The 230,686-nt window shown below is 57.3% G+C and carries 203 protein-coding genes, 2 tRNA genes, 1 pseudogene and 2 riboswitches (1 of these 208 only partly in view); of the genes and pseudogenes, 165 read left to right on the top strand and 41 right to left on the bottom strand.

The window, feature by feature from the left end; all coding sequences use genetic code 11:
* Positions 1–13: 13 nt before the first annotated feature.
* From GPICK_RS09515 to GPICK_RS09485, 7 genes are all read left to right on the top strand, one after another.
* Entirely contained in the window at positions 14–784 is a 771-nt protein-coding gene (locus GPICK_RS09515) for a cyclohexa-1,5-dienecarbonyl-CoA hydratase (RefSeq protein ID WP_039742592.1), read from the top strand.
* 274 nt (positions 785–1,058) lie between these two features.
* Positions 1,059–1,382, top strand: coding sequence for a hypothetical protein (locus GPICK_RS09510; RefSeq protein ID WP_052263386.1), 324 nt, complete (start codon positions 1,059–1,061; stop codon positions 1,380–1,382).
* Between the two features lie 97 nt (positions 1,383–1,479).
* A complete protein-coding gene (locus GPICK_RS09505) occupies positions 1,480–2,823 on the top strand; it encodes a hypothetical protein (RefSeq protein WP_039742590.1) in 1,344 nt (447 codons plus the stop codon).
* Positions 2,824–2,974: 151 nt separating this feature from the next.
* Positions 2,975–3,826 carry an amidohydrolase family protein gene (locus GPICK_RS09500; RefSeq protein ID WP_039742588.1) on the top strand — a complete coding sequence of 284 codons (852 nt, stop codon included), beginning with the start codon at positions 2,975–2,977 and terminating at the stop codon, positions 3,824–3,826.
* A gap of 22 nt (positions 3,827–3,848) precedes the next feature.
* Positions 3,849–5,678 (top strand): sensor histidine kinase, encoded by a 1,830-nt coding sequence (locus GPICK_RS09495; protein ID WP_039742586.1) that lies wholly within the window; start codon positions 3,849–3,851, stop codon positions 5,676–5,678.
* The gene (locus GPICK_RS09490; protein WP_039742584.1) at positions 5,675–7,024 is read left to right on the top strand and encodes a sigma-54-dependent transcriptional regulator; all 1,350 of its coding nucleotides are present in this window, start codon (positions 5,675–5,677) and stop codon (positions 7,022–7,024) included. Before GPICK_RS09495 ends, GPICK_RS09490 begins: the two co-directional genes overlap by 4 nt.
* A 323-nt stretch (positions 7,025–7,347) precedes the next feature.
* On the top strand, positions 7,348–8,709 hold the full coding sequence (locus GPICK_RS09485; protein ID WP_039742582.1) for an MFS transporter: 1,362 nt from the start codon (positions 7,348–7,350) through the stop codon (positions 8,707–8,709).
* 104 nt (positions 8,710–8,813) lie between these two features.
* Here the strand turns inward: GPICK_RS09485 and GPICK_RS09480 are convergent, their stop codons facing one another.
* Both GPICK_RS09480 and GPICK_RS09475 read right to left on the bottom strand, forming a co-directional pair.
* Positions 8,814–9,224 (bottom strand): RrF2 family transcriptional regulator, encoded by a 411-nt coding sequence (locus GPICK_RS09480; RefSeq protein ID WP_039742580.1) that lies wholly within the window; start codon positions 9,222–9,224, stop codon positions 8,814–8,816.
* An 81-nt stretch (positions 9,225–9,305) separates the two neighbouring features.
* Entirely contained in the window at positions 9,306–9,752 is a 447-nt protein-coding gene (locus GPICK_RS09475) for a GNAT family N-acetyltransferase (RefSeq protein WP_039742578.1), read from the bottom strand.
* Positions 9,753–10,189: 437 nt separating this feature from the next.
* Between GPICK_RS09475 and GPICK_RS09470 the strand changes: the two genes are divergently transcribed.
* The 42 genes from GPICK_RS09470 (at position 10,190) to GPICK_RS09265 (ending at position 61,587) form a co-directional block, all read left to right on the top strand.
* The gene (locus GPICK_RS09470) at positions 10,190–11,275 is read left to right on the top strand and encodes an IS5 family transposase (protein WP_039739717.1); all 1,086 of its coding nucleotides are present in this window, start codon (positions 10,190–10,192) and stop codon (positions 11,273–11,275) included.
* Between the two features lie 136 nt (positions 11,276–11,411).
* Positions 11,412–12,623, top strand: coding sequence for a molybdopterin molybdotransferase MoeA (locus tag GPICK_RS09465; protein WP_039742576.1), 1,212 nt, complete (start codon positions 11,412–11,414; stop codon positions 12,621–12,623).
* A 175-nt stretch (positions 12,624–12,798) separates the two neighbouring features.
* Positions 12,799–13,941, top strand: coding sequence for a 6-oxocyclohex-1-ene-1-carbonyl-CoA hydratase (gene oah, locus GPICK_RS09460; protein ID WP_039742573.1), 1,143 nt, complete (start codon positions 12,799–12,801; stop codon positions 13,939–13,941).
* 215 nt (positions 13,942–14,156) lie between these two features.
* A complete protein-coding gene (locus GPICK_RS09455) occupies positions 14,157–15,227 on the top strand; it encodes a molybdopterin molybdotransferase MoeA (RefSeq protein ID WP_052263385.1) in 1,071 nt (356 codons plus the stop codon).
* Between the two features lie 40 nt (positions 15,228–15,267).
* Positions 15,268–15,696 carry a DVU_1557 family redox protein gene (locus GPICK_RS09450; protein WP_236685524.1) on the top strand — a complete coding sequence of 143 codons (429 nt, stop codon included), beginning with the start codon at positions 15,268–15,270 and terminating at the stop codon, positions 15,694–15,696.
* Positions 15,683–16,453: a DVU_1556 family methyltransferase gene (trsM, locus tag GPICK_RS09445; protein WP_236685523.1), complete on the top strand. Its 771-nt coding sequence runs from the start codon at positions 15,683–15,685 to the stop codon at positions 16,451–16,453. Before GPICK_RS09450 ends, trsM begins: the two co-directional genes overlap by 14 nt.
* Complete coding sequence (locus GPICK_RS09440; RefSeq protein ID WP_039742569.1) at positions 16,450–16,893, top strand: DVU_1555 family C-GCAxxG-C-C protein; 444 nt, start codon at positions 16,450–16,452, stop codon at positions 16,891–16,893. The genes trsM and GPICK_RS09440 overlap by 4 nt, the downstream gene beginning before the upstream one ends.
* Position 16,894: 1 nt before the next feature.
* On the top strand, positions 16,895–18,298 hold the full coding sequence (trsS, locus tag GPICK_RS09435; RefSeq protein WP_039742568.1) for a radical SAM (seleno)protein TrsS: 1,404 nt from the start codon (positions 16,895–16,897) through the stop codon (positions 18,296–18,298).
* On the top strand, positions 18,295–19,662 hold the full coding sequence (locus tag GPICK_RS09430; protein ID WP_052263383.1) for a DVU_1553 family AMP-dependent CoA ligase: 1,368 nt from the start codon (positions 18,295–18,297) through the stop codon (positions 19,660–19,662). Before trsS ends, GPICK_RS09430 begins: the two co-directional genes overlap by 4 nt.
* Positions 19,663–19,938: 276 nt before the next feature.
* Complete coding sequence (locus tag GPICK_RS09425) at positions 19,939–21,909, top strand: aldehyde ferredoxin oxidoreductase C-terminal domain-containing protein (RefSeq protein ID WP_039742566.1); 1,971 nt, start codon at positions 19,939–19,941, stop codon at positions 21,907–21,909.
* On the top strand, positions 21,896–22,435 hold the full coding sequence (locus tag GPICK_RS09420) for a 4Fe-4S dicluster domain-containing protein (RefSeq protein ID WP_039742565.1): 540 nt from the start codon (positions 21,896–21,898) through the stop codon (positions 22,433–22,435). The genes GPICK_RS09425 and GPICK_RS09420 overlap by 14 nt, the downstream gene beginning before the upstream one ends.
* A 34-nt stretch (positions 22,436–22,469) precedes the next feature.
* A complete protein-coding gene (locus GPICK_RS09415; RefSeq protein WP_179944508.1) occupies positions 22,470–23,621 on the top strand; it encodes a (Fe-S)-binding protein in 1,152 nt (383 codons plus the stop codon).
* A gap of 69 nt (positions 23,622–23,690) precedes the next feature.
* Entirely contained in the window at positions 23,691–26,735 is a 3,045-nt protein-coding gene (locus GPICK_RS09410) for an FAD-dependent oxidoreductase (protein ID WP_039742561.1), read from the top strand.
* 50 nt (positions 26,736–26,785) lie between these two features.
* The gene (locus GPICK_RS09405; RefSeq protein WP_084201403.1) at positions 26,786–27,547 is read left to right on the top strand and encodes a hydrogenase iron-sulfur subunit; all 762 of its coding nucleotides are present in this window, start codon (positions 26,786–26,788) and stop codon (positions 27,545–27,547) included.
* Between the two features lie 187 nt (positions 27,548–27,734).
* Complete coding sequence (locus tag GPICK_RS09400) at positions 27,735–28,187, top strand: complex I 24 kDa subunit family protein (protein WP_039742557.1); 453 nt, start codon at positions 27,735–27,737, stop codon at positions 28,185–28,187.
* A 9-nt stretch (positions 28,188–28,196) separates the two neighbouring features.
* Complete coding sequence (locus GPICK_RS09395; RefSeq protein WP_039742555.1) at positions 28,197–30,104, top strand: NADH-ubiquinone oxidoreductase-F iron-sulfur binding region domain-containing protein; 1,908 nt, start codon at positions 28,197–28,199, stop codon at positions 30,102–30,104.
* An 11-nt stretch (positions 30,105–30,115) separates the two neighbouring features.
* Positions 30,116–30,769, top strand: coding sequence for a 2Fe-2S iron-sulfur cluster-binding protein (locus GPICK_RS09390; protein ID WP_039742553.1), 654 nt, complete (start codon positions 30,116–30,118; stop codon positions 30,767–30,769).
* Between the two features lie 225 nt (positions 30,770–30,994).
* Positions 30,995–31,456: a GNAT family N-acetyltransferase gene (locus tag GPICK_RS09385; protein ID WP_039742551.1), complete on the top strand. Its 462-nt coding sequence runs from the start codon at positions 30,995–30,997 to the stop codon at positions 31,454–31,456.
* Between the two features lie 143 nt (positions 31,457–31,599).
* Positions 31,600–32,778 carry an acyl-CoA dehydrogenase family protein gene (locus GPICK_RS09380; RefSeq protein ID WP_039742550.1) on the top strand — a complete coding sequence of 393 codons (1,179 nt, stop codon included), beginning with the start codon at positions 31,600–31,602 and terminating at the stop codon, positions 32,776–32,778.
* Between the two features lie 13 nt (positions 32,779–32,791).
* Positions 32,792–33,967, top strand: coding sequence for a thiolase family protein (locus tag GPICK_RS09375; RefSeq protein ID WP_039742548.1), 1,176 nt, complete (start codon positions 32,792–32,794; stop codon positions 33,965–33,967).
* Between the two features lie 168 nt (positions 33,968–34,135).
* Positions 34,136–34,981, top strand: coding sequence for a 3-hydroxybutyryl-CoA dehydrogenase (locus tag GPICK_RS09370; RefSeq protein WP_039742546.1), 846 nt, complete (start codon positions 34,136–34,138; stop codon positions 34,979–34,981).
* A 13-nt stretch (positions 34,982–34,994) separates the two neighbouring features.
* Positions 34,995–35,777 carry an enoyl-CoA hydratase/isomerase family protein gene (locus GPICK_RS09365; RefSeq protein WP_039742544.1) on the top strand — a complete coding sequence of 261 codons (783 nt, stop codon included), beginning with the start codon at positions 34,995–34,997 and terminating at the stop codon, positions 35,775–35,777.
* 49 nt (positions 35,778–35,826) lie between these two features.
* On the top strand, positions 35,827–37,815 hold the full coding sequence (locus GPICK_RS09360; RefSeq protein WP_039742542.1) for a heterodisulfide reductase-related iron-sulfur binding cluster: 1,989 nt from the start codon (positions 35,827–35,829) through the stop codon (positions 37,813–37,815).
* Positions 37,816–38,036: 221 nt separating this feature from the next.
* A complete protein-coding gene (sucC, locus tag GPICK_RS09355; protein WP_039742540.1) occupies positions 38,037–39,200 on the top strand; it encodes an ADP-forming succinate--CoA ligase subunit beta in 1,164 nt (387 codons plus the stop codon).
* A 14-nt stretch (positions 39,201–39,214) separates the two neighbouring features.
* Positions 39,215–40,105: a succinate--CoA ligase subunit alpha gene (gene sucD, locus GPICK_RS09350; protein WP_039742538.1), complete on the top strand. Its 891-nt coding sequence runs from the start codon at positions 39,215–39,217 to the stop codon at positions 40,103–40,105.
* An 11-nt stretch (positions 40,106–40,116) separates the two neighbouring features.
* Positions 40,117–40,929 (top strand): electron transfer flavoprotein subunit beta/FixA family protein, encoded by an 813-nt coding sequence (locus GPICK_RS09345; protein WP_039742536.1) that lies wholly within the window; start codon positions 40,117–40,119, stop codon positions 40,927–40,929.
* Positions 40,930–41,010: 81 nt separating this feature from the next.
* Positions 41,011–42,357 carry an FAD-binding protein gene (locus tag GPICK_RS09340; protein WP_039742534.1) on the top strand — a complete coding sequence of 449 codons (1,347 nt, stop codon included), beginning with the start codon at positions 41,011–41,013 and terminating at the stop codon, positions 42,355–42,357.
* A 39-nt stretch (positions 42,358–42,396) separates the two neighbouring features.
* On the top strand, positions 42,397–44,373 hold the full coding sequence (locus GPICK_RS09335; protein WP_039742532.1) for a (Fe-S)-binding protein: 1,977 nt from the start codon (positions 42,397–42,399) through the stop codon (positions 44,371–44,373).
* 79 nt (positions 44,374–44,452) lie between these two features.
* Positions 44,453–45,232 carry an IclR family transcriptional regulator gene (locus GPICK_RS09330; RefSeq protein ID WP_039742531.1) on the top strand — a complete coding sequence of 260 codons (780 nt, stop codon included), beginning with the start codon at positions 44,453–44,455 and terminating at the stop codon, positions 45,230–45,232.
* A gap of 347 nt (positions 45,233–45,579) precedes the next feature.
* Positions 45,580–46,323, top strand: a complete 744-nt coding sequence (gene fabG / locus GPICK_RS09325) for a 3-oxoacyl-[acyl-carrier-protein] reductase (RefSeq protein ID WP_039742529.1) — start codon at positions 45,580–45,582, stop codon at positions 46,321–46,323.
* 42 nt (positions 46,324–46,365) lie between these two features.
* Complete coding sequence (locus GPICK_RS09320; protein WP_039742527.1) at positions 46,366–47,565, top strand: thiolase family protein; 1,200 nt, start codon at positions 46,366–46,368, stop codon at positions 47,563–47,565.
* A 103-nt stretch (positions 47,566–47,668) separates the two neighbouring features.
* Entirely contained in the window at positions 47,669–48,526 is an 858-nt protein-coding gene (locus GPICK_RS09315; protein WP_039742525.1) for an amidohydrolase family protein, read from the top strand.
* Between the two features lie 114 nt (positions 48,527–48,640).
* Positions 48,641–50,443, top strand: coding sequence for a sigma-54 interaction domain-containing protein (locus GPICK_RS09310; RefSeq protein WP_039742523.1), 1,803 nt, complete (start codon positions 48,641–48,643; stop codon positions 50,441–50,443).
* Between the two features lie 527 nt (positions 50,444–50,970).
* Positions 50,971–52,296, top strand: a complete 1,326-nt coding sequence (locus tag GPICK_RS09305; RefSeq protein WP_039742521.1) for an acetyl-CoA hydrolase/transferase family protein — start codon at positions 50,971–50,973, stop codon at positions 52,294–52,296.
* Positions 52,297–52,664: 368 nt separating this feature from the next.
* Positions 52,665–53,945 (top strand): TolC family protein, encoded by a 1,281-nt coding sequence (locus tag GPICK_RS09300; protein ID WP_039742519.1) that lies wholly within the window; start codon positions 52,665–52,667, stop codon positions 53,943–53,945.
* A 73-nt stretch (positions 53,946–54,018) separates the two neighbouring features.
* Positions 54,019–55,425 (top strand): efflux RND transporter periplasmic adaptor subunit, encoded by a 1,407-nt coding sequence (locus GPICK_RS09295; protein WP_039742517.1) that lies wholly within the window; start codon positions 54,019–54,021, stop codon positions 55,423–55,425.
* A gap of 41 nt (positions 55,426–55,466) precedes the next feature.
* Positions 55,467–58,604, top strand: a complete 3,138-nt coding sequence (locus GPICK_RS09290) for an efflux RND transporter permease subunit (RefSeq protein ID WP_039742516.1) — start codon at positions 55,467–55,469, stop codon at positions 58,602–58,604.
* Between the two features lie 59 nt (positions 58,605–58,663).
* Complete coding sequence (locus GPICK_RS09285) at positions 58,664–59,143, top strand: hypothetical protein (RefSeq protein ID WP_039742514.1); 480 nt, start codon at positions 58,664–58,666, stop codon at positions 59,141–59,143.
* A gap of 37 nt (positions 59,144–59,180) precedes the next feature.
* Positions 59,181–59,477 (top strand): hypothetical protein, encoded by a 297-nt coding sequence (locus tag GPICK_RS09280; RefSeq protein WP_039742512.1) that lies wholly within the window; start codon positions 59,181–59,183, stop codon positions 59,475–59,477.
* Between the two features lie 58 nt (positions 59,478–59,535).
* Positions 59,536–60,453 carry a GerMN domain-containing protein gene (locus GPICK_RS09275; RefSeq protein WP_039742511.1) on the top strand — a complete coding sequence of 306 codons (918 nt, stop codon included), beginning with the start codon at positions 59,536–59,538 and terminating at the stop codon, positions 60,451–60,453.
* A 23-nt stretch (positions 60,454–60,476) separates the two neighbouring features.
* Positions 60,477–60,899 (top strand): cytochrome C, encoded by a 423-nt coding sequence (locus tag GPICK_RS09270; RefSeq protein WP_236685522.1) that lies wholly within the window; start codon positions 60,477–60,479, stop codon positions 60,897–60,899.
* A gap of 37 nt (positions 60,900–60,936) precedes the next feature.
* Positions 60,937–61,587 carry a YHS domain-containing protein gene (locus GPICK_RS09265; RefSeq protein WP_039742509.1) on the top strand — a complete coding sequence of 217 codons (651 nt, stop codon included), beginning with the start codon at positions 60,937–60,939 and terminating at the stop codon, positions 61,585–61,587.
* Positions 61,588–61,693: 106 nt separating this feature from the next.
* Here the strand turns inward: GPICK_RS09265 and GPICK_RS09260 are convergent, their stop codons facing one another.
* The 5 genes from GPICK_RS09260 to GPICK_RS17500 all read right to left on the bottom strand — a co-directional run bounded on the left by GPICK_RS09260 (position 61,694) and on the right by GPICK_RS17500 (position 64,375).
* On the bottom strand, positions 61,694–62,008 hold the full coding sequence (locus GPICK_RS09260; RefSeq protein WP_236685521.1) for a hypothetical protein: 315 nt from the start codon (positions 62,006–62,008) through the stop codon (positions 61,694–61,696).
* Positions 62,009–62,202: 194 nt separating this feature from the next.
* Positions 62,203–62,805 carry a M23 family metallopeptidase gene (locus GPICK_RS09255; protein WP_039745589.1) on the bottom strand — a complete coding sequence of 201 codons (603 nt, stop codon included), beginning with the start codon at positions 62,803–62,805 and terminating at the stop codon, positions 62,203–62,205.
* Between the two features lie 49 nt (positions 62,806–62,854).
* Positions 62,855–63,784 carry a cysteine synthase A gene (gene cysK, locus GPICK_RS09250; RefSeq protein WP_039742507.1) on the bottom strand — a complete coding sequence of 310 codons (930 nt, stop codon included), beginning with the start codon at positions 63,782–63,784 and terminating at the stop codon, positions 62,855–62,857.
* Positions 63,785–63,983: 199 nt separating this feature from the next.
* On the bottom strand, positions 63,984–64,175 hold the full coding sequence (locus GPICK_RS09245) for a hypothetical protein (RefSeq protein WP_039742506.1): 192 nt from the start codon (positions 64,173–64,175) through the stop codon (positions 63,984–63,986).
* A gap of 29 nt (positions 64,176–64,204) precedes the next feature.
* Complete coding sequence (locus GPICK_RS17500) at positions 64,205–64,375, bottom strand: hypothetical protein (RefSeq protein WP_158414171.1); 171 nt, start codon at positions 64,373–64,375, stop codon at positions 64,205–64,207.
* Positions 64,376–65,073: 698 nt separating this feature from the next.
* Between GPICK_RS17500 and flgC the strand changes: the two genes are divergently transcribed.
* Positions 65,074–65,520, top strand: coding sequence for a flagellar basal body rod protein FlgC (gene flgC, locus GPICK_RS09240; protein WP_039742505.1), 447 nt, complete (start codon positions 65,074–65,076; stop codon positions 65,518–65,520).
* 378 nt (positions 65,521–65,898) lie between these two features.
* Here flgC and GPICK_RS09235 read toward each other — a convergent pair whose 3' ends face one another.
* The 6 genes from GPICK_RS09235 to GPICK_RS09210 form a co-directional block, all read right to left on the bottom strand.
* Positions 65,899–66,756: an efflux RND transporter periplasmic adaptor subunit gene (locus GPICK_RS09235; RefSeq protein WP_039742504.1), complete on the bottom strand. Its 858-nt coding sequence runs from the start codon at positions 66,754–66,756 to the stop codon at positions 65,899–65,901.
* 49 nt (positions 66,757–66,805) lie between these two features.
* Positions 66,806–67,006, bottom strand: a complete 201-nt coding sequence (locus GPICK_RS09230) for a DUF1656 domain-containing protein (protein ID WP_039742501.1) — start codon at positions 67,004–67,006, stop codon at positions 66,806–66,808.
* The gene (locus tag GPICK_RS09225; protein ID WP_039742498.1) at positions 66,996–69,182 is read right to left on the bottom strand and encodes an FUSC family protein; all 2,187 of its coding nucleotides are present in this window, start codon (positions 69,180–69,182) and stop codon (positions 66,996–66,998) included. The genes GPICK_RS09230 and GPICK_RS09225 overlap by 11 nt, the downstream gene beginning before the upstream one ends.
* 81 nt (positions 69,183–69,263) lie before the next feature.
* Positions 69,264–71,183, bottom strand: coding sequence for an efflux transporter outer membrane subunit (locus GPICK_RS09220; RefSeq protein WP_201773192.1), 1,920 nt, complete (start codon positions 71,181–71,183; stop codon positions 69,264–69,266).
* Positions 71,184–71,297: 114 nt separating this feature from the next.
* Positions 71,298–71,573 carry a hypothetical protein gene (locus tag GPICK_RS09215; RefSeq protein WP_039742495.1) on the bottom strand — a complete coding sequence of 92 codons (276 nt, stop codon included), beginning with the start codon at positions 71,571–71,573 and terminating at the stop codon, positions 71,298–71,300.
* A 197-nt stretch (positions 71,574–71,770) separates the two neighbouring features.
* Positions 71,771–72,208 carry a MarR family winged helix-turn-helix transcriptional regulator gene (locus GPICK_RS09210; RefSeq protein WP_039742493.1) on the bottom strand — a complete coding sequence of 146 codons (438 nt, stop codon included), beginning with the start codon at positions 72,206–72,208 and terminating at the stop codon, positions 71,771–71,773.
* 185 nt (positions 72,209–72,393) lie between these two features.
* On the opposite strand from GPICK_RS09210, the gene lexA reads away from it, so the two are divergent.
* The 9 genes from lexA (at position 72,394) to GPICK_RS09165 (ending at position 81,971) form a co-directional block, all read left to right on the top strand.
* Positions 72,394–72,999 (top strand): transcriptional repressor LexA, encoded by a 606-nt coding sequence (gene lexA, locus GPICK_RS09205; RefSeq protein ID WP_039742491.1) that lies wholly within the window; start codon positions 72,394–72,396, stop codon positions 72,997–72,999.
* 3 nt (positions 73,000–73,002) lie between these two features.
* Positions 73,003–73,245: a hypothetical protein gene (locus GPICK_RS09200; protein WP_039742489.1), complete on the top strand. Its 243-nt coding sequence runs from the start codon at positions 73,003–73,005 to the stop codon at positions 73,243–73,245.
* On the top strand, positions 73,242–74,483 hold the full coding sequence (gene dinB / locus GPICK_RS09195; RefSeq protein WP_039742487.1) for a DNA polymerase IV: 1,242 nt from the start codon (positions 73,242–73,244) through the stop codon (positions 74,481–74,483). The genes GPICK_RS09200 and dinB overlap by 4 nt, the downstream gene beginning before the upstream one ends.
* 80 nt (positions 74,484–74,563) lie before the next feature.
* A complete protein-coding gene (locus GPICK_RS09190) occupies positions 74,564–76,474 on the top strand; it encodes an MASE3 domain-containing protein (protein WP_052263381.1) in 1,911 nt (636 codons plus the stop codon).
* Between the two features lie 51 nt (positions 76,475–76,525).
* Complete coding sequence (mutL, locus tag GPICK_RS09185) at positions 76,526–78,331, top strand: DNA mismatch repair endonuclease MutL (RefSeq protein ID WP_039742485.1); 1,806 nt, start codon at positions 76,526–76,528, stop codon at positions 78,329–78,331.
* Positions 78,332–78,342: 11 nt separating this feature from the next.
* A complete protein-coding gene (miaA, locus tag GPICK_RS09180; RefSeq protein ID WP_039742482.1) occupies positions 78,343–79,272 on the top strand; it encodes a tRNA (adenosine(37)-N6)-dimethylallyltransferase MiaA in 930 nt (309 codons plus the stop codon).
* A 12-nt stretch (positions 79,273–79,284) separates the two neighbouring features.
* Positions 79,285–79,509 (top strand): RNA chaperone Hfq, encoded by a 225-nt coding sequence (gene hfq / locus GPICK_RS09175; protein ID WP_039742479.1) that lies wholly within the window; start codon positions 79,285–79,287, stop codon positions 79,507–79,509.
* A gap of 93 nt (positions 79,510–79,602) precedes the next feature.
* Complete coding sequence (locus GPICK_RS09170) at positions 79,603–80,670, top strand: AI-2E family transporter (RefSeq protein ID WP_236685520.1); 1,068 nt, start codon at positions 79,603–79,605, stop codon at positions 80,668–80,670.
* Entirely contained in the window at positions 80,670–81,971 is a 1,302-nt protein-coding gene (locus tag GPICK_RS09165; RefSeq protein ID WP_039742478.1) for a DUF512 domain-containing protein, read from the top strand. Before GPICK_RS09170 ends, GPICK_RS09165 begins: the two co-directional genes overlap by 1 nt.
* Before the next feature lie 104 nt (positions 81,972–82,075).
* Here GPICK_RS09165 and GPICK_RS09160 read toward each other — a convergent pair whose 3' ends face one another.
* A complete protein-coding gene (locus GPICK_RS09160) occupies positions 82,076–83,098 on the bottom strand; it encodes a cytochrome c3 family protein (RefSeq protein WP_039742475.1) in 1,023 nt (340 codons plus the stop codon).
* A gap of 157 nt (positions 83,099–83,255) precedes the next feature.
* Between GPICK_RS09160 and GPICK_RS09155 the strand changes: the two genes are divergently transcribed.
* On the top strand, positions 83,256–83,825 hold the full coding sequence (locus tag GPICK_RS09155) for a DUF4124 domain-containing protein (RefSeq protein WP_039742473.1): 570 nt from the start codon (positions 83,256–83,258) through the stop codon (positions 83,823–83,825).
* 102 nt (positions 83,826–83,927) lie between these two features.
* Here the strand turns inward: GPICK_RS09155 and GPICK_RS09150 are convergent, their stop codons facing one another.
* Positions 83,928–84,617 carry a CAAX prenyl protease-related protein gene (locus tag GPICK_RS09150; protein WP_039742471.1) on the bottom strand — a complete coding sequence of 230 codons (690 nt, stop codon included), beginning with the start codon at positions 84,615–84,617 and terminating at the stop codon, positions 83,928–83,930.
* A 294-nt stretch (positions 84,618–84,911) separates the two neighbouring features.
* Between GPICK_RS09150 and GPICK_RS09145 the strand changes: the two genes are divergently transcribed.
* The 32 genes from GPICK_RS09145 to GPICK_RS17350 all read left to right on the top strand — a co-directional run bounded on the left by GPICK_RS09145 (position 84,912) and on the right by GPICK_RS17350 (position 121,253).
* Positions 84,912–85,535: a Crp/Fnr family transcriptional regulator gene (locus tag GPICK_RS09145; protein ID WP_236685519.1), complete on the top strand. Its 624-nt coding sequence runs from the start codon at positions 84,912–84,914 to the stop codon at positions 85,533–85,535.
* 63 nt (positions 85,536–85,598) lie between these two features.
* A complete protein-coding gene (locus GPICK_RS09140; RefSeq protein ID WP_039742465.1) occupies positions 85,599–86,633 on the top strand; it encodes a sensor histidine kinase in 1,035 nt (344 codons plus the stop codon).
* Entirely contained in the window at positions 86,623–87,972 is a 1,350-nt protein-coding gene (locus tag GPICK_RS09135) for a sigma-54-dependent transcriptional regulator (RefSeq protein ID WP_039742462.1), read from the top strand. Before GPICK_RS09140 ends, GPICK_RS09135 begins: the two co-directional genes overlap by 11 nt.
* Positions 87,973–88,280: 308 nt before the next feature.
* Positions 88,281–88,649 carry a DNA-binding transcriptional response regulator gene (locus GPICK_RS09130; protein WP_039742459.1) on the top strand — a complete coding sequence of 123 codons (369 nt, stop codon included), beginning with the start codon at positions 88,281–88,283 and terminating at the stop codon, positions 88,647–88,649.
* On the top strand, positions 88,612–91,308 hold the full coding sequence (gene prsT / locus GPICK_RS09125; RefSeq protein WP_236685518.1) for an XrtA/PEP-CTERM system TPR-repeat protein PrsT: 2,697 nt from the start codon (positions 88,612–88,614) through the stop codon (positions 91,306–91,308). The genes GPICK_RS09130 and prsT overlap by 38 nt, the downstream gene beginning before the upstream one ends.
* 35 nt (positions 91,309–91,343) lie before the next feature.
* Entirely contained in the window at positions 91,344–92,711 is a 1,368-nt protein-coding gene (locus GPICK_RS09120) for a TIGR03013 family XrtA/PEP-CTERM system glycosyltransferase (protein WP_039742454.1), read from the top strand.
* 38 nt (positions 92,712–92,749) lie between these two features.
* Positions 92,750–93,604 (top strand): XrtA/PEP-CTERM system exopolysaccharide export protein, encoded by an 855-nt coding sequence (locus GPICK_RS09115; RefSeq protein WP_039742450.1) that lies wholly within the window; start codon positions 92,750–92,752, stop codon positions 93,602–93,604.
* Between the two features lie 20 nt (positions 93,605–93,624).
* A complete protein-coding gene (locus GPICK_RS09110; protein WP_039742448.1) occupies positions 93,625–95,097 on the top strand; it encodes an XrtA system polysaccharide chain length determinant in 1,473 nt (490 codons plus the stop codon).
* A 62-nt stretch (positions 95,098–95,159) separates the two neighbouring features.
* Positions 95,160–96,116, top strand: a complete 957-nt coding sequence (locus tag GPICK_RS09105; protein ID WP_084201399.1) for an XrtA-associated tyrosine autokinase — start codon at positions 95,160–95,162, stop codon at positions 96,114–96,116.
* 80 nt (positions 96,117–96,196) lie between these two features.
* Positions 96,197–97,360: an XrtA/PEP-CTERM system-associated ATPase gene (locus GPICK_RS09100; RefSeq protein ID WP_039742445.1), complete on the top strand. Its 1,164-nt coding sequence runs from the start codon at positions 96,197–96,199 to the stop codon at positions 97,358–97,360.
* A 71-nt stretch (positions 97,361–97,431) separates the two neighbouring features.
* Positions 97,432–98,655 (top strand): TIGR03016 family PEP-CTERM system-associated outer membrane protein, encoded by a 1,224-nt coding sequence (locus tag GPICK_RS09095; RefSeq protein ID WP_158414170.1) that lies wholly within the window; start codon positions 97,432–97,434, stop codon positions 98,653–98,655.
* A gap of 19 nt (positions 98,656–98,674) precedes the next feature.
* Complete coding sequence (locus tag GPICK_RS09090) at positions 98,675–99,592, top strand: XrtA system polysaccharide deacetylase (RefSeq protein WP_052263378.1); 918 nt, start codon at positions 98,675–98,677, stop codon at positions 99,590–99,592.
* Positions 99,589–100,101, top strand: coding sequence for a hypothetical protein (locus tag GPICK_RS16685; protein ID WP_144400077.1), 513 nt, complete (start codon positions 99,589–99,591; stop codon positions 100,099–100,101). The genes GPICK_RS09090 and GPICK_RS16685 overlap by 4 nt, the downstream gene beginning before the upstream one ends.
* Positions 100,080–101,246 carry a GNAT family N-acetyltransferase gene (locus GPICK_RS17035; protein ID WP_144400076.1) on the top strand — a complete coding sequence of 389 codons (1,167 nt, stop codon included), beginning with the start codon at positions 100,080–100,082 and terminating at the stop codon, positions 101,244–101,246. Before GPICK_RS16685 ends, GPICK_RS17035 begins: the two co-directional genes overlap by 22 nt.
* Positions 101,247–101,342: 96 nt before the next feature.
* A complete protein-coding gene (locus tag GPICK_RS09080; protein WP_236685517.1) occupies positions 101,343–102,470 on the top strand; it encodes a GNAT family N-acetyltransferase in 1,128 nt (375 codons plus the stop codon).
* A 13-nt stretch (positions 102,471–102,483) separates the two neighbouring features.
* Positions 102,484–103,491: a polysaccharide deacetylase family protein gene (locus GPICK_RS09075; RefSeq protein ID WP_039742436.1), complete on the top strand. Its 1,008-nt coding sequence runs from the start codon at positions 102,484–102,486 to the stop codon at positions 103,489–103,491.
* Positions 103,488–104,375 carry an exosortase gene (gene xrt, locus GPICK_RS09070; RefSeq protein ID WP_039742433.1) on the top strand — a complete coding sequence of 296 codons (888 nt, stop codon included), beginning with the start codon at positions 103,488–103,490 and terminating at the stop codon, positions 104,373–104,375. The genes GPICK_RS09075 and xrt overlap by 4 nt, the downstream gene beginning before the upstream one ends.
* Complete coding sequence (locus GPICK_RS09065) at positions 104,348–105,022, top strand: exosortase C-terminal domain/associated protein EpsI (RefSeq protein WP_052263376.1); 675 nt, start codon at positions 104,348–104,350, stop codon at positions 105,020–105,022. The genes xrt and GPICK_RS09065 overlap by 28 nt, the downstream gene beginning before the upstream one ends.
* A 1-nt stretch (position 105,023) precedes the next feature.
* The gene (locus GPICK_RS09060; RefSeq protein ID WP_039742430.1) at positions 105,024–106,166 is read left to right on the top strand and encodes a glycosyltransferase family 2 protein; all 1,143 of its coding nucleotides are present in this window, start codon (positions 105,024–105,026) and stop codon (positions 106,164–106,166) included.
* Between the two features lies 1 nt (position 106,167).
* Positions 106,168–107,322, top strand: coding sequence for a glycosyltransferase (locus GPICK_RS09055; RefSeq protein ID WP_052263375.1), 1,155 nt, complete (start codon positions 106,168–106,170; stop codon positions 107,320–107,322).
* 3 nt (positions 107,323–107,325) lie between these two features.
* Entirely contained in the window at positions 107,326–108,420 is a 1,095-nt protein-coding gene (locus GPICK_RS09050; RefSeq protein WP_039742427.1) for a glycosyltransferase, read from the top strand.
* The gene (locus GPICK_RS16680) at positions 108,417–109,415 is read left to right on the top strand and encodes a GNAT family N-acetyltransferase (protein ID WP_158414168.1); all 999 of its coding nucleotides are present in this window, start codon (positions 108,417–108,419) and stop codon (positions 109,413–109,415) included. The genes GPICK_RS09050 and GPICK_RS16680 overlap by 4 nt, the downstream gene beginning before the upstream one ends.
* 15 nt (positions 109,416–109,430) lie before the next feature.
* The gene (locus GPICK_RS09035) at positions 109,431–110,480 is read left to right on the top strand and encodes a polysaccharide deacetylase family protein (protein ID WP_039742418.1); all 1,050 of its coding nucleotides are present in this window, start codon (positions 109,431–109,433) and stop codon (positions 110,478–110,480) included.
* A complete protein-coding gene (locus tag GPICK_RS09030) occupies positions 110,477–111,373 on the top strand; it encodes a glycosyltransferase family 2 protein (RefSeq protein WP_039742415.1) in 897 nt (298 codons plus the stop codon). The genes GPICK_RS09035 and GPICK_RS09030 overlap by 4 nt, the downstream gene beginning before the upstream one ends.
* 24 nt (positions 111,374–111,397) lie before the next feature.
* On the top strand, positions 111,398–112,909 hold the full coding sequence (locus tag GPICK_RS17030) for an oligosaccharide flippase family protein (protein WP_084201395.1): 1,512 nt from the start codon (positions 111,398–111,400) through the stop codon (positions 112,907–112,909).
* 107 nt (positions 112,910–113,016) lie between these two features.
* On the top strand, positions 113,017–114,183 hold the full coding sequence (locus GPICK_RS17025) for an O-antigen ligase family protein (protein ID WP_236685516.1): 1,167 nt from the start codon (positions 113,017–113,019) through the stop codon (positions 114,181–114,183).
* The gene (locus tag GPICK_RS17020; protein ID WP_084201393.1) at positions 114,173–115,213 is read left to right on the top strand and encodes a glycosyltransferase; all 1,041 of its coding nucleotides are present in this window, start codon (positions 114,173–114,175) and stop codon (positions 115,211–115,213) included. Before GPICK_RS17025 ends, GPICK_RS17020 begins: the two co-directional genes overlap by 11 nt.
* Positions 115,214–115,244: 31 nt before the next feature.
* Positions 115,245–116,123 carry a glycosyltransferase gene (locus GPICK_RS09025; protein ID WP_039742411.1) on the top strand — a complete coding sequence of 293 codons (879 nt, stop codon included), beginning with the start codon at positions 115,245–115,247 and terminating at the stop codon, positions 116,121–116,123.
* A 58-nt stretch (positions 116,124–116,181) separates the two neighbouring features.
* Complete coding sequence (gene asnB, locus GPICK_RS09020; RefSeq protein WP_039742409.1) at positions 116,182–118,047, top strand: asparagine synthase (glutamine-hydrolyzing); 1,866 nt, start codon at positions 116,182–116,184, stop codon at positions 118,045–118,047.
* Positions 118,048–118,063: 16 nt separating this feature from the next.
* Entirely contained in the window at positions 118,064–119,215 is a 1,152-nt protein-coding gene (locus GPICK_RS17015) for a glycosyltransferase family 4 protein (protein ID WP_236685514.1), read from the top strand.
* A complete protein-coding gene (locus GPICK_RS17010; RefSeq protein ID WP_158414167.1) occupies positions 119,212–120,138 on the top strand; it encodes a glycosyltransferase family 2 protein in 927 nt (308 codons plus the stop codon). The genes GPICK_RS17015 and GPICK_RS17010 overlap by 4 nt, the downstream gene beginning before the upstream one ends.
* Positions 120,139–120,167: 29 nt before the next feature.
* The gene (locus GPICK_RS17350; RefSeq protein WP_144400075.1) at positions 120,168–121,253 is read left to right on the top strand and encodes a hypothetical protein; all 1,086 of its coding nucleotides are present in this window, start codon (positions 120,168–120,170) and stop codon (positions 121,251–121,253) included.
* Here the strand turns inward: GPICK_RS17350 and GPICK_RS17345 are convergent.
* The 3 genes from GPICK_RS17345 to GPICK_RS09000 form a co-directional block, all read right to left on the bottom strand.
* Entirely contained in the window at positions 121,250–121,942 is a 693-nt protein-coding gene (locus tag GPICK_RS17345) for a hypothetical protein (protein WP_144400074.1), read from the bottom strand. The two genes, GPICK_RS17350 and GPICK_RS17345, sit on opposite strands and share 4 nt — an antisense overlap.
* Before the next feature lie 208 nt (positions 121,943–122,150).
* On the bottom strand, positions 122,151–123,311 hold the full coding sequence (locus GPICK_RS17340) for a hypothetical protein (RefSeq protein WP_144400073.1): 1,161 nt from the start codon (positions 123,309–123,311) through the stop codon (positions 122,151–122,153).
* Positions 123,312–123,358: 47 nt separating this feature from the next.
* Positions 123,359–124,756: an Ig-like domain-containing protein gene (locus GPICK_RS09000; protein WP_052263371.1), complete on the bottom strand. Its 1,398-nt coding sequence runs from the start codon at positions 124,754–124,756 to the stop codon at positions 123,359–123,361.
* A 132-nt stretch (positions 124,757–124,888) separates the two neighbouring features.
* A riboswitch (cyclic di-GMP riboswitch) is annotated at positions 124,889–124,984 on the bottom strand.
* 194 nt (positions 124,985–125,178) lie between these two features.
* Positions 125,179–125,255, bottom strand: a riboswitch (cyclic di-GMP riboswitch).
* 233 nt (positions 125,256–125,488) lie between these two features.
* On the opposite strand from GPICK_RS09000, the gene asnB (GPICK_RS08995) reads away from it, so the two are divergent.
* The 8 genes from asnB (GPICK_RS08995) (at position 125,489) to prsR (ending at position 136,239) form a co-directional block, all read left to right on the top strand.
* Complete coding sequence (asnB, locus tag GPICK_RS08995; protein ID WP_052263370.1) at positions 125,489–127,474, top strand: asparagine synthase (glutamine-hydrolyzing); 1,986 nt, start codon at positions 125,489–125,491, stop codon at positions 127,472–127,474.
* A gap of 99 nt (positions 127,475–127,573) precedes the next feature.
* Positions 127,574–128,545, top strand: coding sequence for an NAD(+) synthase (nadE, locus tag GPICK_RS08990; RefSeq protein ID WP_039745564.1), 972 nt, complete (start codon positions 127,574–127,576; stop codon positions 128,543–128,545).
* Positions 128,546–128,611: 66 nt separating this feature from the next.
* A complete protein-coding gene (locus GPICK_RS08985) occupies positions 128,612–128,902 on the top strand; it encodes an acyl carrier protein (protein WP_039742396.1) in 291 nt (96 codons plus the stop codon).
* 27 nt (positions 128,903–128,929) lie between these two features.
* Positions 128,930–130,498: a class I adenylate-forming enzyme family protein gene (locus GPICK_RS08980; RefSeq protein WP_039742392.1), complete on the top strand. Its 1,569-nt coding sequence runs from the start codon at positions 128,930–128,932 to the stop codon at positions 130,496–130,498.
* An 11-nt stretch (positions 130,499–130,509) separates the two neighbouring features.
* Positions 130,510–131,151 (top strand): GNAT family N-acetyltransferase, encoded by a 642-nt coding sequence (locus GPICK_RS08975; RefSeq protein ID WP_039742390.1) that lies wholly within the window; start codon positions 130,510–130,512, stop codon positions 131,149–131,151.
* 329 nt (positions 131,152–131,480) lie between these two features.
* Positions 131,481–132,767 carry a nucleotide sugar dehydrogenase gene (locus GPICK_RS08970; RefSeq protein WP_039742387.1) on the top strand — a complete coding sequence of 429 codons (1,287 nt, stop codon included), beginning with the start codon at positions 131,481–131,483 and terminating at the stop codon, positions 132,765–132,767.
* Positions 132,768–132,795: 28 nt separating this feature from the next.
* On the top strand, positions 132,796–134,856 hold the full coding sequence (gene prsK / locus GPICK_RS08965) for an XrtA/PEP-CTERM system histidine kinase PrsK (protein ID WP_039742384.1): 2,061 nt from the start codon (positions 132,796–132,798) through the stop codon (positions 134,854–134,856).
* 15 nt (positions 134,857–134,871) lie between these two features.
* Positions 134,872–136,239 (top strand): PEP-CTERM-box response regulator transcription factor, encoded by a 1,368-nt coding sequence (gene prsR / locus GPICK_RS08960; protein ID WP_039742382.1) that lies wholly within the window; start codon positions 134,872–134,874, stop codon positions 136,237–136,239.
* Here prsR and GPICK_RS08955 read toward each other — a convergent pair.
* The 3 genes from GPICK_RS08955 to GPICK_RS08945 all read right to left on the bottom strand — a co-directional run bounded on the left by GPICK_RS08955 (position 136,187) and on the right by GPICK_RS08945 (position 140,543).
* Positions 136,187–138,529: an HD domain-containing phosphohydrolase gene (locus GPICK_RS08955; protein WP_236685512.1), complete on the bottom strand. Its 2,343-nt coding sequence runs from the start codon at positions 138,527–138,529 to the stop codon at positions 136,187–136,189. The genes prsR and GPICK_RS08955 overlap by 53 nt on opposite strands.
* 221 nt (positions 138,530–138,750) lie before the next feature.
* Positions 138,751–139,278 carry a tetratricopeptide repeat protein gene (locus GPICK_RS08950; protein WP_039742380.1) on the bottom strand — a complete coding sequence of 176 codons (528 nt, stop codon included), beginning with the start codon at positions 139,276–139,278 and terminating at the stop codon, positions 138,751–138,753.
* The gene (locus GPICK_RS08945; protein WP_236685511.1) at positions 139,275–140,543 is read right to left on the bottom strand and encodes a GGDEF domain-containing protein; all 1,269 of its coding nucleotides are present in this window, start codon (positions 140,541–140,543) and stop codon (positions 139,275–139,277) included. The genes GPICK_RS08950 and GPICK_RS08945 overlap by 4 nt, the downstream gene beginning before the upstream one ends.
* A 221-nt stretch (positions 140,544–140,764) precedes the next feature.
* On the opposite strand from GPICK_RS08945, the gene nadC reads away from it, so the two are divergent.
* The 9 genes from nadC (at position 140,765) to GPICK_RS08900 (ending at position 150,164) form a co-directional block, all read left to right on the top strand.
* On the top strand, positions 140,765–141,595 hold the full coding sequence (gene nadC / locus GPICK_RS08940; protein ID WP_039742377.1) for a carboxylating nicotinate-nucleotide diphosphorylase: 831 nt from the start codon (positions 140,765–140,767) through the stop codon (positions 141,593–141,595).
* Positions 141,592–142,608 (top strand): biotin--[acetyl-CoA-carboxylase] ligase, encoded by a 1,017-nt coding sequence (locus GPICK_RS08935; protein WP_039742374.1) that lies wholly within the window; start codon positions 141,592–141,594, stop codon positions 142,606–142,608. Before nadC ends, GPICK_RS08935 begins: the two co-directional genes overlap by 4 nt.
* Before the next feature lie 8 nt (positions 142,609–142,616).
* Positions 142,617–143,387, top strand: a complete 771-nt coding sequence (locus tag GPICK_RS08930) for a type III pantothenate kinase (protein WP_039742371.1) — start codon at positions 142,617–142,619, stop codon at positions 143,385–143,387.
* A 54-nt stretch (positions 143,388–143,441) separates the two neighbouring features.
* Positions 143,442–145,538, top strand: a complete 2,097-nt coding sequence (fusA, locus tag GPICK_RS08925) for an elongation factor G (protein ID WP_039742366.1) — start codon at positions 143,442–143,444, stop codon at positions 145,536–145,538.
* 32 nt (positions 145,539–145,570) lie between these two features.
* On the top strand, positions 145,571–146,680 hold the full coding sequence (locus GPICK_RS08920; RefSeq protein ID WP_039742363.1) for an SPOR domain-containing protein: 1,110 nt from the start codon (positions 145,571–145,573) through the stop codon (positions 146,678–146,680).
* Positions 146,680–147,564, top strand: a complete 885-nt coding sequence (locus GPICK_RS08915) for a hypothetical protein (RefSeq protein ID WP_144400072.1) — start codon at positions 146,680–146,682, stop codon at positions 147,562–147,564. Before GPICK_RS08920 ends, GPICK_RS08915 begins: the two co-directional genes overlap by 1 nt.
* Before the next feature lie 15 nt (positions 147,565–147,579).
* A complete protein-coding gene (locus GPICK_RS08910; RefSeq protein WP_039742358.1) occupies positions 147,580–148,449 on the top strand; it encodes a GTP-binding protein in 870 nt (289 codons plus the stop codon).
* A 34-nt stretch (positions 148,450–148,483) separates the two neighbouring features.
* The gene (locus tag GPICK_RS08905; protein ID WP_039742355.1) at positions 148,484–149,161 is read left to right on the top strand and encodes an MgtC/SapB family protein; all 678 of its coding nucleotides are present in this window, start codon (positions 148,484–148,486) and stop codon (positions 149,159–149,161) included.
* Positions 149,162–149,342: 181 nt separating this feature from the next.
* On the top strand, positions 149,343–150,164 hold the full coding sequence (locus tag GPICK_RS08900) for a cytidylate kinase family protein (RefSeq protein ID WP_039742352.1): 822 nt from the start codon (positions 149,343–149,345) through the stop codon (positions 150,162–150,164).
* Between the two features lie 44 nt (positions 150,165–150,208).
* On the opposite strand, the gene GPICK_RS08895 is transcribed toward GPICK_RS08900, so the two are convergent.
* Together GPICK_RS08895 and GPICK_RS08890 are read right to left on the bottom strand one after the other, a co-directional pair.
* Entirely contained in the window at positions 150,209–150,424 is a 216-nt protein-coding gene (locus GPICK_RS08895) for a hypothetical protein (RefSeq protein ID WP_236685510.1), read from the bottom strand.
* Positions 150,425–150,465: 41 nt separating this feature from the next.
* Positions 150,466–151,347 (bottom strand): PHP domain-containing protein, encoded by an 882-nt coding sequence (locus tag GPICK_RS08890; protein WP_039742350.1) that lies wholly within the window; start codon positions 151,345–151,347, stop codon positions 150,466–150,468.
* Positions 151,348–151,534: 187 nt separating this feature from the next.
* On the opposite strand from GPICK_RS08890, the gene GPICK_RS08885 reads away from it, so the two are divergent.
* The 3 genes from GPICK_RS08885 to GPICK_RS08875 all read left to right on the top strand — a co-directional run bounded on the left by GPICK_RS08885 (position 151,535) and on the right by GPICK_RS08875 (position 153,385).
* A complete protein-coding gene (locus GPICK_RS08885) occupies positions 151,535–151,765 on the top strand; it encodes a hypothetical protein (protein WP_039742346.1) in 231 nt (76 codons plus the stop codon).
* 23 nt (positions 151,766–151,788) lie between these two features.
* Complete coding sequence (locus GPICK_RS08880; RefSeq protein WP_407920200.1) at positions 151,789–152,418, top strand: endonuclease III domain-containing protein; 630 nt, start codon at positions 151,789–151,791, stop codon at positions 152,416–152,418.
* 100 nt (positions 152,419–152,518) lie between these two features.
* On the top strand, positions 152,519–153,385 hold the full coding sequence (locus GPICK_RS08875; protein ID WP_039742340.1) for an NAD(P)-dependent oxidoreductase: 867 nt from the start codon (positions 152,519–152,521) through the stop codon (positions 153,383–153,385).
* A gap of 42 nt (positions 153,386–153,427) precedes the next feature.
* Here GPICK_RS08875 and rlmD read toward each other — a convergent pair whose 3' ends face one another.
* Positions 153,428–154,915: a 23S rRNA (uracil(1939)-C(5))-methyltransferase RlmD gene (gene rlmD, locus GPICK_RS08870; RefSeq protein ID WP_039742338.1), complete on the bottom strand. Its 1,488-nt coding sequence runs from the start codon at positions 154,913–154,915 to the stop codon at positions 153,428–153,430.
* A gap of 142 nt (positions 154,916–155,057) precedes the next feature.
* Here rlmD and GPICK_RS08865 point away from each other — a divergent pair, with 142 nt between their 5' ends.
* The 10 genes from GPICK_RS08865 (at position 155,058) to rlmB (ending at position 166,981) form a co-directional block, all read left to right on the top strand.
* A complete protein-coding gene (locus GPICK_RS08865) occupies positions 155,058–156,173 on the top strand; it encodes a HEAT repeat domain-containing protein (protein WP_236685509.1) in 1,116 nt (371 codons plus the stop codon).
* Positions 156,163–157,581: a glycosyltransferase family 2 protein gene (locus tag GPICK_RS08860; RefSeq protein WP_039742335.1), complete on the top strand. Its 1,419-nt coding sequence runs from the start codon at positions 156,163–156,165 to the stop codon at positions 157,579–157,581. Before GPICK_RS08865 ends, GPICK_RS08860 begins: the two co-directional genes overlap by 11 nt.
* Entirely contained in the window at positions 157,553–157,756 is a 204-nt protein-coding gene (locus GPICK_RS08855) for a hypothetical protein (protein WP_039742332.1), read from the top strand. Before GPICK_RS08860 ends, GPICK_RS08855 begins: the two co-directional genes overlap by 29 nt.
* Entirely contained in the window at positions 157,753–160,182 is a 2,430-nt protein-coding gene (locus GPICK_RS08850; RefSeq protein ID WP_236685508.1) for a tetratricopeptide repeat protein, read from the top strand. Before GPICK_RS08855 ends, GPICK_RS08850 begins: the two co-directional genes overlap by 4 nt.
* Before the next feature lie 3 nt (positions 160,183–160,185).
* Positions 160,186–160,959, top strand: coding sequence for a polysaccharide deacetylase family protein (locus GPICK_RS08845; RefSeq protein WP_039742330.1), 774 nt, complete (start codon positions 160,186–160,188; stop codon positions 160,957–160,959).
* A complete protein-coding gene (locus tag GPICK_RS08840; protein ID WP_039742328.1) occupies positions 160,956–162,536 on the top strand; it encodes a tetratricopeptide repeat protein in 1,581 nt (526 codons plus the stop codon). Before GPICK_RS08845 ends, GPICK_RS08840 begins: the two co-directional genes overlap by 4 nt.
* Before the next feature lie 96 nt (positions 162,537–162,632).
* The gene (gene ispG, locus GPICK_RS08835) at positions 162,633–163,697 is read left to right on the top strand and encodes a flavodoxin-dependent (E)-4-hydroxy-3-methylbut-2-enyl-diphosphate synthase (protein WP_039742326.1); all 1,065 of its coding nucleotides are present in this window, start codon (positions 162,633–162,635) and stop codon (positions 163,695–163,697) included.
* A 64-nt stretch (positions 163,698–163,761) separates the two neighbouring features.
* Positions 163,762–165,474: a proline--tRNA ligase gene (locus GPICK_RS08830; RefSeq protein ID WP_039742323.1), complete on the top strand. Its 1,713-nt coding sequence runs from the start codon at positions 163,762–163,764 to the stop codon at positions 165,472–165,474.
* 24 nt (positions 165,475–165,498) lie between these two features.
* Complete coding sequence (gene pyrF / locus GPICK_RS08825; RefSeq protein WP_039742320.1) at positions 165,499–166,218, top strand: orotidine-5'-phosphate decarboxylase; 720 nt, start codon at positions 165,499–165,501, stop codon at positions 166,216–166,218.
* Between the two features lie 16 nt (positions 166,219–166,234).
* Positions 166,235–166,981 carry a 23S rRNA (guanosine(2251)-2'-O)-methyltransferase RlmB gene (gene rlmB / locus GPICK_RS08820; RefSeq protein ID WP_039745551.1) on the top strand — a complete coding sequence of 249 codons (747 nt, stop codon included), beginning with the start codon at positions 166,235–166,237 and terminating at the stop codon, positions 166,979–166,981.
* A 623-nt stretch (positions 166,982–167,604) separates the two neighbouring features.
* Here the strand turns inward: rlmB and GPICK_RS08815 are convergent.
* From GPICK_RS08815 to GPICK_RS08810, 3 genes are all read right to left on the bottom strand, one after another.
* Positions 167,605–169,593 (bottom strand): hypothetical protein, encoded by a 1,989-nt coding sequence (locus GPICK_RS08815; RefSeq protein WP_039742319.1) that lies wholly within the window; start codon positions 169,591–169,593, stop codon positions 167,605–167,607.
* An 89-nt stretch (positions 169,594–169,682) separates the two neighbouring features.
* Entirely contained in the window at positions 169,683–170,006 is a 324-nt protein-coding gene (locus tag GPICK_RS17825; RefSeq protein ID WP_236685507.1) for a hypothetical protein, read from the bottom strand.
* A 144-nt stretch (positions 170,007–170,150) separates the two neighbouring features.
* Positions 170,151–170,369: a hypothetical protein gene (locus tag GPICK_RS08810; protein WP_039742316.1), complete on the bottom strand. Its 219-nt coding sequence runs from the start codon at positions 170,367–170,369 to the stop codon at positions 170,151–170,153.
* A gap of 101 nt (positions 170,370–170,470) precedes the next feature.
* On the opposite strand from GPICK_RS08810, the gene GPICK_RS08800 reads away from it, so the two are divergent.
* A protein-coding gene (locus GPICK_RS08800; RefSeq protein ID WP_144400011.1) for an IS3 family transposase occupies positions 170,471–171,630 on the top strand; the annotation gives its coding sequence in 2 pieces (ribosomal slippage) (positions 170,471–170,732 and positions 170,732–171,630; 1,161 coding nt in all).
* Between the two features lie 110 nt (positions 171,631–171,740).
* Here the strand turns inward: GPICK_RS08800 and GPICK_RS08795 are convergent.
* From GPICK_RS08795 to GPICK_RS08755, 9 genes are all read right to left on the bottom strand, one after another.
* Positions 171,741–172,040, bottom strand: a complete 300-nt coding sequence (locus GPICK_RS08795) for a hypothetical protein (protein ID WP_039742313.1) — start codon at positions 172,038–172,040, stop codon at positions 171,741–171,743.
* The gene (locus tag GPICK_RS08790) at positions 172,037–174,490 is read right to left on the bottom strand and encodes a DUF3987 domain-containing protein (RefSeq protein WP_052263367.1); all 2,454 of its coding nucleotides are present in this window, start codon (positions 174,488–174,490) and stop codon (positions 172,037–172,039) included. Before GPICK_RS08790 ends, GPICK_RS08795 begins: the two co-directional genes overlap by 4 nt.
* A gap of 238 nt (positions 174,491–174,728) precedes the next feature.
* The gene (locus GPICK_RS17005) at positions 174,729–174,941 is read right to left on the bottom strand and encodes a helix-turn-helix transcriptional regulator (protein WP_084201389.1); all 213 of its coding nucleotides are present in this window, start codon (positions 174,939–174,941) and stop codon (positions 174,729–174,731) included.
* An 82-nt stretch (positions 174,942–175,023) separates the two neighbouring features.
* Positions 175,024–175,635: a hypothetical protein gene (locus tag GPICK_RS08780; protein WP_039742312.1), complete on the bottom strand. Its 612-nt coding sequence runs from the start codon at positions 175,633–175,635 to the stop codon at positions 175,024–175,026.
* Complete coding sequence (locus tag GPICK_RS08775) at positions 175,632–175,820, bottom strand: hypothetical protein (protein WP_039742311.1); 189 nt, start codon at positions 175,818–175,820, stop codon at positions 175,632–175,634. Before GPICK_RS08775 ends, GPICK_RS08780 begins: the two co-directional genes overlap by 4 nt.
* Before the next feature lie 40 nt (positions 175,821–175,860).
* Entirely contained in the window at positions 175,861–176,109 is a 249-nt protein-coding gene (locus GPICK_RS08770; protein WP_039742310.1) for a hypothetical protein, read from the bottom strand.
* A gap of 26 nt (positions 176,110–176,135) precedes the next feature.
* Entirely contained in the window at positions 176,136–176,696 is a 561-nt protein-coding gene (locus GPICK_RS08765; protein ID WP_039742309.1) for a recombinase family protein, read from the bottom strand.
* Positions 176,697–177,251: 555 nt separating this feature from the next.
* The gene (locus tag GPICK_RS08760) at positions 177,252–178,493 is read right to left on the bottom strand and encodes a tyrosine-type recombinase/integrase (RefSeq protein WP_039742308.1); all 1,242 of its coding nucleotides are present in this window, start codon (positions 178,491–178,493) and stop codon (positions 177,252–177,254) included.
* A gap of 177 nt (positions 178,494–178,670) precedes the next feature.
* Positions 178,671–178,757 (bottom strand) — tRNA-Leu (locus GPICK_RS08755).
* A 124-nt stretch (positions 178,758–178,881) separates the two neighbouring features.
* Here GPICK_RS08755 and GPICK_RS08750 point away from each other — a divergent pair.
* The 17 genes and pseudogenes from GPICK_RS08750 to GPICK_RS08670 all read left to right on the top strand — a co-directional run bounded on the left by GPICK_RS08750 (position 178,882) and on the right by GPICK_RS08670 (position 194,858).
* Positions 178,882–178,957 (top strand) — tRNA-Ala (locus tag GPICK_RS08750).
* 151 nt (positions 178,958–179,108) lie between these two features.
* On the top strand, positions 179,109–180,893 hold the full coding sequence (gene aspS / locus GPICK_RS08745) for an aspartate--tRNA ligase (RefSeq protein ID WP_039742306.1): 1,785 nt from the start codon (positions 179,109–179,111) through the stop codon (positions 180,891–180,893).
* 20 nt (positions 180,894–180,913) lie between these two features.
* Entirely contained in the window at positions 180,914–181,594 is a 681-nt protein-coding gene (locus GPICK_RS08740; RefSeq protein WP_039742305.1) for a LysM peptidoglycan-binding domain-containing protein, read from the top strand.
* 251 nt (positions 181,595–181,845) lie between these two features.
* Positions 181,846–184,068, top strand: coding sequence for an NADP-dependent isocitrate dehydrogenase (locus GPICK_RS08735; protein ID WP_039742302.1), 2,223 nt, complete (start codon positions 181,846–181,848; stop codon positions 184,066–184,068).
* 54 nt (positions 184,069–184,122) lie between these two features.
* Complete coding sequence (gene mdh, locus GPICK_RS08730) at positions 184,123–185,076, top strand: malate dehydrogenase (RefSeq protein WP_039742301.1); 954 nt, start codon at positions 184,123–184,125, stop codon at positions 185,074–185,076.
* A 186-nt stretch (positions 185,077–185,262) separates the two neighbouring features.
* Positions 185,263–185,457, top strand: coding sequence for a 4Fe-4S binding protein (locus GPICK_RS08725; protein ID WP_039742300.1), 195 nt, complete (start codon positions 185,263–185,265; stop codon positions 185,455–185,457).
* Positions 185,458–185,481: 24 nt separating this feature from the next.
* Complete coding sequence (locus tag GPICK_RS08720) at positions 185,482–186,615, top strand: 2-oxoacid:acceptor oxidoreductase subunit alpha (RefSeq protein ID WP_039742299.1); 1,134 nt, start codon at positions 185,482–185,484, stop codon at positions 186,613–186,615.
* A gap of 2 nt (positions 186,616–186,617) precedes the next feature.
* Positions 186,618–187,436, top strand: a complete 819-nt coding sequence (locus GPICK_RS08715) for a 2-oxoacid:ferredoxin oxidoreductase subunit beta (RefSeq protein ID WP_039742297.1) — start codon at positions 186,618–186,620, stop codon at positions 187,434–187,436.
* 25 nt (positions 187,437–187,461) lie between these two features.
* The gene (locus tag GPICK_RS08710; protein WP_039742295.1) at positions 187,462–188,010 is read left to right on the top strand and encodes a 2-oxoacid:acceptor oxidoreductase family protein; all 549 of its coding nucleotides are present in this window, start codon (positions 187,462–187,464) and stop codon (positions 188,008–188,010) included.
* A gap of 150 nt (positions 188,011–188,160) precedes the next feature.
* Complete coding sequence (locus GPICK_RS08705; RefSeq protein ID WP_039742293.1) at positions 188,161–189,354, top strand: HD-GYP domain-containing protein; 1,194 nt, start codon at positions 188,161–188,163, stop codon at positions 189,352–189,354.
* 59 nt (positions 189,355–189,413) lie between these two features.
* The gene (locus GPICK_RS08700) at positions 189,414–190,370 is read left to right on the top strand and encodes a GTPase-activating protein (RefSeq protein ID WP_039742291.1); all 957 of its coding nucleotides are present in this window, start codon (positions 189,414–189,416) and stop codon (positions 190,368–190,370) included.
* Between the two features lie 33 nt (positions 190,371–190,403).
* Positions 190,404–191,141 carry a hypothetical protein gene (locus tag GPICK_RS08695; RefSeq protein ID WP_039742289.1) on the top strand — a complete coding sequence of 246 codons (738 nt, stop codon included), beginning with the start codon at positions 190,404–190,406 and terminating at the stop codon, positions 191,139–191,141.
* A 94-nt stretch (positions 191,142–191,235) separates the two neighbouring features.
* A pseudogene (locus tag GPICK_RS08690) lies at positions 191,236–191,861 on the top strand (DedA family protein).
* Positions 191,858–192,628: an RNA methyltransferase gene (locus GPICK_RS08685; RefSeq protein WP_236685506.1), complete on the top strand. Its 771-nt coding sequence runs from the start codon at positions 191,858–191,860 to the stop codon at positions 192,626–192,628. The pseudogene GPICK_RS08690 and the gene GPICK_RS08685 overlap by 4 nt, the downstream one beginning before the upstream one ends.
* Before the next feature lie 115 nt (positions 192,629–192,743).
* Positions 192,744–193,328, top strand: coding sequence for a LemA family protein (locus GPICK_RS08680; RefSeq protein WP_039742287.1), 585 nt, complete (start codon positions 192,744–192,746; stop codon positions 193,326–193,328).
* A gap of 6 nt (positions 193,329–193,334) precedes the next feature.
* Positions 193,335–194,198, top strand: a complete 864-nt coding sequence (locus GPICK_RS08675; protein WP_039742284.1) for a TPM domain-containing protein — start codon at positions 193,335–193,337, stop codon at positions 194,196–194,198.
* Between the two features lie 21 nt (positions 194,199–194,219).
* Entirely contained in the window at positions 194,220–194,858 is a 639-nt protein-coding gene (locus tag GPICK_RS08670) for a TPM domain-containing protein (protein ID WP_039742281.1), read from the top strand.
* A 28-nt stretch (positions 194,859–194,886) separates the two neighbouring features.
* Here the strand turns inward: GPICK_RS08670 and GPICK_RS08665 are convergent, their stop codons facing one another.
* From GPICK_RS08665 to GPICK_RS08645, 5 genes are all read right to left on the bottom strand, one after another.
* On the bottom strand, positions 194,887–196,440 hold the full coding sequence (locus GPICK_RS08665; protein ID WP_039742278.1) for a DHA2 family efflux MFS transporter permease subunit: 1,554 nt from the start codon (positions 196,438–196,440) through the stop codon (positions 194,887–194,889).
* A 25-nt stretch (positions 196,441–196,465) separates the two neighbouring features.
* The gene (locus GPICK_RS08660; protein WP_236685505.1) at positions 196,466–197,476 is read right to left on the bottom strand and encodes an HlyD family secretion protein; all 1,011 of its coding nucleotides are present in this window, start codon (positions 197,474–197,476) and stop codon (positions 196,466–196,468) included.
* An 86-nt stretch (positions 197,477–197,562) separates the two neighbouring features.
* Complete coding sequence (locus GPICK_RS08655) at positions 197,563–198,834, bottom strand: TolC family protein (protein ID WP_039742272.1); 1,272 nt, start codon at positions 198,832–198,834, stop codon at positions 197,563–197,565.
* Positions 198,831–199,262 carry a MarR family winged helix-turn-helix transcriptional regulator gene (locus tag GPICK_RS08650; protein WP_039742269.1) on the bottom strand — a complete coding sequence of 144 codons (432 nt, stop codon included), beginning with the start codon at positions 199,260–199,262 and terminating at the stop codon, positions 198,831–198,833. The genes GPICK_RS08655 and GPICK_RS08650 overlap by 4 nt, the downstream gene beginning before the upstream one ends.
* 103 nt (positions 199,263–199,365) lie before the next feature.
* Positions 199,366–201,546 carry a transglycosylase SLT domain-containing protein gene (locus GPICK_RS08645; protein ID WP_052263366.1) on the bottom strand — a complete coding sequence of 727 codons (2,181 nt, stop codon included), beginning with the start codon at positions 201,544–201,546 and terminating at the stop codon, positions 199,366–199,368.
* Positions 201,547–201,806: 260 nt separating this feature from the next.
* Between GPICK_RS08645 and rnr the strand changes: the two genes are divergently transcribed.
* The 25 genes from rnr to GPICK_RS17000 all read left to right on the top strand — a co-directional run.
* Complete coding sequence (gene rnr / locus GPICK_RS08640; RefSeq protein ID WP_039742266.1) at positions 201,807–204,080, top strand: ribonuclease R; 2,274 nt, start codon at positions 201,807–201,809, stop codon at positions 204,078–204,080.
* A gap of 71 nt (positions 204,081–204,151) precedes the next feature.
* On the top strand, positions 204,152–205,009 hold the full coding sequence (tatC, locus tag GPICK_RS08635; protein WP_039742264.1) for a twin-arginine translocase subunit TatC: 858 nt from the start codon (positions 204,152–204,154) through the stop codon (positions 205,007–205,009).
* 10 nt (positions 205,010–205,019) lie between these two features.
* The gene (locus tag GPICK_RS08630; RefSeq protein ID WP_039742261.1) at positions 205,020–205,988 is read left to right on the top strand and encodes a bifunctional riboflavin kinase/FAD synthetase; all 969 of its coding nucleotides are present in this window, start codon (positions 205,020–205,022) and stop codon (positions 205,986–205,988) included.
* Positions 205,985–206,995, top strand: a complete 1,011-nt coding sequence (locus GPICK_RS08625) for a lysylphosphatidylglycerol synthase transmembrane domain-containing protein (protein WP_039742260.1) — start codon at positions 205,985–205,987, stop codon at positions 206,993–206,995. Before GPICK_RS08630 ends, GPICK_RS08625 begins: the two co-directional genes overlap by 4 nt.
* Positions 206,992–207,771 carry a class I SAM-dependent methyltransferase gene (locus tag GPICK_RS08620; RefSeq protein ID WP_039742258.1) on the top strand — a complete coding sequence of 260 codons (780 nt, stop codon included), beginning with the start codon at positions 206,992–206,994 and terminating at the stop codon, positions 207,769–207,771. The genes GPICK_RS08625 and GPICK_RS08620 overlap by 4 nt, the downstream gene beginning before the upstream one ends.
* Before the next feature lies 1 nt (position 207,772).
* Entirely contained in the window at positions 207,773–209,635 is a 1,863-nt protein-coding gene (locus GPICK_RS08615) for a glycosyltransferase family 117 protein (protein ID WP_039742256.1), read from the top strand.
* Positions 209,636–209,637: 2 nt separating this feature from the next.
* Positions 209,638–210,498 carry a shikimate dehydrogenase gene (gene aroE, locus GPICK_RS08610; RefSeq protein WP_039742254.1) on the top strand — a complete coding sequence of 287 codons (861 nt, stop codon included), beginning with the start codon at positions 209,638–209,640 and terminating at the stop codon, positions 210,496–210,498.
* A gap of 63 nt (positions 210,499–210,561) precedes the next feature.
* Positions 210,562–212,268 carry a type IV-A pilus assembly ATPase PilB gene (gene pilB, locus GPICK_RS08605; RefSeq protein WP_039742252.1) on the top strand — a complete coding sequence of 569 codons (1,707 nt, stop codon included), beginning with the start codon at positions 210,562–210,564 and terminating at the stop codon, positions 212,266–212,268.
* 14 nt (positions 212,269–212,282) lie between these two features.
* Positions 212,283–213,380, top strand: a complete 1,098-nt coding sequence (locus GPICK_RS08600) for a type IV pilus twitching motility protein PilT (protein WP_039742249.1) — start codon at positions 212,283–212,285, stop codon at positions 213,378–213,380.
* 30 nt (positions 213,381–213,410) lie between these two features.
* Positions 213,411–214,628, top strand: a complete 1,218-nt coding sequence (locus GPICK_RS08595) for a type II secretion system F family protein (RefSeq protein WP_039742246.1) — start codon at positions 213,411–213,413, stop codon at positions 214,626–214,628.
* Positions 214,629–214,630: 2 nt separating this feature from the next.
* On the top strand, positions 214,631–216,271 hold the full coding sequence (locus tag GPICK_RS08590; protein ID WP_039742244.1) for a two-component system sensor histidine kinase NtrB: 1,641 nt from the start codon (positions 214,631–214,633) through the stop codon (positions 216,269–216,271).
* A 35-nt stretch (positions 216,272–216,306) separates the two neighbouring features.
* Positions 216,307–217,686, top strand: a complete 1,380-nt coding sequence (locus GPICK_RS08585) for a sigma-54-dependent transcriptional regulator (RefSeq protein ID WP_039742241.1) — start codon at positions 216,307–216,309, stop codon at positions 217,684–217,686.
* A 222-nt stretch (positions 217,687–217,908) separates the two neighbouring features.
* Entirely contained in the window at positions 217,909–218,121 is a 213-nt protein-coding gene (locus tag GPICK_RS18025) for a type IV pilin protein (protein ID WP_039742239.1), read from the top strand.
* Between the two features lie 38 nt (positions 218,122–218,159).
* Positions 218,160–218,489, top strand: coding sequence for a hypothetical protein (locus GPICK_RS08575; RefSeq protein ID WP_039742234.1), 330 nt, complete (start codon positions 218,160–218,162; stop codon positions 218,487–218,489).
* A gap of 75 nt (positions 218,490–218,564) precedes the next feature.
* On the top strand, positions 218,565–220,481 hold the full coding sequence (locus GPICK_RS08570; RefSeq protein WP_144400071.1) for a tetratricopeptide repeat protein: 1,917 nt from the start codon (positions 218,565–218,567) through the stop codon (positions 220,479–220,481).
* Positions 220,469–221,260 carry a membrane protein gene (locus GPICK_RS08565; RefSeq protein ID WP_039742229.1) on the top strand — a complete coding sequence of 264 codons (792 nt, stop codon included), beginning with the start codon at positions 220,469–220,471 and terminating at the stop codon, positions 221,258–221,260. The genes GPICK_RS08570 and GPICK_RS08565 overlap by 13 nt, the downstream gene beginning before the upstream one ends.
* Before the next feature lie 24 nt (positions 221,261–221,284).
* The gene (locus GPICK_RS08560; protein WP_039745541.1) at positions 221,285–222,130 is read left to right on the top strand and encodes a hypothetical protein; all 846 of its coding nucleotides are present in this window, start codon (positions 221,285–221,287) and stop codon (positions 222,128–222,130) included.
* Between the two features lie 125 nt (positions 222,131–222,255).
* The gene (locus GPICK_RS08555) at positions 222,256–223,173 is read left to right on the top strand and encodes an ABC transporter ATP-binding protein (RefSeq protein ID WP_039742227.1); all 918 of its coding nucleotides are present in this window, start codon (positions 222,256–222,258) and stop codon (positions 223,171–223,173) included.
* A gap of 21 nt (positions 223,174–223,194) precedes the next feature.
* Complete coding sequence (locus tag GPICK_RS08550; RefSeq protein WP_039742224.1) at positions 223,195–224,061, top strand: decaprenyl-phosphate phosphoribosyltransferase; 867 nt, start codon at positions 223,195–223,197, stop codon at positions 224,059–224,061.
* 7 nt (positions 224,062–224,068) lie between these two features.
* The gene (locus GPICK_RS08545) at positions 224,069–224,971 is read left to right on the top strand and encodes a glycosyltransferase family A protein (protein ID WP_052263365.1); all 903 of its coding nucleotides are present in this window, start codon (positions 224,069–224,071) and stop codon (positions 224,969–224,971) included.
* A 92-nt stretch (positions 224,972–225,063) separates the two neighbouring features.
* Positions 225,064–226,176 carry a glycosyltransferase family 4 protein gene (locus tag GPICK_RS08540; RefSeq protein WP_039742221.1) on the top strand — a complete coding sequence of 371 codons (1,113 nt, stop codon included), beginning with the start codon at positions 225,064–225,066 and terminating at the stop codon, positions 226,174–226,176.
* A 238-nt stretch (positions 226,177–226,414) separates the two neighbouring features.
* On the top strand, positions 226,415–227,110 hold the full coding sequence (locus tag GPICK_RS08535) for a glycosyltransferase family 2 protein (protein ID WP_158414165.1): 696 nt from the start codon (positions 226,415–226,417) through the stop codon (positions 227,108–227,110).
* A gap of 25 nt (positions 227,111–227,135) precedes the next feature.
* Positions 227,136–228,290 carry a glycosyltransferase family 4 protein gene (locus GPICK_RS08530; RefSeq protein ID WP_039742219.1) on the top strand — a complete coding sequence of 385 codons (1,155 nt, stop codon included), beginning with the start codon at positions 227,136–227,138 and terminating at the stop codon, positions 228,288–228,290.
* A gap of 37 nt (positions 228,291–228,327) precedes the next feature.
* The gene (locus GPICK_RS08525; RefSeq protein WP_039742216.1) at positions 228,328–229,680 is read left to right on the top strand and encodes a protoporphyrinogen/coproporphyrinogen oxidase; all 1,353 of its coding nucleotides are present in this window, start codon (positions 228,328–228,330) and stop codon (positions 229,678–229,680) included.
* A gap of 16 nt (positions 229,681–229,696) precedes the next feature.
* Positions 229,697–230,686 carry the 5' portion of a glycosyltransferase family 9 protein gene (locus GPICK_RS17000; protein WP_084201387.1) on the top strand. Its footprint extends 108 nt past the window's final position, so only the first 990 of its 1,098 coding nucleotides appear in the window; the start codon lies at positions 229,697–229,699; its stop codon lies off the right edge, out of view.

The following is a 230,686-nucleotide window of genomic DNA, read 5'->3' as shown; positions in this document are numbered from 1 at the left end:
GGAATTGACAACCATGAGCGAGAGCCCTCTCAAAGTATGGCTTGAAAAGGACGGCACGCTGCTTCGTCTGCGGCTGGCCCGTCCGAAAGCGAATATCGTGGATGCCGCCATGATCGCGGCGCTGCAGGCGGCACTCACGGAGCATCTCCCCAGTGCAAAACTGCGGGCCGTGCTGCTGGATGCGGAAGGCTCCCACTTCAGCTTCGGCGCCAGCGTTGAAGAGCACATGCCCGAATCCTGCGCCGCCATGCTGCAATCCCTGCATGCCTTGGTCATTCAGATGCTGGAATGCCCGGTGCCTCTGCTGGTTGCGGTGCGCGGCCAGTGCCTCGGCGGCGGCCTGGAAGTGGTGGCAGCGGGCAATCTGATTTTCGCCGCGCCGGGTGCGATGCTGGGGCAGCCGGAGATCAAGATCGGCGTCTTCGCCCCGGCGGCCTCCTGCCTGCTGCCGGAGCGGATCGGCAAGACCGCTTCCGAGGATCTCCTCTTCTCGGGGCGCAGCATCACGGCGGAAGAAGGCTTCCGCCTCGGTCTGGTCACCGCGGTGGCTGAAGATCCGGAGCAGGCGGCGGTCGCCTACTTCGACGAGCACCTTGCGGGGCTCAGCGCCAGTTCCCTCCGGTTTGCCGTGCGCGCGGCGCGGATCGGCGTCCTGGAGCGGACCAAGGCGAAGATAGCCGCGGTGGAAAAGCTGTACCTGGAAGAGCTGATGGCAACCCACGACGCCGTGGAAGGGCTCAATGCCTTCCTCGGCAAACGGCCCGCAGCCTGGCAGGATCGCTAACCGTATAAACGGCAGGGGCGGCGCTTGCTCCGCGCAATCGGGGCGCGCCAAGCAGCGCCCCCACACATGGAAGTCGAGACAACGCAAAGGTAGGGACGTACCACGCAGCAACTCCTTTTACTGGTGATTCAAGGGGCAGGACTCCACGTCTGCCCTGATTTTTTCACAGACGATCCCATCCGCCGACAATCGGTGAATGGGATTTATTAGTACCGTTTGTCGTTTGTAAAGCGACGTTATTTTGCGGTGTCTCTGATAGAGAAAGGAGCCTCACATGGGAGCTTTCAGGTATCTCGCCCTGGTGGCCATGCTTACCGTCACTGCCTGCGCCGGTCCCCGGACCGCCGCCGGACCGCAGGAGGAGTATGTGGAGATAGACAACCCGGCATACACCATGTCCCCCACAGCCTCCCCCACCATCTGGGTGCCCCGGCGGTACGTGGAGAGCGGTGTTCCCCGGGGGAGCCAGTTGCTGAAGAAGGGGTACGAGGAGGTGGTCGGAAAGGGGACGCCCGCTCCGGTCTCACCGCGAGAAGGTCTACATCAACGCCGGGAGGGAGAAGTCGCCAGGAAGTCAGATCTGGCGGGTATCGACTAACGAAAGGGGGACCACGGAGAAAGAGAGCCTCGAACGTTTCATGCCGGCAACGGATCAGGAAGATCTATCGCTCACTGTTTATTGTGTGGAGGAGAACATGAAGAAAAAGGTACTCACGGCGGGTTTCTCGGTTTTGCTGCTGGCCGCTCCGGCTCTGGCCGAGGAGGTCCCCCAGGCCACCGCGCCGGTCTATAACTGTGATTTTCAGCCAAACTGTGAAGTGGCCCCCGGCATCTACGGCAAGATGGCCTCGCCGGTCTACAGCAAATTCAACCTAACCATAGGTGGTTACGTCAAGCTCGATTACGCCTACAACTCGGTCAACCTGGGGTCCAACGGCGCACTGGGTACGCTCCAACGGGGCATTCCCAAGAGCAGTTCCCCTGCCGGCCAGGAGGATCAGTCCATCTTCACCGCCCGCCAGTCCCGGCTCTGGCTGAAGGTTGCCGGCCCCACCTTCCTCGGCGCCAAGACCAATGCCATCGTCGAAACCGACTTCTATGGCGGAGGCGGCGCTTCCAACGAGACCGCCACCATGCGGCTCCGCCTCGCCAACGCTTCGCTGGACTGGGCCAATACCCAACTGGTGCTGGGGCAGGCCTACGACATCTTCGGTCCGGCAACGGCCTCAACCGTCGATTTCGGGCAGGCGGCCATGACCGGAGCCCCGAACAATCCGCGGGTCCCGCAGGTTAGGGTCACCCACCGGCTGAACCTGAACGACAGCAACGCCCTGCGGCTGATCTTGGGCGTCCAGAATCCGGTTCAGGATTCCAACCTCCAGGGTGCAAGCGGCGATTCCTGGGGGGCGAAGGTCAACGTGGCAGGCCAGGCAATGCTTGTCAGCAAAGTCCTGGGGGTCGCGCCGGGCTACTACGGCATGTCCATGAATTCGCTGATCGCGGGGGTGTTCGGTCTCTACGGCAACCAGGACGTGGCCGGGAACAGCAAATCGGTGGATAGCTGGGGTTACGGCTTCTATACCTTCGTGCCGCTCCTGGCGTCAAAGGATGGCAAAAACAGGGCCATGACCGCTTCCTTCGAGGGACAGGTCTACATGGCGGCCAACATGTATGCCATCGGCGCCACAGCAGCAAGCGTGGTCGGCCCGGCCGGCGGCAAGACGGCCGCCAAGGGTTATGGCATCTATGGTCAGCTCATTTTCTATCCGAACCAGGATCTGGGAATCACCGCCGGCTATGGTCGGAGGAATGCCTATGACTATGCGAGCTACAGCGGAATCTCCAACTTCGAGAAATCCAACTCGGCCATCTATGCCAACGTCACCTACGATCTGAACGCCGCGGTCCGGTTCGCCGCCGAATACCAGAATATCAATACCCGGTACGGCAACGTCACCAACGGCACCGGCATCCTTGCGGGACTGGCGGATTCCGGCACCGCGAACATCGGACGCTTCGCTGCCTATTATTTCTTCTGATAAATGGTAAAACGGTACTATAATATTTGAATTTTTGCAAAAGTTGTAATTAGTCCCTCCCCCTTGCGGGGGGGGGGGAGACTATTGCAAGAGCCTCATTGGTACGCTGCCTGTTTGGTTGAGAGAGATCGGAAGAAGGGGGGAAAACACAATGGTCCATGAAATGCGAGACAGTGGCTTGCGAATCGATTTTCACGTTCACTGTGGGGAGTACACCAGTCACAAACCCTGGGTGACGGAGTGGATACGGCAGTCCCATCCCGACCCCGCGGAATATGAAGTGTACATCGAGCGTTACCGCGACCCCGGCGCCTTCGAGGAGTTGCTGGCTGCCGAAGGGGTCGATTACGCCTGCATCCTGGCGGAATTGTGCCCGGTCACCACCGGCATCTGCACCAACGAGCAGGTGGAGGCTTTCTGCAAGGGGAGAACGAGGCTGATTCCCTTCTGCAGCATCAATCCCCATCTCTCCACCGACCTGGGGAGCGAACTCCGCCGTCTGGTGGAAACGGCAGGGTTTCGCGGCCTTAAGCTCTATCCCTCCTACCAGCATTTCTACCTCAATGAGCCGAGGATCTACCCCCTCTATCAGGCTGCCCAGGAACTGGGGATTCCGGTGCTCATCCACACCGGCTCGTCGGTCTTCAAGGGGTCTCGGATCAAGTACGGCGATCCGCTCCATCTGGATGACGTGGCCAACGATTTTCCTTCATTGAACCTGGTCATGGCCCATTCGGGGCGGGGATTCTGGTACGACCGGGCCTTTTTCCTGTCTAAACTCCACCCTAATCTCTACATGGAGATTTCCGGACTCCCCCCCTCGAAGCTGATGACCTATTTCCCGGAACTTGCGCGCAACACGGACAAGGTCATCTTCGGCAGCGACTGGCCCGGAATGAGTGCAATCCGGGGGAACATGGACGCCATCGCCCGGCTCCCGCTGCCGGCGGAGGGGGTGAAAAAGATACTGGGGGGGAATGCCGCAAGACTGCTGAATCTCTGACCTGATTTCCATCGGGGCGGCCATGAAACGGCGATACAGCGAAACAAATATTCGCACATTCAAACTCCTGATCGTGCTGCTCCTGGTGGTCGCCTCCGCCCTCGGAGCTTTCCTCTGGATCAGGCACACGACGAACGCCGTTCGCGCCGAGGCGCGGGAGCGCTTCTTCGAGCAGTACAACCGGCAACAGTCCCTCATGGCCGAACTGGCTTCCCACACCCTGGAGGAGATGTTTGCCACGTTCCATCGCAACCTCGATCTGGTGGTGACGCTCTTTGAAGGGAAGGAGGTCACCCGCCAGCGCGCCGAAGAGGTCGGGGACCGTCTGAAAAAGATCTACGGCTCCCTCGCCTCGACTCCTGTCGTAGATCTTGTGGTCTTTGACAGCAGCGGAACCGCCATCGCCATAGAGCCGGCCGATCCCTACACGGTCGGGCGGAGCTATGCCTGGCGCGACTATATCAAGTGGGCCCGGGAAAAGGGGAAGCCGGGGGAGATGTATCTTTCCCCCTTCACCCGCATGGAGGGGGGGAAGCGTCGGGGGTACAAGGCGCTGATCGTTGCGGAAGGGATATACGGCCCCCGTGGGGAATTCCTCGGGGTGGCCAGTTGTGTCCTCGATTTCGAGAAGCTGGCGAGCAAGCACATCCTTCCGATCCGGGTCGGCAGGCACGGCCGCGCCTGGCTTGCCGACATCAGCAGCAGGACCATGCTCGTTGCGCCGAGCGGCAGGCTTGCGGGACGCAGTTTCTCAGAGGCGTTTCTTCCCCGGTGGCTGCGCCTTCATGCGCTTCTCGTCTCCATTGAAGACGGAAAACCGGGGAGCGGCTGGTACGACTACCTGGATGCGGAGATCCCCGACCAGCCGGTGCGGAAGCTGGGGAGCTACTATCCGTTCCGCATCGAGAACCGCCTCTGGGCCCTGGGGATTTCCACCCCCGAGCGGGAGGTGGACGAGCTGCTGTCCACGTTCATGCACCGGCAGGAGGCCTTCGCCACCACCCTCCTGGTAACGGTGCTGGCGGGGGCAACCCTCTTGATGGGGATTCTCATGAACTGGAACCGGATTCTCACCGCCGAGGTCAACCATCACACAAGGGCCCTCAGCGAGGCCCATTCCCGGCTCGAATCCACCTTCGACGAGCTGCTGGTGGCCAAGAAGGTGGCCGCGGTGGGACACCTGGCCCTGGGGCTGGCCCATGAGATCCGCAACCCCCTCTCGGCCATCCAGATGAACATGCAGATGATCCGGAAAAAAATCGCCCCGGCCGGCACGCTCCGGGAGAACTTCTCCATCGTGGAGGAGGAAATCCGGCGTCTCAACCGCCTGCTGAACGATGTGCTGGATTTTGCCCGTACCCGCCCGTTGCGCCTTCAGACAGCGGAAGTGGGTGACATTGTGAACCGCCTGATGCAGCTCATGGCGCAGCGAATCGAAGAGGAACAGGTCCAGGTCGAGGTCCGTATCGCCTCGCCCCTGACCCTCGTCTGCGACCCCGAGCAGATTCATCAGGTGCTGCTGAATCTTCTGCTCAATGCCTGTGAAGCCATGAACGGGACCCCGGCCGGCGAGCGGCTCCTTACCATAACCGGCCAGGGGAGGGACGGGATGGCGCTGCTCACGGTGAGCGACACCGGCGGCGGGATTCCCCCGGACAAGCTGGATCAGCTCTTCGAGCCGTTTTTCACCACCAAGGCGTCCGGGGGCGGATTGGGACTGTCGATCCTCCAGACGATCGTCCTGCGCCACGGCGGATCGGTCTCCGTGGAGAGCGAGCCCGGCCGGGGCGCCACCTTCACTGTGGCCCTTCCCCTCGGGGGACCCGGCGATAAAGGAGAAGGCCGGCCATGAGAACCATACTGATCGCCGATGACGACCGGGCCATCCGTCGGACCCTGGAGCTGCACCTTGTCGAATCGGGCCATGACGTTCTTGCCGCCGCCGGCGGCCCCGAGGCGGTGGATCTGGCCCTTTCCCGTGAGGTGGACCTGATGCTCCTCGATCTGCGGCTGTCCGGCATGGACGGTTTCGAGGTGCTCACCCGGATCAAGGAGCGGAAACCCTCCCTGCCGATCATCATGATTACGGCTTTCGATGACATGCAGACCGCCATCGAGGCGATCCGCCTCGGCGCCATCGACCACCTGGGGAAGCCCCTCGATCTCGACCATCTCGACGAGGTCATCGAGAAGATCTTCGAGATGAGTGACATCTCCCAGACGGGGGTCGCCTTCAATGACTCTCCCGAGCCCTCCTTCGAGCCGAACATCATGGTGGGGCGCAGCCGAGCCATGAAGGAGATCTACAAGACCATCGGCGCCGTGGCCGACTCCCGGGCCACCGTCCTCATCAACGGCGAGAGCGGCACCGGCAAGGAGATGGTGGCCCGGGCCCTCCATTTCAACAGCCGGTTCCGCAACCGCCCCTTCATCGCCGTGGCCTGCTCCGCCCTGGCCCCGACCCTCCTGGAAAGCGAGCTGTTCGGACACGAAAAGGGGGCCTTCACCGGCGCCTACCGGGTCAAGCCCGGCAAGTTCGAGCTGGCCGAGGGGGGGACCCTCTTCCTCGACGAGATCTCCGAGACGAGCCCCGAAATCCAGGTGAAGCTCCTGCGCTTTCTCCAGGAGCGGGAATTCGAGCGGGTCGGCGGCGTCGAGACCATCAAGGCCGACGTGCGGGTCATTGCCGCCTCCAATAAGAGCCTCCCCGCGCTGGTGGCCAGCGGCGAGTTCCGTCAGGACCTCTATTACCGCCTCAAGGTGGTCAGCATCGACCTGCCGCCGCTGCGGGAGCGCAAGGACGACCTCCGCCTCCTCGTGAGGTTCCTGCTCGAAAAGATGCGCCACGAAATGGGCAAGGCCGTGGAAATCGTCCCCCGGGAGACCATGGATCTTCTCTTGGACCATTCCTGGCCCGGCAACGTGCGAGAGCTGGAAAACACCCTGCGCCGGGCGGTCCTCCTCTCGCCCGGCAATGTCCTCCTTCCCGAAGCGCTGCAACTGGAGGGAAGTGCCGGCGGCGCCCGCATGCCCCTGATAATCAAGTCTCTGGAAGAGGTGGAGCGGGAGCATATCGAAAACATCCTCTCCTTCACCGGGTATGAAAAGAAGCGGGCCACGGCGATCCTCGGCGTCTCGCGTCCCACCCTCGACAGGCGCATCCGGGAGTACGGTCTGGATGTCTTGTCCAGACCCTGACCTCCTCTCCCCCTGTTGCCCTCAGACCCCTCTTCTGAAGAACCCCACCCAATCATATTTTTACACGCCTGCTCAGAACGTTACACGGTGAAGCCCGAGCAGGTCTAATTTCAAAACAGTGTATCTACTCAAAAGTGGGGGTGTATAAAAAATAAATACACAAATACGGAAAGTTGCAATTTTATGCGAGTCGAGGACTGATCTTTTTGGGCTTTTGGATGCGGTATTGCAAAACATTATTTAATTCAGGCAATCCGGCACTGTTCGCCAGCGGGGCGAATATCCCGAACTCCCATTAAGACTGAAACAGCAAGGAGGTAAGCATGAGAAAGGTCGATGTCCACAAGTTGATCGACGAGGCCCAGTTCAACCGGTTTCACCTGCAGGTCTTGTTCTGGAGTGCGCTGGTCATAATCTTCGACGGTTATGATCTGGTGATCTACGGCGTGGTACTGCCGGTGCTGATGAAGACGTGGAACCTGACGCCGCTGCAGGCGGGCTCGCTCGGCAGCTATGCCCTGTTCGGCATGATGGTGGGGGCAATGACCTTCGGCCCGGCGGCCGACCGCTTCGGGCGCAAATGGATGATCGCCATCTGTCTGGTGCTCTTCAGCGGCATGACCTTCCTCAATGCCTTCGCCACTAATCCCTTGGAATTCGGTATCTGCCGCTTCCTGGCCGGCCTGGGGATCGGCGGAGTCATGCCGAACGTGGTGGCGCTCATGACCGAGTATTCACCGAAAAAGATGCGGAGCACCCTGGTCGGCATCATGTTCAGCGGCTATTCCGTCGGCGGCATGCTGTCGGCCGGCCTCGGCATGTACCTGATTCCGAAGTTCGGCTGGTCATCGGTCTTCTTCGTGGCCGGCATACCGCTCCTGCTGCTGCCGGCGATTCTCTACTTCCTCCCTGAATCCATCGGTTTCCTGCTCCGTTCCGGACGCGACGAAAAGGCCGCTGCCGCCCTCGCCAAAGTGGAGCCGACCTTCAGGCCCCAGGTGGATGACCAGTACCACATGCCGAACGGCAAGGGCAGGCACGTTCCGCTGGTGTCGCTCTTTACCGAAGGGCGGGCGCTGAGCACGGTGATGTTCTGGGTCTGCTTCTTCATGTGCCTCCTCATGGTCTACGCCCTCGGTTCCTGGCTGCCCAAGCTCATGACCAAGGCCGGTTACGGACTCGGTTCCAGCCTCGCGTTCCTCATGGTTCTGAACCTGGGCGCCATCTTTGGCGCGGTCGGCGGCTCCTGGATGGGAGACCGTCTCCATCTGAAGCGCGTGCTGATAGTGTTCTTCGTCATCGCAGCCGTTTCCATCAGTCTCCTGGGCGTCAAGAATCCCACCCCTGTCCTCTATCTGCTGGTGGCGGTGGCGGGTGCGACCACCATCGGCACGCAAATCCTCCTCTACGCCTTTGTGGCCCAGTTCTACCCCCTGGCAATCCGTTCCACCGGCATCGGCTGGGCGTCCGGCGTAGGGCGCAGCGGGGCCATCGCCGGCCCGATCCTGGGGGGGGCTCTCCAGGCCATGAATCTGCCACTGTCCTCCAACTTCCTCGCCTTCGCGATTCCCGGCGCCGTTGCCGCCCTGGCCATGATCATGGTTTCACGCAGCGCCGAGCATGCGCCCACCGAGGAGGAGAATCTCCCCTTTGCCGCCGAGACGGGGAGTATGGCTGTCGATTGAGTTTGATACGTATTGTCTGATTCGATGATAGTGCAACGCCGGGAGCGATCGTTTGCTCCCGGCGTTTCGTTTTGCGGATGGGTTTTGCCGGAAAGTGGGGCGTGTTACATTCGCTGACGCGCCCCTTTCAGGGCAGTTTCCAGGGTGATCGTGTCCAGAACCGCCTTGGTGAGCTCATTGATCTCGCTGGAGATGCTCTTCAGTTCCTCCAGAATGGGAACATCACTCTTGCTTGCGTTGGGGACATCGAGCTCGGATTCCAGATTTTCGAACATCTGGATGACGTCCAGAAGCGTCGTCCGCTGGACGTTTCCCGAAAACCGGTACCCACCGCCGACGCCGCGCACCGCCTGTACCAGTCCTTCGTGAACCAGGTCGCGCATGATTTTTGCGAGATGGTGGGGAGAAACGTCGTATTTGGATGCGATCTCCCCGGTCGACAACTGCCGCTCCGGGTCGCTGGCCAGTTCGAGTACGGCAAACAAGGCAAACAGGCTGGCTTTATTGAGTCTCATGGGATCCCCTCTCCAGGGTGAAGCTGAATAGACTACTGACCATGTTCTTGGAATCGTTGAGGGTTACAGGTACCCTGCCGGTTAGTCGAGCGATTTTTCCAGCTCGATATACCTGCCTGTCCGTAAGCCCATGCTGCGAAAGAACGACAAGGTCAATTTGTTATCGCGGTCGACCATGGTGCGCACTGTCGTGACACCAGCCTCCTTCAGGCGGGCGGAAATTTCGTCGAACATGCGCCGGCCGATCCCCCCCTCCCGGGCATTCGGCGAAACGGCGATGGCAAACACCCACCCGCAGGGTGGCGAGCCGAACTCCCAGGCACGAACCTCGCCGGCAATGAATCCGACAATCTTCCCCTTCGCTTCAGCCACAAGGAAGACCCGATCGCTTTTGCCGCTGGTCACAAAACGGTCGAAAATTTCCCGCCAGTAATCAGCCTTTTCTGCCTTCGAAGTGACGGTGTCCAATGCGATTATACCGTTGAGATCGCCTGGCTTTGCATTGCGGATTGATAATTGATTGCTCATTCGTGACCTTGCCGGCACTCGCATCGGTTGTCCCGGGTCAACGCTCTTTCTGTAGCCCGGGGTTGTGCGAAATTGCCCCCAAAATATTTTCCGTGCCTTGCTCTTCTTGGTAAAAGTGGTACCATAATACCGTAATAGAAGGGGTGATTCAAGAGGATTTCTCTCCATTATGTTCAGCCTTTGATTTTTACTTGATATCTGGAGATGTAACTGCCTGAAAATATGGCATTGATTGTCATGATACGTTATTTGCAGATGTGCGGTTGAATTGTCTTGACTTATAAAAAGGTAAAGTAGTACTAAAATACTATGCAGTGAATCGAGCCATGAGGTGTTGACAGTGATCAGTATAGCAGGCTGTTGAAATTGAAATAGAGAAAACGGCCTATCTGTGGTACTTTATCGCGCATAACGCTCTACAATTATTGAGGAAAGTTATGCGCGGTTTTGACAGCAATACAGAAGCACTCTTTACCTACGTAACACCTGAATCCTTTGTCCCGAAGGACCACCCGTTGCGGGCCATCCGTAAGATGGCCGACGAAGCGCTGGCAGGGATGGACAAGCTCTTTGATAGCATGTACGCCACAACCGGCCGCTCCTCAATCCCGCCGGAGAAGCTGCTCAAGGCCCAACTGCTGATGATCCTCTACTCCATCCGCAGCAACCGGCAGCTGGTGGAGCAGATCCATTACAACTTCCTGTTCCGCTGGTTTCTCGGCATGGGCCTGGACGAGAAAGTCTGGGACCATTCCAGCTTTACCAAGAACAGCGAACGATTGATTGGCTCCGAGGTCGCCGCCGAGTTTCTTTCCCGCGTTCTGGCCCAGGCAGAACGTAAGCGTCTCTTGTCTCGTGAGCACTTCACCGTTGACGGTACTCTCATCGAAGCCTGGGCCTCCATCAAGAGCTTCAAGCCCAAGGATGGACCTCCTTCAGCAGGTGGTGGCGGCAGGAACGATACCGTGGATTTCAAAGGGCAGAAACTTACCAACGAAACCCATGGTTCCACCACTGACCCTGATGCCAGGCTCTACCGCAAGGGGAAGAACAAGGAAGCCAAGCTCTGCTACCAGGGACATACCCTGATGGAGAATCGCAGTGGCCTCATCATCAGGACCAAGGTGACAACGGCAACCGGTTCCGGGGAACGCGACGCAGCTAAGACCATGGTGCAGCAATTGCCAAGGACGACTCGGCGCATCACTCTTGGCGGGGACAAAGGCTACGACACTGAGCCCTTTGTCCGAGAGCTGCGCCGGCTCAAGATTACGCCGCACGTGGCTCAGAACACCACCAACAGGAGATCAGCCATCGACGGCAGAACAACCAATCATCCGAACTACACCATCAGCCAGAAGATCAGAAAACGAATCGAAGAAGGCTTTGGCTGGATGAAGACCGTGGGCAGATTACGCAAGACGATGTACCGGGGAATCGAGAAGATCGCCATGCAACTTGACCTGCACGCTGCGGCCTACAACCTGGTTCGGATGAAAAACCTGGGGCTCGGTGTCACCTGAGAGGGGAAAACTCCCTCGGATCAGGCTACATCAGCAGTATATGAGGTTGATAAAGAGCAAAAAGAACGTAAAGCAAAGGTTCTGAGCAACGAAACGGATTCAAAAAACGAACTGCAAAGTTCAGCGAACTAAAAGAATGTCGATTTTCAACGGCCTGATAGGCGACGCGCAACGTGTGATTCTGCAACAGGTGAACATCCTTGAAGAAGTGGAGGTTCCTCTGTTGCAGGGTTTGGGGATGGTCATCAGCAATGATATGCATGCCTCGTGGGATATGCCCGTCGCCGATAATTCGGCAATGGACGGGTATGCCTTTTCCCATGAGACATTGCAGGAGAACTGTCTGAAGGTCACGGGATTTCTCCCGGCCGGCAAGGAACGGGCAGTCCCCGTGGCCCCGGGTGAAGCAATCAAGATCATGACCGGCGCGCCCGTTCCGCCTGGATGCGACACCGTCGTGCCCATCGAGGATGTCGAGCATGTGGATGAAGGGATCAGGCTGAAAAGCGGCGTCAAGCCTGGTTCCCACATCAGGAGGAGAGGTGAGGACGTGCGGTGTGGCGAGCGTGTTGTTGCGGCCGGCACTATGCTCAGGCCACAGGAAATCGGGATGCTGGCTTCCCTGGGAAGGACCATGCTCCCGGTCTATCGCGCTCCTCAGGTCGCGATAATCGCCACCGGAGATGAACTTGTCGAGGCAGGCTCGACGCCGATCGCAGCCACGAAGATCAACAGCAACAGTTTCAGCATTGCCGCGCAGGTTGTGGAAACGGGTGCATCTCCCGTAGTGCTGGGCATCGCCAGGGATGACAAGGATTCCACCCGTGCGAAGATTCTCGCCGGTCTCCAGTCCGATGTGATCATGACCACAGGCGGCGTGTCGGTTGGTGAAAAGGATTATGTCAAAGAGGTGATTCAGGAGCTTGGAGGGGAGATACTGTTCTGGAAGGTCAATATGAAGCCCGGCAAGCCATTTGCCTTTGCCATGTTGAACGGCAAGCCGGTATTCGCGCTCCCCGGCAATCCGGTGGCTGCCATGGTGGCATTCGTGATGTTCGTTCGACCCGCGCTGCTGAAAATGATGGGGCATCTGCATATCCGGAAGCCGGTGGTCAAGGCGACCGTGACGGAACCGTACCGAAACAAGGGTGATCGTCCCCATCTGGTGATGTCCCGGCTCAGTGAAATTAATGGCGAGTATCTGGCTGAAATCGCCGCGGATCAGAGCTCAGCCAGCCTTGCAATCATGGTGCGGGCCAATGGGATCATCGAGCTTGCTCCGGGCGAAACCATCTCTCCAGAAACTCCGGTAGACGTCACGCCTTTAAACAGATCGTTTGATATGTGAGGTGTCAATGCCACCGACAGATATCTATGGAAGAATTAATTGCTATGCTTGGGCCACCGGCAAAAAGTGCTTGACAGTAAATCGGTAATGAAGTACTAGAATGCATAAATGGGGTATAAGGCGTTGTTTTGTATGGTCGGCTGTTTACAAAAATATCAAATGGGGAGGAAAAGCAATGGCTACAACAGATGCGATAATCGCCAGCACCGCACCGGGGAACCTGATCGATCACAACCTGATCGACCGTGAGGTGGAGGGCCTCTGTGACGGCATGGTCCGCTACGAGAAACGTCCTGCCAGGCGCCGTGACGGTTCAGTGGTGGAGGGGCTCTATAACGCCTGGATCATTTTCAACAATCCCACGCAGTACAACTCCTACACCACCGACATGGTCAAGGCCACCATCCTCGCGTTCCGACGGGCCTCCGTCGATCGCGAGGTGAATGCCGTGGTATTCACCGGCGTCGGCGACAAGGCGTTCTGTACCGGCGGCAACACCAAGGAGTACGCCGAGTACTACGCCGGCAACCCCCAGGAATACCGGCAGTACATGCGCCTTTTCAACGACATGGTCTCCGCCATCCTCGGCTGCGACCGCCCGGTCATCTGCCGCGTGAACGGCATGCGGATCGGCGGTGGCCAGGAAATCGGCATGGCCTGCGATTTCAGTATCGCCCAGGACCTGGCCAACTTCGGCCAGGCAGGCCCCAAGCACGGCTCGGCCGCCATCGGCGGGGCAACCGACTTCCTGCCGCTCATGATCGGCTGCGAGCAGGCCATGGTCTCCGGCACTCTCTGCGAGCCCTTCTCGGCCCACAAGGCAGCCCGGCTCGGCATCATCGCCGACGTGGTTCCGGCCCTCAAGGCGGGGGGTAAATTCGTTGCCAACCCCACCGTCGTCACCGACCGGATGCTCGACGAATACGGACGGGTCGTCCATGGCGAGTTCAAGAGCGGCGCCGCCTTCAAGGAAGGGCAGGCCCAGATCAAGGAAGGGGAGATCGACCTCACTCTGCTGGATCTGAAGGTGGAAGAGCTCTGCGCCAAGCTCCTTGACACCTTCCCCGAGTGCATGACCAAGAGCCTGGAAGAGCTGCGCAAGCCGAAGCTCCAGGCGTGGAACCTCAACAAGGAGAACTCCCGTGCCTGGCTGGCCCTCAATATGATGAACGAGGCCCGCACCGGCTTCAGGGCCTTCAACGAAGGAACCAGGGAGACCGGCCGCGAGATCGACTTTGTGAAGCTGCGCCAGGGGCTGGCCAAGGGAACGCCCTGGACCGAGGAGCTGATCGAGAGTCTGATGCCGGCGGCAAAATAGCAGCAGCAGGACCGGCGGGGTGGGGTTCGCACGATGGGACCCACCTCGCCGGGCATTTATCAGACGCTATCCCCTCCGCAATAAATACCCTGAAACTCCCGCCCAACCCCCCTTCAAAAATCAAATTCAGTTTGACAAAAAAAGTGTAAAATGGTACTTATATACCAAATTAAGGGTTGCTCTGTGTCGCGCCGCTGGAAACGGAGGATGAGGAGATGATGCGTATTGACACTCGTCAGATCATTCTTGGCAATGTAGCGCCACTAGGGATGGAGCGGGTTGAGCTTCTGGCCGCACTCGGAAGGGTTTTGGCCCAGGATGTGACGGCGCCCTGGGATATGCCAAATTACGACAGCTCGGCCATGGATGGCTTTGCCGTGCGAAGTGCCGATTGTGCCGTGGAGGGGGCGATCCTTCGGGTCGCCGGTTATATTCCTGCGGGGGGGAGCGTATCGGGTCCCGTCTTGCCGGGGTGTGCCGTTCGTATCATGACCGGGGCCATGGTTCCCCGTGGCTGCGATGCTGTGGTACCATTGGAGAAGACGGTGGAGGCCGATGGTCGGGTGACAATCCTGGCGCCGGTCCGTCAGCGGCAGCATATTCGCTTCAGGGGAGAAGATGCGGCAACCGGCGACACTCTTCTGACAACGGGCACGGTTATCCAGGCAAAGGAGATCGGCCTGCTGGCATCCTTCGGCAAGGCGGTGGTGCCTGTCTACCGCAAGGCGAGGGTGGCGGTTCTCTCCACCGGCGACGAGCTCGTCGAATTGGGCGAATCGCCGGCCGCCGGCCAGGTAATCAACAGCAATGCCCTGTACCTGGCTGCGGCCATCAGAGAGCTCGGCGCCGAGCCGATCATCCTCTCCATAGCCCGCGACAACAGGGAGAGCCACCGGGAAAATATCCGTGAGGGGCTGAAGGCCGATGCATTGATCACTTCCGCCGGCGTTTCCTCCGGCGACAGGGATTTTGTCCGGGCGGTGCTGGCCGAGTCGGGGGTCCGCCAGATACTGGGGAAGGATGACTTCAGGGGAGGGGGGCCCAAAGCATTCGGCATGAAGGGCGATACGCCGGTGTTTTCCCTCCCCGGTAAACCCACGTCCACCATGATCGTGTTCGAGGAGATCGTCAGGCCGGCACTGCTGAAGATGATGGGGCATCGTCAGGGCATCCCGCTATACTTCCATGAGACGTTGCGGGGAGCGGTGTGCAAGAAGACGACTGGCCCATCGGTGAGAAGCACGAGGGATTCGCGGCAGGTTCGAGGTGCGTATGGACGTATGTGAGCAGATACGTTTGGATATCTCCGAGGAGGTCGAGCGTCTGATGGGGGACCGCCTGATTCTGGCGGAGGACGTGCAAAAGGTGATTCATCACGCCGAGACCACCGGAAAGAAGCTGGTGGACCCTGCCACCGGCCGCTCCCTTGCCTACTATCGCCCCAAAGCGGTCACCTACTGGGTGGAATACAGTCGCAATGGTGAGGGGTATCAGGTCCATACCGCCTATTCCCACAGAATGGTGATGAAGTCGAGCGGAAGCACCAGGGAGTGGGTAAAGTCCGGCAGTGTCAGCACCTGGCACTGCAGTCAATGCCAGGCGCCCCTGGAGGTCCAGACGGTCAGGCTCCAGTACATGCAGTCCATATTTCCCATCAACCTTCCAGCGTGCTCACAGTGCGGCTTCATCCTCATAGACGAGGAACTGGCGACAGGAAAGGTCGCCGAGGCGGAGCAGGCGCTTGAAGACAAGTAACGTATCCCAACTGACCGGTGACGTGATGACCGACTGCTCCCTTGACTGGTCGAAGTTTCTCTGCAGCGCCGGACCGTGCATCCGGCCGGGAGGCGCTGTTCTCACTGACAGGGCCCTCGAAATCTGCGGTCTCCCCGGCGGCTCGTTGGTAGTCGATATCGGCTGCGGCGCGGGGGGGACCCTTCAACATCTTGAACAGACCGGCGGTTACCGCGTGGTGGGGCTCGACCATTCGGAGACGCTCCTCGGAGAATCCGCCAACAGGGTTGGCCCTGCCCGACTCGTCCGGGGGAGTGCGGAAACTCTCCCCTTCAGGGGAGCATCCTTCGACGCCCTCTTCTGCGAGTGCGTCCTTTCCGTTCTCGATGACAAGCCGGGGGCACTCCGGGAGTTTGCGCGGGTCTTGCAGGGGGGGGGATTCCTGATCCTCAGCGACGTCCTCGCCCAAGGGGAGCGCAGCCTGGAGGCGGTGGAGGGGGGGAGCCCGGCGGTCGGATTTCTCGTGAAGGATGATCTCCTCGGCCAGCTGGCGGACCTTGGCTTTTCCGTTCTTCTGTGGGAAGCGCACGACCGGCTGCTCAAGGAATTCGTCGCCCGCATGATCCTTGCCGGCGAGCGTCTTCCGGAGTCGTGGTGTGTTCGGGGAGGGAGCGGAAAAAAGAGGGGCAGATCCGGCATCACCTATTTTCTCCTGGTTGCCCAAAAGGGGGGTGGCGTTCCCAACGCCGTCGAGACCAGAATGGAAGGTCACGCATGAACGATTTGTTCTTTCGATTGGTAAAGCTGAAGGCCAAAGGGTACTGCTGTGCCCAGATCATCGTGCTCCTGGCCCTGGAGACCCTGGGCAAGGCCAACGACGACCTGGTGAAGTCGGTGGGGGGGCTCTGCTATGGCATCATCGGGAGCGGCGAGGCCTGCGGAGCCCTGTCGGGCGGGGCGTGCCTCATTTCGCTCTACGCGGGCAAGGGGGGCGAGGAAGAGATGCCCCACGAGCGGCACATGACGATGCTGAGCGAGCTTTCGGAGTGGTTCAAGGGGAGAGCCGACGCCCAGTACGGCGGGACGCGATGCCTCGACATCCTGGAAAAATTCCCCAACCAGGGGATCTGCGGCCAGATTGTGGCGGAAACCTACGGGAAGTGCATGGAGATCCTCGCAAGCCACGGGTTCGACCAGGCAGGGGGCCCAAGGGGGTGACATGGAAGAGGTGAACCTGAACATAACCGAAAGCGTCTGCCCTGTCTGTCTCAGGAGGATCGACGCGACACGGGTGCTCGAAGGTGACGAAGTCTTTCAGCTAAAGGGGTGCGGGGAGCACGGTTCCTTCAAGACCCTCATCTGGCGCGGCGAGCCCTCCATGGCCCAGTGGCGGAGGCCAAAGGCACCCGTTCATCCCGAGGTCTGCTATGGGGCCGTTGACAGGGGGTGCCCCTTCGACTGCGGCCTCTGTGCCGACCACAGGCAGCTCCCCTGTTCCGTCCTCCTCGAAGTGACGCAGCGGTGCAACCTGCAGTGCGCCGTCTGTTTTGCCGATGCCGGCTGCAGTCCGACAGAGGACCCCTCGTTGGAGCACATCGCATGGCAGCTGGAACGGGCTCTGGCGGCGGCAGGCTCGTGCAATCTCCAGCTGTCAGGCGGCGAGCCGACCCTGCGGGACGACCTTCCGGAGATCATCGAGATTGCGCGCCGGGTCGGCTTTTCCTTCATCCAGGTCAACACGAACGGCATCCGGCTTGCCGCGGACAAGAACTACACAAGCCGGCTCCGGGCGGCTGGCCTCTCGTCGGTCTTCCTTCAGTTCGACGGGGTCGATGATGGGGTTTACCGCACCTTGAGGGGGGACGCGCTCCTGGACCGGAAGCTCCAGGCAATACGGAACGCCGGCGATGCCGGGCTCGGCGTTGTCCTCGTCCCGACCCTCGTGAGGGGGGTAAACACCGGCTCCATCGGGGCCATCGTGCGGCAGGCGCTGCAACTGGCCCCCGCCGTGCGGGGGATCCATTTCCAGCCGGTCAGCTATTTCGGCCGTTTCCCTGACCACCATGGCGACGAAGGGCGCTTTACCCTCCCCGAGCTGATGAGGTGCATGGAGTTGCAGACGGAGGGGCTTCTCACGGTGGCGGATTTTTCCCCCCCGGGGGGCGAACACGCCCACTGTTCCTTGCATGCCACCTACATAAATTCGGCCGATGGCGGCCTGAGACCGCTCGGGGCAGTGGAGAGCGACAGCTGCTGTTCGACGGATTGCGACGGCGGCGGGATCGGCAGGACCGTGAAAACCATGTCACGCCGCTGGAGCCTGCCGGAGGGGGCGAAACCGGAACAGGCCACCGCCTGCTGCTGCGGGAGCAAGCCGGAGCCGGTGCGGGTTGAAGGCCCCATTGACCTGGATCTGTTTCTCAAGGGGATCGCTGCCAGGAGCTTCACCATATCCGCCATGGCCTTCCAGGATGCGGACAACCTGGATATGGAGCGGCTCAGGGGGTGCTGCATATCGGTCATATCCGCCGACGGCAGGCTGATCCCGTTCTGTGCCTACAATCTGACGGGCAGAGACGGAAAAAGCCTCTACCGCAACCGGAACGGATCGGAGGGAGTATGATCGCTCTCACCCCCCTCGAACCATGGATCAGGGCCACGGTCCGCATCGACCGCCACACGACGGGCGGTGCCTTTGATGAAGCGCTCAAGGCCTACCAGCTCCAGAGGGTGAACGAGGTTATCGGCTACGCCCGTCGCAGCTCACCCTTTTACCGTCGCCATCTGGCCCCCTTACCCGTTACCCCTTTGTCTTCTCTCTCCGACATACCCCGAATTCCCTTTACGACACCGGCGGACGTCGCCAGCGACCCATCCCGTTTTCTGGCGGTGCGTCAGGACGACATAGCCCGAATCGTCACGCTCCGTACCTCGGGGAGCACCGGTGAGTCCAAGAGGCTTTTTTTCACCGAAGAGGACCTGGAACTGACGGTGGATTTCTTCCACCACGGCATGTCGACCCTTGTCCGGCCGGGACAGAAGGTGGCGGTTCTCCTCCCCGGAGAGACCCCGGACAGCGTTGGGGATCTCCTCGCGCGGGGGCTTCAGAGGATGGATGTCCAGGCATCCGTGCTGGGCCCGGTGGCGGACCCCCACCGTGCCGCCGAATCAATCGCTTCCAGCGGTGCCCACTGTATTGTGGGCATTCCCACGCAGGTCCTCGCCGTTGCCCGCTCAACCGTGGGGGCGGCGATGGGGAACGGGCGCATCGAGAGCGTCCTGTTGAGCACCGACTACGTGCCGCAGTCGATCGCCGAGACCCTGGAGGATGTCTGGGGGTGCCGGGTGTTCACCCATTACGGCATGACCGAGATGGGGCTTGGGGGGGGTGTCGAGTGCGAGGCCCGGGATGGCTATCACCTGAGGGAGGCCGATCTCTACTTCGAGGTGGTTGATCCCGAAACCGGCGAGGTGAGCCCCGACGGCACCATCGGCGAGGTGGTCTTTACGACTCTCACGAGACGTGGCATGCCGCTCATACGCTATAGAACCGGCGACATCGCCCGCATCATGCGTCAACCCTGTCCCTGTGGGAGCGTGCTGAGGCGGATGGAGCGCGTCAAAGGGCGGTGGAGCGGTGCGATACGGCTTGACCCGGATTGTATCCTGACTCTTCCCGCCATTGACGAGGAACTCTTCCGGCTTCCGGATCTGCTCGACTACCGGGTGACGGTATCAAAGGGGAGTGGAGGTCGGCGTCAGTTGCACTTCGACGTCCACGGGGCGGAAGGCGGGAGTCTGACGGCGTGCAAGGTTCTCGAAAGGTTGAACGAGGTTCAGGCCCTGCGCAAATGCATGGACAATGGGGAACTGGCGATACCTTCCGTGCGTTTTTCGGCAGACGGCCGCTGGACCACAACCGGTGTCGCAAAAAGAAAGATAATTACCGCTGGTGATTCGGCAGTCACGCAGAATCGAGCGGTTTAACCTTCTGACAAATCAAGAGATATTCTCTTCGCTTCAGAAGAGTGCGATAAAATACGTAAAGAGGTACCAGTATACTAAATTAAGTATTGACAGCGAAACGCCGGTCTGGTAAATAGTAAGTAACTTAAACAAGCAAAGAAGTACCTATATACTAATTTATGCTTGTCAAGATATCGAGGTTTTGATATGGGTGGTGCAATAAAAAAGAGGTAAAACAGTACCGTTATATTGGTATGAGGCTGCGGCTGCGGAGACTAATCAGGAAGAGGGGTAAAAATGAGATACGCAGAGGCTGGATACTATCTGGAAGTTGACTTGGCGACAGGGAATATCGAACGGGTGGCAACCGACCCCAAGCTGATGGAGCTCCATCTCGGGGGGTTGGGTACCAGTGTCAAGGTGCATTGGGACAGGGTTCCACCGGAAACCAAGGCATTCGATCCTGAGAACCTGCTTGTATTCAGTACCGGACTTCTGAACGGTACCCCGGTTTTCAGCGCCAACCGCACCGTCGTCTCCTTCATCTCTCCTCAATCGGGCACGCTTGCTTATCCCATGATGGGGGGCTTTTTCGCGGCCGAGCTGAAGTATTCCGGCTACGACAAGATCATCTTCAAGAACAAGTCGCCCGACTGGGTCTACCTGTATGTCTCCAATAACAAGGTGGAGCTCCGTGACGCGTCGCATCTGCAGGGGAGGGGGGCGGTAGAGACCCAGGAACTCATCCGCAAGGAGCTGAACGACCCGAAAGCCCAGGTGGCCGCCATCGGCCTCGCCGGCGAGAACCGGGTCTTCACGGCTTCCATCGAGCAGTCCCGGTCGAGCGCCAGCCGGCTCGGCGGCGGCGCGATCATGGGAGACAAGAAGATCAAGGCCGTGGCCGTCCGCGGCACGGGGGATGTCTTCCTAGCCCATCCCGAAGCGTTCATGCGGGAGATGCAGGGGGTGACGGACTACATCAAGTACCGGTGGGAGAACCCCATCAAGGACGTCATGACCATCCTCTCCGGCATCGGATCGCCCCAGGAAATGCTCCATACCGATGAGAAGTGGCATACGGAGAACTTCGCCTGGGGCAATGCCCGCACCCGGAGAAGGGATTTCTGGACCGAGGAGATCGATGAGTCGTGGTCAAAGTCCCAGCATGGTGCGGTAAAGCGCCTCATCAGCTGCTATAACTGCCCGACCCACTGCGGGGCACTGATTTCCCACAAAGATACGCCCAGGTACATGGCGAAGTGCTTCGGCAAGCTCACCTACGCCATGGCGGCCTATGTGGATGACCTGGATTTCTCCTGGAAGATCCTGCAGCGCGCCACCGAGTACGGGGTTGATTCGTTCTCGACGCCGCAGATTCTCGCCTTTGCCGTTGAACTCTATGAAGCCGGCATTCTCACCGACAAGGACTTCAAAGGGTGTCCGTCCGATAAGGAAGGGAGATTCTTCTGGCTCCTCGACCGGGTCGCACGGCGCGAGGGGATCGGCGATATCCTGGCTGACGGGGTTTATTTCGCGGCCCGCAAGATCGGCAACGGCGCGGAGGCGTTTGACCACAACACCATCAAGAAGCATGAGCAGCTCCCGATCAAGCTCGGGACCCTGGATCCGCTCTACTTCCTCATGTATTCCACCAACGAGAAGATCAGCATCACCCAGATGGAAGGGCAGTGGCCCCAGTCAGCCTTCCCCACCATGGAGCAGCGGCAAGAGTTCGTCCGTGACTGGCCCCAGATCCCCGACGAGAAGTTCAAGCAGATCGTGCTCGACTGGGAACTGAGGGGGGAGAAGTCGATCCCCTACTTCCCGACGCCGGACATGTGCTCCGAGATCGTGGACTGGATGGAGATGATGCACAACATCGACGATGCAGTGGGTATGTGCTGCGGCATGTCGTCCTTCTGTCTGAAGCCTCCCTACCACATCCACAACTATCCGAAGATCATCTCCGCTGCCACCGGCATGGATCTGGACGAGGCAGGGCTGAAGCAGATTGCCAACAGGAGCCGGAACCTGCACCGGGCATACAACAACAGGTTGGGCATCAGGAGGGTCGACGAGAAGCCGCCCGAGGACCACTGGAAGAAGCGCTTCCCCGAACTCGAGGAAGAGCTCCTCTCCACCTACTACACGTACAAGGGGTGGAACAACGACGGCATTCCCACGCGGGAAAAGCTGGAAGAGCTGGACCTCGGCTATGTCGCTGACGACCTGGAAAAGAGGGGGATCTTGAAAAATGGCCAAAATTAAGAAGAAAGTCAGGACAATCACGGTTAATGCCGACAAGTGCAACGGCTGCCGGACCTGTGAGATCATGTGCTCCGCCTTCCACGCGGTTCCGCCCTACAGCAGCAACAACCCGGCACGGTCACGCATCCAGGTTATCACCAACCGGTTAGAGGACATCTGGATGCCGGTCTTTGCCGGCGAGTACACCGAATCCGAGTGCATGGGGCGGAACAAGTACATCATTGATGGCAAGGAATACAACGAGTGCGACTCCTGCCGTGCCGCCTGCCCCTCCCGGGACCTGTTCAAAGAACCCGATTCCGGTCTTCCCCTCAAATGCGACATGTGTGACGGCGAGGAGCAGCCGGTATGTGTCAAGTGGTGCCTGGTTGATGCGCTGGTCTACGAAGAGCGGGAAGTGGAAGTGGACGAGAAGGACGTAAAGGAGACGATGACCGAGATGGAAGTCGGTCTGGAATCGCTGGTGAGCAAACATGGCTTCCAGAAAGTAATGGACACTGTCGCCCGATTGTCGAAGAAGGGCTAGCACCGTACGGGTCAAGAACAGGATAGGTGATATCGTGGAAACCGTTACTCCATACAAAGAGATCATCGACGTCATAAAAGAGAAGGGGGGCGACTCGCTCAAGTACTGCTACCAGTGCGGTCTGTGCGATTCGGTCTGCCCCTGGAACCGGGTACGGCAGTTCAGCATGCGCAAGATCGTCCGTCAGGGGACGTTCGGCCTGACCGAGATCGAGCAGGAAGACATCTGGCGCTGCAGCACCTGCGGCACCTGCCCCAGCCGCTGCCCCAGGGGGGTGAACCAGATCGAGGCCGGGGTCGCCATGCGCCGGATCGGCGCGGAATACGATGTCTATCCCGGCCACGTGGGGACCATCCGCAACGTGGTGGCGAGCCTCACCTCCGAGGGGAACTCCCTGGGGGGCGATCGGACCCAGCGGGGCGATTGGGCCAATGACCTGCCGGTGAAGCCCTATGCCGAGGGGATGGAGCTTCTCTACTTCACCGGCTGTTACCTGAGCTACGACCCGAGGATGAGAAAGGTGGCCGCTGCTACCGCCGCCATTCTCAACAAGGCCGGGGTTGATTTCGGCATCCTCGGCTCCAAGGAGAGCTGCTGCGGCGAGAGCATCCGCAAGACCGGCAACGAGGAGCTGTTCAAGCGGCTGGCCAAGGAGAACATCAAGCAGTTCATCGACAACGGCGTCAAGAAGGTGCTGGTCTCCTCCCCCCACTGCTACCACACCTTCATGAACGAGTATCCCGAGTTCAAGGTGAACTTCGAGGTGGTCTTCATCTCCCAGTACATCGGCCAGCTCATCAACGAAGGGCGGCTCACGATTACCGGTGAGTTTCCCAAGACGGTCACCTACCACGACCCCTGCTACCTGGGGCGTCACAACGGTATCTACGACGAGCCCCGGGATGTGTTGAAAAAGGTTCCCGGCCTGGAGCTGCTGGAGATGGCGGACAACCGGGAAACCAGCCTCTGCTGCGGCGGCGGCGGCGGCCGGATCTGGATGGAGACCCCGAAGGAAGAGCGGTTCGCCGACCTGAGGCTCAGGCAGGCGGTCGATGTGGGGGCCACGGTGCTGGCCACCTCCTGCCCCTACTGCATCACGAACTTTACGGACAGCAGTCTGGATCTGGCGGATCATGAGAAGGTCGAGGTGAAGGATCTGGCGGAAATCATCCTTGAAGTGATCTAGGTGCCCGGGGGCACCGGGTCGGATAACGGACGAAGAGCGGAACAGCACTCCAGTCGAAGGGCGAACTCTATGAATACCTCAGACAGAAATATTGGTGACGTACTTATTGTCGGCGGAGGGATCAGCGGTATTCAGGCCGCTCTCGATCTCGCCAATTCGGGGTTCCGGGTCTTCCTGGTCGACAAATCGCCGGCCCTTGGCGGCAAGATGTCCCAGCTGGACAAGACCTTCCCCACCAACGACTGTTCCATGTGCATCGAGTCGCCGAAGTTCATCGAATGCGCCAGGAACCCCAACATCGAGATCATCACCTATACGGAAGTGGAGCGGGTGGATGGCGAGGCGGGCGATTTCCGGGTAACGCTGACCAAGAAGCCCCGGTACATCTCGGAGGAGAAGTGCACCGGCTGCAACATCTGCGTTGACTACTGCCCGGTGAAGATTCCTGACCCGTTCAACCAGAACCTGTCCGAGAACAAGGCGGTCCACATCTACTTCTCCCAAGCGGTTCCACTGGTTACCTACGTGGACCCGGAGACCTGCCTCTACCTGAAGGAAGGGAAATGCCAGATCTGCGTCGGCGCCTGCAAGACCAAGGCGATTGATCTCCACCAGAAGCCGGAGACCATGGTTGTCGAGGTTGGTGCCATCATCCTCTCCCCCGGCTACGAGACCTTCAACCCGAAGCTGCGGGGCGACTTCGGCTACGGCAGGATGCAGAACGTGGTCACCAGCCTCGACTTCGAGCGGATTCTCTGCGCCACCGGTCCTTACGAAGGGGAGATCCTCCGCCCCTCCGACAAGAAGCATCCCCACAAGATCGCCTGGATCCAGTGCGTCGGCTCCCGGCAGGTGAACGAGGGGGGGAACAACTACTGTTCGGCTGTCTGCTGCGCCTACAGCCAGAAGCAGGTGATCCTGGCCAAGGACCACAACGCCGAACTCCAGGCCACCATCTTCCATAACGACGTCCGGGCCTACGGCAAGGACTTCGAGCGCTTCCACCAGCGGGCGGAAAAGCTTTCCGACGTGCGCTTTGTCCGGAGTTACGTGACCATCGGGCGGGAGATCGAGAGCACCAAGAACGTTACCATCCGCTACTCCACGCTGGACGACGGCGTGAAGGAAGAGGAATTCGACATGGTGGTCCTGTCGGTGGGTCTCAATCCGCCGAAGGATGTGGAAGCGTTGGCGAGCAAGATCGGCATCGAGCTCACCGACCAGAAATTCTGCAAGAACAACCCGTACAATCCCATCGAGACTTCCCGCAAAGGGGTCTTTGTCAGCGGCGCCTTCCAGGGGCCCCTGGATATCCCCGAGTCGGTCGTGACCGCCAGCGGCGCCGGCGCCCTCTGCGGACAGCTTCTCTCATACCGGCGCGGCCGGCTGGAGCGGGAGCGGGTCTATCCGCCGGAGAAGGACGTGTCCCAGGAAGAGCTCAAGATCGGGGTCGTGGTCTGCTACTGCGGCGCCAACATCGGCCGGGTCGTGGACATACCCGCGGTCATCGAATACGCTGCCACGCTCCCCAACGTCTCCTGGGCCGGGGATAACCTCTTTGCCTGCTCCACGGAAAACGCCAAGCAGATCTCCGACGCCATCGTGGAGAAGGGACTGAACCGAGTGGTGCTGGCGGCCTGTACGCCGCGGACCCACGAGCCGCTCTTCCGCGACACCTGCCGGGAAGCGGGGCTCAACCAGTACTTCTTCGAGTTCGCCAACATCCGTGAGCACTGCTCCTGGGTCCACTCCCGCGAGAAGGAGAGCGCCACCCAGAAGGCGAAGGAGATCGTCCGGATGTCCGTTGCCCGGGCCGCATTCCTGGAGCCGTTGCAGGAATTCCAGCTGCCGGTGGACCACACGGGGCTTGTGGTGGGCGGCGGGGTGGCCGGCATGACCGCGGCCCTCAACATGGCCGAGCAGGGATTCGAGGTTTACCTGGTCGAGAAGGACGACGACCTGGGGGGCATGGCGCGGCGCCTCCACTACACCCTGGAGGGGATGGATGTCCAGTCCTACCTGGCGGACCTGGTCAAGAAGGTCTACCGGCACCCGCGGGTCCACGTCTGGACCGATGCGGCCATCACCGAGGTCTCCGGCTACGTGGGGAACTTCGTCACCACGGTGACCTCCCAGGGGCGCAACCGGGAAGTGAAGCACGGCGTGGCCGTGATCGCCACCGGCGCCCAGGAATACAAGCCGACGGAATATCTCTACGGCCAGAGCGACCGGGTCCTGACCCAGCTGGAACTGGAAGGGGAGATCGTTAGCGGCAGCGACAAGGTGAAAAACGCCCAGAGCGTGGTGATGATCCAGTGCGTGGGATGCCGGCAGGCGGACCGGAACTACTGCAGCCGCGTTTGCTGCAGCCAGGCCATCAAGAACGCCCACAAGCTCAAGGAGATCAATCCGGAGATGGAGATCCAGATCATCTTCCGGGACATGCGGACCTACGGCCTCAAGGAGACCTACTACCGCGAGGCGTCGGAGAAGAACGTGAAGTTCATCCGCTACGAGGCGGAGACCAAGCCGGTGGTGGCAGCTGCCGGGGATGGCTTCACGGTCACGGTGCCCGACCCGGTCCTGGGGCAGATGATGGAGCTGGAAGCCGACCTGGTTGTGCTCGCCGCTGCGGTCATCCCGGCCGAATCGAGCCAGGACGCCGGGAAGTTCTTCAAGGTCTCCAACAACCCGGACGGCTTCTTCCAGGAAGCCCACGTGAAGCTCAGGCCAGTGGATTTTGCGGCGGACGGTGTCTTCCTCTGCGGCACGGCCCACTATCCCAAGCACCTGTCGGAAACCATCAGCCAGGCCTATGGCGCAGCAGGGCGCGCCGTGGGGATTCTCTCACGGGAGACGGTCACCGCCTCCGGCGCGGTCTGCGATGTGACCGAGAGCGACTGCGTATCGTGCGGGGCATGCATCACCGCCTGTAAGTACGGCGCCATCTCCTTTGTCGATACGCCGCAGGGGAAAAAGGCCAGGGTTGAGCCGATCCTCTGCAAGGGGGACGGTCTCTGCAACGCGAAATGCCCGACCGGGGCCATCTACCTGAAGCACTACACGGACGACGAGATATTTGCCCAGATCGACGCGGCCTTTCCTGAGCACTAGGAAGGCAACAAACCAGGGGCAGCGGCTGTTGCCCGGGAAGGAGAGTACAGATGAGTACCGATCATAAACCCAGCGTAGTCGGTTTTCTGTGTACATGGTGAGCGTACGGCGCTGCCGACCTGGCTGGAGTTTCCAGACTGCAATATACAACTGAAACAAAGATTATCCGCGTAATGTGTACCGGCAGAGTCGATCTCGCCTTCGTGCTGCGGGCCTTCGCCAAGGGGGCGGACGGGGTGTTCATCGGCGGTTGCTGGCCCGGCGAATGCCACTATGTTACCGAAGGCAACTACGATGTGCTGAAGAACGTGCATATCGCCAAGAAGATCCTGGAACGGATCGGGATCAATCCCGACAGGTTGAGGCTCGAATGGATCGCCGCCTCGGAAGGAATGCGCTACGCCGAGGTGATGAACGACTTCGGCAAGCGGCTGAAGGAGCTGGGGCCGCTGGGCAAAGGGGAGGGGATAGAGGCGGGCGCCCTGAAGCTCAGGCTGGAAGCGGCCAACAAACTGGTCCCCTACATCAAGCTGGTGGAACGGGAACGGCTGCGGCAGCGCTTCAAGACGGAGCAGGAGTACACTGATTTCTTCGCCAGTGATGAGCTGAAAAAGCTCTTTGACGAACTGGTGGCGAACAAGCTGGCAGTAAGCCAGATTACGCTCCTTTTGCAGCAGAAGCCCCTTAACACCGGCGAAATCGTAAAAACTCTCGGCATGAATGCATCTGAAGTATCACGGCATTTAAAGAGTGCGACGATGCACGGGCTGGTCAGGTTCGACGAAGGGTTGAAGTGTTACGCCCTGGCCTGACAAGAAGCGGATGCGGACTAAAGAAGAGGCACTTGCAAAACGTGATGAGGAGGCCGGGATGCTAGGCGCAAGCGAGCGAGGAAGCGAGGCGTACCCGTCGGTACGTTGAGCTTTCGAGCGAGCGGCAACAACGCAGACCGGACCCGCAATAGTTTTGCAAGTGCCTCGGAAGAAAAGGAAGGCGACCATGGATATCTCAAGAATAGACCAAATCATTGACAAGCATGACGGTGAAGCCAGTTCGCTCATACAGATCCTGCTGGATATCCAGAGCGAGCACAATTGGTTGCCCAAGGAGGCGCTGAAAAGGGTCTGTGAGAGACTGCAGGTGCCCATGAGCCGCATCACGCACATTGCCACGTTTTACAAGGCCTTCAGCCTCGTGCCGAAGGGGCGCCATCAGGTCCACGTCTGCATGGGCACCGCCTGCCACGTCCGCGGCGCCCAGCGGGTTCTCGACACGGTGCAGGAAGTGACCGGCGTCAAGCCCGGCGAGACGGACTCCGACCTGAAGTTCAGCGTCGAGACGGTTAACTGCCTCGGTTGCTGCGCCCTGGGGCCGGTAATGGAAGTGAACGGCAAGCACCACGGCAACATCGCTCCGTCCCAAATTGCATCCGTGCTGAATAACTGCGAGTAAGGGTGATTTATGACAAGGTTGAACTCCCCTGAAAAATTGGAATGCGCCAGGAAGGAAATCGTCTCCCGCATTGACCCGACCAAGCCGTGTATTTCGGTGTGCGCCGGGGCCGGCTGCCTCGCCTCCGGGGCCGCCGAGGTCATCGCGGCCTTCAAGACGGAGCTCGAATTCCATGGCCTGACGACCGAAGTGAACACCAAGGGAACCGGCTGTCCCGGCTTTTGCGAGCGCGGGCCCATCGTGATGATCTACCCCGAGGGGATCTGCTACCTCAAGGTGAAGCCCGAGGACGTTGCCGAGATCGTCTCCCACACCATCAAGGAGAAGAAGGTGGTGGACCGCCTCCTCTATGAGGACCCGGCAACGGGGACCAGGGCGCTGCGGGAGTCGGATATCCCCTACTACAAGAACCAGCAGCGGAACATCCTCAGCGAGAACATCAAAATCGATTCCAAGAGAATCGACGACTATCTTGCCATCGGCGGCTACGCGGCCCTCTCCAAGGTGCTCTTCGAGATGACTCCGGAAGATGTGATGGGGGAGATCAAGAAGTCGAACCTGCGGGGTAGGGGAGGGGGCGGCTTCCCCGCCTGGAGAAAGTGGGAGGAATCCCGCAATGCCCCGGACCCGATCAAGTACGTGATCGTGAACGCCGACGAGGGTGACCCCGGCGCCTTCATGGACCGGGCACTCATCGAGGGGAATCCCCACTCGATCCTCGAAGGGCTGATCATCGGCGCCTATGCGGTCGGCGCCCACGAGGGGTTCATCTACGTCCGCCAGGAATACCCCCTGGCCGTTGAGAACATCAACCTCGCCATCCGGCAGGCGGCGGAGCGCGGGTTTGTGGGGAAGGACATCCTCGGGTCGGGCTTCGATTTCACCGTCAAGGTCCACATGGGAGCCGGCGCCTTTGTCTGCGGCGAATCATCGGCACTCATGACGGCACTGGAGGGGCGTGCCGGCGAGCCGCGACCCAAGTACATCCATACCGCCGTCAAGGGGGTCTGGGACCACCCGAGTGTCCTGAACAACGTGGAGACCTGGGCCAACGTTCCCCAGATCATCACCAAGGGGGCCGACTGGTTCACCTCGTACGGCACCGAGGGGAGCAAGGGGACCAAGATCTTCTCCCTGGTGGGGAAGATCACCAACACGGGCCTGGTGGAAGTCCCCATGGGGGTCACGGTCAGGAACATTATCGAGAACATCGGCGGCGGCATCCCGGGAGGCAAGAAGTTCAAAGCCGTGCAGACCGGCGGCCCCTCCGGCGGCTGCATCCCCGAGGCGATGCTGGACCTGCCGGTGGATTTCGACGAGCTGACCAAGGCGGGATCCATGATGGGTTCCGGCGGCATGATCGTCATGGATGAAGATACCTGCATGGTCGATATCGCCCGGTACTTCATCGACTTCCTCAAGGATGAATCGTGCGGCAAGTGCACGCCGTGCCGGGAGGGGATCAGGCAGATGCTGAGGGTCCTCACCAACATCACCACCGGCAAGGGTAAAGAGGGTGACATCGAGCTACTGGAGGAGCTGGCCGAGTCCACGGGAGCGGCCCTCTGCGCCCTGGGCAAGAGTGCTCCCAACCCGGTCCTCAGCACCATCCGCTACTTCCGGGAAGAGTACGAGGCCCACATCAGGGACAAGAAATGCCCGGCCCTCTCGTGCAAGGAGATGATTGCCTTCCATATCGATCCGGAGAAGTGCAAGGCCTGCGGCAGCTGTTTCAGACAGTGCCCCGCCGAGGCGATCCACGGCGGCAAGAAGCTGATTCATATCATCGACCAGGAAAAGTGCACGAAGTGCGGAACCTGTTTCGACGTCTGCCCGTCTCGCTTCGGCGCGGTGCGGAAGATTTCCGGCGAACCGGTTCCGGCCCCGATCCCTGAAGATAAACGAGCCATTGCCTGAGAGAGATAACCATGAGCGAAATCACGTTGCAGATTGATGGGAAAGAGGTGGTCGCAACCGAAGGGATGACCATTCTGGATGCGGCCAGGTCCGTAGGCATATCAATCCCCACGCTGTGCCACCACGAGAAGCTGGAGCCCTATGGCGGGTGCCGCATATGCACCGTGGAAGTGGAAGTCCGCGGGTGGCCGAAGCTGGTCGCCGGCTGCATCTACCCGGTCGAGAAGGGGCTGGTGGTAAGAACCAGGAGCGAGAAGATTGACAAGATCCGCAAGGTGCTCCTTGAGGAGATGCTGGCCCACGCTCCCGATGCCGAACCACTGCAGGCCCTGGCGGCGGAATACGGGGCTGATCGGGAGCGTTTCGACAAGCATCCCTCCTTCTGCATCCACTGTGGTCTCTGTGTCAGGTACTGCGCCGAGATCAAGAAGAAGAACGCCGTGGGCTTTGTCGACCGGGGGTCGAACCGGGAGATAAGCTTCATTCCAGAAATAGCCGCCAAGGAATGCTGGGACTGCAAGGAGTGTTTCCCGCTCTGTCCCACCTCGGCGCTGCAGGCGGCATACGTGCTGGCCGGTGCGCTGATCGCGCCGGAGGAGGAAAGCGCTGGCGGGTGTGGGTGTTCATGTTCGTGTAGTTCCGCACCGGAGAATAAGGTCGGGTAGTATCTGCCTTCAAGGCGAGGACGATTGCGCTGCTCAACGTCCCCAACAACCCGAGCGGCTCCATGAGCGGCAACGTCACAAGCAAAGGCGGTAGGGATTCCCTGCCGCCTTTGCATTTTCCTGCCGGACTCTCGCCCCTCCATTTTTTGCATTAAACAGCTTGATGATATAAGCGTATTATGGTACTAAAATACTATAATAAAAAATTGAGTTTTGGATACTTGTATGAAAGAACAGATTTTTATCCGCAATGCCATGCCGTCCGATCTTGAAGCGGTAATCGCTTTGGACGATACGACCCCTGTGGCGGAAAAACAAGCCTATTGGAACGGTATCTTCGAGCACTACGTGAACTGTGGACACAATGGCTGTCATTTCCTCGTAGCCGAAATCAGTGACAAATTCGTCGGGTTTATCGTCGGTGAAGTCCGGGCATGGGAATTTGGCTCTACTCCATGCGGATGGGTCTTCGCGCTTTCGGTGTCGTCACGGCACCGGAAGATGGGGGTTGGCCAACGTATGTTTGAGGAGATATGTAAATGTCTGAAGGCCGCCGGGGCCGCCGCCATCCGCACTATGGTAGAGCGTGACAACAAGCTGACGTTGTCGTTCTTCCGCAACCAGGGGCTATCTTCCGGCAGATATGTAGAGCTTGAAAGTAGTTTGGTTTCTGCTGCAAAAGATTAATTTTTACAAATCGATAAAATTTTCTTGACTTGAAATTGGTATTTAAGTACTTATTTGCTTGAAGTGAACGGCGTTTTATTGTTGAATGGAGATAGGGCAAACCATATACAAACTGCCTGGGAAAGGCCTGAAAGGAGACAACAATGAGTGTGACGACAGAATTGACCGATTACATGGGGTTTCAGGGGCTTCTAACCGATGAGGAGAAACTCGTCCGCGAGACTGCCCGCAAGTTCGTCAATGACGAGGTGCTGCCGATTATCGAAGAGCACGCCCTGAACGAGACCTTTCCCAGTGACCTGATACCCAAAATGGGCGAGCTCGGGTTCTACGGTCCGAATCTTCCCGAGAAGTACGGCTGCGCCGGACTTTCCAACGTGGCCTACGGCCTCCTGATGTACGAACTGGAGCGCGGCGACTCGGGCCTCAGAAGCTTTGCGTCGGTCCAGGGCTCCCTGGTCATGTATCCCATCTACGCCTACGGCAGCGAGGCACAGAAAGAGTACTGGCTTCCCAAGCTTGCCGCCGGCGAGAAGATCGGCTGCTTCGGCCTGACCGAGCCGGACTTCGGCTCCAACCCGGCCGGCATGCGCACCAACGCCGTGCGGGAAGGGAACGGCAAGTGGCGGATCAACGGCTCCAAGATGTGGATCACCAACGGCAGCGTCGCCGATGTGGCCGTGGTCTGGGCCAGGACCGACGACGGCATCAGGGGCTTCCTGGTGGAAAAGGGGACCCCCGGCTTCTCCGCCCCGAAAATGCACGGCAAGTGGAGCCTGCGGGCTTCCGTCACCTCCGAGCTCGTTTTCGAGGATGTCATCGTCGATGAAGAAAAGAGCCTCCTCCCCAACGTCAAGGGTCTGAAGGGACCCCTCGGGTGCCTCACCCAGGCCCGCTACGGCATCGCCTGGGGAGCCCTGGGTGCCGCCGACGCCTGCTACCAGGCCGCTCTCGAGTACGCCCTCAGCCGGATCCAGTTCGATAAGCCCATCGCCTCCTATCAGCTCCAGCAGCGGAAGCTGGCCGAGATGGTCACCGAGATTACCAAGGGGCAGCTCCTCGTCATGCAGCTTGGCCGCCTCAAGGACCAGGGGAACTACAGCCCGGCTCAGGTTTCCATGGCCAAGATGAACAACGTCCACGTGGCCATCAACATCTGCCGCACCGCCCGCACGATCATGGGTGCCAACGGCATCATGAGCGAGTATCCGATCATGCGCCATGCCAACAACCTGGAGGCGGTCTACACCTACGAGGGGACCCACGACATGCACCTCCTGATCATCGGCGAAAAAGTCACCGGCATCTCGGCCTTCCGGTAAGGAGCGAACGTCCATGAACGAAGTCTACGTAATCGAATCGTTGCGCACCCCCCTGGGGTCTTTCGGGGGGGAGTTGTCCGAGGTGGCGGCGCCGCGCCTGGCCGCAACCGTCATCCGGGAGCTGCTCCAGCGCTCCGGCCTCCCAGCTGAAGGGGTGGACGAGGTAATCATCGGCCAGGTTCTCGCGGGGGGTGCCGGGCAGGCCCCGGCCCGCCAGGCCATGCGCTACGCCGAACTCCCCGACTCCATCCCCGCCATGACCATCAACAAGGTCTGCGGCAGCGGCCTCAAGGCCCTCATGCTCGGCGCCGGCTCCATCCGCCTCGGCGAAGCCGATGTGGTCATTGCCGGCGGCATGGAGAACATGTCCCTGGCCCCCTACGTGCTTGGCAAGGGGCGCTACGGGTACCGCATGGGGAATGGCGAGCTGATCGACCTGCTGGTCCATGACGGCCTCACGGACCCCTACAGCGGCAATCACATGGGAGTCATCGCCGAGGCCACCACCGAGAAGCACGGCATCTCCCGCGCCGACCAGGATGCCTTTGCCCTGCGCTCCTACCAGAAGGCCCAGGCAGCGGTAAAGGAAGGGGTCTTCCGGGATGAGATCGTCCCGGTGATCAAGAAGGGACGCAAGGGGGACGTGACCGTCAGCGACGACGAAGAGCCGTTCAAGGTGGACTTCGACAAACTCACCGGACTGCGTGGCGCCTTCAAGAAAGACGGCACCGTCACCGCCGGCAACGCCTCCACCATCAACGACGGCGCAGCCCTGACGCTTCTGGCCAGCGGGGAGGCGGTGAAGAAATACGGCCTCAAGCCCAAGGCCCGGCTGGTGGCCTCTGCTTCCAACAGCCAGCATCCGGATCAGTTCACCGAGGCACCGGTGGGGGCCATCGAAAAGGCCCTTGCCAAGGCAGGACTCAAAGCCAGTGATATAGACCTCTTCGAGATCAACGAAGCCTTTGCAGCCGTGACCATGCTTGCCATCCGGCAGCTGGGGCTCGATCCGGAAAAGGTCAACGTCAACGGCGGGGCCGTGGCCATCGGCCATCCCCTGGGGGCAAGCGGCGGGCGCCTGACCGCTACCCTGGTTCGGGAGCTGCACCGGCGCCAGGCCCGCTACGGCCTCGCCACGCTTTGTATTGGCGGCGGCGAAGCGGTGGCGGCAATCTTTGAGCGGGTCTAGGATTAAAACACTGAGACACGGAGACACAGAGAAATTCAAAGGCAATAAGCACAGGTTCAACACCGTATTGCATGATTTAATTTGGCCTTTCATAAAGTGTAACGATTCAAACGCTTTTCTCTGTGCCTCTGTGTCTCTGTGGTGAGAATGATTTTCTGGAGGCAGTTCATGATCAATAAAGCGGGAGTACTCGGCGCCGGGCAGATGGGAAGCGGCATCGCACATGTGCTGGCCCAGCAGGGAATAGAGGTGGTGCTTTTCGATATCGCCGAGGCGCAGCTTGCCAAGGCCGTTTCAGGCATCGAAAAGAACCTGGAGCGCCAGGCCAAGAAGGGGCAGCTGGAAAGCGCCGCTATCCCGGCAATTATGGGGCGCATCCGCACCACCCAGGCCATGGAGGACTTGGCCGACTGCGATATGGCCATCGAGGCGGTGACCGAGAAAGAAGCCCTGAAGCTTGAGATATTCAGGAAGCTTGACGGAATCGTGAAAGCGGGGGCGATCCTCGCCTCCAACACCTCGTCGATACCCATTACCCGCATTGCGGCAGTGACCGGACGGCCCGACAAGGTCATCGGGATGCACTTCATGAACCCTGTGCCGGTCATGCAGCTGGTGGAGGTGATCCGGGGGCTCGCCACCAGCGACGAGACCTTTGCCGCCACCACGGCCCTCGTGGCAAAACTCGGCAAGGAGACGGCGGTATCCGCCGACTATCCCGGCTTCATCGTCAACCGCATCCTCATCCCCATGATCAACGAGGCGGCCTTTGCCCTCTTCGAGGGAATCGCCACGGTGGAGGACATCGACAAGGGGATGAAGCTCGGCACCAATCAGCCCATGGGGCCCCTGACCCTGGCTGATTTCATCGGCCTTGACACCTGTCTCGCCATCATGAACGTCCTCCACGAAGGGTTCAAGGACAGCAAGTACCGCCCCTGCCCGCTCCTGGTCAAGATGGTGGAGGCCGGGTACCTGGGACGCAAGACGGGGCGGGGATTCTACACCTACTGAGGGGGGAGTTGCCATGGGAACCGAGAATCTGCTTGTTGACATAAAAGACGGTGTGGCCCTTCTGACCATCAACCGGCCCAAGGTGCTGAACGCCCTCCACACCTCGGTGATCGCCGAGCTGCAGGAAACCTTCGAAGCTCTGAACGCCAACCAGGCAGTCAAGGTGATCGTCATTACCGGCAGTGGCGAGAAGGCTTTTGTCGCCGGCGCCGATATCGCCGAGATGGCGGTCATGGACGCCCAGCAGGCCTTGGTGTTCGCCCGCACGGGGCAGAAGCTGGTGAACTTCATCGGCACCATGCCCAAGCCGGTCATCGCCGCCGTCAACGGTTTTGCGCTTGGGGGAGGGATGGAGCTGGCCCTGGCCTGCGATTTCATCTACGCCTCGGAAAACGCCAAAATGGGGCTGCCGGAGGTGACCCTCGGCATCATGCCCGGGTTCGGCGGTTCCCAGAAGTTCGGCCGGCTCCTGGGGCGCAGCCGGGCCAACGAGCTGATCTTCACCGGAAAGATGCTGACTGCCGCCGAAGCGAAGGAGTGGGGGATCGTCAACGCCGTCTTCCCACTCGCGGAGCTGGTGGGAAAGGCCCTTGAAACGGCCGGCCGGATTGCCAGCAATGGCCTCCTGGGTGTGGCCCATGCCAAGGAAGCCGTCCGCCGGGGCCTCGATATGGCGGAGGCCGACGGCATGGACTACGAGTCGGTTCTCTTCGCTTCCCTCTTCGCCTCCCGCGACCAGAAGGAAGGGATGGGAGCCTTTGTCGAAAAGCGGAAACCGAGCTTTACCGGCACCTGAACAGACTGACAGTGATGTGAACCACCAACCCTTTTTTGGAGATTGAGCCATGGAAGCTACCCGCGAACTCTACTGGAATATCGGCCACGGGGCATCGGTCCTGATTCCGATGTATCTTTTTACCTTCGCTGCACTGGGATTCGTGGTGCGAAGCGGGTTACAGCGGCTGAATATCTACAAACAGGGAAAGCCCCTGAACCGTTTTGACCAGCGAAGCGTGCGTATAGGCCAACTCCTGAAGAACGTCCTGCTGCAGAGCAGAGTGCTGAAGGTCAAGGGGCCGGGTTTTGCCCACGGGTTTTTCTTCTGGGGATTCTTCCTTCTCTTCATCGGCACCTGTTTCGTGGCTGCCCAGGCCGACTTCACCGATCTCCTCTTCGGCTTCCGTTTCCTCCACGGGGACTTCTACCTCATCTTCTCGGCAGTGCTCGATATTGCCGGCCTCGTTGCCATCGCCATGCTGGCCGGGTTCTTCGTCCGCCGCTATCTGGTCCGCCCCGAGGGGCTTGAAACCACCCGCGACGACGCCATCATGCACGGCCTCCTCTTCGCCATTCTCATCACCGGCTTTGTCATCGAAGGTGCCCGGATGGCCGTGACTGAGCTGCCTAACAATATGGCCCTGGCGGCGTGGTCGCCCGTGGGCCTCGTGGTGGCCAAGGGGCTTTCCAGCATGGGTGAGAGTTCCCTCCGCGCCCTGCACCAGGGAATGTGGTGGTTTCATTTCTTCCTGGTCATCGGTTTCATCTGCTCCATTCCCTTCACCAAGTTCCGGCACATCCTCACCACCAGCGCCAACTACTTCCTGGCCGATCTCGGTCCCAAGGGGGCCCTGGTCACCCTCAACATGGAGAGCGAGGACGCCGAGAGCTTTGGCGCCGCCCAGATCAAGGATCTGACCTGGAAAGACATCTTCGACACCGACGCCTGCACCAAGTGCAAGCGCTGCCAGGACCGCTGCCCGGCCCACAACACCGACAAGCCCCTGTCGCCCATGAAGGTCATCAATCAGCTGGGGGAGGTGGCCTGCGCCAATCCGGACGCGAACCTGATCGAGACCGTGAGCAAGGACGCCCTCTGGTCCTGCACCACCTGCCGGGCCTGTCAGGAGATCTGTCCCGCCAGCATCGAGCATGTGAACAAGATCGTGGACATGCGCCGCAACATGGTGCTCATGGAAGGGGAATTCCCCGGCGAAGAGGTCATGGTGGCCATGGACAATACCGAGGTGAACGGCAACCCCCTGGGGATGGCGTTCGCCTCCCGGGGAGACTGGGCCGACGGGCTGCCGGTCACCCGTCTGGCCGATGACGCCGACGTGGACATCCTCTACTTTGTCGGCTGCTACGCCTCCTTCGACAAGCGCAACATCAAGGTTGCCACAAGCTTCGTTCAACTCTGCGCCGCCGCCGGGGTCAAGGTGGGGATCCTCGGCAAGGAGGAGAAGTGCTGCGGTGAGCCCATGCGCAAGCTGGGGAACGAATACCTCTACCAGGCCATGGCCACCGAGAACATCGAGACCATGGAGTCCTACAAGGTGAAGAAGGTCGTCACCGCCTGTCCCCACTGCTTCAATACCCTGACCAAAGACTACCGGGATCTGGGCTTCACCGTCGAGACCGAACACTACACCACCTTCCTGAACCGTCTCGTTCAGGAAGGGAAACTGAAGGTGAAGGGTGACGCCTTCGACTGCACCTACCACGACTCCTGCTACATCGGCCGCCACAATGACCTCTACGAGGAGCCCCGGGCCCTGGTGGCGGCGGCGGGCGGCACCATTCGCGAGATGGATCGCTCCAGGGCGGAGGGGTTCTGCTGTGGTGCCGGCGGCGGGCGGATCATGGCCGAGGAGAAGCTGGGGAGCCGGATCAGCGGGAAGCGCGCCCTGATGGCGGCGGAAACCGGAACGGGAACCCTCGTTTCCAACTGTCCCTTCTGCCTCACCATGTTCGAGGACGGGATCAAGGGGGCGGAGCTGGAAGGGAAGCTCGTGCCGCGGGATATCGCCGAAATCCTGGTGGAAAGGCTTGGCTGAGAAGATGAGCGGATGTACCGCATAACCGGAGAACACTGATGATAGTAGGCGAGGAACCAGATCGAATACATCTTGCCCTCTGCTGTACGGATGGCCACTTCCACATGCCGCCGTGAAACGAGGAACGTTTTTGCTTGCCAACAAATTGGTATAGAAGTACCGTATTGCATAAATTGGTACTGTGATGCGGGAATTAAAAACTGACTCGCGGGAGGAAACGGATGAACATCCACGAATACCAGGCAAAAGCAATCCTTCGCAGATTCGGCGTACCCGTTCCGGACGGGCACGTCTGCTATAACGGCGCCAGCGCCCGTGAATGGGCGAAGCGTCTCGGAGACGGTCCCTGGGTGGTGAAGGCCCAGATCCACGCCGGGGGCCGCGGCAAGGGTGGGGGGGTGAAGCTGGCCCGCACCAATGAGGAAGTCCAGCTCATCGCCCGCAACATGCTCGGCATGACGCTGCGGACCCACCAGACCGGCCCCGACGGGAAGGTCGTCACCCGGGTCCTGGTGGAAAACGGCTGCAACATCGACCGGGAGCTGTATGTGAGTCTTCTGGTGGACCGGACCACCTCCAGGGTGACGGTCATGGCCTCCACCGAGGGTGGCATGGACATCGAGGAGGTGGCGGAAAAGGCCCCGGAGAAGATCTTCAAGGAAGCCATCGACCCGCTGGTGGGGCTGACCCCCTTCCAGTGCCGCAACCTCGCATTCAGCCTGGGGCTCACGGGTAAACTGACCGCCAAGGCGCAGAAGCTCCTGGAAAACCTCTACACCACCTTCATCGCCTGCGACTGCTCGCTCCTGGAAATAAACCCGCTGGTCGTCACGAAAGAGGGAGACCTTCTCTGTCTCGACGCCAAATTCGGCTTTGACGACAACGCCATCTTCCGGCACCTGCAGATCGCCGACATGCGCGACTACGACGAGGAGGACCCCAACGAAGTGGAGGCCTCCCAGCACGACCTCTCCTACGTCTCCCTGAACGGCAACATCGGCTGCCTCGTAAACGGCGCCGGTCTGGCCATGGCCACCATGGACATCATCAAATTCTCCGGCGGCGAGCCCGCCAACTTCCTGGACGTGGGGGGCGGGGCCACCATCGAGCGGGTCACCGAGGCCTTCAAGATCATCCTCTCCGACAAGAACGTGAAGGGGATCTTCGTCAACATCTTCGGCGGCATCATGAAGTGCGACGTCATCGCCACCGGCGTCATCGAGGCGGCCCGGCAGGTATCCCTCCAGGTGCCCCTGGTGGTACGGCTCGAAGGGACCAACGTGGCCCTCGGCAAGCAGCTTCTGTCCGAGAGCGGGCTCAATATCGTGGCCGCCGACGGCATGGCTGACGGAGCACAAAAAATCGTCCAGGCCGTTGCCGCCTGAGGAGGGGAGAGAAGATGAGCATTCTTATCAATAAAGACACGAAAGTCATCACCCAGGGCCTCGGCGCCACCGGCCTCTTTCACGCCCAGGGGGCCCGGGAGTACGGCACCCAGATGGTGGGAGGGGTCACCCCCGGCAAAGGGGGGACCGTCATCGACGGCTTCCCCGTCTACGATACGGTGAGGGATGCGGTCAACCAGACCGGCGCCACCGCCTCGGTCATCTACGTGCCGCCGCCCTTCGCGGCCGACGCCATCATGGAGGCGGTGGACGCCGGCATCGAGCTCGCCATCTGCATCACCGAGGGAATTCCCGTCCTCGACATGGTCAAGGTGAAGCAGTACATGCAGGGGAAAAAGACCCGGCTCGTGGGTCCCAACTGCCCCGGCGTCATCACTCCCGGCCAGTGCAAGATCGGCATCATGCCCGGCTACATCCACAAGCCGGGGAAGGTGGGGGTCGTCTCCCGCTCCGGCACCCTCACCTATGAGGCGGTCTGGCAGCTCACCAACGTGGGGCTGGGGCAGTCCACCTGCGTCGGCATCGGGGGCGACCCGGTGAACGGCACCAACCACGTGGATGTCCTCCGGATGTTCGAGGAGGACCCGGACACCGAGGCAGTCATCATGATCGGCGAGATCGGCGGCAACTCCGAGGAAGAGGGGGCCCGCTTCGTCAAGGAGTACATGACCAAGCCGGTGGCCGCCTACATCGCCGGGGTCACCGCCCCTCCGGGCAAGCGTATGGGGCATGCCGGCGCCATCATCGCCGGCGGCAAGGGGACGGCCACGGAAAAGGTCGCCATTCTGGAGGAGTGCGGCATCAGCGTGGCCCAAAGCCCGGCCGACATGGCCAAGGCCCTTTTGAAGGTATACAAGCCCGACGGGCTTAAAATAGCGGTCTAAGGAGAAAATCCATGCTCGTGATCTCCTGCATCAAACAGGTGCCCGACACCACCCAGGTAAAGATCGACCCCGTGACCAATACCCTGGTTCGGGAAGGGATCCCCTTCATCGTCAACCCCTACGACACCCATGCCCTGGAGGAAAGTCTGAACCTCAAGGACCGCTACGGCCTGCGGCCGGTGGCCATCTCCATGGGTCCACCCAACACCGTGGCCACCCTCAGAAAGGCCTGCGCTCTCGGGGTCGACGAGGCGATCCTCCTCTCCGACCGCGCTTTCGGCGGGGCCGACACCCTCTCCACCAGCAAGGTTCTCTCGGCGGCCATCGAGAGGCTGGGAGCCCAGGAAGAGGTGGGGATCGTCTTCTGCGGCAAGCAGACCATCGACGGCGACACGGCCCAGGTGGGTCCCGGCATCGCCACCCGCCTCGGGTTCACCCAGTTGACCCTGGTGGACCGGATCGAGCATCTCGACCTGAACCGGAAGGTCATCCGGGTGCGGCGCAAGCTGGAAGGGCGACACGAGATCGTGGAGGCACCGCTCCCGGTCATGATCACCGTGGTGCGGGAGTTGAACCGTCCCCGCTACCCCACGGTGCCGATGCGCCTGGAGGCCGAGGATGTGGAGGTCAAGGTCTGGGACAACGCGGTCCTCAAACTGGATGTGGAGACGGTGGGGCTCAAAGGGTCCCCTACCTGGGTCAGCAAGATCTTCTCTCCCGAGCGGGACAAGGGGGAGATCATCGGTGACGGTGTGGGGGATCCGGACGGGACGGCCAACCTCCTGATCGAAAAGCTGCTCAGCAAGGATCTCTTGGCGGTGTGAGATGTGCAGCGGCGCTGTTTGCTGCGTCCGAATCATCGTGAACAAGGGCGCGGCACGCAGCGCCCCTACGGGGGAATGACAATGACTGAAACGAAAAAGCCAATCAAAAAACCCCGCGGCAAAGCCCGCATTCTCGAGGGTAAATGTATCGCCTGTGGCGCCCGGTGCGAGAGTTCCTGCCCCGTGGATGGCATCGAGATGAATGCCGCCGGCGAGCCGTCGGTGCTGGTGGAGAAGTGCATCGGCTGCGCCAAGTGCGTCAAGGTTTGCGCGGCCGGCGCCCTGGAGATGTTCTACACTCCCGAGGAACTGGAACTGCTGAAGCAGTGGGATACGCAGCACGGGGCCGTCGAGGAGGAGGTGGACGAAGGGGAGAAGAAGCTGCGGGCGATGCTCGCCAGCTACCGTGGCGTCTGGGTCTTCATCGAGCAGTACGACGGCGAGGCGGCCAAGGTCTCCTGGGAGCTCCTCGGGGCGGGGGGGCAGCTGGCCGAGAGCCTCGGCGTGGAGCTCTCCGCGGTCATCATCGGCCACAACGTCGGGCACCTCTGTGACGAGGCGTTCGGCTACGGGGCCGACAAGGCCATCATCCTCGACGCCCCCGTATTCGCCAACTACCGGACCAAGCCCTACACCGACGCCATCTGCCACCTGGTGTACAAGCACCGGCCCGAGATCATCCTCATGGGGGCCACCGGCCAGGGGCGTGACCTGGCAGGTGCCGTGGCCACGGTGGTCCAGACCGGCCTCACCGCCGACTGCACGGGGCTTGGCATCGACGACAAGCGCAACCTCATGCAGACCCGCCCCGCCTTTGGCGGCAACATCATGGCCACCATCATGTGCGACCGGTTCCGGCCCCAGATGTCCACGGTCCGTCCCCACGTCATGCCCATGCCCGAGTTCCAGGCGGGAAGGACCGGGGAAGTGGTGCGGGAGACCTTCGACCTGCGAGAGGAGGATGTGCTGGTCAAGGTGATCGAGGTCCTGAGCGATAAGGGGGGAAAAGACATCGACATCGCCGGCGCCGAGATCATCGTCTCCGGGGGGCGGGGCCTCATGAACAAGGAGAACTTCGCCATGATCCAGGAGCTGGCCGACGAGCTGGGCGGGGTGGTCGGCGCATCGAGAAGCGCCGTCGATGCCGGCTGGATGCCCCACAGCCGCCAGGTGGGGCAGACCGGCAAGACCGTCCGCCCCAAGATCTACGTCGCCTGCGGCATTTCCGGCGCCATCCAACACCTGGTAGGGATGCAGGACTCGGACGTCATCATCGCCATCAACCGCGACCCCGAGGCCCCCATCTTCCAGGTGGCCACCTATGGCATTGTGGGCGATCTCTTCCAGATCGTGCCTTCAATCATCCGCAAGGTGCGCAGTCTGAAGGGGCAACGGGGCGGCATAATCCCCGACCGGGTCGCGGTCTGATCCTCCACCGTCATCGCGTTATCGTTTGAGAGGTGCATCATGGCAATCAATCACTCGCTCTTCATTCCGCTCTTCGTGGTCGCCGTCGCGACCTTCTGCTTCAGCTGCTACCAGCGCCTGCAGCTGGTGGCCATCGGTAGTGCGGAAGACCGCTTCGACAATCCCGGCGAGCGGCTGGCAGGGATGTTCTCCTATGCCTTCGGCCAGAAACGGGTCCTGACGCGCCCCTACGGGTTCAACCACTTTTTCCTCTTCTGGGCGTTCATGCTCCTTCTGATTGCCAACGGGGCGTTCCTCCTGGAGGGGCTCTTTCCCGGCTTCAGCCTGGCCGCCCTGCCGGCCCCGATCCACCATGGCCTTGAGTTCATCTTCGACATCGTGTCGCTGGTGGCTCTGGTCAGCGTGGTGATTGCCTTTGTGCGGAGGGTCCTCTTCCCTCCTGCGTACCTGGGGAACGACTACACCTCGGCCCGGAGCGGCGAAGCCCTCCTCATTCTGGCCATGATCGCCACCCTCATGATCGCCTTCTTCCTCCTGAACGCCGCCCAGATCGCCATGGGGCAGGCGGGGAGCTGGAAGCCTGTCTCGTCTGCGGTGGCCGCCCTTTTGAACGGTAGCACCGGTATTCCCCTTGAGAATGTCGCCGCCGTCTCGTGGTGGGTGCACGCAGTGGTGCTGCTCCTCTTCATGAACTTCCTTCCGCGCAGCAAGCATATGCACATACTTACCGCCATACCCAACTGCTATTTCCGCAGCCTGGAGAAGCCCAATGTCCAGCCCCGGGAAGAGTTCAAGAAGGGGAACCGCTTCGGGGTGAGCGCGGTGGAGCAGTTCAGCTGGAAAGATCTCCTCGACAGCCTCTCCTGCACCGAATGCGGCCGTTGCCAGGATCTCTGCCCGGCCCACAACACCGGCAAGCCCCTGAACCCCCGCCGCATCGTCCACGATATCAAGGTGAATCTCATGGATAACGGTGCGGCCCTGAAAAAGGGGGACCGTGGGATTGTCCCGCTGATCGGCCCGCGAGGGGAGGGGTCCAATCACGAGGATGCGCTCTGGTCCTGCACCACCTGCGGAGCCTGCACGAGCGTCTGCCCGGTGTTGATCGAGCAGATGCCGAAGATCGTCAAGATGCGTCGCCATCTGGTGCAGGAGAAGGCGCGGTTTCCCGAGGAGCTCCTGAACCTCTTCGAGAACATGGAGCAGCGGAGCAACCCCTGGGGGATCGCCCCGTCGGACCGTGGCAAATGGGCCGCGCAGCTGGGGGAGCGCCCCTTCAAGGCGGGGGAGACCGACTACCTCTTCTTTGTGGGGTGCGCCGGTTCCTTTGACAGCCGCGCCAAGCACGTCACCGTTGCCCTGGCCACGATCCTGGACAAGGCCGGGGTCTCCTGGGGGATCCTGGGGCGGGAAGAGCAGTGCTGCGGCGACAGCGTGCGGCGCCTGGGGAACGAGTTCGTCTTCGACAAGATGGCCAAGGAGAACGTGGCCCTCTTCAAGGAGCGGGGGGTTACCCGGATCGTCACCCAGTGCCCCCACTGCTTCAGCACTCTGAAGAACGACTACAGGCAGTACGGGCTGGAAATCGAGGTGCTCCACCACAGCCAGCTGATCGCAAAGCTGGTGGAGCAGGGTAAGCTGAAGCTCCCCAAGCAGGCCGATCAGGGGAAGGTCGTCTTCCACGACTCCTGCTACCTGGGGCGCCACAACGACACCTTCGAGGCGCCCCGGGCCGTCCTCAAGGCCGCCACGGGAAAAGCCCCGGCCGAGTTCGAGCGCAACCAGGAGAACGGTTTCTGCTGCGGTGCCGGCGGTGGACGGATGTGGATGGAGGAGCAGATCGGGAGCCGGATCAACCTCGAGCGGGTGAAGGAAGCCCTCAGGCAGCAGCCCGACACCCTCTGCGTCAGCTGCCCCTACTGCATGACCATGATGGAAGATGGCCTGAAGGACGAAGGGGTCGAACAGGTGCGGGTGAAGGACATTGCTGAGGTCATGGCCGAGGCCATGGCGTAAGGGGAATCCCCCGGCTCTGCCGGGGGAGTTTCCTTGGTTTGGCAGTTCCGTATCAGACAGCGGCCATGGAACACGAACCATGAAGACAAAAAACAAAACGGTGCCGTTGATCAAATCGGTGGACCACGCCTTTGAGCTCCTGGAGCAGTTCCGGGGCGATGCCGGCGAACTGAGCCTGAGCGAGCTGGGAAGGCGCCTCAACCTTCCCAAGAACAACGTGTTCCGGCTCCTGGCCACCCTGGAATCCAGGAGATTCATTGAGCATAACACCGCCACCGGCAGCTACCGGCTCGGCCTCAAGGCCTTTCACCTCAGCCGGATGGTTGCCCGGCAGATGAGGCTCGTCAGCAGGGCGAGACCGACCATGGAGGCCATGGTCAGGGAATGCAACGAAACGGTCTGCCTGGCGGTATTGAGGGAATTTTCCATTGTCTGCCTCGATGCGGTGGAGTGCAGCCAGCCGGTACGGGTAGTACCCCCCATCGGCATCTGGCTTCCTGCCCACTGCACAGCCGCCGGAAAGGCACAGCTGGCGCACCTTCCTGAAGAAAGGGTGGAAAAGTTTCTGTCAGACCACCGGCTTGAGCGGAGCACCCCCCATACGATTACCTCCCCTGCACGCTTTCGGGTGCATCTCCAGCAGGTGAAGCGCCAGGGGTATGCCGTCAATCAGGAAGAGATGGAAGCGGGAGTCTCCTGCGTCGGGGTTCCTGTTCGAGATTACAGCTCCAATGTCGTCGGGGCGGTTGTTCTTCCGGGGCCGATCACCCGGTTCAGCGGCGACCGGCTTAACGAGATACTTATTCCGCTTGCGAAAAGGGGAGCGGAGGAAATTTCCAGCCAGCTCGGCTATTTTTGAAGCCGGATTCGCGGGAGAGTCGCTCGTGCCAGGGACACAAAGTCTGGCGGGTGTCACCGTATCGGTACGCAGGCAGTTCGTCCTCCGGACAATCGCCCCTTCAATATCCCCGGTTAAACCTTGAATCAGTAAAACCAAACAGTTATTCCCTGCGCAGCACTGTTCCGGAAGTCGGAAGTGTCTGATTTCGATAATTGAGAGGGGGCAAGAAAAGAGGCGTAAATTCTTGTTGACATTAAATAGGTATTGAAGTACTTATTTACTATAATATTGAAAATTTGTGCACCCGGCCAGATAGCACTATCGTCGAATAACAACCCAACCCGCAGAGTCAAAAGGAGGAGTACATGGAGCTCAAAGGAAAGAATGCAATTGTTACCGGAGCCAGTCTCGGTATCGGCAGCGCCATCGCGCTGGACCTGGCGAAAAATGGTGCCAACGTCGCCATCAACTACCGGAAGCACAGCGAAGAGGCCAACGCCATCTGTGCCGAAATCCATAAGATGGGGCAGAGGGCCGTAGCGGTCCAGGCCGACGTGGCCAGCTTCAAGGATGCCCAGGCGATGGTGGAGAAGGTGGCGGCCGAGTTCGGCAGTGTGGACATCCTGGTGAACAACGCCGGCGTCAACCGTGACGCCGTCATCTGGAAGATGACCGAGGAGCAGTGGGACGAGTGTCTCGCCATCAACCTGAAGGGGTATTTCAACTACTGCCGCGCCGTTGCCCCGCTGATGAAGGAGCAGGGGAGCGGCAAGATCGTCAACGTCACCTCCATCAACGGTATGCGCGGCAAGTTCGGCCAGACCAACTACTCCGCCGCCAAGGCCGGCATCATCGGCCTGACCAAGGCCCTTGCCCGCGAACTGGCCAAATCCAACGTCAACTGCAACGCCATCGCTCCCGGCCTGATCGAGACCGAAATGATGGCGGCCCTGCCGGAGGATGTGAAGCAGAAGTCCCTGGCCGATATCGTCCTCGGCCGCATGGGGAAGCCGGAAGAGGTTGCCTGGCTGGTCACCTTCCTCTGCTCCGAGAAGTCCCGCCACATCACCGGCGAGTGCATCAAGGTGGATGGCGGCCAGTACATCTGATCCGAGGCCTCAACAGAATATCAATAAGCAATGGAGGTTCCAATGCGTGAAGCAGTAATCGTCGATGCTGTACGGACGCCGGTGGGAAAATTCAACGGCGCCCTGAAAAATGTCCGCTCGGACGACCTGGCAGCCCACTGCATTTCCGAACTGGTGAAGCGTAACAACCTCGACCCGAACCTGGTTGAGGACGTGGTGCTCGGCTGCACCAACCAGGCGGGCGAGGACAACCGGAACGTGGGCCGGATGGCGGCGCTCCTGGCCGGTCTCCCCTATTCGGTTGCGGGGCAGACCATCAACCGTCTCTGCGCCTCGGGCCTGAACGCCATCAACAGTGCTGCCCAGGCGATCAAGGTGGGCGAGGGGGATGTGTTCATCGCCGGCGGCACCGAATCCATGACCCGCGCCCCCTTTGTCATGGCCAAGGCCGATTCGGCGTTCTCCCGCGACATCAAGGTGTTTGACACGGTCATTGGCTGGCGGTTCACCAACCCCAAGATGACCGAACCGTATGCCAAGGAAGGAATGGGCGAAACCGCCGAGAACGTGGCGGTGCGCTACGGCCTCACACGTCAGGAGCAGGACGAGTTTGCCCTTGAAACCCAGCGGAAATGGGCTGCCGCCGACGCTGCCGGGAAGTTCAATGACGAGATCGTTCCCGTCGTCATTCCCCAGAAGAAGGGTGACCCCATCATCGTCTCCAGGGATGAATTCCCCCGGGGCAACGACGTCACCATGGAGCAGCTGGCCAAGTTGCCGGCAGCCTTCAGAAAGGAGGGCACCGTCACCGCCGGCAACTCCAGCGGCATCAACGACGGCGCGGCAGCGCTCCTCCTGATGGAGGCCGAAACCGCCAAGAAGCTCGGTTACAAGCCGCTGGTGAGGGTTGTCGCCAGCGCGGTGGCCGGTTGTGATCCTTCGTACATGGGGCTCGGTCCCATCCCGGCAGTCCAGAAGGTGTTGCGGCGGGCCGGCCTGAAGATCGAGGATATCGACCTCTTCGAGCTGAACGAGGCCTTTGCCGCCCAGTCCATCCCCTGCATCCGCGAACTGGGGATCGACCCGGCCAAGGTGAACGTCAACGGCGGTTCCATCGCCATCGGCCACCCCCTCGGCTCCACCGGCGCCCGCATCACTGCGACGCTGATCCACGAGATGAAGCGCCGGGGCTCCCGCTACGGGCTTGTCTCCCTCTGTATCGGGGTCGGACAGGGAATCGCGACGATCTTCGAACGCGTATAGGCGAAAGAAGAGAGGTGACATGGAGAGCATGTCACCTCTTTTGCTTTTTGGGAGCCGGATATCCGGGTCGCTTCGCACAAAGCTCTGGTAGGGGGGGAGGATCATGGTGCCGGAGATCATCGATGTTCATCTGCATTGCTTTGTCGGGCAGCAGCACGGGGAGGTGGTTGCCCGGGATCTGGCGCTGTTGCGCCGGGAAGGTGTCGCCCGGCTGACAGTGGCCGGGATGGTGACCACGGATCAGGACCGGGATATCATCTGGAACCTGGTTCCCGATTATGTCGACAACCAGGGTGACCCCTGTTTCAACGAAGCGGATGACCTGCTGGCGCTGGCCGCCCGGTCTGGAGAGATGCTGCTGCCGCTTGTGGATACGCGCTATATCCGGGGCGATGTGGCAACAACCCTCGATGGCTTTGTCCGGCAGGGATTCCGGGGGATCAAGGGGATATATCTTCCCGACAACGAAAACGACCTCGGTGTCGGCAACGTCCCCGAGACCCTCGGCATCAGCCTCGAACAGTATCGCCGCCGGGAATGGGAGTTGTTCGCCTACGCCGAGGAGCATGACCTGCCGCTTCTCTATCACATGGACGCCCGGCGGTACGGCGACACGATGAAGGCTCTGCTGGACGATTTCCCGCGGGTACGGGTCAATTTCCCCCACCTGGGCATCGGACGCAAGGCTTTCTGTGCGTTTCTCGACCGCTATCCCAATGTCTTTACCGACGTTGCCAACCTCCTGCCTCACATACGGAACAATCCCGCAAGTTACCGCGACTTCATCATGCACTATCCCGACCGGGTCTGCTTCGGCTCCGATGCCTTTCTCTACCAGGCCGGAATGGTTCTCGACTACATCAGCATGGTGAAGGAGCTGGGATTGCCGGAAGAAATCGAGGCACAGGTTTTCTGCGACAACCCTGTGAGATTTCTCGGTCGCGCACTGGAGGGTGTATAATTGCAGTATTCGCAATTATAGAAAAGCGTTTGAATAATTGACAAAAACTTAACCTCCTGCATATACTGAAAAAATACACATCAGCCCGTGCTGCGTGCCAGAGAGAAGGTTCATATGAAATGTGCCGATGATTGTGCAATGGGGGGGGCGAACGAAGACAAACAAGGGGATCCCGGCAGCGCGGGGATTCTCCGTTTGGACGCAGACCTCGGCATCGTTTCCCTCGACGGGACCGCTTCACGGATGATCGGCATTGTTCCGGACAACCTCCTGGGCAGGAGGGTCGGCGAGCTCTTCGATCTGGCGAATCTCGGCAACCTCATGCGAAGCGGTATCGGTTTCAGCAATCAGCTCATACGGGTGAACGCACGGCGCATGGTCTGCGATTACGTGCCGATTCTCGAAGATGACCGGCTTGCCGGAGGGGTGCTGTCACTCCTGCGAGTGCTCCCCGAAGATGTTACCGGCTCCAGCGACGAGCTGGGTGAAATTCTCCGTTCGACCAATTCCTTCCTGAATTTCGACCACGACGGCATTATCGTCGTCGACCGCAAGGGGATCGTGGTCCTGGTCAACCAGTCGTTCGCCAGGCTCTTCGATACGACCCCCCAGGCGATGATCGGCAAGCATGTCCACGAGGCCTATTCCAACAATTCCCAGCCCTCGCGCATGCCAATGGTCATGGAAACCGGCAAGCCGGAGATCGGCATCCCCCATTACCTGAACGGCAAACAGGTCTACGCCAGCATCTTTCCCCTCCTCAAGGAGGGGAGGGTCATCGGCTGCGTTGGAAAGATCCTCTTCAGCGACATACGGGAGATCACCCTCATTGCCAACCGCCTCCAGGCCGCGGCGGGCCCGCGGAAACAGCATCGAAACGTTCCGGGCACCGAGATCCATTTCAAGTACGACATCAACAGTATCGTCGGCCAGAGCAGAAAGATAGTGGAGTTGAAGGAGATCCTGCTGAGAGTCGCCCTCAAGACCTCCAACATCCTCCTGCGCGGGGAGAGCGGCACCGGCAAGGAGCTTTTCGCCCATGCCATCCACTCCGCCAGCACCCGGCGTTATGCCCCCTTCGTCAGCATGAACTGCGCCGCCATTCCTGAGCACCTTCTGGAGTCGGAGCTGTTCGGTTATGTGGAGGGGGCCTTCACCGGCGCCAAGAGGGGGGGGCAGCTCGGAAGGTTCGAGCAGGCCCATACCGGCACCATCTTCCTTGACGAGATCGGTGACATGCCCCTCTACATGCAGGCCAAGATGCTGCGGCTGCTGCAGGAGAGGGAGCTGACGCCGCTGGGGTGCTCAAACTCGCGGAGTGTTGATGTCCGGGTGGTGGCGGCCACCAACAGCAACCTGGAGCAGCAGGTCAAGGAAGGAAGATTCAGGGAAGATCTCTACTATCGGCTCAACGTGGTGACCCTCGCCATACCGCCGCTTCGCGAGCGGATGGAAGATATCCCATTCCTCGTCAGCAGTTTTATCGGCAAGTTCAATGCCGAATTCGGACTTGACGTGCAGGGGCTCGATGACGAGGCATGGGATGTGGTAAGACGCTATGACTGGCCCGGGAACATCCGTGAGCTTCGTAATGTGATAGAAAGCGCGTTCAACGTGATCATCGGACCGCTGATCAGGAGGGAGCATCTCCCCGAACAGCTTTGTCGCCTCTTTCCCCGTGAAGGAATGGAGTCCTCCGACGTTACTGCACGGGGAGCCGAGGAGTTCATCCGCGCCAACCTCGGCAAAAAGGACATCGGCCAGATTGTCGATGACTTTGAGAAACTGCTTATTCACGAGGCCATTGGGTTCAGCCACGGAAACAAGGTCCAGGCCGCCCAGCTGTTGGGGATCTCCCGGCAGGGGCTCTACAAGAAACTGCACAAGTATGCCGGCGAGGCCGGCGACGAAGTCTGAACAGATCGCGCCGACCCAGGCCAGAAAGTCCCCCACCACCACCAACCTTCCGGTTCCTCCATCCTGTAGTAAACACTGTTTTGCAATATGGTTTTTGTTCTGCAGATAAGAGGCTGCAACTATTTCCATGCCCGCCCGCATCAGTTCGTCGCAACAAATAATAAACCAGGGAAAAGTAAACAAAAGTTGACAAATGGATGAGTGCCTGTCAATTAAGCACAACTATTTGATAGGTAACGATGTATCGGTTTGTTGCAATTATGTACCGTTTTGGGGGTGACAACACGAGTTGACTTGTAACTGCCGCAAGTTTCAGCGGTTATGGTGCCTGGTTGGTAAAAGTCATGGATTTTCAGGGAGATGCCGGATTAGTAGTTTTGATTTTAAAATAACAGCGTTTGGTATCAGGCTTGCTATGTAGTTTGTAACAATGACGGCTGAAGCGTCAGCGTAACCCCTGAAAGGTAACTGTCCAAGGATGTGTATGTGGTTGTCATACAAAACTATCCACAAGGGAGGTATCAGCCGTGAACGTTGTCACACTTACCAAACAGAATTTCCAGCAGGAGTACCAGCAGAAACTCTGCACAGCGGCAGAAGCGGCATCAATCGTCAGGTCCGGTGACCACCTCTGCTTTCCTCTCGGCGTAGGCGAACCGACCCTCTTCGTCAGAGCGTTGGCGGCGCGCAAGCGGGGGCTGGAAGGGGTGGTCGTCAACCAGCAGCATCACCTCTGTCCCGATTATTTCACCGAGGATTCGGTTCCGCACATCAAGGTAAACGCCTGGTTCACCAGCCACGTCTCCCGTGAAGCGGTCCAGAAGGGGTGGGCCGACTTCGTACCGAACCACTTCAGTGAGGTCCCCAAACTGCTGAGCGCTTACTGGCCCGTCGACATGGCGGGAACCGTCGTTTCCCCCATGGATGAGTATGGCTACTTCACCTGCAGCCTCTCCGTGGGCTACACCATGGAAGCGGTGAGGAAAGCGGTACAGACCGGCGGGAAGGTGGTGGTGCAGGTGAACCCCCAGTGCCCCCGCACCCACGGCAACTGTCATATCCACATCTCGGAAGTTACCCATATCATCGAGTGCGACGAGCCGCTCAAGGAGCTTGATATCCCCCCCATATCACCGGTAGAAGAGGCCATCGGCGGCTACATTGCGGAAATGATCGATGACGGATCAACAGTCCAGATGGGGTGGGGCGGCATTCCCAACGCGGTCTGCCAGGCACTGCTCAAGAAGAAGGACCTCGGAATTCATACCGAGCTGATTTCCAACGGCATCGTCGATCTGATGCTCGCCGGCGCGGTAAACAACTCCCGCAAGACCATCCACCGCGGCAAGACCGTCGGGACCTTTGCCCTGGGAACGCAGAAAGTATTCGGGTTCATGAACGAGAACCCGACGATCGAGATGCATCCGGTGGACTACGTTAATGACCCGTACGTCATTGGCCAGATCGACAACATGGTCGCCATTAACGCCACCATTCAGGTGGATCTCCTGGGGCAGTGCTGCTCTGAATCCTTCGGGCACCTGCAGTGGAGCGGCACCGGCGGGCAGGCCGACTTTGCCCGGGGCGCCAACAGGTCCCGCGGCGGCAAGGCCTTCATCTGCACGTCGGCAACCGCGAAGAACGGAACGCTTTCGTGCATCGTGCCGAGCCTGACGCCGGCTTCTTCGGTCACCACCAGCAAGAACGACGTGGATCACGTGGTGACCGAGTTCGGGGTTGCCAAGCTCCGGGGCCAGACCGCCAAGCAGCGAGCCATGAATCTGATCAATGTGGCTCATCCCGACTTCCGGGGCGAGCTCATGGAGGCAGCCCGGAGAATGAACCGCATCTAGAACACTGGCAGAACAAAGGAAAAGACCCGGTACCCCCCTGGGACTGGGATCTGCACCGTACGCATTGGAACGATTTTTCCCTTGCGTACGGTGTTTTTTTTTTGAATCTTCAGCAGGAAGTGGACGACTGGATTTTTTCATGATAGCGCTTAAGCTTTAAAGATTGTGCACTGCCCATCCGATAGGGAAGAGATGTGCCGCTCGTGCTGCCCGTTGCGGAATATCATGAAACGCCTGTGGAATATTCCACGCCTTAAACGCTCTCAGTATCGCCGATCACGTAAAATATTCAATAAAATCAGTACAATAATCATCTGGCACGGGTCGTGTATTGCCATGAACTCGAATCCATGTTCCCAGGAGAACCCATGAAATCACGATTCACCGCCGGTCTCATGCTTCTCGTCGCGCTGGCTGTTCCGTACCGGGCGCCGGCCGGGGAGACGAAACCGTCCGAAGATCTGCCGAAACTCGTCGAGACCGCCCTCGCCAACAACCCCGAGCTGAAGGCGTCCCAAGCCCGCTGGGAGATGTTCCGCAACCGCGTGGCCCAGGCGGGCGCCCTCGATGACCCGATGCTCATGCTCAAGATGCAGAACTTTCTGGTGCGCGATCCCTTCAACTCGCGGCGCGATCCCATGAGCCAGCGGGTGATCGGCATCTCGCAGCAGCTCCCGTTCTGGGGAAAGCGTGACCTGAAGGCCGAGGTGGCAGCCAAGGAGGCCGAGTCCCTCAGGTGGCAGGTGGAGGAGCGGAAGCTGGAGCTGGCCCGGATGGTGAAGGAGACGTACTACCAGCTCTTCATGACCGACAAGGAGCGGGAGATCGTCGGGAAGAACATCCGGATCATGGACGACTTCATCGCCCTGGCCGAGACGAAATACTCGGTGGGGCAGGGGGCCCAGCAGGATGTCTTCAAGGCCCAGGCGGAGCGCTCGAAGATGTTCAGCATGCAGATCACCCTGGAGCAGCGGCGCAAGAGCCTCCAGGCGACCCTGAACACGCTGCTCTTCCGTCCTGCCGAGACGCCGGTGGGACCGGTCGCCGACTTCGAACTGAAGCCGTTCGCCTGGTCTCCCGAGCAGCTCCGGGCCATGGCGGGGGAGAACCGGCCGATGTTCAAGAGCCTGCACGCCCAGATCGAGAAGGGGGAGGCGGGGCACCGCTTGGCGGAGAAGGAGTTCTACCCCGACGTGAATCTCTCTCTTGAGTACATGCAGCGGGACCCCACCAGTGAAATGGAAGTCGGGTACGATATGTACAGCGTGGGGCTCACCTTCAATCTCCCGATCCAGCGGGAACGGCGCCATGCCATGGTGCGGGACTCCTCGGCCGAGATCGCCATGGCGACGGCGGAACTGAACACGCTGCAGAACAGCATCAACTTTGGAATTGCCGACAACCTGGCTCAACTGGAGCAGCGGGAGAAGCTCGCCAAACTCTACAAGAGCGGGATCATCCCCCAGGCGGAGCAGTCGCTGGAGTCGGCCACCATCGGCTATCGGGTGAACAAGGTCGACTTCCTCACGCTGCTTGACAACCGGCTGACCCTCTTCAACCTGGAGCGCGACTATTACGAGTCCCTAACCGAGTACCAGATGCGCCTCGCCCAGCTCGAGGCCCTGGTGGGCAAGGATCTGCAGCAGTAGGGGATATCCGGCGGCACCCGTATCGCCAACCAGGTATGTCTTGAACATTTCCCATAATCCGAGAGGTACGATCATGAAATTGAGCGCGAAGGTTGCAGTTCCGGTGGCAGTCATTCTCCTGGCCGCGGCGGGCGGCGGGTACTACCTGTGGCAGCACCAGAAGGATGGGGCCGCAAAGGGGGGGAAACAGGGAGAAAAGACCGCCCAGGGGCAGGTTCTCTACACCTGCGCCATGCATCCCTTCATCATCAAGGACAAGCCCGGCACCTGCCCCATCTGCGGCATGGAGCTCATCAAGAAGGTGGAGGGGGCCCAAGCCAATGCCAAAGAGCTCGAGATGCTCGGCCACGTCTCCCTCTCCCCCACCCAGCAGGTGATGGCCAACGTCGCCACCGTGGAGGCGAAGACGATCCCCCTCACCAAGGAGGTGAATGCCGTCGGCATCGTGCAGTACGACCAGTCCCGCCAGGCGAAGGTCACCGCGTGGGTGGCGGGGCGCATCGACAAGCTCTACGTGAATACCGTCGGCGCCTACGTCTCCAAGGGGAGACCGGTGGCCGAGGTCTATTCCCCCGATCTCGTCTCGGCCCAGCAGGAATACCTCCTGGCGCTCCGCAGCCGCGACCGGCTCAAGGATTCCCCCATCGCCTCCATCTCCCAGGGGGGGGAGGGGCTGGTGGCGTCGGCCCGGCAGCGGCTCCTCCTCATGGGGGTCAAGGAACACCAGATCGCCGGTCTGGAGAAGGCCGGCCAGCCCAACATCCGGCTGCCGATTTACACCCCCCTCTCCGGCGTGGTGATCGAAAAGGTCGCCGTGGAAGGGCAGTACGTGAACACGGGGGACCCCCTCTTCAACATCGCCGACCTCTCCACCGTCTGGGTGGAGGTGGAGGTCTACGAGAACGAGTTCTCCTTCATCAAGCTCGGCCAGCGGGTGGAGATCATCTCCCAGTCGTGGCCCGGCAAGACCTTCTCCGGCCGGGTGTCGTTCGTCTACCCGTTCCTCGACCCCAAGACCCGGACGGTCAAGGTGCGGGTCGAGCTTCCCAACCCCGGCCTGAAGCTCAAGCCGGACATGTTTGTGAACGCCTCGGTCAAGGTGCCGCTCGGCAGCGCCGTCACCGTTCCGGTGGCGGCGGTGATGGATACCGGGACGCGGCAGGTGGCCTGGGTGGAGATGAAGCCGGGGATGTTCGAGCCCCGGGAGGTGAAGGTCGGCGCCCGGGTAGGGGATATGCTCCAGGTCCTCTCCGGGGTGAAGCCGGGCGAGAAGGTGGCGGCGAGCGGCGCGTACCTGATCGATTCCGAAGCACAACTCAAGGGGACCGGCGGCGGCCATGCCGGGCATGAAGGGATGCCGGGGATGAAGCCGGAAGAAAAAGGGGCTGCTCCGGCGCAGGGGGGACACGAAGGGCATGGAGGAGCCCCCGCAGCTCCGAAGAAAAACGGCGGGATGAGCATGGATGACATGAAAATGTAAATGATATCTGCATTGCATCTCAGTACTGAGGATTTATCTCCATGATCGAAAAAATCATCGACTATTCCGCGAGAAATCGCATCATCATCATGATGATCTTCGCCCTGATTGTCGCCGCGGGGGTCTGGGCGGTCTACAAGACGCCGGTGGACGCCATCCCGGACCTCTCCGACAACCAGGTGATCGTCTTCACCGAATATCCCGGCCGTTCCCCCCAGGTGGTGGAGGACCAGGTGACCTATCCCCTGGCGGTGAACCTCCAGGGGCTGCCGCAGGTGCGCGCCGTCCGGGCATCGAGCGCCTTCGGCTTCTCCATGATCTACGTCATCTTCGAGGACAAGGCCGATATCTACTGGGCCCGGACCCGGGTGCTGGAGCGCCTCAACTACGCCGCCTCGCTCCTGCCGTCGGGGGTGGTACCGACCCTGGGCCCCGACGGCACCGGCGTCGGCCACGTCTTCTGGTACACCCTGGAGGGGAAAGGGTATGACCTGGAGCAGCTCCGGACCCTGCAGGACTGGTTCGTCCGCTACCAGCTGAACACCGTTCCCGGCGTGGCCGAGGTGGCCTCCATCGGCGGGTTTGTCCGCGAGTACCAGATCGACCTGGACCCCAACCGGCTCTTTGCCTATAACATCAAGGTCGATCAGGTGATGGAGGCGGTGAAGCGCTCCAACAACGACGTGGGAGGGAGACTCCTGGAGCAGGCCGACGCCGAGTACCTGATCCGGGGCAAGGGGTACATCAAGTCTCCCAAGGACCTGGAGGATATCGTGGTGGGTGCCGACATGCGCGGCACCCCGGTCTATGTGAAAAACCTCGGCACCGTGCAGCTTGGGGGCGCCATCCGCCGCGGACTCCTCGACATGAACGGCCAGGGGGAGGCGGTGGGGGGCATCGTGGTCATGCGCTACGGCGAGAACGCCAAGGATGTCATCGACCGGGTGAAGGAGAAGATCACCTCCCTGGAGAAGGGGCTTCCCCCCGGCGTGAAGATCATGGTCTCCTACGACCGCTCCGACCTGATCGCGCGGGCCATCGACACCCTGAAACACTCACTGCTGGAAGAATCGGTGGTGGTCTCCCTGGTCATCCTCGCCTTCCTCCTCCACTTCCAGAGCTCCCTGGTGATCGTGCTGACCCTTCCCATCGCGGTGCTGATTTCGTTCATCACCATGAAGCTCATGGGGGTCACCTCCAACATCATGTCCCTGGGGGGGATCGCCATCGCCATCGGCGTGCTGGTGGACGCCGGGGTCATCATGGTGGAGAACTGCTACCGGCACCTCTCCGAACTGCCGCCGGAGGAGCGGAAGGAGAAGCGGCTGGAGGTGATCATCGCCAGCGCCAAGCAGGTGGGGCGCGCCATCTTCTTCTCCCTCGCCATCATCGTCCTCTCCTTCGTGCCGGTCTTCCTCCTAGAGGGGCAGGAAGGGAAGATGTTCCACCCCCTCGCCTTCACCAAGACCTTCTCCATGGTGGGGTCGGCCTTCATCGCCATTACGCTGGTGCCGGTCCTCATGTACTTCTTCATGCGGGGGAAGATGCCGCCGGAGAGCGCCAACCCGGTATCCATGTTCTTCATCCGGCTCTACTCGCCGGTGATCCGGTGGGTGCTGAAGTGGAAGAAGACCACCATCGCCCTTAACCTCGTGGCCCTGGCCATTGCCGTGCCCATGTTCATGTCGCTCGGCTCCGAGTTCATGCCGCCGCTGGACGAGGGGTCGCTCCTCTACATGCCGGTGACCCTCCCCAACGTCTCCATCACCGAGGCGAAACGGCTGATCCAGGTGCAGGACGCCATCATCAAGAGCCAGCCCGAGGTGGAGCACGTCCTCGGCAAGGTGGGACGGGCGGAGACCTCCACCGACCCGGCGCCGGTCTCCATGTTCGAGTCGATCATCATCCTGAAGCCGAAGGATAAGTGGCGACCCGGGGTCACCAAGGCCGACATCGTCTCCGAGCTGGACGCCAAGCTCCAGCAGATCGGCGTCAGAAACGGCTGGACCCAGCCGATCATCAACCGGATCAACATGCTCTCCACCGGGGTGCGGACCGATCTGGGGGTAAAGATCTTCGGCAACGACCTGAACGTCCTGAAAGACCTGGCGGTCCAGGCCGAAGGAATCCTGAAGACCGTTCCTGGCGCGGCCGACGTAGTGGCCGAGCGGGTTACCGGCGGCAACTACATCGACATCGACGTCGACCGGGAGGCCGCGGCCCGCTACGGGGTCAAGGTCGGTGACATCCAGGACGTCATCGAAACCGCCCTGGGAGGGGAGATGCTCTCCACCTCGGTGGAGGGGCGCAACCGCTTCCCGATCCGGATCCGCTACATGCGCGACTACCGGGACAGCATCCCGGCCATCCAGCGGATCCTCGTGGGGGGCATGAACGGCGCCCAGGTGCCGCTCTCGCTGGTGACGAAGCTGAAGGTCTCCACCGGCGCGCCGGAGATCAACAGCGAAGGGGGGCTGCTCCGCTCCATCGTCTTCCTCAACGTGCGGGGGCGCGACATGGGGGGCTTCGTGGGGGAGGCGAAGACGGTCCTCGAAAAGAACCTCAAGCTTCCACCGGGCTACTACGTGGCCTGGTCGGGACAGTGGGAGAACCAGGTCCGGGCCAAACAGCGCCTCCAGATCCTGGTGCCGGCGGGGATGCTGATCATCTTCATCCTCCTCTACTTCACCTTCCACTCGGCCCTGGAGGCGAGCATGGTCATGCTCTCGGTCCCCTTCGCCCTGGTGGGTGGCGTCTACCTGGTGAAGGCCCTCGGCTACAACATGTCGGTGGCGGTCTGGGTCGGTTTCATCGCCCTCTACGGCATCGCCGTGGAGACCGGGGTGGTGATGGTCATCTACCTCCACGAAGCCCTGGACAAGAAGCTGATCAACGGGCCGTGCACCGAGCAGGACATCTACGACGCCACCTTCGAGGGGGCGGTGCTGCGGCTGCGCCCCAAGCTCATGACCGTGGCGGTGGCCCTCCTCGGCCTCGTCCCGATCATGTGGTCCAGCGGCACCGGCGCCGACGTCATGAAGCCGATCGCGGCCCCCATGATCGGCGGGATGATCTCCTCGGCCATCCACGTCCTCATCATGACCCCGGTCATCTTCGTGCTGATGAAGAAACGTGACCTGAAGAAGGGGAAACTTAAGTATTCGGGAATGAAACACTGACACACTGTGGGCGCATCACATGGCGTCCCTTCACCACAAAAGACAAAGGAGAAAGAACAATGAAGAAACTCGCAGCAGTCATCGCAGTCGCAACGCTGGCCCTGGCGGCCCCCCTCGTTTCCCACGCGGAGATGGATCATAGTTCCATGAAGATGGATCACGGTTCGCACATGGAGCACAAAGGGGACATCGCCCATCAGGAAGTAGTGGACGGCGTCAAGGCCACCTTCAAGGTGATGAGCATGAAAGATCACATGAAGGCCATGAAGATGGAGATGCCCAAGGATATGAAGGAAACTCACCACATCGCCGTCGAATTCAAGGACGCCAAGTCCGGAAAGGCGCTGACGGAAGGTGAGGTGAAGGTTAAAGTCCAGGGCCCCGACAAGTCCGATCAAATGAAGGATCTTATGGGGATGCAGGGTCACTTTGGTGCCGATTTCGACCTCTCCAAGAAAGGGAAGTACGGCGTCATGGCCAAGTTCAAGCTGGCCGACGGCAAGGTGCGGAGCGCGAAGTTCTGGTATGAAGTGAAGTAAGGTGAGGGCAAAACACAAAAAGAAGGAGGAGCCCGTCATGAAAAAAATGTTTGTGGCCCTGATGGCCGTATCGCTGTTTGCCTCGGTCCCTGCCTTTGCAATGGAGCATGGCCCCTCGCATGATCAGTCAGCCGAGCAATGCGAAAAAGAATGCGAAATGCTTCTGAGGAACTGCGCCCAGGAAGTGGACAGCATCCAGCAGCGGATCGGCAAGATCCAGACAGAAATCAAGGAGAAGGGTGCAACCACCTACACTCTCGAAGAGCTCAAGACGCTTGAGAAAAAGCTCAAGGAAGCCAACGAAACACTCAAAGTTCTACAAAGGCCGCGCTAAGTCGGCTCAAGGGGGCGGCTGTCGGGCCGCCCCTTTTTCTTAGTGCCAGGAGTCCTTCATGGGAAAGATTCGCTTATTGTTGGTGGCAATCATTGTTCTGGTTGCCTTGGCCGGTTGCTCCAAGGAGCAAAAGAATGTACCGCAGAAACAGGTTCGTGTTTCGGCCACTGCGGCGTACGAAAAGTATTTCGGCACCGCTCCGACAACCGACAAGGGAACCTGCTACGCATTCGTCATCTATTTCCCCTCAGCTCGGGAACGGGGGAGGGTGGTGCCGTTTCCGTTCTTCACCTTCGACCAGAGTTCCCTCAAGAAGGTGGCCGTTGAGCGTTTGCTCGGCGGTATGGACGTGGGGAGCTATCGGGGTGAATTCCTCCAGCCGTTCGCTGCCGGAACGCGCATTCTCGGCCTTTCTGAGCAAAGTGGAGTCATCACCGTGAACTTCAGTAAGGAGATTCTTGCCTCGAAGGCCGATGCCACGATAGAAAAGGCGCTGCTCGACGCCGTTGCCCTCACCTTTTCCCAGTTCAGCGGAATCAGAGAGGTGCGGGTGCAGGTCGAAGGGAAGGAGCGCGGCGCGGTGGACGGCAGGGAGGTCGGAACGTTCCTCGGTCATGGAGGTCTGGAACGGCAACCGCTGAAACCGGAAGAAAACGTCGTCCTGTCTCCCGCCCCACCACGCCTTTTAAGCATCACCGCCATGAAGGACAAGGGAGCGAAGGAGGTCGAAGAGGTGAACGCCTTCTTCGACCGGCCGGTGGAGATCAAGGAGCTGCGGATGACCGACGGGGAGGGGAAGCTGTTCGAGGGCGAGGTCTACCATTCGGTCTTCGACATGGCGGCGGTCCTGAAGCCGAAGGAGCCGTCACTCTACAAAGCGGGGATGCCGGTGAAGGTGCGCTGGAAGGTTGTGGACAAGATCGGCCGGTCCGCTGAAGCAACCGGAGAGTTTTCGCTGGACGTGAGGGAACACTGATATAATTCTAGAGGAGACGATTGATGGGAAAAGCAGCAGTACTCGTGAGCTGCATTATACTGCTCGCCCAAGGAAGCGCCTTCGCCCATGAGGGAGAGACGCACGGGACAAAACACCATGACGCCCAGATGGTCAAGCTCCACAAGATGATGCCCATGTATGCCCAGCTTCAGGCAAAGATCAACGGAGCTCTGGGGAGGGGGGATGCCGCAACGGTTGAGATTGAGGCCGGAAAGATACTGGCGACCATTCCCGACTTGAAAAAAGCGAAGCCCCACAAGAACCTGAAAAAAATCGGCACGTTCAGGAATATGGCCGATGCTTTTGGCTTGGGGGTGACAACATCGGCGACTCTGGCGAAAAGGGGTGATATTGCGGGAGCCGCGGCTGCCTTCAGGAAAGCCGAAGAAAAGTGCAACGAGTGTCACGCCACGTTTCGGGACTGACGAGGCCCGACGGTTATCGGGCCAGGGAGGAACCATTATGGCAGAGGTCGAACAACTATCGGATAAGATTCGTAAGCGCCTTGACAGGCACCGGCACGAACTTGCGGAGAGGCAAAAGCTGATCGACAACACGATGAAGGAGATGTTGGATCAGCGTGAACGGTTCGCAACTACAGCCCATCATCTTCTGGAGTCCGTAGTTCATCCCAAATTGGCGGAGTTGGCACGACAGTTCGACAATTCCGTCGTCTCCGACCGCCATTCCGGCGCCGATTTCCACTGTGCCTGCGACTTTTCCCACACATCACGCTTTCCCGCCACCGTCACGTTTGATATTGGCCTCCTCCCGGGAGGCGCTGATGATGGATTGACGGTCCGTTCTACTCTTGAAATATTTCCCACGCTGATGGAGTACAAACGGAGTGACGAAACGAGCCTGTCGCTCGAGGGTTCTGAAGAAGCGGTTGTCAGATGGGTGGAAGAAAAGATCCTCGAATTCGTCGACACCTACCTGCGACTGGAAACCCATCCCCTCTACCAGAAAGACTATACCGTCGTGGACGTGGTCTGCGGCATGCCGATCTCGGTGACCGCTGCTCCGAGCAAGGTTGAGCAATACGGCCGTACGTTCTATTTTTGTTCGGAGCACTGCAAGGATGCCTACCTGAAGAAGGGAAAAGACATCTAGCCATGGCATGACCGGAGCGCGATTCCCAAAGGGGGGGGCTTTAGCGGAAGGCAAAAATCCGGGACGCCTTTGGCCCGGATAATGGGGATCTCTTACGGGGAAGCTGCTACTTCATGGGTTGGATCAGGCAGGCAGCGCTATCCTTTTTGGCAACGTCGCCCGGCTTCACTTCTCCCTTGACCACTTCTGCTTCGAAATAGTGCTCGCCGACATACGAAAGCACCTTTACCTCTCCGACCTCAATAACCTTTGGGTTCTTGGCTCCACCGATCTCCCGGTAGACGGTAACAACATCGTTGAGACAAATCTCCTTCTTCACGTCGGCGGTGCCGCTGTGGAAGAGATGGACCTTGTTGCCCACCTTCATCACCACCTGGCTCTTCACCTTCTTGTCGGCGGCACCAGCGATGAGGGGCGCCATTACAAATACAGACAAAATGACCATTCCGACTGCTGTAGCGAGTCTTCGCATGTGATTCTCCTTTCTTCGCACCGGATGAAAATCTTTTCTCAACCGCCTTCTGGACGCTCCTTGCTATTACCTCCTTTCCATGGACATCGCCTCGCGATGTAGGGATATTTTAAATGATAGCAGGGTGCTCACCCGGAACAACATCACCCTCCCTCCCCCGATTTCCCACCGCTGACCGCCGGCCGCCCGAAACCGCGCAGGATTGAGTCCACCAGTTCATCCATCCGCTGCTCCTGTCTGCGCCGCGCCTCTCGATCCGGGGTGACGGAGGGGAGAGCGGATTCATCGACCGTTGCCTTCGCTAAGACTGCAGTTCCCTTGCCTCCCGGCCAAACTTCGTAGTGGACATGGGGGCCGGTGGACCGGCCTGTGTTGCCTGACAGTGCGATGACTGCCCCGGCTTCCAGTTCCTCTCCAAGACGGACTTTCAGGGCTGAGTTGTGCCCGTAGAGGGTTTTGTCGCCACCATCATGCTCAACGATGACGGTCAGCCCATGACCGCCGTGGATTCCCGCATGAACGACGCGCCCTCTGCGGGTAACCCGAACCGGCGTCCCCTCGGGAGCCGCGATGTCGATTCCCCGGTGAAAGACGAGCTTGCCGCTCCCGAAGGGATCGACCCGCCACCCCACTCCCGAGGTGACCGGCCCATTCACCGGCAGGTCCAAGTCGGCCCGGACCGCGGCGGGAATAAGGGCCAAGAGAGCGAGGGAGGCGATCACGTTGAAGGTTACGCGTGGCACCATTTTTCGTCCCCACGACCGGCCGGGGCCAGATGAAACGAGTCCCGTCATGCTACTGATCCTGGAAGAGTACGGTGCTGAGGTACCGCTCGCCGGTGTCGGGAAGCACGACAACGACTCTCTTCCGCTTGTTTTGGGAACGCTTCGCTACCTCCAAAGCGGCAAAAGCCGCCGCTCCGGCAGAGATCCCCACAAGCAGGCCCTCTTCACGGGCCAATCGACGGGCGGTTTTCAGTGCTTCTTCATTTCTCACCGTAAAGATTTCGTCGATAACTTCCTGGTTAAGCACCTCCGGCACAAAACCGGCGCCGATCCCCTGGATTTTGTGGGGGGCGGGCTGGCCACCGGAAAGGACCGGAGAGTCGAAGGGCTCCACAGCAATAATTTTCACTTCCGGGTTACGCTTTTTAAGAACCTCGCCGACACCGGTTATGGTTCCGCCCGTTCCGACTCCGGCCACAAAAATGTCGACCTTGCCGTCGGTGTCCGCCCAGATCTCCTCGGCGGTGGTGAAGCGGTGAATGTGGGGGTTCGCCGGGTTTCGGAACTGTTGGGGGATAAACGAGTTGGCTATCTCGCCGGCCAGTTCCTCGGCCTTCTTGATCGCCCCCTTCATCCCTTCCGCTCCAGGTGTGAGGACCAATTCGGCACCATAAGCCCTGAGGAGATTACGCCTCTCAATGCTCATGGTCTCGGGCATGGTCAGGATCAGGCGATAACCTTTTGCGGCGCAGACGAAAGCAAGAGCAATTCCTGTGTTGCCGCTGGTCGGTTCGATGATAACCGTATCCTTCGTGATGAGTCCATGAGACTCCGCATCGCGGATCATGAAAAAGCCGATCCGGTCCTTGACGCTGCCGCCAGGATTGAACGACTCGAGCTTCGCGACCACGTCAGCCTCGAGCCCCGCGGTCATTTTGTGGAGACGCAGAAGTGGGGTCCTGCCGATGAGGTCAGTGAGATTGTTGTGGATGTTTGCCATGTGTCGAATTCCCCTCTCAGTGGTGCTAAATCAGTGTGAGTGTCCGCTATGGGGCGTTTCGGCTGTTGCATCGTATGAATCGTAATGCCCCATGTGCTCTGCGGGCATGAACGCCATACATCCAGACACGAGAAAAGAGCCTGTGATGATTGCCATCATTACCAGTAGTGTTTTCATTTCATCTCCTTGAAAAGAGGTATTAGCAGTGTCTTTGGCAGTCGTAGTTGTGTTGCATCAGTAGTGAACAGATTTTCTGTGCTCCCTTGTGAGCCATAGTGGCCGCCGGATGAGTCAACGTCAGTCCGAGGACCAGCGCCGATAGGGCCGCGAACTTGAGAAAAAGCATTTTGTTCAGGATTCCAGACGAGACTTCTTCAGCTTTGATGTTCATTTCTGAATTCTCCTTTACTGTTGATATGGCTAGTGTGAGTGACCTCCGCCAGAGCCGCCATGGTTCCCCGAACCGTACTGGGGTCTGTCGTAGTCGGCAGGGTGGTCAAAGTACTTGCCGTCGAGAAAGTCGACAACAGCGCATCCGGACAGAAGCGCTACTATTCCCGCGACGGCGAGCATCAGAGCAGGTTTTCTCATGCTGGTCTCCTTTGCCTTGGTAAGTAGATAAAGCGCCATGCAACACATTAATTTACTAACTGAGAAGGATGAAAAAATGGCGCACTCCGAAGAAGGAGTAATAACTGAGTGCGCCCATAGCAACAGTCTCTGCCCTGCGGACCTTCTGCTCCAAAAAAGTCCCGATTTGGAATTTACAATTGTTAGCAACGATCGGGCCACTTCGTTTTGGGCTGAAATAATAGTTGGTTACGCCAAAATAGATTTTATTGCGGCAAGCTGAATCAAGAAAAATCTACACCTACTGTTGAATTTTGAACACAATCAACTCCAAAATTCCTGCTGGAGTTGTATTTATTTATAGGTGGATTATTTGTTGTTTAATCAATTTAGATATACGAGTCTTTGCGTGTGCAATCTGTCCCACATGTAACTGTATAATAGTACGCACTTGGTGTTGATTATTCTCCAGTTAGAGCCAGTTAAGCGCTCAACAAAATGAGAATGGTTAGTAATTCAGGTGTGTTGCTAGCTTGGTACACCTCTTGTAAAAATTAGACAACAGGAGCGGCAGGCTGAGAGGCGAGGAGCATACGAAATAAAACGATTGATACTTGCTTCATAGTGGCATGCGCAGTTGTTCTTGACACCCCGGCTTACTTGAACGCGGTTAAAGCCATGCCCGCTGGGCCTCAACGAACCACCGAAAAGGAGGAACCATGGACCCGCTTGACAGCGCCATGATGATTAACAGTTCGGCTCTTCTCGCCGAACGGACGCGGATGAATCTGATTTCGAGCAACCTCGCTAATGCCAACTCCACACGCACTGCCGAGGGAGGGCCGTATCGCCGCAAAGATGCGGTATTCGCCGCCACTCCGCCGGATGCCGGTCGCTTTGCGGCAATGCTTGATGGCATGCGGAAAGGGAACGCCCGCGGCGTGCAGGTCGTTCAGGTAGTTGAGGATACCAACCCTCCGCAGTTGCGCCATGACCCGACCCATCCGGACGCCAATCCCCAGGGATACGTGGCATTTCCGAACGTGAACGTCGTTGAGGAAATGGCCGACATGATGACGGCCACCCGGGCCTATGAGGCCAACGTCACCGCCATGAAGGCCGGCATGGACATGCAGATGAAGACTCTCCAACTCGGCAGCAAGTAATGAGGGTGCGACTCTTCCTGCCGTCAAGAGGAGCAAGCGTGTCGTCTCAAATGTTACTCCGGGCCATGACGAGGGGATGCCGGTGAAGGTGCGCTGGCAGGTTGTGGACAAGGTCGGCCGGTCCGCTGAAGCAACCGGAGAGTTTTCGTTGGACGTGAAGGAACACTGACAACGATTCGGAACATGACATACGCACCGTTATGGCCGCTTACCCCGAAAAAACGGAAACAGCCCCATCAGCGCCAGAAGCCCCCAGATAAACGCATGGGCACAAATAAACAGTTTTAAAATAAATTCAGTCACTTCATGTAGCCTTCGTCATTTCCCATCACGGCGGCACTGCTCCGCCCATGCGCCAACGTATCGCATCAGCACCCCTCACTTCACAATCACCGTGCAGGTCATCCCTGCGGCCAAGGGGACGTTTTTCGGTATCTGGTCTATCTTGACCCGCACCGGCACCCGCTGCGCAAGCCGTACCCAGTTGAAAACCGGGTTGACGTCAGAGAGGAGTTCGCGGCTCGTGGGATTGTCGCGGTCGGAGATGCCGCGTGCCAGGCTCTCGATCCGCCCCTTCAGAACAGGAGCGTCGCCCAGAAGCCTGATCTCCACCCGATCACCCTGGTGCAGCAGATGGAGTTTGGTCTCTTCGAAGTAGCCGTAGACCCAGAACGAATTCTTGTCGATCACCGCCAGCTTCGCATCCCCTGCCGATGCAAAATCACCGGTATGCACGTTCAGGTTGGTGATGAAGCCGTCCACCGGCGAACGCACCGCGGTACGGCTGAGGTTCAGTTTTGCCGTTTCCGCCGCCACCTGGGCCTCCTGATAGAGCGCCGCGGCCGCATCGGCCTGGGAGCGGGCGTTTTCACGGATTTCGGCAGAAACCACCACGTTTTCCAGTTGCGCACGCCGCTCGGCCTCCTGCTGCCGCATCGCCATCTCCGCCTTACGGGCCGCAAGAGCGGCGTTGGCCTTGTCCAGCGCCAGCCGGTAGCGCTCCCGGTCCACCGTGAACAGCAGCTCTCCCTTGTGAACGAGTTGGTTATCCTTCACCGCCACGTGCACGACAATGCCGGAAACATCGGCCGCCACCTTGATCACGTCGGCGCGGACCCGTCCGTCCCGGGTCCACGAAGAGTTCATGTAGCGATTCCACAACCCCCTGCTGAGCAGTACGGCCAGCGCAAGAATGGTGATGGTACAGACAAAACGAAATACGATCCTGAGTTTCACGGGTAAACCTCTTCCTGAAAATGAATGCGAGCGTGGGACGGTGCTCGTCCTAGCGGAGCACCAGCAGGCCACTCGCGCCGAAGATGCAGATAAAGACGCTGAGCCGGAACAGTGGCGGATGCCAGACATGTCGATAGAGACCGCATCGTCCCATGACTCGGTCCAGCAGCGTCTGGAGAACGACACTCCCCAGAAAAACGAGAAACAGGGTCGGCACCAGTGCGTCAAGCAGGGCGAATTCACGCGGCATGGGAAGTTCCTCCTGAAAAGATGGTCGAGGGAGCGGCAACCGGAACAGACGGCATCATTTCTTCGTCCAGCAGCGCGGTTCGGATGAGATGGAGTGAGGTCAGCACGCGCCGCAGGACACTCCGGGTATGTCCGCAACACGACGCCGACTCTGTTTCGCGGTGGATCGATTCAATGGCATCTGTCACGCAGCCAATGGCAGCGTCCCGGTGATGGACGGACGGCCTCCTGAAGAGCCGCGCGGTCGCATCGATACATTCCTGCACCCTGTCGGTCAACGGCTGCGGCATCGGGACGGAGTCGGCATCGTGCCGCAGATGAATGACGGCGTGACCGATCTCGATGACCGGAAACATCCACGTCAGCCGGCATTGGTCGCGCGTATTCCCGACCAGTCGAATCGACGCCAGCCGGTGCAACACGTCATGGGTGCCGCTTTCAAAGCGATGGGCAAGGCCTGCAAGCGGGTCGTCGCAGGCCATGATCACCTGGTGGCGAAGCTGGCGGGCCAGGCGGCGCCTGAACCAGGCACCGTTTGTCGGCACGATCGTCTTGAACATGATCCCGGCCGCAGCTATTCCCATGATCGTTGCCATGCCGTCATTGACGAAGTCGACGGGGTCGAACTGCATCGGGTTGCCCGGAGACACCATGAGGCTGAAGGAAATCGCGAAGCCGACACCGATTCCGGCCAGGTTCGGGCGGGTGGCGAGGTAGGCCCCGGCCATCAGAAAGGGGGCCATGCCTGCACTGAGGAGCACGTATCCGTCCAGAAACGGCATGACCAGAAACTTGAAGATGAGAGCCGCAATGAAGCCACCGATGAAGCCGGTCACCATCTGGCTGACCGAGCGGGGCGGATCAGGAGCCGTGGCGAAGAGGGCGCTCACAATGGCGACGTTCATGAGGGCGCTGCTCCCATAGGGCCACGCTGAGGCGATCCAGAAGGCCCCCAGCAGCACGATGGCGACGAACGCCCTTCCTCCCGACAGCAGGGCGATCATGGGGTCGGTGCGCACCGCGAAACGGACGTCGTCGGGAGGCCGCGGTCCCTGCACCTCCGTCGGCAGGCTGGCGTAGGTCCTGGTGTACGCGTGCAGTTCCCGCACGAAGCGATGCAGGAGCTCCACCGCGGTGTCGAAATCCATCATGGTCTGGCGGTCGGGCATGCCAGAGACGGCGGGCCGCACCTCCTCTATGCGGCGCGACAACACCACCCGAAAGGCGGCAATCCTCCGCGCCGCTCCCTGGGCCGCTTCGGCGGTCTGCGGAACCTTTTCTCCGGTGACCAGGGTCTCGCCGAGGGATTGGTAGAGCGCAGTCAATGCCCGGCCTGCCGGGGTGGCGCTCCTTGTCAGCCGCTTCATGAGCTGATGAAAGGAATGGAAGGTGGTGCAGGCCGCCATAAATTCGCTGTTGAGCTTGCGGAGCGTGAAGTCGCGCGCACGGACTTCCGGGTCTTCCAGAATGGCCGCGGTGCGGATCGACTCGAGATTGACCACGTTGCCGACCAGTTGCAGCCGCATCGTTTCGAGCTCACGGGGTCCCACGGCACCGGAGAGCGACGCACGAATGAATGCCGTCAATTCCGTGTAGCGGTTTCGGACGTTTTTCGTAATGGCATCAGAGAGGCGATGGGGGAAGATGATATCACTGAAGACGCCGGCACAGAGGATGCCGAGGGTGACTTCGGTGAGCCGGGTGACGGCCATGGGGAAAAACGCCGTGGGCTGCATGGCGGCGGGGAGTCCTATTATGGCAGCCGTATATCCTGCCAGCACGAAGCCGTATGATTTGAAGTTGCGATAGAACGCGGCTCCCGCGGTGCAGAGGCCGATCCACAGCGCCAACCCGAGTATGAAGAGTTCCCGCTCCTGCGCGAACAGTCCCACCAGCATAAGGCTCGCTACGGTCCCAGCCAGTGTGCCGCCGATACGGTAGAGGCTCTTCGCCAGAACCAGGCCGGTTTGCGGTTGCATGACCACAAAGACCGTTATCATGGCGGTACGCGGCAGGTCGAGTTCGAGCCGCATGGCTATTCCCATGGCAAGCAGAGCGGCCAGGGTGGTCTTGAGGACGAATACCCAGTTCGGGCCTTCCGTTTTTCCCCATGTTACGGCTTCCTGCCATAGCGCGGTCAGCCACCACTTCGGGTTATAGACGCTGGAATCGGTCATTTTCGGGCTCCTGCCGGTGCCGGCATTCCTCGTGCCGGCCCCGGCATCCCTGGGTCAAAAAAATCTGGCTCTGGAACAAAACTAGCGGTGGCAGCACTCCACAATGTCATGCCGCATGGCGACGGCATTGATCTTTCCCTGAATTTCCTTAATTTCAGACTCAAGCGCATTTATTTTTCCATAGTCAGGACCGGAAAAGGCGCTCGCCTCGCTGACCGTGTAAATGTTTTCGTTGCTCAGTTCCGTTTCCTTGGCTTTCAACGTCCTGTTCAACTCGGCTGTCTCCTGGGTGAACTCCCTGAACGCCTGCCTGTCGCCGCAGTAGGAGGGTGAATCTGCGGCCGACACGGGCAATACGGCGAATGAGGCCATCCATGCTGCCACTGCAATTGTCGCGGTTAGATTTTTTTTCATCGTCTTTCTCCTTGTTTTATAGAGTTCTCGCGCAAATCTGCGCGAAGAGGCTGGCATGGGGAGATACCCATGCGGGGCAAGATCAATGCTGCCCTTCTTCTGACACCGGGGGCGCCGTAACCGGTACTCCCCCCCGACCGCCTGCATCAAGGCGGTATAGGCATCGAGAAAGCGGGCTTCAACGAGCGATTTGCGCTCTGCTTCAACGAGGGTCTGATTCTGGGCGTTGAGGACGTTGAGATAGTCGGTGAGGCCGCCGCGAAACGCCTGCAACGCTATGTCGTAAGCCCGGTGGGCCAAGGCGTCGGAGGTGCTGGACTCGGTGCGCTGTATTTCCAGCGACCGCAAGGTCACTACCTGATTGGCCACCTCTTCCAACGCCTTGATCAGGGTGGCGTTATACGACTCAACGGCAATATCATAGTCGGCGGTGGAGACGCCGAGCTCGCTGCGCAGTCGCCCCCCTTCAAAGATCGGCAGGGATATGGCCGGTCCAAACCCTTTTATCAGCGATCCCGGCGACAGGAATTGGGCAAACCCCAGAGACTGCCACCCGACGAACGCCGAGAGGTTGATGTTGGGATAAAATGCCGCTTTGGCCACCTCGATACCTTGTGCGGCAGCCTCAACCCGCCAGCGCTGCGCCACCACATCGGGCCGCCGTCCCAGAAGGTCTGCGGGAAGGGCCGCCGGAAGCCGGATCGGCAGGTCGAAGGAGAGGGATGGCCGGTGGATCTTTTCCCCATCGCCAGGCCCCTTTCCCATAAGTGAGCTCAACTGATTGCGCAGGAGGTCGATGGATTCGGACAGCTTCTCGATTTCCGCCCGGGCAGCCGGCAGCGGCGTTTCGGCCTGCCTCAGGTCGAGCTCGGTCGCCAGCCCCGCCCCCAGACGCTTCCGCGTGATGTCAAGGATATCCTGGCGCTGTCGCAGGGTCGCCTCGGCGACGTCCTTCAGCACGAACTGGAGCGACAACTGCACATAGGTCCGGACCACGGCGGTCTCCAGGGCAAGCCGCACCTCCTGCGCCTCGGTGGTGGCCATCTGCACGTAATCCAGCGCCGCGGCAAGAGCGCTGCGGTTCTTCCCCCAGAGGTCGAGGTCATACACGAAATCAAGCGTAGCCTGGTTGTTCCACGCCCAATTGCCCGCGTACGGCGGCGGAATGAACTGATGCTCGGAGAACTGCTCGCGGGTGAAGACGGCGCCCGCCTGAACGGAAGGAAACAGTCCCGACCGGGCAACGCCACTGATGGCCTGGACCTTCGCGATGCGGGCCTGCGCAATGCGGATGGTCGGATTCCCTGACGTTGCCTCCGCGACCAGACGGTCAAGCTGCGGGTCGGCATAGGCCGTCCACCACTGCTGCGACGGCCAGACGGCCGGCTGATGGGTGGCCGACGTCAGTGCGCTGCCGGTGTTCAGGTGGTTGGGATCGAGCAGGTGGGCATGCGGCGAGATGTCGCTCGGGAAACTGGCACAGCCACCAAGTACCAGTACCAGCGCCATGTGCAAAAAGGTAAATACCTTGCGCTTCGTTCGATAGGTAGACAGATTGTTGCCATGTAATTCGGTTTGATAGTTCATTGAGTCAGATAAAAACAATAACGCCTTAAGAAAGTGGGCTCACCATAGCAACAATAATGACAGTGGCCGGAACCGGTGCTACCGGCTGTCCGGCCACATGCCACAGGCAGCTCATTAGTTGTTGAGAATGGCAGCCAGAATCGATTGATAGCTGTCCTGTTTCGAAGCCAGCGTTTTCAATTCTTCAGCGGTATATACCGACGAACCTTTTTGCAGTTCGTTGTGCAGCTTCGACATTTTTTCCTGAATGCTGTCATTCTGCACCGAAGTGCAGTTTGCGGAATTCAGAAGACAAAGGTCTTTGCCTGCACTGGCCTTGAGGTCTGCTGCAGAGACCACGAACGGAGCTGATAAAGCCACGGCGATGAGCGTTGAAAGAATCTTTTTCATTTTTTTCTCCCTGTGAGGTTTCGTTTCGTACGGTCAAGAGTCGAACTGTTTCAGATTATGGCTGCCTGCTGCGTCACGTGAATTTCATTGGCTTCCCCTTTCTTATTCTTGTTCTACTGATGATTGATATGACAAATTTATGTCTTAAAAATATGTTGTATCAATAATTGATACAACAAGTATTGCGCCCAAAAAAATCAGCCCAGGTTTTGCAGGACCCGGTTGAGCATCGCCTTCAGCGACTCGATTTCAAGGTCCGTAAACCCCTTGGCCACCTTGTCCTTGACCGTGAAGACGAGCGGATACGCTTCCTGCACGATTCGTTTTCCTTCGTCCGTCAAATAGATGAGATAGGCCCGCCTGTCGTTAAGGGCGTCCACGCGCTGAACCCATCCCTTCTTGACGAGCTTGTCAAGAATGCGGGTCGTATTCGCCTGATCCTTGAGGAGTTTCTCGGCCAGCTCTTTCTGGTTGAGACCATCCTGCTCCCATAGGCGGGCCAATACCCCCCACTGCTCACTGGTGATGTCCAGGTGCTTGAGCTCTCTGCCAATCTGGCATCTGAGCTTGTTGACCACCTTCACCAGGTTGAAGTCCAGCGAATTGTCTAATCTTGGTTCCCCTTGCTTCCACATGATTTAACAATAATTGATATGACAATTAAATGTCAAGAGGTAATTCACCTATTGATCGCTCTCACAGAGGTGGCGGCGCCGGTGATTCCACCACCAGCGGGGGCGAGCCGGACACCTTTTCTTGACACTCCTGTCGTGGTGGTGGTAGGTTGCCAAATGCAAACCAAGCATTGTGGAGGGCGCCGATGGAAAATCTCACACCCCGGCAGAAAGAAGTTCTGGCGTTTCTTGGAAGCTATCTTGCCCGGCACGGGTATCCTCCGACCATGAGGGATATCGCCGCTCATCTGCGGATCAACGGCACGCTCGGGGTGATGAAGCACCTCGCCGCCCTTGAGAAAAAGGGGTATATCCGCAGGGCAGCCGGCAACTCGCGGGGGATATCCCTCATGGCCCCCGGGGCCCAGCCTGTGTCGCTGCCGGTCGTGGGGGTGGTGCGGGCCGGGATGCTTCAGCCGGCCATCGAAGATGTCGAAGGGTATCTCGCCATCGACGAGGCCCAGTTGAAAGGAGGCACATTCTTTCTGCGGGTGAAGGGGGACTCCATGGTGAATGCCGCCATCCTCGACGGCGACCTGGCGCTGATCCGCCCCCAGCCCACCGCGAACAATCACGACATCGTCGTCGCCATGGTCGACGGCGAGGCGACCCTGAAGGCGTTCTACCGGGAACCGGGGCAGATCCGCCTCCAGCCCCGCAATCCGAACATGGAGCCGATCATCGTCCGGGAAGGGGAGGGCGATGTTGCGATTGTCGGCAAGGTCGTCGGCATCTTCCGGACCCTGGAATGAGCCATGCCTGAACGGATACGGGAACAGATCAGGGTCGGGGCCGTCTTCGGCCCGGGACCGTGCATCCATCCGGTCTGGTTTGACTGGCGGCGGCGGAAGCATACCGTCAAGGAGGTGACCTATCACTGGCGGCACCGGGCGGGAAACGCGCTTCTCCTCCATTTTGCCGTTACCGACGGTTCTGCTCTCTTCGAACTGATCTACAACGCCACGGAGCTGGAAGCGACCGATGGGGAGGCGCCGTGAGCGGCCGGATCATCATGCACGTCGACCAGGACGCCTTCTTCGCCTCGGTGGAGCAGCAGCACGATCCCTCCCTGCGGGGGAAGCCCATCGCCGTCATCGGTTCCGCCGCCCGCACCGTCATCACCACCGCCTCTTACGAGGCGCGGGCCTTTGGCGTCAGGACCGGCATGGCCGTCTGGCAGGCGCGGCAGAAATGTCCCCATATCATCCTCGTCACCGGAGACAACCGCAAATATACCTACACCTCCGCCCGGATCGTCGAGATGATGCAGCAGTACACCCCTCAGATCGAGGTCTTTTCCATCGACGAGGCGTTCCTCGACGTTACCGGCTCCCTCTCTCTCTATTCGAGCCCCGAGCGGATCGCTCATCTTCTGAAGGACGAGGTCCGGCACCGCTTTGGCCTCAGTTGCTCCGTCGGCATCGCCCCCAACAAGATGCTTGCCAAGCTTGCCTCGGATATGAACAAGCCCGACGGTCTCACGGTCATCAGGCCGGAGGAGGTGGAGACGGTCCTTGAAACGCTCCCCATCGGGAAGCTCTGCGGCATCGGCGCCAGGATGGAGCGGCAGCTGAACCTCCTCGGTATCCGGACCTGCGGCGAGCTCGGCCGTTATCCGGTTGAGCGGCTGAAGCGCAAATTCGGCGTTACCGGCGAGAAGCTCCACCTCATGGGGCGGGGGATCGACGACTCTCCGGTGATCCCCCAGGAGGAGGCGGAAGAGGTGAAGTCGGTGGGACATTCTACTACCCTTGACCGTGACATTGAAGGGCGGGACGAGATCCTGAGGTGGCTCCTGCAGCTCTCCGAGATGGTGGGGCGGAGAGCGCGGAGATACAATGTCTGGGGAAAGACCGTCACCCTCTCCATCCGCTACGCCGATTTCGATACCTGGGTGGAGCGGCAGGATACGCTTCCATCCCCTATCAACCAGAGCGCCGACATCTACCGCGCCGCGGTCGCCATTCTCGACACCCTCGTCCTGGAGCAGCCGATCAGGCTCATCGGAGTGCGGATAAGCAACCTCCGGTACGAATCGAACCAGCTGCCGCTTTTCGAGGAGGAGCTGAAGAAGGTGTTCCTTGCCGGGGCCATGGACCAGGTGAACGACAAGTTCGGCGATTTCACCATCACCTACGGGAGCCTCATGGAGGGGACACGCCGGGAGGAGAAGGGGGCCCACGTCATCTCCCCGGCCTGGAGACCTTCCGGTATCCGCAACGTGGACGTGAAGTAGGTTGTTATTGCACAGCCTCAAATGTTCATGGTACTTTCAAGCTTCGCTCACGGTGCAAGACAGATTCGATCCTCCGGCCTATGAAATCCCAACCGACTGACATCTTTGACGGGCGCGATCTCCCCCTTTCCGGCGGGAAGTGGGGGCTGGTCCTGTTCGCCGTGGTGCTTGCCATCCTTGCCCCCCTCGGCCGGTCCAACTATCTCCTGTTTCACGCCCTTGCGGAGTTCTTTTCGGTTGTCGTCGCGTGCAGCATCTTCGTGGTGGCCTGGAATTCCCGCCGTTTCCAGAACAACGGCTTCTGGCTCCTGCTCGGCTGCATATCGCTGTCGGCGGCAGTTCTCGACCTTTTCCACACCATGGCGTACAAGGGGATGGGGGTCTTCCCCGGTGGCGGGGCTCCCCTGGCGACCCAGTTCTGGATCGCCGCCCGCTACCTGCAGGCCGGAGCCTTCCTCCTGGCACCGCTGTACGTGCGCCGGACCCTTGCTCCCCGGCTGACATTCGTCGGCTGCGTCGCCCTTGCTCTGGCGCTCGTGGCGGTCATCCTCTCGGGAGGGATTTTCCCCGACTGCTACATTGAGGGTGAAGGCATCACGCCGTTCAAGAAGTTCAGCGAGTATCTCTTCATTGCGATGTATCTCGGTGCGCTCGCTCTGCTGCAGCGACGGAGAGAGGCGTTCGATCCGGCGGTGCTGCGGCTTCTCCGGATGTCGATCGTCACCTTCGTTCTTTCCGGGCTGGCATTTTCCGCCTATGCCGACGTGTTCGGCTACACCAATCAGGCGGGTCATCTCCTGAAGGTCCTAGGCTGCTACTTCCTGTATCGGGGGGTAATCGCCATCGGCCTGACAAACCCCTACAACCTTCTGTTCCGCGAACTGAAATTGAAGGAGGAGGCCCTCGTTTCCGAACGCAACGAGCTTCGGGAGAGCCGGGAGCGGACTGACCGAGTTCTTGAGAGCATGTACGAGTCTTTCTTCTCCGTGGACCGTGAGTGGCGTCTGACCTACGTGAACAGTCAGGCCTCCCGGTTGCTCACCCGTTCCCGGGAGGAGCTGCTGGGAAAGGTCATGTGGGAAGAGTTCCCGGAGGCCGTCGGTTCGGTTTTCTACAACGAGTACCACGAGGCCCTCGCGCTGCAGCAAGTCCGGGTCTTCGAGGAGTATTATTCACCCCTTGACGCCTGGTTCGAGGTTCACGCCTACCCGTCGCCGGACGGTCTGTCGGTTTTTTTCAACGACGTTACGGAACGAAAGCGCATCCACGAAGAGATCGAGCTCCTCAATACCGATCTCGCCGCGCGGGCAGCCGAGCTCGAAGTGCTCAACGGCGACCTCGAAGCGTTCAACTCCTCGGTTTCCCACGACCTTCGCGGTCCGATCACCAATATCTGCGGTCAGTGCCAGGTGATCCTGGAACTGTTCCCCCACAAGGCGGATGCCGAGGTCCTCGATTTTGTCCGCGGCATTCTCGACGAATCGTGGCGGATGAACGATCTCATCAACACCCTGCTGGATTTTTCCCGCCTTGGCCGGGTCGAGATGAAGCGGGAGCCGGTGGACCTCTCCTCCCTGGCGCAGGAGATCGCCGCTGCCCAGGCGGCCCGCTTTCCCGAGCGGAGCGTCCGGTTTGCCGCCGACGAAGGGCTGACCACCACCGGCGATCCCGGCCTGCTGCGGATCGTCCTGGAGAACCTGCTGGGCAATGCCTGGAAGTACACCGGCAAGACCGCCGACGCAGCCGTCCGCTTCGGGGTGCTGGAGACGGAGGGTCGGCGGGCGTTCTACGTCCGGGACAATGGTGCCGGTTTCGACATGACGCGGGCCGGCAACCTCTTTGCGCCGTTCAAGCGGCTTCATGCCTCGAGCGAATTCGAAGGGTTCGGCATCGGCCTCGCCACCGTGCACCGGATCGTCACCCGCCACGGTGGCCGGATCTGGGCCGAAGGGGAGCCGGGGCGCGGAGCCACCTTCTATTTCACGCTGTAAATCCGAATCATCCTCCCGATGTCTCCCCCTTTGTGTGTAGAGAGGAATTACGTGTCTCCCCGGATCAAAATCCTGCCCGAAAACCTGACCAACAAGATTGCGGCCGGCGAGGTGGTGGAGCGCCCCGCCTCGGTGGTGAAAGAGCTTGTGGAGAACGCGCTGGATGCCGGTTGCAGCGAGGTCATCGTGGAGATCGAGGCCGGCGGGCGCAGGCTGATCCGCATCACCGACGACGGCTGCGGCATGTCCCGCGAGGATGCCCTGCTGGCAATCGAGCGGCACGCCACGAGCAAGATTGCCTCCGACGACGACCTCTTCGCCCTCTCCACCCTGGGGTTTCGGGGCGAGGCGCTTCCCTCCATCGCATCGGTTTCCCGCTTCACCCTCGCCAGCCGTGAGCGGGGCGCCATCGAGGGGACCGAGATCTATGCCGAGGGGGGACGGATCAAGGAGGTGAAGGCGTGCGGCATGGCCGAAGGGACCGTGCTCACGGTGCGCAACCTCTTCTTCAATACGCCGGCGCGGCTCAAATTCATGAAAAGCGCCGAAACCGAAGCGGGACACGTGGGGGATTTCCTGACCCGGCTCGCCGTCTCCCGGCCGGATGTCCGCTTTACCTACCTCAATGATGGCCGTACCGTTTTTCGCGCGCTCTCCGGCACTCTGGGGGAGCGGGTGGCGGCACTGCTGGGGCGCTCGCTGGCGACGGCGCTGTATCCGCTGGAGCTTTCCGCCGAGGGGGTGACGGTCCGGGGGCTCGTGGCGAGCCCGGACACCAGCCGCTCGGGGCCCTCGCACCTCTATACCTATATCAACGGCCGCTTCATCCGCGACCGGGTGGTGCAGCATGCCATCATGCAGGCGTACCGCAATTTCCTCGAGCGGGGGCGTTATCCGGTGGTGGTCCTCTTCATCGAGGTGCCGCCGGGGGAAGTGGACGTGAACGTGCACCCCACCAAGCACGAGGTCAGATTCCGTCAGCAGAGCATCGTCCACGACGTGATCGAAGGAGCGGTGTCTGAAGCGCTGCGTCCCACACCCTGGCTTCGACAGAACCCGGCGACTGCGGTTCCCGCTTCCGCTCCACCGCCGCGGCCGACTGCCGGCCCCGCTGCCGAGCGGGTGGCGGAGGTCCGGGAGCTCCTTGTCTCGTATCGGCCGGCCCCGGCCCCCTCCCGGCCGCTGTTCTCCCCGCCGCCGGCCCCTCTGTCGGCACCCGTCTCGACTCCTCTGCCGGCAGAGGCGGTGCCGCCGGAACCTGAGGGAGAGCGCGGCTTCTTCTCGTCCCTGGCGGTAATCGGTCAGTACAACGCCTCGTACATCCTCTGTCAGGACGGTGCCGACCTCGTCATCATCGACCAGCATGCGGCCCATGAGCGCGTCGCTTTCGAGCGGCTCAAGGCGCGCTACCGTGCGGGGGGCGTCGAAGGGCAGGGGCTCCTCTTCCCCGAGACTCTGGAGCTCTCCCATCGGGAGGCCGCCGTGGCGCGGGAATATCGGGAGGAGCTGGATCGCATCGGTTTCGAGCTGGAGGATTTCGGCGGGACCACCTGGGTCGTCAAAGGGGTGCCGCGGGTCCTGGCCGGCCGCGACTGTCTGAGGATTCTGCGGGACACCCTTGAGGAGTTGCAGTCCATCGGGACAAGCCGCAGCGTGACCGAGGTGGTGGAGGAGCTTTTGACCCGTATCGCCTGCCACAGCGTGGTCCGCGGCGAGCACTCCCTGACGGCGGGGGAGATCACGGCCCTCTTCGTCCAGATGGACGCCACCGATTTCTCCACAAACTGTCCCCATGGCAGGCCGGTTCTCCAGCGGCTCACCCTCGCCGAGGTGGAGCGGATGTTCCGGCGGACGTGAGGAGCAGCGGGGTGGGGAGCGAAGCACGGCCAGAGCTTGTCATCGTTCAGGGGCCAACGGCATCGGGGAAATCAGATCTGGCGGTGCGTCTTGCTGAACGCTTCGGCGGGGAGGTCATCAATGCCGACTCCATGCAGGTCTACCGCAGAATGGATATCGGCACGGCAAAGCCGTCCGCGGAACTGCGCGCGCGGGTGCCGCACCACCTTCTCGACGTCGTCGAGCCCGATGAGCCCTTTTCCGCTGCGGATTTCCGCTCTCACGCCTCGCGCCTCATCGCCGATATCCAGACCCGCGGCAAGAGGGCCATTCTGGTGGGGGGGACCGGCCTCTACATCAAGGCGCTGACCCGGGGGCTGGTGGAGTCGCCCGGGGGGGATGAGTCCCTGCGAAGAGAGCTGGAGGAGCAGGCGGAGCGCGAGGGGGTGTCCGCGTTGCATCGGCGGCTGGCCGAGGTCGATCCCGCAGCCGCGGCGCGGCTTCACCCCAACGACCGGGTCCGGATCGTCAGGGCGCTGGAGGTTTTCCTGCTGACCGGACGCACGCTCACCTCCTGGCACGAGGGGCACGGTTTCTCGGAGCAGCCGTACCGCTGCCTCCATCTTGGCATTGAGGTGGAACGCGCACTACTCGTCCGCCGGGTGGAGGAGCGGGTCGACCGGATGATCGAAGAGGGGCTGGTGGCCGAGATGGAGGGGCTCCTCGTTGCCGGATATGCTCCGTCGCTCAAGGCCATGTCGTCCATCGGCTACAAGGAGATCTGCGCGTATCTCGCCGGGGCGTGCACCCTGGATGAGGCGATCGGGCTGATCAAGCGCAATACCCGCCAGTACGCGAAGCGGCAGCTGACCTGGTTCAGGAAGGATGCCGAAATAAACTGGGTTGAATATCCCGCCAAGTTTGATAGTATCTGTAGCATTGTGATGGAATTTTATAATTAGAAGGAGCGGCTCATGGCTAAAGCACCGTTCAATATCCAGGACCAGTACCTGAACCAGTCACGCAAGGAGCGGGTGAGGGTGGCCGTCAAGTTGATGTCTGGCGAGAAGCTCGAAGGGTACATAAAATCCTTCGACAATTTTTCGGTGCTGATGGAGATCCAGGGCGACATTTTGATCTACAAGCACGCAATTGCGTCAATCACCTCGGTTGACGGCAGTTTCAGGCTCCACCAGTAATCCTTCCCCATGGCTCATGGCGGGCGCCCCTCCGTCCTTGCGGCGAGGGGCGCCCGTCTGTCAGCACCCGGTAGTATTCCGTTGAGAGATAATTTGAAAGACAAATACCCGTTGCTGGTGCTGGCCGTACTGTGTCTCGCCGCGCTCTACGTGGTCTCCTCCCTGAGTTCCATCTTCATGCCGGTGCTGCTGGCGCTTGTCCTAGCGTATGTTCTCAATCCGCTGGTGGGGCTCCTGGAGCGGCGGCGGGTCCCCCGCCTGCTGGCGATTGCCGTCGTCCTCGTGGGCATCGCGGTGCTCTGCCTCGGCGCCGTCTTCTTCTTCGCGACCGCCGTCCAGCAGGAAGTCGCCAGTGTCCAGATCAATCTTCCCGAATATGCCGACCGTCTCTACGGCCTTATTCCCCACGAGGTGAAGGTGTTTCTGGGGATCGAGACGCAGGAGAAGCTCTCCTGGCAGATAAACCGTGCCGTCGAGGCCCTGCGGGGAGTCTCCCTCGATCTGGCGCGGGAGGCGTTCGTCGTGGTGAAGAAGGCCTTTGCCTCCACCCTCTCCTTTGTCCTGACCGTCGCGGGATATCTCATCACTCCGGTCTACCTTTTCTACTTCCTGGCTGATCTTCCGCGGTTCAGGGGAAACCTCATGGAACTCGTGCCGGAGCGGGCGCGGGGGAAGGTCTCCGACATGGCGGGTGAGATCGATGACATCCTGTCGGCGTTCGTGCGGGGACAGCTCTCGGTATGCGCCATCCTGGCCGTTCTCTACAGCATCGGCCTCTTCCTGGTCGGCATCGACCTGGCGGTGGTGATCGGCAGCCTTTCCGGGATTCTCTTCATCATCCCCTATGCCGGGACGGTTTTCGGGATCGTGGTCTCCATGGTCATGGCGTTCCTGAAGTTTCACGACGTTCTCCATCCCCTGTTGTGCCTGGGCTGGTTCGGCATCGTCCAGGCAATCGAGGGGGGCGTCATTACTCCCGCCGTCGTTGGCACCAAGGTGGGGCTCCACCCGGTCGTCGCCCTCCTCGCCCTTTTCATCGGCGGGCAGTGGTTCGGCATCTTCGGGATGCTCCTGGCAGTGCCGGTGGCGGCGGTCCTGAAGGTCTTCCTCCGCTCGCTCCATAGCTGGTATCTTTCATCATCATATTACCGGGGGGCCTGATGCACGGCTTGCTCATTGATCACATCGTTGCGGGGAGCATCGCCGAAGAACTGGAACTGGAGCGGGGAGACCGGCTTGTGGCCGTGAACGGGCATCGCCTCCGCGACGTCATTGACTACAATTATTATGCATCAGAGGAAGAGTTGGTTCTTGAGGTACTCAAGGCGTCGGGAGAGCTTTGGGAGGTGGAGGTGGAGCGGGATGACGGCGAACCGATGGGCCTTGTCTTTGCCCCTCCCGAACCCGCCCACTGCGGCAACAAGTGCGTCTTCTGCTTTGTGCACCAGCTCCCGCGGGGGCTGCGGAAGCCCCTCTACGTCAAGGACGAGGATTACCGCCTCTCGTTTCTGTACGGCAATTACGTAACGCTTTCGAATATCGGGCAAAGTGATATCGACCGGATCGTGGAGCAGCGTCTTTCCCCGCTGTACGTGTCGGTTCATGCCACGAATCCCTCCGTGCGGGAGAAACTGCTCGGCAGGAAAGGGATCATTCCGATCCTCGATATCATGAACGAGCTGGCCCGGGCCCGCATCACGATGCATACCCAGGTGGTGCTCTGCCCGGGGCTGAACGATGGGGCGGAACTCCAGCGGACTGTGGCCGATCTGGTCTCCCTCCATCCGTGGGTCGCATCCCTCGCCATAGTTCCCGTTGGCCTGACGGCGCACCGCACGGGGCTCTCTTCCCTCGAACCGGTGACAGCCCCCTATGCCCGGGAGTTTGTCCGGATCTGGCAGCCGGAGGCAGAGCGGATTCACCGTGAATGTGGCGAGCCGTTTCTCTTTCTCGCCGATGAGTTTTTCATCAAGGCCGGGGAGCCGTTTCCTCCCCTTGAAACCTATGGAGAGCTGCCGCAGATCGAAAACGGCGTCGGGATGATCCCGCTCTTTCTCGATCAGGCGTCGCGCGTCGTGCGCAAGGCGCGCGCGATGCGTCCGCGCACGGTGACGGTGGTGACCGGCGAATCCCCGTACCGGTTCCTGGCCGAGTTCCTCGGTCGTCTGGAGGAGCGTACCGGCGCCCGCCTCGTGCCGGTGGCAGTTCCGAACCGGCTCTTCGGCGAATCGGTAACCGTCACCGGTCTCGTTGCCGGAAGGGATGTTATCGAGGCGCTCAAGGGGAAGGAGCTGGGCGATGCGGTCTTCATCCCTGACGTGATGTTGAAGGAGGGGGAGGGGGTGTTTCTCGACGACGTGTCGTTGCCGGAGCTGCGGGAGGCGCTTGGCGCGAGAGTTGAGGTCGTGGAGTCGACGCCGGACGGTATTTACCAGGCCCTGCGTGCGGTCCGACCGCGCTGAATAGTGAAGGAGCCGCCAGTAGCGGTTCCGGATTGTGATCCACACGAAAAAAGGCGGGGTGAACTTACACCCCGCCTTTTCTTATTGAGCCAAGACGCGTCCGATTACATCTTGTGACATTTGACGCAATCGTCCTTGACGCTGAATGCATCCTTGCCGTTGTGGCAGGCGCCGCAGGACTTGCCCGTTTCCATCTGGGCCATCGTGGCGGGTGCGGATCCCTTCTTGTACTTGAAGATCTTGGTGTGGCAGTCGGCACACTTGAACATCCCGAGATGGATTTCATGGCTGAATGCCGCTTCGCCCATGGAGGTCTTCCAGGTGATGACCGCCGGCTTGAGGCCCGGGTGGCACTTGGAGCAGTCGCCGGTGGAGGCGAATGCATCCTTGCCGTTGTGGCAGGCACCGCAGGATTTCCCTTTTTCCATGTCGGCCATGGCGAAATGCTTGGCCCCCGCCTTGTACTGGAACAGTTTGGTGTGGCAGTCGGCGCACTTGAACATGCTGAGGTGGACGTCATGGCTGAAGAGGGCTTCGGCGACTCCCTTGACCTTGAAGGCGACGGTTTTCGGCGGAGTCATTCCTTTGTGGCAGTTGCCGCAGTTGCCGGCAACGGTGAACGCCTTTTTGCCGTCGTGGCAGACGCCGCAGGATTTGCCCTTTTCCATCTGGGCCATGGTTGTATTGCGGGTGCCGGTGATCGCCTTGTTGGCGTGGCAGGTGCGGCATTTGTTCCCCAGCTTGGAAAGGTGTACTTCATGCTTGAAGACAGCCTCTCCTGCGCCCTTCGTCCGGTACACGACCGGGCGGGGCTTTCCTTTATGGCAGCGGTTGCATTCGGCCTCGTCGGCAACGCTGAACGCCTTCATGCCGGTATGGCAGGCGCCACAGGACTTTCCCTTTTCCATCTCTGCCATGGTGTAGCTCTTGCGCGACTTCAGGTTGAAAAGGGCATTATGACAAATCCGGCAGTTGTTGTTATACTTGGCCAGGTGATAGTCATGGCTGAAGACGACCGGTTCGGCATTCCGGAGCTTGAAAGAGATGTCCTTGGTCTCCTTGGCAAAAGCGGGGAGCGCGGCAAACATCAGGACGAGGGTAATGAGAGTGGCAAAACGGAACTTCATAGATTCACTCCTGATACGTCAAATAGCATTTAAGGGGTCTTATAACCGCCGTACTATACACACCGCACTGGTCATCGTCAACGTAATTGTTTTCACTATATCTGGTGTCAGACGTGCGTTAGTTGGCCGGTAATTCAGCGAGTTAAGGAGTTCGACGATGCTGTTGGAATGCAAAAAAGTGCTTGTTGTGTCGGTGGCGACCATGATGGCGGCGTCGACCTGTTTTGGTGCGACGTATCGATGGGTCGATGACAAGGGGGTCGTCAACTTTACGGACGATCCGGACAGGATTCCCGCCAAGTACCGCAAGAAAGTGCGCGAAGTCACCGATTCGGTTCCCGACTCCTCCTCGCCGACTCCGACCGATTCTACGCGGCAGGAGCGGAACCGGAAGTCGACGCCCGGCACTGACGGTGTCGCTGCAAGCCCACAGACGCCGAAGCCGGTCTTGTACGGTGGAAAGGATGAGAAGTCGTGGCGTGCGCAATTCTCGGCGCTTCGTGCCGAGATAAAGCAGATCCGTGAGGGGCTTCCGAAGAAAGAGGAACAGTTGGTCCAGTTGCACCGCAAGCGGGTCATCTACCAGGGCGCTCAGGAGAGGGTAGCGTACAACGCGAAGAAAGAGGAAATCGATAAGGACCAGGCCCGTATCAAGGAACTGGAAGCCCAACTTGCGGCCCTTGATCTGGAGGCCAGTAAAGAGGGAGTTCCCCTTGAATGGCGGTGACAGGTTCTCAGTTACCCTGAAACTTGTCAAAGCGGCACCTTTGCGGTGCCGTTTTGCGTTTGGTGGCGCCGGGCGCAGCGTGAGGGGGATTGCCGGCCAAGATCACCAGAATCTCCATTCGCCCGTCCGGAGAACGTATATGCCGAGGGCAAGGTTGGTCACCGCATGGGCAACCACGCAGTGGGCGATGCTTCTGGTGCGGTAGAGCAGGAGATTGTAGAGAATTCCCGCGGCAATCCCGGCGAGTATGTAATGATGCTCGACACCGAACAGGACGACGGTGGCGAGGAACGACGCCCAGGTGAAGCGGCCGATGGGTACCTGCTGGAAATTGCCGTCGATGATGTAGCGGATAAAGAACGATCTCCAGAAGAGCTCTTCCATTACGGGAACGACCAGGACCGCGCCGCAGAGGCGAAGGAGTATCAGCGCTGTCCGCACGTGGCCTTCCCCGAAAACGGTGGGATTGAACCCCTGGGGGGGAGAGCTTGCGCCCAGGAGCCAGTCCATGTTGATCCAGAGGAGAAAGGTCACGATGCCGACGATGAGCGATATGACCAGGTTCTGAATGCGGCGAAGGTCGGAGCCGCGCAGCTCGTCGTACGACCGTCGGAAATAGAGAAGCGTCGCCACCACTATGGCTATTTTAACCGGATAAACGAAGAGCAGCGACTTCTCGCTTCCCGGCGCCATCCCGTGGTCGATGGCATAGCGCAGGAGCTCCTCGATGGCTATGAACGCCATGTACGTGGCGAAAGGGACGATTCTCGCAGCAGCGGTACCGGTTGTCACGATATGGCCTCCATAGTCAGGTGTCCGCGACGGGCGCGACGGTGTACCCAGAATTTTAGAGGCGTTTCCCAACTTTGCAAACGACGACGGCCGCCGCGAAGAGATTCTGGCAAATGGGGAGGAACTCATTTGGAATCCTCCTTACGGATGGCTGAAACGTTTCTGTTTGGTATAATCCAATTAAAAATGTTTCTTCCGTTGGGGGAAGCGACCATGTCTCCAGAAGATAGAAATAGCGAACTTGGGAAGCTGATCGCAAAAGTTCCCCTTTTTTCGTCGCTCGACAGCAATGAGTTGGAGGACCTGCTGTCCTTCGTCAAAAGGCGCCGGTTCAGGAAATTCGAGACGATTCTCACCGAAGAAGATTCGAACCGGTACATGTACGTCGTTATGTCGGGCAAGGTGAAGGTGATTCGCTCCGGAGCCGATGGCAGGGAGCTTCTCTTCGCGATCCACAAACGGGGAGATTTTTTCGGGGAAATGGCACTGCTGGATGGCAAGACCTCCCTGGCCACGGTCGTTGCCCTGGAGGATACGACGGTGGGGCTTTTCGGCAAGGACGACTTCGACCGCTTCTCGAAGTCCAATCGGAAAGTGGTGGAAAAGATTATCGAACTGCTCTGCATCCGCCTGCGGGATGCATGGCTGATGCTGAAAGTGTTCGGCTGCACCGACGCTGAGCGGCGGTTGCGCACCGTCCTGCAGTATCTGGGCGAGAGGCACGGCGTCATGGATGCCCGGGGGGTCATAATTACGATGAAGCTCACCCACAAGGATTTTGCCTCATACACCAATCTTGCCCGGGAGACCGTGAGCAGGCTCATGACGTCTCTGCGCAAACAGAACGAGATCGAGCTGGTGGGGTCACACCAGATTCTGCTCACCAAGGCGTTCAGGAAGGCGGACGACTTTGCCTGATCCCTGCCGACCGGAGGGCCGGCTTGAGGCGACATCTTCCGGGTCGACCGGGAATGACCGCGCATGAAACGTTATTCCTTCAGAGTCGACACGGAGTTGAGGCTCCTTTCATGCAGCGGCACGACGGGGAGCCATGCCGACTGCCTCGCCGCCTCCCGGGGGGCGCATTACTATGAATGCATCCCCCGCCTCTGGGATGGGCAGGAGGATGCCGTACACCGTGCGATGGAGATTCGCACGCATCTGACACTTAAAGGATATCGAATGTTTTGTTTTTACGGAGAAATACAGGCGGCTGATATTGAAATCGAGCCCCTTATTGACGAGAGCTCCCGATGCGTCGGCGCCGACGTGGATATCCATGCGCTGCCGGGATGTGCCGCGCTCGGTGAAATCGAGCATGTTCACCCCCTGATTGATATTGGCAAGGTCTCGGTTACCCTGGCCCACGGCGTCAGAAACCCCCTGAATGCCATCAAGGGGGCGATGGTGTATCTCAATGAGAAATACCGTTCGGACGCCACCTTCGGTGAGTTCGCCGCGATCATCAACGAGGAAATCGGGCGGCTTGACCGCTTTATCACGGAGTTCCTCAGCACATCCTGTCTTGAGACACACCGGGAGCAGGTCCAGCTCAACGACCTTATCTCGAAGATCGTCAAGCTCGCGTCCTTTCAGGCCCAGGCGAGCGGGGTCGTATTTGCCACCGAATTCGGGGAGCTCCCCACGCTTTATATCGATTCGTTCAACATGGGACACGCCATCCTCAACGTCATAAACAACTCGATCGGTGCCATGCCGCGGGGGGGATCCGTTACGCTTCGAACAGCGGTCAGCGCTCCCTCTGACGCCGCGTCGGTATCCATCGAGATATCGGACACCGGTACGGGGATGGCTCCGGGAGGCGTTGTTGCCCCCGATGGGTTTCCCAAGTGGTCGTCCCGGAAGAAGGGAAGGGGCTTCGGACTGTTCATCACCCGTGAAATCATACGACATCACGGTGGAAGTATTGAAATAAGCGGCAACCGGGAGGGGGGCACAACGGTGCTCATTGTCCTTCCCGTGTCCGGATGCGGGGAGTGCGGCGATGCCAACTGAGGCGCGGGGGAGAGTTCTGGTTGTCGACGATGAGCCAAATGCGGCGAAGGTTCTCTCCGCGATACTTTCCGATGACGGTTACCGGGTATTTTGCGCGGCCGACGTCCCCCAGGCGGAGGCGATACTTTCGAGGAAGGACATCGACGCCATCATCACCGACATGAAAATGCCGGGCAAAGACGGCATGCAACTGTTCGAATTCGCCAGCGAGCGGTTTCCGGAAATCCCCGTCATCTTCCTGACCGCCTACGGTTCGGTCGATTCGGCGGTCCATGCCATTACGCGCGGTGCCTATTACTACTTCATCAAACCGCCCGACTACCTGAAACTCAAGGGAATGCTCGCCCGGGCGGTGGAGCAGTGCACCTTGAAGCGCGAACTGGCCCAACTGCGCAAGCGTCTTGCGGGAGAAACGGGGGCGGAGCGGATCATTGGCGGCAATCTCGAGATGGTGAGAATCTACGAGGTTATCGAGGCGGTGAAGGACTCGGGGAGCAGCGTGCTCATCAGCGGAGAGACCGGGACGGGCAAGGAGTTGATCGCCCGTTCGCTGCACTATGGCAGCATCCGCCGCGACAAGCCGTTTGTCGCCGTGAACTGTGCCGCCATCCCCCGGGAGTTGATGGAGTCGGAGTTGTTCGGCTACGAAAAGGGGGCGTTCAGCGGCGCCGTTGCCCGGCGCGTCGGACGTTTCGAAGCGGCTTCGGAGGGGACGATCTTCCTCGACGAGATTGGAGAGCTTGAGCTTTCCCTCCAGGCGAAACTGCTCCGTGTCCTTCAGGAGAAAGAAATCGAACGGCTCGGGAGCAACCGGAAGATCCGGGTCAATTTCAGGGTCATTTCATCCACCAACCGCGACCTGAAAAAAGATGTCGCCGCCGGCACATTCCGGGAAGATCTCTACTACCGGCTCAATGTGGTCCAGATCAACGTTCCTCCCCTGCGCCAGCGCAAGGACGACATCCCGCTTCTGGCCGCCGAATTCTGCAGGGAGTTCGGACTCAAGGAGGGGAAGGAGCTTGACCTGAGCAACGAGGTGGTCCGTAGCCTCTGCGATTATGACTGGCCGGGCAATATCCGCCAGCTCCGCAATATCATCGAGAGAGCGGCGGTTCTCGCGAAGGGGGGAAGAATCACGCCACGTCAGCTTCCCGACGATATCATCGGCGGTGAGGCCGGCGAGAGGGGCGGCGGCGACGGCAAGACACTTCGCGAGCTGCAGTCTGACGCCATCCGCAAGGCGCTGCGGGAATGCCGGGGGAACAAATCCCTCGTGGCCAAGACTCTCGGCATCTCCCGCAAGGCACTCTACAAGCGCTTGGGCGAGCTGAATCTTTAATTAGTGTTTCCAATGGTTACAGCATAGCAGCAGTATTTCAGCCCCATCCCATGTGTTCTCCTCAAAAGTGTATCCTCTGGATACACTTTTTTTGTTTGAAAATATTAATTGGTTAAAATTGTTTCCAACGGAAACAGTTTTGTGTCTGTTCTCACGGGAAGCGGGAGATAGTGAGGTACACCGCTGCTTCCTGTTGCAAAAATAAATATAACAATAACAGTATGATGAGGTGATAATTTGTTTCGCAGGTACAAAAATTGAGGGAACACGGTAGGCGGGTATCCTCTTTGCTGATTGAATACACTGTAATGAAAAAAGACAAAATACTCATAATAGACGAATCGGGATTTTCACGGGTCTGCTCGGCGATCCTCCAGTCGGAGGGGTACTGTGCGGAAGCCCTCTGTCAGGGAGCCCCGCTGGAAAGTTCTGACGGGGTCGGGCTGGTGATCGCCAGCTATCCGTTCGGATCGGGCTTCTTCAACGATGCCGGCAAGGTGAGCCTGCCGGTGATCGTTCTGACCGATCATATCAGTCGGGAACTGCTCGTTTTTCTCGAAGGGCTGGAGCGGTCCCTCTGCCTGATGAAGCCTCTTAATTACGACAAGTTCCTGCAGCTTGTCAGGCAGTTCATGAATAATGAGCTCACCTTGCCGGGAGGGTACAACATTGTTTAGAACAGTTTCGTTGATGGTTTTTGCCCTTGTATTCCTGGTGTCGGCTGGTTGCGGGGGGAAAAGCAAAGACCAATTGTATGCCGAAGGGGTGAAGCAACTCGCCGGCGGAAATCCGAACGGCGCCATCGTGCTGTTCAAAAGCGTGTTGGATAAGGACCAGAATTTTCTGGATGCACGCTTCCAGCTTGCCAAGGCGTACGTTTCCATCGGCAAATACGAGCAGGCCGAAAAGGAGTTCCTGAAGGTCAGGAAGCAAAACCCGTCCCGGAGCGACGTGGCGCTTGAGCTTGCCAGGGGGTACAACGCTTCGGGATCCGTCGACAAGGCGATCCGCGAGCTTCAGCAGTACGTGAAATCCCAGGGCGCGTCGGCAGAAGCTCAGGAACTTCTGGGGACAAGCTATGCCCTCAAGGGGATGCAAGCCGAATCCGAGCGCTGCCTTCGTGAAGCGCTCAGAATGGAGCCAGGCCGGGCAAACGCCAAGCTGCAACTGGCGGGGGTGCTCATGGAGTCAGGTGCCGTGAGGGAAAAAGAGGCCCGGGCTCTCATCGACGAAATCCTGCGTGCCGAACCGCGCAATTCACGAGCATACAGCCTGTTGGCATCGTTCGAAGTCTTTCTCGGCAACCGCGGCCGGGCCCTTGAACTGTACCGGAAGCAGGCCGAGCTCGCTCCCACGGATCCCGCGCCGCGTTACCGCGAGGGGATAATCCATATTGAATCGGGGGACCTTGGAAAAGCTGACCAGCTGGCGGAAACCATGATTCAGCAATTCCCCCAGCGAGGTGAGGGCTATCGGTTGAAGGGACTCGTGGCGTACCAGAAAAAAAGCTACGCCGACGCCATCACCGCCTTGCAGACCTCGGTGAAGTATTCGCCTGCCATCGAAGGTTACTACTATCTCGGCTTGAGCCTGTTCAATCGGGGCGAGTTGGAGAACGCCCTCAGCCAGTTCCGGCGCATCCTCGACCACAAGCCGGAATTCGTCCAGGCGCGGCTGCTGACCGCACTGATCCTGCTCAAGCAGAAGCGGGTCGACGACTCCCTCGCCGAGGCCTCCAAGGCTCTTGAGACTGACAGCCGCAATGCCCTTGCATGCAATATCATCGGCAGCGCCTATATGGCGAAAGGGATGTATGACGAGGGGATGAAGTACCTCAATAAGTCAACCGAGATCGACCCGAAAATCATCGATGCCCACCTCAAGAAGGGGCTTTTCAAGTTGAGCCGCGGACGGGTTCATGAGGCGGAAACCGACTTCACTACGGCGGTCAAGGTCGCTCCGGACGTTCTGAACTCCCGTCTTATCCTTGCCGCCTACCAGATGCGCCAGAACAATTACGACAAGGCGCTGGCCACCCTGCGCCAGGGACTTACCGGCAAGAAGGACGACGCGGTGCTGTACAACACCATGGCGGCCGTCATGTTTGCCGACAAGAAGCGCGAGGAAGGGATCAAGTGTCTCCAGAAGGCCAAGGAGGCTGACCCGGCCTTTGCTCCGGCGGCCTTCAATCTGGCGACGTGCCATGCCGCGTCCGGCAACCTGGATCTGGCTGTCCGCGAGTATCAGGGGGTGATTCAGCGCGAACCGCGAAATCTCAAGGCTCTGCTTGGCATGGCGGTTCTCTCCGAGCTCAAGGGAGATGAGAAGGAGGCATTCGCCTGGTATGGCAAAGCGCGTGAGACCGGGGAGTTGGCCGGTTTCCAGGCCCTCGCCGGTTATCACGCCAAGAGGGGAGAATACGCCAAGGCCCTTTCCGTGCTCGATGCGGAACTCAAGGCATTCCCGCGCAACAGCGATGCATATGCCCAGAAGGCGCGGATCTTTGTCGCGCAGAAGAAGTATCCGGAGGCGATAAAGATTCTGGACGACATGGCTTCCATGGCACCGGAACAGGCACTGCTGCTCAAGGTCGGCGTCTATGCCCAGATGAAGGAGAACCGGAAGGCTCTGGATGAGGCGCGGCGCATCATAACCCTCCGCCCCAATTCCGCCTTCGGGTATCTGGTCCTGTCGACCGTTCTCGCCAGCCAGGGAGAGTATCCGAAGGCGATCCAGGAGGCCCGCAACGGTCTCAGGATCGAACCGAACAATGTCAAGGGGACGATGCAGTTGGGCGATCTCTATGCGCGAAACGGTGATCTTGCTGCCGCCTCCGATGCCTACGAGCGGGTCATCAAGACAAACCCCGATTTCGCGCCGGCCTATGCCGCCCAGGGGATGCTGCTGGAGCTCAAGAACAAGAAACGGGAAGCGGCTGCCAAATACCGCCAGGCGCTGGCAAAGGGTGAGGACTATGTGCCGGCCCTCAATAATCTTGCCTACCTCTATGCGGACGGATTCGGCCCGCGCGACGAGGCGTTGCGCCTCTCCCTGATGGCGTTCAAAAAAGATCCTGAGAATCCGGCCATACTGGATACGTTCGGGTATGCACTTCTCAAGAACGGCAGGGGCGATGACGCACGGAAGATCCTCGATAAAGGGGTGCGGCTGCTTCCCAAGAACCCGTCGGTGCGGTATCACGTGGCGCTTGCCTGCAAGGCGACGGGAGACCGGTCCGGGGCTGTCACGCATTTGCAGCAGGCCCTCCAGATGGGAAATTTCCCCGAAGCGGACCAGGCCCGCAAGCTTCTCGGTGAACTGACGGCCCGGAACTGACCGGCGCGTCGGAGGCGCACGGGAGAGCCATAACTGTGAACAGACGATTCCTTACGCTCATAATCGGTGACATCCTCTGTGCATGCTCGGCAGTTATCGCGGCCTTCTGGCTTCGCTATAACGAGATGCCCGACATCGCCAGATTTTCCGGCCTGGGGGGAGTGCGCGTCGGCTTGTTCGTGTTCGTCATGATATTCTCGGCGTTTTTCGTGGAACTCTACCATCCAGACCGGGAACTGAAGCCGAGGGAAGCGTCAGGGAGGATTTTCCTGTCACTGGTGATCTCGTTCTTTGCTCTGTCGTCCGTCTATTATCTCTTCCCGGCCATCATGTACAGCCCCAGCAGGCGGGTTCTGGCGTTATCATTGGCCGGTTTCGGCCTCCTCCAGTTCCTCTGGCACGTGGGGAGCCGGGGAGGACTCATCTTCCCCGGATTTTCACAGCGGATTCTGATCCTCGGCACGGGGCCGCTTGCAAGCCAGATTGGAAACCTGGTCACCTCTTCTCAGCACAACTATACCCTCTCCGGGTACGTAACGTGCCCCCACGAGCCGGTCTACGTCCCCGCCAGTGCCATCGTCGGCACTGAAAGCGCCCTCTATGAAACCGTCTGCCGTCAGCGGGCCCACCAGATCGTCGTTTCACTCAACGAGCGACGCGGCGTTTTCCCCCTGCGGGATGTTCTGAATTGCAAAATGAGCGGCGTTGACGTCGTTGATGCGCCCTCATTTTACGAATCGGTGACCGGCAAGCTCCTGATAGAAAACATCAGCCCCAGCTGGTTCATCTTCTCACAGGGATTCCGCGTGACTGCCATCACCCGTTTCGTCAAACGCGGCATCGACATCTGCTGCGCCTTAGTCGGCAGTGTTCTCGTTCTTCCGTTCGTGCCGATAATCGCCCTGGCAATCAAACTCGACTCTCCCGGTCAGGTGTTGTTCGGGCAGGAGCGGGTCGGTGAACGGGGCAAACCCTTTTTCCTGTACAAATTCAGGACCATGCGACAGGACGCCGAGGCGGGAACCGGTGCGGTCTGGGCTCAGAAGGATGACCCGCGCGTCACCAGGCTTGGCCGCTTCCTGCGTAAGAGCCGCATCGACGAAATCCCCCAATTCATCAACGTCCTCAGGGGCGACATGAGCCTCGTCGGACCACGACCGGAGCGTCCCGAATTCGTCGAGAAGCTTAACACGGTCATTCCCTACTATTCGGAGCGCCACTACGTGAAACCCGGCGTGACCGGCTGGGCGCAGGTGCGTTATCCGTACGGCGCCTCGGTGGAGGATGCCGTGGAGAAGCTCCGTTACGACCTGTATTACATCAAGAACCTTTCCGTGATCTTCGATCTCATGATCATACTGGAAACGATCAAGGTTGTTCTTTTCCAGCGTGGCGGTCGCTGAGCGGGTGGTTCGCATACTTTGCTGTAGGAGGTGTACCGATGAAGCATAACCTTCTTGCGTATTTGCTGATTGTTCTGGTGACGGCAGTGTCGGTTCCTGCCCTGGCAGGCGACTACGTCATCGGGGAAGGGGACGGCCTCGACGTTTCGGTCTGGGGGGTGAAGGATCTGAACGTGTCGGTCAAGGTGAGACCGGACGGCAAGATCACGATTCCCGGCCTCGGCGATGTCAAGGCGAGCGGCTTCGTGCCGAAGGACCTGCAGGTCGATATTGCCAAGAGGCTGAAGGAGCTCGTCAAGAACCCCATCGTCACGGTTACGGTGAAAGAGATAACCAACAGCAAGGTCTACATCTTCGGCGGGGGGGTGCCGTCGGGAATCTTCGACCTCAACCGGCGTACCACTCTTCTGCAGTTGCTGTGCATGATCGGTCATAACCCGCCGCCGGCCAGCACCACCGGAACCGCGGCATCGGGTCCACCCCGGGCTGCCGATTACCGCAAGGCCTATGTCCTCAGGAATGGGAAGAGGGTGAAGGAAGACTTCTACAAGTTGTACGTAACGGGCGATACCAACGACGATTTCATGATCGAGTCCAACGATTCCATATTTATTCCTCCCCTTGTGGACCGCAACGTGTACGTCCTGGGGGCGGTCAATGCACCCAAGGCGATTGAGTACCGCGACGGAATGACCGTCATGGAGGCGATCCTCGAGTCGGGGGGATTTACCAAGTTCGCCAAGCAGAACGACACCGTAATCCACCGCAAGGACGGGAGCAGGGACCTGATGCTCGAGGTCCGGGCCAAAGACCTGGTGAACGATGGCGATCTGGGACAGAACCTTAAACTCAAGGCCGGTGATTACATCATCGTCAAGGAGGGGATGTTCTAATGCAGACATCGGGACAACGAATGGCACATTCGGAAATGGACTACCGGAAATATCTCCTCCTCGTCAAGTCGAGGAAGCGGTTCTACGCCGGGGCGGCGATCGGTATCATGCTCCTTGCGGTGCTGCTCAGCTATCTGCTCCCCAAGCGGTATGAGGCTAAAAGCACCGTCTTTATCGAGAAGAACGTCATCGCCGAGCTCGTGAAGGGGATCGCCGTAACCCCCTCCATGGATCAGGAGATCAAGGGGCTCAATTATGCCATTACGAGCCGGACGCTCATCCAGAAGGTCATGGATGACCTCGATCTCAACCTTGGAAAAATGAATGACAAGGATCTGGAGGAACGGATCAAGGCGATCCAGAAGAACACGAACGTTAAGCTGGTCAAGGACAACATTTTTCTCATTTCCTACGTCGACGGAAACCCCCGGGTCGCGCGGGACTTCGTGAATACCCTGGTGCGCCGCTATATCGAGCAGAACGTCTCCTCCAAGCGCGAGGAGTCGTACGGTGCCATAACCTTCCTCTCCGAGCAGATCGATACCTTCCGGGACAAACTCGTCAAGGCCGAGGACGAGCTGAACCGATACAAGACCGACAAGGGAGGGGTGATCGCCATTGACGAGGCGAAACTCTTCGAGGAGATCAACCTCGCCCAGCAGAAACTCTACGATATGCAGTTGCGGCGGCGGCACCTCGAAGCGCTGCGTCCCGTGACCCGCAAGGCGGCCGATCTGCTTCAGGTGAAGCTTGTTGCGTTGCAGAAGCAACTCGAAGAGCTCCGCGTCGCCTACACCGACAGTTATCCCGAAGTCATCAGGGTCAAAGGTGAAGTCGAAACGCTTCGAGAGCAGATGAAGGGGAGGAAGGGGTCCGGCGAAACGATAATCGATCAGAATGAGGTGGAGAAGGCCGAGGCCGAGCTGAACGCCCTCAAGGTCAGCGAGGAGGGGCTCAAGCGCCACATCGCCACTAACCAGGCACTCCTCAGGAGCATTCCGTCGGCAAAGGCCGGACTCGAGAAGCTCGAACTCGAAAAGAAAAACCGCAAGGAACTGTACGACCAGTTGATGTCGCGGCACGGCCAGTCCGAGGTCTCGAAGCAGATGGAGGTTCAGGACAAGACCACCACCTTCAGGATCGTCGATCCGGCGGTGCTGCCGCTGTCACCCATCAGCCCCAACCGGGTCAGGATCATGCTGATGGGGATCGTGGCGGGACTTGCGGGTGCCCTCGGACTGCTGGTCCTGTTCGACCAGCTCGACAGCTCGGTCAAAAACGTCGATACCCTCAAGACCATGGCGATTCCCGTCCTTGCGGTCATACCGAAGATGCGGAGCGAGCAGGCAGAGCGCCGCGAGAGGCTGGGCGACATCCGACTATACGTGAGCGCCGGTCTCTGTTTCGTCATAATTGTCACGTTGATCGTGCTCGAGGCCCTGAGCATCTCTCCCGTCGATCACCTCGTGAGCAAGCTGAATGCGATGCTGTAGCGCCAGAAGGGACGCTGAGGGCAACATCCAGCAATGACACCATGTTCCGGAAAGGAATTGAAATGAGCAGAATCGAACAGGCGCTTGAGAAGGCTGCACGGTCGCGTGATACCGCACCCCCCAATGATCCGGCACCCCTGAAGAACCGGCACGAAGCTCCCCTGGGGGAGCCCCCGCCGCTCCCCCCGCCGCTCGCCGTTTCGTCGGAGCCGCTGACGGACTGCAGCAATCCGCTGCTGGCGACGCTGAACGACCCCCATTCGCCGGTTACCGAGCAGTACCGGAAGCTCAAGTCGGAGATCGTTGCCGCAACCAAGCAGGCCGGTTTCAACAACATGATCATGGTGACGAGTGCCATGGACGGAGAGGGGAAGAGCGTTACCTCCCTAAACCTCGCGATCACGCTCGCCCAGGAGTTCGACCATACCGTGCTGCTGATCGACGCCGACCTGCGCAAGCCGTCCATCCCTGGGTACCTGGGGATGACCGTCGAGAAAGGGCTTTCCGAGTATCTGGCCAAGGGGGGCAACCTCCCCGATATCCTGCACAAGACCGGCATTGGCCGCCTCACGGTGCTTCCGGCGGGCGCGGCCGTGAAAAATCCCGTGGAGCTGCTTTCATCACAGCGGATGAAGGATCTGCTGGATGAGATCAAGGCGCGGTATCCCGACCGTTATGTGATCATTGACACCCCGCCCGTCCTCCCCTTCGCCGAGACCCGTTCCCTCTCCCGGATGGTGGACGGCGTGATTTTCGTGGTCAAGGAAGGCGAAAATTCGCTGAAGTCAATCGACGAGGCGGTCACGACCATCGACCGGCGCAAGGTGATCGGCATTGTCTACAACGAGGCGCGAACCGAAAACCTCGGTGATAAGTACGACTATTACCGCGGTTACCGGCCCCGCTCCGAAGCGAAGGCCGCTCCTCCCGCTGGCCGTGGCAATGGCGCCGCACCCTCCGTTCCTCCCAAGGAGCCGAAAGGGCTCTGGGGACGGCTGCGTCAGGGGAAGACTGCGTGAGCCGCAGCAAGGCTGCCGCCGGATGCTGAGATGCCGGCATATCCCGCGCCTGCTCGCGGGCAGAACAGACTGGTGCCCGAATGTATGAATCCTTTTTCAATCTGACGACCAAGCCGTTCGACCTGCTTCCCAATCCCGACTTTCTCTTCATGAGCAGGGCCCACAAGCGGGCCTGCATGTATCTCGACTACGGGATTCGGGAGAGAGCGGGGTTCATCCTGTTGACGGGGAACATCGGCACGGGCAAGACCACCATCATCCGCAATCTTCTGAAGCAGCGCGATGACCGGATCGTTTTTTCCCGCATCTTCAACACCCGGGTCGATGCGGACCAGCTCTTCGCCATGATTGCCGATGATTTCGGCATTGCCACCGGCGGCAAGGACAAGGTGACGCTGCTTCGGGAGCTGAACGATTACCTGATCGAGCAGTTTGCCAGGGGGCGGCAGCCGGTCCTCATCATCGACGAGGCCCAGAATCTGGGGGCAGACCTCCTGGAAGAAGTGCGGATGCTTTCGAACCTCGAAACCGACAACGCAAAGCTCCTCCAGATAATACTCGTGGGGCAACCGGAGCTTCGGGCCACCCTCGCCGACCCGAGCATGGTGCAGTTCCGGCAGCGGATCAACATCAACTGCAACCTGACGCCGCTGAGCGTCGAGGAGATGCGCAGCTACATCCTCCACCGGCTCGAGGTGGCCGGCAACCGGGACGCGGTCGAGTTTGCCCCCGAGGCGCTCGACATTGTCCACCGGTACAGCAGGGGGATTCCGCGGCTGATCAACATCATCTGCGACTTCATCATGCTTTCCGCCTTTGCCGAGGAGACGCACCGGGTCGCGGGCGACATGGTTCAGGACATCGTCGGCGACCTCGACTTCGAGCGTAACTACTGGAATCCGGCAGGCGCGGATCTTCCTCCGCTGCCGGTCGAGGCGACCGTCCCCCCCGTGGAACCGTACCGTGATGAGCTGTCGGCATTGCTGCGCGATCTGGGCCATCGGTTGGAGACGCTGGAGAGCGGCCTGACGAAACTGAATCCGGAACTGTTTGTCAGTATGAACGATCGTTTTTCCCGCCTGGAGAACGCATTCAAGTTCCACGTGGGCGAAGTGGACAGTTGTATGGGGGAGCTGCGAAAGGAGCTCGAAAAGGTCCGCAGCCTCTCCTGCGGTTCGATCTCGGAGCGGGATGAAGAGCTGCTGCCGCGTTCGGGGCTCATCCGGAGACTGTTCGGCGGATAACGGCGATTTGAGTGTTGAAGCCGGCATTGCCCGAAATGGTTGACTGTTCATTTAATGTGTGGAGGGGGCTTATGAGATCGCATGTATTGGCCACGGCGGCACTGTTTCTTTGTTGCAGCAGCGTTTCATTCGCAACCGAGTTCTCGTTCCACCCGTCGCTTGCCGTCAGCGAGGAGTACACCGACAACGTCCTGGAGCGATCCACGGACAAAAAGTCTGACTTCATAACGCGGGTGCTCCCCGGCATTTCGCTTCTTTACAAGGCTCCACGGTGGGATTGGGACGGGCGGTACACGTTCGACTATCGCTACTACGCCAAGCGGAACCGGAGCGATGAAATTACCCATGACGCCGCGGTGAAAGGACAGATCAGGGTGGTGGACGAATTCTTCTTCGTGGACCTCGATGAGATATACAAGAAGGTTTCGCTCGACGTGACGCGGGACAATACCGGTGAGAGCCTCTTCTTCAACCAGTCCGACCGGAACACCTTCACGGTCTCTCCCTATTTTGTCTGGCGTCTGAACCCGAAAGCGAAGCTCAAGACCGGCTACCGGTACATGAATACCTGGTACAAGGAGCCCACCGGCGTTGACCGGACCGACCATAGCGGCTTTGGCGAGCTGGCCTACGAGATCACCCCCCGGACGACGTTCACCGCTGGCTATACCTTCACCCATCAGGACAGCAGCCTGAACGATTACGACAAGCATGACGGGTACGTGGGGGGACGGTATGAATTCGACGAACGGTCGTATCTTTTCGGACAGGTGGGATACACCTCGATCCGCTACGACTTCGGGCAGAACGTGGGGAATGTTTTCTGGAATGCCGGATTTTCGAAAACGTTCGACTCATTGACGGCGCACGTCAATACCGGCGTCAAGTACACGGAGGACCCGCAGAGCAACCTCACGAAGGAGACGTTTTATTCCGGCGGGCTCGACTATCTCTTCGGGAGGGGAGAGGCGTCGCTCTTCCTCAACTATTCGGACTTCGACCGGATCGGCCCCGGCACCATCGATACCACGAGATACACGGCCGGCGTCCGGGCGAGATACGAGCTCGTTCCCAGTCTGACGGGCTCCGCAGGCTTCGAGGCCGACAACTTCGTCAGGAGCTACATGCTCAACACTCCGCGCCGATATTTTGCGACTGCCAGCCTCAGCTACCTGCTAAGCGAAGGATTCACCCTGACGGCAACCTATATCTACGTCGACTACTACTCGCCGACGGTGGTTGGCGACAACCGGGAGATAAACCGCGCCATCCTGGAATTGCGAAAGATTTTCTAGCCGCGGTCAGGAGCCGTTGATGATCAATGCCCTGAGCATCGATGTTGAGGATTACTTTCATGTCTCCGCCTTCGAGAAATGCGTGCGCCGCGACCAGTGGCACACCTACCCCTTGCGGGTGGAGGAGAACACGGCGAGGATCCTCGACCTGCTTGATTCACATGCCGTTCGGGCGACATTCTTCATTCTCGGCTGGGTGGCGGAGAGAATTCCCTCACTCGTAAAGGAGATACATTCCCGGGGGCACGAGGTTGCAAGTCACGGGTATGGGCATAAGCGGGTACATACCCAGGAGAGACGGGAGTTTCGCGATGACGTCCGCGCCAGCAAGGCGTTGCTCGAGGATCTTATCGGCGAGGCGGTTATCGGTTACCGGGCGCCGAGCTACTCGATTTCGGCCGCATCCCTCTGGGCGTATGACGAACTGGTCGATGCCGGTTACCGGTACGATTCCAGTGTCTTTCCGGTGCGTCACGACCTCTACGGCATTCCTGACTGGCCTCGCTTCCCCTTTGTCGTTTCCCGCGGCCCGAGCGGGCAATGGAGTCCGGCCGGGAAGGTTCCCGGTGGCGACGGTGCGTGCGGGGAGCAGCGGCAGATGGTGGAGATTCCGATCACGACTCTCGCCGTGGCGGGGAAGGGGGTGCCGATCGCCGGAGGCGGCTATTTTCGCCTTTTCCCCTACCGCTTTGTGAAATGGGGACTCACCCGGATAAACCGCACGGAGAAGCGTCCATTCGTCTTCTACCTGCATCCCTGGGAGCTGGATCCGGACCAGCCGCGCATGACGGACGCCGGCTTCAAGAGTCGCTTCCGGCACTACCTGAATCTCGACAGGACGGAGGGCCGGTTCAGAAGACTCCTTTCGGACTTCCGCTTCATGCCGCTGCAGGAGCTTGTCAGGGATTGGCGTTCATGTTCGGAGACAATGCCATGAACGACACTAAATTGATCAGGGATCCGAATTGCCAGCTGCAGGTCCTGCCTGACGCGGCAGAGGCGCTGGCGGTGACCGACAGGCTCCGTCTCCTGGGGCTCAGGCTCCTTCGTGCCATGGAACGGCGCCTGGGAGGTCCCGCCGGACTGCGCGCCGCAGTTCCGGCCAGCGACGTCTTGCCGCCGGCATCACCCGGTGAGGCGATAGAAGAGGGCGACTGGGTCCGCGTGCGTTCCCTTGCCGAGATCCGTGCCACCCTCGGCGCGTCGCAGCGCTGCAAGGGGCTGGAATTCATGCCGGGCATGGAGCAGTTCTGCGACCGGCGCATGCGGGTCAGAAAAAAGGTGCGGACGATGTTTGACGAGCGCGCCTGGCGGATGATCAGGATCAGAGACTGTTTCCTTCTGGACGACTGCGTCTGCGAGGGGCGCGGGATGTTCGACAAGGAAGGGTGCGACCGCTGCTGCTACTACTTCTGGAAGGATTCGTGGCTGGTGAAAATGAACTGATACAGGGGTGTCTGGGGAAACAATTTATGCCGGATTGTATTTATCCTGTTTGTACAGTTGAAATTGCTGATAGCTGGAAAGATATGGGAGAGGTATGCGGGGGGTGGGAAAGACTTGAGGCTGTCACCGGTATTGAGCATCCATTCGTATCGCTGAGCTGGCTTGAATGTTGGATTAGATCGTTTAGTAATTTCAACAAAATACATCTTGTGAAGGCTGTTAACGACAAACTTCTGACTGCTGTCGTACCTCTTGTCCAAACAAGAAAAAATATCAAGGGGATCAACTTCCAATGCCTGTCTTTTCCGGCCAATGGACATTCACCCCAATGTGATGTGTTAGTGGAGCCGAAGGACCAGCTTACGCTTGAGGCTGTCAGCAGAACACTTCGGGAGGTTGTTGCCCGGACCGATCTTCTCGTATTCCCTGCAGTACGCGAAGGGGGGAACACAATGGATGTGCTGAGATCGCTGAATTCAAAGAGGTTTCTGCTGCATGTCGAGCATTCGTTTGAAGTCCCCTATTTTGAGACTGGTGGTGGATGGCATTTTTTCCTGGAAGGGAAAAGTAAGAAATTTCGTCGTAGACTTGTGGAAAGTCGTCAACTAGCGGCAGAACGGGGAACGGTTTCGACCGAGTTTTATCATACCACCCCACTGCCCGCAGCAGTCATCGAAAGGCTGCGCGATCTTGATTCCAAAACATGGCAACACGCCGACGGAACCGGACTTTTCAGTACGCACCAGAATTCCGAATTTTATACGGGTTTGCTCGGAACTCGGCATCAGACATTTGACGTTACCCTTGCATTCCTTCGAGTTGATTCTGCTGACATAGCTTATGAAATTACGGTTATCCGCAATTCAACTGCGTATTTCCTCAAGTACGGGTTTGATCCCGCCTGGAGTGACTGTAGACCTGGCGTGTTGGTCCAAGCGGCGCTAAGCGAATATGTAAGTGACAGAGGATGCACCAGAATCGAACTTGGCCCTGAGTCGTCTGAAGAAAAGCGCCGCTGGGAGAACAATCGATTCAAGAGTTCCAACTATTGGCTCATTAACATGGGGACACCGAAGGGTGTGGCACTTGGACTTGCGCTCACGTTTCGCAAATGGCTCAAATCATCCCGTTGCCTGAAGTGTTGAACTGGCGGCATATCGTGGAGTTGATGCCTGAATATGTGGAATATAGGCTTTATGATCAACACAAGGACTATATCTCGCGGTGACGAATTCCGCTCGTTGAAGGGTGACTGGAATGCCCTGCTCGCGCGCTCGTCCCAGGATAATCCATTCCTGTCCCATGAATGGCTCTATTCCTGGTGGGAAGCGTTCGGTACCGAGGCAGAGTTGCTGGTACTACTCTTTTACGATGCGGGGCTGTCCGGGGAGGAGCTCGTCGGCATCTTCCCTGGGTACGTCAGGCAGTCAGGGGTATTCCCGCCGTGCAGAACGTGGCGTTTTCTGGGGAGCGAGGTCGTGACCTCGGATTTCCTGGAGGTGATCGCCGCCCGTGGGCGGGAGAACGATGTCTACCGGGCACTGGCCCGCTACCTCGAAAGGGAGTGGCCGTTCCACTATGCCGAATGGACCGACATTCCGGCCGAATCAGGACTGGTGGAAAGATTGGGGGCCGGCGGCCCGCATGGGTTGAATGGCGCCGTGTGGCGCGCGGACAAGTTCTGTCCGTACCTTGATCTTCCCGAAAGCATAGATGCGTACTTTTCGTCCTTGAGCATCAATACCCGGAAGCGTTACCGGTACCGCCGCCGGCTGGAAGAGCTGGGGATGACCCTGGAATACGTTACTGACCCGAAGGATCTGCCGGCGGCCATCGACGACTTCGCGCGGCTGCACACGGAGCGGCGGCGACAGAAAAAGGGAGAGGGGATCTTTGCCACCGCGGCCCAGAGGCAGTTCTATCGCTTCGCCTTCGAACGTTTCCTTGCCGAGGGGTGGCTCGAACTCGTCTTTCTGAGAGTCGGAGGCGAGCGGGTGGCAACGGTCTGCCAGTTCAACTACGGCGACCGCATCTACTACTACCAGACGGGCTACAGCACCGCGTGGGAACAATATCGGGTGGGTTTCGTGCTTATCTCGCTTCTGATCGAAGAGGCGATACGGCAGAAGAAGAGCTCTTACGAGTTCCTGCGCGGCAGGGAAGAGTACAAATACCGCTTCGGAGCCACGGGCGAACGGCGCCTGACGGACCTGATCGTCACTAACGGCAATTTTACCGGTGCGGCGGTCTACCGGCGGAGGGTGTGGGGACGACGTCTCCGTGAGTTCGTTGGGAAGATTCTCCCCCCACCGGTTAAGGCGGGAATTTCAAGGATGGCAGAGAGTGCCCGGACGGGCGGATACCGATAGCGGCGGAGGGTGGATGGGCACGGTGATCAGGAACATACTCGGCAATGCTCTCTACGCGGCATTCTCTCGGGACGCCTCGCTCCCCGTTGCCGTCATCTCGTATCACGACATCTCCGATGGAGAGGGGTTTTCATCGTGGCTGCGGGTGAATGAAGGTGCATTCGACAAGCAGATCTCCCTGCTCAAGGATGTGGTCAATTTCATAACCCCGGCGGATCTCTTCGATCCCGACCGCCTCTCACGGAATCGGCTCAATCTGCTCCTGACCTTTGACGACGGCTACAGCAGCACCTACCGGTTTGCGTACCCCGTCATCAGGAAACTCCAGGTTCCCGCACTTTTTTTCATCTCGACCTGGAACATGCAGACCGGGCAGCCGTTCTGGTTCGACATCATCATCAGCTACATCCAGGAGGCGAGGATCGAGGCGCTGGACCTCAGCCATCTCGGCCTTGGAAACTATCACTTTTCCTCCCGTGCGGATTGTGAACGCTGGGATGATATCCAGACGCTGCTCGAAGATATCAAATGCCACACCGTGCGGGATGACATTGACTTTGCCGAAGCCGTCGCCCAGTGGCTGACACGGGCCTTCAGCCCGTGCACCGACGCGCGGTCCTGTCTTCCGATCAGCCCGGAGCAGATTGCCGAAATGCACCGCAGCGGACTCTGCTATTTCGGCTCCCATTCCCACCGGCACCGGATCCTGACCACCCTGCCCGACGAGGCGCTTGCCGATGACCTCAGAACCTCCCGGAAGATACTTGAGGAGGTGACCGGAGACGCCGTCATCCACGTCAGCTATCCCAACGGGAACTGCGATGAGCGCGTCAAGAGGATCAGCCGCGAGGCGGGATACCGCTTCGGATTCACGACATCGTTCGGCAGGGTGAGCTCCTGTACCGATGTCATGGGGATTCCGCGACTCCTCGTGGGTGGGTACGACAGCCATAACGGCCTTATCTGGAGGCTATTGCGGGGAGCCTCGCGGCAGTCCCCCCGGAGGTGCGCCAAACCATGAGCCTGAACGACTGCACGATCAGCGGCAACGAACGGACCGGCGGGGAGGGATCGCTTCGGCTTTACATCTTCCTCGGCATATTCGCCGTGACGTTCTCTGCGGCCTATTATCCCGTCATGGCGGGGCTCATACAGAGCTGGGCGGCTTCCGACGACTATTCCCACGGTTTCCTCATCGTTCCACTCGCGCTGTATATCACCTGGCTGAAGAGAGATGAACTGGGCCGCCAGCCGGTTTCCGGCTCCTGGACGGGGTTGCTCCTGGTGGTGCTCTCGCTCTGCGCCTTCCTGTTCGCGCAGGTGGGGGGGATTCTCACCCTCTCGTCACTCTCCCTGATCGTTACGGTCTGGGGAGCAGTCCTGTTCCTCTTCGGTTTCGGGATGCTCCGGCAGCTTCTCTTCCCCCTGTTCCTCCTGCTGTTCATGATTCCGGTCCCCGCCCAGATCTACGCCGCTCTCACGACCCCCCTGCAGTTGTTCGTCTCAAAGGTTGCGGTGGAGATGGCGTCGCTTGCGGGGATACCGGTCTACCGGGAAGGAAACGTCATCCACCACACTCAGGGTGTTTTCCAGGTGGTGCAGGCGTGCAGCGGCATGAGGTCCATCATGGCCCTGTTGACCCTCGGAGCACTCCTGGCGTACTTCGGTCTTCGCTCCTCACTGCCGCGCGGCGTGCTGTTCGTCTCGGCCATTCCCATTGCCGTGGCGATCAACGTTCTGCGGGTCTTCACCATCATTGCGGCGTTTCATTTTCTTGGGCTCGACCTTGCCGAGGGAACACCCCACACCGTCTTGGGCATCGTGCTCTTCGGGATCGCCTTCGTGCTCTTCGTGGCGATCCGGAAAGGACTTTCGCTATGCGAACGCTCAGCACCAAACGCCTGATCATCCTCTCCGTCCTTCTGGCGGCCACGGCGTTTCTGGCCTACGGGCCGGCGGCCAGAAGCGCGGCAGTGATTACGAAAGCCCCGCTCCAGGTGGCGTTCGAGCGGCTCGACGGCTGGAGCAGCGCCGGCAGTCAGTTTCTTGGTGATACCGTCACCGATGCCTTGAAACTGGACGACCATATCTTCCAGAGCTATCGCAACGAGAGCGGTCAGGTGACGCTCTACGTCGGCTACTATCGCACGGCCGGCAAGGTGGGGGCGGCCCACGACCCGCTGGTCTGCTTCACCGGACAGGGGTGGCGCATCGGCGAGCGGATACGGGGCGAATATTCGCTCGGGGGCAAGGCCAGTTCCACCATCAGCTACTCGTCCATGATCGCCGAGCGGCAGGGAGAGCGTGAGCTTATTGTCTACTGGTTCCAGACCAACGGCGTCACTTCTTCCTCTACCTTGGGCCAGAAGGTTGCCATGGTGCGCGACCGGTTTGTCGGCGCCGGCGAGGACAACGCATTCGTGAGGATCAGCACCAGCCTCGGCGATGAATCGCCCGAGGCCGGCCGGAAGCGGATCTTTGCCTTCATCGACTCCTTCTATCCGGCATTTCGCGGGTATGTTGTCGGGAAGCCCGGAAGCGAAAGGTCCTGAAATGGCTGAGGCGCTTTTCTACATCTCACTGATCCTGGTCGCCTACGTCTACGCCGGGTATCCCCTGGCTGCGGCGGCGCTTGGCCTTGTGCGCAGTCGGCCGGTGAGAAAAGAGCCGCAACTGCCGGCCGTGACCGTCGTCATCGCGGCTTACAACGAGGAGGAGGCCATCGGGGCCACCGTTGCCAACAAGCTTGCCCTCGACTATCCGGCGGAGTTGCTCGACATTCTCGTCATCTCCGACGGCTCCACTGACCACACCGACGAGATCGTGGCGGGGTGCGGCAGCGGGCGCGTCAGGTTGCTGCGGCAGGAGCCGCGCGCCGGAAAGACCAGTGCCCTCAACCGTGCCATCCCCCGTGCCCGGGGTGAGATCATCGTCTTCTCCGACGCCAATTCCCTCTACGCCCCCGATGCCGTGCGGCGGTTGGTGGCGAATTTTGCCGACGGGACGGTCGGATACGTCACCGGCAGGATGATTTACGCCAACCCGGACGGAACCCCGATCGGCCAGGGATGCAGCGCCTACATGCGTTACGAAAACGCCCTGCGGGCCATGGAGACCCGCATCGGCTCCGTCGTCGGCGTGGACGGCGGCATCGACGCGGTGCGCACAACACTCTACCGCCCCATGGCTGCCGACCAGCTCCCCGATTTCGTCCTGCCGCTCGCGGTTGTCAGCCAGGGGTACCGCGTCGTCTACGAACCGGAGGCCCTGCTGTGGGAATCCGCCCTCAAGGAGGCGCGGGACGAATACCGGATGCGGGTTCGGGTATCCCTCCGCAGCCTGTGGGGGCTCTACGATATGAGGCACCTCCTGGTTCCCTGGCGCCGCTCCCTGTTCGCCTGGCAACTCTGGTCCCACAAGGTGCTGCGCTACCTCTGCTTCGTCTTCCTTGCCGTCGCGTATCTGGCAAACCTGCTGTTGTGGGGGAAAGGGCATGGCTACCAGGCGTTTTTCGTTCTGCAGAACGTCGCCTACCTGTCGGCGCTGGCCATGCCTCTTCTGGAGAGTGGCGGCGCCGGCTGCCGCGCATTAACCTTCGCCCGCTACTTCGTTCTGCTCAATGTCGCCGCGGCGCATGCCTTCGGCAAGTTCCTGAGGGGGGAAAAGCAGGTGATCTGGACCCCGCGGAAGGGATGAGATGAGAATCCTGCACATTATCGACAGCGGCGGGCTCTACGGTGCCGAGATGGTGCTCCTCTCGCTCATGGAGGAACAGGAGCGGATGGGGCTTGCGCCGGTGCTCGCCAGCATCGGGGAGCAGGAAGAGGCTGAGAAGCCCCTGGAAGCTGAGGCGCGGCGCCGTGGACTAAGCGTGCGGGAGTTTCGCATGAAGGCCGGTCCGAACCTCGCCGGCGCCCAAGCCATCCTGCTCTTTGCCCGGCAGGAGGGGATGGATCTGATCCATTCCCACGGATACAAGGGGAATATCCTGTTCGGCTTCATGCCGGTGCGGCTGCGGCGGCTTCCCCTCGTCTCCACCATCCACGGCTGGACCTGGACAGGGGGGGCGAGCCGGATGATGCTCTACGAGTGGCTCGACGGGGTGAGCCTCCGCTTCGCCGACCGGGTCGTGGTCGTGAACGAGGCCATGGTGGAACATCCGCGGATCAAAAAGCTGGAGGCCCATCTGAGCGTGGTCGAAAACGGCGTCCCCGTCGAAAACTCGGTTGCCGAGCGGTTCGGCGGGCCACTGGATTCCGCCATTGTCTCCTTCTGCGGCGGCGGTTTCGTCATCGGCGCCATTGGCAGGCTTTCCCGGGAGAAGGGGTTCGATGTCCTGATCGATGCCACTTTCTCCCTGATGAGTACGCGTGACGACGTCCGGCTGGTGATCCTGGGGGAGGGGGGGCTGCGGCCGGCGCTTGAAGCGAAGATCGGCTCCCTCGGGATCGCCGATCGGGTTCTCATGCCTGGCTACGTGGCCGATGCACGGAACTATCTTGGTCTGTTCAGCATCCTTGCCATGCCTTCCTTGACCGAAGGCCTTCCGATGGTTCTGCTGGAGGCGATGCAGGCCGGCGTCCCGGTGGTGGCGAGCGCCGTGGGGGGAATCCCCCGGGTGCTGGACCGCGGGCGCGCCGGAACCCTCGTCCCGCCGGGGAATGCCGCGGCTCTCGCCGCTGCACTGATCGATACGGTGACCAATCAGCACCGGGCGAAAGAGAAGGCAGCGGTGGCCATGGATCTTGTCCGGGTGGAGTATTCGAGCAGGAGGATGGCGGAAAAATATCTCTCGATCTATCACGAGGTGCTGCCCGAATCTCTTCCGCGTGTCACAACGGGCGAGGGGTGAATTATGGCGGTAAACGTTCTGTACATGATCGACAACCTCCATTACGGAGGGACCGAAAAGCAGCTGTTCGAGCTGATTCGGCATCTCGACCGGAACCGCGTCCAGCCGGTCCTTTGCACCCTGAAGAGCTCCGCCGCGCTCTACGACGAGCTCGACATCCCGAAGCTCTGCCTCGACTTCACCAGCTTCGCCAGCCCGCGTTCGTTTGCCGTGGCCAAGAAGCTCTCTGCATTCATCATTCGGCACCAGGTTCAGGTCATCCAGACCTTCTTCCAGGACCCGTTCCTCCTTGCCGCGATGATCAAGCCGTTCCACAAGGTGAAGCTCGTCGGCTCCTTCCGCGACCTCGGCTTCTGGCGCTCTCCGTCGGAGAGCCGGAAGATGCGCCTGGCCTATCCGTTCTTCGACGGATTTATCGCCAACTCCGCGGCGGTGAAGGAGCATTTCGTCCACGAAGACGGCATCGACCCCGGCAAGATCGAGGTGATCTACAACGGCTTCAAGGTGGACGGAGTGGCGCAGATACCGGTGCAGAACCCCTTTGCCTCCGGGGGGAGGGTGGTCGGCATCGTTGCCAACATGAACCGGTCGGTGAAGCGGGTAGAGGACTTTGTCGAGGCGGCGGCCATCATTTATCGCAACCAGCCCGATACGCGGTTTCTCATCGTTGGCGACGGGCCACAGCGGGAGGAGCTGACAGCGCTCGCTCGCGCTCGCGGACTCAACGGAAGCATCTTCTTCAGCGGCAGGGTGGACAATCCCTTCGGGTTCATCCGCTCCTTTGACGTGGGGGTCATCACCTCGGAGACAGAAGGGTTCTGCAACGCCATCATCGAATACATGGCGTGCGGGGTGCCGGTCGTCACCACCAATGTCGGTGGGAACCCCGAGCTGGTGGAGGAGGGGGTCAACGGCTTCCTTGTCCCGCCGGCCTGCCCGGACGAACTGGCGGCAAAGATCAGCCTGCTCCTGGCCGACGGCGAGCGGCGTAAGGCCATGGGCGCGGTCAACGCCGAGAAGATTCGCCGCAATTTCGCCATGCATGTCATGGTGGCGCGACAGAGCGATTACTATGAATCGTTGGTGGTGAACCAGTGACAACAGAAACGGTCAGATACCGGACATTCGATCCGTTGAAGGAGGAACCGACCCCGATATTTCGGCTCTTCGAACTGGTCTATGGCGATTCCGCCGCCATCCGCAACCGGTGGGAGTGGGAATTCTTGCAGAACCCCCGCAGCCGGGAGATTCGCATGCTCACTGCCGAGTCCGACGGCGAACTCGTTGCCATGACGGTGCGGATGCCGTTTGTCCTGAGAACTGACCGCGGTGACGAACCGGCGTATTTCGCGACCAATTCCATGACGGCGCCCCACTGGCGCGGCAAAGGGGTCATCCGGCGACTCTACGACATGGCGGCCGAAGACGGGGCGCTCCATTTCTCGAAGGGGACGGCCCCCGCGATGTATCGCCAGCTGCTGGGGATGGGATACCGGGAGATCGTACCGAACACCTATATGACCTGCCTGCTGTCGCCCCTGAGGTGGGTGGCGGCCAAGGCGGGCTGTTCATGGCGTCAGTCTGAACCGCGGCAGCCGGCGGTCTTCGCTGATTTTGCCGATTTTGCGCCGGTCGAGCATTTTGAAGCGCCGTTCAACGCTCCCGCATGTTTCGGTACGCTCCCCGGTCCGGTTCGCGATGTTTCGTATCTTGCGTGGCGGTATCACCAGATTCCCCATCGCCGCTACCAGCTGTTTTGCCGTTTGCTGGACGGGCGCATGATCTCTTTTCTGGTGCTCCGGATCGAGGGAATGACGGCGCGGATAGTCGACATCTCCTGGGACGGGAGCCGCCAGGATGAGCCGGCGCGGACATTGAGGTTCGCCAAGTGTTTTGCCCGCACGGCGGGAGCGGTGAAGCTCATCCTCTGGGGAACGTCGGAGAAGTTGCGGAGCGCGGCGTCCCGCGCCATGTTCCTGAAGCGCGCGGAAACGCCCCATTTCAGTTACCGTCCGGGCACCTCCGGGGCAGGCACCCCCACCTGGCCGGGCATCCACTTTGTTCATGGAGACGGGGATGTTGAGTATCTCTGAGGAGAATTCGATCGAATGCCGGTGAACGCTTTCAATAATGGGAGTCGGGCCAGCTTCAGCCGCCAACTCAAGGTGGGAATCAAGGGGCTGGTGGCGCACTCCAGTATTGCCCTGAACATCCTCAACCTGGTGGCGGGTGGGTTTCCCAAGGTGTTCATGTATCACCGCTTTGCGCCGTCAGGCGTGAGGCGGTACCGCTGTCTGAGCGCCGATGAATTCGGATGGCAGCTGGATCGGATTGCGGATCGTTTCACCGTAATTACGCTTGGAGAGTGTCTCGACCATTTTGCCCGCCATGGGGAGTGGCCCACCAACACTGTGATCCTGACAATCGATGACGGCTATCGGGACTTCTATACCTGTGCGTACCCGGAACTCGTGAAACGCGGCCTGAGAGCCACGTTCTTCGTTACGGTCAATTTTGTCGACAGGAAATGCTGGCTCTGGCCCGACCGCATCGAGTATGCCCTCTGGAGATCGCATTTGAAAGAACTGCCAGTGGAAATGAACGGCAAAGCCCACGTGTTCAGGCTGGATGACGACCGTCACCGTGCGGCTGCGTGGCAGATGCTAAGCGACCACTGCATAACCCTTGACGACGAGATGAAGCATCGCTTCATCGACGGCGTTATCTCGTCGCTGGCAGTGGAGCTGCCGAAGACCCCCCCCCACGAATACGGCGCCGTGAGTTGGGGGGAACTGCGGGATATGCATTCCTACGGGATTGAAATCGGCTCCCATACGCTGAATCATCCGATTCTGTCCAAAATCCCGCAGGTGAGGCTGCACGATGAGATCGGAAGTGCGCGTGACATCATCCAAGGGCGTATCCAGGCGGAGGTCAAAACCTTCTGCTATCCGAACAGCAGGCCGGGTGACGTCACGGTCGGCGTGATAGAAGCCGTCAAATGTCATGGCTATCGCGGAGCGGTCTTTGGAACCGACCTCACCGCCTGGGATCCGTATCTGGTACCCCGGATGGGGGGCGATGGCAGCCGGAGCGACTTTCTGTGGAAGTTGTATGGCGGTGAAGCCCTGAGCCTTCGGCGAGGAGAACGGCGATGAATGGTAAGCCTCTCGTTAGCGTTGTCATACCCACGTACAATCGCAAGACCCTTGTCGCTCGGGCTATAAAGAGCGTGCTTGACCAGACTTACGACCGGCTAGAACTGCTCGTAATTGATGATGGCTCCACAGACGGTACGGGCGACAGTCTCGAAGCGCTCCGGAGTGATCCGAGATTTCGCTATACCTTCCAGACAAACCAAGGACAGAGCGCAGCACGAAACCGCGGGATCAGTCAGGCAAAGGGAGACTTCATCGCCTTTCTCGACTCGGACAACTACTGGCAGGTTGACAAGCTTGAAACTCAGATAGCCTTCTGGGAAGAGAATGAAGAAAGCGACATTCTGTACAGTGAAATCATTCCGGTTGACGAAGCCGGTACCCGCATAACGAAGAAAGATGTGGGCCGTCTGTCGGGGGTTATCCTCAGCGAGTTGTTGCGAACCAATTTTATTACCAACAATACGGTTCTGGTGCGGAAGAAGTGCTTTGAAGAAATGGGGGGGTTCGACGAACGGCTGAGATACGCCGAGGACTATGATCTCTGGTTGCGCTTCGCGACGCGATACCGGTTTCTTTATCATCCCCGCGAAGTTACCTGGTACTGCTATGAAGGCGACCGCCTCTCCGCCCAGGAAGAGAACGTTCTTGATGCCAATTACCGTATTCTGACTCAGTTTTTTCGCAGATTTCCGACGGCCGTTACGGAAAGGGCACGGAAACAGGCGTGGAGCAGATTCTATCTCTGGAGGTCGGAAACGAGTTGGAGCCGTGGCAAGCATCCACAGCTAGCAGGCGTTATTAAAAGTATTTTTTATGATCCAGTCAATCATAGGGCATGGGCTTTATTTGCAAGGCAACTTATTAGTAAAATTGTTATGAAATTAAAGTAAACAATTAATATAAGTGAGAAATTCATGTTAAAGAAACTAATAATAAATTCAAGTTCAAATATCTTAACAATGGTCGTTAAGGTAGTATGTTCTTTTATAATGACACCTGTAATAGTAAAAGCATTGGGTAATTATGATTACGGTTTATGGGAAATAGTATTTGCATTAGTTGGATATATGGGACTGCTAGACATAGGAATGAGGCCTGCAGTAGTTAGGTATGTAGCAAAATATGAAGCAGTTGGTGACAAAAAATCAATTAATGAATTGTTCAGCACTGCTATTACATTTAGCCTGCTAATCGGAATATTTGGGTGTTTGATTTTAGTTGTGTGGGGAGTGATAAACCCAAATATATTGTCAGAAAATAATAAAGAAAGTGTTAAATATTTGTATTTTTTAGTAATAATAGGATGTCAATTGTTTGTTCAGTTTCCAGGGTTGATCGCAGAATGTGTACATGCAGGATACCAAAGATATAATTTGTATAACAATATTACTATAATTAATACTTTAATAGGAAATAGCATAGTCTATGTGTTGTTAAAAAATGGTCATGGCTTAGTAACATTAGCGTTAGGAAATGCCATAGGTGTAACTGTTAAATACTTAATATATTTAATACTGCTTTTAACTGATAAATATGGAGGAATTAGATGGAAAGCAAGATATATATCAATTCCAATGTTAAAAAAATTGTTGAATTTTGGTGGAAAATCATTTGTGACTGCATTGTCAACAACAGCAATATCTAATTCCAGTAGTTTGATAATAGGAATATATTGTAACCCAGCAATGATACCATTTTATTCGATACCAAAGCGCTTGATAAGCTATTTAAACGATATGTCTAATACAATTACAAATGTGTTTATGCCAACATTTAGTCAATTGTATGCACTACGAGATGTTAATGCTATGAGAAGAATGTATTTGGCATCCACAAAATATATAATTGGGGTCACATACCCATTAATAATTGGGATAAGTATTTTAGGAAATCCTTTTCTTAAAATTTGGATGGGACAAGTATACGCTGAAAAAAGTCAAAAGGTGTTGATTTTGTTGGCTATAGGTAATATTTTTTATCTTATGAATCCATTGTTAAGTCAGTTGCTGACCGGAATAAATAAGATACGTTTTTTAATAATTACAAGAGGTGTGACAGCTGTAATGGTTATAGTACTAAGTTTAATATTTGTTAGAAATTTTTCCTATGAAGGAGTTGCTTCTGCTTTTTTGATAACATCTGTTTCAGTTAAACCAGTAGAAATATGGTACACTAGCAAAGTGTTAAAAGTAACAATTATTGAATATACTAAAACAATATATTTACCAATGTTATTGCCAAATTTTGTTTTGTTTTTATATTTAAAAACTATAGTTAACTCATATAAAATAACGTGTTATGCAGATATTGCATATATAGTGAGTTGTGGGATATGTGTGTATGCTTTACTATTTATTTTCTTTTCTTTTAATAAAGATGAAAAAAATTATTTGCGTTATAAGCTGGATAAGGCCATGGCTAGATAGGGATACATATGGGATACCAAATATTTTTAATATATGTCGTGAGTTATTTTTTGCACCTAACCTCACGAATTCCAAGTTTGGGACAAATCAGATTTGATATGTTGTTAATGATGATATTGGTTTTTTTTGCATTGTCACAACAAAATAATTCTAAAATAATAGATGAACAAAAAACATTAAACAATATATTAATAATGTTTTCTGTATATTGTGTGTTGACAATACCATTGGTAAGATGGCCTGGATCTGTGTTGAAGAATGGTTTTGAATTGTTTGTAAAGGTAGCGCTATTTTATTTATTTGTGGTTATATTTGTAAATACAGAAAAGAAATTAAAGTTATTTGTGCTTATATTTGTATTTTGTCAAATATACAGAGGAATTGAACCTGTGTATCTATATATGACCGAAGGATATTTGCCAGAGAAAGCTTATAGTGGGAGTAGTGGAAATGTTCTTATGCGACTCGCAGGTGCTCCGCATGATGTCGTCAGCGCCAACCCATATGCATGGGTTATTGTTGGAACAATACCATTTATTTATTATCTTGGTTTGAAAAGTAATAATTTGTTAAAAATTTGTTCGCTTTCGATTTTGCCATTGCTTTCTTATGGATTGATATTAAGCGGATCTAGGACAGGATTAATAATCTTATTGATAGTAATATTGACTATTGCGGTACTTAGTTCTCATAAAAAAAGAGGGCTTTTAATCGCAATTTTCACTATTATATTTTTTGGATACATATTATCTGGTTATTTAACAACTGGGTTGTCCCAACGATATCTTTCAATTATAGATAACAACGCTATTGGTGCTGATACTGTCAATGGAAGAATAAATGGATTGGAAAAAACTTTTAGTACAGTATTTAATGTGAATGGAATATTCGGATACGGCATAGGAACAAGCAAGGAAGTTAATGCAAATTATATAGGTAGAAGACAGCTAACCCACAATATGTATGTAGAAGCTTTGCAAGAAGTAGGAATTGTAGGATTTATAATATTTATGTTGTATATAATAACTATAGTTAAGTATTTACTGACATCAATAAAGTGCTGCGATAAGGGAACTTTTTTGCATAGATTAAATTTAGCTATATTGACATGGGTAATTATGGACTTGGTATACAGTTTGTCATGTTTTGGTCTATCTAGCTGGGAGTGGTATCTTTATGGCGGTATGGCAGCTGTGTGTAGATTGTTAAGTTCGAGTGAATATGGTGTAAGTGAAGAGCAAGCCTTTAGTAAGGAACAAACTTATGTTAGATAATGAGGTTTTGTTAAGTATTATTGTTACAGTATACAATAGAGAGTGTTTTCTGAATAGATGTTTGGATAGTATCTTGATGCAGTTTAATGACAATGTTGAAGGCGTAGAGGTTATTGTTGTTGATGATGGTAGTACTGATAATAGTAAAGAGATAATAAAACAATATGAATATAAATTTTCTAAAAATATTACAACATTGTTTAAGAATAATGGCGGAGTGTCTGATGCTAGAAATTATGGATTAAATATTGCGAACGGTAAATATGTATGGTTTATTGATAGTGATGATTATATAACCAAAAACTGTGTACATAATATATTGAGTATGCTCGACCATAGTAATGTCGATTACTTTTATTTTAATGCTAATATTGTAAATTCAGATGGAGATATTATTGGTAGATTTGAACATGGTATGAAAGCAAGTAGTTGTCAAGTATTCGAGTTTAGCTACTCGGATATTAAACGTAACTTCTCTAAGCATATGGTTTGGTTGAGAATTTATAAGCGCAGCTTTATTGGACAACTTAGGTTTCCTGTTGGTGTTACTCATGAAGATATATATTTTGACTTGATGTTGCTTGGACTAAAACCGCATATTCATTATATTGATGACTATTATTATTATCACTATTTCGATAACCCAATTTCAATAACAAATACAATGAATGTAGAAAAATTTAGACATGTGTTAAAGATATATAGCTATATTATTGAAGAGTTTGAGTCCAACGTAAAATTAAACAATAATTTAACAGATTGTAAGTTAATAGCTTTAGATGGAATATTTAATAGAATGTTATATTTAACAACTGTAAAACATCAAACAGTTGAAGAAAGAATTATATTTAACGAATATGCACGAAATATTATTAATATATATAATACATTAGGCGTATATAACACTCCACAACTTTTTGGAGTTAATAAGTATGTGTATGTGCTTATATGTAATAATTTTATCAAAATAGCATATTTTATAATTAAAATGACAAATTTTATTAAAAATATTATAGAGCGTAAAAAATAGCAGTTTATATTTAATAATTATAGGGTTGAGTATGTTAATAACGGTAATAATGCCATGTTATAATAGAGAACGATATCTTGCTCTAGCTATCAATAGTGTCCTGTGTCAGACCTGGCCGATGGTCGAACTGATTGTGGTCGATGATGGATGCACCGACGGTTCCCGTTCGATTCTGGAGTCATACGGTTCACGCATCAGGCTTCTTGAACACCCCGGCAGGGTTAACCGTGGGCAGTCCGCCGCCATAAATCTTGGCCTCCGCCACGCGACGGGCGAATACATCGCCATTCTGGACAGTGATGACTTGTTTGCGCCGGAAAAGATTGAAAAGCAGATGCGATTTCTGGAGTGCCATCAGGATGTCGGCCTAGTTTACAGCAATGGGAAAGCCATCGATGCCGATGGCAAGGAACTGTATTTCATCTACAAGAGGGATCATCAACCCCCGTCAGGTCCCGCCGATGTCTTGGAAAACTGCTGCGTTAATTTGCCGTCCAACGCGCTCGTCAGGCGTGCCGTGTTCGAGAGAGCAGGTTTCTTTGACGAACATTTGCGAACGGCACAGGACCACGATATGGTCATCCGCATAACCGAAGTTGCGACGGTCGGTTATCTTGACGAGGTGCTCTGGTTCTACAGGCGCCATGACGCCAGTATCAGCAGTACAAAGGCGTTGGAGCGCTGGCAGAACGGCTTCCGGATTCTCGATGCGGCCCGTCGCCGTTACCCCTATCCGGCAAGGACGCTCAAGCGGAGATTGGCAGTTCTGAACTTTCGCCTCGGGCAATGTTATCTCGAACAGCGTGCATACTTCCGGGCCGTTTATCATTTCATCCGGGCGGGCATGCTTGATCCATCACGGTCGGCACGAGTAATTCGAGGGCGTGAAGCGGTATCGGGACCCCATTAGCACTTCGAGGGCGTGAAGCGGTATCGGGACCCCATTAGCACTTTCAGGGACAGAGAGTATGTGTGGAATAGCAGGCATTACATACAGCAATTCCGGGCGTCCGGTTGATGCCGCGCTGGTGGAGCGGATGTGCGAGGTTATCCATCACCGGGGCCCGGACGAATGGGGGATGTGGTGTGACGGGTCTGTCGGCATCGGGATGAAGCGTCTGCGGATTATCGATCTTGCGGGCGGCAGCCAGCCCATGTCCAACGAACGCAGGACTGTCTGGATCGTTTTCAATGGTGAAATCTACAACTATCTCGAACTGCGGAGCGATCTCGAGAAGCGGGGTTATCGATTCCGCACCAGCTCCGATACCGAATCGATTCTGTATGCCTATGAAGAATTCGGTGAAGAGTGCGTCCAGCATCTGCGGGGGATGTTCGCGTTCGCCATTTGGGATTGTGCCCAGAGAAAATTGTTTCTGGCGCGGGACAGGGTAGGGAAGAAACCGCTTCATTATCTTGCCGACAGTGACAAGCTCATATTCGGCTCAGAGATCAAGTCGATCCTCCAGCATCCTGAGGTGACGGCCGAAGTCCACCGCCCCGGCATTGTAAATTATCTCGCCTATGGCTACTCGCCCGATCCCGATACGCTGTTCAAGGGGATAGAAAAGCTCCCCCCCGGTCATACCCTCACGTGGCACAACGGCACAATCTCTCTCCGGCGGTACTGGCAGCTTCGGTTTCAGCCGGATTTCAGCAAGTCGGAGGAGGACTTTCTTCGGGAAACCGAAGAGTTGCTGTCGGAAGCGATCAAGATCCGACTGATGAGTGAGGTGCCCCTCGGTGCATTTCTGAGCGGTGGCATCGATTCAAGTCTGGTCGTGGCGATGATGGCACGACAGATGGCGGAACCGGTCAAAACGTTTTCCATCGGCTTTGATGAGCAAAAGTACAACGAACTTCCGTATGCGCGTCTGGTGGCGCAACGGTACGGCACCGACCACCATGAGGAGATTGTCCGGCCTGATGCGGAAGAGGTCATTCCGCGACTGATCGAGCTCTTCGATGAACCGTTTGCGGACTCCTCAGCCATTCCGACCTATTACGTGTCGCGGCTTGCCCGGCGCCATGTGACCGTCATCCTGTCAGGGGACGGCGGCGACGAGATCTTTGGCGGCTACGACCGCTATCTCGACAGTACGCTGAGCGGATACACGGATCATATCCCGGCTTTTGCCCGACGCATGGTCCTCGGCAATCTCCCGCGCCTGCTCCCGGAATGGTTCCCCGGTATCAACACGTTGCGCTATCTCTCCCTGGATGCCGACGAGCGCTATATCTACAAGGGGAGCAAAGGAATTTCCTGGCTGCATGGGCAGGTTTTCAGCCGGGATTTAAGAGAGGAAGCCGCCGGCGGCGACCCTTCATCTGCGGTCCAGGCATATCTGAAAGAGGCTTCAGCCTGTGATTCCGTAACCCGGCGTCAATACATCGATACCATGACGTATCTGCCCGGAGACATTCTCACCAAGGTTGACCGTACCAGCATGCTCGTGTCGCTGGAGGCGCGGGCGCCGCTGCTCGACCACCGCCTGGTCGAATACGCGGCCACCATTCCGTCGCACTTCAAGATAAACGGAAGGACGACCAAGTATCTGCTGAAAAAGCTGGCCCGAAAGTTCTTGCCGGAAGAGCTCATCGACCGCCCCAAGATGGGGTTCGCCATGCCGGTTGCCACATGGATCAACCGGGATTGGCGCGAGATGAGTCACGAGCTTGTTTTGGGAGAGCGGGCGCTGAAAAGGGGCAACTTCAACGGTGACTATTTGAAGCGCGTGGTAAACGAGCATCGCCAGGGAAGACGAGATCATAGCTATATCATCTGGACATTGATGGTATTGGAAATGTGGTACAGGAAATTTATCGATGCCTGACAATACTACCTACAATATGAGCACCGACAAACGGGTGAACAAAAAAAAGATATTGATAGTTGTTCGCTGGCCGGTCGGTGGAATCAGAAACTTTTTAAATTACTTGCTGAGAAATTTCGATGTTAATAATTGGCAATTTACTATTATAGCTCCAGAACTAGATGAAATGAAGGTTTTGCTTAAGGATTTGAATGATATAGATCTGATATACTGTGGGACAGAAAAAAAACCAAATCAGACAAAATTTTTTATTAAAATTGCAAAATTGATACTATCAAATAATTATGACATAGTCCATTCGCAAGGATTTACTGCAGCAATAAGTGCTGCATTTCCAGCATACGTAAAATCATTGCCACATGTTATTACGTTGCACGATATAACTAATAATAAACAGTTTGTAGGAAAAAAGGGCATTATTTCAAAAATGATTGCTAATGCAACGTTATTCTCAGCAAGCAAGATACATTCAGTAAGTGCAGATGCTCATAATAACCTTTTAGAGCATTTCCCCAAGCTAAAGAAAAGCATGAGCAAATGTGTGATCATACCTAATGGTATTGATGTTAAAAGATTTACCAAATCAGATCGAAGAGATTTTAGCGAAGAGCTCGATTTGGGAGAGGATTCTTATTTTATAGGATTCTTTGGGAGGTTCATGTCTCCCAAGGGGTTCGCGTATTTGGTCGATGCCATGGAGATACTCCACCGCCATGGTGGCCTGAATAAGATTCCGGTAGTGCTCGCATTTGGTGGTGGTGGGTATATTCGAGAAGAAACGGAAGTAATAATGCGGAAAGGTCTAAGCGATTATTTCCGTTTTATGCCGTTCACTCCCGATATTTCTGCTGCAATCAATGGTGTGGATGTGGTGGTAATGCCTTCACTTTGGGAAGCGTGTCCTCTTGTCGCAATGGAAACATTGGTCTGCGGGGTACCGCTCATTGGAACCAACTGCCTTGGGTTGAGAGAGGTGCTGGATGGCACACCGGCAAAAATGGTGGATATGGCTAATGCAAGTGCTTTGGCTCAGGCAATAAAGGAAGAAATTATTACCAATACTAAGCATTTATCAGAATCATATGTGCCAGAGGCAGTGAGCAGGTTTGATATGGTTAAGATGTACAACAATATTTATAAATTATACCAGGAAGTGATGATACGTTGAAGTTTTCGATAGTAATATTATATTTCAATAGAAGTGACAACTTAAACAATTTGCTGAAGCATTTGGGCCGTATTAGCGCACATGACGTTGAAATTATTGTAGTTGATAATAATTCTGAAGTAGATTTGCAAGTCAGGATAACTTCAGATTATGGCAATGTTAAGTACTTGAGATTGGATAATAATGCTGGTGCGGTCGGACGCAATCGCGGAATTGCGATGGCAAGTGGAGAGATTGTGATATGTCTTGATGACGATATTTTGGGCATATCAGATGAAGACTTGACCGTGTTAGAGCGGGAATTTTGTAGAAATAATCTTGCAGGTGTATGTTTTAAAGTAATTGATCCTTATAGCAATGAAATAATGAACTGGTGTCATCATTATGATAAAATGAAGTACTCAGATATCAGTTTTAATACCAACGAAATATCTGAAGGAGCAGTTGCAATTCGCAAATCAGTATTGAATGAAGTTGGTTTATACCCTGAAAGTTTTTTTATCAGTCACGAAGGTCCAGATCTCGCCTGCAGAGTTATTAATAAAGGTTACAGTATTATTTATTCGCCAAATATAGTAGTAAAACATTTCCATTCAGATATAGGAAGGGCAACATGGAGAAGATATTACTATGACACTCGAAACGTTGTCTGGTTAAGTGTGCGTAATTATCCTTTTTGGTATGGACTGAAGAAAATTTTTTTGGGCGTATTGCCAATGCTCATATATTCAATTAGAGACGGATATGTTAAGTATTGGGTCAAAGGTGTAGTTGACGCGATACTAGGACTGGGATCCGCCATAAGGGAGCGTAACGTTCTTACAAGCAGTGCTTTAAAAGCAATAAAGGATATAGAAAAGAATAGAATTAATTTTTTTGAATTGGTTAAAGTTAGATTATTTAGAAAAAATATTAAGATATGAAATAGTTATAGTTAGCGGAGCTATGCTCAATGAGTTTTCGTGTTTATCATATGATAATTGGGTATTGTCTGTACGCTTGTACTGTGCAGGCTGCCACTGTTCCTGAAGTTTATTCGGTATCAGGAAAATTAGATAATGGAAATGTCGTAAAGGTAAAGGGAAGCAACTTCGGGATGTCAGGGCCTCGAATTGCAATTTTTGACGAATTCAACAGAAATGATGGTAGCGGCACAATAATTCCGTTGGATGCGCCCATCATCGGTAAGTGGTCAGGCTATGGCAACGAAAATAGGCCAACTTATTCCGAATATTTCCACAGCCCTCCCTCCTCAATGCAGGTGGTAAATAAGCGCGGCATGCAGCAGTTCAGATTGAATTTTGCACCCACCACCGAAATATTTGTCTCTTATTGGGTGAAGATTCCGGCGGGATATGTGTTCCCGGGAGAAAAGGAACCGTTTAAAATTCCCTATGCCTCCAGTTGGAAAATGTCCTGGCTGATGAATGGAGATCAGGGGTACAAGGGAAGAAATGACGTCTGTCTGCCAACATGGATGGACGGTTACCACTGGGGCCTCACGGGCAATTCTGGCGCTTTCCCGACGGTTCATGTCGGTGGGCGCAGGGGTGGGCAATGGTTCGAGTTCGACAAATGGATCAGGATCTCTGCCTGGTTAAAAGCTGGGGGAGACCCACTTGAGGATAAGGGAACTATATACTTTCAGGCATTGGTCGAAACAGTCGGTATGCATGAGTATTCCGTTAACAAATTTCCGTTATTGAGAAAAAACACTCGAATTTTTGATGAGTCTCCCCATTGGGATCGCATAAATTTCCCGGGCTGGCTTAGAATCGATTCCGACAAGACGCTGGTGGTTTATGACGACATCTATGTCGCAACCGACGACGGCGCGGCCGCGAGAGTGGAGATCGGGGATGCTCAAGAGTACACAGAATGCAAGAATCTCGCGTTGCAGATTCCTCAAAAATGGAGCAACGATTCTATATCCGCACAGGTGCACCTCGGCTCTTTTGCCCGTGGGCGACGTTTATTTTTATATATTTTTGATTCCAATGGCAACCACAACGCCAAAGGGTTTGCTATAGAAAACTAAGTAGTTGTTTTGCGATATAGATGTTTTAATATGTGTACGTAATTTACCCGTTTCCTGGAATAGGCAAAAACTGAAAACAGGATGCAATAGCTTACCATTGACAAAGTCCCAGGTTCTGGGACTGGGGCGGTTTTGTCATAAAAATCAAACTTGGCATCTCCCAAATAATTGAAATCATATCCAGAATCAAAGTAACAATCTATCAGTATATTGGTCGGTAAATAGTTCTGATTGGTTAACAGGTTCCATGCCTGACCTGAGGGCCATGCTCTGCCGGTCCAATTAGTGTGGTAACCAGTAAGCTGGTCCACGGTTTGATTGCCCCAGCATTCCCAGTATTCCCAATACCCACTCCAGTTGAAGGATGTTATGTCGTAAGGGTGTGATCTGTATCCAGGGTCGAAGGTCAGACTGTTTTGCATCGCGATTGATGTCGAAAATTTGTTGTCATACGATTTTATGCTGACCTCCCATATCGTATTGGTTAGATACAGATAATAACCAGTTGGATCGTTTAGTTGATATAATAACTTGAAGCTGGCACTGCCTTTGACAGGAATTCCCAAAACATTGCCTGTAAAATTTTTTTCGGTGTATGTCGGGAGTGGCAAAGCATATGATGACTCGATAGCTGCCACAGATAACGTTAGAAGTATTGCAGAGATGACAGATAACAGTATGCTGTGCATAACCCACCTCCTCAAACAATAATCAACATTTGCAAACTGTGCATGAACTGTTCCCTGTAATTTTTCTTGCAATTTCAAATGTTATTGTAAGTGCCAGGGTTGATGTTGTTAAATAATCCGACAAAGTGTTAATAATTTTGTTATCCAAGGTAACAAAAAACCCCGCTCTAAAAGGCGGGGTTTTTTGTTGATGAGGGAGAGGTGCCAATTATTTGCTGCTGATAACTCTCAGGTTTTGGGGAGGAGAAAACACCGTTGAAGTTGATTGCCCACTGAGTGAGACAGGGAACCCTACTGTGTTATGGACGTTATTTGCGTCAAATACATAGACATATGCTTGGGCATTTGCCACGAATGAGCCAGTGTGAACTTCTGCAGATATTGAACCATCACTCCAGCTTTTAGGGAGGAGTAAAGCCAGATTTTTGCAGCTTGCATAATCCGGGGCGTCGCCAATTTCCACCCGAGCCACAGCGCCCGGTCCGGTGGCAACATATATGTCATCATAGACTGGACGTAAGTTAACATTGGTTGCAGTTGTACCGCCGTACCAGCCAGGGAAGTTTATCCGCGTCCATTGGGCGATCCCATTACTTCCGCCATTGAACAATACAGCATTGCCTGTGTACTCTTTCAGTCTATTCCCTTCAGTAAGTGCTTGAAACCAAATTGAGCCAGGGTCGACAGTAGGAATAGCTCCTCCTTTGAGCCAAACAGAGAGACGCATCCAACCGTTGAAAGTGAACCAATCGTCGGTATCCCTACGACCAACTGGAAAGTTCAATGGTGTATTATTTCCCATTAACCGCCAATAGGTATTGTCAGGGTATGTTGGCAGACAAATATCATCACCAGTACCGCCACTTTGATAACCGGTTGGTCCATCCATTATCCATGCAAGTTTCCAGTAACTAGCCCCACTGGCTGGATAACTCCCTATAACTGTAGATCCAGGAAAAGTTGAACCTTGAGGTAGACTAATCCAGTATGATATAAATGCTTCTGTAGTAGAATTCACATTTTTTTGGAGTTGCTGCATTCTGTCGTTAGCAAATGTTCTCATTGAGAATGGAGGACTATGAAAATTAGTATCGTAAGTAGGTTGATATGTACCATAGGAGGACCACGATCCCGCATCGGATGCCGTTAGCGATACAACATCACCGGCCTTGCTGGTGGAGTTGCCCGAGAACTCGTCAAAGAGGTCAATATTGGGACCGGTGCTGCCAAATCCACTCCCCGTGATTTGGACGATGCCGCCAGTGGCCAAGGACCCGGTGACGGTGCCGATATTGGGCGCCGCGTAAACGTTGCTTACGCTGAGCAGTGTTGAAATTGCGAGCAGTGTTGCTGATTTTTTGGAAAACATGATGTACTCCCTTACTTTTTTCTGTGACTCAGTGAGCGAGGTGACGACTACCAGCTGACGAGTCCAACGGCGTACCTCAACACCAGAATCACATCAGATATATCCACCTTCCCATCCCCAACCGGTTTGCCGGTCGAGTCCAGCGGTGCGACATCGCCGTACGTTGCCATGTCCGTAGTCAGCGGAGCACCCGAGGTTACCTGCTTGAGAAGCATGATCGCGTCGGCGACATTGACCACTCCGTCGTTATTCACATCACCCTTTTTTCTTGCGATCTTCACGTTGCTCACGGTGACGGAAGCCGATTGTGAACTAACGTTGCCTGCCGCATCATAGGCTTTGACCATGACCGCGCTGGTGCCGTTGACTTCTTTCGTGGTGTCCCAGGTGTAGGTGTACGGCGAGGCGATGGCGGACGCCCTGAGGGCGCCATTGATGTAGAACTCGACTTTGCTGACCCCGACGTTGTCGGTTGCCGTGGCCGTTACCTTCACGGAGCCGGTGACCGTTGAGCTGCTTGCGGGTGCCGTGATGGCAACGGTCGGAGCGATGGTGTCGTTGAAGACCGTGATCTGCACCGCCGTGGATTGAGCCGAGTTTCCGGCGGCATCGTATGCCATGGCTGTCAAGGTATGGGCACCGTTGGTTGCACTGGCGGTATTCCAGGTGAAGGTGTAGGGCGCGCTAGTGTCGGTGCCTTGAAGTGCGCCATCAACGAAGAATGAAACCGAGCTTACTCCAACGTTGTCCGTGGCGTTCACCGTGGCGGTGACGGTGCCTCCCACCGTGCTCCCGGCAACTGGTGAGGCGACGGAGACGGTCGGCGGGGTAGTGTCGTTGAATACCGTAATCGATACCGAGGCCGAGGTGCCGACGTTGCCGGCGGCATCATATGCTTTTGCGATCAGGGTATGTGCACCGTTCGTCAGGGACGTGGTGGCATAGCTGATGGTATAGGGCGATGCCGAGTCACTGCCGACCAGGGTGTTGTCAATGTAGAATTCAACCTTGCTGACGCCGACATTGTCCGTTGCGTTGGCCGTCAGATTTACCGTGCCGGTTACGGTGGCACTTGCCGCTGGTGCGGTAACGGAAACGGTGGGTGGGATAGTTTCGGGGGCAATGACCTCGTTTGAATAGGGGCTTTCTTTCCCCGCCGTGTCAACTGCCGTTACGGCAAAGTAGTGAGTCTTGCTGGAATCGAGGCCAGTGATGGCAGTCGAAGTGATTTTCCCGACACTGATGGGAGATGCCCCCTGTACCGCTCCCGTGCCGAGAAGGGGAGCCGTTGCGGAGTCGGCCTGGTAGTAAATTTTGTAGCCGGTGACATTGGGGTTGGTGCTTGTGTCCCAGGCAAGGGAGACGTCCTTGGCGTAACAGGCAGTCGACGATCCCAGGGCCAAGATCCCGAGGATTACGAAAGTTTGCAGCGATCTGGTTTTCATTGTTTACACCTCTGAACGCCCCGTGAGCGGAAGCAGGATCCACAGGGGGTAATTACGGAGAATTTGCGCATTCGGCCAAAAAAAAAGAAACAGTCCGCCGCAATCCGAATGGACTGCAGGAGGAAGCTGTTTCTCGCCAACCCGGCTATCCTGATCATATTCCTAGGATGAATGACAGGACCCGTGGCTTTGTGCCCCCAGGTTACCCTGGGTTTACCTCTTCGGAAACAAGGCTTTTTTTATTTAACTTATCCGCCTATTGCTCAAAGTTGTGTGTGATATGGGTCACAAAAATGTCCGTTTCTCTAATTAGTTTTTTAAGGTGCTGTTAACGCGTGCCTTTTGGTCGGGTCCCGACAGGCGTCCGTCGCTCGTTCTCAGGACGCAAAAAAGCCGGGGCCGTTAATCCAATTAAGGGATATTTCGGCGACCCGGCTGTCTCGGTGAGACCCTGTAGGCTTTCCGTCCCATCCTCGCGGATGGTTTAGTATTATCGTCTATCACCTTTCGGTAATCTGACTATGTCGGTTGGTAGGTATATGGAATTCATAGATATATGTCAAGATTTTTTTCCCAGACACAAATACGACGAAGGATTGCGAGAGTGAATAGTGAGAGTGTGTTGGTGAAGGAATTTTCTCAGAACTTGAAAAAATTTTGCATGTGATACTGACAATACCAGCACTTGTATTAAAATTACTTGCAAACAATTCGCCAATTGATCGGATCCTTATGTGCGGCATTGCGGGCGTCTATGATATGTCCTCAGGGACCCCACCATCGGTGGAAATTCTGGTGCGGATGATCTCTGTCCTCGGCCACCGGGGACCGGACGCAACCGGCCTGTATCTCGACGATCAGGTGGGTCTTGGCCATGCGCGTCTCAGCATCATCGGGATCAAGGGGGGAGACCAGCCCCTCTGCAATGAAGATGGAACACTCTGGATTACCTATAATGGAGAAATTTTTAATTATCTGGAGCTCAGGCAGGAGCTTCTTGAGAATAATCATCGTTTTGCCACCGATACCGATACCGAGGTGCTGCTCCATCTGTATGAGGAGATGGGGCCGGCGCTCCTGGAGAGGATAAACGGCCAGTTTTCCTTTGCCATCTGGGACACGGTTAAGCAGGAACTGTTCATTGCCCGCGATCGCGTCGGAATTCGGCCGCTCTACTACACCCGCACCGGTACTTCGCTCCTGTTTGCTTCCGAAATCAAAGCGCTTTTCATTGACCCCGCAGTTCCCCGCAGGATCGACCCCGTCGCGCTCAGCCAGGTTTTCACGCTCTGGTCGACGCTTGCGCCCCGCACCATCTTCACAGGTGTCCTAGAGTTGCCGGCCGGTCATTATATGGTAGTCAGGGACGACGCTGTCACGATGAGACGCTATTGGCACGTGCCTCTTGCCAAGTGTGATGCGCTGCCCGCGATGTCGCACGGGGAGGCCCTCGAAGAGTTGCGCGGGCTTCTGACCGATGCCGTGAAGATCAGGTTGCGAGCCGATGTCCCCGTCGGCGCCTATCTGAGCGGCGGCCTCGATTCGTCGATCCTGACGTCACTGGTCGTGCGCAATTTTAACAATGCGCTGAAGACTTTTTCCATAGGCTTTCAGGAGCGCCCCTACGATGAAAGCCAGTACCAGTCTGAACTTGCGTCGTATCTGGGGGCGGGACACCGAAAGCTCGCCGTATCCAATGATGCGATACGTGTCTGTTTTCCCGATGTCATCTACCACTGCGAAACGCCATTGCTGCGAACCTCACCTGCACCGTTGCTGCTGCTGGCGGGGCTGGTGAGAAGCGAGGGGTTCAAGGTCGTTCTCACGGGCGAGGGGGCCGACGAGATCTTCGGCGGGTACAACATCTTCAAGGAAGCCAAGGTCCGGGGGTTCTGGGGGCGCCAACCGGGTTCCCGGCTGCGGCCGCGACTGCTGGAGCGCCTCTATCCCTACATCTTCACCAATCCGACTCGCGGGAGGGCGTTTTTGCAGCAGTTTTTTGCCGTCAGGCCCGAGGATCTGGGCGATCCGTTTTTCTCTCACCGAATCCGGTGGGAGAACGGGCGCCGGAATCTACTGTTTTTTTCCGATGATTTCCGTGCCGCGGGCGAGGGGCATGATCCGTGCGAAGAGCTGGTCAAGCGGCTTCCCGAGACCTTTTTCAGGACCGATCTCCTCGGTCGGGCGCAATACCTGGAAATGGAGGTATTCCTGGCCAACTACCTCCTGTCGTCCCAGGGGGACCGGGTGGGGATGGCGCACTCAATAGAACAGCGTCACCCGTTTCTGGACTATCGGCTCGTCGAGTTTGCCTTTGCTCTTCCCTCCCACTGGAAAATCAGCGGACTGAACGAAAAGGCGATCCTGAAGCGGGCGTTCGGTACCATCATCCCGCCACAGATTGCTCAGCGTCCGAAACAGCCGTATCGGGCGCCGATCCGGGAGGTCTTCTTCGCCGGTGGAGCCAGGGACGACTACGTCGCGGATCTGCTGTCGGAACATTCGATACGGAAACACGGCTACTTCAATCCCGAGCGGGTGGGGCATCTCGTTACGAAGTTCAGACGGGGAGGGGATGTCATCCCCAATGAATGGCAGAACATGGCACTGGTGGGAATCCTCTCCACGCAGCTTCTCCACGACCGGTTCATCGCAGGTGCTCGCGGAGATGCGCGCTCCCCGAGGCGCCCCGACCGTTTCATCTGCCGTCAAAGCTAGGGAGGTGTGGCACCGTCAGCGGATAAACGGGCCGGTATTACGAACAGGAATCAACCCATCGCGATACGAGTCAACAGGATACGAGACGTGGAGGGGGAGATGGAATTTTTACCCGAAGTCCTGCGGATCAATGCGGAGAATGAAACCGAACGGATCTGCGCTTCCGTGCGCCGTGATCTCGCACATCGGCTCAAGCGGCGGGGGGTGGTGGTTGGTCTTTCGGGAGGGATCGACAGCAGCGTCACGGCGGCGCTCACCGCCAGAGCACTTGGGAAGGAGCGGGTTCTCGGCCTGCTGATGCCGGAGCGCCACTCGGCCGAGGAAACCCTCCGACTGAGTGGCGACGTGGCAGAGTGTCTCGGTATCGGTACCGAACATGAGGATATCACCGGCGTGCTTGAGGCGATTGGTTTCTATCGCCGGTACGACAGCGCCGTCCAGAGGGTAATCCCGGCGTACGGTGCCGGATGGCGGTCGAAGATCGTGGCTTCCAGCGGGGAAGGCTATACGCTTTTTTCTCTGGTAGCACGCAGTCCCGACGAGAGCGAAGTCCGGGTTCGGCTTCCGCTGGGCCCTTATCTGGAAATCGTCGCAGCCAGCAACTTCAAGCAGAGGGTCAGGAAAACGCTGGAATACTACCATGCCGACCGCCTCCATTACGCGGTGGCGGGGACCCCCAACCGCCTGGAGTACGATCAGGGGTTCTTCGTGAAACAGGGAGACGGCAGTGCCGATCTCAAGCCGATCGCCCACTTGTACAAGAGCCAGGTGTACCAGCTTGCCGAATATCTCGGGATTCCCGAGGAGATCCGGCGGCGCCGGCCGACGACCGATACCTACTCGCTGGAACAGGGGCAGGATGAATTCTACTTCTCTGTCGGCTACGAGAAGATGGATCTTTGCCTCTACGGCAGGAACAACGGAATTTCTCCCGAAGCAGTGGCTGCCGCGGCCGGCATGACTCCTGATCATGTGCGGCGGGTCTACGACGATATCGCAACCAAGCGGGCAACGACCAGGTATCTCCACCTGCCGACGCTTCTGGTGGAGGAGGTAACCGAGCTGGCGTGAATGCAGGGACAACTGCCGACGGATCGCAGTACCGTCTCCCATCGACAGGGGGGAAAGGGGGCAACCATGGAAGGAGTAGGGGAGACAATCAGACAATTTATCGTGCGGAATTTTCTCTTCGGCGAAGAGCGGGAACTTCGCCCGGACACGTCGTTTGTCGAGGAAGGGCTTGTCGATTCAACGGGAATCCTGGAGTTGGTCGCGTTCGTCGAAAATGAGTTCGGCATCGAAGTGCGGGATGAAGAGCTCGTGCCGGAGAATTTCGACTCGATCGCCAACATCGTGGCATTTCTCAACAGCAAAGGGGGTTCATCCGGCGAGGGGTCGGTACGGTTGGCACCGGTCGCCAGTGCGTGACGCTGGTCTGCGTCAGGAGGGTCGACAATGCTCGTTCATGATTTTCTGCGAAATTCAGCCGCGCGCCTCCCTGGCAAGGTGGCCCTCGTCAGCGGGCGAGAGCGACTCACCTACCGGGAGCTGGATGAGCGGTCGGACCGCCTCGCTGCCACCCTCGTCGATCTGGGCATGAATCGGCAGGATCGGGTGGTGATTCTGCTGGAGAACACCGCCGAGGCGGTCGTTTCTCTCTATGGCGTGCTCAAGGCAGGGGGGATTTTTGTGCTTCTCAATCCGGGAATGAAGAGCCACAAGCTCAATTTTATCCTCAAGGATTGCGGTGCACGGATGATCATCACCCATGAAGCGAGGGAAGACATCGTCAGCGAGGCGGTCGTCGGGGCCGATGATGTCAGGCAGATTGTCTGGTGCCGGCGGACGGGAAGCGGTCCGGAGGCTCTTCGGAGCAGGTATGGCACGGCTCATTCACTCGACTGGGCCGATGTCCTCACCCGTCCGGTGAGTCCTGCCGGCCTGGGCCGGATTCGAACTGTCGACGTCGATCTGGCGACGATCATCTACACCTCCGGTTCCACTGGTGAACCGAAGGGGGTCATGTCGGCCCACTACAACATGGTCGCTGCCGCCCGGAGCATCTCCAGCTACCTGAAGAACGTCGAATGCGACATTATCCTCGATACGCTCCCCCTTTCGTTCGACTACGGACTCTATCAGGTTCTGATGAGCTGTCTGTTTGGTGGCACGGTGGTGCTGGAGAAATCGTTCGCCTATCCCTATAAGGTCATGGAGACGCTGGTGGCCGAGCGGGTCACCGGGTTTCCGATTGTTCCGACCATGGTGGCGATCCTGCTCCAGATGGAGAACCTGGGACGTTTCGACTGCGGCTCCCTCCGGTACATGACCAATACGGCGGCCGCGCTGCCGGTTTCCTATATCGAGCAGCTCCAGGAACTGTTTCCCCATGTGACGATCTATTCGATGTACGGGTTGACGGAGTGCAAGCGGGTGTCGTACCTCCCCCCCGAGGAGTTGCGGCGAAGGCCGAAATCGGTTGGCATCCCCATTCCCAACGAGGAGGTGTTCATCCTGGACGAGAACGGGCGGGAGCTGGGTCCCGGCGAGATCGGCGAGCTGGTGGTGCGGGGAGCCAATGTGATGCAGGGGTACTGGAACCGTCCCGAGGAGACCGCGCGGACATTTCGTCCGGGGCGCTACCGCGGTGAGGCGTACCTCCATACGGGCGATCTGTTCCGCAAGGACGAGGATGGCTTCCTCTATTTCGTCAGTCGCCGGGACGACATGATCAAGACCCGCGGTGAGCGCGTCAGCCCGCGTGAGATCGAGAATGTGCTCTGCGGGATCCCCTGGGTCGCGGAGGCGGCGGTGGTTGGTGTCCCCGACGATATCTTCGGGCAGGCAGTAAAGGCGTTCGTTGTCTGCAACGGCTCGGGATGCGCGGATGAATCGGAACTGCTGCGGCACTGCGCGAAGCAGCTCGAACCATTCATGATCCCGAAATACGTGGAGTTTCGGAACGACTTCCCCAAGACCCCCAGCGGCAAGATTGACAAGAAGCGTCTTGCCTCCGATGCCTGATGGTGACCTCAATGGATCTGATCGCGCGCTTTGCCGAGGCTATCAACACCCGGCACTACCGGGGGCTCAAGAGGCATGTGGGCCGCATCGGATGGCTTGAAAAAATCGAGTTGCTGTCGCTTGACCTGCATTGCTGGCAACCGCCGCCCCTGCCGCGCATGCGCATGGAAGTTGATTTTGGGTTCGGCGGTGAGGCGGACGTCCGGGCCATGGCCCGAGATTCGGGACTTGATGTGCAGAGGCAGGAAGCGCTCTATCTCGAGAAACTCCGTCGGGGTGACCTCCTCTATGTGGGAAAGCGCCGCGAGGAGGTCGTGTTCTATCTCTGGGTGATAACCGGCAGGAAAGACATGATCAACCATTTTATGCTGCTGGAGGAGGGCGAGTTTGCCGTCGAGAGGAGTTTCACCAAAGAGGAATGCCGTGGGCATGGCCTCTACCCCTACGGGTTCATTGCCCTCATCGACGAAGCGAAGGGGCGTGGATTGCATTGCTGTCTCACCGATATCGCGTTGCACAACCCCCCCATGCTGAACACAGCCCGACGGCTCGGTTTTGAGAGGACCGATTCGTTTTACCTGTGGCTGCGCCATCCCTTCGGTCAGTATACCTTTCCCCGTGGCCCGCTGGCAGCGAGATTCATCCCCAAGTGAGTCATTGCGCCCCCTCCGTAATTCTGCAAGCTTCCGATGCCGGCTGACACCTATATCCTGATTAGCGTCATTCTTCCGCTACAAAGGCAGACCGTCCTCTCTCCCTGAGGGAGACGGCTAGGGTGAGGTGGAACTGGCTGATATAACAGAGCTGCTATCCCCTCATCCGGCCTTCGGCCACCTTCTCCCTCAGGGAGAAGGGTCCAGCGGAAGATTAGCGCTAATCAGGACATATATTTATTTCTACCGATCCATCCTTGTCTCCGGGTGGGAGCTGGTGTAAAGTTTATCGACATAACGAATGTTAATTTTGAGGGCAAGGAGAATCCATGCAGACAGGACGTGTGATTTCCGTCGTCGGCCTCGGCTATGTAGGTCTTCCCGTTGCAGTGGCCTTTGGCAAGACCGGCAGGACGATCGGGTTCGACATCAATGCGAAACGGATCGAAGAGCTCAGGAAGGGGACCGACCGTACCGGCGAGGTCTCCGCTGAGGAGCTTGGTGAGGCCGATATTCTCTACACCGATTCAATCGATGACCTGCGTGGGGCCGATTTTCACATCGTCGCGGTGCCGACGCCGGTCAACGAGGCAAACCAGCCCGATCTGACCCTCATGTTCAAGGCGTCCGAGAGTGTCGGCAAGGCGCTGAAGTCCGGCGACATCGTGGTGTACGAATCGACGGTATATCCCGGCGTTACCGAGGATGAATGTGTTCCCATCCTTGAGAGGGTTTCGGGGCTGCGGTGCGGCCGGGATTTCACGGTCGGGTACAGCCCCGAGCGGATCAATCCCGGTGATAAAGAGCATACGTTCACGAAGATCAGGAAGGTGGTGTCGGGGCAGGATGCGGCAACCCTCGATGTGGTGGCCCGCGTCTACGAGTCGGTGGTGACGGCCGGCGTCTTCCGTGCTTCCAGCATCAAGGTAGCCGAGGCAGCGAAGGTGATCGAGAACACCCAGCGCGACCTAAACATCGCCCTCATGAACGAGCTGGCCCTGATTTTCGACCGGCTCGGCGTCGATACGAACGATGTGCTCGATGCGGCCGGGACCAAATGGAACTTTCTCAAGTTCAGGCCGGGGCTCGTGGGGGGGCACTGCATCGGCGTTGATCCCTATTATCTCACCCATAAGGCGGAGAAGATCGGCTACATCCCCCAGGTGATCCTTGCCGGAAGGCGGATCAACGACGGAATGGGGAAGTTCATCGCCCAGCGGGCGGTGAAGGAGATGGTTCACGCGGGACATTGCATCCTCGGGAGCACGGTGACGGTGCTTGGTCTCACCTTCAAGGAGGATTGCCCCGATCTGCGCAACTCCCGGGTGATCGACATCATTCGCGAACTGCAGGATTACGGGATCAACGTGCAGGTTCACGATCCGTTGGCCGATCCTGACGAGGCGTTGCATGAGTATGGCGTGAGGTCTGTGCCCTTCGACGGACTCACCCCTGCCGCCGCGGTGATCGTCGCCGTTGCCCACCACGATTTCCGTTCACTGGGCGTGGCCGACCTGAAGAGGTTCATGGGCGATGCTCCGGTTCTCATCGATGTGAAGGGGATTTTCGATCCGCAGGCGGTTCGTGAGGCAGGAATCCGGTTCTGGAGACTCTGAACTGACAAGCTAAAGGCGGGTACCGGCAATGGTGCAGATCGTTGTCTCTACGATCGCAATCTCTCTGGCGTTGGTGTGGTGCGTATTCGTCGTCTGGCGGGGGGGGCGGACCTTTGCCACCTATGCCACCGTCGCCGCGGTTTTCATTTCTGCTGCTCTTGAGGCCAGTGATCTTCTGGCGATCGTTTTCCCCGCCGCGACATTCCACTGGAAGCGCTTTGCGCTGTTGGCGGAATCGGTCCTGCCGGCCGCCTGGTTTCTTTTCAGTCTCACCCATTCCCGTGAACTGGGGGGGCGCCATGCCCCCTTTCCGCAGCGGCTTTTCCTCGTCGGTACTCTGGCATTTCCCGCGGCCGTCGTGGTGCTGCCGGCCGAATCTTTCTTCTATTCCCCCGATTTTGCCGCTGAGCGGGTCCTTTTTCTTTCCAATGCCGGTTTCTGGTTTTACGGAGGGCTGCTCGTATACTTCGTGCTGGCCCTCGTCAATCTCGAAGCCACGTATCGCGGAGCTTCGCTGTCGTCCCGGTGGGTGATCAAGTTCGACTTCATCGGGGCAGTCAGTTTTCTTTCAGCTCTGGTCTTCTATTACAGCCAGGCGCTGCTCTATCGAACCGTCAACATGAATCTGATGCCGGTTCGCTCGGTCATGCTCATTCTCGCCGTGGCCATGATGTTCTACTCGCTCATCTTCCGGGGAGGAGGGGCGAGAATTGCCGTTTCCCGGAGCATGGCGTACAAGTCGGTGGTGCTGGTAGCCGTCGGGTTCTACCTGATTGCGCTCGGATTACTCGGGGAGGGGCTCAAGTACTTCGGAGAGTCGGGGCAGCGGGCCCTGGCTGTGGCGCTGGCCTTCATCGCCGGCGTCGCCCTGCTGGTGCTCTTGCTCTCCGAAACGGCGAAGCGCAAGATCAAGGTGTTCCTGCACAAGAATTTCTATCAGAGCAAATACGATTACCGAACCCAGTGGCTTCAGTTTACCGACCGGCTCACTGTCGCCAAGAGTGGCGACGAGCTCCGGGAGGCGGTCCTTGTCGGCTATTGCGAGATTTTTGCCATGGGGTGTGCGGCGCTCTTCGTGCGCGGCGGAGAGGGGGGAGGGTTCCGCTGGGCCGCAGGGGTCGGTCTGTCCCGGCCGGAGATTTTCTTCACCGCCCACGAGCCGGTTCTTCTGCCGCTGGAGGAACGGTCGTGGGTCGTGGACTTCAGGGATGAGGAGCCGCGGTTCAACGATCCCGATATCGATCGCAGGCTCACTGAAGATGGCATCATCTTCCTCGTTCCGCTCCTCAACTCCGGCATTCTCGAAGGGATCGTCGCCCTCGGCCGTCCCATCGACCCGAAGGAGCAGTATCTCTACGAGGATTTCGACCTGATGAAGACCATGGGGCGCCAGGCGTCCTCGGCCCTGCGCAACCTGCGGCTGGCCGATGAACTTCTGCAGGCCAAGGAACTGGAAGTCATGGGGAAGGTGTCGGCATTCATCCTTCATGACCTCAAGAATCTCGTCTATACCTTGTCGCTTACCGTGGAAAATGCTCAAGACCATCTGCGGGACCCCGAATTCCAGAGCGACATGCTTGCCACTCTCTCCAATACGGTCGGCCGGATGAAGGTTCTGATTTCAAAGTTGAGCAATCTTCCGGACAGGCTCTCGCTGAAGCGGGAAGCCGTCGATCTGCTGCAACTGGTGTCGGAGGCCCGCTCGCTGGTGGCCAGTGAGGGGGAGATTGCCGTTGAAGGGCGTCAGGTCTCGGCTTGGGTCGATCGGGAAGAGATCCAGAAGGTGGTGCTGAACCTGATCGTGAACGCTCTGGAAGCGACGGAGGGGAAGGGGCCGGTGGCGGTGACGGTGGGGGAGGGGAGCGGGCCGTTTTTCCGGGTAGCGGACCGGGGCTGCGGCATTGCCGAGGATTTTCTGCACAAGGATCTCTTCACGCCATTCAGGACCACGAAGAAGAAAGGGCTCGGAATCGGCCTGTATCAATGCCGGCAGATTGTGGAAGCCCATGGGGGATGGATCGAGGTGGAGAGTGCCGTCGGAGAGGGGACGACTTTCACCGTATGGCTGCAGTCACAACTATCATCATAGCGAACGGGGATTGCCATGGATAAATTGCTCATCGTCGACGACAACGAAGATATCCGCAAGCAGCTCAAATGGGGAATCGGCAAGGAATATTCCCTCATCATGGCTGGCGATGCCCATGAAGCGCTCGAACTGTTTCGCAAGCAGCGACCCCAGGTCGTGACCCTCGATCTCGGGCTCCCCCCCCAGGAAGACACCTCCGAAGAGGGGTTCCGTTGCCTCGGGGAGATGCTGCGGATCGCCCCCGATGTGAAGGTTATCGTCATCACGGGAAACGACGGCAGGGAGAACGCCGTCAGAGCGGTTCAGATGGGAGCCTACGACTTTTACCAGAAGCCGATCGATCTGAACGAGCTGAAGGTTATTGTCAAGCGGGCCTTCCACCTCCAGACCCTGGAGGACGAGAACCGTCGGCTTCAGACTGCCCTTGAGGGGAGCGAGAGCGACATCAAGGGGATCATCGGCCAGTGCCAGGAGATGCAGCTCGTCTTTACCACCATCCGGAAGGTGGCGGCTTCCGACATCTCGGTGCTCGTCTTCGGGGAGAGCGGTACCGGCAAGGAGCTGGTGGCCCGGGCGATCCATGTCATGAGCCTTCGCAGAAACGGCCCGTTCATACCGATCAACTGCGGCGCCATTCCGGAGAACCTTCTGGAGTCGGAGCTTTTCGGTCATGAAAAAGGGGCCTTCACGGGAGCCCACACCCGAATACAGGGGAAGGTCGAGTATGCCCACAAGGGGACGCTGTTTCTGGACGAGATTGGGGAACTCCCCTTGAACCTCCAGGTCAAGCTGCTCCGTTTTCTCCAGGAAAAGGTGATCCAGCGGGTAGGGGGGAGAGAGAATATTCCGGTGGATGCGCGGATCGTCGCCGCCACGAACATCGACATTGCACGGGCACTGGAGGAGGGAAAGTTTCGCGAGGATCTCTATTACCGCATTGGCGTAGTGACCATCACGCTCCCCCCGTTGCGGAAACGCGGTGATGATCTGATGCTGCTGGCAAACCTGTTCCTGAAGCGTTTTGTTAATGATTTCAAGAAGAAAGTCAAGGGCTTCAGCCCGGCGGCGCGCGAATTCATGGAAACCTATTCGTGGCCGGGCAACGTGCGCGAACTGGAGAACAAGGTGCAGCGGGCGGTACTTATGACATCCTCGTCGGTCATTGAGCCCGATGATCTCGGGTTCACCGAGCGTCCGGCGGGAGCGAGGGCGGCATCTGCAGATGCGACGACTTTGCGCGAGGCGCGGGATCGGGTCGAACGGGAAATGATCCAGGGAGCCGTCATGAACAACAAGGGAAATATCGCGAAGGCTGCCGAGGAGTTGGGTATCAGCAGGCCGACCCTCTATGACTTACTGAAGAAGCATGGCGTGACTGTTTGATTTTGACGGGAGTCGTCACTTTCTTGATCCGGGGGCCTTCGATAATCGTTGAGAGGATGTCGACGATACGTGGGTCGTAGACGGTTCCCGCATCGTTTCTGAGCCGGTCGAGGGCCTCCTTGGTGCTGATTCCCAGCCGGTACGGCCTGTCGCTCGTGAGGGCTCGGAATGAATCCACGACGGCCAATACGCGTGAAACGAGGGGAATATTTTCTCCCGCGAGGCCATCGGGGTAGCCTTTGCCGTCGAAGCGCTCGTGGTGATGTAGAATCCCCCGCTTTACTTCCTCAGAGAATTCGAATGAATCGAGAAGCCCCACGGTGGTGTAGGGGTGGATTTTCAGGGTGCTCCGCTCCGAGGGGAGGAGCGCTTCCTTCTTGTTCAGCACCCCATCCTCCAGCAGCACCAGCCCGAGATCGTAAATCATCGATGCGTAGAGGGCGTCCCGCCGGATATCTTCGCTCACTCCGAGCCGCCTGACGATTTCCGCCGTCAGTTCGGGCAGGAACGGATCTTTCTTGTGATATCGCTTTTCCGCGGTGATGAGGCTGTCGAGGGAGGTCACCAACTGCCGATAGTCGTCCTCCCGCTGCTCGCCGGCGTGAAGCCGTTCGATGAAGTATGAGACCCGCTCGCCGAGCAGTGACGCGAGATCATAGTCCTGGGTGGTAAACGGGGCAGAAGAGCGCTTGTTGTTGAGGTTCAGGACCCCGATGACCTTGTCGTTTACCTTGAGCGGGAGCGAGATCAGGGATTTCGCGTTGTATTGGGGGACGTTCCTGCGGCCGAAGCGCGGGTCTTTCTCGATATCCTCGATGAAGAGAGACTTCCCTTCAAGCGCCACCCACCCGGCTATCCGTTCGCCGAGTCTTACCCTTGTCTGCTTCATGAGAAAATCGTCAAGCCCCCGGGCGCTCTTGATGACGAGGTCGCCGGAAAGCTCATCGCAGAGCATGATGGAACAGATATTAAGGTCGAGTACCTCGGCGATGAACTCAAGGAACAGGTCGATGGTGGTATTGAGGACCGCATCCGCCTTTTGACGGGAGCTTCGGGGAATCGCCAAAGAGACGACCATGCCGGTGGAGGTGTTGCTGGCGGTCAGGTCCCAGCGGTGAAGGTCGATGACCTTGCGTGCCAGGTAAAGCTTGAGCTTCTCATCCGGATAATCGCTCTGGAACAGATGGTTCGAGGAGAAGAGGAAGGGGAGGATGTTGTCCGGCAGTTTTCGGGGAAGTTTGATTGCCACGTCGACTTGGTCGTTCTCGCTGACGGAAACCGCGACGGTATCGCCGCGCTCGAGGTAGTGGCTGAGTCCCTCGATCATATTCATGAAAAACTGGACGATCCGGATCCTGTCTCCGACGATGTCCGGCACGTCATCGGTGCTCGCTATCTCGACTGCGATCCCTTGGCGCGACAGCATGGTTCGCAGGCTCTTTGCCGCCACGACTTCGTTCAGGACATCCCTGAGACTTACGACGGTTTTGTTGATGATCATCGTCTCGTCTTCGAAACGGAGGAAATCGAGCTGATTTTCCACTATGGTGATCAGTTTGTCCGTTTCGCCAGTGATGATGTCATAGAAGTCCTGCTGTTCCCGGTGGGTGAGTCGCTCCGACTGCTGCAGGTAATAGACCGATCCTTTGATGGAATTGAGCGGCGTGCGCAGTTCGTGTGAGACCCTGGTGATGAACTCCGTCTTGACCATGTCGCCTTCGATCAGTTTCCGGTTTATCCCCTCAAGTTCCGCCGCCTTGTAACGGAGCTGGTTCACCAGCATGGCGTTTTCCAGAGCAATGGCCGATTGGTTGGCAATGATCTTGATGAGCGAGAATTCGTCTTCCGTGAACGGTGAACCATCGAGCTTGTCGTTTATGTTGAGGACGCCGAGCAGCTTATTTTTGCTGACAACGGGACAGGAGATGAAAGATTGGGTCTTGTAACGATCGTGAGTCATTCCGCGAAACTTGGCCTCTTTTGATATGTCTTCCACGAGGACAGGCATGCGGTTGAGGGCGACTACCCCGGCGATTCCCTCGCCGATTTTCGCGCGATAGCTCTTCTGAAAGAGCGCGTCCACCCCGCGCCCTGCCAGGATTGTGAGTTCCTCCCGCTCGTTGAGGAGCATCAGCGAGCCTTTTTCCGCTTCGGTATAACTGACCGCAAGATCGAGCATCAGGTTGGCGACGGCGTTGATGTTGTCAGTCACCACCAAGGCGGTGGAAATCTCCTGAAGTATGGCGAATTTCTTCTCAAAGAGACGGAGATTGTCGGCTAGCTGCATCATCGCGCACCCGCTCGATAGGTCGTTTTGGAAGGAATGAAGATGCTGCGGCTCATCTTTGCGTTGATGATTAGAAGCAACAAAGGTGCCAAGGAAAAAAGGCGAATAAAGATGGGGGTAATCTGGGTGGTTTATTGAGAGAGAAGCGGAGACGGGGCTTTAAAGTGGAAAAATTTCCTGAAAGGGGCGGTCGTAGCTGTCGGAAATATTGACATAATACTACTCTACTTGGTCTTTTTCTCCAGCTCGACATCGAGGCTCTTGAGCTTCTCGATGTTCAGACGAAGTTCCTTGTTCTCGCGGGTGAGTGAGAGGTTCACGTCTTTAAGGGATTTGATCTGGCGGCGAAGTTCGGTGGACGCCTGAAGGCGGCGGGGAGAGTCAGTCAGAAAAGAGGCAAGAGATGCCGCTTGGGCGGTCCAGGTGCTGGCGGGGTACTCCTTGCGGAGGCGTTCGAGGAGGTTCGATGCCCGGCCAATCTCCTCACGGTCGAATTCTTCAGGTATCGTCAGAAGCGCAAGTCGAAAAAGCGCTTCGTCAGTCACGCCGTTGATCCCCTTTGCCGCCACCACGGCCCGGAGGTTTTCGGCCGCACCGTCGCTGTCGCCCCGCTGCAGGAGTGTCAGGGCCTTTTCGAGGCGCTCTTCCTGGAGCGAGCGTTGCCGCTGCACCTCGATCGTCTTCTGGACGACGGCACATGCCGAGAGTGAAAGTATGGTGACGGCCAGGATCAGAAAACGGACAATCTTCATCGGGCACCTTGTCTCCGGTTGACCAGGTAGGTACTTCCCGGTGATTTTTTCAGGAAATCCTTGATATCCGCCGCTGTTTTGGCGATGTCGACGGCGGAGCGGAACTCTCCTCCCTGGCAGACAACGACGGCGATGGAAATGCTCATTATGGGGAAGGTGCGGGAGATGCCGTAACGGTCAACCCCTTCGATTGCCCCTTTTTCAAGATCTTCTGCGCTGTACTGCGTTCGGATGAAGGTGTCGAAGCGGGCGATGACCTCTTCGCAGACCGGAGCTGCCAGGTCGGAGCCAACGACCATGACGAAGTCGTCGCCGCCGACGTGGCCGACAAAGGAGTTCCCCCTGGTGAGCTCCTTAACGGTTTCATGAATCAGTTCCGCGGTCAATTTTATCACTTCGCTGGCTTTTATGTAGCCGTAGCGATCATTATAGGCTTTGAAGTTGTCGAGGTCGCCGTAGCAGACAGCAAATGGTTCGTTGGACTGGAGCCGCTTGTTCAGGACACGCTCGATGGCGATATTGCCCGGCAAGCGAGTGAGAGGGCTTGCATCGAGACTGATCTGCTCCAGTTCCCTGAGCTTTTTTCCCATCCGGATGAAATCTTCGGAGAGTGCCCCGATTTCGTCTCCCGTCGGGATCTTCGGATCGTAATCAAAATCTCCCTCAGCAATGCGGTGCATCCCCTTTTTCAGCTTCCTGAGGGCGGTGGAAATGGTGTGGACGGTAAACAGGGCGACGGTGAGGGCCAGGATGATGCCGGAAAACGAAAGGATGAGACTGAACCGCACCGTGTCGGTTTCGCGCTGGTCTGCCTCCGCAAGTTTGTCGGCGAGCAGCTTGCGACGGGAAGATGAAAACTCGTCAATGGCGGTAACCACTGCATCCGCCTCGTTTTTCGCGGGGAGTTCATCTTTGCCGTAAGTGCTGATGACCCGCTCGACCTCCGAACGATAGCGCGTGTACGCCTGCACAATGGCTCGGAAACTGCCGTTGTTGTCCCGCGTGCCAAGCTCCCCGAGGAGGGTGAGAAACTCTCCCTGCCGTTTGCCGTAAAGCTCCAGGAATTCATCACTCTTGAGGATGACATATTTCCCCGCGAATCGTTCCTGGGCCAGCATCAGTTCGCGCAGCTTGCTGGCGGTGTTGATAGCGAACAGGTCCGAACGGGCGATCTCCTTGGCGGTCCTGTTGAGGGAGTAAAGGCCAAACATGGAGTAGACAAGGGCCGCCGTGGCGAAGAACAGCATCGCCGCGTAACTTGCCATCAGTTTCTGGACTATGGTGAAACGGGTGCGTGGTTGATCGGTTTTCACGTACAGGTGCCTTCCGCAGACCATTGCATACAAGCTGTCCAATACTATTCCACAGGGGAGGGCAAGTCAACAAAAGGTCGTGAAAACTCGCGTCTGGCCGCTCCCTTTGCGGTTGCGGGGAACCGCGTCCTGTGCTATATAAGGCTGAAATTTGGCTGCATATGGAGCTCCCCATGATCGGTCTTGACAAAGTCATCGAAGATGCCCTCCGGGAGGATATTCACACCGGCGACATCACCACTCTTGCAGTGGTTCCCGGTAGCCGTCCCGCCCGGGCCCGGCTCGTTGCCAAAGAGCCGATGGTTCTGGCGGGGATTGCCGTTGCGGCCCGTGTCTTTCATCTGCTTGATTCCACTATCCGTTTCACCCCGCGTTTCGAGGACGGCGCGCGCCTTTCGGCCGGAGACCTCATTGCGGAGCTCGAAGGGGATTCGTCTCTGCTGCTGCAGGGGGAACGGGTTGCCCTTAATCTGATCCAGCGGATGTGCGGAACCGCCACACTGACGGCGCGGTTTGTGGAAGCGGTTCGCGGCACCACGACGCGTATCGTCGACACCCGCAAGACGACGCCCGGGCTTCGGGTGTTGGAAAAGTATGCGGTGCGTGTGGGGGGGGGGATCAATCATCGCACCGGTCTTTACGATGGGGTTCTGATCAAGGAGAATCATATCGCCGCCGCTGGCGGGATCACCGAAGCCGTCCGCCGCGCTCGTGCCTATATTCCCCATACGATGAAGATTGAGGTCGAAACCGAGACGCTCGCCGAGGTGAACGAGGCCCTGGAGGCGGGGGCCGATATCATCATGCTCGACAACATGACCCGTGAAACCATGCGCGAAGCCGTGGCAATGATCGGCGGACGCGCGCTCGTCGAGGCGTCCGGCGGCGTGAATCTGGAGACGGTACGCGGAATCGCCGAGACGGGCGTCGACATCATCAGTGTCGGAGCTCTTACCCACTCGGCCCGTGCCATGGATATCTCGATGCTGCTGGAGGCTGTGTGACCGGAGACGCGATTCGTGCGGCGGAGGGGGACGATCGGGGGATCGATCGAAAGATCCTGGAGATCTTTCGTGAGGCTTCCGGCGGGATCGTCTCCGGCGAAACCTTGAGCAAAGACCTCAACGTATCGCGCACCGCAGTCTGGAAGCATATCAAGGCCCTCCGGAATCTCGGATACCAGATAACTGCGGTTCCCTCCCAGGGATACCGGCTCATCGGTTCGCCGGACATTCTCACCCCCCCCGAAATTTCTGCCGGGCTCCGTGTGGAGAGTGTCGGCTCACACCTTGTCTGCCTTCGCGAAACGGAATCCACGAATGTTGTCGCCTACCGGCTTGCCGCGGAAGGCGCCGCGGAAGGAACCGTCGTCATCGCCGATTCCCAGAGCCGCGGCAAGGGGCGGCTTGGCAGGGCCTGGGAATCCCCGCAGGGAGTGAACCTTTACTGCTCCGTCATCTTGCGTCCGGCGATACTACCGCATCATGCGCCTCAACTGACATTCCTCTCTGCAGTGGCGGTGGCCGAGGCGATAGAGCGAACCACTCCCCTTGTCCCCGCCATCAAATGGCCCAACGATGTCCTGATCAACGGCCGTAAGGTGGCCGGCACCCTCAACGAAATGAGTGCCGAAACCGAGCGGGTCGAGTTCATTATTCTCGGCGTCGGAGTGAACATCAACATGCGCCGTGAGCAGTTTCCGGCCAGCCTTCGCCACCCCGCCACCTCACTGGCCATCGAGGGGGGCGGCGAAGTGGAGCGGGTTCGGTTCCTCCGGGCGTTCCTCGAATCCCTTGACCGCCTCTACCATCGGTATCGTTCCGAGGGGTACGAACCGCTGCGGCAGGCCTGGCTTTCCCGGAGCGTCGTGATGGGGCGGCGGGTGAGCGTGGCGATCGGCGAGGGGAGTGTGAAGGGGGTTGTCACGGGGATCGACGAAATCGGTGCGTTGCTGCTCCAGACTGCCGATGGGGGGACGGAACGGATCCTCTCCGGTGATGTCACCGTTGAAGAATAGGAGGTTGCGTGCTTCTCGTTATCGATGTGGGTAACAGCAATATCGTGCTGGGAATTTACGACCGTGAGCGGCTTCTCCGTGACTGGCGCGTTTCGACCGACAAGGCGAAGACCACCGATGAATACGGCATCCTGGTCCACGAGCTCTTCCGGCTGGCCGGGCTCGGCTTCAAAGATATCACCGACATCATCATTTCCTCCGTGGTGCCGACCCTGACAGGGGTGCTCGAACGCCTCTCCCAATCCTATTTCGGCTTTCGGCCCTACGTGGTCGGACCGGGAATCAAAACCGGCATGCCAATACAGTACGACAATCCCAAGGAGGTGGGCGCCGACCGTATCGTAAACGCCGTCGCCGGCTACGAAAAGTACCGCACTTCCCTCATTATTGTCGATTTCGGGACCGCCACGACCTTCGATTATGTCAATCGCAAGGGTGAGTACTGCGGCGGGGCTATCGCGCCGGGGCTCATGATATCGATCGAGGCGCTTTTCCAGAAGGCGAGCAAGTTGCCGCGGGTAGAGATTGTGAAACCGCCGTCAATCATTGCGAAGAATACGGTCAATTCCATGCAGGCCGGCATTTTTTACGGTTACGTGGGACTTGTGGATGAGATCGTGAGCAGAATGAAGACTGAAAGCAAGGATACGCCGAAGGTGATTGCCACCGGCGGACTGGCGGCACTCATCGCGCCCGAGTCGAAATGCATCGAAACCATCGAGGAATATCTGACACTGGAGGGACTGAGGATACTGTATCAGCGCAACAGCGAGCATTGAAGCAGCGGGAATCACGGTCAGAGCTGACCGACCTTTTACTTCACGGGAGGATGTATGGGCAAGTATGATACCGCAAAGCTGAGAAACCTCGGAATTGTCGCCCATGGCGGCGCAGGCAAGACCTCTCTGACCGAAGCGATCCTCTACACGGCGGGAATGATCGACCGTCTGGGCCGGGTCGACGACGGGACGTCCACCATGGATTTCGAGCCCGAGGAGATCAAGCGGAAGATAACGATCACCTCCTCCCTCGATCACTGCGAATGGAACGGTTACTCGCTGCACATCGTCGACACTCCCGGTTATGGAAACTTCATCGCCGACACCCGGGCCTGCATGCGGGCCCTCGGCGGCTGCGTCGTCATCCTCTCGGCCATTTCGGGGGTTAAGGTGCAGACCGAGGAGGTCTGGGAGTGGGCCAACGAATTTGAACTCCCCCGTATCGCCTTCGTCAACAAGATGGACCGGGAATACGCCAATTTCCTGCGGGCCATCGACGACATGGAGAAATCCCTCAAAGCCCGCGGTGTGGCGGTCCAGATGCCGCTGGGGGCCGCCGAGACCTTCGAGGGGGTCATCGACCTCATCCAGATGAAGGCCTATCGTTACGCGAAGGATGGGTCCGGCAAATTCACCGTGGAGGATATCCCTGCGGCAGACCGCGCCGAAGCGCAGCGCCTGCGGGATATCATGGTGGAGACCGCCGCCGAGGCCTACGACAAGCTCACCGAGAAGTATCTCGAAACCGGCGAGCTGACCGAAGAGGAGATTCTGGACGGCCTGCGGGTGGGCGCCCTTCGCTACACATTTACGCCGGTCTTCTGCGGCTCGGCCACCCTCAATATCGGCGTGCATCATCTCCTTGATTACATCTGCCATTGCCTTCCTTCGCCGCTCGACCGCGGAGCGGTGGTCGGCGCCAATCCGAAGACCGGCGATCTGGAAGAGCGCGCGCCTGATGAGTCGGCACCATTTTCGGCGCTGGTCTTCAAGACCACCTCAGACCCCTACACCGGCAAGATATCCATTTTCCGTGTCTATTCGGGAACTCTCAATGCTGACTCAACCATTTACAACCCCGTTCGCGACTGCGAGGAGCGGATAGGTCAGATCTATGAGCTTGAGGGGAAAAAGCAGAAGGCGATCAAGCAGGCTGTTGCGGGTGATATCGTGGCGGTTTCCAAGCTCAAGGAGACCCTTACGGGGGACACGCTCTGCGACCGGGAGAAAGCGATTGTCTACGAGCCGGCAAAATCTTTGCAACCGGTCATCTCCTACGCGATCCAGCCCAAGACCAAAAACGATGAGGACAAGATCCACGGTGCCCTCCAGCGTCTCATCGAAGAGGATCAGACCATTCAGGTCCGTCGCGACGACAAGACCCGGGAGCTGATTCTGTCCGGCATGGGGCAGGTGCATCTCGAGGTCACCATCGAGAAGCTCAAGCGCAAGTTCAATGTCGACGTGGAGATGAAAACCCCGAAGGTGCCGTATCTCGAAACCTTCAAGGCGAGTGTCAAGGCTCAGGGGAAGTACAAGAAACAGTCCGGGGGACGGGGGCAGTACGGCGACTGCTGGGTGGAGTTCTCTCCCCTTGCCCGGGGCGAGGGATTTCAGTTTGAAGACCGGATCGTCGGTGGCGTCATTCCCCGCCAGTACATTCCTGCCGTCGAGAAGGGGATTGCCGATGCGTCTCTGGAGGGGTTCCTGGCCGGCTACCCTCTGGTCGACTTCAAGGCGGCGGTCTACGACGGCTCGTTCCATACCGTCGATTCCTCCGAAATGGCGTTCAAGGTCGCGGGGTCCATGGCGTTCAAGAAGGCGATGGAGAGCGCCAAGGTCGTACTCCTTGAGCCGATGATGAATCTCAAGGTTACGGTCCCCGAGGAGACCATGGGCGATGTCATCGGTGATCTGAACTCTCGGCGCGGGAAGGTGGTCGGTGTCGAACCGAAGGCCAACTCCCAGATCATCCGGGCCGTGGTCCCCATGGCCGAAGTGCTCAGCTACGCCAACGATCTGAAATCCATGACCAGTGACCGCGGACTGTTCACCATGGAGTTTTCCCATTATGAAGAGGTGCCAAGTCACCTTTCGCAAAAAGTGATTGCCGAAGCGGCCAAGGCCGAGGTCAAGAACAATCACCACTGACGTGGTGGGTACGCACGGGAGGAGATGGACTGATGAATGACGACGTTGAATTCGAGCCGAATGCAAACGAGCCGAAAAAAGAGGGTGGCAACACCCGCCTTCTTTTCCTCGTGCTCCTTCTGTTGGTGGCGGTATTTGGCTACCTTTACTATTTTACCGGCTTGATCAAGCCCCGCGAAGAAGCCAAGGCGCCGGAGGCGGTGCCGCCTGCGCAGGTGAAACAGCCCATTCCTCCGCGGCCGGAACAAAAACCTGCCGAAACCTCTACCGCGGCGAAAACGGGCATCGAAGCGGAGAAAAAGGCCGAACCTGCCGCTGCCGCGAAGCCTGAGGAGAAAAAGGGCGAACCGGCAAAGCCGGTTGCAAGCAATGGCAAGCCTGAGACGGCGAAATCCGCCAAGGCTGAAGGGACTCAACCGAAGAAAGAAGGGACGAAGCCTGTCGAAGTCGCCAAGGTTGTCCCCTCGGGCGAGCAGAAAAAGAACGGGGCTGTCTCGACTGAGAACGAGAAGGGGAAGGGAGTTGCTGCGGAGCCTTCGAAAAAGGAAGCGAAGAAGGAAGCTCCTTCTCCCGAGAAAAAGAAAGCCGTTGCCACGGAAAAGGCCGGCAAGGCCAAGATAGCCTCGACGGCAGCCGCCAAGAAACACGCCGCGGCGAAGAAACCTGAAAGCAAGGGGACGGGCGAGTATACGCTGCGAATCGGCGAGTACGTGGTGGCTGATGCCATGGAGCGTGACAAGGAAAAGGCTCAGGATTCCGGCTTTACCCCGCTCGTCAAGCAAGGCCCGAAAAAGAAGGAACCGATGATCCGGCTCTACCTTGGTGAATTCGGCGACCAGGAGAGTGCCAAGCGTGAACTCGCCAAACTGCATGACGCGACGGTCGAAGGGTTCGTTCTGAACGAAGGTGGCAAGTATCGAGTCTATGCAGGGTCATATTTTCTGCACGAACGGGCCGTGAAGGAACAGCAGCGGCTTACGGCGCTGGGGATCAAGCCGACCCTTAAAAAAGCCTCCGTTTCCGTTCCGACTCTTCTGTTGACCGCCGGTAAATTCTCGAACCGCGAGGACGCCGTCAAGGCTGCCGCCAAACTGAGGCAGAAGGGGCTTAAACCGGCAGTGGTCGAGAGCCCGCAGCAATAATGTCGTTCACGCTGAAACTGTCGGTGCAGGCGGCGACGCTGCTTCGGCCGCATGCACCGCGCGACGAGAAGCTGAAGATGGTGGCGGGAGAGGGAGATCTCTCTCCCGCCGATCGCGTGACGGTGCTCTATTTTCTCGCCAGCGATCATGACCGCGAGGTGCGGGAGGGGGCCCGAAAGGCCCTTGCCGAGATTCCGGAGCATGATCTGCGTCAGGCGGTATCTTCGCCCGATCTCCACCCGCGCGTGCTCAATGCCTTGGCACGGCTGTACCACCGGTTTCATCATCTGGCGGAATCTCTGGCGACGCATCCGAACTGCGATGACGCGACACGAGATTTTCTTTCAGGAAAAGGGATTGTCGTCTTTTCGCCAAACTCCGGGAACGTCAGCGCCCATCAGGAAGAGGGGGAGACGGGCGAGGAAGATTTTGCGGAGACGGATGAGCCTGTTGACGAGGAGAGCGAGGCGTTCCGGAGCAAGTATCAGCTCGCCCAGACAATGGGGGTTGCCGAGAAGATCAAGATTGCCCAGACCGGTGACAAGGAATGGCGGATGATCCTCATCAAGGATTCCAACAAGCTGGTGTCAGGGACAGTCATCAGGAATCCCCGGATGACCGAGTCCGAGGTACTTACCATTGCGAAGTCGGCGATTCAGAACGACGAGATACTCCGGGTAATCTGCGCCAACAAGGAATGGGTCAAGAATTACCAGATACGTAAGGCTCTGGTCGAGAATACCAAGACGCCGCTTCCGACGTCACTTCGTCTCCTTGCGACCCTTGGCGAGAAGGATCTGGCCCATATCGCTAAAAGCAAAAACATTTCGTCAGTCCTCTCGACTCAGGCGAAGAAGCTTGTCATGGCGAAGAAGAAAGACTAAAGAGGAGAGTCTTCCATGGCCTTGTTCAACAAAACGAAACGGGAAATCAACGCCAAAATTGTTTACTTCGGCCCCCCTTTTGCGGGCAAATCGACCAGTCTGAAGTTCGTTCACCGAAAGCTGAAGCCCGAGCACCGCAGTCCGCTGAAGACGATGGGTGGACAACGGGACAAGATGCTCTTCTTCGACTTCATGCCCCCCGAGCTTGGCGACGTAAACGGCAGTCGGGTTCGGTTCCATCTCTACACCGTTCAGGGCGATGTCGCGACTCCGTCAACCTGGAAAACAATACTCAAGGGAGCCGATGGCGTTGTTTTTGTCGCCGATTCCTCCTCGCAGGGAGTGACGGCGAGTCGTGACTACCTTGAGAAGCTTCGGGAATACATGGCGGGCTTCGAGCAGACGTTCGAGATGACCCCCTGCGTGATCCAGTGTACCAAGGGTGATCTGCCCGAGGCGGCGCTGCCTGCCGCGATGACTCAGGCGTTGGGTGCCTCGGGTTTGACGGTGCTGCCTGCTGTAGCCTCCAGCGGAGAAGGGGTGCTTCAGGCGCTTTCCGCGATGGTGAAACAGGTTTTGGCCCGGCTGCGAGAGCAGCACTTCGAGGATGAAGCGGTTGATCCGAACGCCGCTTGTGAATCGGCGATCGGGGATGAGCGGGCGGGAGAACAGCCTTCATCCGCAGTTCGTGCCCCCGTAGCGGAGGACAGTTCCGAGATTGGCAATCGGCCGGATGAGCCTGCTCTGGCTGTGCCGTCCCTGGAGATTTCCGGGACCATCGAGCGATCTGATGACGGCAGTTTCCGGATTCCGCTTTCAGTAAAATATGGTGCTCACTCCAAGAGCTACTGTCTGTCACTCGCTCTCTCCGCTGTCGAGGAATGAAGTGATGCTCCGGTAACAACGATTCGACCGATCTATGGACTTTAACGTTGAAATATTGATCAGGCTTGTCCTTGCATCCTTCCTCGGCGGATTTATCGGGCTCGAACGGGAAGTCCACGGCCGTCCCGCGGGATTTAGGACCCACCTTCTTGTGTCGCTCGGCTCCTGTCTGTTTGTGGCATCATCCCTGGAATTCTACCGACTCTACGGCAATTTCAGTGGTTCCGGTCCTGTCGGAGTCGACCCTGCCCGTATCGCGGCCCAGGTGGTGGCCGGAATCGGTTTTCTCGGTGCCGGTGCCATTATCCGGGAGGGGGCATCGATCCGTGGTCTCACCACGGCGGCGTGCCTCTGGATCGCCGCTGCCATCGGGCTTGCCTGTGGGGTGGGGCTCTACATGGTTTCGGTGGCGGTGACCTCGATCTCCCTCGCTACCCTGTTGCTCCTGAAAAAGGTGGAGGGAGCGCTCAAACGAGACAAGTACAGTACGATCAAGGTCTGGAGCGATGATCTGGAAGGGCAGATGGACCGGATCAAGGTCGTACTTGATGGCTGCCGGCTTGAACTTGTGGACGTCGGCATGGAGAAGGATGTTGATACGTCGAAGATGTACTTCGAGTTTGAGGTAAGGTTCAGCTCCGGAGATCTTGCCTGCAGGGTAGTCGACGATGTCGCCTCAGTGACGGGGGTGCGAAGGGTTCGTCTCGAATGATGTTCCGCAATATCTGTGGTGGTTCAATGATGTACGTCTTCCGATTTTGAGTGTCTTCTGAGGCACGTGAAGATCGTCTGTGAGGGGGGCGAGGTGGCGTGCAGCCGCCAAATATCCCCTTGTATACGCATCTTTTGCCATGCTAATATCTACTACCTTTACACTTAATGCGGGGGGATGAATGGCGATTATTACGATATCCAGAGAGATGGGAACAGGGGCATACCATGTCGCCAGGGAGGTTGCCAAGCGGCTCAAGCATACTCTCGTCGACGGCAACAAGATCATTGAGCTCGCTCCGCAGTTCGGCCTGGACCCGGAAATTCTGAAACGGGTGGATGAGAAACCGCCGGTCTACATTACTGCGGAGGATCGGGCCCACGCTGCTCACCTCAACACCATCGAGATAATCCTCCTCGAGTGTGCGAAAAAAGGGAATGTCATCCTGTATGGGCGCGGCTCTCAGGATCTCCTTGCCGGCGCCCAGAACGTGCTGAAAATCCGTTTTGTCGCCCCCTTTGAGGATCGTGTGGAGAGCCTGTCTGAGCGTGAATGGATCGATCCCGACCTGGCTCGTGAGTTGATCCGCAAGAGTGATCACCAGCGTGGTGGCTTTATCCATTTTTACTTTAATCGCGATTGGCACGACCCCCTCGGTTATGATTTGGTATTCAACTCCGCTCGGATGTCGCAAAGCGCAATCATCGAGAGTATCGTCGCCGCCGCCAAGGATCCGCGCCTTAAGGACGGGGACGATGAAACCGACAGGCTGATCGATGAGATGATTCTTTGCAAGAAGGTCGAGACGGAACTCCTCCGCTCGAACGCCATCGAGAACATCCATTTCAGGATTTCAGTCAAACAGAAGGCCGTGAAGCTCTCGGGACATGTGCATTCGGAAAACGAGAAAAGAGAGACATTGCGGATTGCCGCTGCTGTGGAAGGGGTGGCTAAGATTGACGATGACCTGCAGATAGTGAACTACAAATCATACAAAGAATGATTCTCCTGCATAAAGCAGGGAAGTGAACAGAAAAAGGACCCGAATCAACACGGGTCCTTTTTCTGTTCCGGAGCTTCGCTCGAAGAGGTATCGCTCTTCGTTCCGGAGATTAATCTGATGCTTGTCCTGCGGATGAGTTGATCCAGTTGCTGGAGCTTGCTCTCATACTCCTGGAGATAGTAGTTCCTGCGGGAATTGTCGTAAAGCGTGACACCGTCGCGCAGCATGGAGATCCTGATTCTGGCGACTTCTCGCATCATCTCCAATACCTCCCGCGCGTCAGCCATTGGCGCACCTCTATCTATCTGTTTGGGGCGTGTGGAGTGGCAGCCCGCGATTCAGCACGTTTTCGGAGCTCGACCGCCAAGTGGTGAGAGACGGCGAGCCCTCCCCGTCCGATCCCTATCTCGACGTCGTCTTCAATGCCGTGATAATCGGAGCCGCCGGTAATGATGAGATCAAATTCGTCGGCAAGGCCTTCGAGGAAGATCATGTCGTCCTTGAAACACATGTTGTTGAACACCTCGATCCCGTCAAGGCCCAATTGGACCAGTTCCTCGATAATGCGACGAAGCTCCCGCCGATTGTCGCTGACGGTAGTCGGGTGGGCGAGAACGGCTACGCCGCCAATCCTTCTGATCTCCGCAATGGCGACGGCGGCCGGGATATAGTTCTTGGGAACATTGAACGGGATAAGATAGCGCTTGAATGCATCTCCCATGTCCCGTGCGTATCCCGCATTCATGAGCACCCGGGCGATGTGCGGCCTCCCCACGGCCCCATCCGCAAGCGAACGCACCTGTTCGTAGGAGAGGGGATGCTTGCGTGACGCCACAAGCTTGCGGTTGATTCTGTCGACGATCGCCCTGCCGCGGTCGTCGCGAATGCGTCTGAATTCGGCGAGCCTCTCCCGAAGAGCCTCATCCCGGTGATCGATCCAGTACCCAAGAATATGCACGTCCCGGTAGCGGCCATGCTCGACGGAGAGTTCCAGGGCGGGAACCACCTCGACTCCCCATTGCTCGCCAGCGGCAACCGCCTCGTCGATGCCTTCCACCGCATCGTGATCTGCCACGGCTATGGTTGCCAGCCCACGCTCGGCAGCCATCCTGACCAATTCTGCTGGTGGGTGAACCCCGTCGGAATGGCTGGAATGAATATGCAAGTCAATCAGTTTTTTCATGTGAAACCTTTCAGTCTACAATAAAACATGCCTCTGCTCCCCATTGCAAGCAAAGAGTTGTCAACCGCGCGAATATCCCGGGCCGGAAGGGACTTTGCGGTTGTCACAGCGTGGCTCTTTCGGTAGAATGCGCCGGAATTGGCTCAATGGAAGGCATCTTTATAACGGAAGTACGAGGAGAACTGACATGATGCAGGTACGGGGGCTCGGCCTCGGCATATTCGCAATGGTGCTCTATGTGATCGGGGGAGTGCTGACGTTCTGGGGGCTGTATCTCATTGGATTCATGAACGGCCAGGATCTCTGGGGATGGGGTGATGGCAGAAGCATAGGGTATCTGTTTCTCTGCGTCGGGCTTTCGCTCTCCATCTTGGGGGTCCTTTTCATGCGCATCTTCCGGAACCGGGGACTTTCGTGAGGGACGAGGACGTTGACGATGTGATGGCTCTGCTGGCGGAGGCGGTCCGGCAGTGGCCGAGTCCGGCGGTCACAATCGTTTCGCAGCGCGAGGGAAACCCGTTCAAGGTCCTCGTCTCCTGCATCCTGTCGCTTCGGACCCAGGACCGCACAACCGGCCCTGCCTCCGAGCGGCTCTTTGCCCTCGCCGACACACCCGCTACAATGCTGGCGCTCTCCCGGGAGCAGGTTGAAGGCGCAATTTATCCCGTTGGTTTCTACCGAAACAAGGCGGCCCAGATTCTCGAAATCTGTCGAATTCTCGTCGAACAGTATGATGGCCGGGTTCCAGACGATATGGGCCGGCTTCTCAGCTTCAGGGGGGTGGGACGCAAAACCGCCAATCTGGTGATAACGCTCGGCTTCGGCAAACCCGGCATCTGTGTGGACACCCATGTGCATCGTATTTGTAATCGCTGGGGGTATGTCAGGACCGGTACTCCGGAGCAAACCGAGTTCGCCCTCCGTGCAAAGTTGCCCGGTCAATACTGGCTCGTGATCAACGATTATCTGGTTACGTTCGGCCAGAATCACTGCACGCCGTTGTCACCGCGATGCTCTACCTGTGTTCTGGGCCGTTTCTGTGACCGCATTGGCGTCACAAAGCACCGCTGAACGTCCGTTTTTTTGATTTCGCCTATTGTGTCGGCCATCAAGCGGTTGTAGTATTATTCATCCATGACATGATCTTAACTCGTAATTCAGGAGGCGCGCCATGTTGAGAAAGATAGGGTTTCTCGGGTTGGGAACGGTTGGCAGGCATATGGCTGCCAATCTCATGAAGGGTAATTACGACCTCACCGTCTACGATTCGGACGCATCGGTCGTCGCCGAACTCGTCGCAAAGGGGGCAGCAGGTGTCGCCACTCCCCGGGAGGCAGCCAAGGGGAATGACCTCGTCATCTACATCCGTCCCGAGAAGGAGCGGCTGCGGCCCGATATTTACGGCCCTGATGGCATATTTGCCGGCATTGATCCGGGAACGATCCTGGTGGACATGGGGACTCACTCCCTGGAGAGCACCATGGAGATGGCCGATGAAGCGGCCAAGCGTCGGGTGATGTTTCTCGATGCGCCGGTCTGGGGGACCAAGGAGCATGCGGCAAACGGGCTGCTCACTATCCTTGCCGGTGGCGACCCGTCGCTGGTTGGCCGTTGTCGCGAACTCTTCTCCTACTTTGGCCTGAATATCATCCAGGTAGGGGGCGTGGGGGACGCGACCCTCATGAAGTTTGTCGTGAACCTCGTTCAGGCGGAGATGATGGAGGCTCTGGCCGAATCGATCGTCTTCGGCGAGAAACTCGGTTTCAGCGTCGACAAGATTTTGGAAGTGCTCGATTCAGGTGGAGTGGCATCGCCTCTTTTCCATTCGAAGGGACGCAGTATCGCCCGCGGCGATTTCACGAGAAACCTGGCTCTCAAGTATGTTCATGAACAGCTTGAACTGGTCCTGGAGAAGGCCGATAGCCTGGGACTTGATCTGCCGGGTGCTCGGGTGGCCTGCTCGGTGTACGAGCAGGGTGACAAGGACGGCCGGGGCGAGGAGGATTTCTCCTCAGTGGTGAAGGTGCTACGGAAATAGAGACGCAGAGTCTACGTGAGCAACAGAAGGAAGGGGGGCTGCCTAGGCGGCCCCCTTTTTCTTTCTGTGCGGCGTGGTGGAGGATGTTGTTCGGGGGCGGGGCGTACGCGTTTTGCCCTGTTCAAGCGGCTCTTTGACGATGAGCGCTACGCTCTCGATATGCGGGGTCTGGGGGAACATGTCGACGGGCTGGACCTCCCTAGTCCTGTAGCCGAGTTCCGCAAGAATTTCCAGATCCCGGGCGAGCGTTAAGGGCGAGCACGAGACGTAAATGATCTTTTGAGAGCCGATTGCCGCTGCGGTTTCGAGGACGCGCCGGTCGCACCCCTTGCGCGGCGGATTGAGCACGAGCAGGTCGATGGGGGTTCCTTCCTCGTGCAGTTCTTCCAAAAGTTCCGCTGCATCGCCCGCTTCGAAGGTGCAGTTGTCGATCCGGTTCAGGCGGGCGTTCTTCTCGGCGTCGGCCACGGCCGCATCGACGAATTCGATCCCATGGACCTCCCGGGCCTGGCCTGCAAGGTAGAGTGATATGCCGCCAATGCCGCAATAGAGATCCACGACGGACTCGTTTCCGGAGAGGGCGCTCCACTCCCGGACCTTATCGTAGATAATTCGGGCGCTGCCGCTGTTGATCTGGAAGAAGGATCGCGGGGAGATTGAGAAGCGGATATCTCCCAGTTCCTCGATGATCGCATGGTCCTTGCTGATGTAGTGGTCGTGGTGGCCGAGGATCACGTTCCCTTCGGAGGCATTGACGTTCTGGACCGCCACCTCGACCTCGGGGACCGTCTGCCGGAGATGCTTCGTCAGATGGTGTATCTCGTTGAAGCTTCGCCGGGCAGTGACGAAGACAACCATGGCCCGCTCGTGCCGCTCCGAGACCCGTATCACGAGGTACCGCAGGATTCCGCTTCCGGTTCGCGGACTATAGACCGGCACCTTTCCCTTCTTGATGCCCTCCTTCACGGCTGCTACTATCCGGTTGATCAACGGATGGTGGAGAGGGCAATCATCGATGTCCAGGACGTCATGACTGTTCCGGCGGTAGATGCCGACCACGGGAGAGCGAAATGTCCCCGCAACCGCTAGTTTGGCCGAGTTCCGGTAGTGGAGCGGGCGAGGGGAGGGGAGGACTGCATGGACGGGAACCTGCTTCAAGCTTCGCCGCGCATGGAGAGTCTGCTCCACATAAGAACGCTTCCATGCGAGTTGGCTTGGATACTGCATCGCAATCAGCGGACAGCCGTCACAGAAACCGGCCCGGCGGCAGGGAGGTTCGGCGAGCCTCTCCGCGCTCGGTTGGAGCACATTGATTACTTCCCCGGTCATCTCCCTCCGGCCGGCATGGGTGATCCGGACACGGACCCCTTCTCCCGGCAGCGCTCCCGATACGAAGAGGCGAATCCCTTCATGGGTTGCAGTTGTCAGACCGTCTTCGTTCAGGCCGGATACGGAGACGTCGATGATGTCCCCTTTTTTGAGCTGTTTCGCGGGTTTTTCTTCTTTTCGTGAGCGGACCGTTTTTTTCATGCTTTTCAATAAACAGGAAAGCACACGGATTGTCAATCTATTGGTTCCCCTGTTTCCCGGGAGGTTTGGAGTTGCCAAATGGCTGAGTTGCGTTTAAACTTGTCGCTCCAATCTGGAGCGCAATGGGGGAGGGGTGCTACGCTTGATAACTGAATTTATTCAAGCCCTTATGGGGTCGGAAACGCTTCGCAATATCATCATTATCATCAATGTCCTTCTCTTCATAGTCACGTTTCTTCTGTTTCTGGTTCTCCTTTTTCACAAACTCCATGTGGAACGCCGTGCAAAGCGCCTCGATGAGTTGCGTGAGACGTATCTCGCCGATTTGGCGCGTCGATTCTACGATCCTTCCCACCCCGTCTCTCCCCCCGGTAACGCCCTGGAGTATGAGGCGCTCGGCAACGTTGTCGCCACGATGCTCGTGAATGTAAGTGGTGAAATGGCTGTAAATGTCCGTCGATGTGTCCGTGAACTCGGTGTTGATGCCTACTATCGGAGGATGCTCGAATCCCGGCGATGGGTCAGGCGTTTTGTTGCCGTGGAGAAGCTCGGATTCTTTCGTTTCCCTGAATTGAAGTCCGTTTTCGAGACGGTGTTGGCGGAAGAAAAAGATCACCGGATCATACCCAAGGCTGTCTGGGCACTCAGCGTAATCGCGCAGCGCTCCGATCTGCCGACCATCAACCAGGTTCTCAAGAATCCACTCTTCATGTCTTCCAAGTTCAACGAATACATCTACACAAACATCATTAGGTCGTTCCGTGAACATGAGCAGGAGGCGCTGTTTGTGGAGGTTCTGGGGGAGCTCATGGCGGATGCGGAACTGCCGGTGCTTCTCAAACGGGACATTATCCAGGCGTGCGGCGCGGAAATGTTTCATCCTGCCCAGAAGCTGGTGCTGGACTGCTTCTCCCGCTTTCACGATGTGGCGGAGATGCGCATTGCCTGTATTCGGACCCTGGAACGTTTTTCCGCAGTGGACGAAGAGTGGCTTCTGAGCGAGTGCCTCCGGGATCCCGACTGGCGCATCCGCGGCGTGGCGGCAAAGAACGCCTATCTTTACTCGCCGAATATCATCCCTCCGCTGCGGGATCTGCTCCATGACGAGAGCTACCACGTAAGGATCAATTCGGCGCTTGCTCTGGCGAAGATGGGTGAGGCGGGGCTTGACGTTCTGGTGGCGGAGACCCAGAGTGAGGATCGCTTTGTTCGTGATGTTTCCCAATATGTTCTGAAGAGGCTCATCTATGCTTCATAAGATTGCTGAAATTCTGCTGATTCTCCAGCCGGTAATTTTTGTCTACTTCATCGTTCTGAATGGCTTCTACACCCTGTTCACGGTGATCTCCCTGCGGGACATCCGCAATTATCTCACCACGGTAACCAGCCAGAGTATCGACAATACCTTGAACGGGATGTTCTATCGTCCCCTTTCGATCCTCGTCCCGGCCTTCAACGAAGAGAAGACCATCGTTGCCTCGATCAAGTCTCTGCTCGCGCTCCGCTACCCCGAGTACGAGGTGATTGTCATCAATGACGGCTCCACCGACGGCACGCTGGAGCGGCTTATCGACGAATTCCGCTTGGTGAGGATCGACCGGCCAATCAGTCTCATCGTTCCCCATGAGCCGCTGATTGCGAAATATGTTTCGGTGGATCACCCCCATCTCTTTGTGCTCGACAAGGAGAACGGCGGCAAAGCCGATGCCCTTAATGCCGGCATCAACGCTTCGCAGTTCCCGCTCTTCTGCTCTATTGATGCCGATTCGGTCCTTGAGAACGACGCCCTGATCCGGGCGACGCGGCTCTTTGTGGAGGATCGGGAGGTGATTGCCACCGGCGGGATCGTCCGCGTGCTTAACGGCTGTGAGGTGGAGGACGGGATCGTCAAGAAGGTGAAAGCGCCCCGCGGGCTGCTCGCCTGTTTCCAGTCGGTGGAGTACACCAAGGGATTTCTATCGGGGCGAACCTCGTGGAACTACTTCCAGAGTCTCCTGATCATCTCCGGGGCCTTCGGAATCTTCCGTAAGGACATAGTGATGGCGGTCAGGGGGTACCGCAAGAGCGTCGGTGAGGATATGGACCTGGTGGTGCGGCTTCATCGCCATTGTCGCGAGAACAAGATTCGGTACAAGGTGGTCTTTGTCCCCGACCCGGTCTGCTGGACCCAAGTGCCATCGGATCTCGTGTCGCTCCTCAAACAGCGTAACCGCTGGCACCGGGGGCTCATCGACAGTCTCTGGCACAGCAAGCGGATGTTTCTCAATCCCCGCTTTGGCATGGTGGGGCTCTTTGGCTTTCCCTATTTCTTCTTTGTGGAAACCTTTGGGCCTGCCGTGGAGTTTCTCGGCTACGTCGGCTTTCTGATTCTCTTTCTCCTCGGCCATGTGAGTCGTGAATTCGCCATTCTCTTTTTCCTGCTCGCCGTTTTGTGGGGCACCTGGATCAACCTGGGGTCCATCCTGCTCGACAACCTGATTTACAAGAGGTACAGCAGGCTCGGCGACATCATGAAATTATGTTTCTTTGGCCTCCTGGAGTTTTTCGGCTATCGTCAGATCATCGTAGTGGAACGTTTGATTGCCACGTTCTTCTTCTGGAAGAAGGGGTGGGGAAAACCAAAACGACGGGAGATTCATGGTGAAAGTTCTGGCTCGGCTGCCTGACCGGCTGCTTTATGTGATGCCGAGAGCGCTTCTGCTCTCGCTCTTTATTGGTTACGTTTCCTTTATGTTTTTTTCTTCCTGCGCTTGGTTCAAGCCCCTTGAAGAGGCGGTGCACGGAGCGTTTTTCCGCCTGTCCACCCTGGTGCATGCGGCTGGAGCCGGAGTGCTGCGGTGACAGACAGAAAGCTGGTGTCGATACCTGCCGTCGATTATCTCTCCCTCGGATACTCAGCCCTGGAGCGGGGGGATCATCAGGAGGCGGTGAACATCTTCCGGCGCGCTCAGGAGAAGAAACGAAGCGCCCGGAGCTTTGTCGGCCTTGGACGCGCGTATCAGGGGCTCGGCGACTTGCCGACCGCCCGCTGGGCCTTTTATCAGGCTTTGGAGATAGATCCCGCCGACCCGGACGCCAATGCGTGGGCCGAAAAGATCGGTCGCCTGAGCGTTCCCTCCCCTTCAACGGGACGCCGGACCTGCCGGTTTCGCGCGCACAAGGATTTTCTGGAGGTCCAGGGAAAGAAGGGGTGGCGGCGTTTTTTCATCAAGGCCATAAACCTCGGCCTCGGCCTGCCGGGGTATTTCCCGGGAGAGTATCCGGTCTGCAAAGGCACCTATCTTGCGTGGTTCCGCCAGATGGGGGAACTCGGGGTGAATTCGCTCCGGATCTATACAATTCACCCTCCGGGGTTCTACGACGCCCTTGCCGAATACAACTCCCAGGGGGGGCGGCTCTTCCTGTTCCAGGGGATCTGGCTGGAGCTTCCAGAAGACAACGATTTCCGCGGCGAGAAGTACACTAGCTACGTCCGGCGCCAGATTCGCGAGGCGGTCGATGCTGTAAGTGGCAACGCCGATTTTCCCGAGCGGCCGGGGTTGCCTCACGGCGCCTATCGCAGTGACGTAACTCCCTGGCTGGCAGGCTATGTGGTGGGGCGGGAGTGGGAGAGCTGCGCTGTAAGGGCATTCAACGACTCCCGCGGCAGGGTTGCGGAGCGCTATGACGGCCGTTTCCTGGAGATGGAGGAGGGACCGCCGTTCGAGGTGTGGGCCGCTGAAACCTGCGATTTTGTACAGAGCTACGGCGACGAGCGCTACGGAGCGAATCACCCGGTTACCATCACCAACTGGCCCACGCTCGACCCCCTCGAGCACCCTTCCGAGTCCACCTATGGTGAGGGGCTGCGGTGGCAGGGGTACCAGATTGCTATGGATACCTGCAACGAGGACGAGGATGTGGAGACCTTCGATCCGGCAAAAATCCGTTCCAAGAGAGGTGCGGGCTTCTTTGCGTCGTACCATGTCTATCCCTACTACCCCGACTTTCTCAACAACGATTACCTGAATCATAAAAGCCCTTATCTCGACTATCTGCGGGAGCTTAAGCGCCACCATGGCTCGCAGCCGGTGGTAATTGCCGAGTTCGGAGTTCCATCGAGCCGGGAGATCACCCACTGGCAGCGCGACGGCTGGCATCACGGCGGCCACGACGAAGAGGCCCAGGGGCGGGTCAACGGTCTCATGATGGAGTCGATCCGGAACGCCGACATGGCGGGGGGGATGCTTTTCAGCTGGTTTGACGAATGGTTCAAGCGCAACTGGGTATTTCTTCCCTACGAGTTGCCCGCAGAGCGAAATCCCTTCTGGTTCAACCTCCAGGATGCCGAGCAGAACTACGGAGTCGTGGCGGCGTACCCCGGCTATCCTTCCATGAAGACGACGCTGGGAGGAAAGCGTGAAGAGTGGCGCGATGCGGCGCTTGTCTACAGCAAGGAGGGTGGACCTCTCCATCGTTTCGGTGACGGAGCCGACGGAGCCCGGACTCTTACACGACTCTCCGCCCAGCACGATGAAGGTTTCTTCTACCTCTGTCTGGAAACGGCGGCACCGGTTGACTTTTCCCGTGCCCATTACCTGGTCGGGCTTGACCCGCCCGGGAGCAGTACCGGGGAACTGACGCTCCCTTTCGGCTGCGGCGTCGAGAGTCCGATCGGGCTTTCCTTTGTCGTTCATCTGGCAGGGGAGGGGAAGAGCAGGATTCTCGTCACGCGGCACTATGACAAATACCTGAACGAGGGGACGAAAAAGGTCCGCCCGCGGCCGTCTATCCTGGGCGAATGGGTGCCGATGCAGAACATCACCAACCACCGCCGCATCAGCAAGGACCAGAAACATTACTATCCCTCCCGGGTCTTCTCCATGAGCGGGCTGCGCTTCGGTTCCCTTGACCGTCGGGCCTCCGATTTCAACTCTCTGGCTGATGTTCACGTTTCCGGCAGTATGATAGAGCTCCGCATCCCCTGGGGTCTTCTCAATGTGACGGACCCCAGTTCCCGGCACGTTCTCTGGATGGAGGGGGAAAAGAAGACCCGTGTCACGGAGGGCATCGGCATCGTTGCCTGCAGCTACAAACCGTCGGGGGTGGGACTGCTGGCGACGGCGACCGGCCGATCGTCGAATCTGACGGATGCCCTTCCTGCCGGCTTTGCGGCCTCGGGGGCGAGGAGCTATGCCTGGGAGGAGTGGAACCATCCCCTCTACCATACGTTTCTCAAAAAGAGTTTCACTATGTACCGCGAAATCCTCGCCCGGATTCCGGAGTAGGCTATGGATATCACCCGCCGTCAATTCATGGTGCTGACAGGGGCCGCCCTCGCTTCCCTTTCCATCCCCCTGCAGGGTGCGATGGCGATGCCGGGAGCGGTGCCGGTTCTCCTTTATCACGACATTTCGAATCAGTACGGCGATCCGTACACTATTTCTCCGGCCCTCTTTGCCGCACAGATGGAGTGGCTGTACGCCAACGGCTACCGTACCATTGCGGTGCGCGATGCCGCTGCAGCTGCGGCCCGCGGAGAGAAGGCGGTGGTCATTACCTTCGATGACGGCTATGCCAGCTTTATCGATCATGCCCATCCGCTCTTTCGCACCTACGGTTTCCACTGCACCATTGCCGTCATCGGAGCCCATGTCGGCGGATTCATCGAGCGGGACGGGAGAAGGCCGGTTCTGAGCTGGGACGAGTATCGCTATCTCGTTGCCGACGGTCTCGTGGAAATCGCCTGCCATACCCAGGACCTCCATGCCATCAGCCGCATGAAAAGCGCTTCGACGGCGGAGATGGAGGCCGATCTCATGCTCTTTCAGCAGACCGTTGAACGGGAAATGGGGGCGAAGGCACGGGTGCTCGCCTGGCCCTATGGCATTTACAATCGTGACCGGATCGAAGCCGCGCAACGGGCAGGGTTCACCGAAATCCTCACTTCCAACGAGGGATATCTGAGCTCGGGAAGCAGCCTGGATGAGGTCCCGCGGCTCAATATTGGCAATCGCCTTGATCTTGTATCATTCAATCAGTATCTGGGAGGAAAAGAGCGATGATTCGACCGATTCTCGTTACATGCGCACTGGTGTTCGGCGCCGGAGCCGCCCTTGCCGCCACCCCCGCCGACATGTTCCGGTCCGGCAATGTCGCCGGGGCGGTGGCTGCCTACCGCGGTCAGATCGACGCCGCCGTCACGCCGCAGGAGAAGTCGGTGCTCCACAAAGAGCTGGGCGACCTTTTTGCCGCAAAGGACAACTACCCCGATGCGGCAGCCCAGTATGTCGCGGCCCTCGCTCTTTCCCGGGCGTTTCCGGTAAGCGAGCGGCTCCAGATGGCGACCGCCATTTCCTGGGCCGACCGCCTCGATGATGCCGTCAGTGAGCTCAATGCCATCCTGGTTGACGAGCCGGCCAATGTCGCCGCGCGGGTCCATCTTGCCCGTGTCCTGTCGTGGCAGGGGAAACAGGATCAGGCCATCAGTGAGGCAGACAAGATCCTTTCTGCCCAGCCCGAAAATCGCGATGCCCTGTTGGTGAAGGCGAACGCCTTCCGCTGGAAGGGGGACGGTCGGGAGGCCATTGTCATCTATAAGGGGCTTCTGGCGAAAGCGGACGATTTCGATACGCGCATCGGTCTTGCCCACGCGCTCCTCGATGGTGGAGACAAGAAGGGGGCCGTCGAGAATTCCCGCCTGCTCAAACCGTCCTATCCGTACCAGGAGCGGGAACTGAAAGGGCTTCTCGACGCCATTGACCGGACCGTAAACCATACGATCGATGCCCGCTACGGCTACTATAGCGATACTGACGACAATCAGCAGAACCGCTACGGTGTCTCTTACACTTATCAGGAACCGGGTTGGAGCGCATCGGCCCAGTACGCCCATGCCAATTCCCGTGACCTGTCGCGTCACAACAGCGCCAACAGCTTCGCCGCGGGAGGATATTACCGGCTTCTGCCGTGGCTCGGAGTTGGCGGTGGCGGCGGCATTCATCTTGTCGACGACAGTGCCACCAACACCATCCTGACCTGGCGATTGAACGCCGACGCCGAGGTGGGTCGCGGCTCCGTCGGAGTTGGCGTCCGCAAGGAAGCCCTCACCGATACCGCCGAGCTGGTGGAGAAACGGATCCGCGTCCTGACGACCAATGTCTTCGCCTCGCAGCGGCTCACCGACCGGATTTTCCTCTATGGCTCCTACAGCTACCGCGACTATTCCGACAGCAACCATGCCCATGATGTGGTGATCGCTCCCTCGTACACGTTACTTGCGGGAAATCCTCTCCTGCGGACCGGTTACCGCTTCCGTTACCTCGATTTCGAGCGTCAGAGCAGGGGGGGGTACTTCGATCCGAACAACTTCATGTCGCACCAGATCTTCGTCACCCTCGACTGGAAGAAGGATCGCTTCGCGGTTTATCTCGAGCCTTACGGCGGCTTTCAGTCGTTTGACCGGAACAATGCCCATACCGATGATCTCTTCGGCGGCATCACCGGCACCGTTTCGTACCGGCTGACCAACCACTTCTCCGCCGAGGTGAACGGTGAATTCGGCAACTACGCCCTGGGGGCCGGCACCACCACCGGCTTCGAGTACTTCCTCGTGGGAACGCGGCTGGCGTATTCGTTCTGATCGTCTCCTTCCCATCGCGCAGACCTCAGGGAGCCCGCTTTGGCGGGCTCTTCCTTTCTTGACTTTTCCCGGCCGTTGCGGCTACTATGCCCGCTTATGAAACGGCAAACCAAGCAGATTCACGTAGGAAACGTACCGGTTGGCGGCGGGGCTCCCTGCTCGGTTCAATCCATGTGCAACACGGACACCCGCAACGTTGCGGCGACTCTGGACCAGATTCGCGCCCTTGCCACGGCGGGGTGCGAGATCGTCCGCTGTGCGGTCCCCGACATGGCGGCGGCCGAAGCCCTCGGCGGCATCAAGCAGGCAAGTCCGATTCCGGTTATTGCGGACATCCACTTTGACTACCGCCTGGCGCTGAAGGTTCTCGATGGAGGGATAGACGGCCTGCGTCTCAACCCGGGAAATATCGGCGATCGATGGAAGGTTGAGGAGGTGGTGAAGGCCGCCCGGGAACGGCTCGTACCGATCAGGATCGGCGTCAATGCCGGTTCTCTCGAGAAGGAGCTCCTGGAGAAGTACGGTCACCCCACTGCCGAGGCAATGGTGGAGTCGGCCCTGGGGCATATCCGGATTCTCGAAGAGCTCGGCTACGACCAGATAAAGATCTCCCTCAAGGCGTCCGATGTGCCGAAAACGGTGGAGGCCTATCGGCTTCTCTCCTCGAAAGTTGATTATCCGCTCCATATCGGGATCACCGAGGCGGGCACCATCTTTTCGGGCACTATCAAGTCCTCGGTCGGGCTCGGCATCATGCTGGCAGAGGGGATCGGCGACACGATGCGGGTATCGCTGACCGGTGACCCGGTCGACGAGATTCGCGTTGGGTGGGAGATTCTCAAGGCCCTCGGTTTGCGCCGGAAGGGGATCAATTTCGTTTCCTGCCCCACCTGCGGTCGTTGTCAGGTCGATCTGATCGGGGTGGCGCAGGCAGTCGAGAAGCGGCTTGCAACGATCGACACCCCCCTCACCGTGGCCGTCATGGGATGTGTCGTAAACGGCCCGGGGGAGGCCCGGGAGGCCGACGTCGGGATCGCCGGTGGCAGGGGAGAAGGTCTCCTCTTCCGCCACGGGGAGATCGTCCGGAAGGTTCCCGAAGGCGAAATGGCCGATGCGCTGGTTGCGGAGGTCGAGAAGATGGCGAAGGAACAATCGCCGTAAGGTGATCCACTAAGTCCGGGTGCTACACATTGCGCCCTCCCATAAATTTCAACGAGGCACGTTCATGCGTTATTCCCAGTATTTTGTTCCCACCGTCAAAGAAACCCCTTCCGATGCCGAGGTGATCTCGCACCAGCTCATGCTCCGTGCCGGGATGATCCGCAAGCTCGCGGCTGGTATCTACAATTACCTCCCCCTTGGGCTCCGTTCCATCCGGAAAGTCGAAGCCATTGTCCGTGAGGAGATGAACCGGGCCGGCGCCATCGAGATTCTGATGCCGAGCGTTCAGCCGGCGGAGCTTTGGCAGGAGTCGAAGCGGTGGGAGAAGTACGGGAAGGAGTTGCTCCGCTTCAAGGATCGCAAAGATGCCGAATTCTGTCTCGGACCAACCCATGAGGAAGTGGTGACCGACATCGTCAGGCGCGAGGTGAAGAGCTACCGGCAGATGCCGCTCAACCTCTACCAGATTCAGAACAAGTTCCGCGACGAGATCCGTCCCCGTTTCGGGCTCATGCGCGGCCGCGAGTTCATCATGAAGGATGCCTACTCCTTTGATGTGGACAGCAGCGCCGCCGATTCTTCCTATGAGAAGATGTATCAGGCCTACCGTCGGATATTTAAGCGGTGCGGGTTGAACTTCCGGGCCGTGGAGGCCGACACCGGCAGCATTGGCGGAGCGTTTTCCCACGAGTTCATGGTGCTGGCCGACTCGGGCGAAGATGCCATTGTGTCCTGCTCCGACTGTGAATATGCCGCAAACGTAGAAAAGGCCGAGGCACGGCCGGTGGCGCTCGAGCATGCCGAACCCCGTCCTCTGGAGCGGGTCGAAACCCCTCACAAGCGGAGCGTGGAAGAGGTGACGGCGTTCCTCGGCATTCCGGCGTCGTCCCTGATCAAAACGCTCCTCGTCGTGGCCGATGGCGAGCCGCTTGCGGTCCTTGTACGGGGGGACCACGAGCTCAATGAGATCAAACTTGCAAAAATTATCGGCACCGAGACACTTGAAATGGCCAGTGAGGAAATCGTCGAGAAGGTCACCGGGGCGCCCGTCGGTTTTGCCGGGCCGGTGGGGCTCAAGGTCCGCATCGTCGCCGACCTGGCAACCCAGGGGATGAAGAATTTCGTAACGGGAGCCAATGGGCGGGATCTCCATTACAAGAATGTCAACTTCGACCGCGATTTCACCCCGTCACTATTTGCCGATGTCCGCAATGTCGTGCACGGTGACCCGTGTCCACGGTGCTCGGCGGGGCATCTGGAGCTGTGGCGCGGCATCGAGGTCGGCCACGTATTCAAGCTCGGCACCAACTACTCGGAAAAGCTCCACGCCACCTATCTCGATGCGGATGGGAAGGAGCAGAGCATATTCATGGGGTGCTACGGTATCGGTATCGGCCGGACGGTTGCCGCCTGCATTGAGCAGAATCACGATGCCGACGGCATCGTCTTCCCGATTCCCATTGCCCCGTTCCATTGCATCGTTTCCGCCGTCAACTCCAAGGATGCCTCGGTAATGGCGGCCGCCGAAGGGTTGTACCAGACCTTGACGGCTGCCGGGGTGGAAGTCCTTTTTGACGACCGGGACGAGCGTCCGGGAAGCAAGTTCAAGGATGCCGACCTTATCGGTATTCCGCTCCGCCTCGTGGTTGGAAGCAAGAACCTTGCTAACGGCAAAGTTGAACTCAAGATCCGGAAGGGGGGCGAAGTGACCCTGTTGTCGCTGGACGAGGCGGTGGAGAACGTAAAAACGCTCGTCGCAAACGCTCTTAACCAGTAACCTTCCAAGGAGTATCAAGAAATAATGACCAGAGATGAAGCTCGGAATAAGATTATTTTCGCCCTCGATACGGGGGAGTTTTCCCACGTTCAGTACTGGGCCGAGACCCTTGCCGGCCGCGTCGGGATGTTCAAGGTGGGCAAACAGATGTTCACCGCGTGCGGTCCCGCAACGGTGCGGATGATCCAGAAGTTCGGCGGCGATGTATTCCTTGACCTCAAATTCCACGACATTCCCAATACCGTTGCGATGGCATCGCTGGAGGCGGCGCGTCTGGGGGTCAAGCTGTTCAATCTTCACGCTCTTGGCGGCTACGAAATGATGGCCCGGACGGTGGAGGCTCTCGACAAAGAGTTCGGGGGCACGGAACGGGCGAAAGTTCTGGCGGTAACGATCCTCACCTCTTCCACAGAGGAGACGTTACGGCAGGTAGGTATTGATCTTCCCGTCCCTGACATGGTTGTCAGGTTGGCAAAGCTTGCGCAAAAGGCGGGAATTGACGGTGTTGTGGCATCACCGCAAGAGATTCCGCTGATCAGGGAGGCATGCGGACCGGATTTTCTGATCGTCACCCCCGGCGTCAGACCGAGTTTCGCCGCCCTCAACGATCAGAAGCGGGTAATGACGCCAGCCGAGGCGGTGAAGGCCGGTGGCGACTATCTCGTAATCGGACGCCCCATTGGTGACGCCGAGGACCCCGCTGCCGCGGCGGAAATGATCCTTGATGAAATCGTCGCCGGTTGAGCGAGTGGGAGGTTCCTTGAAAGAAGAACTACTCTACGGAATAAACCCTGTTATGGAGGCCCTGCGCGGCAAGCGGAGGGCCTTTGAGCTTTTCGTCTCCCGCGATTCCCAGGATCGCCGTTTGGAGAAGCTCCTGGCACTTGCCGCAGAACGGGACGTTCCGGTGCGAAATCGTGACAAGCGGGATATCTCCCGGCTCTGCGGTACCGACCACCATCAGGGAGTGGCGTTGCGGCTGGAGGTGTTCCCATATGCCGATCTCCCGGAGCTGATCTCCGGATGGCGGAATTCCGGTGACCCAGGACTCATTCTGGTGCTTGACGGCGTTCAGGATCCGCATAATCTGGGAGCGCTGATACGAAGTGCCGCGTGCGCTGGCGCCCATGGCGTCATTATCCCCAAGGATCGGGCTGCCAGGGTTAATTCCACCGTCGAGAAGAGCGCTGCCGGTGCGGCTGAAACCATAGCCATCGCACAGGTGACAAACCTTTCTCAAGCCCTTGATGAGCTGAAAGATGCAGGATTCTGGATTTACGGCACATCGGACCGGGCCGATTCGTCACTTTACGAGCAGGACTTGCGCGGCAATGTCGTTATCGTGGTTGGAGGGGAAGGGGAAGGGATTCGCCCCCTGACAGGGAAGAAATGTGACTTCCTGATCTCCATACCGCTGCAGGGGGGGGTGAGTTCTCTCAATGCGTCGGTTGCGGGGGGGGTCGTTCTTTTCGAGGCGGTGCGCCAGCGTTTGTCGGTGCGTACATAAACGTGAAAAGGGGCTTCCCTGTGGAGGAAACCCCTTGTGTTACGCTGGTGCGAGGGTCGGAATCGAATAAGCTGTGTAACTATTTGTAATGTCTGTGATTGTGCGGTTGTTGTTTTTGCTGTTTCCGTCAAAAATACCGCCATGGTGTCACGCCTTCACCTTGACTGGCCTTGTTAACCAGAATTGTTAGCCAGGTTAACCAATATGGTTAACCAACGTAAAACCGTACGGCCGCCACCAAACAGCACCGCCAGGTGAACAGCCCTTGGCTCTTCGATCCTCCTTGTTTTTCTGGTCCGGCGGTTCCCTCTTTGCACATTCTATTTACACTCTCCCCCCTTGGCATAAAAGGTATAAAAGGTTCAAAAGCCTACCAGTGCGGGTTTACGGTGGAATAAAAGTGGAATGAAAGTGGTATAAAAGGCTCAAAAGGCCATGGGCGCGGATTTGCGGGGTGTGTAGATTCGCTTCTGGTGTGACATATTCCCTCTCTCTGTTCTCACCCTTACAAAAGGCATAGAAGGTTCAAAAGCTTACGGGAGCGGTGTTGCGGCCTACCACTGTGAAACATGAAAAAGCCGCTACCCTCAAGAGGCAGCGGCTTTTTGTTCCTTCCCCAAAGATCATTGCCGGTTCACCATGTTAGGAGCGCTCCCGGACAACACGGCCCGCCTGATCTTCGGCAATTTCCGCCACACCTCTCCCACAACCCGCGACGTTGCCCCCAGGCGTGAAAGAGATTCACCAACCACACGCGGGGAACTTAAAGCAAGCATCGCCAGATAAGGCGGGGTGAGAACGTGAGTTGCCACACCTCCCGCAGCGCCCAAAGTCGTGGCCTTGCCAAAGCCCCCTTGAGGAGCCCAGGGGGCCAAGGTGTAACCTGCTATCATGTCCGCCAGTTCTTCACCGCTTTTGCCTTCTAGTCTTGTCAGAAGATCCCACTTGAACTGCTGATTGTCCTTCATGGTTTGGGTCAGGCGGCGCAACGTGGTATCCATGGCGGGTTTCTTTCCCAGGGCCAACGACCGTTCAAGCTCATTGATAAGCCCCGTCGCTTCTTCGTACCCCTTCACCATGTTGGAATACTCCGGCACCGCGTCAACGATAGTCTTCTTCACGGTCGAACGGAGCCCCGCCACAATCGCCCGGCTGTCCTTCGATTCCGTATAGAGGTTGTCCAGCTTGCGTTTCAAAAGATCGAGGCCCGCTGGAGTCAAGTCACCCGATTCCCGTCCCCATCCGTTCAGCAAGTCGGAAATCTCTTGGACGTCGGAGAGCTCCTTTCTCCCAAGGGTCGACCGCGAAAGGTCAAGATTCCCTGCGGCGTCCTTTCTAACCCCGAACCTTGATTGTACCCTTTCCCACTCCCGCATAACCGGCGACAGGTCAAGCCGTGACATGTCCCCAGCAATCTCGGCAAGCTTGGCGCGGTATGCCGTCCCCCGATCATCACGGAGCTTCTGGAGGGCGCTCTTTGCCCGGTCCACGATCTCCGCGCCCACCGCTTCCGGAGCATTCGCCGCGGCCCTCATGGTCTGACGAAACACGGGGTTCCCCTTCGCAGCCTGTCTTATCGCCGCGCCGCCGGTTCCCGTCGTGGTCCCAAGCAATCCCGCGCCAATCTCCCCCGCAGTCCTCCCAACAACCTTCAGCCCCTTCGCCCCTGCCACTGCTCCCGGCACCAGCACAGAGGCTGCAAAAGCCGGGTCTGCGGTAAGCTCTTCTCCCATGGCGTCAATGCCATGGAAACCCATAACCCGCCCGACTTTATCCCCCATTCCCGTCATGGCATCCCTTGCCGTACCGGCCACAGCCTCAAGGGGGTTTTGACCGCCTGCCGTCCGCTTCACAACTTCTGTCGCCAGCATGGCCGGAGCCTTCCCCATCCCGACAAGATTCTTGTCGACACTCTCAGGAAGAACCCGCGTTGCAAAATCCGCCACATCCTCAGCCGGAGCCGTTGGGACGCTTGCCGGGGCCTCTCCCGTTATGAGGTTTGCCACCTCGTCACCCATGGCATACCCCGCCACGGCTCCGGCCGGACCCCCGGTCACTGCGGCTCCGGCAACCGCCCCGGCCGTCTTGAATACCGGCCGAACTAGCCTCTTTCCCGCCTCGATTGCTGCCGTCGCAGTATGATCCCTCATCGGAGCCGTTCCGCTGATCCCCATGACGTCACGAGCAGTCCCATACCGAGAACTATCGTCACTCAACGACATTTCATCATTTATGAACTTCATCTGCATTGCGTCAACTTCGGCCGGGTCAAGTTGGAGGGGGCCGCGCTTTTCTTCTATGATAGCCTTGAGGTTGTCAACACTGAGCTCGCCAGGCGCGTTATACATGGCCTCGGCGGCCGATTCCTCGGCTCCGTTGGGAATGACGACCTTGTACCCTTTGGGCGCCTCAGTCCCCCCCTGTGCGCCAGAAGCCTGGATCCCGCTGATAATCTCGTCGGCGCTGTATCCCGCCTTCCGGTAGGAGTTGGCCTTGCGGGCCACATCCTTGTAATTTGTACTCTGAATGATCCCTTGCACGATCTCATCAGAGCTGTACCCCTCATTCCGGTAACTCTGAATCTTGTCTATAACTTCTTGCGGAACTGCCATACATCACCCCTTTTCCCGTCACTCAGACGGCGGTTATGCCAAGCAAAGGAAGAGGCGGCAAAAGCGGCCGCCTCTATCAACACAACACGTCACAACAGTGTTGGCTTTCGTGAGCGCCCAATCAATGCAGACAACGGGACGCTTGAGTTGTCTTGACTGCCGAAAAAGTTGGAATTTCCAAAGAAGCCCTGCCCGAAACTGTTTGTATCAAACTGCGGCCGGTCTCCACCCTGGAGAAGAGAACCGACAAATTGATTACCGCCTATGGATGATCCCGCCCCATTGTCCCCTGACAACAACGAGAAAGGGGACTGGCCGTTATTGTTGCTCTTCACCCGGTCATACCATGAGGGGTTATCCTCGGTTTTTTTGTCCTTATCCTTGTCAGGTGACATCATCATCCGTACAAGCATGCTATTCCAAAGAGCCATTGTTTTGTTACCTCCCTTGTTTCCAAGATTCGATTAAGTGTCGCTGTTACCTCTTTACAACCATTGAAACAAACACCTGCCCCCTTTCCGCCGTCCAGACGGCGCGCGGTCGATCGACCCCCAGGATCAGGAAAACCTGAATCCCATCAATGCGCGTCGCTCCTCGGCGAACGCGTCCCGCATCCCTGCAATGTCCCCCCGCCATAAAGCATTATCAGCGTCCGCAAACGCCTTCTGTAGCCGTTGCCAGTCTTCGGCCTGGCGGGCTTTGAACGTCTGGCCCATGAGCAGGCCGTGGAAAATATCAGCGGGGATCGGGTCTTCGTCCTGGTGGCCGTGAATCATTGTGTTTTCCCCTTGCGTTACAGCCATGCCTAGAGGTGGTCCCCGAAAATCGGACAGTGTGTTAAGGTGGACAGCCTTACCCTGTTGAAGGAGGATCACCCATGAAGAGCCGTCGTCGTTTTTCCGCCGAGTTCAAGGCCAAGGTTGCCCTGGAAGCGATCCGGGGCGAGCAGACCCTGAGCGATCTGGCCGCCCGCTATGAAGTGCATCCCAATATGATCACCAACTGGAAACGGCAGGCCATCGAGAACATGGCAGCGGTGTTTTCCGGAGCCGCCGAGCACAGCAATAAGGCGAATGACGATCAGATCAAGGACCTGCACGCCAAGATCGGACAACTCACCGTGGAGCGGGATTTTTTGGCCAAAGCCTTCGGTCGCTGTCGCTGAGTACAACCCGAAGGAAGGCCCTGGTCGAACCCGACCATGACCGACTCAGTATTGCCCGGCAGTGTGAACTGCTCTCGATCAAACGATCGGCCTACTATTACCAGCCAGTGGGCGAAAGCCCACAGAACCTGGAACTGATGCGCCTGATCGACGAGCAGCATCTCGAAACACCGTGGTATGGCACCCGACAGATGACCCGGCACTTGCGCCGGGAGGGTCATGCCGTCAATCGCAAGCGCATCGGTCGGCTGATGCAGTTGATGGGACTATCGGCTATCTACCAGAAGCCGAACACGTCGAAGCCGCATCCGCAGCACAGGGTCTATCCTTACCTGCTGCGTGGCGTGACCATCGACCGGCCAAACCAGGTCTGGTGCGCCGATATCAGCTATATTCCGCTGAGGCGAGGTTTCCTCTACCTGGCGGCGATCATGGATTGGGCCAGTCGCAAGGTCCTGTCATGGCGGCTTTCCAACACCATGGACGCCGATTTCTGCGTTGCCGCGCTCGAAGACGCCCTGGCTCGCTTCGGCAAACCCGAGATCTTCAACACCGACCAAGGGAGCCAGTTCACCAGCGATGCGTTCACCAAGGTCCTCAAGGACGCTGAGATCCGCATTTCGATGGACGGCAAGGGGCGCTGGCGGGACAACGTCATGATCGAGCGGCTATGGCGTTCTCTGAAATACGAGTGCATCTACCTGCACGCCTTCGAGACCGGCAGCGAGGTTCGTCAAGGTTTGAGCCGCTGGATCAATTTCTACAACATGCGCCGCCCGCACTCGAAACTAGACGACCGGACGCCGCATGAGGCATATTGGCAAAAACCCCGGCCTGGCTACGCCGGCCGTATTCTCTCACTGGCGGCATGACTACAACCGGCAATCCACCTTATTCCCGCCGCCAACCTGTCCTACAAACTGGGACCACCTCTCCTCTACCTTTCCCGTCACTCGGACGGCGCTTTGCAACGCTCCCGATATCAAGCACGGCGAATCCACTGCAACACCCGCCGGGCCTCGGCTATCGCTTCACTTACTCCCACAACATCCCGCCGGGTAAAGGCGGTATCCATTGCAGCCATTGCAGCCTGTAATTGTCGCCACTCTTCGGCTTGTCTGGTCTTCACTTCGTCCCATCCACCCGGCACCCGGAACGCCGAGACCTCTTTGACGAGCCTTTCAATCTCGGCAGTCGCGCAGCTGGCGTCGAACGATCCCTCCGCCGCGCTCCAGGCCGTTGCCTGTCTATCCTTCTCCAGGTACCGGCGCCACTCCATCATTTCAACAACTCCGGATTCACGGCATACAGGACCAGCGGCCGGCCGCTGGTTTTCCGCTTGCACGGTTCGCTTATCATGTTCCGCTCCGTCAGGATCGTCAGGGCCTTGTCAAGGCGCCCACCCGTCCGGAACCGTCGATTCTCCTTGTACACGTCGTTTTTCCGGAATTCACCCTGGCCCTTCGCCTTGATCCAGGCCAGCACCGCCTTTGCATCGTCAAGGCTTTCATCATCCGCCATGAGGTCAAAGGCCGCCCGTGCGTGGACTATCAGTAGTTCACAGAGGTTCAGCGCCCGTTCCATGGTACCCATGCCGATTGCTGACACCTCCGCGCCGTGCTCGACCACATGGAGGAGCCCCGCGACCCGCAACGCCGCGCCGGGCAGCTTGCTGGTCCAGTCCTGGAAGTGGAAAAACTCCCCGTTCGGCCCCTGGTTGTCTTCGATATATTGGGAAAACGCTTGCCACGCCGGAAGTGCGTCACCGGCAAGGGTGAGAATCCGGGGGCACTCCCGCCCCTTTTCATCCTGTTTCGGACTTATGGCGAATAGCCCCTTGATCCCCGCAATATAGGCAGCCCTGACCGATTCCGGGACCGGCGCGCGTTTTGTAACGTCGCGTTTCCCGATGGTACTCTTCGGCAGACAGTACAGGAACCGGGCAAGGGTACCGTTACCCCTGAAACGCGCTTTGTTGCCCTGTGCAAGCTGACTTATGACGTCAGGCTGGACCGTAAGGCCGAAGGTCAGGGCCGGCCGCTGCAACGTGACGCTCCGTCCTTGACGATCCACCCGGACGGCCGCCCCGGCGTGACCCTGGAGGAACACGTTAAGGTTTGCCCGGCCGCTACTGTAGAGCCCTGCCATAACCTCGAAAATCCCCCCCTCGTCCGAGAGAAGCGCCATGCGCTCTCCGTGCTCCATAAGCAGGGCCTGCAACCGTTCCGGCGTTATGTCATCGGTCCAGAGCCGCGGCGCTATCAGTTCATCGGGCATCTCGTTTTCTGTCTGGTCAATAAGCCTGAAAATCTCGCCACACCCGGCACTCTCTGCCTGCTTCGCGGCCTTCGCCTTGAGCTGGTCAATGGTTTTCATGGCAACGTCCCGGCGGTGCTTGATCTTCTTTATCTCCGACCCCATCCGGTGCAGCTCGTCTCGTTCCCAATCGGACAGCACGCCGGTAAAGGCATTGCGGACGGCCGTCTTGCGGTTGCCAGGATCAAGCGCCGTGACTGTCCAGAGGCTTACCGGCTCCGCGTAGTCATCACCATAGGGGGAAACCTCGAAACGCCGCTGAAGGCAAGCCGCGACGGTAGCCAGGGCAAACATTACCGACAGGCCTGGCGGGGTCTGTGTCGAATCGGCCACGGCCTTCGTATAGTCACCCAACCAGACCGGCAGCAGGGCCGCCCCGATTTTCGGCGTTTCCACAGTGCAGAAGTGAAGGGGCTCCAACCATCCGCCGGCCGCTTCTTCGTCCACTTGCGGCGTGGGTTCTTCCCCTTCTTCGGCTTTCGGCGTGCCGGCCGGAAGGTCAACCGCGGCGACTGGCGCGGCCCCCTCGATGATCTCCCGCACTCTGTCCAAGCCTTCCAGACGGTAAAGGTCGTTCATGTCCGTGGGCTTGTCGCTTGTGTCTTGGAATACCGGCACGGCCAGGAACCCACCAACGGCCCGCGCGGCGTCCGTGGCCTTGGTTACTCCAGGGTTTCCCTCTGAAAACTGGTCATCGTCGGCCGCAACAATGATCTTGACCCCCGGCCGCTTCGCCCGTACCACCTCGGCAACCGCTTTCAGATTGCCAGCATCGAAGGCCGCCAGGACACAAAGGCCGGTAGCCTGGTGGATACTTGCGGCCGTGGCGTACCCCTCGGCAATCACCACCGTGTCACCCTTCGCCTTGCCAATTGTGAAGAAATGGCCGTGCTTGTTGGTGCCGGTCTTGTATTTTTTGGAGCCGTCAGGGGAGATGAATTGCAGACCATGCAGGGTGCCGCTGGTGTCCCTGACCGGCACAAGTAGAGAATCCTTGAAGGACTTGAGTCCGTAGGAGTTCACACCCTTCCGTTGCAAATAGGGGTTACTGTTGGTGGCGTCCTTTGCCTTCTCCCAGGCATCGGCACACCATGCCCGGCACTCGGCATGAAGCCGCTTTTGCTCTTCGTCCCGTTGCCGGCGCGCCTCGGCCATCCTTGCTGCAAGTCGGGCCTTTTCCCCGGGGCTCATGGTTCCGCCGGTCTTGAAACACCACTTTTCATCAATCCCGTGTTTCCAGCTTCCGAAACGCCCGGCTATCGGTTCATCGGCATGGAGCACGTAGAAACCGTTTTCACTCTTCGCCTTGTCTCCTGGAACGGTAAATCGCCGCAACTTGCCATCGGCCACGATCCCCGGCGGGGGCTCGATACCGGCGGCGCGCATTGCTGAACTGAAGGCTTCAATATGACTCATGTGGGGCAGCCTCATTTGGTGGCGTCGGGATAGTTCATTTCCATGTACCGGACAAACTTTCCCCGGCGGGTCCGGATACGCATAATCCTGAATCCGTGCCCCGGCAGGGCTCTCAATAGATTTTCTCGTTGGTGCTCTTCATTGATACGGCTCTGAATGGCCGTTACAGGCAGGACGTTCATACTGGTTCCCTCTCTCCGTCGTCACGACGGTGAACGAAATCGGGACAAGCCAAGACCTAAGCCGCCAGACGAGCAATGAGCGCCCGGATATCCTCAACACGATAACCGGCACACCGTGCCGACAGGCGGACCGGGGACGGATAGCGGCCTTCCTTAACCCCTTGGTACCACGCGGCTCTTGAAATGGGGAAAATAGAGGGGATAATTTGCGAGAGCCGAAGGAATCCGGTCTCAGGGAGGGGGACAGAAGGGGTAACGTTTGGTTTCATTGCAGTTGACTCCTTTGGGTCTGGTTTGGTCTGTCTATATCAACCAACAACCAAAGAAGTCACGGCACGAAATGCCGGGGGTTTATTCCTCCTTGCCAATAGTGCCCGGCGGCCGGGACTTTATCAGGGCCGTCAAGGGGGTATAGTTTTTCTCTTCGTCTTCCTCCATCATCTTACACCACCGCTCTATGCGTTCAGCCTCCTTGCGTAAAGCATCAACATCCTCCGCCATATACACAAGGCCACGTTTCACCGCCTTTCGCGCACTGCTGATATCTATCCTCTCGCGTTCCGCCAACCGTTCAAACGCTTCCGTCTCTTCGACTCCTCTATCAATAAATGATCTCAGCAATTCAACGCGCCCTATATCGTCTTCACGTTGTTGGGCTTCCCCGGTCGTATGCCCCCGGTCCCCCCGGTGCTTCCCGTCCAGGAAATCAGCGAGTAACAGCCAATCCTCCCGAGAAAGGGCATCAAAATGAACATCTTTACGGATTGCCAGAGCAATAGCTTTTATACGTGGAAACTTGCGGCTCTTGCTTGTCCTGTCCACCTCCATGGCGGCCTCGATTTCCTTTGAAAATACTGACTTCATCAATACGCCCCCTGTAGCGCCCTGGTAAATGATCGCGGGAAACCGCCCCAGGAAAGGCGGCTTGTCGTCTGGACGGACTATCCCGCGAAATCCTTTCACCTACGTTTCTTCCCGTGCTTCGCTCTTTCTTTCAGATAGGCCGTCGGGTCTTGACCTGACGCCCTTACCCTGGCAATCTCTGCCTCAACCGGTTCACCACGATACTCAGGGAACAGCAACGGCCTGAGCTTAACCACCACGGCCTCAGCAATCGCCTGAATATCCTCATCACGAAGAACAAGCATTGTGCCCCCCTTCTCGGCCGTGCCGTACCCTGCTACCTTTTTAGACCGCCAGCGCCAATTCCACGGCCGGTTGGTCGTTGACTTCGATCACTTGTTGCAGCGAGTCGGCCACTTCGTTCGCCAGCTTCACCAGCCCCATATACTCGGCCGGCAGCAGGGCAGCGTCAAAAAGCCCACTGATCGCCAGACCAAGGACGCGCTGCTTTTCCAGAATCTCCTCCAGACGGTCACCATTCATCATCATTTCATTCCCCCTTGCCAGTTTTTGAACCTGCTCATTGCACGGCATGACAGCCCCCCTTAGATTTCGCGGCCTCAGTTCGCCGCCTTGTTGTCCTTCACGATCCGATAAACCGACGCAATACCGATTCCCAGACGCTTCGCCACTTCTTCCCGCGTCAGCCCTTCGCCAATCAACTGCATTACCTCGGCAGACTTCGCCCGCGCCGTTGCCTTGCGCCCCTTGTAGGCTCCGGCTTCCTTGGCAATCCGTATGCCCTCCCGCTGGCGTTCCAGCATCATCTCCCGTTCAAACTGTCCGATTGCCGCCAGCATGGACAACATCAGCTTCCCCGTGGGCGTGCCGGTGTCCAGGTTGATATTCAACACCTTGAACGAAACTTTCTTTTTCTCCAAGGTCTCCACGACTTCAAGAAGGTGTTTCGTGCTCCGCGCTATCCGGTCCAACTTGCAGCAGATAACCGTGTCGTTCTCCCGGACGTAATCCAGCATAGCCGACAGCTCCGGCCGGTCATCCTTGGCCCCCGAAGCCTTCTCTTGATACACCTTCTCACACCCGGCCGCCTGGAGTTGTTCGAGTTGCGCCGTCAAATTCTGCTCAACCGTACTCACCCTTGCGTAACCAACCATAGCCATGACCGCCCCCCCCTTTGTTGCTATCATATACGTCAAAGATGTTTTGATAATAACCTATCAAATATCACTTGTCAACTTATGTGATAGACTTTTTTCGGGGTTTCTTTGTCTATCACTATGGCATGGCCTATTGACAGTAATCGTTTCTTATCCGTCGCCCCCTGGAGTGCTGGCCGTGACCGGGCAATCCAAAGCGTAGACCTATAGAGGCGCGCCCATGGCCTTTTGAACCTTCTATGCCTTTTATACCATCGGGGATATGCAAGAAGAACCGGCCCAACCTGGAGGAGATTCAGCAGAGTTCTACCGCCAGACACAACACCGGGCCCATGGCCTTTTGAACCTTTTATACCATCGGCGCATCACGCGAAAACCCGCACTGGTAGGCTTTTGAACCTTTTATACCTTTTATGCCACCTACAAGGGCGTATGAAACAGGGTGCGCGGGACTATCATCTAATCCTTTTGCCCTTTGATAAAAATATTAGCAAAAAACATTCAATTATATATATAATGTAACCTATAATATACGCCAGGAGTAGAAACGACGGCTGTTTACGACTTTCCCTTAGACTTCTTGAACGGCAGCACCTTTGCCCCTGTCTTGAGGCCGTCCAGGTAGTCGGCCCATGTCTGCATCATCTGCTTACGCTCGACAAGGTGGGTGGTCCGGTTGTAGGCACGGCCAAGGGGGTCTTTGACGGCGTGGGCAAGTTGCAGCTCTATGATATCGGGTCGGTATCCAAGGACTTCATCAAGGACGGTGCGCGCCATTGCCCTGAACCCATGGGCGACGATCTCCGTCCGCTCGTATCCCAGGCGACGAAGGGCTGCATTTATGGTGTTATCGGACATGGGGCGAAGAGCCGAGCGATTGCAGGGGAAAACATAGCGCCCCCGTCCGGTGAGGGCCTGGAGTTCCCGCAGGATCTCCACGGCCTGAGAGGGGAGGGGGACAAGGTGGGGTAGTTTCATCTTCATCTTTTCGCCGGGGATGTTCCATTCTGCCGCGTCAAGGTCTATCTCTGACCATTCCGCGTGCCGGAGTTCCCCCGGACGAACGAAGAGGAGAGGGGAGAGGAGAAGAGCACACTTGACCACGAATGAGCCTTGAAAGGTGTCCATGGTCCGGAGTAGGGGGGCAATCTGTTTCGGGTCAGTGGGGGCCGCGTGGTGTCCGTTCTTTACTGGGGGGAGTGCGCCCCGCAGGTCTGCCGACGGGTCACGTTCGGCGCGGCCGGTGGCGATAGCATACCGAAAGACATTGCTGCAATGGTTCCGTACCCGGTGTGCTGTATCGAGCGCCCCCCGTTCCTCCATCCGTCGAAGGATCGCCAGCAGGGCAGGGGCCTTGATCTCTCCAACGTCAACCTTGCCAAGCCAGGGGAACACCTCTTTTTCGAGCCGTTGCAAGATTGTCTCAGCATGGACGGAAGACCACGTTTTTGCATACTTCCCATGCCACTCCCGCGCTACCACTTCAAAGCTGTTTGCCGTCTGCTCCCCCAGTGCGGCCTTCTGCGCCTTCTTCACGTCGCCAGGATCAACAGCGTTGGCGAGGAGCTTCTTTGCATCCTCCCGGCGCTGCCGCGCATCAGCAAGCGTGACGGCCGGGTAAGCACCAAAGGCAACTGTTTTCCGTTTGTCGCCGTAGCGATAATCACACCGCCAGAGTTTCCCGCCGGTCACGGTGACGAGGAGATAAAGCCCCCCGCCGTCTGCCAGTTTGTAGTCCTTGTCCTTCGGTTTGGCGGTCCTTACCTGAACGTCTGACAACGGCTGAATCCGTTTTGGCATTGGCGTCCCCCTTTTGACGGTATCCGCTCTTGACTGTTGACGGTATCCCGTCATGAATACCGTCAAAAAAGCCGGATTTCAGTATACCGCGTTAGACGTTGCCGGACAACGGATAAAGAAAAAGCCCCGATTTCTCGGGGCCTTGTGGGCTATCTTGAACCTTGTTGGATTATGTAATGGTGCCGAGGGTCGGACTCGAACCGACATGCCCTTGCGAGCGGCAGATTTTGAGTCTGCTGTGTCTACCAATTTCACCACCCCGGCGAAAAGTTCTGGGATTATAATAGGAAGAATTCTGCAGCGTCAAGGAGAAAAGCTCGATACTTTTTTCGAGAAAAATGTGTTGACACGACAGTGACCGTTTGGTATAAACCAAGTCTCTTTGAATGGGGCTGTAGCTCAGTTGGGAGAGCGCTTGAATGGCATTCAAGAGGTCGTCAGTTCGATCCTGATCAGCTCCACCAGAAACAAGAGGGGTTGGCCGTAAGGCCAGCCCCTTTTTGCGTTTTGATGCCGCAGGGGGCCTGGGTGGCATATGAGCAAATGGCCTTGAAGAATGGCATGGTATTAAGTATACTCACACGATTTAAGCGACGTTGCGAGGAGGAGTGATCGATGAGCGATATTCTTGGCGGCTGGAAACGGAGTCATTACTGCGGCAAAATCACGAAGGCCGATGTCGGCAAGGAAGTGGCCCTGATGGGATGGGTCCTGCGGCGCAGGGACCATGGCGGGTTGATCTTTGTCGATCTTCGCGATCGTGAGGGGCTCGCGCAGATTGTCTTCGACCCTGCCAGGAATGCCGATGCTCACCAGAAAGCGGAAGCAATACGCAATGAATATGTCGTCGCCATAAAAGGCGAGGTGATTCCCCGTCCCGAAGGGACGGTAAACCCGAACATGCAGACGGGAGAAGTGGAAGTGCTCGTCACTGAGTGCAAAATCCTTAACCGTTCAAAGGCGCTTCCCTTCACCCTTGATGACTATGTCGATGTCGCCGAAAATCTGCGGCTGAAATATCGCTATCTCGATCTGCGTCGTCCGGTTTTGCAGCAGAACATGATCCTGCGGTCCAAGGTTGCCCAGGTTACCCGCCAATATCTGACTGATAACGGATTTCTGGAAATTGAAACGCCATTCCTGACTAAATCAACGCCTGAAGGGGCCCGTGATTTCCTCGTCCCTTCTCGTATCAATCAGGGCAACTTCTACGCCTTGCCCCAGTCCCCTCAAATTTTCAAACAAATACTGATGATTTCGGGATTTGATCGTTATTTCCAGATTGTCCGCTGTTTCCGTGATGAGGATCTGCGAGCCGACCGTCAACCGGAGTTCACGCAGATCGATTGCGAAATGTCCTTTATCGATCGCGAGGATATCATTTCGGTGATGGAAGGACTCATCGCCCGCGTTTTCAAAGAAGCCCGAGGTGTTGACGTGTCGCTCCCGATTCCCCGTATGACCTATGCCGAGGCCATCCGTCGTTATGGTGTTGACAACCCCGATGTCCGTTTCGGGTTGGAGCTTGTGGAGTTGACCGACGTTGTCAAGGGGGCCGGTTTCAAGGTCTTTGCCGATGTGGCTGCGGGCGGAGGGATTATCAAGGGACTTAACGCCAAGGGATGCGCCAGGTTCTCTCGCAAGGAAATCGATGATCTCACTGAATTTGCCAAGATATACGGTGCCAAAGGGCTTGCTTATGTGAAGATTGAGGGTGGAGAGTGGCATTCCCCCATCGCCAAATTCTTCATGCCCGAGGAGATTGCCGCCATGAACACCGCCTTTGGCGCCGAAGAGGGTGACCTTTTGCTCTTCGTTGCTGACAAACCGAAGGTAGTCAACGATTCGCTCGGAAAGCTGCGCAACCATCTTGCCGCTTTGCTCGGTCTGACCGACAAGGATACGTTCAAGTTTGTCTGGATCACCGATTTTCCGCTTCTTGAGTGGGATGACGACGAAAAACGCTGGGCGGCCGTGCATCATCCGTTCACTGCTCCGATGGATGAGGATGTGGAGAAAGTCGAATCGGATCCCGGCAGCTGCCGCGCGAAGGCCTATGATCTTGTTCTGAACGGAAACGAAATTGGCGGGGGGAGTATCAGGATTCATCAGCAGCATGTTCAGTCTCTCATGTTCAGAATGCTTGGACTTGCGGAAGAAGAAGCCCGTGCTAAGTTCGGTTTCCTCCTGGATGCCCTTGAATGTGGCACTCCTCCCCATGGAGGGATCGCGTTCGGAATGGATCGCCTCATAATGCTTCTCACCGGAAGCGACTCAATTCGCGACGTTATTGCATTTCCCAAAACACAGAAAGGTGCCTGCCTCATGTCCGAAGCTCCGTCGGCGGTTGATTCAAGGCAACTCCGTGAATTGGCGCTCAAGGTGACGGTCAAGCAATAGGTTGGTACTGGTAATCGAGCGTGTTGAAGCAATTTGCGGTTATCGCAGCGGTCGCTCTTGTTTTCGGCTGTGCCTCAGATCTCCCGCGCTACAGGGTTGAGGCCCTTACTCGGTCGTATGCGGTCAAGGGTCGGGGCGCGGAGGGACTGTTTCCCCAAGAATATGCAAGTCTTGTTGAAGCTCTTACTCGTGGCGACAGGTTGATGCTGAAGGGGGAGGGTGAGGAGGCTGATCGATACTATCTGCTGGCCTTGGGCAAGTCCGATCTCATCACCCAGATGATGGATGAGGAGAGAAAGCGGCAAGATGCCATTCGGCAGGAAGCTGAAGAAAAGCAGCGTGAGACCGAGCGCCAGCAGGCTCTCCAGGAATTAAAAAGGAAGTTGGAGGTTGAGCGGGACATCCGGGAGCGCGAGGCGCGAAAAATTCCGGAAAAGTCTGCCGTGGCAAGGGAAAAGGAGCCTCGCCAGTTGGCACAATATCATACCGTCAAGAGAGGTGAAACCTTGCCCCAGATTGCGGCGCAATCCGATGTCTATGGCGACGTGTCCCTCTGGCCTCTGTTGTATCGTGCAAACCGTGATCAGATAAGGGATCCGCGTCGTATATGGCCTGGTCAGGTTTTGAGAATACCACGCAATCTTACGCGGGAGGATCTTGCCGAGGCGCGGCGCTACGCTCAAGAGCGTATCCTTCCTTAATCCAGTGTTTAATGGCAAAAAAGCCGGGTAATTCCCGGCTTTTTTGCGTTTTCACTGCTCGACCTTAAGTTGTAAGCAAAATAGGTTTTTGCTTGACACTAAAAAACCTTTTGTATACTGTATACACACAAAATTTGGTGTATGTTGGCCACAATTAATGTGATGGTTTTCGCCTTCCCTCAGTGTAAAGCTGTGGGGAGGCAAGGGTCATGGCTCTGATGCCGATACCAAAACTACGCTAAGGAGAGAACATGGCAACACACAAGATTATCTGGACAGAAATCGATGAAGCGCCTGCTCTGGCAACGTACTCTTTGCTTCCCATTGTGCAGGCGTTCACCAAGGGGACCGGTGTGGAAGTGGAGACCCGGGACATCTCGCTTGCTGGCAGAATACTTGCCAACTTCCCCGAGTCCCTTGCTGAAGGTCAGAGGATTGCTGATTATCTGACCCAGTTGGGCGAGTTAACTCTCAACCCCGAAGCGAATATTATCAAGCTTCCGAATATCAGTGCCTCAATTCCCCAGCTTAAAGAGGCTATTAAGGAGTTGCAGGGGCAAGGGTACAAGGTCCCCGATTATCCTGAGGATGCCAAGACTGATGCTGAGAAGGAAATCAAGGATCGCTACGCCAAGGTGCTGGGAAGTGCTGTGAACCCCGTTCTGCGCGAAGGGAACTCGGATCGCCGTGCGCCTCTGTCGGTCAAGAATTTTTCCAAAAAGCATCCCCATAAGTTGGCTGCATGGGCCTCGGACTCCAAGGCTCATGTTTCTCACATGAGTGGCGGCGATTTTTACGGCAATGAGAAGTCCGTCACGGTCGAGGAGCCGGTAGAATTCAAGATCGAGCTGGTCGGCAAGGACGGTAAAGCGGTTGTTCTCAAAGACAAGCTCAAGGCTGTTAAGGGTGAAGTTCTTGATGGCACCTTTATGAGCAAAAAGGCGCTGCGCAAGTTCTACGAAGAGCAGATCGAGGATGCTAAAAACAAGGGGCTTCTGCTTTCCCTGCACCTCAAGGCCACTATGATGAAGGTCTCCGACCCGATCATGTTCGGTCATGCGGTGTCAGTTTTCTATAAGGACGTCTTTGAAAAGCACGCTGCAACCTTTAAAGAGCTCGGCGTCAATCCCAACATGGGTCTTGGCGATCTTTACAAGAAGATTCAGGAGTTGCCGGAAGCAAAGCGTGCCGAGATTGAGGCAGACATACAGGCGGTGTACGCCAAGCGTCCGAAGCTTGCCATGGTTGATTCCGATAAGGGAATCACTAACCTGCACGTTCCCAACGATATTATTGTCGATGCTTCAATGCCGGTTGTGGTGCGCGATGGTGGCAAGATGTGGGGTCCCGACGGGCAGCTTCATGACACCAAGGCGATGATTCCGGACCGTTGTTATGCAACGATATACAAGGAGATCATCGAAAACTGCCAGAAGTTTGGTGCCTTTGATCCGGCCACCATGGGTTCAGTCCCCAACGTCGGTCTCATGGCCCAGAAGGCAGAAGAGTACGGCTCACATCCCACTACTTTTGAGATTCCGGTTGATGGGTCCGTTCGCGTTGTCACTGCCGACGGTAAGGTGCTTATGGAGCAGCAGGTAGAGGAGGGCGACATTTGGAGAATGTCCCGTGTGAAGGATATTCCGATCCAGGACTGGGTCAAGCTCGCTGTTGCCCGTGCCAAGGCCACCGGCGCCCATGCCGTTTTCTGGCTTGATAAGAGTCGTGCCCACGATGCCCAGATCATTGCCAAGGTCGAGAAGTATCTGAAGAATCACGATACTGCCGGTCTGGAAATCAAGATTCTTCCGCCTGTTGAGGCGATGCGCTACTCCCTTGAAAGGATTCGCAAGGGGCTCGATACGATCTCGGTGACCGGTAACGTACTGCGGGATTATCTAACCGACCTCTTCCCGATCCTTGAACTTGGCACCAGTGCGAAAATGCTCTCCATCGTCCCCCTGCTCGCAGGTGGCGGGTTGTTCGAAACCGGCGCTGGTGGATCTGCCCCCAAGCATGTTCAGCAGTTTGTAAAAGAGGGCTATCTGAGATGGGACTCCCTTGGTGAGTTCTCTGCACTCGCCGCCTCGCTGGAGCATCTCGGTACCCAGTTCCAGAACGACAAGGCGCTGCTTCTGGCCGAAACTCTGGATCAGGCCATTGCCAAGTTCCTCGATAATAACAAGTCGCCTGCCCGTAAGGTCGGCCAGATCGATAACCGTGGCAGCCACTTCTATCTTGCCATGTACTGGGCTCAGGCACTGGCAGCGCAAAGCAAAAACAGTGAACTGCAGGCTAAATTTGCGAAGATTGCCAAGCAGTTGGAAGAGAACGAGTCCAAAATTAATGAAGAACTGCTTGCCGCGCAAGGAAAGCCGGTTGACATGGGTGGCTACTATCACCCGAATTTTGACAAGACTTCCACGGCAATGCGCCCGAGTGCAACTCTGAATGCAATTATTGATGCAATTTGATTGCAATTTTACGGCGACACGGTAGGAAAACAATACAGACAGGAGGAGACAGAAATGGCACGTAAGAAGATTGCTCTTATCGGTGGTGGTCAGATTGGTGGTGTTCTTGCTCAACTTTGCGCCCTGCGCGAGTTGGGTGATGTGGTGTTGTTCGACATCGTGGAAGGTCTTCCCCAAGGCAAGATGCTTGACATCGCCGAAGTCGGCCCCGTCGACCGTTTTGACGTTAATCTCAAGGGGACCAACACCTACGAAGATATTCAGGGTGCTGACGTCGTTATCGTTACTGCTGGTCTTCCCCGTAAGCCGGGGATGAGCCGCGACGACCTGATTGAGGTCAACTCCAAGATCATGACCCAGGTTGCCGAGGGGATCAAGCAGTACGCACCCAACTCCTACGTAATCATTATTTCCAATCCGCTGGATGCCATGGTTACCCTCTGCCAGAAGATTACCGGCTTCCCCTACAATCGCGTTATTGGTCAGGCTGGCGTACTCGACTCCGCCCGCTTTGCCAGCTTTATTGCGTGGGAACTGGGCGTTTCGGTGAAGGACGTCACGGCTATGACGCTTGGCGGCCATGGCGACGACATGGTGCCGCTCGTCCGCTATGCCAGCGTCAACGGTATCCCCGTTATGGAGTTGCTGGAGCAGAAGTACAAGAGCGCTGAGAAGGCCAAGGAAGTCATGGAAGCTATGGTCAAACGGACCCGCGGTGCTGGTGGCGAGGTAGTCGCCCTCCTCAAGACCGGTTCGGCCTTCTACTCTCCGGCTTCTTCGGCCATTGCCATGGCTGAATCTATCCTCAAGGACCAGAAGCGCGTGCTGCCCACCTGCTGCTACCTCCAGGGCGAGTTCGGCGTGAGCGGGTACTATGTCGGCGTTCCGGCCGTCCTTGGCGAGAACGGTGTCGAGAATATCATCGAGTTCAAGCTGGATGCGGAAGAGCAAGCGATGATGGACAAGTCGGTTGCTGCCGTTAAGGGGCTTGTTGACAGTCTGAAGTAGTGCCAGTTTGCGAAGTATGTTTGGCAAAAGAAGGGCTCTAGGCCCTTCTTTTGCCATATTTAAGCCTGAATCACGTTTTACAGGGCTTCTAGCAAGATGCACTATTGTTTTTGTATACACCACATGCTATATACGTATACAATTTTGTGCCGCTTAGGCATCAATTCTGTAAAGGAGCGTACCTAGATGGAAAAGAAGCTTCCAACAATCGAGATCATCGAGAAGTACTGCAAGGGCTGCCACATCTGTGTCGAATTTTGCCCCACCAAAGTACTCGAGATGAAGGGTTTCGTTGCCTCCGTTAAAAATCTTGAGGCTTGCATCAAGTGCATGCAATGTGAACTGAGATGCCCGGATTTCGCGATCAAGGTAACACCTTAACTTATTCTTCAGGAGGTAGATGTCGTGGCTAAGAAAGTTGCATTTATGCAGGGTAACGAAGCGGCTGCGCATGGCGCTCTTTATGCCGGCTGTAAATTTTTTGCCGGTTACCCGATAACACCTTCCACTGAGGTTGCCGAGGTTATGTCGGTCGAGCTTCCCAAAGTCGGCGGAAAGTTCATCCAGATGGAGGACGAGATCGGTGCCATGGCGGCTGTTATTGGAGGTGCGCTGACGGGCCAGAAGGCACTTACCGCAACCTCAGGGCCGGGCCTTTCCTTGAAGCAGGAGAACATAGGATATGCCTGCATTACCGAGGTGCCGTGCGTCATTGTCAACGTCATGCGTGGTGGTCCGTCCACCGGCATGCCGACGGGTCCGTCTCAGTCTGATGTGATGTGTGCTAAATGGGGTACCCATGGCGATCATCCGGCCATTTGTCTCGTCCCTGCTTCCGTGCAGGAGCTTTTCGAGGAGACGGTGCGGGCATTCAATCTTGCCGAGAAATACCGTACTCCGGTCATGGTCATGCCTGACGAGATCGTCGGTCACATGCGCGAGCGCATTGTGTTCCCCGAGCCGGGTGAGCTTGAGGTGATTGATCGTGCTAAGCCGACGGTTCCGCCCGAGCAGTACAAGCCGTATGATACGCAATTCGGTGACGTTCCGCCTCTGGCGTCTTTTGGCTCGGATTACCGTTTTCACGTGACCGGTCTCAATAAGATGGCTGACGGTTTCCCCACCACCAAGGCTGCCGTTGTTCAGGCCGAAGAGGAGCGTCAGGTCCGCAAGGTCGAGGCGAACAGAGCCGACATCATGAAGTGGGAAGAGTACATGGTTGATGACGCAGAGGTCGTTGTTATTGCCTTCGGTTCTACTTCCCGTTCGGCACGTTTTGCCGTCAATGAAGCTCGGAAGCAAGGGATCAAGGCTGGTCTTTTCCGTCTGATCACCTTCTGGCCTTTCCCCGAGGAGCGACTTCTCGAGATTTCCAAGAAGGTCAAGGCGTTCATTACCCCTGAGATGAACCTCGGTATGTGCACTGGCGTTGTTAAGGGATGCATCGAGGGTAATGCCCCGGTTCACGGCATTTTCCGTGTGGACGGAGAGCCAATCAACCCCAATGAGATCCTGAGCAAGATGAAGGAGGTCAAGTAACCATGGCTTTTGATTATGATAAGTACATCCGCCCTGGCAAGCTGCCGCACATCTGGTGCCCTGGCTGTGGTCACGGAATTGTCATGAAAGGTCTCATCAGGGCAATTGATGCTCTTAGCCTTGAGAAGAACAATACGGCTATCGTTTCCGGTATTGGCTGTGCGTCGCGTCTCCCTGGTTACATGGATTGCTGCACGCTTCACACCGCCCATGGTCGCGCTGCAGCATTCGCCACCGGCGTGAAGATGGCCCGGCCGGAAATGAATGTGATTCTGGTCGGCGGGGACGGTGACGGTACGGCGATCGGTGGCAACCATTTCATTCATGCTTGCCGCCGTAACATCGACATGACGTATATCATCATGAATAACAATATCTACGGCATGACGGGTGGTCAGTTCTCTCCCTGTACGCCCACCGGTGCCAAGGCATCCACCACTCCGTACGGAAACCCCGATCCTGCGTTTGATGTTGCCAAGCTGGCGATCGGAGCCGGTGCCACCTTTGTTGCCCGCGGCACTGCCTACCACGCAACCCAGATCGACAAACTCATCGTTGAGGCGATCCAGCACAAAGGCTTCTCTGTGGTTGAGATTCTTGACGATTGCCCCACCACCTATGGTCGGCGCAACAAGTATCGCTCGGTCATTGAGATGATGAATCGTCTCAAGGAAGTTGCCGTGCCGGTTAAAGCTGCAGAGAAAATGACTCCTGAGCAGCTTGAAGGCAAGATCCTGACTGGTGTTCTGCACAAGATCGAGAAACCTGAGTACACGGCGGAATATGCCAAGGTCATAGAACGGGCTCAGGCCGCGAAGTAACTTCAACGTTAAAGGAGAAAGACAGATGTCTGGAAGATATGAATTGAGATTTTCCGGTGCCGGCGGCCAGGGTCTGATCCTTGCGGGTGTCATCATGGCAGAGGCGGCCTCCATCTATGATGGGAAGCAGGCCGTTCAGTCCCAGAGCTATGGTCCTGAAGCCCGTGGCGGCGCCTCCAAGTCCGAGGTTGTAATCTCTGAAGGCCCGATTGATTACCCTAAGGCAACGATTGTTGACGCACTGCTTGCCCTCACCCAGGAAGCTTGCGACAAGTATAGCCACGATCTGAAAGAGGGAGGGGTTCTCCTCATCGATTCAGATCTGGTTACAAAGTTTCCCGCGGGCAATTATAATGTAGTTTCCTTCCCCATTATCAATACGGCAAAGAATGAGGTCGGGCGGGAGATTGTCGCGAATATCGTGGCTCTTGGAGCTATGGTGGCACTGACTGGCGTCGTTTCTAAGGAAAGTGCCGAAAAAGCCGTTCTTGCTCGTGTTCCGGAGGCTTTCATTGAGCTGAACAAGAAAGCGTTCCAGATGGGATACGAAAAGGCAATGGCTGCCAAGAAGTAAGGCAATAATCTGTTGTTGTGAAGGCCCGATGTGTCGCGCATCGGGCCTTTTCTTTTGAAGGATGCTTCCTTGCCTGAGGTGACGTTATAGAGTATAAAGGACGCGTAATATGATGCAAATCACCATTGAGAACTGGAGAGGAGGGGCGCTGTGAGTTTGGATCTTTGCAAGATGTCCCTTCAGCAGACTCGAGACTTGCTTGAGCTTACGGACGCCACGCTCAGAAGTCTCTGCTGCAGGCGTTTCACGGGTGAGGAGTTATACGTCGAGGCCATCAGGCGGGTTCTGGGAGGCAAGGGCCGGCGTGGTCCCCAGAGCATTTTTGTTGCTATGAATGGAGAACCGGGTTGCTTGTGTCGTGGACGGGTTTTTCATCTTAGATCGGGTGAAATAATCGAGGGGTCGGAAGATATTCTTATCGATCCGTCTTCAGTATACGCTATCCCGTCTCTGAGTGACGCCGTTATTGTTTCGAACTGGAGTGAAGCCAGTGAAACAATTGACACGTACCAGGCATTGTTTCATCCCAAAGTAAAGGAATTCGTCGGCGCTCCCATTACTAATTTCATTGCGTGCCGTATAAGCGGCGAGCCTCGGGGTGCGATATTCGCATTTAACTACGTTCGTGAGGCTACGGAGTACGATGCCGGCGTGCTTATGAGCCTGGCAGTTGTCATCGGTTCACTTGTCACACTCTCCAACGAAGTGCGGGAGACCGAAAGTGCGTTCGTGTACACCATAGAGGCTCTCGCCCGTGCCTGTGAAGCGGCTGAAGAGGCTACCGGCGAACATATCGTGCGGGTCAATCGATATGCGGGGGCGCTTGCCGCCAATCTGGGTTTGTCACCGGATTTTGTTGAGACGATTTCATACTCCGCCCAAATGCACGATGTCGGCAAGATTCGGGTGCCGAACGAGATATTGCTAAAGCCCGGTCGGCTCACAGCGGATGAAGAGCGATTGATGAGGCTGCATCCGGTGTTCGGCGAGAAAATCCTAGGCGATTCACCCCGTTTACGCGTTGCCCGTGAGGTTGCCGTTGCGCACCATGAGAACTGGGATGGAAGCGGGTATCCCTATGGTTTAAAGGGGGGTGATATTCCTCTGGCTGGCCGGATAGTGAAGCTTGCTGACGTCTATGACGCGCTCAGATCCCGCCGCAGCTATAAACCTCCTCTGAGCCATCGGGATGCTTTGGAGGTTTTTCGCCGCGGGGATGACCGTATAGAACCGAAGAGGCATTTTGATCCGGACATCCTGAAAACCTTCTTCGAAATTGAGCACATGTACGAATCGATTTACGAAAGTGTTGCTGTTGCTCCGCCCCGAGAATGGTCATTTTGACTTTGACTGATCTGCAGAAATCGATTAATTTGTGAAAAACTTTTGACCAAGGAGTCCCGATGTTTCTTCTTCCCAAGGGAAATCCATTGTATGAGAATATCGCGGCGGCAAAAGTAAAGCTTCCGGAGATGTTTGACAAACTGAAGGGGAGCGGCTTCACCGGCTATCTGAAATTTACCTTTCCTTCTTCTCTTGCAGTTCTTTTTTTCGAAGCCGGAAAGTTAATCAGTGCGATGCTCGAGCAAGAGGGAAAAAAGTCCAGCGGGTTCGAAGCGATTGCAGGAATATGTAACTACGTGTTTGAGGGGGGAGGATCGCTCAGCGTCTACAAGCTTTCAAAGGACCTGACGATGTGTCTCCACGCCATGATCCACGGAAATGTCCTGTATCAGGGTCAAGAGCTCAAGCTGATCGATATCAAGGGACTTCTGGAGAAGCTCAAAGCTCAGCGACTCAATGGCTGCCTTCGCATTTATACCGATGATCGCGCCGCTTTGATTTTCTACAAAGAAGGGGCTCCCCTCGGTTTTTTCCATGACGGTTCGACCGACATCGAAACGTCTGCTTCCGAGTCGCAGAAGATTGCCGGGCTGCCGGGAGCGAAGATCGATGTCCTGTCTACGAAGAGTGCTGATGAGTTGATGCATTACGATCTGCTCGAGATGGTCAATATCGTGAAACTCTGGGAGTCGACGGGAAGTCGATTCGCAACGGAGCGCGATAAGATCAAAAAAGAGGCGGAAGCGGTTGACAGAAAACAGTCGGCTGAGAAGCTCAAGGAACTTGAGGATGACCTCAAGGAAGTCGCCGTAGCCTATATCGGGAAAATGGGGGCTTCACTGGTCGAGAAAGAGCTCGGTGACCGAGGAGGTCGTACGATACTTCTCGATAATTTGCTGGTGGTCGAATTCCTTTGCGGAATTGAGCGCGGTGCCAAGCTGTTGACCAGCATGTCCAAGACCAGGGAGATGCTGGAAACCATGAAGAATGAGATCGCAGAACGCACAAGAGCCTGAACCTGAATTTTTTCATGTGCACGTGGGGGGACAATGGCGGATATCAGCACAGTTGATCTGGTCCAGATAGTTTTCTGGTTCCTGGCTGGATGTATCAGTTTCTATTTCAGCATAGGCAACGCGCGGGTCTGGACCAGTATTTCGATCGGATTCTTCCTCATCTTCATGAGTCAGCTCTACGTCGTAGAAAAGGCTCTCGATGCCCCCTGGACCGCCTATACGCAGGTCGAGGCGCTACACTACATTATCGGCACCATCTCGATCATGGTGATGACCCACGGCTTCCAGGAGTATTATATTTTCAGTCGTACGCTGGAGCTGGGGGGGAGTAAACAGGCAGTTTACCTGACAATCCTTGGTCTGCTGATTGCGTCGGCCGTATTCGTCTTTATCAACCCCGAGCCGCAGTACACCGTGCTGCGGAACATTCGCATGATAGAGAACACCACCTGGGTCTTTCTCTCCCTTGTCAACCTTGACATGGTACGGAAGATCTATCTCCAGATCCGCGATTCGGTCATAGCAAAAGGTTTTATTGCCTTTGGGATTGTTTTTATTGCAATTTTTCTCTGGAAGGGGTCGGAACTCTATCTCCAAGTCTACAATTGGGATGCCGACTGGAAGCTTATCATGCAGAACCTTGGCGCCAGCGTCCCGGAACAGTTCATGGGGCGGAGAGATTTTTCGGTGCTTGTGCATGACATCGCCGGGCTTCTTTCGGGCTTCACGGTGGGGGGGACGTTCATATACCTGGTGAAACTCCTCCGTTGAGGCGGCATCGCGATATACTTTCAAGAAAAGGGCTGCAAGGCCCTTTTCTTATTTCGGCGCTGTTCCCAGTCCGTGCATAAGGAGCGGAGGCTGCGTGGAGCATCTGTTCAGGCAATATCTCGAAAATCATGGCTACTGGGTACTCTTCCTCTGGACGTTCATGGAAGGGGAAGCTGGTCTGATCCTGGCCGGGTTTCTCGCATTCGAGGGGTATCTGAGCCTCCCCGGCGTGATTGTCACCGCCGCGGGGGGGCTTTCCTCGGAGACCAGTTCTATTTTTACCTGGGACGATGGCAAGGCAAGTGGCTCCTCAAGGCCTTTACTCTGATAGCAAGAAAGTTTCGCAAGGCGCTGCGGCTGATTGAGCGTTACGGCACGTTTGTGGCCTTTGTTTCCCGCTATACCTACGGCTTTCGCATCATACTGCCCATTATCCTCGGCATGACGACGTTCCCGGCCGTCCGCTTCCTCTGGCTGAACGTCTGCAGTGCTCTTGTCTGGGCCATTGCCTTTTCGCTGGCTGGGTACGTTTTCGGCAAGAGTGCATCTCTTTTCGTGGATGATGTTGGCAGATATGAAGTACATCTGCTCGTTGTCCTTGCAGGGCTCATATTCTGCATGTGGCTTCTCCATTTTGTCCATGCGCGGCTGAGGCGCAGGCCGGCACGTCAGAGGCTTCGGCGGATGAAGGAGGCGCGTAAATTGAGGGAGGAACGGTGAACAGGAGTGAGGAACGGGCAACAGTCGCCCATATTAAGGAACAAATTTCGGTGGTCCTGGTCGAACCGCAAAGTCCCGGCAATGTCGGGATGGTCTGCCGGGCAATGAAAAACATGGGGCTGCGTGAGCTCCGCATTGTCAAAGGGTGTTGCCTTGATCATCCGGAGGCGCTCAAGTTTGCGGTGTCGGCAAAAGATCTGCTCGAGGGCGCCCGGGTATTTTCTACGCTTCAGGAGGCGCTTGCGGACACCGAACTGTCGGTTGCCACAACCAGGCGACACGGGAAGTACCGACAGGAGATTTTTTCGCCAACGGAAATTGTTGCAAAAATCGCCGCAAACCTTTCTGCCAACAGGGCTGCCTTTGTGTTCGGCAGAGAGGATAATGGCCTTTCCACCGATGAACTCTCCCTCTGCCGATGGCATGCCACCATCCCCACTTCGAACGAATACGGTTCCCTGAATCTGGCCCAGGCAGTGCTGATTTTCTGCTATGAACTCTTCAAGGAGCTTGGCGAGAGTCTTCCGGAAGGAGAGGAGCGAGGCCTTGCCGGTTCGTCTGAACTGGAATCGCTCTTTGGGCAGATGGAACATACTCTCATGCGGATCGGCTTTCTCAATCCCCAGAATCCGGCACATATAATGAGGAGCATGCGGCGCATCTTTTCCCGTGCTGAACTGGACGGACGCGAGGTAGTCGTTTTGCGGGGGATGATGACACAGATCGATTGGGCAACCGATCAATTCAGGGGCAAGAAGGGACGATGAGTAATGAGGATTGCCTGCAACGGGAGCCCCGTGTCATGAAATTCTGCCATCGGGAGGGTGACAAGTTGCCGGTCCATGATTATGCTTTAGACAATATCAACAAAACGGAGGAACTATGAAGCGGATCGTTTGGCTGCTCCTGGCGGCAATTGCTCTCTCGGGACTCACGGGGTGCGGATACAATGTCATGCAGGCCAAGGAAGAGGCGGTCTTCGCGGCATGGGGCGACGTTGAAGCTGCCTATCAGCGTCGGGCCGACCTGATTCCGAACCTCGTGGAGGTGGTGAAAGGGTATGCCAAGCACGAAGCGGATACCCTCAAGGCGGTAACCGAAGCCCGGTCGAAGGTCGGGTCGATGCAGGTGAGCAAGGATATGCTCGGCAATCCTGAGACCTTTGCCAAGTTTCAGCAGGCTCAGGGAGAGCTTTCCGGTGCACTGTCCCGCCTGATGGTCGTGGTCGAACGTTATCCCGACCTGAAAGCGAACCAGAACTTCATGGACCTGCAAAACCAGCTCGAAGGGACGGAGAACCGCATCAACGTGGCCCGCACCCGATACAACCGGTCGGTACAGGATTTCAACACCGGTATTCGGACCTTCCCGAACAGCCTCACCAACTCGCTTCTGCTTCACCTGACCCGCAAAGAGCCGTTCAAGGCGGAGGAAGGGGCGAAGAGCGCACCCAAGGTGAAATTCTAGCACTCAATGAAGAGGATTATTCTTTCGATACTGCTGCTCTGCCTGCTTCCTGCCGTTGTGCTGGCGCGCGATGTCCCCCCGCTAAGAGGGTACGTCAACGATTATGCCGGCATGATCTCCGACGGTGCCGCGCAACGGCTCCAACAGGCACTTGAGGCATTCGAGCGAAGTGATTCCACTCAAATCGTGGTTCTCACCATCCCTTCGCTCGAAGGAGATGACCTGGAGGGATTCTCGATTCGAGTGGCCGAGGCGTGGAAGATTGGGCAACAGGGAAAAGACAACGGTGCCATCCTGCTTGTCGCCAAGGCCGAGCGCAAGGTCCGGATCGAGGTGGGGCGGGGGCTTGAGGGGAAACTGACCGACCTTGTTTCGGGGCGGATCATCAGAGGTGATATTGCGCCACGGTTCAAGCAGGGGGACTTCGATGGCGGGGTGACCGTCGGCGTGTCGGCGATCATGGCCACGGTCCGGGGCGAGTATGCCGCTGCCCCCCGGGATCTGCGGCATGGCAGGAAGAGTGCCCCTCCGCTCATTGGTCTGCTGATTTTTCTCGGGGTCGCCTGTGTTTTCTTCGGAGCGATTTCCCGTCCGCTCGGCGCGCTGGCGGGATCTGTCGGTCTGCCGGTCGTAGTGCTCCTCACCTTTCCTGGCCTCGGTCTGGTCGTCCTTGCGGGGCTGGCGGTGGCGGGCTTCCTGCTCGGCCTCATCATCGTGGCGCTTTTTGGCGGTGGCGGGAGGGGCGGCGGAATGTTCTGGGGAGGGCCTCCTTTCGGGGGAGGATTCGGCGGCGGGTGGTCGTCGGGGGGCGGAGGGTTTTCTGGCGGCGGCGGCGATTTCGGCGGTGGCGGCGCTTCGGGCGACTGGTAGGCTGGGGACAAAGGACGGGACGTGCAACGGGCAGATACCTTTTTCACACCCGCGGAGGGGGAACAGATCCGGCAGGCGGTGGCCGCGGCCGAGACGGCAACTGCCGGTGAGATCGTCACCATGGTCGTCGATTCGAGTGACACGTATCGCGAGTCAGAGACCCTGGGAGCGACGCTTCTGGCCGGATTCGTGGCGATCGTGATTGCCGTTGCGATGCATCATGTTACGATCTGGTCGTATATTCCCATGGTTTTCATGCTCTATTTTCCGTGCCGGCTCCTGTTCCGGTCGGTTCCACGCCTGAAGCTCTCTTTTGTCGGTCGTCGCCGTCTCCATGAAGCCGTCAGAGAACGCGCAGTCCGGGCTTTTTATGAAAAGGGGCTCTATCGGACCCGGGGGGCAACCGGCATCCTGATTTTTATTTCTCTCCTGGAGCGAAAGGTGTGGATTCTCGGTGACCGCGGGATCAATGAAAAGATCGCGCCCCATTTCTGGAACGAGATAGCGGTAACGCTCACGAAGGGACTTCGGGAAGGGGAGGGGGGAGCAGCTCTTTGCCGCGCCATCGCAGCCTGCGGAGCCGAGCTTTCGCGGCATTTCCCCCGTGCGGCCGATGATACGGACGAGCTCCCAAACGATTTGCTTACCCAGGACGGCTGACGTGTCTGTAGGCCGTTCGGGCCGTCCTTCAGTGCATTCCTGCCGGTCCAGCGCCGAGTTTTGGCTTCCTCAGGAGGAGAAGTAACGGCATTACCCCGAGGAACGTCAGTCCCACGATCCAGAATATGCGATTGTAGGCCAGCATTCCCGCCTGACGCTGCACAATGCCGTAAAGGGCTGCCAGGCTCTTTGTTTCCGCACTGGCGCCGTCGATGCCGCGCGCCATCAGTGCCTGTTTCCATGTCCCGATTGTCTGCCGTGCCACTGGATTGAACTGCGTTACGTTGCTGATAAGGACGTTCTGGTAAAACTGCGCAAAACGGGATAGAAGAGTGGCGGCTGCGGCAATGCCGACGCTCCCTCCGATGTTTCGCAGCAGATTGAACATTCCGGTAGCATTCCCCATTTCTTCCCGCGGGATCGATGCGAGGGTCACGGTGGTGAGAGGGACAAAGAGCATCGCGAGCCCGACGCCGAGGATAATCCGCGGCCAGGCGAAGTTCCAGTAGGACGCCTCCAGCGTAAATCGCTGCATCATGAACATCGATGTGGCGCTGATCAGAAGCCCCCCCAGCACCACCTTCCGACCGTCGTACTTCGAGATTACCGCCCCCACAAACGGCATAGTGATCAGTGTGGCAATCCCCCCCGGGGCGAGGACCATTCCGGCCAGTGTCGCATCATATCCCATCAGTGTCTGAAGAAAGAGCGGGATGAGCATGATGGAGCTGTAAAGGCAGAATCCGACCATGAACATCACGAAATTGCCGGCGGAAAACGAAATGTCCTGGAACAGCCTGAGATTGATGATCGGGTGTTCGTGCTTCAGTTCCACATAGACCAGGGAAGCGAGCGCCAGGGCCGAGAGAACCGTGCAGCCGATGATGAATGAGGAGTTGAACCAGTCGTCCTGCTGGCCCTTGTCGAGAACGATCTGGAGTGCGCCGAGTCCCACGGTGAGGAGGGCGAGTCCCCACCAGTCAATGGAGGCTTGAGCGCGGCGAAGATACGGGGGGTCGAAGATGAAGTACGTCGCCATAATAACGGCGACGATGCCAATGGGGATGTTGATGTAGAAAATCCAGCGCCAGCTCAGATTGTCGGTGATCCATCCGCCGAGAGCCGGCCCGATGATCGGTCCGAACATGGCTCCGATGCCGAAAATGGCATTGGCCATCCCCCGCTCGTGGGGGGGGAAGGTCTCCAGGAGGATCGCCTGGCTGCTCGGGATGAGGGCCCCGCCGGCTGCTCCCTGGATCACCCGGAAGAGGATCAGTGTTGCCAGATTGGGGGCGGCTCCGCAGAGCAACGAGGCGAACGTGAAGAGGGTGATGCAGGTGATGAGAAAGCGCTTGCGGCCGAAGATGCGGGAGAGCCAGCCGGTCATCGGCAATACCACGGCGTTGCTGACCAGGTATGAGGTGAGTACCCACGTGACTTCATCGGTACCGGCGTTAAGGCTTCCCTGCATGTGGGGAAGTGCCACGTTCGCAACGGAAGTGTCGACGATCTCCATGATCGTGGGGAGCATCACCGTTATGGTGATGAGCCATTTATTGACGACTTTGGCCGGCGCGTTCATTCAAAGGTCTCCCTGACGCCAACCGCTAGAACGGCCAGAGCGACCGGAGCACGTCGCCGGCACGACGTTCCACCGCCACCGTCGGCACGACGCTCATGCCGACCCGCAGAAGGTGCTGGGGGTCGCTCTTCCTGTCGATGGCAATTTTCACCGGTATCCGCTGAACGACCTTCACGTAATTCCCCGTGGCGTTTTCGGGCGGCAGGAGGGAGAACGCGGCACCGGTCCCCGCCATGATGCTTTCCACGCTTCCTGTGAAGGTGTACCCCGGATAACTGTCGACGGTGAAGTCGGCTTTCTGTCCCGTCTTCATGTGGGTGATCTGGCTCTCCTTGTAGTTGGCCGTAATCCAGATGTCGTCCAGCGTCACTACCGCCATGAGCGGTTGGCCGGCCTGAACCGTGTTCCCGATCTCGACCGATTTACGGGTCACGTACCCGTCCGCGGGGGCATAAACCTTTGTGTACGCACGGTTGTTGATGGTTTCCTTAAGCTTTGCTTCACGCTGTGCCACCCGCGCCTCACGACCGCCGCTTCCGGAAAGCCCCAACTCCGCCTGTGCCTTGCGGACCTTCTCTTCTGCTTCTTTCAACTGGGCCGCAGCAATGCGGCGGGACGTGGAGAGTCTGTCGAGCTGATCCTTTGGAATCACTTCCTTGCCATAGAGAGCGCTGCCGCGCTTCAGGTCAATGTCGGCCTGTTCCAGCCGAGCGCGGGCATCGCTGGCGGCGGCCCGCGCCACTTCCACGGCGGCGTAATCGCTGCTCGTCTCGTTTTTTGCCATGTCGAGAGCCGCTGCGGCATCCTTCACCCTGACATCGTAATCGGTCGGATCAAGCTCCGCGAGAAGCTGGTCTTTTTTCACCGGCTGGTTATCGTCGACGTGTACGGCGACAACGGTTCCGGGTACACGTGCCGAAACCGAGTGGACGTGCGCCTCGATAAAGGCGTTATCGGTCGAGATATGGGTCTGGCTGCGGACGAACCAGCGTCCGCCGATGACCGCTGCGACGATCAGGACTGCGAGGAGAATCACTCCTGCCCGTTTCCGTCCCTGAGGTCTGGCCGTCTTTGGAGACGCAGAGGATGTTTCTTGTTTTTCAGTCTCTTCGGTGGCCATTTTTAAAGTTCTCCCATAGCTTTTCTGACGCGAGCAGTTGCCACCTGGCTGTCATAGATCGCCCGGTAGAAATCGGTCTTGATCTGGGTGAGGAGCGTCTGGGCGTCAAGCACGTCGGTGGCGGTCCCCACCTGCTCCTGATAGCGGTCCCGGTTGATGCGGAGGTTCTCTTCCCCCTGCCGGATTGCCTGCTCGACGGTCGCGATACGATCCGCCGCCACCCGCGCATCGTTCAGCGCCGTGCGCAGTTCAACCCGAATCTGCTCCCTCAGTTGCCGGAGGCTGTCACGCTGCTTCATCATGCTTTCCACCGCCTCTCGACGCCGCGCAGTTGAGGCAAAGCCGTCGAAAAGGTTAATCTTGACTCCCGCCGTAGCGGAATAGATCGTCTGCTCCCGCACCTTGCTGTTCTCCACGTAATCGATCCCTGCCTTGACGTACAGTTCGGGATAGAAGGCACTGCGGGCCTCGACAACCTCCGCCTCTCCCGCTTCGACCGACCGGGCGAGGGCGGCGAGTTCCGGCCGGTTTGCCACTGCCCGCCGTTCGGCATCTTCCGGCGCCGGGAGCTGAGCGGCAGTGGAGGCTTCGGAAAGATCGGCACGGAAGGAGAGGGGGCGACCGGTCAGATAGTCGAGGGTCAGCCATCGATTTTCGACGCGGTTTGCTGCGCCGAGCCTTTGCTGGCGGCTGTCGGCCAGCTTCACCTCTGCCTGGAGAAGATCGTTGCGGGTAACAACCCCTTGTTCGTAAAGGTTTTTCGCGATGCGGAGATGGTCGGTGCGTTGCACGACTTCTTCCTCGGCGGCGGCCAGGAGCTTCCTTGCCTCCAGGATTCCGTAATAGGCTTCCACGACTTGGAGATAAACCTCTTTTTCGCGGGCCTCATAATCCCGGGAGGTCGCTTCCTGCAGGAGGGAGGCACGGCGGGCGCGGGATGCGGTGCGGCCAAAGTCATAGATGGTCTGCGTGGCGGAGACGCTCAGAAATCCGAAGTTCGCATCTTGTGTTTCTGCACTGAAATTCTGAATCTGGACCGCCTGGGGTTTCGCCTGCACGGTATATCCTCCCTGAAGATCGAGGCGGGGAAGATATCCGCTTTTTGCCCGAACGACGCCTTCCTCCGCGATCTGGCGATCATGACCCGTGACCGCGAGTGCATAGTTGGCCGACAAGGCGAGACGAAGGCATTCCTCGAGAGACGTGGATTCCGCCTTGGCCGATACCGGGACAAGGAGTGCGAGCAGCATGATCAGTCGACGTGATCTGTTCATCGGGTACTCTCCTGGGGGGTGCGTAACTTCTTGAGAATGGCAAAAAGGCTTTTTTTCTCCACCTCGCTGAGTGGAGCGAAAAATTTTTCGGTGACCTGGCCGGCAATGGCGCAGAGTTCACGTTCGAGAGCGACTCCCCGCGGGGTCAGGCAGATTCGATGTGCCCGTCGGTCGTCGGGATCGGGAAGACGCTGCAGAAGCCCCTGGCGTTCAAGCCGGTCGATGAGCCCCCCGATCGTTGTTCGGTCGATTTGCGATTTTTGTGACAATACGGTTTGGGAAAGACCGTCTTCCTGCCAGAGAAAAGCGAGGAGGCTGAATTGCGGCGGCGTAAGCTCGTAGGCGTCGAGTTCCCCCTTGAACAGAGCGAATCCGCGTTGGTAGACCTTGGCGATGAGAAAGCCGATACTATTTTCGATGTCGAACATGACGGGACTCCGGCAGCATGAGGAAAAACGATAATTATACGTATAATCAGTATGCTGTCAATGTATAGAAACGCAATCCAACCGGGAGATGGTGAATGGGCAATCAGTTGGCTGGGGGTGCGTCGGGTTCGTCCCGTCCCGTTTGGACGAAATCCTGAGGGGACGGTGCATTGGCTGCGGGAGGGGCGACCTGCGGGCGATAGAGGCGGCGATACAATGCACTGCCGGCAAGCACCTTTTTCACGTATTCGCGGGTCTCGTAATAGGGGATGTTCTCGATGAATTCGTCTTCACTGCGGTAGGTGAGAGATTTGCGCCAGCGGTCCACCGCGTTGGACCCGGCATTGTAGGCGGCGACTGCGGAAACGATGTTGCCGTTGTACTGTTTGAGCAGGTCTCGCAGGTGACGGACGCCAAGGGAAATATTGAAGTCGGGCTCGACGAGGCGGGCGGCGATTCCGTTTTTGGCCCCGTTGGCAACGAGTGTCTTGGCAGTGGTGGGCATAAGCTGCATGAGGCCGACGGCTCCGACGGGCGAAACGACGCCGGGGGCGAAACCGCTTTCGGCTTTCATGAGTGAAAAAACGAGTTCTTCCGGGACGCCGAGGCTCGCGGCACGTTCCGTCACGGCGTCGCGGAAGGCGCGGGGATAGAGGAGTCCCCACTGAACGAGGGAATCGGCAGTGATCCTGCGGGGGGGATCGGACCGGACAAGGGCCGCCGCCGAGGCGTAGTCATCCATTTCAAGGTAGAGACGGGCTAAAGCGAGGGTGGATTTTTTCTTTCCAGTCCCATTTTTCCTGTTCGCGGCGAGTTCCCTGCGCGCTTCATCGTGCAGGCCAAACGAGATGAGGGTCTTGACCCGCTCGAAGCCAAGGGGAATCGGCAGGTGCAGGGTGATGTCCTCTTGGAGAGAGACGGAGGATGCACCATCATCATGTTTCCGAAACAATGAGGTGTAGAAGGATAATGGCTCCTCGTCGGCGAGGGTGGCAAAGATACGGGACGCACCCTCTCTGTCCCCGGCTGATTCGAGGGCGCGGCCATGCCAATAGAGGGCCCTCACGCGATAATCCGCTGCCGGCAACAGCGACTTGAACCCTTCTGCGGCTCCCTTGAAATCTCCCTGATTGTAACGCGCCCATGCCGCCTCCCATGCAGCACGGCGAGTCAGCTTCGGGTCGGAGCTTGTGGCGAGAATCTTCTCGAGCAGGGGGAGTTGTTCCCGGTAGCGCCCCTGGAACTTGCGGACGAAGGCGGCCTCCAGGAGCGCGTCGTCGGCAAGTTCTGAAGAAGAGGATTTGGCAGGGATTGCCAGGAAGGTGGCAACAGCCTCGTCTTCCTTGCCACATTTGTCCAGTGTCCGGGCAAGCCAGAACCGGACGTCGTCCGCCAGCACCGGCTTGAGTTCGCGGTCGAGCAGGGAGGCGAATATCCGCGCAGCGTCTCTGTAGTGTCTGGCCTTGAATAGCGACTGACCGGATTTGAACGTTGTCTTGAGAGTGAAATCGGCAGATTGTCCCGAGAGCGAAATGGCGTCGAACGCCTTGAGCGCCTGCTCATATTTGCCGAGATTGTAGAGGGTGCAACCGCGGCGGAAGAGGTCGTCGGCGCTGTAAGGTTCCACGGCGATCCCCTTGCGGGCGATCCGTTTGAGGCTTTCCTCTGCCTTTTCGGCCACGGAGGATGCGGGATAGGTAATCCAGAGATTCCTGAATTCCTGCACCGCCCGGGCATCATCCCCGAGTCCCTCCCGGCAGAGGGCGGCCTGATAAGTCGCGGTGAGCGAATCGACTCCTGACGGGTAGCTTTCTATGAACCGCACATAGGCGTCCAGCGCCTCGCGGAAGTTGTTGCGAGCGAAGAGAATGTCTGCCTGCAGTAACCGCCCCCTGCGAATGACGGGGCTTTCGGGCCAGGCGGCAATGAGTCTGTTCACCGCGCCGAGAGCTTCGTCGTAGCGGGCCGTGGCCTTGAGTGCTTCAGCCTGTCCGACAAGGGCATAATCGGCCAGAAGCGGCAGGTCCTTGGCTGCACGACCGAGAAGTTCGGCGGCATCGGTCCACTGCTCAAGCCTGAGGGCGGCAGTTCCCGCCATAAAGCTTCGCTCCGGCGATTCCGGCGCGGACAGGGCGGTGGTCCAGGCGCCGCGATACTCTTTTACCTTGAGCTGCTGGGCCGCCCTGCGCAGTGAAGAGTCGGAGAGGGTGAGGAGATTCTGCGACGAGGCTGAAACGGCAAGGGTAAGTACGAGAATGAGAGCGAGAAAGGTTCGTGACAGCATGGCAGGCAAATCCTTACGGGTAGTTCGGGAGTTTTCGGAGACGACGGTGACGATTCGGGGCTGCGCGGGGTAAAGAGCAGACAGCAAAATGCCGGCCCATCCCCGCCGGCCGGCAATTGACAGGGAGAATAGTAACCGCAATCTGCGACAAAAATCAAAGGGTTTTTGGCGCGATCCGCTGCGGTATACTGATTGACAATGACCTGACAAACTATGCATAGTAGCCCGGTTTGGACCTTTGCCGACAAAGGAATCATGAGATGAAACAAAAGCGTGAAACAGTGGTGCGGTTCATCCGCGAACAGGGTGGGACGGTAGCGTTTCGGGAGTTGATGCAGGCTTTCGGCGTTTCAAAAGCGCACCGCCTGAATTTCAAGGAGTTCGTGGACCGCCTGGTGTCCGACGGGGCGCTGGTGAAGCTCAGGGGGAACCAATACGGGCTTGCCGATGCACAGAACCTCGTTACTGGCCGTCTTTCGTGCCACCGTGACGGATACGGTTTTGTTACTCCCGAGGGGGGAGGGGATGACGTCTATATTCCGGCCCGCTCGCTTCGGGGAAACATGCACGGCGATCTGGTGGAGGTCCGTGTCGAGCTCGTGAAGGGGGGCGGAAAGAAAGAGGGGCGGATCGTCCGAACGATTGAACGGGGCGTCAAGAAGATTGTGGGCCGGTTCGAGGCACTAAAAGGGGGGGGGGTTCTTATTCCGGATGAAACCCGCATCTCCCACGAGATCGTCATCCCCCAGAAGTGGTCGAGCGGGGCCCGCAGCGGGCAGGTGGTGACGGCCGAAATCACGGCGTATCCTTCCGAGCGCACGAAGGCCGAGGGGAAAATCATCGAGGTCCTCGGCAATCCCGATGACCCGGAAGTCGAAGTGCGGACCATTGTGGCCAAGTACGAGCTCCCCTTCGAGTTTCCTCCCGATGTTCTTGCCGAAGCCCGTGCCGTTCCGCAGGAGGTGGGTGAAGGAGAGGTCCGCAAACGCATCGACCTCAGAAAGCACCTCACGGTAACGATCGACGGCGAGACCGCCCGCGATTTCGATGACGCCGTCTCGGTCCGGAAGGAGCAGGCAGGCAACATTCGCCTCTGGGTCTCCATCGCCGACGTGTCGCACTACGTTCGCCCCGGTTCGCCGCTGGACCGTGAGGCGTACCAGCGGGGGACATCGGTGTACTTTCCCGACCGCTGCATCCCGATGCTTCCGGAGGAACTCTCCAACGGCATCTGCTCCCTGAATCCCCGGGTCGAGCGCCTCACCCTCACCGCCGAGATGCTGTTCACGCGGGCTGGCACGCTCAAGGAGGCATCGTTCTATCCGAGCCTCATCAAGAGTGCGGCACGTCTGACATACACCACCGTGCGCAAGATCCTCGTTGATGCGGATCCCGAAACGATCGAGGCCAACAGCCACCTTGTGGCGGACCTCACCGTGATGAAGGAGCTTGCCGAGCGGCTTATGGCCAAGCGGCGCAAGCGCGGCAGCATCGACTTCGATCTTCCCGAGCCCCAGATCGTGCTCGATCTCCAGGGGCATACCGAGGCGATTGTCAGGGCGGAGCGAAACCTTGCCCATCGCATCATCGAAGAGTTCATGCTGGCTGCTAACGAGGCGGTGGCATCACATATCGAATCACGGCAGATCCCTTCGCTGTACCGTGTCCACGAGCCACCCGATCCGGTCAAGCTTGCAGATTTCCAGCAGTTTATCTTCAATTTCGGCTTTCATTTCCGGCTGGATGAAGGAAAGGTCGATCCGGCGGAACTCCAGCGGCTCATCGACGAGGCCGAGGGGAAACCCGAGGAGCGGATGATCAATGAGGTGCTGCTGCGCTGCATGAAACAGGCACGCTACAGTCATGAGAACCTCGGCCACTTCGGCCTTGCCGCCCGCTGCTATACCCATTTCACCTCTCCCATTCGCCGCTATCCCGACCTGGTTGTCCATCGGATACTCAAGGGGGTGCTGGCGGGAAAGCTGACGGAGAAGGATGTCGAGCGCCTTGAGTCGACCCTCCCCGAAACGGCCGAGCAGACGAGCCGGCGGGAGCGGGTGGCGATGGAGGCGGAGCGGGAAATCGTTGCCCTGAAGAAGGTTCAGTTCATGCGGGAGCGGATTGGCGAGACCTTCGACGGATACATTACCGGCGTCTCCTCCTACGGTTTTTTCGTAGAGCTTGTGGATCTCTTCGTGGAAGGGATGGTTCACGTGTCGACCATGGGGGACGACTTTTACCGCTACGTCGAGAAGCAGCATGCCCTGGTGGGGGAACGGAGCCGGGAGATGTACCGGATCGGCGATCGCGTCCGGGTCACCGTCGCCGGGGCCAGCCTGGAGCGGAAGCAGGTCGAGTTTGTGCTGGCGGGGCTTCACGAGGTCCGGAAGCGCAGCGAGGCGGCCGATGAGTTCACGCGTGTGCCGATCAGGGGAAAGCTGCCAAAAGGATTTGCCGAGCGCAGGAAATCGGATGGGGCTGACGGGCGTAAAGGTGCACCGAAAGGGGGCGGGCGCGGTAGACGGCGCCGGTGAAAGAGGTTGCGCACCTTCGCGGGGCTGTGCTACTGTCATAAGGATTTAGACCAGACGCAAAAGGAATGTGAATGACTGAAGAAACCCAGACGGTCCAGCCGTTTCTCGAGCACCTCACCGAACTTCGCAAGAGGCTTATCGTAATCGTCATCGCGGTCGTCATCGGGATGGGGCTCGCCTGGAACCTTTCCGGCCGCATCCTTAATTTTGTCACGAAGCCGTTGACCGGCCAGACCTACCTGACCGATATTAAAAAACGGGCCTATGACGAGATCGGCAAGCGCTATCCCGCGGTCTACCGGCAGTTCGAGCTCGATAAGGATGTCAAGCAGGCGCCGAAAGAGCGGATGCTCAATTACAGCGCCCCCCTCGAACCGTTCTTCGTCCAGTGCAAGATTTCCATCATTGCCGGCTTCATCCTGGCGCTGCCGATCGTCTTCTACCAGATCTGGCTCTTCATCGCCCCGGGGCTCACACGCAAGGAACGCCGGATGGTGATTCCGTTCGTGTCGGTGAGCACCGTCAGTTTCTGCGTCGGCGCACTCTTCTTCCTGGTCATCATCTGGCCGGTCATCATCAACTTTTCGCTTTCCTACGAGGCCGAGGGGCTGCGCAGCTGGTTCAACATGAGCGCATACATCAACTTCTGCCTGCGGCTCATCCTGATGTTCGGCCTGATCTTCGAACTGCCGATCCTGATGCTGCTGCTGTCGCGCTTCGGGATCGTGACCTACTCCTTCCTCGCCCGGAACCGCCGCTACGCCCTGCTGGCGAGCTCCGTTGTCGCCGCCTTCCACGCCGATCTCATCACCATGTTCGTCATCATGGCTCCGCTTTACCTGATGTATGAGATCAGCGTCTGGCTGGTGCTTATCTTCGGTAAGAAGAAGGCGGTGCCGGCCGCGGAGAGCGCCGGGGGGGCAGAGTAACCGACCGGCCATGCGAATTTTCAGGAGCATTGACGAGATATCGGAACAGCTTCCTGGAGCGGTGGTGACCATCGGCAACTTCGATGGCGTTCACCTCGGCCACCGGGAGATCTTCCGCCGCGTGAAGCGCGATGCCGAGGCTTTCGGAGGCTCGTCGGTGGTCATCACCTTCGTTCCCCATCCCGTCAAGGCGCTCGGGCTGCCCCGGGAGTTGCGCCTCATCAATACCTATGCCGAGAAGGAACTTCTCATCGAGGCATCGGGGATCGATTATCTGATAACGGTGCCGTTTACCGCTGATTTCGCCGCAATCGGCGCCGAGGCGTTCGTCAAGGAGATTCTCGTCGGCCGGATCGGCATCCGCAAGCTCATCATCGGCTCGGACTATGCCTTTGGCCGGCGCCGCGAGGGAGATGTGGCGCTGCTCCGCCGCCTGGGGGAGACGCTCGGGTTCGAGGTGGAGGTTCTCGAGCAGATTTCCGGCGAGGGAACCGTCTACAGCAGCACCGCGGTGCGCCGCATGGTCGCCGAGGGAGATGTGCGCGGAGTGGTCCGGCTCATCGGCCGTCACTTCTCCATTGGCGGCAGGGTGATTCAGGGCCTGCACCGCGGCAAGGATCTCGGCTTTCCCACGGCGAATCTCGCCACGGAAAAAGAGCTGATTCCCCGGGCCGGTGTGTATGCCGTCAAGGTAAAGATCGGCACCGTCTTTTACGACGGGGCGTGCAACATCGGCAACAATCCCACGTTCGACAACGAGCGTGAAAGCATCGAAGTCTTCATCCTCGATTTTGACCGTGACATCTATGGTGAGGAAATCCGGATATATTTCATCGACCGGGTCCGCGACGAGCGGCGTTTTGCCGGGATCGAGGAGCTGAAGCGGGGCATTGCCGACGATGTGGCGACGTGCCGCTCCATTCTGGCGGATGTCACCATCATCGAATACCGGGAATATCTTGGTGGGGTTTCGGCGTGAAAGGGACGCTCAGGGACGCCCGATTCTGGCTCGGCCTTGCGGTCAGCGCCGCCTTGCTTGTCGTCCTCTTCCGGCATGTCGACGGTCGGCACCTTCTCGCGGCCCTGCGCCGCGTCGACGCGCGGTATCTGTCCCTGGCGGTGTTTGCCACCTTCCTTGGCTACTTCTTTCGCGCCGTACGCTGGAAGTATCTTGTGGCGCCATTGAAAAAGGCCGCATTCGGCAACCTCTTCTCGGCGACCCTCATCGGGTATATGGCGAACAACCTGCTCCCGGCGCGGCTCGGAGAGTTCGTCCGCGCCTACTCCCTTGCGGAGCGCGAACAGATCGAGGGGAGCGCCGTTTTTGCCACGTTGGTGCTCGATCGGCTGCTGGACGGCTTCACCGTCCTGTTGCTGCTGCTGATCGCGCTCTTCGGCGTCAGATTTCCGGTGGGAAGCGAGGCCGCCCAGCGGGGGCTCGTGATGGGGGGGTGGATTACTCTGGCCGTCTATCTGGTTGCGATTGCCGTTCTGCTCCTGCTCAAGCGGAACACGACCGGCACGCTCCGTTTCCTTGAGCTCTGTCTGAGACCCTTTCCCCGGCGATTCGCCGAACGGGTGATCCCGCTCGTCGGCGCCTTTATCGGGGGAATCAGACTGTCAAAGCATCCCCGAGATCTGTGGGCGCTCTGCTGGACATCCTTGGTGACGTGGGGGATCGCGACGGTGACGGTGGACCTGGGGCTCCGGGCCTTTGGCATTTCGTTGCCACTTACGGCGTCGGTCTTCATCCTGGTCCTTCTCGTCTTCGCGGTGATGGTTCCCGCGTCGCCCGGCTTTATTGGTACCTACCATGCCGCCTGCACCTTTGGGCTTCTCGCGTTCGGTGTTGAGCGCGAAATGGCTCTGAGTGTGGCAATTGTCGTCCATGCCGTGAATTTTTTCCCGGTGATTGTTGCCGGACTCTTCTGCATCTGGCGCGGCAAGGTTCCTCTGAAAACATTACGGAGCAACTCTTCCACGTGACAGAGACACATACCCTCGCTAATTTGCTCACGTGGTACCCGACCCCCAGTTATCTCGTCAAACGTCGGGCCATCCTCGACGTTCTGGCGCGTATCTCCGCGCGGAGTGTACTTGAGGTTGGATGCGGCGCAGGGGATCTTCTTCGGGAGTTGGGTAAACGCGGCTACACCGGCAGAGGAATCGATCTTTCGGCAGAAGCAGTGGCTACGGCCCGATTGAAGGTTAATCCCTCCTGTTTTTTTGTGGAACAGACGGAGCTTGGCGAGATTGACGAGCAGTTTGAGGTGGTGATCGCATCAGAGGTCTTGGAGCACTGCCTCGATGATGTAGCATTTCTCCTCGGGCTCAGGGAAAGGATCGTTGAGGGAGGGCACCTGCTATTGACTGTGCCTGCTCATATGGCCAAATGGGGTGACAACGACGAACTCTGCGGTCATGTCCGGCGTTACGAACGAGATCAGCTCTGGCAGATTCTCGAACAGGCCGGGTTTAAGCCACTCTTGATTTATTCCTACGGAGTGCCGATTTACAACCTTATGAAACCTTTTTACGATCACGCCGTGGCTGGCAAAATCCGGGAGGAAGAGGTGATTGAGGAGCGCACGGCCAAAAGCGGTGGAATGAAACTTCTTCCGGGAGGGGAAATCCTCTTTGGACTTTTGTTCAACGATTTTACAATGTTTCTGTTCTATCTCCTGCAGCGTTGTTTCTATCGGACCGATTTGGGTAACGGCTATCTAGCCGTTGCTCTGAATTCTGCAACACGAGGCAGCTGATATGCTTTCATCCTTCTTTCGGCGTGTCGATCCCTTCGCAGTACTGGCGGTCATCTTGCCTCTGCTGATCTACCTCCTAACCCTCGCCCCATCGGTCACCTTCTTCGACAGCGGCGAGTTTCTGACCGCCATCCATTCCCTCGGCATAGCCCATTCACCGGGATATCCTCTTTTCATCAATTACGCCAAGCCCTTTACCTGGCTCCCCTTCGGTAACATCGCCTTACGCGCCAATATGGCGACTGCCGTTTCCGCCTCCGCTGCCTGCTTCGGCGTCTACTTCATTACCCGCTACCTTCTGAGCCATGAAGCGGAGACCTCTGGCAAGCCACGCTCCTCATACCTCCTCGGGGGATGCTCCCTTGCTGCGGCACTCACCTTTGCCTTTTCGGCCCGTCTCTGGCTCCAATCGAACCACGACAAACCCTATCCGCTCGTCTCGTTCATGGCGGCGGTTGTCTTTTATCTGCTGCTCCGCTGGCGCGAGCGTTTTGACCGGGGGGAGGAGTGTCCGCACTATGTCTATCTGGGAGCCTTCATCTGCGGGCTCGCCACCGGCGCGCACCAGACCATCGTTCTTCTTCTTCCTGCCTACGGCTGGCTGATCCTCTCAAAGCAGTGGCGCCTCATCGGAAGGGTTAAAGAGATCATCATCGCGATTGCCTTTGGCATCTTCGGATTCGCAATTCAGCTTCACCTCCCGCTCAGGGCGATCCGCTCCCCCCTTCTCAACTGGGGTGACCCGAAGACGCTGGACCAGTTCCTCTGGGACCTGCTGCGCAAGGGATACCCGAGCGAGCCCCCCGTGCGGGACCTGCCTCTTCTCTGGCAGCAGCTGGCAGCCTTCAATATCCCGCGGGAGTTCACCTGGGCCGGGCTTGTACTGTTTTTGATCGGTGCCTTCGTCTCGCTGAAGAGCCGCCGCGACGAGGTGCTGGCGTATCTTTTCGGTGTGGTCTGTTCCCTCCTCGTCATTGTCGGTTACTTCAATGCTCCAACCGACATGATATTCCTGACCGAGGAATTCTTTACCCCCCTGTACCTGTTGACCGCCGTATTCGTCGGGCTGGGGCTCCACTGGCTGCTCTCGAAGGGGATGGCGGGCATCGTGCGGGAGAAGCTGGCCTCTTTGCCGGTGAAGATTCTGGTCGCGGTGTTCCTTCTCGTTCTTCCCTCCGCCATCTGCGCTCTCAACTACTACGAGAATGACCAGAGCGAAAACTACGTGGCGTTTGATTACGCCAGCAACACCTTCCGTTCCCTCCAGCAGGGGAGCGTTCTGTTCACGTGGGGTGACAGTGGCGCGTTCCCGCTCTGGTACCTCCAGGGGGCCGAGCGGATGCGCGAGGATCTTGATCTGCTCCACACGCCCCATCTGGTGTTTGGGTGGTATCTCGACGCATTTCCCCACCTCTTCGGCCGAAGCCTTCTGCGTTCCGTTCCGGCGGATTCCCTTGCTGCCGATGCGGCGCTGAAGCTTGCCATTGCCGAACAGATCGACCGGCGTCCGGTTTTTGTCGATTTTTCAACCCGCTATTCCATGCCGTTTACGGAGTACGGCCTGAAGCAGCGGGGAATCTGCTACCAGTTGGTCAAGGGAGGGGCATCGTCCTTGATCCCGCCGGACAATGGTGTGTGGGGGATGTACAGCGTTCGGGGATACACGAGTCAGATGGGATTCCGTGATCTGGACACCGGCAAGGCGATACTGATCTATGCGAGCAGCAGGATAGAGGGGGGGGAGACGCTGTTGCGTCTCGGCCGAGGCGAAGAGGGGGTTGCCGAATTGCGGGAGGCGGCGACGATTTCCCCCGAGCTGGCCCCGCAGGTGAGTCAGCTGCTTGCCACATACGGGATTCGTTGACCATGACCATTTCCGGAAAAACCAGGATCCTCGGCATCATCGGCTGGCCCGTGGAGCACTCCCTTTCCCCGCTCATGCAGAATGCGGCGCTGGAAGAGATGGGGCTCGATTATGTCTATGTGCCGTTCCCCGTTCGGGAGGAGGGACTCGGCGCCGCCATTGGGGGAATGAGGGCGCTGGGGGTTGCGGGATTTAACGTCACCATCCCCCACAAGACGGCGGTGATCCCCTGCCTCGACCGTCTTGCGCCCGAAGCGGCCTTGATCGGGGCCGTCAATACGGTGAAACGGGAAGGGGATGACCTCGTCGGTTACAATACCGACGGAGTCGGTTTTTTGAACTCGCTCCGGGATGACCTGGGATTCGATCCTGCCGGCGCGCGAATCCTTCTTCTGGGAGCGGGGGGGGCGGGGCGCGCGGCGCTTGCGTCGCTCTGCCGGGCAGGGGCTGCGCAGGTTCTCATTGCCAACCGGAACGCTGAACGGGGGGAGGGGCTCGCGGAGGAGTTTCGCAGTTTTTTCAGCGGCACGCAAATTGCTGCGTTCGGCCTTGGTTCTCCGTCTGTTACCGATGAGATCCAAAAAGTTGACCTTCTCGTCAATACTACGTCCGTCGGGATGGGGGATACGGTCTTCGAAGGCCTCGATCTCTCCCTCCTGAAGCCCGATGCGTCGGTATACGACATGGTCTACGCCCCCTGGGAGACCCCTCTGCTCAAGGAGGCACGCCGCCAAGGGGTGCGGTGTGCAAATGGTATCGGGATGCTGGTGGCTCAGGGGGAGTGTTCCCTTGAGATCTGGACGGGGAAGGTGCCGCCATCCGGCGTCATGAAGAGTCGTATTTGGGCTGCCTTGGGGCGCTAACCAGTTCTTGACATTGGTTTTTTGTCGCCCTACGATTGAATCCGATTTTACACTGGAGTGTCTATGCAGGCCAGCAGACTGGGAGAACTCCTGGTTCGAAATAACATTATAACCAAAGAGCAGCTCACCAAAGCCCTCGAAGAACAGAAGAGTTCCGGGGGACAGGTCAGGCTTGGTTCCATTCTTATTAAAAATGGTCTCATTGCGGAGCCTGATCTGACGATGTTTCTGTCCAAGCAGTACGGGGTTCCCTCCATCAATCTGAGCGAGTTCGAGGCCGACCCGTCCGTTGTCAAGATCATCCCTGCCGATGTAGCTCAGAAATACCAGATCGTTCCGGTGAACAGGGCGGGTGCCACCCTGATCATCGCCATGAGCGATCCCTCCAACATCTTCGCCATTGACGACATCAAGTTCATGACCGGCTATAACGTCGAGGTGGTGGTTGCCTCCGAAACGGCCATCAAGACCGCCATCGACAAGTATTATGACCAGTCGGCGTCTCTGGCCGATGTCATGAACGATCTGGAAATGGATGATCTTGAGGTCGTCGGCGATGATGAGGATGTCGACGTCTCTTCGCTGGAGCGGGCCACCGAAGATGCTCCGGTCGTCAAGCTCGTGAACCTGATTCTGACCGACGCCATCAAGAAAAAGGCGAGCGATATCCATATTGAGCCCTATGAACGGAGCTTCCGGGTCCGATACCGGATCGACGGCGTGCTGTACGAGGTGATGAAACCCCCGCTGAAGCTCAAGAACGCCATCACCTCCCGGATCAAGATCATGGCTGAGCTCGACATTGCGGAGCGGCGGCTTCCCCAGGACGGACGGATCAAGATCAAGCTCGGTGGCGGACAGGATATGGACTACCGCGTTTCGGTGCTTCCGACACTGTTTGGAGAGAAGGTGGTACTCCGGCTTCTGGATAAGTCCAACCTCCAACTCGACATGACAAAGCTCGGCTATGAGCCCGATGCGCTGCAGCATTTTCAGGAGGCCATCCATAAACCGTTCGGCATGGTGCTCGTTACCGGCCCTACGGGGAGCGGCAAGACGGTTTCCCTCTACTCGGCCCTCTCCGAGCTCAACAAGGTCACCGAGAATATCTCCACCGCCGAGGATCCGGTCGAGTTCAACTTCGCCGGCATCAACCAGGTGCAGATGCACGAGGATATCGGGCTCAACTTTGCGGCGGCGTTGCGTTCCTTCCTTCGTCAGGATCCGGATATTATCATGATCGGCGAGATCCGGGACTTCGAGACCGCAGAGATCGGCATCAAGGCGGCCTTGACTGGTCACATGGTTCTCTCGACGCTCCATACCAACGATGCGCCTTCCACTATCAACCGTCTCCTCAATATGGGGATTGAGCCATTCCTCGTCGCTTCGGCGGTCAACCTCATTACTGCGCAGCGCCTTGCCCGGCGGGTCTGCTCCGAGTGTAAGGTCGTGGAGGAGGTCCCGGTGCAGTCTCTCATCAACGCCGGGGTCCCTCCGGAAGAGGCCCCGGAGTATGTCTGCTACAGGGGATCCGGATGTGCCAAGTGCAATAACACCGGCTACAAGGGGCGGGTCGGCTTTTATCAGGTGATGCCGATGCTCGAAGAGATTCGGGAGCTGATCCTCAACGGTGCGAATACGGCAGAGATCAAGCGCGAATCGATGCGGCTCGGCATTAAGACCATGCGGCAGTCGGGACTCACCAAGCTCAAGGAAGGGGTTACGTCGTTCGAAGAGGTGCTGCGGGTCACCGTGGCTGACGACTAGGAGGGTTACACTCTATGGCAAACATGCACCAATTGCTGACCGAACTGGTGAATCGGGGTGGGTCCGACCTCCACCTTACCACTAACACCCCTCCTCAAATTCGGGTTGATGGTAAGCTTATTCCCCTGGACATGCCCCCCCTGAACGCGATCGATACCAAGCAGCTCTGTTACAGTATCCTTACCGAACAGCAGAAGCACAAGTTCGAGGAAGTCAATGAGCTTGATCTCTCCTTCGGCATCAAGGGGCTTTCCCGTTTCAGGGGGAACGTCTTCGTCCAGCGTGGCGCGGTTGCCGGGGTTTTCCGGGTCATCCCCTACAAGATCCTCACCTTTGAAGAGCTTGGCCTTCCGCCCGTCGTCAAGGATCTGGCGGAAAAGCCCCGGGGACTCATTCTGGTGACCGGTCCCACCGGCAGTGGCAAATCGACGACGCTCGCCGCCATTATCGACAAGATCAACAATGAGCGCCACGAGCATATCGTGACGGTGGAAGATCCGATCGAATACCTCCATCCCCACAAGAGTTGTGTCGTGAACCAGCGGGAAGTCGGTGCGGACACTAAGAGCTTCAAGAACGCCCTCAAGTACATCCTCCGTCAGGACCCGGACGTGGTACTCGTCGGAGAACTCAGGGACCTGGAAACCATCGAAGCGGCGCTGACTCTGGCGGAGACTGGGCACCTCTGTCTCGCCACGCTCCACACCAACTCCTGTGTGCAGACCATCAACCGTATCGTCGACGTCTTTCCCCCGTATCAGCAGCCCCAGGTCCGTGCCCAGCTTTCGTTCGTCCTGGAAGGAGTCATTTCCCAGTCACTGCTCCCCAAGGCCAGCGGCAAGGGGAGGGTGCTGTCGCTCGAGGTCATGGTCCCCAACCCTGCCATCCGCAACCTGATCCGCGAGGACAAGATCCACCAGATCTACTCGCAGATGCAGGTTGGACAGGAGAAGTTCGGGATGCAGACCATGAACCAGTCGCTGTACAGTCTGCTTCAGAAACGCCTCGTTGCCATGGATGTGGCGATGGCACGCTCATCGGATCCGGATGAACTTAAACAGATGCTCACAAGCGGGATGAGGCCCCAGGGACCGCGTCCAACCATGAGATAAGCGGGCGAAGTGACGCCCAGGAGGACGGCAATGCCAAAATTCAATTGGGAAGCCAGAAGCCGGACCGGTTCGACACAAAAGGGGGTCATGGAGGCTGCGAGCTCCGCTCTCGTCGAATCCCAGCTCAAAAAGTACGGGTTCACCAATATTTCGGTCAAGGAAGAGGGTAGAGGACTCAGCATGGAGCTGAAGTTCTCTGGTTTCGGGAAGAAGGTCGAAACCAAGGATCTTGTCGTTTTTACGCGACAGTTTGCCACCATGATCGATTCCGGTCTTCCCCTCGTCCAGTGCCTTGACATCCTCTCCAGTCAGCAAGAGAACAAGACCTTCAAGGAGGTTCTCGTCAAGGTCAAGGAGACGGTCGAGGGGGGGTCCACCTTTGCCGATGCCCTCTCCAAACATCCGAAGGTGTTTGACAATCTCTATGTCAACCTTGTCGCCGCCGGTGAAATCGGCGGTATTCTCGATACGATCCTGAACCGTCTGGCGGCGTACATCGAAAAGGCGATGAAGCTCAAGAAGCAGATTAAGGGGGCCATGGTCTACCCGACGACCATCATGTCGATCGCGGTGATCGTCGTTGGCGTCATCCTGATTTTTGTTATCCCGACCTTCGCCAAGATGTTTGCCGATTTCGGGGGCGAACTGCCGGCACCGACCAAGTTCGTCATTGCGCTCAGCAATTTCATCGTCAAATATATCATTTTGATCATCGGTCTGATATTCGCCGTTGTCATGGCGGTCAAGAAATATTACGCGACGCCGAAGGGGAGGAAGGTCATTGATGCCCTTGCACTCAAGGCCCCCATTGCCGGCCCCCTGATCCGCAAGGTTTCCGTTGCCAAGTTCACCCGTACCCTCGGCACCATGATCTCCAGTGGCGTCCCGATCATGGACGGCCTTGAGATCGTTGCCAAGACGGCGGGCAACAAGATCGTCGAAGAGGCAATCTTCAGGGTTCGACAGGCGATTTCCGAAGGAAAGACCATGGCTGAGCCGCTACAGGAGTGCGGGATCTTCCCCCCCATGGTCGTGCAGATGATCTCCGTCGGTGAGGCGACCGGTGCCATGGACGCAATGCTGACCAAGATTGCCGACTTCTACGACGATGAGGTCGATGAAGCGGTCGGGGCCATGACGGCCATGATGGAACCACTTCTGATGGTGTTTCTCGGCACTACGGTCGGCGGACTCGTCGTAGCCATGTACCTGCCGATATTCAAGCTTGCCGGTGCAGTTGGCGGTTGATAATGGCCCAAACGAGGCGTCTTCTGTGGTTCATTTGTGCCCGGGTGGCTGTTGTTACGCTTTTTCTGGCATCCACGCTGGTTCTGAAGATAAAGGGAAACGGTACCCTTGGTGAAGAAGCCCTTGACGGCATCACCAAACTCATAATTGCCACCTACGGCGTTTCCATCCTCTCTCTGCTGTTTGTGAGGATAGTCAGAAGTTACAATCAATCCCTGACCTACATTCAGATTATCTGGGACATCCTCTTTGTCACGGTTCTGATCATCTTTACCGGTGGTATTGGTAGTCCGTTTTCTTTCCTCTATCTGCTCGCCATCACGAATGCGAGCATTCTCATCGCGCGTCGCGAGGCCCTTTATACTGCCTCACTCTGTGTTATCCTCTATGGTGCGATCATCGACCTCCAGTACTACGGGAGACTTGTCGCCATCGGGTTGAGTCCCGTTGCCGCACTTCAGTATGGCACAACCTACATCTTCTACACCCTGTTCATCAACATCCTCGCCTTTTACCTGACCGCCCTCCTCACCGGGTATCTTGCCGAACGGGCAGTGCGCAGCGAGTCCGAGCTGAAGCAGAGGGCCATAGATTATGAGGAGCTTGAGCGTCTCAATAGTGCCATCGTCTCGAACCTCAACAGTGGTCTGGTAACAATAACCCGTGATGGGAAAATCCGGGTGTTCAACCGCTATGCGGAGGTGATGACCGGTGTAACGCAAGAGGATGCGTACGACCGCACGCTCTTTGATCTCCTTCCCGGATTTCGTCACTACGCGTCGACCATTCATGAGGTGAAGCGCGGTGAATTCGAGTACAAGGCGAATGATGGGAGGATGCTGGTTATCGGATTCAGCAGTGCCCCTCTTGCCGGGTCTTCGTCTACAGAGGCGGGGGTACTGATTAACTTTCAGGATCTTACGAAGCTCAAGCGGATGGAGGAGAGTCTCAAACGGGCAGACCGTCTGGCGGCGATTGGTGAGCTGGCCGCGCGCATCGCCCACGAGATCCGCAATCCCCTGGCCTCGATCAGTGGCTCAGTTCAGCTCATTGCCGCGGGAGAAGGGGTTCAGGAGAATGACCAGCGTCTCTTCGGTATAGTCTTGAGGGAAGCAGATCGTTTGAACCACCTCATCGAAGATTTCCTGGCCTATGCCCGACCCACCCGCCCCGCGCCGTCATCGATCAATCTTTGCTCGATGGTCGATGAGATCAGGTCACTGCTTCGCACCGATAAACGTTTTGTGCGGACCGGGATAGAGAACAGCGTTGACCCTCACCTGATGCTTACCGTTGACCCTGACCTGTTTCGCCAGGTGCTCTGGAACCTGCTCGTGAATGCGGCCGATGCGATGCCCCAGGGTGGTACGGTGTCGGTCTCTGGTCAGAGTGAAGATGAAGTCCGGCCCAGTGGCGAGCGTCGCCAGACCTCCCGGATCGCCATCCGGGATACGGGATGCGGCATGAGTGACGAACTCATATCCCATGTGTTTGAGCCCTTTTATACCACCAAGACAGGTGGGACAGGTCTTGGCCTTGCCACCGTCTATCGCATAGTCGAGGCCCACGGAGGGAGAATAGCCGTCAGGAGTGAACAGGGGAGGGGGACGGAGTTCACCATCTATCTTCCTGCCCGACGTTGATAGAGCATAGTCGCGAACAGCACCGGAGAACAATTGTGGAAATAAGGGTTTTGGTAGTCGATGATGAGTTGAGCATGCGTGAATTTCTCGCCATCCTCCTTGAGCGGGAAGGATACGCGGTGGATCAGGCTGAAAGTGCGGAGACGGCCCTCGAATTTCTGGAGGCAAATTCTTATGATCTCGTGATCTCCGACGTGCAGATGCCAGGGCTCGATGGCATCCAGTTGCTCGGAAAGATCAAGGATGCCACTCCTGAGACCGCCGTGTTGATGATGACCGCTTTTTCGACCGCGGAACAGGCCGTCGAGGCGATGAAGCTCGGCGCCTATGATTACATTGCCAAGCCGTTCAAGGTGGAAGAGGTAAAGATCCTTGTCCGGAACGCCCTGGAGAAACGTGATCTCAAGCGGGAGAACCAGCGGCTCCGTCAGGAGGTGCAGGAACGGTACAGTTTCAGCGGCCTCCTCGGCAAGAGCAAGAAGATGCGTGAGCTCTACGAGCTCATCGAGAAGGTGGCGCCCAGCATGGCCAACGTCCTCGTTCTCGGTGAAAGCGGTACCGGCAAGGAACTGGTTGCGCGGGCCATCCACTATAATAGTTCGCGCAAGGACAAACCATTTGTGGCGGTGAACTGCGGGGCAATTCCTGAAACGCTCATGGAGAGCGAACTGTTCGGCCACAAGAAAGGCGCCTTCACCGGGGCAATCAATGATCGCGCCGGACTCTTCGAGCAGGCTGGGGGAGGGACCCTCTTTCTCGACGAGATCGGCGAGGTGCCGCTCCAGCTTCAGGCCAAACTCCTGCGTGTTCTGCAGGAAAAGGAATTCCGGAGGGTTGGGGGAATCGCGGACCAGAAGGCCGATGTGCGGATCGTCGCTGCCTCGAACCGCAATCTTGAAGAGCAGGTCCGCGAAGGATCGTTTCGCGAGGACTTGTTTTACCGGTTGAATGTGGTGCAAATCCAGATGCCGCCGCTTCGGGATCGAAACGAAGACATCCCTCAACTCGTGGAGCATTTTTTCCGGAAGCACGTCCCGGCTGCATCGGGCGTGGAGATTATCACCCCTGGGGCCCTTAAGCTGCTCATGTCCTACAACTTCCCCGGCAACGTCCGCGAACTCGAAAATCTTGTGGAGCGGTGCGCAGTCCTGGGCAACCGCGAGATCGACGTGGAATCTCTTCCTACTCAGATCAAAGGGGCTCAGTCACAACTCTCGTCAACGTCGTGCGACGAAATTGTGATTCCTCCAGAGGGAATGAACCTGGAGGGTTATTTGGACGAGATCGAGAAGAAGATCCTCTTGCAGGCCCTCGAGCGCTGTGGAGGAGTGAAGAAAAAGGCTGCGGAGCTGCTGGGGCTGACCTTCAGGTCGTTTCGTTATCGCCTGGCCAAATTTGGGATGGATGAAGAATAGATGGTGACAAATTCTGTCAGACTTGGTGACGAAATGAGGAGGAGTGGCGGTTGGTTTTTTTGAAAACGGCGGTGGTTACGCAGTAACAGCTTGAAATTGTTGGATGGGTGATTTTGGCCCACCTTTTGCTCATAGAATGACAACGTTTAAGGATTAAACGGATAATTGGCCAAGCTATCCAAATTCACAACCGCTGAAGCAGCACAAAGAAAGGAGTCAAACATGTTACAGAAACTGAGAAGTAAAAAAGGCTTTACCCTCATCGAGTTGCTGATCGTCGTAGCTATCATCGGTATCCTGGCGGCCATTGCGATTCCGCAGTTCACTGCATACCGCGCCAAGAGTTACAACAGCGCCGCCCAAAGTGACTTGCGCAACTTCAAGACTGCTATGGAAGCTGCCTATACAGACACTCAGTCCTATCCGAATATTTAACCATTGGTCAAAGTTAAACTTTTGAAAGGAGCAGTAATATGAAAAATCTGATGGTACTATCCTTCGTAAGCGTGCTTACCATAGCGGTCGGTGCTGCGGCATATGCAGCGCCGATCACCACCAGTACCACACTAGGTACTACTACAACCTTCACTCCCTCGTCCAACGTGCAGGTGGACGCTTGGGCTTCTAACTCTGCTTATGCCGCCACTTCCCAGCATCTGAGTGGCAATCGGATTTTCTTCGGTATGAATGGTGATTCCAAGATTTATTTCAACACGAAGACAGCCGGATCACAAGCATCTGTCAGCATCGGGAGTGCCGGTGCTCCTGCGACAACTGTACCGACTGGCTACACCACTCTGTAATTTCACTATTATGATAGGTGGAAAAGGGTTGATGAAAATCAACCCTTTTTTTTTGAAGCATGATAACAGGGGAAGATGGAAGCCACTATGATGAATGATCTGAAAGCCTCTTTGACGAGAGTTCACATACAGATATTGCTCATTTCTGGGATTATTCTTCTGCTCTATTATCCAACCCTCTTCTCAGAAATATCCCTCCTTGACGATCAGGAGATGATCACCTCTCTTTTCAACTCCAGCGTATTTAATATACAGGATATTTTCTTTCCCCGGGCTCATCATGGAGGTTACTACCGCCCCTTGATCGGCCTAAGTTTTCAATTTGACAAGATCGCATGGGATTTGGCACCAACAACCATGCATCTTGAAAATGTTCTGCTCCATCTTTGTATTGCCTTGTCAATGCTCTGGTTAGGAAGGATATTGTTTCGGCAAAGGCCGCATGGCGGGGTGGTTGCCTTTTGCTCGACATTGCTGTTTTCGGTTCATCCATTGGCCACTGAGTCGATCAACTGGATATCCGGACGAACTGATCTGCTGGCTGGAGCAATTTTGTTGCCGGGCGTTTGCCTGTTTATTGTCTCCCGCAAGCATATGCATTGGTTCGGCATGGTTGCCGCCTTGACAATTATGATGTTCAGTTGGTTGGCCAAGGAGACAACTGTCGCATTTATTTTGGCCTTACCACTACTGATAGCTGGGTTGGAAAGTGGCCATCTCGTTCCGTATACTGAACATCAGCACGAAAAATTTCAGGCGGGCTTTTTGCTCTGTGGTGTCCTTGCAGTCCTGTTTGAATTTGCCACTTACAATGGCTTGGTTGCCGTACTGATCATTGTAATTGCGGGAGGATTCTACTTTTTGAAGTTCTCCACGATGGCCGATAATTTTAGAAAAGCTTCTATGCTGCTGCTGTTGTCATTACTAGTGATAATGTTTATCTGGGGATCGCGGAAACTTGCATTTGTGTCGAGTTTTCCCCAAATAGGTCAGACCTTTCATAAGATATTGTTGGATCCCAACCGTACCGTACATCTGTTCCTTGGCGCCATTGCCTTTTATTTCAAGAAATTTATTCTCCCGGTGCCCCTGAATCTGGCAATAAGTGATATTGACCCTGTTTATGGTATCATAGGCATCGCTGTGATGGTGGCGTGCACATTTCTGTTAATACGCAAGAGCTTGTTATCTGGATTAGGTCTGTCAGGCATGGCGCTCTTGTTGCCGGTGCTGCCTCTGGCACTCGGAACCATCGCTTGGACACCTTATGCCGAACGATACGTTTATCTCGCCATGCCATTCTGGTTGCTGGCATTCGGGTGCGTTGTGCTTGAGAAAAAGATTGCTTTAGCCCCAACAGTTTTAATCCTTTTCAGCATACTGTTGCTGGTAAGCTCTTTAATCACCTTCCAGCGTAATCTGATCTGGCAAACTAACGTATCTATCCTTGCCGATACAGTGGCAAAATCACCTCAAAACCTCAATGTTCACGGGCTGTATATGAGTGCATTATTCAGTAAAGGATATTACGATGAAGCAATAGATCAATATTTTACTGCACAAAAAATGTATAAAATAATTGTGAATTACGACGATCGCATGGATCTTCTCTATGCCGATATACTTAATATTCAAGGCAAGCAAGATAAGGCGGAGCATATCTACCGTGATATTTTAATAAAATCGAAGGGTAAGAGTATCGGAGCACTACAGGGCATGATCGGTTATTACAGTTATCTGATGAACAAAGACAACAAACAAAAAACCGTCTATTTAAAGGCGATGAAAGGCTATGCCGTAAAACTGACAGAGCTAACCACTAACCCGGAAGATCTTTATCAATTAGGTAAAATATATCACAGACTGGGCGAATATAGTTCAGCTGAGGCAGTTTTCAATACTGCTCTCATGCATCACGATCTTGATGCCTCCTCAAATATTGCAATACATAAAATTATTTCTCATTACAGGAGCAGATCATGTTTGAAATGAGCCGCATAACTATAATTGGTATATTTCGAGACAGGGTATTTCAAGGAATTATAGGGTTGGCAATACTCTTCTTGTTCATTCCTTCGGCAGCATCCTTTTCCATGCGTCAGGTGACAGAGCTAGCCATCACCCTTTCCTTGTCGCTGATATCCGCTATATTACTGCTACTGGCGGTTTTCTTGGGGGCTACTTCGATCTGGAAGGAAATCGAGAGGCGTTATTCCTATAGTGTCCTGAGTTTGCCCTTGAGCCGCCCATCGTTTTTGCTCGGACGTTTTTTGGGCATTGCTCTGTTTATGGCGCTAACTGCGCTTGTGTTGGGAGTTGCCGCCTGTCTATCAATCATGTTCGCGTCAATCATGTATCCGCCCACTCGACCGATTGCTTGGCACATAATAGTGGTCAGCATCGGATTTGATGCCTTGAAGTATATTTTGCTTGTGGCGATTGCTATGACCCTGTCTACGGTGAGCACCTCTTTCTTTCTCCCGATTTTCGGCTCTATAAGTGCATTTTTAACTGGGACCATATCACAACAGGTTTATGATTTCATCAGGTCCTCAGTCGCCGAAAATACTTTTTCACCCTTTATGAAAAAATGTGTGATGATCTTGTACTATATTTTGCCGAATTTGGCAGGCTTCGATCTTAAGGTAAATGCAATTTATGCTTTGCCATTAAATGGCAACGGCGTGTTACTGACAGTGGCATATTTCGTGGTATATCTTGCTATAGTACTGTCATTGTCAATGTTGTTCTTTGAGCGGAGGGAAATTTAAGTGACATTTTTATTCCGACAACAGATGTCTATTATCATATTTATGGTTGCACTTTGTCTGTACTGGTCCATCATCGGTCCATTTAGTTTATATATGAAGCAGAAACCAATCGAGGAAAAGTTGGGTTATGTACCGAGTTTGAAAGTTATACGTGTAATGAGTGCGGACCATAAGGAATTGATGGGAGCGTCATTAATCACGAAGGTCCTGATGTACTATGGTGGAATAACCATGAAAGCCCAGGATAACGTGATGGTTGAGCCGCCTGATTACCAAATGATGTCACGGATTATCCATGGTGCCTTGCAGTTGGACCCGTATAACATGGACGGCTATTATTTTGCTCAGTCTTTTCTTACCTGGGAGATACATCAATATCAATTGGCCAACAACTTGCTTGACTATGGCATGAAGTACCGTACCTGGGATTGGTATCTACCATTCTTTGCCGGTTTCAACAGTTCCTATTTTCTTGGAGATTTTCAATCAGCGGCTAGGTATTACAAATTGGCCGGCGAGCTGTCAGGCTCCGATTTGCCAAAGCTTTTGGCGGGACGTTATTTGCAGCAGTCTGGACAGACGGAACTTGCAATTGCCTATCTGACCGCCATGGAAAAAGGTGTAAGGAATCTAGCGGTTAAGAAGAATTATCAGATACGTTTGGCATCGTTCAAAGCGGTGCGTAGGATTGAACTGGCGCGTGACAGCTACTTGAAATCGGGAGGAAGCCTACCCGTGACGGTCGAAAAGTTGGCGAATATGGGTATTCTATCACCCCCTCCCTTGGATCCATATGGCGGTAAATTTTATATCGAGGCAGATGGGCGAGTGTCAACCACTAGTAAGTTCGCGTTTAGCGGCAAAAAGTAGACTATGAATATTGTCATTGTTAAACTTAGTTTATCTCTGGGTATGATTCTTCTGGTTCTAGTCTCTGATTAAATTAATTGGCGGTTATAACTAGTATATGTCGCACTATTCGGGAGTAAGTTCGTATGAAGGCTATTAATATCAATGAGTTATCAAAAATCTATAATAGCAAAAGAAATAATGTGGTTGAGGCCCTGAAAGGGCTGTCCCTGTCCGTCGACCCCGGCGAGGTCTTTGGTTTCCTCGGTCCCAACGGCGCTGGCAAAAGTACAACCATTAAATGCCTCATGGGGCTTGTCTGTCCTACATCTGGTTCGGCAACCATCATGGGCGAACCGATAGGGAGCGTTGCATCGCGCGTCAAAGCAGGATTCCTGCCCGAAAATCCAGCCTTCTACGATTATCTCACCGCCGGCGAATATCTTCACTTTGTCGGAAAAACGTTCGGAATGCCTGACAATTTGTTGTCACGGTGTATAGATGAAGCGCTGAAGCTGCTTGAGTTATGGGAGGCACGCAAACGCCCAATGCGTGGTTACAGCAAAGGTATGGTGCAGCGGGTGGGAATCGCCCAAACATTGATCCATGATCCCGAGTTGTACATTTTCGATGAACCCATGAGTGGGTTGGACCCAATAGGCAGGGCATTGGTAAAAGAAATCATTCTTGACCTGAAAAAGAGGGGGAAAACGGTTTTTTTCAGCACGCATATTACGGATGATGTTGAAAAGGTCTGCGACCGAGTTGGGGTGCTTGTTAAGGGGCGTTTAATGGCCTTGGACAGTGTTGAAAACATTATGCGAAGCGGTATTGAAGGGTATGTTGTACAGACCAGACTGGCCGCTGGTAGTCATGATTCGCTGAATAGTTTCATAGTGTTGAGACGTAATGAAATCTTCATAGAGTACCTAGTTCCTACGGAACGGTTTACTGAATTCATGGCGCTGGTGACCCAGAATTCAGTAGAGGTGACACTGATTGAAACAAAACGGAAGGACCTTGAAGCCTTTTTCTTGGATATTGTAAACAAGCAAACCAACTAATTTGCGAAAGAACCGTTTAAGATGTTTATCAACAATAGTATATTTTTTCTGGACTATATTAGGATTCTTCGCCCTCAGCAATGGCTTAAAAACCTGCTGCTCTACTTTCCATCGTTTCTTTCGGGAAGCATCATAAGCATAGAGTATCCATTTCAAGGTGTTATGCCTATTATTGCCTTCTGTATGGGTTCGAGTGCTACCTATATTCTCAATGACATTATTGACAGCGATAACGACAAACACCATCCACGCAAGAAATATCGTCCGATTCCTTCTGGAACAATTTCAAAAATTACAGCAGCCGTTTTGGCCCTATTGCTTCTTTGCGCCGGTTTGACCTTTGCCACGTTTTCGGTTTCAATACGGTTTTCCCTCTATCTCGTTCTTTATCTTCTCGTTTCAACCCTTTACTCCTTGAAACTAAAAGCGGTGCCACTGGTCGACATCTTTTGCATAGCTACCGGTTTTATAATCAGACTCGAGGCCGGAGGCGAAGCGTTTGCTGTACCTATTTCAGACTGGCTCTTTCTGACAGTTTTCCTGCTGGCACTCTTCTTGAGCATCGGCAAGCGCTTGAACGAAAAACTCAATCTTGGAAATGAGGCGAAATGCCACCGCAAAAGCCTCGCCGGTTACCCTGACGGTTTTTTGGATGGAGCCATGTATCTGACGGGAGGTGCCGTACTTGTCACCTATAGCATGTACACCCTTTCCCGAAGCCATTTGTTCTACACGGTCCCCCTTTGCTGCTTTGGCTTGTTACGGTACATCTTTCGTGTTAAGTCCGGCCAGAGTGGCGATCCCACTGAGTCACTGCTGAAGGATGTGCCACTACTCCTGGTGAGTTTGACATGGGCAGCCATCATTGGCTGGCGACTCTATTTCTAGGATTCCAATGCGGACTGCAATTCTGCAAGGCCTTTACAAGCTCTTCCCCTTTGATCTGCATGGGGATTGCCCCGTTTCGCCGGCAAGGGGCGGTATCAGGATTTCCTGCATCATCAATTTCTACGGCAGGCTGAACGTTCTTGAAGGGATTCTCTGGTCTCTGGTGCAACAGGATTTTCCTCGTGAAAACTTTGAGGTCATATTGATCGAAGACCGCGGAGGCACTCCGGAGGGGCGGATTTTGGCTGAAAGGTTTGCCGCGTTCCTTCCCATTGTTTATGCCCCTCTTGACAGGCAGTACGGTCTCATGGGGTATTCCAGAAATTTCGGTCTCGCGCGGTCGCGGGGAGAGATTGTCCTTTTCCTTGATGATGACACGGTTCTGTTACAACCAGAGTTTCTGAAAGTCCTCGATAGTATCTTTGCCGCTAACGGTTCCGCGGATGCTGTGGTGCCCCATGGCCACGCCTCTTATGCGTGCCTCGAAGACCGCTTTGATTATCACGATCCCTGGTTTATGACCAGCCGCTGTACGGCATACCGCCGGGAGGTCCTTCAGGAGCTTAATGGGTTCATGAGTCATTTTGTCGGTCAGGAGGATGTCGAGTTTGTGACCCGCTTCACCATTGCCGGCAAGCGGTCTTTGGAGACAGATGATCTTGATTACTATCACCCGCCGCTTCTGGTCCCTAATACCCGTAAGCCCCGGGCCGTAGGTTTCTCGTTTTTCGGCCTGAAGGGGCGTTACTCTTGGCCGGTTTGGCTATTGCTGCTGGCAAACTGTGCCCGCCATGCGCCGTTGATATTGTTACCGGCGCGGCGTTTCAAGGAGCAGGGGCGCTTCGGCGTAGGTTTCCTGAGTGGCGTTCTTGATGGTGTCCGGGGGAACAAGGAACAGCTGTACGGATGAGCGGATCTGACACTGACTCCACTATGCAACGGGAATAATGAGAAGAGCCTTATGCTGGAGTTCTGCAGCAGTCACCTGAGGGGGTCCACATAATGGGGGTTACGGTCTGCTATGATTTCCAGATCTTCGTGGACCAGCTCTATGGCGGGATTTCGCGGTACATCTACGAACTGGCCCAGAGGGTGAATAGAGCCGACGGATTTTCTTCGAAGGTGCTTGCCCCGCTCTATAAGAACCGCTATCTCCGTCCTGAGGATAGCTTTGTGCGAGGGTTTCCACTGCCGGGGGCGCCGGAGAACCGCCGCATATACCGGGCAGTAAATTGGATCTCCTCTCCGCTGGTGGACCGATTTGCCGGAGCTGATCTCCTGCATGAGACGTATTATCAACTTCGCACAATACCGCTGCGACGCAAGGTGGTGGTGTTGACTGTCCACGACATGATTCATGAACGGTTCCGAGCGCTTTTCCCCTCCAACGATGACACGGTTTTGAGGAAAAAAGCAGCCATACGCCGTGCTGATCAGATCATTTGTGTCTCCGAGAGCACCCGCAGGGACCTGCTCGAGTATTTCGACCTGCCGGAATCGAAGGTCGCTGTTGTTCATCACGGTTTCAATCCGACCTCGGGGGGGGATCTGCCAGCACCCACGACAGTCATGCCGGATCGGCCATTCCTGCTGTACGTGGGAGATCGGAAAAAGCATAAGAACTTTGAAGGATTGTTGCGGGCCTATGCAACATCTCCATGGCTCTCGAAAGAATTCGCTTTGGTCTGTTTCGGCGGGGGGGCGTTTGATGTGGACGAACTCTTGGCGCTGAAGAAGTATGGGGGTAGGGAGGGGAGTGTCGTTTACGCCGGCTGTAGTGATTTGATCCTCTTTGCGCTTTACCGACAGGCTACGGCGTACGTCTGTCCGTCAAAATACGAGGGATTCGGGATACCTCTGCTGGAGGCGATGTATTCAGGATGTCCCGTTGCGTGCAGCAATACAGGCTCTCTCCCCGAGGTGGCAGGTGATGCTGCCCTTTACTTTGACCCCTATGACCCGGAGTCGATCAGGGAGGTTTTAGAGTATCTGGCGTTATCGGAATCAAAACGTGCGGAACTGACTCTTCATGGGCGTAGACGTGCAGCGCTCTTTTCATGGGATAAATGCGCCACCGAAACCATGGCTTTGTACCGCCGGACCCTCGGGGTGTGAGTATGGGGCCTGCTCTTTCTGATAGATAATCGAGGGCGTTGATGTTTTTTCTGGAAGCTTTGTTTCAAAGGACGATGGAGTTTGATTGGTAATGCTCGCACGAAACTATACTTGCGGCACACCGTCGCCGGTGACCTGTGATGACTATGGGAGTGTATCCAGGGAGAACCGCTTGTTGTGCGGAGGAGGGAGGCGGCGGAGGGGGCGTCCGGAGGCTCCAAGGTTCAGCATCATTACCGTGGTCAAGAACGACGCACGCAAGATTGTCAGAACCATTGAAAGCGTCATCGCTCAGGAGTACGAAGACTACGAATACATAGTGATTGATGGCGGCTCATCCGATGACACGCTTGAGGTTATCCGTCGCTATGACGAGCATATAGATTACTGGGTCAGCGAACCGGACCGAGGGATAAGCGACGCCTTCAACAAGGGGATCGCTCTGTCGACGGGTGAATACATCCAAATGCTCAACTCTGGAGATATCCTCATTGATCCCAAAGTACTCAGTTTTATTAGCGATTTCTGTACAAAACCGATAATTACCGGTTTTGCCCGTTTTGAGACGTCTACGGTACCGCCGAAAATGCTGAATAACTCAGATGCTCTCAGGGTAAGATCCATGATTTCGCACCAGGCAAGTTTCGTGCGCCGTGACGTGTATGAGCGGGTCGGGTTGTACAATCTCGATTTCACGATTCGCATGGATTACGAATTCTGGTTGAGGTGTTTACAACTTTACCGCTTCCTTTTCCTGGACCGGATTCTCGTCGACTTTCATGCCGGGGCCAGCATGGAGCAGATCCGTTCCTTCTATCAGGAGGAATTCTTCGCCAACCAGTCTCAGGATGGCGCTGGCATACTGAACTATTTGCGGGTATCTCAGAAGTATCTGCTCAGGAAGGTCTTTCGCCTGTTCGGCAGAAGATATTAGGTGGTTTCACCTATCGAGTCATGAAATGAACCTACTGGTAAACGCAACCTCCGTCGGCACCGGCGCCTTGACGGGAATAGAGCGCTTCGGTCTGCGAATTTCTCAGGAGTTGTGCCGTATCGACCCTACTGTCAGGATTGTCGGCATGCAGGATATTCCCGGCGTACCGAACGTGACCAAGCCGCGGTTGCTTGATTTCGGGAAACGCCTCCTTACCCGCAAGGAATACCTGCTGCGCGCCGTGTGGGACCAGACCGTGTTCCGGTATCAGGCGATCAAGTCCAGGGCCGACGTCGTTTTTTTCCCTATTCAGGACGGGATGCTCCGCCCGCCCATGTCTCAGATCGTTACGGTCCATGATCTCCACTACCGTCATTTCGATCGCAACATCGCCGAATGCAAGGACGAGATCAGCGGCCTGAGAAAGGCCATCTACCGCATCAAGATGCCGCAGATCCTTTCGAATTCCGCTGCGGTAGTCGCTGTCTCGGATACCACCAAGCGGGATCTTGTTGACACCTTCGGCGTTTCCATCGACAAAATTCACGTGGTTTACAACGGGTATGACGAGGAGAGGTTTCGCGTCATTGGGGAGCCAGACGGCGTTCTCCGGAGGTATGGGCTGCTTCGGGGAAGGTACTTCCTCTTTGTCGGCAGTATCCTCAGGCACAAGAACCTTGACCGCCTGGTGCAGGCGTTGGGACAACTTGACGGAGAAATCTGCCTGGTAGTGGCTGGGGTTTGCAAGGATGCTTCCTATCTTCATCAGGTAAAGGATACGGTCCGTAGTCTTGGATTGTCCCCTGAAAGGATCCGTTTTCAGTCCTATGTTCCGGACCAGGATCTTCCCTACCTGTACAACGGGGCATTGGCATTGGTATTGCCTTCTTTGCACGAAGGGTTCGGGGTTCCACTGGTGGAGGCCATGGCCTGCGGAACCCCGGTGATCACTTCCAATACCTCCGCGATGCCTGAAGTTGCCGGTAACGCGGCTTTATTCGTCGAGCCGTGCAGCGTTGAAAGCATAGCCGGAGGTCTGCGGGAAATCGCTGCCGATTCTGGGCTGAGGGATCGGTTGAGAATGCGTGGTTTCGAGAGAGCGAAAATGTTTCGCTGGTCCTCTTCCGCAAGAAGATTGTACTCGCTGTGTCAGTCGGTGTGCGCTCAGGGAGCCTCCTGATGGAGTCACTACCTCTTAGTAGAGCGAAGGTGCTTACGTGAAAATTGTCATTGTCGGGGCCGGTCCCACCGGACTTGGCGCCTCATATCAACTTCATACACGTGGCTTTTCTGATTGGCAGCTTTTTGAACGCAGCAGCCATGTGGGGGGTCTTTCCGCCTCTTTTGTTGATGAAGCGGGCTTTACCTGGGATATCGGCGGACATGTCCTTTTCTCCCACTATGACTATTTCGACAGCGTGGTTGATGAGGCCCTGAATGGGGCGTGGTATGAACACCAGCGAGAGAGCTGGGTTCGACTTCTGGAGTCGTGGATCCCATACCCCTTCCAGAACAATATACGCCATCTTCCACCAGCTGCCCTCAATGAGTGCCTGGAAGGACTCAAGGCACTGGCCGGAGACCCGCGAGCTGCCTCCAATTTCAGCGAATGGATGGATACCGTCTTCGGTGCCGGAATCGTAAAACATTTCATGGAGCCCTACAATCGGAAGGTCTGGGGAATGCCTCTTCACGAAATGTCCCGAGAATGGATCGGCGAACGGGTGAGTGTCGTGGATCTCGTCCGCATCGAACGAAACATCGCCGAAAAAATCGACGACGTGAGCTGGGGGCCCAACAACACCTTCAAATTTCCCCAGAGGGGAGGGACTGGTGCGATCTTCACCGGCATTGCCCGCCAGTTTCAGCACCACATCTCCTCATCCCATGAACTGGTGGAAGTGGACCTTGCCGCACGCAATATCGTATTCACCAACGGTCGTCAGGAGTGCTACGATACCCTTATCACCACCATCCCCCTCGACATTTTCATCGACCTCTGCCGGGACGTGCCGGAGGAAGTGCGAGAGGCTGCACGCAATCTTGTCCACAACAGCGGTCTTATCGTCGGCATTGGCGTTGAGGGCGAGAGGCGCGACAGTAAGTGCTGGATGTACTTCCCCGAGGACAATTGCCCCTTCTATCGAGTAACCAACTTTCACAACTACTCGCGGTGGAACGTGCCTAATGGCGACACAGGCAGTTTCTTTTCACTCATGTGCGAAACAACATATTCTCCCCATAAACCGGTCAACCGCGAGGGGATTGTCGAGGCGACTATTGAGGGACTGGTCAATACGGGCATGCTCTCTGACCGCGAGCGAAAGCGGATCGTAAGCCGCTATTTGATCGACATTCCTTATTCCTATCCGGTTCCTACGGTGAGAAGAGATGCTGCGCTCTCTGTCATCAATCAATTCTTCGAATCTTACGGAGTCTATTCCCGCGGCCGTTTCGGTTCCTGGAAGTACGAGGTTGGGAACATGGACCACTCGTTCATGCAGGGTGTCGAGGTGGTAGATCGCATTCTGACCGGTGTCGAAGAACGGACGTTCTTCGGTCGCGTCTGAAATCAGTGCGTTGGGCATGACGGTTTCGAAACTATTTCTTAAACAGGCTGATCATCTTGTGGGACGGATAATCGCCTCGCTTCTACCCGTCCCTCCCCATCATGATGTTCCTTCCCGTCCGCAGTCGGTCCTCATTATCCGCCCTGGAGGCATTGGCGATGCGGTGCATCTGGTGCCCGTTGTGAGGGCTCTGCGCCAATGTTTCCCCGAGCTCACCATCGACATTCTCGCGGAACGGCGCAATGCCGGCATCTTCGCCCTCTGCCCTGGAATCCGCTCGGTACGCTGTTACGACATCCCTTCGGAATTTTGCGATGCCCTCAGGCGTAGATACGATGTTGTCATTGATACGGAGCAGTGGCATCGCCTCTCGGCCGTAATGGCACGCATCGTCCGGGCCGAAACCAAGATCGGCTTTGCATCCAACAATCGCCGGCGTCTCCTTACCCATCCAGTCTCTTACAATCAGGATGTCTATGAAGCTGACAGCTTCAGACGTCTCCTCGCCCCGCTCGGATGTGATGGGGAAGGGGAGGTAGTTGCGCCGTTTCTTGCAGTTGCGGGCCGGGATGCCGAAGTCGCTGACAGGCTGCTTGCCGCTCTGGGCGGAAGGCCGTTTGTGGCTTTCTTTCCCGGGGCGAGCATTGTCGAGCGCCGTTGGGGGGGGGACAGGTTTGCTGAACTGGCGTCTCGACTTCGGAAACGGATTGAGGTTGTTGTCGTCGGTGGAGCGGTTGATCGGCAAGATGCTGCAGTTATTGAGCGGTCTGATGTGCTGAACTTTGCAGGCATCACCAATCTCGCCGAAACCGCCGCCGTTCTCGCCCGCTCGTCTCTTCTCGTCAGCGGTGACTCCGGCATCCTCCACATCGCCGTTGGCCTCGGTGTTCCCACCGTTTCCCTCTTCGGTCCGGGGAGGGAACAGAAATGGGCGCCCCGGGGAAAAGATCACATTGTTATCAACAAACATCTTTCCTGTTCTCCCTGCACCACCTTTGGCTATACA

The sequence above is a fragment of the Geobacter pickeringii genome, assembly GCF_000817955.1.
GTDB lineage: Bacteria > Desulfobacterota > Desulfuromonadia > Geobacterales > Geobacteraceae > Geobacter > Geobacter pickeringii.
The sequence above is the reverse complement of the archived record's forward strand: the minus strand, read 5'-3'. Positions and strand labels throughout refer to the sequence as shown.

Excerpts from the sequence above, each read along its gene's own strand:
- GPICK_RS09515 (WP_039742592.1), top strand. The coding sequence starts at position 14 with ATGAGCGAGAGCCCTCTCAAAGTATGGCTTGAAAAGGACGGCACGCTG.
- GPICK_RS09510 (WP_052263386.1), top strand. The coding sequence starts at position 1,059 with ATGGGAGCTTTCAGGTATCTCGCCCTGGTGGCCATGCTTACCGTCACT.
- GPICK_RS09505 (WP_039742590.1), top strand. The coding sequence starts at position 1,480 with ATGAAGAAAAAGGTACTCACGGCGGGTTTCTCGGTTTTGCTGCTGGCC.
- GPICK_RS09500 (WP_039742588.1), top strand. The coding sequence starts at position 2,975 with ATGGTCCATGAAATGCGAGACAGTGGCTTGCGAATCGATTTTCACGTT.
- GPICK_RS09495 (WP_039742586.1), top strand. The coding sequence starts at position 3,849 with ATGAAACGGCGATACAGCGAAACAAATATTCGCACATTCAAACTCCTG.
- GPICK_RS09490 (WP_039742584.1), top strand. The coding sequence starts at position 5,675 with ATGAGAACCATACTGATCGCCGATGACGACCGGGCCATCCGTCGGACC.
- GPICK_RS09485 (WP_039742582.1), top strand. The coding sequence starts at position 7,348 with ATGAGAAAGGTCGATGTCCACAAGTTGATCGACGAGGCCCAGTTCAAC.
- GPICK_RS09480 (WP_039742580.1), bottom strand. The coding sequence starts at position 9,224 with ATGAGACTCAATAAAGCCAGCCTGTTTGCCTTGTTTGCCGTACTCGAA.
- GPICK_RS09475 (WP_039742578.1), bottom strand. The coding sequence starts at position 9,752 with ATGAGCAATCAATTATCAATCCGCAATGCAAAGCCAGGCGATCTCAAC.
- GPICK_RS09470 (WP_039739717.1), top strand. The coding sequence starts at position 10,190 with ATGCGCGGTTTTGACAGCAATACAGAAGCACTCTTTACCTACGTAACA.
- GPICK_RS09465 (WP_039742576.1), top strand. The coding sequence starts at position 11,412 with ATGTCGATTTTCAACGGCCTGATAGGCGACGCGCAACGTGTGATTCTG.
- oah (WP_039742573.1), top strand. The coding sequence starts at position 12,799 with ATGGCTACAACAGATGCGATAATCGCCAGCACCGCACCGGGGAACCTG.
- GPICK_RS09455 (WP_052263385.1), top strand. The coding sequence starts at position 14,157 with ATGATGCGTATTGACACTCGTCAGATCATTCTTGGCAATGTAGCGCCA.
- GPICK_RS09450 (WP_236685524.1), top strand. The coding sequence starts at position 15,268 with ATGGGGGACCGCCTGATTCTGGCGGAGGACGTGCAAAAGGTGATTCAT.
- GPICK_RS09440 (WP_039742569.1), top strand. The coding sequence starts at position 16,450 with ATGAACGATTTGTTCTTTCGATTGGTAAAGCTGAAGGCCAAAGGGTAC.
- trsS (WP_039742568.1), top strand. The coding sequence starts at position 16,895 with ATGGAAGAGGTGAACCTGAACATAACCGAAAGCGTCTGCCCTGTCTGT.
- GPICK_RS09430 (WP_052263383.1), top strand. The coding sequence starts at position 18,295 with ATGATCGCTCTCACCCCCCTCGAACCATGGATCAGGGCCACGGTCCGC.
- GPICK_RS09425 (WP_039742566.1), top strand. The coding sequence starts at position 19,939 with ATGAGATACGCAGAGGCTGGATACTATCTGGAAGTTGACTTGGCGACA.
- GPICK_RS09420 (WP_039742565.1), top strand. The coding sequence starts at position 21,896 with ATGGCCAAAATTAAGAAGAAAGTCAGGACAATCACGGTTAATGCCGAC.
- GPICK_RS09410 (WP_039742561.1), top strand. The coding sequence starts at position 23,691 with ATGAATACCTCAGACAGAAATATTGGTGACGTACTTATTGTCGGCGGA.
- GPICK_RS09400 (WP_039742557.1), top strand. The coding sequence starts at position 27,735 with ATGGATATCTCAAGAATAGACCAAATCATTGACAAGCATGACGGTGAA.
- GPICK_RS09395 (WP_039742555.1), top strand. The coding sequence starts at position 28,197 with ATGACAAGGTTGAACTCCCCTGAAAAATTGGAATGCGCCAGGAAGGAA.
- GPICK_RS09390 (WP_039742553.1), top strand. The coding sequence starts at position 30,116 with ATGAGCGAAATCACGTTGCAGATTGATGGGAAAGAGGTGGTCGCAACC.
- GPICK_RS09385 (WP_039742551.1), top strand. The coding sequence starts at position 30,995 with ATGAAAGAACAGATTTTTATCCGCAATGCCATGCCGTCCGATCTTGAA.
- GPICK_RS09380 (WP_039742550.1), top strand. The coding sequence starts at position 31,600 with ATGAGTGTGACGACAGAATTGACCGATTACATGGGGTTTCAGGGGCTT.
- GPICK_RS09375 (WP_039742548.1), top strand. The coding sequence starts at position 32,792 with ATGAACGAAGTCTACGTAATCGAATCGTTGCGCACCCCCCTGGGGTCT.
- GPICK_RS09370 (WP_039742546.1), top strand. The coding sequence starts at position 34,136 with ATGATCAATAAAGCGGGAGTACTCGGCGCCGGGCAGATGGGAAGCGGC.
- GPICK_RS09365 (WP_039742544.1), top strand. The coding sequence starts at position 34,995 with ATGGGAACCGAGAATCTGCTTGTTGACATAAAAGACGGTGTGGCCCTT.
- GPICK_RS09360 (WP_039742542.1), top strand. The coding sequence starts at position 35,827 with ATGGAAGCTACCCGCGAACTCTACTGGAATATCGGCCACGGGGCATCG.
- sucC (WP_039742540.1), top strand. The coding sequence starts at position 38,037 with ATGAACATCCACGAATACCAGGCAAAAGCAATCCTTCGCAGATTCGGC.
- sucD (WP_039742538.1), top strand. The coding sequence starts at position 39,215 with ATGAGCATTCTTATCAATAAAGACACGAAAGTCATCACCCAGGGCCTC.
- GPICK_RS09345 (WP_039742536.1), top strand. The coding sequence starts at position 40,117 with ATGCTCGTGATCTCCTGCATCAAACAGGTGCCCGACACCACCCAGGTA.
- GPICK_RS09340 (WP_039742534.1), top strand. The coding sequence starts at position 41,011 with ATGACTGAAACGAAAAAGCCAATCAAAAAACCCCGCGGCAAAGCCCGC.
- GPICK_RS09335 (WP_039742532.1), top strand. The coding sequence starts at position 42,397 with ATGGCAATCAATCACTCGCTCTTCATTCCGCTCTTCGTGGTCGCCGTC.
- GPICK_RS09330 (WP_039742531.1), top strand. The coding sequence starts at position 44,453 with ATGAAGACAAAAAACAAAACGGTGCCGTTGATCAAATCGGTGGACCAC.
- fabG (WP_039742529.1), top strand. The coding sequence starts at position 45,580 with ATGGAGCTCAAAGGAAAGAATGCAATTGTTACCGGAGCCAGTCTCGGT.
- GPICK_RS09320 (WP_039742527.1), top strand. The coding sequence starts at position 46,366 with ATGCGTGAAGCAGTAATCGTCGATGCTGTACGGACGCCGGTGGGAAAA.
- GPICK_RS09315 (WP_039742525.1), top strand. The coding sequence starts at position 47,669 with ATGGTGCCGGAGATCATCGATGTTCATCTGCATTGCTTTGTCGGGCAG.
- GPICK_RS09310 (WP_039742523.1), top strand. The coding sequence starts at position 48,641 with ATGAAATGTGCCGATGATTGTGCAATGGGGGGGGCGAACGAAGACAAA.
- GPICK_RS09300 (WP_039742519.1), top strand. The coding sequence starts at position 52,665 with ATGAAATCACGATTCACCGCCGGTCTCATGCTTCTCGTCGCGCTGGCT.
- GPICK_RS09295 (WP_039742517.1), top strand. The coding sequence starts at position 54,019 with ATGAAATTGAGCGCGAAGGTTGCAGTTCCGGTGGCAGTCATTCTCCTG.
- GPICK_RS09290 (WP_039742516.1), top strand. The coding sequence starts at position 55,467 with ATGATCGAAAAAATCATCGACTATTCCGCGAGAAATCGCATCATCATC.
- GPICK_RS09285 (WP_039742514.1), top strand. The coding sequence starts at position 58,664 with ATGAAGAAACTCGCAGCAGTCATCGCAGTCGCAACGCTGGCCCTGGCG.
- GPICK_RS09280 (WP_039742512.1), top strand. The coding sequence starts at position 59,181 with ATGAAAAAAATGTTTGTGGCCCTGATGGCCGTATCGCTGTTTGCCTCG.
- GPICK_RS09275 (WP_039742511.1), top strand. The coding sequence starts at position 59,536 with ATGGGAAAGATTCGCTTATTGTTGGTGGCAATCATTGTTCTGGTTGCC.
- GPICK_RS09270 (WP_236685522.1), top strand. The coding sequence starts at position 60,477 with ATGGGAAAAGCAGCAGTACTCGTGAGCTGCATTATACTGCTCGCCCAA.
- GPICK_RS09265 (WP_039742509.1), top strand. The coding sequence starts at position 60,937 with ATGGCAGAGGTCGAACAACTATCGGATAAGATTCGTAAGCGCCTTGAC.
- GPICK_RS09260 (WP_236685521.1), bottom strand. The coding sequence starts at position 62,008 with ATGGCGCCCCTCATCGCTGGTGCCGCCGACAAGAAGGTGAAGAGCCAG.
- GPICK_RS09255 (WP_039745589.1), bottom strand. The coding sequence starts at position 62,805 with ATGGTGCCACGCGTAACCTTCAACGTGATCGCCTCCCTCGCTCTCTTG.
- cysK (WP_039742507.1), bottom strand. The coding sequence starts at position 63,784 with ATGGCAAACATCCACAACAATCTCACTGACCTCATCGGCAGGACCCCA.
- GPICK_RS09245 (WP_039742506.1), bottom strand. The coding sequence starts at position 64,175 with ATGAACATCAAAGCTGAAGAAGTCTCGTCTGGAATCCTGAACAAAATG.
- GPICK_RS17500 (WP_158414171.1), bottom strand. The coding sequence starts at position 64,375 with ATGAGAAAACCTGCTCTGATGCTCGCCGTCGCGGGAATAGTAGCGCTT.
- flgC (WP_039742505.1), top strand. The coding sequence starts at position 65,074 with ATGGACCCGCTTGACAGCGCCATGATGATTAACAGTTCGGCTCTTCTC.
- GPICK_RS09230 (WP_039742501.1), bottom strand. The coding sequence starts at position 67,006 with ATGCCGCGTGAATTCGCCCTGCTTGACGCACTGGTGCCGACCCTGTTT.
- GPICK_RS09225 (WP_039742498.1), bottom strand. The coding sequence starts at position 69,182 with ATGACCGATTCCAGCGTCTATAACCCGAAGTGGTGGCTGACCGCGCTA.
- GPICK_RS09220 (WP_201773192.1), bottom strand. The coding sequence starts at position 71,183 with ATGAACTATCAAACCGAATTACATGGCAACAATCTGTCTACCTATCGA.
- GPICK_RS09215 (WP_039742495.1), bottom strand. The coding sequence starts at position 71,573 with ATGAAAAAGATTCTTTCAACGCTCATCGCCGTGGCTTTATCAGCTCCG.
- GPICK_RS09210 (WP_039742493.1), bottom strand. The coding sequence starts at position 72,208 with ATGTGGAAGCAAGGGGAACCAAGATTAGACAATTCGCTGGACTTCAAC.
- lexA (WP_039742491.1), top strand. The coding sequence starts at position 72,394 with ATGGAAAATCTCACACCCCGGCAGAAAGAAGTTCTGGCGTTTCTTGGA.
- GPICK_RS09200 (WP_039742489.1), top strand. The coding sequence starts at position 73,003 with ATGCCTGAACGGATACGGGAACAGATCAGGGTCGGGGCCGTCTTCGGC.
- GPICK_RS09190 (WP_052263381.1), top strand. The coding sequence starts at position 74,564 with ATGAAATCCCAACCGACTGACATCTTTGACGGGCGCGATCTCCCCCTT.
- hfq (WP_039742479.1), top strand. The coding sequence starts at position 79,285 with ATGGCTAAAGCACCGTTCAATATCCAGGACCAGTACCTGAACCAGTCA.
- GPICK_RS09165 (WP_039742478.1), top strand. The coding sequence starts at position 80,670 with ATGCACGGCTTGCTCATTGATCACATCGTTGCGGGGAGCATCGCCGAA.
- GPICK_RS09160 (WP_039742475.1), bottom strand. The coding sequence starts at position 83,098 with ATGAAGTTCCGTTTTGCCACTCTCATTACCCTCGTCCTGATGTTTGCC.
- GPICK_RS09155 (WP_039742473.1), top strand. The coding sequence starts at position 83,256 with ATGCTGTTGGAATGCAAAAAAGTGCTTGTTGTGTCGGTGGCGACCATG.
- GPICK_RS09140 (WP_039742465.1), top strand. The coding sequence starts at position 85,599 with ATGAAACGTTATTCCTTCAGAGTCGACACGGAGTTGAGGCTCCTTTCA.
- GPICK_RS09135 (WP_039742462.1), top strand. The coding sequence starts at position 86,623 with ATGCCAACTGAGGCGCGGGGGAGAGTTCTGGTTGTCGACGATGAGCCA.
- GPICK_RS09130 (WP_039742459.1), top strand. The coding sequence starts at position 88,281 with ATGAAAAAAGACAAAATACTCATAATAGACGAATCGGGATTTTCACGG.
- prsT (WP_236685518.1), top strand. The coding sequence starts at position 88,612 with ATGAGCTCACCTTGCCGGGAGGGTACAACATTGTTTAGAACAGTTTCG.
- GPICK_RS09115 (WP_039742450.1), top strand. The coding sequence starts at position 92,750 with ATGAAGCATAACCTTCTTGCGTATTTGCTGATTGTTCTGGTGACGGCA.
- GPICK_RS09110 (WP_039742448.1), top strand. The coding sequence starts at position 93,625 with ATGGCACATTCGGAAATGGACTACCGGAAATATCTCCTCCTCGTCAAG.
- GPICK_RS09105 (WP_084201399.1), top strand. The coding sequence starts at position 95,160 with ATGAGCAGAATCGAACAGGCGCTTGAGAAGGCTGCACGGTCGCGTGAT.
- GPICK_RS09100 (WP_039742445.1), top strand. The coding sequence starts at position 96,197 with ATGTATGAATCCTTTTTCAATCTGACGACCAAGCCGTTCGACCTGCTT.
- GPICK_RS09095 (WP_158414170.1), top strand. The coding sequence starts at position 97,432 with ATGAGATCGCATGTATTGGCCACGGCGGCACTGTTTCTTTGTTGCAGC.
- GPICK_RS09090 (WP_052263378.1), top strand. The coding sequence starts at position 98,675 with ATGATCAATGCCCTGAGCATCGATGTTGAGGATTACTTTCATGTCTCC.
- GPICK_RS16685 (WP_144400077.1), top strand. The coding sequence starts at position 99,589 with ATGAACGACACTAAATTGATCAGGGATCCGAATTGCCAGCTGCAGGTC.
- GPICK_RS09075 (WP_039742436.1), top strand. The coding sequence starts at position 102,484 with ATGGGCACGGTGATCAGGAACATACTCGGCAATGCTCTCTACGCGGCA.
- xrt (WP_039742433.1), top strand. The coding sequence starts at position 103,488 with ATGAGCCTGAACGACTGCACGATCAGCGGCAACGAACGGACCGGCGGG.
- GPICK_RS09065 (WP_052263376.1), top strand. The coding sequence starts at position 104,348 with ATGCGAACGCTCAGCACCAAACGCCTGATCATCCTCTCCGTCCTTCTG.
- GPICK_RS09060 (WP_039742430.1), top strand. The coding sequence starts at position 105,024 with ATGGCTGAGGCGCTTTTCTACATCTCACTGATCCTGGTCGCCTACGTC.
- GPICK_RS09055 (WP_052263375.1), top strand. The coding sequence starts at position 106,168 with ATGAGAATCCTGCACATTATCGACAGCGGCGGGCTCTACGGTGCCGAG.
- GPICK_RS09050 (WP_039742427.1), top strand. The coding sequence starts at position 107,326 with ATGGCGGTAAACGTTCTGTACATGATCGACAACCTCCATTACGGAGGG.
- GPICK_RS09035 (WP_039742418.1), top strand. The coding sequence starts at position 109,431 with ATGCCGGTGAACGCTTTCAATAATGGGAGTCGGGCCAGCTTCAGCCGC.
- GPICK_RS09030 (WP_039742415.1), top strand. The coding sequence starts at position 110,477 with ATGAATGGTAAGCCTCTCGTTAGCGTTGTCATACCCACGTACAATCGC.
- GPICK_RS17030 (WP_084201395.1), top strand. The coding sequence starts at position 111,398 with ATGTTAAAGAAACTAATAATAAATTCAAGTTCAAATATCTTAACAATG.
- GPICK_RS17025 (WP_236685516.1), top strand. The coding sequence starts at position 113,017 with ATGATGATATTGGTTTTTTTTGCATTGTCACAACAAAATAATTCTAAA.
- GPICK_RS17020 (WP_084201393.1), top strand. The coding sequence starts at position 114,173 with ATGTTAGATAATGAGGTTTTGTTAAGTATTATTGTTACAGTATACAAT.
- GPICK_RS09025 (WP_039742411.1), top strand. The coding sequence starts at position 115,245 with ATGTTAATAACGGTAATAATGCCATGTTATAATAGAGAACGATATCTT.
- asnB (WP_039742409.1), top strand. The coding sequence starts at position 116,182 with ATGTGTGGAATAGCAGGCATTACATACAGCAATTCCGGGCGTCCGGTT.
- GPICK_RS17015 (WP_236685514.1), top strand. The coding sequence starts at position 118,064 with ATGAGCACCGACAAACGGGTGAACAAAAAAAAGATATTGATAGTTGTT.
- GPICK_RS17350 (WP_144400075.1), top strand. The coding sequence starts at position 120,168 with ATGAGTTTTCGTGTTTATCATATGATAATTGGGTATTGTCTGTACGCT.
- GPICK_RS17345 (WP_144400074.1), bottom strand. The coding sequence starts at position 121,942 with ATGCACAGCATACTGTTATCTGTCATCTCTGCAATACTTCTAACGTTA.
- GPICK_RS17340 (WP_144400073.1), bottom strand. The coding sequence starts at position 123,311 with ATGTTTTCCAAAAAATCAGCAACACTGCTCGCAATTTCAACACTGCTC.
- GPICK_RS09000 (WP_052263371.1), bottom strand. The coding sequence starts at position 124,756 with ATGAAAACCAGATCGCTGCAAACTTTCGTAATCCTCGGGATCTTGGCC.
- asnB (WP_052263370.1), top strand. The coding sequence starts at position 125,489 with ATGTGCGGCATTGCGGGCGTCTATGATATGTCCTCAGGGACCCCACCA.
- nadE (WP_039745564.1), top strand. The coding sequence starts at position 127,574 with ATGGAATTTTTACCCGAAGTCCTGCGGATCAATGCGGAGAATGAAACC.
- GPICK_RS08985 (WP_039742396.1), top strand. The coding sequence starts at position 128,612 with ATGGAAGGAGTAGGGGAGACAATCAGACAATTTATCGTGCGGAATTTT.
- GPICK_RS08980 (WP_039742392.1), top strand. The coding sequence starts at position 128,930 with ATGCTCGTTCATGATTTTCTGCGAAATTCAGCCGCGCGCCTCCCTGGC.
- GPICK_RS08975 (WP_039742390.1), top strand. The coding sequence starts at position 130,510 with ATGGATCTGATCGCGCGCTTTGCCGAGGCTATCAACACCCGGCACTAC.
- GPICK_RS08970 (WP_039742387.1), top strand. The coding sequence starts at position 131,481 with ATGCAGACAGGACGTGTGATTTCCGTCGTCGGCCTCGGCTATGTAGGT.
- prsK (WP_039742384.1), top strand. The coding sequence starts at position 132,796 with ATGGTGCAGATCGTTGTCTCTACGATCGCAATCTCTCTGGCGTTGGTG.
- prsR (WP_039742382.1), top strand. The coding sequence starts at position 134,872 with ATGGATAAATTGCTCATCGTCGACGACAACGAAGATATCCGCAAGCAG.
- GPICK_RS08955 (WP_236685512.1), bottom strand. The coding sequence starts at position 138,529 with ATGATGCAGCTAGCCGACAATCTCCGTCTCTTTGAGAAGAAATTCGCC.
- GPICK_RS08950 (WP_039742380.1), bottom strand. The coding sequence starts at position 139,278 with ATGAAGATTGTCCGTTTTCTGATCCTGGCCGTCACCATACTTTCACTC.
- GPICK_RS08945 (WP_236685511.1), bottom strand. The coding sequence starts at position 140,543 with ATGGCAAGTTACGCGGCGATGCTGTTCTTCGCCACGGCGGCCCTTGTC.
- nadC (WP_039742377.1), top strand. The coding sequence starts at position 140,765 with ATGATCGGTCTTGACAAAGTCATCGAAGATGCCCTCCGGGAGGATATT.
- fusA (WP_039742366.1), top strand. The coding sequence starts at position 143,442 with ATGGGCAAGTATGATACCGCAAAGCTGAGAAACCTCGGAATTGTCGCC.
- GPICK_RS08920 (WP_039742363.1), top strand. The coding sequence starts at position 145,571 with ATGAATGACGACGTTGAATTCGAGCCGAATGCAAACGAGCCGAAAAAA.
- GPICK_RS08915 (WP_144400072.1), top strand. The coding sequence starts at position 146,680 with ATGTCGTTCACGCTGAAACTGTCGGTGCAGGCGGCGACGCTGCTTCGG.
- GPICK_RS08910 (WP_039742358.1), top strand. The coding sequence starts at position 147,580 with ATGGCCTTGTTCAACAAAACGAAACGGGAAATCAACGCCAAAATTGTT.
- GPICK_RS08905 (WP_039742355.1), top strand. The coding sequence starts at position 148,484 with ATGGACTTTAACGTTGAAATATTGATCAGGCTTGTCCTTGCATCCTTC.
- GPICK_RS08900 (WP_039742352.1), top strand. The coding sequence starts at position 149,343 with ATGGCGATTATTACGATATCCAGAGAGATGGGAACAGGGGCATACCAT.
- GPICK_RS08895 (WP_236685510.1), bottom strand. The coding sequence starts at position 150,424 with ATGATGCGAGAAGTCGCCAGAATCAGGATCTCCATGCTGCGCGACGGT.
- GPICK_RS08890 (WP_039742350.1), bottom strand. The coding sequence starts at position 151,347 with ATGAAAAAACTGATTGACTTGCATATTCATTCCAGCCATTCCGACGGG.
- GPICK_RS08885 (WP_039742346.1), top strand. The coding sequence starts at position 151,535 with ATGATGCAGGTACGGGGGCTCGGCCTCGGCATATTCGCAATGGTGCTC.
- GPICK_RS08880 (WP_407920200.1), top strand. The coding sequence starts at position 151,789 with ATGGCTCTGCTGGCGGAGGCGGTCCGGCAGTGGCCGAGTCCGGCGGTC.
- GPICK_RS08875 (WP_039742340.1), top strand. The coding sequence starts at position 152,519 with ATGTTGAGAAAGATAGGGTTTCTCGGGTTGGGAACGGTTGGCAGGCAT.
- rlmD (WP_039742338.1), bottom strand. The coding sequence starts at position 154,915 with ATGAAAAAAACGGTCCGCTCACGAAAAGAAGAAAAACCCGCGAAACAG.
- GPICK_RS08860 (WP_039742335.1), top strand. The coding sequence starts at position 156,163 with ATGCTTCATAAGATTGCTGAAATTCTGCTGATTCTCCAGCCGGTAATT.
- GPICK_RS08855 (WP_039742332.1), top strand. The coding sequence starts at position 157,553 with ATGGTGAAAGTTCTGGCTCGGCTGCCTGACCGGCTGCTTTATGTGATG.
- GPICK_RS08845 (WP_039742330.1), top strand. The coding sequence starts at position 160,186 with ATGGATATCACCCGCCGTCAATTCATGGTGCTGACAGGGGCCGCCCTC.
- GPICK_RS08840 (WP_039742328.1), top strand. The coding sequence starts at position 160,956 with ATGATTCGACCGATTCTCGTTACATGCGCACTGGTGTTCGGCGCCGGA.
- ispG (WP_039742326.1), top strand. The coding sequence starts at position 162,633 with ATGAAACGGCAAACCAAGCAGATTCACGTAGGAAACGTACCGGTTGGC.
- GPICK_RS08830 (WP_039742323.1), top strand. The coding sequence starts at position 163,762 with ATGCGTTATTCCCAGTATTTTGTTCCCACCGTCAAAGAAACCCCTTCC.
- pyrF (WP_039742320.1), top strand. The coding sequence starts at position 165,499 with ATGACCAGAGATGAAGCTCGGAATAAGATTATTTTCGCCCTCGATACG.
- GPICK_RS08815 (WP_039742319.1), bottom strand. The coding sequence starts at position 169,593 with ATGGCAGTTCCGCAAGAAGTTATAGACAAGATTCAGAGTTACCGGAAT.
- GPICK_RS17825 (WP_236685507.1), bottom strand. The coding sequence starts at position 170,006 with ATGCTTGTACGGATGATGATGTCACCTGACAAGGATAAGGACAAAAAA.
- GPICK_RS08810 (WP_039742316.1), bottom strand. The coding sequence starts at position 170,369 with ATGATTCACGGCCACCAGGACGAAGACCCGATCCCCGCTGATATTTTC.
- GPICK_RS08795 (WP_039742313.1), bottom strand. The coding sequence starts at position 172,040 with ATGATGGAGTGGCGCCGGTACCTGGAGAAGGATAGACAGGCAACGGCC.
- GPICK_RS08790 (WP_052263367.1), bottom strand. The coding sequence starts at position 174,490 with ATGAGTCATATTGAAGCCTTCAGTTCAGCAATGCGCGCCGCCGGTATC.
- GPICK_RS17005 (WP_084201389.1), bottom strand. The coding sequence starts at position 174,941 with ATGAAACCAAACGTTACCCCTTCTGTCCCCCTCCCTGAGACCGGATTC.
- GPICK_RS08775 (WP_039742311.1), bottom strand. The coding sequence starts at position 175,820 with ATGCTTGTTCTTCGTGATGAGGATATTCAGGCGATTGCTGAGGCCGTG.
- GPICK_RS08770 (WP_039742310.1), bottom strand. The coding sequence starts at position 176,109 with ATGCCGTGCAATGAGCAGGTTCAAAAACTGGCAAGGGGGAATGAAATG.
- GPICK_RS08765 (WP_039742309.1), bottom strand. The coding sequence starts at position 176,696 with ATGGCTATGGTTGGTTACGCAAGGGTGAGTACGGTTGAGCAGAATTTG.
- GPICK_RS08760 (WP_039742308.1), bottom strand. The coding sequence starts at position 178,493 with ATGCCAAAACGGATTCAGCCGTTGTCAGACGTTCAGGTAAGGACCGCC.
- aspS (WP_039742306.1), top strand. The coding sequence starts at position 179,109 with ATGAGCGATATTCTTGGCGGCTGGAAACGGAGTCATTACTGCGGCAAA.
- GPICK_RS08735 (WP_039742302.1), top strand. The coding sequence starts at position 181,846 with ATGGCAACACACAAGATTATCTGGACAGAAATCGATGAAGCGCCTGCT.
- mdh (WP_039742301.1), top strand. The coding sequence starts at position 184,123 with ATGGCACGTAAGAAGATTGCTCTTATCGGTGGTGGTCAGATTGGTGGT.
- GPICK_RS08725 (WP_039742300.1), top strand. The coding sequence starts at position 185,263 with ATGGAAAAGAAGCTTCCAACAATCGAGATCATCGAGAAGTACTGCAAG.
- GPICK_RS08715 (WP_039742297.1), top strand. The coding sequence starts at position 186,618 with ATGGCTTTTGATTATGATAAGTACATCCGCCCTGGCAAGCTGCCGCAC.
- GPICK_RS08710 (WP_039742295.1), top strand. The coding sequence starts at position 187,462 with ATGTCTGGAAGATATGAATTGAGATTTTCCGGTGCCGGCGGCCAGGGT.
- GPICK_RS08700 (WP_039742291.1), top strand. The coding sequence starts at position 189,414 with ATGTTTCTTCTTCCCAAGGGAAATCCATTGTATGAGAATATCGCGGCG.
- GPICK_RS08695 (WP_039742289.1), top strand. The coding sequence starts at position 190,404 with ATGGCGGATATCAGCACAGTTGATCTGGTCCAGATAGTTTTCTGGTTC.
- GPICK_RS08680 (WP_039742287.1), top strand. The coding sequence starts at position 192,744 with ATGAAGCGGATCGTTTGGCTGCTCCTGGCGGCAATTGCTCTCTCGGGA.
- GPICK_RS08675 (WP_039742284.1), top strand. The coding sequence starts at position 193,335 with ATGAAGAGGATTATTCTTTCGATACTGCTGCTCTGCCTGCTTCCTGCC.
- GPICK_RS08665 (WP_039742278.1), bottom strand. The coding sequence starts at position 196,440 with ATGAACGCGCCGGCCAAAGTCGTCAATAAATGGCTCATCACCATAACG.
- GPICK_RS08655 (WP_039742272.1), bottom strand. The coding sequence starts at position 198,834 with ATGAACAGATCACGTCGACTGATCATGCTGCTCGCACTCCTTGTCCCG.
- GPICK_RS08650 (WP_039742269.1), bottom strand. The coding sequence starts at position 199,262 with ATGTTCGACATCGAAAATAGTATCGGCTTTCTCATCGCCAAGGTCTAC.
- GPICK_RS08645 (WP_052263366.1), bottom strand. The coding sequence starts at position 201,546 with ATGCTGTCACGAACCTTTCTCGCTCTCATTCTCGTACTTACCCTTGCC.
- rnr (WP_039742266.1), top strand. The coding sequence starts at position 201,807 with ATGAAACAAAAGCGTGAAACAGTGGTGCGGTTCATCCGCGAACAGGGT.
- tatC (WP_039742264.1), top strand. The coding sequence starts at position 204,152 with ATGACTGAAGAAACCCAGACGGTCCAGCCGTTTCTCGAGCACCTCACC.
- GPICK_RS08630 (WP_039742261.1), top strand. The coding sequence starts at position 205,020 with ATGCGAATTTTCAGGAGCATTGACGAGATATCGGAACAGCTTCCTGGA.
- GPICK_RS08615 (WP_039742256.1), top strand. The coding sequence starts at position 207,773 with ATGCTTTCATCCTTCTTTCGGCGTGTCGATCCCTTCGCAGTACTGGCG.
- aroE (WP_039742254.1), top strand. The coding sequence starts at position 209,638 with ATGACCATTTCCGGAAAAACCAGGATCCTCGGCATCATCGGCTGGCCC.
- pilB (WP_039742252.1), top strand. The coding sequence starts at position 210,562 with ATGCAGGCCAGCAGACTGGGAGAACTCCTGGTTCGAAATAACATTATA.
- GPICK_RS08600 (WP_039742249.1), top strand. The coding sequence starts at position 212,283 with ATGGCAAACATGCACCAATTGCTGACCGAACTGGTGAATCGGGGTGGG.
- GPICK_RS08595 (WP_039742246.1), top strand. The coding sequence starts at position 213,411 with ATGCCAAAATTCAATTGGGAAGCCAGAAGCCGGACCGGTTCGACACAA.
- GPICK_RS08590 (WP_039742244.1), top strand. The coding sequence starts at position 214,631 with ATGGCCCAAACGAGGCGTCTTCTGTGGTTCATTTGTGCCCGGGTGGCT.
- GPICK_RS18025 (WP_039742239.1), top strand. The coding sequence starts at position 217,909 with ATGTTACAGAAACTGAGAAGTAAAAAAGGCTTTACCCTCATCGAGTTG.
- GPICK_RS08575 (WP_039742234.1), top strand. The coding sequence starts at position 218,160 with ATGAAAAATCTGATGGTACTATCCTTCGTAAGCGTGCTTACCATAGCG.
- GPICK_RS08570 (WP_144400071.1), top strand. The coding sequence starts at position 218,565 with ATGGAAGCCACTATGATGAATGATCTGAAAGCCTCTTTGACGAGAGTT.
- GPICK_RS08565 (WP_039742229.1), top strand. The coding sequence starts at position 220,469 with ATGTTTGAAATGAGCCGCATAACTATAATTGGTATATTTCGAGACAGG.
- GPICK_RS08560 (WP_039745541.1), top strand. The coding sequence starts at position 221,285 with ATGTCTATTATCATATTTATGGTTGCACTTTGTCTGTACTGGTCCATC.
- GPICK_RS08555 (WP_039742227.1), top strand. The coding sequence starts at position 222,256 with ATGAAGGCTATTAATATCAATGAGTTATCAAAAATCTATAATAGCAAA.
- GPICK_RS08550 (WP_039742224.1), top strand. The coding sequence starts at position 223,195 with ATGTTTATCAACAATAGTATATTTTTTCTGGACTATATTAGGATTCTT.
- GPICK_RS08545 (WP_052263365.1), top strand. The coding sequence starts at position 224,069 with ATGCGGACTGCAATTCTGCAAGGCCTTTACAAGCTCTTCCCCTTTGAT.
- GPICK_RS08540 (WP_039742221.1), top strand. The coding sequence starts at position 225,064 with ATGGGGGTTACGGTCTGCTATGATTTCCAGATCTTCGTGGACCAGCTC.
- GPICK_RS08530 (WP_039742219.1), top strand. The coding sequence starts at position 227,136 with ATGAACCTACTGGTAAACGCAACCTCCGTCGGCACCGGCGCCTTGACG.